At 65.5% G+C, this 218,833-nt stretch carries 244 protein-coding genes, 5 tRNA genes and 1 pseudogene (2 of these 250 cut by a window edge); 127 read left to right on the top strand and 123 right to left on the bottom strand.

Annotated elements, in window-relative coordinates; genetic code table 11:
- Positions 1–585: the start of an argininosuccinate lyase gene (gene argH / locus NO363_RS12505; protein WP_256685527.1), read on the bottom strand. Its footprint begins 861 nt before the window's first position; the window shows 585 of its 1,446 coding nt (coding positions 1–585); its start codon is at positions 583–585; the stop codon falls past the left edge of the window.
- A 1-nt stretch (position 586) separates the two neighbouring features.
- Entirely contained in the window at positions 587–1,858 is a 1,272-nt protein-coding gene (locus tag NO363_RS12500; protein WP_256685525.1) for an argininosuccinate synthase, read from the bottom strand.
- A gap of 265 nt (positions 1,859–2,123) precedes the next feature.
- Between NO363_RS12500 and NO363_RS12495 the strand changes: the two genes are divergently transcribed.
- Positions 2,124–2,627 (top strand): 2'-5' RNA ligase family protein, encoded by a 504-nt coding sequence (locus NO363_RS12495; protein WP_256685523.1) that lies wholly within the window; start codon positions 2,124–2,126, stop codon positions 2,625–2,627.
- A gap of 12 nt (positions 2,628–2,639) precedes the next feature.
- On the opposite strand, the gene NO363_RS12490 is transcribed toward NO363_RS12495, so the two are convergent.
- Positions 2,640–2,810 (bottom strand): DUF7556 family protein, encoded by a 171-nt coding sequence (locus tag NO363_RS12490; RefSeq protein ID WP_007740210.1) that lies wholly within the window; start codon positions 2,808–2,810, stop codon positions 2,640–2,642.
- Between the two features lie 179 nt (positions 2,811–2,989).
- Between NO363_RS12490 and NO363_RS12485 the strand changes: the two genes are divergently transcribed.
- The 12 genes from NO363_RS12485 to NO363_RS12430 all read left to right on the top strand — a co-directional run bounded on the left by NO363_RS12485 (position 2,990) and on the right by NO363_RS12430 (position 17,252).
- A complete protein-coding gene (locus NO363_RS12485) occupies positions 2,990–4,873 on the top strand; it encodes an ABC transporter substrate-binding protein (RefSeq protein ID WP_256685522.1) in 1,884 nt (627 codons plus the stop codon).
- A 152-nt stretch (positions 4,874–5,025) separates the two neighbouring features.
- Entirely contained in the window at positions 5,026–6,087 is a 1,062-nt protein-coding gene (locus tag NO363_RS12480) for an ABC transporter permease (RefSeq protein ID WP_004053991.1), read from the top strand.
- 3 nt (positions 6,088–6,090) lie between these two features.
- Positions 6,091–7,551, top strand: coding sequence for an ABC transporter permease (locus NO363_RS12475; protein ID WP_256685521.1), 1,461 nt, complete (start codon positions 6,091–6,093; stop codon positions 7,549–7,551).
- Complete coding sequence (locus tag NO363_RS12470) at positions 7,548–8,777, top strand: ABC transporter ATP-binding protein (protein ID WP_306169487.1); 1,230 nt, start codon at positions 7,548–7,550, stop codon at positions 8,775–8,777. Before NO363_RS12475 ends, NO363_RS12470 begins: the two co-directional genes overlap by 4 nt.
- Positions 8,770–10,107, top strand: coding sequence for an ABC transporter ATP-binding protein (locus tag NO363_RS12465; protein WP_256685519.1), 1,338 nt, complete (start codon positions 8,770–8,772; stop codon positions 10,105–10,107). Before NO363_RS12470 ends, NO363_RS12465 begins: the two co-directional genes overlap by 8 nt.
- Positions 10,107–10,517 carry a DUF7555 family protein gene (locus NO363_RS12460; protein ID WP_256685518.1) on the top strand — a complete coding sequence of 137 codons (411 nt, stop codon included), beginning with the start codon at positions 10,107–10,109 and terminating at the stop codon, positions 10,515–10,517. Before NO363_RS12465 ends, NO363_RS12460 begins: the two co-directional genes overlap by 1 nt.
- A 48-nt stretch (positions 10,518–10,565) precedes the next feature.
- Positions 10,566–11,096, top strand: coding sequence for a DUF7529 family protein (locus tag NO363_RS12455; RefSeq protein ID WP_256685517.1), 531 nt, complete (start codon positions 10,566–10,568; stop codon positions 11,094–11,096).
- A gap of 46 nt (positions 11,097–11,142) precedes the next feature.
- On the top strand, positions 11,143–11,994 hold the full coding sequence (locus NO363_RS12450) for a CBS domain-containing protein (protein WP_256685516.1): 852 nt from the start codon (positions 11,143–11,145) through the stop codon (positions 11,992–11,994).
- Positions 11,987–13,732 carry a glycine--tRNA ligase gene (glyS, locus tag NO363_RS12445; RefSeq protein WP_256685514.1) on the top strand — a complete coding sequence of 582 codons (1,746 nt, stop codon included), beginning with the start codon at positions 11,987–11,989 and terminating at the stop codon, positions 13,730–13,732. The genes NO363_RS12450 and glyS overlap by 8 nt, the downstream gene beginning before the upstream one ends.
- A complete protein-coding gene (locus NO363_RS12440; protein ID WP_256685512.1) occupies positions 13,732–14,319 on the top strand; it encodes a diacylglycerol/polyprenol kinase family protein in 588 nt (195 codons plus the stop codon). The genes glyS and NO363_RS12440 overlap by 1 nt, the downstream gene beginning before the upstream one ends.
- 78 nt (positions 14,320–14,397) lie before the next feature.
- Complete coding sequence (locus NO363_RS12435; protein WP_256685510.1) at positions 14,398–16,830, top strand: DEAD/DEAH box helicase; 2,433 nt, start codon at positions 14,398–14,400, stop codon at positions 16,828–16,830.
- Positions 16,831–16,874: 44 nt separating this feature from the next.
- Positions 16,875–17,252 (top strand): DUF7994 family protein, encoded by a 378-nt coding sequence (locus NO363_RS12430; protein ID WP_256685508.1) that lies wholly within the window; start codon positions 16,875–16,877, stop codon positions 17,250–17,252.
- On the opposite strand, the gene NO363_RS12425 is transcribed toward NO363_RS12430, so the two are convergent.
- On the bottom strand, positions 17,253–17,882 hold the full coding sequence (locus NO363_RS12425; protein WP_256685506.1) for an Sjogren's syndrome/scleroderma autoantigen 1 family protein: 630 nt from the start codon (positions 17,880–17,882) through the stop codon (positions 17,253–17,255). It lies immediately after the preceding gene.
- A 213-nt stretch (positions 17,883–18,095) separates the two neighbouring features.
- Here NO363_RS12425 and mdh point away from each other — a divergent pair, with 213 nt between their 5' ends.
- From mdh to NO363_RS12395, 6 genes are all read left to right on the top strand, one after another.
- Positions 18,096–19,007, top strand: coding sequence for a malate dehydrogenase (gene mdh, locus NO363_RS12420; protein ID WP_256685504.1), 912 nt, complete (start codon positions 18,096–18,098; stop codon positions 19,005–19,007).
- Positions 19,008–19,045: 38 nt separating this feature from the next.
- Positions 19,046–19,549: a DUF367 family protein gene (locus tag NO363_RS12415; RefSeq protein WP_256685503.1), complete on the top strand. Its 504-nt coding sequence runs from the start codon at positions 19,046–19,048 to the stop codon at positions 19,547–19,549.
- A 44-nt stretch (positions 19,550–19,593) separates the two neighbouring features.
- A complete protein-coding gene (locus tag NO363_RS12410) occupies positions 19,594–19,743 on the top strand; it encodes a 50S ribosomal protein L40e (RefSeq protein ID WP_004054012.1) in 150 nt (49 codons plus the stop codon).
- 49 nt (positions 19,744–19,792) lie between these two features.
- Positions 19,793–20,212, top strand: a complete 420-nt coding sequence (locus NO363_RS12405; RefSeq protein WP_256685502.1) for an iron-sulfur cluster assembly scaffold protein — start codon at positions 19,793–19,795, stop codon at positions 20,210–20,212.
- A 141-nt stretch (positions 20,213–20,353) separates the two neighbouring features.
- Positions 20,354–20,953, top strand: a complete 600-nt coding sequence (locus tag NO363_RS12400; RefSeq protein WP_256685500.1) for a hypothetical protein — start codon at positions 20,354–20,356, stop codon at positions 20,951–20,953.
- The gene (locus tag NO363_RS12395) at positions 20,950–21,615 is read left to right on the top strand and encodes a DUF2238 domain-containing protein (RefSeq protein WP_256685499.1); all 666 of its coding nucleotides are present in this window, start codon (positions 20,950–20,952) and stop codon (positions 21,613–21,615) included. The genes NO363_RS12400 and NO363_RS12395 overlap by 4 nt, the downstream gene beginning before the upstream one ends.
- Positions 21,616–21,629: 14 nt before the next feature.
- On the opposite strand, the gene NO363_RS12390 is transcribed toward NO363_RS12395, so the two are convergent.
- The 28 genes from NO363_RS12390 to NO363_RS12250 form a co-directional block, all read right to left on the bottom strand.
- Positions 21,630–23,315 (bottom strand): MFS transporter, encoded by a 1,686-nt coding sequence (locus NO363_RS12390; protein ID WP_256685498.1) that lies wholly within the window; start codon positions 23,313–23,315, stop codon positions 21,630–21,632.
- A 42-nt stretch (positions 23,316–23,357) separates the two neighbouring features.
- Positions 23,358–24,632 carry an NRAMP family divalent metal transporter gene (locus NO363_RS12385; RefSeq protein ID WP_256685496.1) on the bottom strand — a complete coding sequence of 425 codons (1,275 nt, stop codon included), beginning with the start codon at positions 24,630–24,632 and terminating at the stop codon, positions 23,358–23,360.
- A gap of 224 nt (positions 24,633–24,856) precedes the next feature.
- Positions 24,857–25,624: a sulfite exporter TauE/SafE family protein gene (locus tag NO363_RS12380; protein ID WP_256685494.1), complete on the bottom strand. Its 768-nt coding sequence runs from the start codon at positions 25,622–25,624 to the stop codon at positions 24,857–24,859.
- 188 nt (positions 25,625–25,812) lie between these two features.
- Positions 25,813–27,237, bottom strand: a complete 1,425-nt coding sequence (secY, locus tag NO363_RS12375; RefSeq protein WP_256685492.1) for a preprotein translocase subunit SecY — start codon at positions 27,235–27,237, stop codon at positions 25,813–25,815.
- Positions 27,238–27,244: 7 nt separating this feature from the next.
- Positions 27,245–27,760 (bottom strand): uL15m family ribosomal protein, encoded by a 516-nt coding sequence (locus tag NO363_RS12370; RefSeq protein WP_256685490.1) that lies wholly within the window; start codon positions 27,758–27,760, stop codon positions 27,245–27,247.
- A gap of 22 nt (positions 27,761–27,782) precedes the next feature.
- A complete protein-coding gene (gene rpmD / locus NO363_RS12365) occupies positions 27,783–28,247 on the bottom strand; it encodes a 50S ribosomal protein L30 (RefSeq protein WP_256685489.1) in 465 nt (154 codons plus the stop codon).
- Complete coding sequence (locus tag NO363_RS12360; RefSeq protein WP_256685486.1) at positions 28,247–28,879, bottom strand: 30S ribosomal protein S5; 633 nt, start codon at positions 28,877–28,879, stop codon at positions 28,247–28,249. The genes rpmD and NO363_RS12360 overlap by 1 nt, the downstream gene beginning before the upstream one ends.
- Positions 28,872–29,453: a 50S ribosomal protein L18 gene (locus tag NO363_RS12355; protein WP_256685484.1), complete on the bottom strand. Its 582-nt coding sequence runs from the start codon at positions 29,451–29,453 to the stop codon at positions 28,872–28,874. The genes NO363_RS12360 and NO363_RS12355 overlap by 8 nt, the downstream gene beginning before the upstream one ends.
- Complete coding sequence (locus NO363_RS12350; protein ID WP_256685483.1) at positions 29,453–29,914, bottom strand: 50S ribosomal protein L19e; 462 nt, start codon at positions 29,912–29,914, stop codon at positions 29,453–29,455. Before NO363_RS12350 ends, NO363_RS12355 begins: the two co-directional genes overlap by 1 nt.
- On the bottom strand, positions 29,907–30,812 hold the full coding sequence (locus NO363_RS12345; RefSeq protein ID WP_007740154.1) for a 50S ribosomal protein L32e: 906 nt from the start codon (positions 30,810–30,812) through the stop codon (positions 29,907–29,909). Before NO363_RS12345 ends, NO363_RS12350 begins: the two co-directional genes overlap by 8 nt.
- On the bottom strand, positions 30,802–31,350 hold the full coding sequence (locus NO363_RS12340) for a 50S ribosomal protein L6 (RefSeq protein ID WP_256685482.1): 549 nt from the start codon (positions 31,348–31,350) through the stop codon (positions 30,802–30,804). Before NO363_RS12340 ends, NO363_RS12345 begins: the two co-directional genes overlap by 11 nt.
- 2 nt (positions 31,351–31,352) lie before the next feature.
- Positions 31,353–31,745 carry a 30S ribosomal protein S8 gene (locus tag NO363_RS12335; protein ID WP_007740152.1) on the bottom strand — a complete coding sequence of 131 codons (393 nt, stop codon included), beginning with the start codon at positions 31,743–31,745 and terminating at the stop codon, positions 31,353–31,355.
- On the bottom strand, positions 31,742–31,915 hold the full coding sequence (locus tag NO363_RS12330) for a 30S ribosomal protein S14 (RefSeq protein ID WP_004054028.1): 174 nt from the start codon (positions 31,913–31,915) through the stop codon (positions 31,742–31,744). The genes NO363_RS12335 and NO363_RS12330 overlap by 4 nt, the downstream gene beginning before the upstream one ends.
- Positions 31,912–32,430, bottom strand: coding sequence for a 50S ribosomal protein L5 (locus NO363_RS12325; RefSeq protein WP_256685478.1), 519 nt, complete (start codon positions 32,428–32,430; stop codon positions 31,912–31,914). Before NO363_RS12325 ends, NO363_RS12330 begins: the two co-directional genes overlap by 4 nt.
- On the bottom strand, positions 32,427–33,200 hold the full coding sequence (locus NO363_RS12320; protein WP_256685476.1) for a 30S ribosomal protein S4e: 774 nt from the start codon (positions 33,198–33,200) through the stop codon (positions 32,427–32,429). The genes NO363_RS12325 and NO363_RS12320 overlap by 4 nt, the downstream gene beginning before the upstream one ends.
- Positions 33,193–33,549 carry a 50S ribosomal protein L24 gene (rplX, locus tag NO363_RS12315; protein WP_256685474.1) on the bottom strand — a complete coding sequence of 119 codons (357 nt, stop codon included), beginning with the start codon at positions 33,547–33,549 and terminating at the stop codon, positions 33,193–33,195. The genes NO363_RS12320 and rplX overlap by 8 nt, the downstream gene beginning before the upstream one ends.
- Positions 33,550–33,556: 7 nt before the next feature.
- Positions 33,557–33,955: a 50S ribosomal protein L14 gene (locus NO363_RS12310; protein ID WP_004054032.1), complete on the bottom strand. Its 399-nt coding sequence runs from the start codon at positions 33,953–33,955 to the stop codon at positions 33,557–33,559.
- Positions 33,955–34,374 carry a 30S ribosomal protein S17 gene (locus NO363_RS12305; protein WP_256685471.1) on the bottom strand — a complete coding sequence of 140 codons (420 nt, stop codon included), beginning with the start codon at positions 34,372–34,374 and terminating at the stop codon, positions 33,955–33,957. The genes NO363_RS12310 and NO363_RS12305 overlap by 1 nt, the downstream gene beginning before the upstream one ends.
- Complete coding sequence (locus tag NO363_RS12300; protein ID WP_256685469.1) at positions 34,365–34,649, bottom strand: ribonuclease P protein component 1; 285 nt, start codon at positions 34,647–34,649, stop codon at positions 34,365–34,367. Before NO363_RS12300 ends, NO363_RS12305 begins: the two co-directional genes overlap by 10 nt.
- The gene (gene rpmC / locus NO363_RS12295) at positions 34,649–34,873 is read right to left on the bottom strand and encodes a 50S ribosomal protein L29 (RefSeq protein ID WP_256685467.1); all 225 of its coding nucleotides are present in this window, start codon (positions 34,871–34,873) and stop codon (positions 34,649–34,651) included. The genes NO363_RS12300 and rpmC overlap by 1 nt, the downstream gene beginning before the upstream one ends.
- Positions 34,873–36,000, bottom strand: a complete 1,128-nt coding sequence (locus NO363_RS12285) for a 30S ribosomal protein S3 (protein ID WP_370525560.1) — start codon at positions 35,998–36,000, stop codon at positions 34,873–34,875. The genes rpmC and NO363_RS12285 overlap by 1 nt, the downstream gene beginning before the upstream one ends.
- Positions 36,000–36,470, bottom strand: coding sequence for a 50S ribosomal protein L22 (locus NO363_RS12280; protein ID WP_256685464.1), 471 nt, complete (start codon positions 36,468–36,470; stop codon positions 36,000–36,002). Before NO363_RS12280 ends, NO363_RS12285 begins: the two co-directional genes overlap by 1 nt.
- Positions 36,471–36,485: 15 nt before the next feature.
- Positions 36,486–36,908, bottom strand: coding sequence for a 30S ribosomal protein S19 (locus tag NO363_RS12275; protein WP_256685462.1), 423 nt, complete (start codon positions 36,906–36,908; stop codon positions 36,486–36,488).
- Between the two features lies 1 nt (position 36,909).
- Positions 36,910–37,623: a 50S ribosomal protein L2 gene (locus NO363_RS12270; RefSeq protein ID WP_256685460.1), complete on the bottom strand. Its 714-nt coding sequence runs from the start codon at positions 37,621–37,623 to the stop codon at positions 36,910–36,912.
- 2 nt (positions 37,624–37,625) lie between these two features.
- Positions 37,626–37,877: a 50S ribosomal protein L23 gene (locus tag NO363_RS12265; protein ID WP_004054040.1), complete on the bottom strand. Its 252-nt coding sequence runs from the start codon at positions 37,875–37,877 to the stop codon at positions 37,626–37,628.
- Complete coding sequence (gene rpl4p, locus NO363_RS12260) at positions 37,874–38,617, bottom strand: 50S ribosomal protein L4 (RefSeq protein ID WP_007740137.1); 744 nt, start codon at positions 38,615–38,617, stop codon at positions 37,874–37,876. Before rpl4p ends, NO363_RS12265 begins: the two co-directional genes overlap by 4 nt.
- Positions 38,614–39,624, bottom strand: coding sequence for a 50S ribosomal protein L3 (locus NO363_RS12255; protein WP_256685456.1), 1,011 nt, complete (start codon positions 39,622–39,624; stop codon positions 38,614–38,616). Before NO363_RS12255 ends, rpl4p begins: the two co-directional genes overlap by 4 nt.
- Before the next feature lie 12 nt (positions 39,625–39,636).
- Positions 39,637–40,467, bottom strand: coding sequence for a putative RNA uridine N3 methyltransferase (locus NO363_RS12250; protein ID WP_256685453.1), 831 nt, complete (start codon positions 40,465–40,467; stop codon positions 39,637–39,639).
- Between the two features lie 161 nt (positions 40,468–40,628).
- Here NO363_RS12250 and NO363_RS12245 point away from each other — a divergent pair.
- The 5 genes from NO363_RS12245 (at position 40,629) to NO363_RS12225 (ending at position 43,876) form a co-directional block, all read left to right on the top strand.
- Positions 40,629–40,699: transfer RNA gene (locus tag NO363_RS12245), tRNA-Gly, on the top strand.
- Positions 40,700–40,768: 69 nt separating this feature from the next.
- Positions 40,769–42,001, top strand: coding sequence for a DUF7964 domain-containing protein (locus NO363_RS12240; protein ID WP_256685451.1), 1,233 nt, complete (start codon positions 40,769–40,771; stop codon positions 41,999–42,001).
- A gap of 301 nt (positions 42,002–42,302) precedes the next feature.
- Entirely contained in the window at positions 42,303–42,527 is a 225-nt protein-coding gene (locus tag NO363_RS12235; protein ID WP_256685449.1) for an AbrB/MazE/SpoVT family DNA-binding domain-containing protein, read from the top strand.
- Complete coding sequence (locus tag NO363_RS12230) at positions 42,527–42,889, top strand: type II toxin-antitoxin system VapC family toxin (RefSeq protein ID WP_256685447.1); 363 nt, start codon at positions 42,527–42,529, stop codon at positions 42,887–42,889. The genes NO363_RS12235 and NO363_RS12230 overlap by 1 nt, the downstream gene beginning before the upstream one ends.
- Positions 42,890–43,000: 111 nt before the next feature.
- Positions 43,001–43,876, top strand: coding sequence for a homoserine kinase (locus tag NO363_RS12225; RefSeq protein WP_256685445.1), 876 nt, complete (start codon positions 43,001–43,003; stop codon positions 43,874–43,876).
- Here NO363_RS12225 and NO363_RS12220 read toward each other — a convergent pair.
- Entirely contained in the window at positions 43,873–44,382 is a 510-nt protein-coding gene (locus NO363_RS12220; protein ID WP_256685443.1) for a PH domain-containing protein, read from the bottom strand. The two genes, NO363_RS12225 and NO363_RS12220, sit on opposite strands and share 4 nt — an antisense overlap.
- A 264-nt stretch (positions 44,383–44,646) precedes the next feature.
- Between NO363_RS12220 and NO363_RS12215 the strand changes: the two genes are divergently transcribed.
- From NO363_RS12215 to NO363_RS12195, 5 genes are all read left to right on the top strand, one after another.
- A complete protein-coding gene (locus NO363_RS12215; RefSeq protein WP_256685441.1) occupies positions 44,647–45,903 on the top strand; it encodes an Nramp family divalent metal transporter in 1,257 nt (418 codons plus the stop codon).
- A gap of 397 nt (positions 45,904–46,300) precedes the next feature.
- Complete coding sequence (locus tag NO363_RS12210; RefSeq protein ID WP_256685439.1) at positions 46,301–46,777, top strand: TRAM domain-containing protein; 477 nt, start codon at positions 46,301–46,303, stop codon at positions 46,775–46,777.
- 18 nt (positions 46,778–46,795) lie between these two features.
- The gene (locus tag NO363_RS12205; RefSeq protein ID WP_256685437.1) at positions 46,796–47,275 is read left to right on the top strand and encodes a Tfx family DNA-binding protein; all 480 of its coding nucleotides are present in this window, start codon (positions 46,796–46,798) and stop codon (positions 47,273–47,275) included.
- A 22-nt stretch (positions 47,276–47,297) separates the two neighbouring features.
- Positions 47,298–48,083 carry an SDR family oxidoreductase gene (locus NO363_RS12200; protein ID WP_256685435.1) on the top strand — a complete coding sequence of 262 codons (786 nt, stop codon included), beginning with the start codon at positions 47,298–47,300 and terminating at the stop codon, positions 48,081–48,083.
- On the top strand, positions 48,083–48,766 hold the full coding sequence (locus NO363_RS12195; RefSeq protein ID WP_256685434.1) for a Dph6-related ATP pyrophosphatase: 684 nt from the start codon (positions 48,083–48,085) through the stop codon (positions 48,764–48,766). The genes NO363_RS12200 and NO363_RS12195 overlap by 1 nt, the downstream gene beginning before the upstream one ends.
- Before the next feature lie 412 nt (positions 48,767–49,178).
- On the opposite strand, the gene NO363_RS12190 is transcribed toward NO363_RS12195, so the two are convergent.
- Entirely contained in the window at positions 49,179–49,454 is a 276-nt protein-coding gene (locus NO363_RS12190) for a DUF7091 family protein (RefSeq protein WP_256685433.1), read from the bottom strand.
- Positions 49,455–49,593: 139 nt separating this feature from the next.
- Between NO363_RS12190 and NO363_RS14165 the strand changes: the two are divergent.
- From NO363_RS14165 to NO363_RS12175, 4 genes and pseudogenes are all read left to right on the top strand, one after another.
- Positions 49,594–49,776 (top strand): annotated as a pseudogene (locus NO363_RS14165) (replication protein A); the annotation flags it as partial.
- Positions 49,777–49,926: 150 nt separating this feature from the next.
- On the top strand, positions 49,927–50,832 hold the full coding sequence (locus NO363_RS12185; RefSeq protein ID WP_370525595.1) for a replication protein A: 906 nt from the start codon (positions 49,927–49,929) through the stop codon (positions 50,830–50,832).
- On the top strand, positions 50,829–51,422 hold the full coding sequence (locus NO363_RS12180; protein ID WP_256685432.1) for an RPA family protein: 594 nt from the start codon (positions 50,829–50,831) through the stop codon (positions 51,420–51,422). The genes NO363_RS12185 and NO363_RS12180 overlap by 4 nt, the downstream gene beginning before the upstream one ends.
- 68 nt (positions 51,423–51,490) lie before the next feature.
- Positions 51,491–51,901, top strand: coding sequence for a DUF8146 domain-containing protein (locus NO363_RS12175; protein ID WP_256685430.1), 411 nt, complete (start codon positions 51,491–51,493; stop codon positions 51,899–51,901).
- Here the strand turns inward: NO363_RS12175 and NO363_RS12170 are convergent.
- Positions 51,898–52,350 (bottom strand): DUF5814 domain-containing protein, encoded by a 453-nt coding sequence (locus NO363_RS12170; protein WP_256685429.1) that lies wholly within the window; start codon positions 52,348–52,350, stop codon positions 51,898–51,900. The two genes, NO363_RS12175 and NO363_RS12170, sit on opposite strands and share 4 nt — an antisense overlap.
- A 99-nt stretch (positions 52,351–52,449) precedes the next feature.
- Here NO363_RS12170 and NO363_RS12165 point away from each other — a divergent pair.
- Both NO363_RS12165 and NO363_RS12160 read left to right on the top strand, forming a co-directional pair.
- Positions 52,450–52,521: transfer RNA gene (locus tag NO363_RS12165), tRNA-His, on the top strand.
- A gap of 101 nt (positions 52,522–52,622) precedes the next feature.
- On the top strand, positions 52,623–53,348 hold the full coding sequence (locus NO363_RS12160; protein WP_256685428.1) for a competence/damage-inducible protein A: 726 nt from the start codon (positions 52,623–52,625) through the stop codon (positions 53,346–53,348).
- On the opposite strand, the gene NO363_RS12155 is transcribed toward NO363_RS12160, so the two are convergent.
- Positions 53,345–54,529, bottom strand: coding sequence for a CBS domain-containing protein (locus NO363_RS12155; RefSeq protein WP_256685426.1), 1,185 nt, complete (start codon positions 54,527–54,529; stop codon positions 53,345–53,347). The genes NO363_RS12160 and NO363_RS12155 overlap by 4 nt on opposite strands.
- A 76-nt stretch (positions 54,530–54,605) precedes the next feature.
- On the opposite strand from NO363_RS12155, the gene NO363_RS12150 reads away from it, so the two are divergent.
- Complete coding sequence (locus tag NO363_RS12150) at positions 54,606–54,980, top strand: cupin domain-containing protein (protein ID WP_256685425.1); 375 nt, start codon at positions 54,606–54,608, stop codon at positions 54,978–54,980.
- 40 nt (positions 54,981–55,020) lie between these two features.
- Positions 55,021–57,078, top strand: a complete 2,058-nt coding sequence (locus NO363_RS12145) for a DEAD/DEAH box helicase (RefSeq protein ID WP_256685424.1) — start codon at positions 55,021–55,023, stop codon at positions 57,076–57,078.
- Here NO363_RS12145 and NO363_RS12140 read toward each other — a convergent pair.
- Positions 57,075–57,350 carry a pro-sigmaK processing inhibitor BofA family protein gene (locus tag NO363_RS12140; protein ID WP_256685423.1) on the bottom strand — a complete coding sequence of 92 codons (276 nt, stop codon included), beginning with the start codon at positions 57,348–57,350 and terminating at the stop codon, positions 57,075–57,077. The genes NO363_RS12145 and NO363_RS12140 overlap by 4 nt on opposite strands.
- A gap of 121 nt (positions 57,351–57,471) precedes the next feature.
- On the opposite strand from NO363_RS12140, the gene NO363_RS12135 reads away from it, so the two are divergent.
- From NO363_RS12135 to NO363_RS12120, 4 genes are all read left to right on the top strand, one after another.
- Positions 57,472–57,544: transfer RNA gene (locus NO363_RS12135), tRNA-Pro, on the top strand.
- A gap of 38 nt (positions 57,545–57,582) precedes the next feature.
- A complete protein-coding gene (locus NO363_RS12130) occupies positions 57,583–57,999 on the top strand; it encodes a group I intron-associated PD-(D/E)XK endonuclease (RefSeq protein WP_256685422.1) in 417 nt (138 codons plus the stop codon).
- 163 nt (positions 58,000–58,162) lie between these two features.
- Positions 58,163–59,713: a sulfatase family protein gene (locus NO363_RS12125; protein ID WP_256685421.1), complete on the top strand. Its 1,551-nt coding sequence runs from the start codon at positions 58,163–58,165 to the stop codon at positions 59,711–59,713.
- A gap of 58 nt (positions 59,714–59,771) precedes the next feature.
- The gene (locus NO363_RS12120) at positions 59,772–63,791 is read left to right on the top strand and encodes an LAGLIDADG family homing endonuclease (RefSeq protein ID WP_256685420.1); all 4,020 of its coding nucleotides are present in this window, start codon (positions 59,772–59,774) and stop codon (positions 63,789–63,791) included.
- Position 63,792: 1 nt separating this feature from the next.
- Here NO363_RS12120 and NO363_RS12115 read toward each other — a convergent pair whose 3' ends face one another.
- From NO363_RS12115 to NO363_RS12105, 3 genes are all read right to left on the bottom strand, one after another.
- The gene (locus NO363_RS12115) at positions 63,793–64,647 is read right to left on the bottom strand and encodes a transcription initiation factor IIB (RefSeq protein ID WP_256685419.1); all 855 of its coding nucleotides are present in this window, start codon (positions 64,645–64,647) and stop codon (positions 63,793–63,795) included.
- A gap of 155 nt (positions 64,648–64,802) precedes the next feature.
- On the bottom strand, positions 64,803–65,228 hold the full coding sequence (locus NO363_RS12110; protein WP_256685417.1) for an HIT family protein: 426 nt from the start codon (positions 65,226–65,228) through the stop codon (positions 64,803–64,805).
- A gap of 39 nt (positions 65,229–65,267) precedes the next feature.
- Positions 65,268–65,897 carry a uracil-DNA glycosylase gene (locus NO363_RS12105; protein ID WP_256685416.1) on the bottom strand — a complete coding sequence of 210 codons (630 nt, stop codon included), beginning with the start codon at positions 65,895–65,897 and terminating at the stop codon, positions 65,268–65,270.
- 118 nt (positions 65,898–66,015) lie between these two features.
- Here NO363_RS12105 and ileS point away from each other — a divergent pair, with 118 nt between their 5' ends.
- Positions 66,016–69,204, top strand: a complete 3,189-nt coding sequence (ileS, locus tag NO363_RS12100; RefSeq protein WP_256685414.1) for an isoleucine--tRNA ligase — start codon at positions 66,016–66,018, stop codon at positions 69,202–69,204.
- Here ileS and prs read toward each other — a convergent pair.
- On the bottom strand, positions 69,201–70,043 hold the full coding sequence (prs, locus tag NO363_RS12095) for a ribose-phosphate diphosphokinase (protein ID WP_256685413.1): 843 nt from the start codon (positions 70,041–70,043) through the stop codon (positions 69,201–69,203). The two genes, ileS and prs, sit on opposite strands and share 4 nt — an antisense overlap.
- A 21-nt stretch (positions 70,044–70,064) precedes the next feature.
- Positions 70,065–70,847 (bottom strand): HVO_0234 family beta-propeller protein, encoded by a 783-nt coding sequence (locus NO363_RS12090; protein ID WP_256685411.1) that lies wholly within the window; start codon positions 70,845–70,847, stop codon positions 70,065–70,067.
- A gap of 428 nt (positions 70,848–71,275) precedes the next feature.
- Between NO363_RS12090 and glmM the strand changes: the two genes are divergently transcribed.
- Positions 71,276–72,634: a phosphoglucosamine mutase gene (glmM, locus tag NO363_RS12085; RefSeq protein WP_256685408.1), complete on the top strand. Its 1,359-nt coding sequence runs from the start codon at positions 71,276–71,278 to the stop codon at positions 72,632–72,634.
- On the opposite strand, the gene NO363_RS12080 is transcribed toward glmM, so the two are convergent.
- Positions 72,635–73,759: a DUF7118 family protein gene (locus NO363_RS12080; protein ID WP_256685407.1), complete on the bottom strand. Its 1,125-nt coding sequence runs from the start codon at positions 73,757–73,759 to the stop codon at positions 72,635–72,637.
- Positions 73,752–74,129 (bottom strand): phosphoribosyl-AMP cyclohydrolase, encoded by a 378-nt coding sequence (gene hisI, locus NO363_RS12075; protein WP_256685405.1) that lies wholly within the window; start codon positions 74,127–74,129, stop codon positions 73,752–73,754. Before hisI ends, NO363_RS12080 begins: the two co-directional genes overlap by 8 nt.
- A 136-nt stretch (positions 74,130–74,265) precedes the next feature.
- Here hisI and NO363_RS12070 point away from each other — a divergent pair, with 136 nt between their 5' ends.
- Positions 74,266–75,501 (top strand): inorganic phosphate transporter, encoded by a 1,236-nt coding sequence (locus NO363_RS12070; protein WP_256685403.1) that lies wholly within the window; start codon positions 74,266–74,268, stop codon positions 75,499–75,501.
- A gap of 1 nt (position 75,502) precedes the next feature.
- On the opposite strand, the gene NO363_RS12065 is transcribed toward NO363_RS12070, so the two are convergent.
- From NO363_RS12065 to NO363_RS12035, 7 genes are all read right to left on the bottom strand, one after another.
- Entirely contained in the window at positions 75,503–75,907 is a 405-nt protein-coding gene (locus tag NO363_RS12065) for a sterol desaturase (RefSeq protein WP_256685401.1), read from the bottom strand.
- Positions 75,908–75,956: 49 nt separating this feature from the next.
- Entirely contained in the window at positions 75,957–77,798 is a 1,842-nt protein-coding gene (locus NO363_RS12060; RefSeq protein WP_256685399.1) for a carbon starvation CstA family protein, read from the bottom strand.
- A gap of 84 nt (positions 77,799–77,882) precedes the next feature.
- Positions 77,883–78,848, bottom strand: coding sequence for an ArsA family ATPase (locus NO363_RS12055; RefSeq protein ID WP_256685397.1), 966 nt, complete (start codon positions 78,846–78,848; stop codon positions 77,883–77,885).
- 13 nt (positions 78,849–78,861) lie between these two features.
- Complete coding sequence (locus tag NO363_RS12050) at positions 78,862–79,158, bottom strand: DUF7990 family protein (protein WP_007740074.1); 297 nt, start codon at positions 79,156–79,158, stop codon at positions 78,862–78,864.
- Between the two features lie 56 nt (positions 79,159–79,214).
- Positions 79,215–79,439, bottom strand: coding sequence for a hypothetical protein (locus NO363_RS12045; RefSeq protein ID WP_256685395.1), 225 nt, complete (start codon positions 79,437–79,439; stop codon positions 79,215–79,217).
- A 109-nt stretch (positions 79,440–79,548) separates the two neighbouring features.
- Positions 79,549–79,956, bottom strand: a complete 408-nt coding sequence (locus NO363_RS12040) for an SRPBCC family protein (protein ID WP_256685394.1) — start codon at positions 79,954–79,956, stop codon at positions 79,549–79,551.
- Positions 79,957–79,970: 14 nt separating this feature from the next.
- Complete coding sequence (locus NO363_RS12035) at positions 79,971–80,291, bottom strand: hypothetical protein (protein WP_256685392.1); 321 nt, start codon at positions 80,289–80,291, stop codon at positions 79,971–79,973.
- 176 nt (positions 80,292–80,467) lie between these two features.
- Here NO363_RS12035 and NO363_RS12030 point away from each other — a divergent pair, with 176 nt between their 5' ends.
- Both NO363_RS12030 and upp read left to right on the top strand, forming a co-directional pair.
- Positions 80,468–80,647, top strand: coding sequence for a DUF8107 family protein (locus NO363_RS12030; protein ID WP_256685390.1), 180 nt, complete (start codon positions 80,468–80,470; stop codon positions 80,645–80,647).
- A gap of 50 nt (positions 80,648–80,697) precedes the next feature.
- Complete coding sequence (gene upp, locus NO363_RS12025; RefSeq protein WP_004054081.1) at positions 80,698–81,372, top strand: uracil phosphoribosyltransferase; 675 nt, start codon at positions 80,698–80,700, stop codon at positions 81,370–81,372.
- A gap of 96 nt (positions 81,373–81,468) precedes the next feature.
- On the opposite strand, the gene NO363_RS12020 is transcribed toward upp, so the two are convergent.
- On the bottom strand, positions 81,469–82,224 hold the full coding sequence (locus NO363_RS12020) for a 23S rRNA (uridine(2552)-2'-O)-methyltransferase (protein ID WP_256685388.1): 756 nt from the start codon (positions 82,222–82,224) through the stop codon (positions 81,469–81,471).
- A 99-nt stretch (positions 82,225–82,323) separates the two neighbouring features.
- On the opposite strand from NO363_RS12020, the gene NO363_RS12015 reads away from it, so the two are divergent.
- From NO363_RS12015 to NO363_RS11995, 5 genes are all read left to right on the top strand, one after another.
- A complete protein-coding gene (locus tag NO363_RS12015) occupies positions 82,324–83,067 on the top strand; it encodes a DNA polymerase sliding clamp (RefSeq protein WP_256685386.1) in 744 nt (247 codons plus the stop codon).
- A gap of 529 nt (positions 83,068–83,596) precedes the next feature.
- The gene (gene ilvA, locus NO363_RS12010; RefSeq protein ID WP_256685384.1) at positions 83,597–84,808 is read left to right on the top strand and encodes a threonine ammonia-lyase; all 1,212 of its coding nucleotides are present in this window, start codon (positions 83,597–83,599) and stop codon (positions 84,806–84,808) included.
- A 35-nt stretch (positions 84,809–84,843) separates the two neighbouring features.
- Entirely contained in the window at positions 84,844–85,047 is a 204-nt protein-coding gene (locus NO363_RS12005; RefSeq protein ID WP_256685383.1) for a DUF7981 family protein, read from the top strand.
- A gap of 26 nt (positions 85,048–85,073) precedes the next feature.
- A tRNA-Ser gene (locus NO363_RS12000) sits at positions 85,074–85,154 on the top strand.
- A gap of 409 nt (positions 85,155–85,563) precedes the next feature.
- On the top strand, positions 85,564–85,965 hold the full coding sequence (locus tag NO363_RS11995) for a DUF7383 domain-containing protein (RefSeq protein WP_256685382.1): 402 nt from the start codon (positions 85,564–85,566) through the stop codon (positions 85,963–85,965).
- Between the two features lie 3 nt (positions 85,966–85,968).
- Here the strand turns inward: NO363_RS11995 and NO363_RS11990 are convergent, their stop codons facing one another.
- A complete protein-coding gene (locus tag NO363_RS11990; RefSeq protein ID WP_256685381.1) occupies positions 85,969–86,718 on the bottom strand; it encodes a nucleoside phosphorylase in 750 nt (249 codons plus the stop codon).
- Between the two features lie 233 nt (positions 86,719–86,951).
- Between NO363_RS11990 and thsB the strand changes: the two genes are divergently transcribed.
- Entirely contained in the window at positions 86,952–88,604 is a 1,653-nt protein-coding gene (thsB, locus tag NO363_RS11985) for a thermosome subunit beta (protein WP_370525594.1), read from the top strand.
- Positions 88,605–88,791: 187 nt separating this feature from the next.
- Here the strand turns inward: thsB and NO363_RS11980 are convergent, their stop codons facing one another.
- Together NO363_RS11980 and NO363_RS11975 are read right to left on the bottom strand one after the other, a co-directional pair.
- Entirely contained in the window at positions 88,792–88,995 is a 204-nt protein-coding gene (locus NO363_RS11980) for a hypothetical protein (protein ID WP_256685380.1), read from the bottom strand.
- 614 nt (positions 88,996–89,609) lie between these two features.
- The gene (locus NO363_RS11975) at positions 89,610–90,458 is read right to left on the bottom strand and encodes a hypothetical protein (RefSeq protein ID WP_256685379.1); all 849 of its coding nucleotides are present in this window, start codon (positions 90,456–90,458) and stop codon (positions 89,610–89,612) included.
- A 95-nt stretch (positions 90,459–90,553) separates the two neighbouring features.
- Here NO363_RS11975 and NO363_RS11970 point away from each other — a divergent pair, with 95 nt between their 5' ends.
- The gene (locus NO363_RS11970; protein WP_256685378.1) at positions 90,554–91,540 is read left to right on the top strand and encodes an ornithine cyclodeaminase family protein; all 987 of its coding nucleotides are present in this window, start codon (positions 90,554–90,556) and stop codon (positions 91,538–91,540) included.
- 13 nt (positions 91,541–91,553) lie between these two features.
- On the opposite strand, the gene NO363_RS14210 is transcribed toward NO363_RS11970, so the two are convergent.
- Positions 91,554–91,631: a hypothetical protein gene (locus tag NO363_RS14210; RefSeq protein WP_440939891.1), complete on the bottom strand. Its 78-nt coding sequence runs from the start codon at positions 91,629–91,631 to the stop codon at positions 91,554–91,556.
- Positions 91,632–91,769: 138 nt separating this feature from the next.
- On the opposite strand from NO363_RS14210, the gene leuS reads away from it, so the two are divergent.
- The gene (gene leuS, locus NO363_RS11965) at positions 91,770–94,415 is read left to right on the top strand and encodes a leucine--tRNA ligase (RefSeq protein WP_256685377.1); all 2,646 of its coding nucleotides are present in this window, start codon (positions 91,770–91,772) and stop codon (positions 94,413–94,415) included.
- Between the two features lie 44 nt (positions 94,416–94,459).
- Complete coding sequence (locus NO363_RS11960) at positions 94,460–94,924, top strand: hypothetical protein (RefSeq protein WP_256685376.1); 465 nt, start codon at positions 94,460–94,462, stop codon at positions 94,922–94,924.
- Positions 94,925–94,980: 56 nt separating this feature from the next.
- Here the strand turns inward: NO363_RS11960 and NO363_RS11955 are convergent, their stop codons facing one another.
- The 3 genes from NO363_RS11955 to NO363_RS11945 are packed head-to-tail and all read right to left on the bottom strand — an operon-like array spanning position 94,981 to position 96,504.
- On the bottom strand, positions 94,981–95,400 hold the full coding sequence (locus tag NO363_RS11955; protein ID WP_256685375.1) for an Hsp20/alpha crystallin family protein: 420 nt from the start codon (positions 95,398–95,400) through the stop codon (positions 94,981–94,983).
- Between the two features lie 39 nt (positions 95,401–95,439).
- Positions 95,440–96,246 carry a prephenate dehydratase gene (gene pheA, locus NO363_RS11950; protein WP_256685374.1) on the bottom strand — a complete coding sequence of 269 codons (807 nt, stop codon included), beginning with the start codon at positions 96,244–96,246 and terminating at the stop codon, positions 95,440–95,442.
- Positions 96,247–96,303: 57 nt separating this feature from the next.
- Entirely contained in the window at positions 96,304–96,504 is a 201-nt protein-coding gene (locus tag NO363_RS11945) for a DUF7835 family putative zinc beta-ribbon protein (protein WP_004054097.1), read from the bottom strand.
- A gap of 234 nt (positions 96,505–96,738) precedes the next feature.
- Between NO363_RS11945 and NO363_RS11940 the strand changes: the two genes are divergently transcribed.
- Both NO363_RS11940 and NO363_RS11935 read left to right on the top strand, forming a co-directional pair.
- Positions 96,739–97,269 carry an HIT family protein gene (locus NO363_RS11940; RefSeq protein ID WP_256685373.1) on the top strand — a complete coding sequence of 177 codons (531 nt, stop codon included), beginning with the start codon at positions 96,739–96,741 and terminating at the stop codon, positions 97,267–97,269.
- A 39-nt stretch (positions 97,270–97,308) separates the two neighbouring features.
- A complete protein-coding gene (locus NO363_RS11935) occupies positions 97,309–98,268 on the top strand; it encodes a cation diffusion facilitator family transporter (RefSeq protein WP_256685371.1) in 960 nt (319 codons plus the stop codon).
- A 313-nt stretch (positions 98,269–98,581) separates the two neighbouring features.
- On the opposite strand, the gene NO363_RS11930 is transcribed toward NO363_RS11935, so the two are convergent.
- Entirely contained in the window at positions 98,582–99,826 is a 1,245-nt protein-coding gene (locus NO363_RS11930; protein WP_256685369.1) for a tRNA (N(6)-L-threonylcarbamoyladenosine(37)-C(2))-methylthiotransferase, read from the bottom strand.
- A 127-nt stretch (positions 99,827–99,953) separates the two neighbouring features.
- Between NO363_RS11930 and NO363_RS11925 the strand changes: the two genes are divergently transcribed.
- Together NO363_RS11925 and NO363_RS11920 are read left to right on the top strand one after the other, a co-directional pair.
- Positions 99,954–100,829, top strand: coding sequence for a winged helix-turn-helix domain-containing protein (locus NO363_RS11925; RefSeq protein ID WP_256685367.1), 876 nt, complete (start codon positions 99,954–99,956; stop codon positions 100,827–100,829).
- Between the two features lie 110 nt (positions 100,830–100,939).
- Complete coding sequence (locus tag NO363_RS11920; RefSeq protein WP_256685366.1) at positions 100,940–101,221, top strand: hypothetical protein; 282 nt, start codon at positions 100,940–100,942, stop codon at positions 101,219–101,221.
- 2 nt (positions 101,222–101,223) lie between these two features.
- On the opposite strand, the gene deoC is transcribed toward NO363_RS11920, so the two are convergent.
- Positions 101,224–101,856: a deoxyribose-phosphate aldolase gene (gene deoC / locus NO363_RS11915; protein ID WP_256685364.1), complete on the bottom strand. Its 633-nt coding sequence runs from the start codon at positions 101,854–101,856 to the stop codon at positions 101,224–101,226.
- An 80-nt stretch (positions 101,857–101,936) separates the two neighbouring features.
- On the opposite strand from deoC, the gene NO363_RS11910 reads away from it, so the two are divergent.
- Positions 101,937–102,779, top strand: a complete 843-nt coding sequence (locus NO363_RS11910) for a DUF63 family protein (RefSeq protein WP_256685363.1) — start codon at positions 101,937–101,939, stop codon at positions 102,777–102,779.
- A 48-nt stretch (positions 102,780–102,827) separates the two neighbouring features.
- Here NO363_RS11910 and NO363_RS11905 read toward each other — a convergent pair whose 3' ends face one another.
- Complete coding sequence (locus NO363_RS11905) at positions 102,828–103,490, bottom strand: cysteine hydrolase family protein (RefSeq protein WP_256685362.1); 663 nt, start codon at positions 103,488–103,490, stop codon at positions 102,828–102,830.
- A 169-nt stretch (positions 103,491–103,659) separates the two neighbouring features.
- Between NO363_RS11905 and NO363_RS11900 the strand changes: the two genes are divergently transcribed.
- Positions 103,660–104,505: an NAD+ synthase gene (locus tag NO363_RS11900; protein WP_256685361.1), complete on the top strand. Its 846-nt coding sequence runs from the start codon at positions 103,660–103,662 to the stop codon at positions 104,503–104,505.
- On the opposite strand, the gene NO363_RS11895 is transcribed toward NO363_RS11900, so the two are convergent.
- Positions 104,502–105,191: an enoyl-CoA hydratase/isomerase family protein gene (locus NO363_RS11895; protein ID WP_256685359.1), complete on the bottom strand. Its 690-nt coding sequence runs from the start codon at positions 105,189–105,191 to the stop codon at positions 104,502–104,504. The genes NO363_RS11900 and NO363_RS11895 overlap by 4 nt on opposite strands.
- A 59-nt stretch (positions 105,192–105,250) precedes the next feature.
- Here NO363_RS11895 and NO363_RS11890 point away from each other — a divergent pair, with 59 nt between their 5' ends.
- The 4 genes from NO363_RS11890 to NO363_RS11875 all read left to right on the top strand — a co-directional run bounded on the left by NO363_RS11890 (position 105,251) and on the right by NO363_RS11875 (position 106,864).
- Positions 105,251–105,898 (top strand): DUF7114 family protein, encoded by a 648-nt coding sequence (locus NO363_RS11890; protein WP_256685358.1) that lies wholly within the window; start codon positions 105,251–105,253, stop codon positions 105,896–105,898.
- Positions 105,899–105,941: 43 nt separating this feature from the next.
- A tRNA-Thr gene (locus NO363_RS11885) sits at positions 105,942–106,013 on the top strand.
- A gap of 310 nt (positions 106,014–106,323) precedes the next feature.
- The gene (locus NO363_RS11880; RefSeq protein WP_256685357.1) at positions 106,324–106,605 is read left to right on the top strand and encodes a helix-turn-helix transcriptional regulator; all 282 of its coding nucleotides are present in this window, start codon (positions 106,324–106,326) and stop codon (positions 106,603–106,605) included.
- Between the two features lie 28 nt (positions 106,606–106,633).
- Positions 106,634–106,864: a hypothetical protein gene (locus tag NO363_RS11875; RefSeq protein ID WP_256685356.1), complete on the top strand. Its 231-nt coding sequence runs from the start codon at positions 106,634–106,636 to the stop codon at positions 106,862–106,864.
- Positions 106,865–106,993: 129 nt separating this feature from the next.
- Here the strand turns inward: NO363_RS11875 and NO363_RS11870 are convergent, their stop codons facing one another.
- Positions 106,994–107,707: a DNA-directed RNA polymerase subunit epsilon gene (locus NO363_RS11870; protein WP_256685355.1), complete on the bottom strand. Its 714-nt coding sequence runs from the start codon at positions 107,705–107,707 to the stop codon at positions 106,994–106,996.
- Positions 107,708–108,202: 495 nt separating this feature from the next.
- On the opposite strand from NO363_RS11870, the gene NO363_RS11865 reads away from it, so the two are divergent.
- Positions 108,203–108,475, top strand: a complete 273-nt coding sequence (locus NO363_RS11865; RefSeq protein WP_256685354.1) for a hypothetical protein — start codon at positions 108,203–108,205, stop codon at positions 108,473–108,475.
- A gap of 87 nt (positions 108,476–108,562) precedes the next feature.
- Entirely contained in the window at positions 108,563–109,300 is a 738-nt protein-coding gene (locus NO363_RS11860; RefSeq protein ID WP_256685353.1) for a beta-ketoacyl-ACP reductase, read from the top strand.
- A gap of 452 nt (positions 109,301–109,752) precedes the next feature.
- Here the strand turns inward: NO363_RS11860 and NO363_RS11855 are convergent, their stop codons facing one another.
- From NO363_RS11855 to NO363_RS11840, 4 genes are all read right to left on the bottom strand, one after another.
- Positions 109,753–112,053 carry a nitric-oxide reductase large subunit gene (locus NO363_RS11855; RefSeq protein ID WP_256685352.1) on the bottom strand — a complete coding sequence of 767 codons (2,301 nt, stop codon included), beginning with the start codon at positions 112,051–112,053 and terminating at the stop codon, positions 109,753–109,755.
- 187 nt (positions 112,054–112,240) lie between these two features.
- The gene (locus NO363_RS11850; RefSeq protein WP_004054559.1) at positions 112,241–112,519 is read right to left on the bottom strand and encodes a DUF7521 family protein; all 279 of its coding nucleotides are present in this window, start codon (positions 112,517–112,519) and stop codon (positions 112,241–112,243) included.
- A complete protein-coding gene (locus NO363_RS11845; protein WP_256685351.1) occupies positions 112,516–112,887 on the bottom strand; it encodes a winged helix-turn-helix domain-containing protein in 372 nt (123 codons plus the stop codon). Before NO363_RS11845 ends, NO363_RS11850 begins: the two co-directional genes overlap by 4 nt.
- Positions 112,888–113,030: 143 nt before the next feature.
- Positions 113,031–113,684, bottom strand: coding sequence for a helix-turn-helix domain-containing protein (locus NO363_RS11840; protein WP_256685349.1), 654 nt, complete (start codon positions 113,682–113,684; stop codon positions 113,031–113,033).
- Between the two features lie 130 nt (positions 113,685–113,814).
- On the opposite strand from NO363_RS11840, the gene NO363_RS11835 reads away from it, so the two are divergent.
- Both NO363_RS11835 and NO363_RS11830 read left to right on the top strand, forming a co-directional pair.
- A complete protein-coding gene (locus NO363_RS11835; protein ID WP_256685347.1) occupies positions 113,815–114,051 on the top strand; it encodes a DUF2249 domain-containing protein in 237 nt (78 codons plus the stop codon).
- Between the two features lie 53 nt (positions 114,052–114,104).
- Positions 114,105–114,335, top strand: a complete 231-nt coding sequence (locus NO363_RS11830) for a DUF2249 domain-containing protein (RefSeq protein WP_256685345.1) — start codon at positions 114,105–114,107, stop codon at positions 114,333–114,335.
- A gap of 56 nt (positions 114,336–114,391) precedes the next feature.
- Here NO363_RS11830 and NO363_RS11825 read toward each other — a convergent pair whose 3' ends face one another.
- Positions 114,392–114,712 (bottom strand): DUF2249 domain-containing protein, encoded by a 321-nt coding sequence (locus NO363_RS11825; RefSeq protein ID WP_306169486.1) that lies wholly within the window; start codon positions 114,710–114,712, stop codon positions 114,392–114,394.
- A gap of 107 nt (positions 114,713–114,819) precedes the next feature.
- Between NO363_RS11825 and NO363_RS11820 the strand changes: the two genes are divergently transcribed.
- Both NO363_RS11820 and NO363_RS11815 read left to right on the top strand, forming a co-directional pair.
- Complete coding sequence (locus NO363_RS11820) at positions 114,820–115,122, top strand: CGCGG family putative rSAM-modified RiPP protein (RefSeq protein WP_256685343.1); 303 nt, start codon at positions 114,820–114,822, stop codon at positions 115,120–115,122.
- A gap of 69 nt (positions 115,123–115,191) precedes the next feature.
- Complete coding sequence (locus NO363_RS11815) at positions 115,192–115,581, top strand: glutamyl-tRNA reductase (protein WP_306169485.1); 390 nt, start codon at positions 115,192–115,194, stop codon at positions 115,579–115,581.
- An 88-nt stretch (positions 115,582–115,669) separates the two neighbouring features.
- Here NO363_RS11815 and NO363_RS11810 read toward each other — a convergent pair whose 3' ends face one another.
- The gene (locus NO363_RS11810) at positions 115,670–116,275 is read right to left on the bottom strand and encodes a GNAT family N-acetyltransferase (RefSeq protein WP_256685339.1); all 606 of its coding nucleotides are present in this window, start codon (positions 116,273–116,275) and stop codon (positions 115,670–115,672) included.
- A gap of 147 nt (positions 116,276–116,422) precedes the next feature.
- Between NO363_RS11810 and NO363_RS11805 the strand changes: the two genes are divergently transcribed.
- Entirely contained in the window at positions 116,423–116,992 is a 570-nt protein-coding gene (locus NO363_RS11805) for a DUF7998 family protein (RefSeq protein ID WP_256685337.1), read from the top strand.
- Between the two features lie 108 nt (positions 116,993–117,100).
- Here NO363_RS11805 and NO363_RS11800 read toward each other — a convergent pair whose 3' ends face one another.
- From NO363_RS11800 to NO363_RS11790, 3 genes are all read right to left on the bottom strand, one after another.
- The gene (locus NO363_RS11800; RefSeq protein ID WP_256685335.1) at positions 117,101–117,427 is read right to left on the bottom strand and encodes a cupin domain-containing protein; all 327 of its coding nucleotides are present in this window, start codon (positions 117,425–117,427) and stop codon (positions 117,101–117,103) included.
- A 66-nt stretch (positions 117,428–117,493) separates the two neighbouring features.
- Entirely contained in the window at positions 117,494–118,849 is a 1,356-nt protein-coding gene (locus tag NO363_RS11795; protein ID WP_256685333.1) for a hypothetical protein, read from the bottom strand.
- Positions 118,850–119,020: 171 nt separating this feature from the next.
- Positions 119,021–119,629, bottom strand: coding sequence for a cyclodeaminase/cyclohydrolase family protein (locus NO363_RS11790; protein ID WP_256685330.1), 609 nt, complete (start codon positions 119,627–119,629; stop codon positions 119,021–119,023).
- Between the two features lie 228 nt (positions 119,630–119,857).
- Between NO363_RS11790 and NO363_RS11785 the strand changes: the two genes are divergently transcribed.
- Entirely contained in the window at positions 119,858–121,150 is a 1,293-nt protein-coding gene (locus NO363_RS11785; protein WP_256685328.1) for a hypothetical protein, read from the top strand.
- A 52-nt stretch (positions 121,151–121,202) separates the two neighbouring features.
- Here the strand turns inward: NO363_RS11785 and NO363_RS11780 are convergent, their stop codons facing one another.
- Positions 121,203–121,982, bottom strand: coding sequence for an NAD-dependent epimerase/dehydratase family protein (locus NO363_RS11780; protein WP_256685327.1), 780 nt, complete (start codon positions 121,980–121,982; stop codon positions 121,203–121,205).
- Between the two features lie 159 nt (positions 121,983–122,141).
- Between NO363_RS11780 and NO363_RS11775 the strand changes: the two genes are divergently transcribed.
- Positions 122,142–122,888: a potassium channel family protein gene (locus tag NO363_RS11775; protein WP_256685326.1), complete on the top strand. Its 747-nt coding sequence runs from the start codon at positions 122,142–122,144 to the stop codon at positions 122,886–122,888.
- 75 nt (positions 122,889–122,963) lie between these two features.
- Here NO363_RS11775 and hjc read toward each other — a convergent pair whose 3' ends face one another.
- Together hjc and NO363_RS11765 are read right to left on the bottom strand one after the other, a co-directional pair.
- Complete coding sequence (gene hjc / locus NO363_RS11770; RefSeq protein ID WP_256685325.1) at positions 122,964–123,389, bottom strand: Holliday junction resolvase Hjc; 426 nt, start codon at positions 123,387–123,389, stop codon at positions 122,964–122,966.
- Between the two features lie 2 nt (positions 123,390–123,391).
- Positions 123,392–124,666: an adenosylhomocysteinase gene (locus tag NO363_RS11765; protein WP_256685324.1), complete on the bottom strand. Its 1,275-nt coding sequence runs from the start codon at positions 124,664–124,666 to the stop codon at positions 123,392–123,394.
- A 108-nt stretch (positions 124,667–124,774) separates the two neighbouring features.
- Here NO363_RS11765 and NO363_RS11760 point away from each other — a divergent pair, with 108 nt between their 5' ends.
- A complete protein-coding gene (locus tag NO363_RS11760; RefSeq protein WP_256685323.1) occupies positions 124,775–126,277 on the top strand; it encodes a PQQ-dependent sugar dehydrogenase in 1,503 nt (500 codons plus the stop codon).
- On the opposite strand, the gene NO363_RS11755 is transcribed toward NO363_RS11760, so the two are convergent.
- Positions 126,278–127,567, bottom strand: coding sequence for an amidohydrolase (locus NO363_RS11755; RefSeq protein ID WP_256685322.1), 1,290 nt, complete (start codon positions 127,565–127,567; stop codon positions 126,278–126,280). It lies immediately after the preceding gene.
- A gap of 50 nt (positions 127,568–127,617) precedes the next feature.
- Positions 127,618–128,841, bottom strand: a complete 1,224-nt coding sequence (locus NO363_RS11750; RefSeq protein ID WP_256685321.1) for an FAD-dependent oxidoreductase — start codon at positions 128,839–128,841, stop codon at positions 127,618–127,620.
- Positions 128,842–128,922: 81 nt separating this feature from the next.
- Here NO363_RS11750 and hisG point away from each other — a divergent pair, with 81 nt between their 5' ends.
- Positions 128,923–129,768: an ATP phosphoribosyltransferase gene (hisG, locus tag NO363_RS11745; RefSeq protein WP_256685320.1), complete on the top strand. Its 846-nt coding sequence runs from the start codon at positions 128,923–128,925 to the stop codon at positions 129,766–129,768.
- On the opposite strand, the gene NO363_RS11740 is transcribed toward hisG, so the two are convergent.
- A complete protein-coding gene (locus tag NO363_RS11740; RefSeq protein ID WP_256685319.1) occupies positions 129,765–130,139 on the bottom strand; it encodes a DUF7473 family protein in 375 nt (124 codons plus the stop codon). The two genes, hisG and NO363_RS11740, sit on opposite strands and share 4 nt — an antisense overlap.
- 102 nt (positions 130,140–130,241) lie before the next feature.
- On the opposite strand from NO363_RS11740, the gene NO363_RS11735 reads away from it, so the two are divergent.
- Positions 130,242–130,412: a hypothetical protein gene (locus NO363_RS11735; protein ID WP_256685318.1), complete on the top strand. Its 171-nt coding sequence runs from the start codon at positions 130,242–130,244 to the stop codon at positions 130,410–130,412.
- On the opposite strand, the gene NO363_RS11730 is transcribed toward NO363_RS11735, so the two are convergent.
- Positions 130,413–130,982, bottom strand: a complete 570-nt coding sequence (locus NO363_RS11730) for a TATA-box-binding protein (protein ID WP_004054531.1) — start codon at positions 130,980–130,982, stop codon at positions 130,413–130,415.
- Positions 130,983–131,105: 123 nt separating this feature from the next.
- Between NO363_RS11730 and NO363_RS11725 the strand changes: the two genes are divergently transcribed.
- Positions 131,106–132,071 carry a methyltransferase domain-containing protein gene (locus NO363_RS11725; protein WP_256685317.1) on the top strand — a complete coding sequence of 322 codons (966 nt, stop codon included), beginning with the start codon at positions 131,106–131,108 and terminating at the stop codon, positions 132,069–132,071.
- Here NO363_RS11725 and NO363_RS11720 read toward each other — a convergent pair.
- Together NO363_RS11720 and NO363_RS11715 are read right to left on the bottom strand one after the other, a co-directional pair.
- Entirely contained in the window at positions 132,068–133,072 is a 1,005-nt protein-coding gene (locus tag NO363_RS11720) for an AAA family ATPase (protein ID WP_256685316.1), read from the bottom strand. The two genes, NO363_RS11725 and NO363_RS11720, sit on opposite strands and share 4 nt — an antisense overlap.
- A 45-nt stretch (positions 133,073–133,117) precedes the next feature.
- Entirely contained in the window at positions 133,118–134,344 is a 1,227-nt protein-coding gene (locus NO363_RS11715) for a DUF7282 domain-containing protein (protein ID WP_256685315.1), read from the bottom strand.
- A 35-nt stretch (positions 134,345–134,379) separates the two neighbouring features.
- On the opposite strand from NO363_RS11715, the gene NO363_RS11710 reads away from it, so the two are divergent.
- Positions 134,380–135,345: a glycoside hydrolase family 26 protein gene (locus NO363_RS11710; protein ID WP_256685314.1), complete on the top strand. Its 966-nt coding sequence runs from the start codon at positions 134,380–134,382 to the stop codon at positions 135,343–135,345.
- Here NO363_RS11710 and NO363_RS11705 read toward each other — a convergent pair.
- Together NO363_RS11705 and NO363_RS11700 are read right to left on the bottom strand one after the other, a co-directional pair.
- A complete protein-coding gene (locus tag NO363_RS11705; RefSeq protein ID WP_256685312.1) occupies positions 135,342–136,610 on the bottom strand; it encodes a glycoside hydrolase family 26 protein in 1,269 nt (422 codons plus the stop codon). The genes NO363_RS11710 and NO363_RS11705 overlap by 4 nt on opposite strands.
- Before the next feature lie 62 nt (positions 136,611–136,672).
- On the bottom strand, positions 136,673–137,833 hold the full coding sequence (locus tag NO363_RS11700) for a glycosyltransferase family 2 protein (RefSeq protein ID WP_256685310.1): 1,161 nt from the start codon (positions 137,831–137,833) through the stop codon (positions 136,673–136,675).
- Between the two features lie 122 nt (positions 137,834–137,955).
- Between NO363_RS11700 and NO363_RS11695 the strand changes: the two genes are divergently transcribed.
- Positions 137,956–138,669, top strand: coding sequence for a glycosyltransferase family 2 protein (locus NO363_RS11695; protein ID WP_256685308.1), 714 nt, complete (start codon positions 137,956–137,958; stop codon positions 138,667–138,669).
- Between the two features lies 1 nt (position 138,670).
- Here the strand turns inward: NO363_RS11695 and NO363_RS11690 are convergent, their stop codons facing one another.
- Positions 138,671–139,093: an SHOCT domain-containing protein gene (locus tag NO363_RS11690; protein WP_256685306.1), complete on the bottom strand. Its 423-nt coding sequence runs from the start codon at positions 139,091–139,093 to the stop codon at positions 138,671–138,673.
- Positions 139,094–139,191: 98 nt separating this feature from the next.
- Between NO363_RS11690 and NO363_RS11685 the strand changes: the two genes are divergently transcribed.
- From NO363_RS11685 to NO363_RS11670, 4 genes are all read left to right on the top strand, one after another.
- On the top strand, positions 139,192–140,022 hold the full coding sequence (locus tag NO363_RS11685) for an IS5 family transposase (RefSeq protein WP_256685304.1): 831 nt from the start codon (positions 139,192–139,194) through the stop codon (positions 140,020–140,022).
- A gap of 621 nt (positions 140,023–140,643) precedes the next feature.
- Positions 140,644–141,561 (top strand): ribonuclease Z, encoded by a 918-nt coding sequence (gene rnz, locus NO363_RS11680; protein ID WP_256685302.1) that lies wholly within the window; start codon positions 140,644–140,646, stop codon positions 141,559–141,561.
- A 30-nt stretch (positions 141,562–141,591) separates the two neighbouring features.
- Positions 141,592–142,269 carry a carbonic anhydrase gene (locus NO363_RS11675; RefSeq protein WP_256685300.1) on the top strand — a complete coding sequence of 226 codons (678 nt, stop codon included), beginning with the start codon at positions 141,592–141,594 and terminating at the stop codon, positions 142,267–142,269.
- A gap of 117 nt (positions 142,270–142,386) precedes the next feature.
- Complete coding sequence (locus tag NO363_RS11670; protein ID WP_370525559.1) at positions 142,387–144,402, top strand: DUF460 domain-containing protein; 2,016 nt, start codon at positions 142,387–142,389, stop codon at positions 144,400–144,402.
- 98 nt (positions 144,403–144,500) lie between these two features.
- On the opposite strand, the gene NO363_RS11665 is transcribed toward NO363_RS11670, so the two are convergent.
- Together NO363_RS11665 and NO363_RS11660 are read right to left on the bottom strand one after the other, a co-directional pair.
- Positions 144,501–144,689 (bottom strand): DUF7470 family protein, encoded by a 189-nt coding sequence (locus NO363_RS11665; RefSeq protein ID WP_004054505.1) that lies wholly within the window; start codon positions 144,687–144,689, stop codon positions 144,501–144,503.
- Positions 144,690–144,758: 69 nt separating this feature from the next.
- Complete coding sequence (locus NO363_RS11660) at positions 144,759–145,826, bottom strand: zinc-dependent alcohol dehydrogenase family protein (protein ID WP_256685296.1); 1,068 nt, start codon at positions 145,824–145,826, stop codon at positions 144,759–144,761.
- Positions 145,827–146,025: 199 nt separating this feature from the next.
- Here NO363_RS11660 and NO363_RS11655 point away from each other — a divergent pair, with 199 nt between their 5' ends.
- From NO363_RS11655 to NO363_RS11635, 5 genes are all read left to right on the top strand, one after another.
- The gene (locus NO363_RS11655) at positions 146,026–146,562 is read left to right on the top strand and encodes a hypothetical protein (RefSeq protein WP_256685294.1); all 537 of its coding nucleotides are present in this window, start codon (positions 146,026–146,028) and stop codon (positions 146,560–146,562) included.
- Positions 146,563–146,605: 43 nt separating this feature from the next.
- On the top strand, positions 146,606–146,893 hold the full coding sequence (gene eif1A, locus NO363_RS11650; RefSeq protein WP_256685292.1) for a translation initiation factor eIF-1A: 288 nt from the start codon (positions 146,606–146,608) through the stop codon (positions 146,891–146,893).
- A 102-nt stretch (positions 146,894–146,995) separates the two neighbouring features.
- A complete protein-coding gene (gene rio1, locus NO363_RS11645) occupies positions 146,996–147,847 on the top strand; it encodes a serine/threonine-protein kinase Rio1 (RefSeq protein WP_256685290.1) in 852 nt (283 codons plus the stop codon).
- Between the two features lie 25 nt (positions 147,848–147,872).
- Complete coding sequence (locus NO363_RS11640) at positions 147,873–148,361, top strand: GNAT family N-acetyltransferase (protein WP_256685288.1); 489 nt, start codon at positions 147,873–147,875, stop codon at positions 148,359–148,361.
- Positions 148,362–148,406: 45 nt separating this feature from the next.
- Positions 148,407–148,955: a KH domain-containing protein gene (locus NO363_RS11635; protein WP_256685285.1), complete on the top strand. Its 549-nt coding sequence runs from the start codon at positions 148,407–148,409 to the stop codon at positions 148,953–148,955.
- Between the two features lie 141 nt (positions 148,956–149,096).
- Here the strand turns inward: NO363_RS11635 and NO363_RS11630 are convergent, their stop codons facing one another.
- Complete coding sequence (locus NO363_RS11630) at positions 149,097–150,014, bottom strand: DUF6414 family protein (protein WP_256685283.1); 918 nt, start codon at positions 150,012–150,014, stop codon at positions 149,097–149,099.
- A gap of 139 nt (positions 150,015–150,153) precedes the next feature.
- A complete protein-coding gene (locus tag NO363_RS11625) occupies positions 150,154–150,783 on the bottom strand; it encodes a TetR/AcrR family transcriptional regulator (protein WP_256685281.1) in 630 nt (209 codons plus the stop codon).
- Between the two features lie 55 nt (positions 150,784–150,838).
- On the opposite strand from NO363_RS11625, the gene NO363_RS11620 reads away from it, so the two are divergent.
- Genes NO363_RS11620 through NO363_RS11610 form a run of 3 tightly spaced genes read left to right on the top strand, consistent with a single transcriptional unit; the run spans position 150,839 to position 153,088 of the window.
- The gene (locus tag NO363_RS11620; protein WP_256685279.1) at positions 150,839–151,846 is read left to right on the top strand and encodes an ABC transporter ATP-binding protein; all 1,008 of its coding nucleotides are present in this window, start codon (positions 150,839–150,841) and stop codon (positions 151,844–151,846) included.
- On the top strand, positions 151,843–152,724 hold the full coding sequence (locus NO363_RS11615; protein WP_256685277.1) for an ABC transporter permease: 882 nt from the start codon (positions 151,843–151,845) through the stop codon (positions 152,722–152,724). The genes NO363_RS11620 and NO363_RS11615 overlap by 4 nt, the downstream gene beginning before the upstream one ends.
- A gap of 46 nt (positions 152,725–152,770) precedes the next feature.
- Positions 152,771–153,088 carry a hypothetical protein gene (locus NO363_RS11610; protein WP_256685275.1) on the top strand — a complete coding sequence of 106 codons (318 nt, stop codon included), beginning with the start codon at positions 152,771–152,773 and terminating at the stop codon, positions 153,086–153,088.
- Here NO363_RS11610 and NO363_RS11605 read toward each other — a convergent pair.
- Together NO363_RS11605 and NO363_RS11600 are read right to left on the bottom strand one after the other, a co-directional pair.
- On the bottom strand, positions 153,076–153,894 hold the full coding sequence (locus NO363_RS11605) for an MBL fold metallo-hydrolase (protein ID WP_256685274.1): 819 nt from the start codon (positions 153,892–153,894) through the stop codon (positions 153,076–153,078). The genes NO363_RS11610 and NO363_RS11605 overlap by 13 nt on opposite strands.
- A 2-nt stretch (positions 153,895–153,896) precedes the next feature.
- On the bottom strand, positions 153,897–155,249 hold the full coding sequence (locus NO363_RS11600) for an ATP-binding protein (protein ID WP_256685271.1): 1,353 nt from the start codon (positions 155,247–155,249) through the stop codon (positions 153,897–153,899).
- A 118-nt stretch (positions 155,250–155,367) separates the two neighbouring features.
- On the opposite strand from NO363_RS11600, the gene NO363_RS11595 reads away from it, so the two are divergent.
- Positions 155,368–156,504, top strand: coding sequence for a thiolase family protein (locus NO363_RS11595; protein ID WP_256685269.1), 1,137 nt, complete (start codon positions 155,368–155,370; stop codon positions 156,502–156,504).
- 144 nt (positions 156,505–156,648) lie between these two features.
- Here the strand turns inward: NO363_RS11595 and NO363_RS11590 are convergent, their stop codons facing one another.
- The 5 genes from NO363_RS11590 to NO363_RS11570 form a co-directional block, all read right to left on the bottom strand.
- The gene (locus NO363_RS11590) at positions 156,649–157,074 is read right to left on the bottom strand and encodes a universal stress protein (protein WP_256685266.1); all 426 of its coding nucleotides are present in this window, start codon (positions 157,072–157,074) and stop codon (positions 156,649–156,651) included.
- A gap of 456 nt (positions 157,075–157,530) precedes the next feature.
- Entirely contained in the window at positions 157,531–159,408 is a 1,878-nt protein-coding gene (locus NO363_RS11585; RefSeq protein WP_256685264.1) for a cation:proton antiporter domain-containing protein, read from the bottom strand.
- Between the two features lie 84 nt (positions 159,409–159,492).
- On the bottom strand, positions 159,493–161,424 hold the full coding sequence (locus NO363_RS11580; RefSeq protein ID WP_256685262.1) for an AMP-dependent synthetase/ligase: 1,932 nt from the start codon (positions 161,422–161,424) through the stop codon (positions 159,493–159,495).
- Between the two features lie 87 nt (positions 161,425–161,511).
- Positions 161,512–161,931, bottom strand: coding sequence for a universal stress protein (locus NO363_RS11575; RefSeq protein ID WP_256685260.1), 420 nt, complete (start codon positions 161,929–161,931; stop codon positions 161,512–161,514).
- Positions 161,932–162,101: 170 nt separating this feature from the next.
- Positions 162,102–162,341: a hypothetical protein gene (locus tag NO363_RS11570; RefSeq protein WP_256685257.1), complete on the bottom strand. Its 240-nt coding sequence runs from the start codon at positions 162,339–162,341 to the stop codon at positions 162,102–162,104.
- A gap of 256 nt (positions 162,342–162,597) precedes the next feature.
- Between NO363_RS11570 and NO363_RS11565 the strand changes: the two genes are divergently transcribed.
- Positions 162,598–163,923 (top strand): aminotransferase family protein, encoded by a 1,326-nt coding sequence (locus NO363_RS11565; RefSeq protein ID WP_256685255.1) that lies wholly within the window; start codon positions 162,598–162,600, stop codon positions 163,921–163,923.
- A 2-nt stretch (positions 163,924–163,925) separates the two neighbouring features.
- On the opposite strand, the gene NO363_RS11560 is transcribed toward NO363_RS11565, so the two are convergent.
- Together NO363_RS11560 and NO363_RS11555 are read right to left on the bottom strand one after the other, a co-directional pair.
- Positions 163,926–164,420: an Lrp/AsnC family transcriptional regulator gene (locus NO363_RS11560; protein WP_256685253.1), complete on the bottom strand. Its 495-nt coding sequence runs from the start codon at positions 164,418–164,420 to the stop codon at positions 163,926–163,928.
- Between the two features lie 113 nt (positions 164,421–164,533).
- Positions 164,534–165,541, bottom strand: coding sequence for an ornithine cyclodeaminase family protein (locus NO363_RS11555; RefSeq protein ID WP_256685252.1), 1,008 nt, complete (start codon positions 165,539–165,541; stop codon positions 164,534–164,536).
- Positions 165,542–165,891: 350 nt separating this feature from the next.
- Between NO363_RS11555 and NO363_RS11550 the strand changes: the two genes are divergently transcribed.
- Positions 165,892–167,304, top strand: coding sequence for an APC family permease (locus tag NO363_RS11550; protein ID WP_256685251.1), 1,413 nt, complete (start codon positions 165,892–165,894; stop codon positions 167,302–167,304).
- A gap of 489 nt (positions 167,305–167,793) precedes the next feature.
- Here the strand turns inward: NO363_RS11550 and NO363_RS11545 are convergent, their stop codons facing one another.
- The 4 genes from NO363_RS11545 to NO363_RS11530 all read right to left on the bottom strand — a co-directional run bounded on the left by NO363_RS11545 (position 167,794) and on the right by NO363_RS11530 (position 173,228).
- A complete protein-coding gene (locus NO363_RS11545) occupies positions 167,794–168,858 on the bottom strand; it encodes a phosphate acyltransferase (protein ID WP_256685249.1) in 1,065 nt (354 codons plus the stop codon).
- 41 nt (positions 168,859–168,899) lie between these two features.
- Positions 168,900–170,687, bottom strand: a complete 1,788-nt coding sequence (gene xsc, locus NO363_RS11540; protein WP_256685247.1) for a sulfoacetaldehyde acetyltransferase — start codon at positions 170,685–170,687, stop codon at positions 168,900–168,902.
- A 234-nt stretch (positions 170,688–170,921) separates the two neighbouring features.
- Complete coding sequence (locus NO363_RS11535; protein WP_256685245.1) at positions 170,922–172,148, bottom strand: hydroxyacid-oxoacid transhydrogenase; 1,227 nt, start codon at positions 172,146–172,148, stop codon at positions 170,922–170,924.
- Positions 172,149–172,325: 177 nt separating this feature from the next.
- Positions 172,326–173,228, bottom strand: a complete 903-nt coding sequence (locus NO363_RS11530; protein ID WP_256685243.1) for an MBL fold metallo-hydrolase — start codon at positions 173,226–173,228, stop codon at positions 172,326–172,328.
- Between the two features lie 80 nt (positions 173,229–173,308).
- On the opposite strand from NO363_RS11530, the gene serS reads away from it, so the two are divergent.
- Entirely contained in the window at positions 173,309–174,688 is a 1,380-nt protein-coding gene (serS, locus tag NO363_RS11525) for a serine--tRNA ligase (protein ID WP_256685241.1), read from the top strand.
- On the opposite strand, the gene NO363_RS11520 is transcribed toward serS, so the two are convergent.
- Complete coding sequence (locus NO363_RS11520) at positions 174,689–175,012, bottom strand: nuclear transport factor 2 family protein (protein ID WP_256685240.1); 324 nt, start codon at positions 175,010–175,012, stop codon at positions 174,689–174,691.
- A gap of 85 nt (positions 175,013–175,097) precedes the next feature.
- On the opposite strand from NO363_RS11520, the gene NO363_RS11515 reads away from it, so the two are divergent.
- Entirely contained in the window at positions 175,098–176,117 is a 1,020-nt protein-coding gene (locus NO363_RS11515) for a DUF7972 family membrane protein (protein WP_256685239.1), read from the top strand.
- Complete coding sequence (locus tag NO363_RS11510; RefSeq protein ID WP_256685237.1) at positions 176,114–176,617, top strand: FxLYD domain-containing protein; 504 nt, start codon at positions 176,114–176,116, stop codon at positions 176,615–176,617. The genes NO363_RS11515 and NO363_RS11510 overlap by 4 nt, the downstream gene beginning before the upstream one ends.
- Here the strand turns inward: NO363_RS11510 and NO363_RS11505 are convergent, their stop codons facing one another.
- Positions 176,618–176,860, bottom strand: coding sequence for a ferredoxin (locus NO363_RS11505; protein ID WP_256685236.1), 243 nt, complete (start codon positions 176,858–176,860; stop codon positions 176,618–176,620). It lies immediately after the preceding gene.
- An 81-nt stretch (positions 176,861–176,941) separates the two neighbouring features.
- Here NO363_RS11505 and NO363_RS11500 point away from each other — a divergent pair, with 81 nt between their 5' ends.
- Together NO363_RS11500 and cgi121 are read left to right on the top strand one after the other, a co-directional pair.
- Positions 176,942–179,173: an ATP-dependent DNA helicase gene (locus NO363_RS11500; protein ID WP_256685234.1), complete on the top strand. Its 2,232-nt coding sequence runs from the start codon at positions 176,942–176,944 to the stop codon at positions 179,171–179,173.
- A 25-nt stretch (positions 179,174–179,198) separates the two neighbouring features.
- Entirely contained in the window at positions 179,199–179,696 is a 498-nt protein-coding gene (cgi121, locus tag NO363_RS11495) for a KEOPS complex subunit Cgi121 (protein ID WP_256685232.1), read from the top strand.
- A gap of 78 nt (positions 179,697–179,774) precedes the next feature.
- On the opposite strand, the gene NO363_RS11490 is transcribed toward cgi121, so the two are convergent.
- Positions 179,775–180,107, bottom strand: a complete 333-nt coding sequence (locus tag NO363_RS11490) for a DMT family transporter (RefSeq protein ID WP_256685230.1) — start codon at positions 180,105–180,107, stop codon at positions 179,775–179,777.
- A 174-nt stretch (positions 180,108–180,281) separates the two neighbouring features.
- On the opposite strand from NO363_RS11490, the gene NO363_RS11485 reads away from it, so the two are divergent.
- Entirely contained in the window at positions 180,282–181,142 is an 861-nt protein-coding gene (locus NO363_RS11485; protein ID WP_256685228.1) for an alpha/beta fold hydrolase, read from the top strand.
- Here the strand turns inward: NO363_RS11485 and NO363_RS11480 are convergent.
- Positions 181,123–181,698: a MaoC family dehydratase gene (locus NO363_RS11480; RefSeq protein WP_256685226.1), complete on the bottom strand. Its 576-nt coding sequence runs from the start codon at positions 181,696–181,698 to the stop codon at positions 181,123–181,125. The two genes, NO363_RS11485 and NO363_RS11480, sit on opposite strands and share 20 nt — an antisense overlap.
- 220 nt (positions 181,699–181,918) lie before the next feature.
- Between NO363_RS11480 and NO363_RS11475 the strand changes: the two genes are divergently transcribed.
- The 6 genes from NO363_RS11475 (at position 181,919) to NO363_RS11450 (ending at position 186,915) form a co-directional block, all read left to right on the top strand.
- Positions 181,919–182,227 (top strand): AbrB/MazE/SpoVT family DNA-binding domain-containing protein, encoded by a 309-nt coding sequence (locus NO363_RS11475; protein ID WP_256685224.1) that lies wholly within the window; start codon positions 181,919–181,921, stop codon positions 182,225–182,227.
- Positions 182,224–182,892 carry a hypothetical protein gene (locus NO363_RS11470; RefSeq protein ID WP_256685222.1) on the top strand — a complete coding sequence of 223 codons (669 nt, stop codon included), beginning with the start codon at positions 182,224–182,226 and terminating at the stop codon, positions 182,890–182,892. The genes NO363_RS11475 and NO363_RS11470 overlap by 4 nt, the downstream gene beginning before the upstream one ends.
- Positions 182,893–182,932: 40 nt before the next feature.
- On the top strand, positions 182,933–183,475 hold the full coding sequence (locus tag NO363_RS11465; RefSeq protein WP_256685221.1) for a poly(R)-hydroxyalkanoic acid synthase subunit PhaE: 543 nt from the start codon (positions 182,933–182,935) through the stop codon (positions 183,473–183,475).
- Positions 183,476–184,873 (top strand): class III poly(R)-hydroxyalkanoic acid synthase subunit PhaC, encoded by a 1,398-nt coding sequence (gene phaC, locus NO363_RS11460; protein WP_256685219.1) that lies wholly within the window; start codon positions 183,476–183,478, stop codon positions 184,871–184,873.
- A 104-nt stretch (positions 184,874–184,977) separates the two neighbouring features.
- Positions 184,978–186,135 (top strand): glutamate-cysteine ligase family protein, encoded by a 1,158-nt coding sequence (locus tag NO363_RS11455; protein ID WP_256685217.1) that lies wholly within the window; start codon positions 184,978–184,980, stop codon positions 186,133–186,135.
- Positions 186,136–186,237: 102 nt separating this feature from the next.
- Complete coding sequence (locus NO363_RS11450; RefSeq protein ID WP_256685215.1) at positions 186,238–186,915, top strand: type 1 glutamine amidotransferase; 678 nt, start codon at positions 186,238–186,240, stop codon at positions 186,913–186,915.
- A gap of 7 nt (positions 186,916–186,922) precedes the next feature.
- On the opposite strand, the gene NO363_RS11445 is transcribed toward NO363_RS11450, so the two are convergent.
- Positions 186,923–187,534, bottom strand: a complete 612-nt coding sequence (locus NO363_RS11445) for an SCP2 sterol-binding domain-containing protein (RefSeq protein ID WP_256685213.1) — start codon at positions 187,532–187,534, stop codon at positions 186,923–186,925.
- A gap of 85 nt (positions 187,535–187,619) precedes the next feature.
- Between NO363_RS11445 and NO363_RS11440 the strand changes: the two genes are divergently transcribed.
- Entirely contained in the window at positions 187,620–188,783 is a 1,164-nt protein-coding gene (locus tag NO363_RS11440; protein ID WP_256685211.1) for an acyl-CoA dehydrogenase family protein, read from the top strand.
- A 37-nt stretch (positions 188,784–188,820) separates the two neighbouring features.
- Positions 188,821–189,777: a nucleoside hydrolase gene (locus tag NO363_RS11435; RefSeq protein WP_256685209.1), complete on the top strand. Its 957-nt coding sequence runs from the start codon at positions 188,821–188,823 to the stop codon at positions 189,775–189,777.
- A 31-nt stretch (positions 189,778–189,808) separates the two neighbouring features.
- On the opposite strand, the gene NO363_RS11430 is transcribed toward NO363_RS11435, so the two are convergent.
- From NO363_RS11430 to NO363_RS11420, 3 genes are read right to left on the bottom strand one after another with little or no spacing between them, the layout of a single operon-like run.
- Positions 189,809–190,177 (bottom strand): DCC1-like thiol-disulfide oxidoreductase family protein, encoded by a 369-nt coding sequence (locus NO363_RS11430; RefSeq protein ID WP_256685207.1) that lies wholly within the window; start codon positions 190,175–190,177, stop codon positions 189,809–189,811.
- A gap of 47 nt (positions 190,178–190,224) precedes the next feature.
- Positions 190,225–190,461: a DUF8593 domain-containing protein gene (locus NO363_RS11425; RefSeq protein ID WP_370525558.1), complete on the bottom strand. Its 237-nt coding sequence runs from the start codon at positions 190,459–190,461 to the stop codon at positions 190,225–190,227.
- Between the two features lie 58 nt (positions 190,462–190,519).
- Complete coding sequence (locus NO363_RS11420; protein WP_256685203.1) at positions 190,520–191,008, bottom strand: cupin domain-containing protein; 489 nt, start codon at positions 191,006–191,008, stop codon at positions 190,520–190,522.
- Between the two features lie 184 nt (positions 191,009–191,192).
- Between NO363_RS11420 and NO363_RS11415 the strand changes: the two genes are divergently transcribed.
- Positions 191,193–191,822, top strand: coding sequence for a hypothetical protein (locus tag NO363_RS11415; protein WP_256685202.1), 630 nt, complete (start codon positions 191,193–191,195; stop codon positions 191,820–191,822).
- Between the two features lie 3 nt (positions 191,823–191,825).
- Here NO363_RS11415 and NO363_RS11410 read toward each other — a convergent pair whose 3' ends face one another.
- Together NO363_RS11410 and NO363_RS11405 are read right to left on the bottom strand one after the other, a co-directional pair.
- A complete protein-coding gene (locus NO363_RS11410) occupies positions 191,826–191,993 on the bottom strand; it encodes a DUF6757 family protein (RefSeq protein WP_004054369.1) in 168 nt (55 codons plus the stop codon).
- Between the two features lie 78 nt (positions 191,994–192,071).
- Entirely contained in the window at positions 192,072–192,884 is an 813-nt protein-coding gene (locus NO363_RS11405; RefSeq protein WP_256685201.1) for a PHP domain-containing protein, read from the bottom strand.
- A gap of 122 nt (positions 192,885–193,006) precedes the next feature.
- On the opposite strand from NO363_RS11405, the gene NO363_RS11400 reads away from it, so the two are divergent.
- The gene (locus tag NO363_RS11400) at positions 193,007–193,294 is read left to right on the top strand and encodes a DUF5789 family protein (protein ID WP_256685200.1); all 288 of its coding nucleotides are present in this window, start codon (positions 193,007–193,009) and stop codon (positions 193,292–193,294) included.
- A 19-nt stretch (positions 193,295–193,313) separates the two neighbouring features.
- On the opposite strand, the gene NO363_RS11395 is transcribed toward NO363_RS11400, so the two are convergent.
- Positions 193,314–194,312, bottom strand: a complete 999-nt coding sequence (locus tag NO363_RS11395) for a DUF5784 family protein (RefSeq protein ID WP_256685199.1) — start codon at positions 194,310–194,312, stop codon at positions 193,314–193,316.
- Between the two features lie 127 nt (positions 194,313–194,439).
- On the opposite strand from NO363_RS11395, the gene NO363_RS11390 reads away from it, so the two are divergent.
- A complete protein-coding gene (locus NO363_RS11390) occupies positions 194,440–194,610 on the top strand; it encodes a DUF5786 family protein (protein WP_370525557.1) in 171 nt (56 codons plus the stop codon).
- On the opposite strand, the gene NO363_RS11385 is transcribed toward NO363_RS11390, so the two are convergent.
- Entirely contained in the window at positions 194,597–195,322 is a 726-nt protein-coding gene (locus NO363_RS11385) for a DUF7530 family protein (protein ID WP_256685197.1), read from the bottom strand. The genes NO363_RS11390 and NO363_RS11385 overlap by 14 nt on opposite strands.
- Positions 195,322–196,248, bottom strand: a complete 927-nt coding sequence (locus NO363_RS11380; RefSeq protein WP_256685196.1) for an NAD(P)H-binding protein — start codon at positions 196,246–196,248, stop codon at positions 195,322–195,324. Before NO363_RS11380 ends, NO363_RS11385 begins: the two co-directional genes overlap by 1 nt.
- A 335-nt stretch (positions 196,249–196,583) precedes the next feature.
- Between NO363_RS11380 and NO363_RS11375 the strand changes: the two genes are divergently transcribed.
- The 3 genes from NO363_RS11375 to NO363_RS11365 all read left to right on the top strand — a co-directional run bounded on the left by NO363_RS11375 (position 196,584) and on the right by NO363_RS11365 (position 200,053).
- Positions 196,584–196,793, top strand: a complete 210-nt coding sequence (locus NO363_RS11375; RefSeq protein WP_256685194.1) for a DUF7561 family protein — start codon at positions 196,584–196,586, stop codon at positions 196,791–196,793.
- 89 nt (positions 196,794–196,882) lie between these two features.
- On the top strand, positions 196,883–198,625 hold the full coding sequence (locus NO363_RS11370) for an ATP-dependent DNA helicase (RefSeq protein ID WP_256685193.1): 1,743 nt from the start codon (positions 196,883–196,885) through the stop codon (positions 198,623–198,625).
- A 120-nt stretch (positions 198,626–198,745) separates the two neighbouring features.
- On the top strand, positions 198,746–200,053 hold the full coding sequence (locus NO363_RS11365) for a dicarboxylate/amino acid:cation symporter (protein WP_256685191.1): 1,308 nt from the start codon (positions 198,746–198,748) through the stop codon (positions 200,051–200,053).
- Positions 200,054–200,092: 39 nt separating this feature from the next.
- On the opposite strand, the gene NO363_RS11360 is transcribed toward NO363_RS11365, so the two are convergent.
- On the bottom strand, positions 200,093–201,763 hold the full coding sequence (locus NO363_RS11360; RefSeq protein ID WP_256685189.1) for a Na+/H+ antiporter NhaC family protein: 1,671 nt from the start codon (positions 201,761–201,763) through the stop codon (positions 200,093–200,095).
- 155 nt (positions 201,764–201,918) lie between these two features.
- On the bottom strand, positions 201,919–203,013 hold the full coding sequence (locus tag NO363_RS11355) for a 60S ribosomal export protein NMD3 (RefSeq protein WP_256685187.1): 1,095 nt from the start codon (positions 203,011–203,013) through the stop codon (positions 201,919–201,921).
- Positions 203,014–203,158: 145 nt separating this feature from the next.
- Here NO363_RS11355 and htpX point away from each other — a divergent pair, with 145 nt between their 5' ends.
- Entirely contained in the window at positions 203,159–204,031 is an 873-nt protein-coding gene (gene htpX / locus NO363_RS11350) for a zinc metalloprotease HtpX (RefSeq protein ID WP_256685185.1), read from the top strand.
- 318 nt (positions 204,032–204,349) lie between these two features.
- Here the strand turns inward: htpX and NO363_RS11345 are convergent, their stop codons facing one another.
- Positions 204,350–205,327, bottom strand: coding sequence for an IS1595 family transposase (locus NO363_RS11345; protein WP_256685183.1), 978 nt, complete (start codon positions 205,325–205,327; stop codon positions 204,350–204,352).
- A gap of 87 nt (positions 205,328–205,414) precedes the next feature.
- On the opposite strand from NO363_RS11345, the gene pspAB reads away from it, so the two are divergent.
- The 3 genes from pspAB to NO363_RS11330 all read left to right on the top strand — a co-directional run bounded on the left by pspAB (position 205,415) and on the right by NO363_RS11330 (position 208,476).
- Positions 205,415–206,014 carry a PspA-associated protein PspAB gene (pspAB, locus tag NO363_RS11340; RefSeq protein WP_256685181.1) on the top strand — a complete coding sequence of 200 codons (600 nt, stop codon included), beginning with the start codon at positions 205,415–205,417 and terminating at the stop codon, positions 206,012–206,014.
- 74 nt (positions 206,015–206,088) lie between these two features.
- Entirely contained in the window at positions 206,089–207,123 is a 1,035-nt protein-coding gene (gene radA, locus NO363_RS11335) for a DNA repair and recombination protein RadA (RefSeq protein ID WP_256685179.1), read from the top strand.
- A gap of 300 nt (positions 207,124–207,423) precedes the next feature.
- Positions 207,424–208,476 (top strand): aldo/keto reductase, encoded by a 1,053-nt coding sequence (locus NO363_RS11330; RefSeq protein WP_256685177.1) that lies wholly within the window; start codon positions 207,424–207,426, stop codon positions 208,474–208,476.
- 277 nt (positions 208,477–208,753) lie between these two features.
- Here the strand turns inward: NO363_RS11330 and NO363_RS11325 are convergent, their stop codons facing one another.
- Complete coding sequence (locus tag NO363_RS11325) at positions 208,754–209,209, bottom strand: MGMT family protein (RefSeq protein WP_256685175.1); 456 nt, start codon at positions 209,207–209,209, stop codon at positions 208,754–208,756.
- A 94-nt stretch (positions 209,210–209,303) separates the two neighbouring features.
- On the opposite strand from NO363_RS11325, the gene trpC reads away from it, so the two are divergent.
- From trpC to NO363_RS11295, 6 genes are all read left to right on the top strand, one after another.
- On the top strand, positions 209,304–210,062 hold the full coding sequence (gene trpC, locus NO363_RS11320) for an indole-3-glycerol phosphate synthase (protein ID WP_256685173.1): 759 nt from the start codon (positions 209,304–209,306) through the stop codon (positions 210,060–210,062).
- Positions 210,059–211,306 (top strand): tryptophan synthase subunit beta, encoded by a 1,248-nt coding sequence (gene trpB / locus NO363_RS11315; protein ID WP_256685171.1) that lies wholly within the window; start codon positions 210,059–210,061, stop codon positions 211,304–211,306. The genes trpC and trpB overlap by 4 nt, the downstream gene beginning before the upstream one ends.
- Positions 211,303–212,115, top strand: a complete 813-nt coding sequence (gene trpA, locus NO363_RS11310; protein ID WP_256685169.1) for a tryptophan synthase subunit alpha — start codon at positions 211,303–211,305, stop codon at positions 212,113–212,115. The genes trpB and trpA overlap by 4 nt, the downstream gene beginning before the upstream one ends.
- Before the next feature lie 23 nt (positions 212,116–212,138).
- Positions 212,139–212,933 carry a 2-amino-3,7-dideoxy-D-threo-hept-6-ulosonate synthase gene (locus tag NO363_RS11305; protein WP_256685168.1) on the top strand — a complete coding sequence of 265 codons (795 nt, stop codon included), beginning with the start codon at positions 212,139–212,141 and terminating at the stop codon, positions 212,931–212,933.
- 357 nt (positions 212,934–213,290) lie between these two features.
- Positions 213,291–214,478, top strand: coding sequence for a 3-dehydroquinate synthase II (locus NO363_RS11300; RefSeq protein ID WP_256685166.1), 1,188 nt, complete (start codon positions 213,291–213,293; stop codon positions 214,476–214,478).
- Between the two features lie 101 nt (positions 214,479–214,579).
- Positions 214,580–215,629, top strand: a complete 1,050-nt coding sequence (locus tag NO363_RS11295; RefSeq protein WP_256685165.1) for a S8 family peptidase — start codon at positions 214,580–214,582, stop codon at positions 215,627–215,629.
- Between the two features lie 100 nt (positions 215,630–215,729).
- On the opposite strand, the gene rimI is transcribed toward NO363_RS11295, so the two are convergent.
- Positions 215,730–216,227 (bottom strand): ribosomal protein S18-alanine N-acetyltransferase, encoded by a 498-nt coding sequence (rimI, locus tag NO363_RS11290; protein ID WP_256685163.1) that lies wholly within the window; start codon positions 216,225–216,227, stop codon positions 215,730–215,732.
- A gap of 68 nt (positions 216,228–216,295) precedes the next feature.
- Here rimI and NO363_RS11285 point away from each other — a divergent pair, with 68 nt between their 5' ends.
- Positions 216,296–216,661, top strand: a complete 366-nt coding sequence (locus NO363_RS11285; RefSeq protein ID WP_256685161.1) for a cell division protein SepF — start codon at positions 216,296–216,298, stop codon at positions 216,659–216,661.
- A 126-nt stretch (positions 216,662–216,787) separates the two neighbouring features.
- On the opposite strand, the gene NO363_RS11280 is transcribed toward NO363_RS11285, so the two are convergent.
- A complete protein-coding gene (locus NO363_RS11280; RefSeq protein ID WP_256685159.1) occupies positions 216,788–217,096 on the bottom strand; it encodes a hypothetical protein in 309 nt (102 codons plus the stop codon).
- Positions 217,097–217,103: 7 nt separating this feature from the next.
- Here NO363_RS11280 and NO363_RS11275 point away from each other — a divergent pair, with 7 nt between their 5' ends.
- Positions 217,104–217,541: a hypothetical protein gene (locus NO363_RS11275; RefSeq protein WP_256685156.1), complete on the top strand. Its 438-nt coding sequence runs from the start codon at positions 217,104–217,106 to the stop codon at positions 217,539–217,541.
- A gap of 38 nt (positions 217,542–217,579) precedes the next feature.
- On the opposite strand, the gene NO363_RS11270 is transcribed toward NO363_RS11275, so the two are convergent.
- Entirely contained in the window at positions 217,580–217,972 is a 393-nt protein-coding gene (locus NO363_RS11270) for a DUF5611 family protein (protein ID WP_256685154.1), read from the bottom strand.
- Positions 217,973–217,998: 26 nt separating this feature from the next.
- Positions 217,999–218,833 carry the 3' portion of a DUF7093 family protein gene (locus tag NO363_RS11265; RefSeq protein WP_256685152.1) on the bottom strand. Its footprint extends 32 nt past the window's final position, so the window shows 835 of its 867 coding nt (coding positions 33–867); its start codon lies off the right edge, out of view — the gene reads right to left on this strand; the stop codon is at positions 217,999–218,001.

The raw sequence follows: 218,833 nt of genomic DNA, 5'->3' as shown, positions 1-218,833 counted from the left end.
CGCCGCGCCGAGCGGCGAGCGGTTCGTCCGGTCGTAGGTTTCGAGAAGCCGCCCCGTATCGCGCCCGAGCGTCTGCGCGTACGATGAGAGGAAGTGACCCACGGTGATGGGCTGGGCGGGCTGGCGGTGCGTGTAACCCGGCATCGTCGTTTCCGAATGCGCGCCCGCCTCCTCGACCAGCGCCTCGCGGAGCACGAGCGTCGCCTCGATGGCGTCGAGGAGCTCCTCGCGCAGGCGATACCGGATGCACGTCGCCACCTCGTCGTTGCGGCTCCGCGCGGTGTGCATCCGGCCGCCCTCTTTCCCCGTGCGCTCGATGACGGCCGTCTCGATGGCTGCGTGGATGTCCTCGCCGTCGAGCGCGTCGTAGCCCGTCGTTTCGACGTCGGCGAGCGCATCGAGGATCGTGCTCGCGCTCTCGTCGTCGATGATATCTTGCTCGGCGAGCATCACGACGTGCGCACGGTCGACTGCGAGGTCGGCCGCGAACAGCCGTTCGTCCGCGTCCATCGAGGAGAGAAAGCCACGGGCGGGGCCGCCACTGAAGCGCTCGCGACGCACCACGTCGCCTCCCTCCTCGCTCATCTCAATTTCCTCCGCTCTCGCCTTCGTCGCTCACGCCGCCGTCGGCGGCCGCTTCGGGCTTGCTCGCGCTCTCGATGACTTCTCCAGCGAGCCGGGACTGGAAGCCGTGGTATTTCGCTACTCCCGTCGCGTCGTTCTGCTCGATACCGCCGTCGACGTCGGCGGTGTTGAACGAGGCTGCCGAGGCCGAATACACGCCGTAGGGACTCTCGCGGCCCACCGGTCTGGCCTGTCCACCCTCCAGTTTGATCGTGACGGTGCCGGTGACGCGCTCCTGGGTCGAGTCGATGAACCCGTCGAGCGCGTCGACCAGCGGCGCGGCGAGCAGCCCCTCGTAGGCTTTCTCGGCCCACTCGTGGTCGACCTGCTTCTTGAAACTCCGCTCCTCCTTGGTGAGCACGAGGTCTTCGAGGGCTGCGTGGGCGTTCAAGAGAACTGTGGCGGCGGGGTGTTCGTAGTTCTCACGGACTTTGAGCCCGAGCATCCGGTCTTCCATCAGATCGGTACGCCCGACGCCGTGTGCGCCGGCGACCGCGTTGAGCTGTTCGATGAGTTCGATCGCATCGGTCTTCTCACCGTCGAGCGCGACCGGCCGACCCTCGTCGAACTCGATTTCGAGCAGTTTGCTTCCGCCCTCGGGGGGCTGTGTCCAGTCGTAGATATCCTCCGGCGGGACGTAGGAAGGCTCTTCGAGGTCCGACCCCTCGACCGAGCGGCTCCAGAGATTGGTGTCGATGCTCCACGCACCGCCGTCGCCGCCTTCCACTGGGAGATCGCGTTCGGCAGCGTACTCCTGTTCGGCCTCGCGGGTGAGCCCGAGTTCGCGCACCGGTGCGATCACGTCGAGATCGGAGGCGCGCCAGACGGTTTCGAAGCGGAGCTGGTCGTTACCCTTGCCCGTGCAGCCGTGAGCGAGCGCGGAGCAGTCGTTTTCGAGTGCGGTGTCGAGGATGGCCTGTGCGATCACGGGTCTGGCGAGCGCCGTGCCGAGGGGGTAGCCCTGGTAGGTGGCGTTCGCGCGGACGGCGTCGAGGCAGGTCTCGGCGAAGGCCTCGCGCGCGTCGATCACGTGGTGTTCGAGGTCGAGCGCGGCGGCGGTCTCCTCGGCCTCGTCGAACTCGGCCTCGGGCTGGCCGACGTCGACGGTGACGCCGACGACCTCGTCGTAGCCGTACTCCTCCTCGAGAATCGGGACGCAGACGGTCGTGTCGAGCCCGCCGGAGAAGGCGAGCGCAATGCGGTCGGAATCGGTCGTGGATGTCGTGTCTGTCATCTGGTGTGGGAGTGGTGGTTCGTCCAGCGAACCCTTCGGGTAAGCTGGAGAGCGTAGCGGATCGGTTGGAGAGAAGTGTATGCGGGCCTAAAGGCCCGGTCGTCGCGGTCGGAGCGCGCACGCGCCGGCGGTCGAAAACGAGCCGGCGTCGTGTATCCGCGTCATATGCAGCCTGTGGATGGCCGACCTATTAAATGCTTCCGGCTCGGCAACGCTTGCACCGCCCGACCACCACGGTCATTTCGCTCGCCTCCCTTCAGTCGACGTGTTCAGCCTCAACGTCCCGGCTCCCGGACGAGTGAAACGCCTCGCCGCCGAGTTCCATCCCCGGCTGGCGAGCTTCGAGCGCGTGCGCGAGCGCCACTCGCTGGTCTGCAAACGCTTCGAATCCGAGGAGTACGATCGTCTCTCGGAGCGCGCCCGGCGGGCACTCGACGGCACGACACCGATCGAAGCGCGCGTGACGACTATCGAGCTCTTCGAGGAGCCCGTTCGTGGTCCCGGGCCGGTGGTCTATCTCGCCGTTGCGAGCCCGGGACTCGTGGCGATCCACGAGCGCCTCGTCGACGCTTTCGGCGCGATCACCGGTCTCGAAGGTGACGAGTACGTCCCGCACGTCACCCTCGCCCGCGGGGGAAGCGTCGATCGTGCCGAGGCGCTCCGTGCACGTACCGTCGACTCGATCGAGTGGACGATCTCCGAACTCTCTTTCTACGATGCGACCCACGACGAGCGCGCTGGAACCCTCTCGCTGCCGGTGTCGTACTGAAAAAAAAAAAGTTTACTGCCAGTCGGCGAGCGTGGCTGCCTCGGCGAGCGGGAGCGAAAGCCAGGCGTCGTCCCGCGAGATATCGGCGATGACGAACCGCTCGACGGTACCGTCATCGTCGACCGAGCCCATGACGTCCTCCGCGGAGCCGGCTGTCGCCACAGCGGCCGTATCTGGCGTCATACTATGTGAGTACATACCAACGATATATAAACTCACCGGACTGTGGTAACGACAGTGCCGGACAGCAGTTTCCGACATCGCTGTTCACATCACGACGATCATGTAAAACAACGGTACCGAAGTTGGGCGACGCGTTAACACAAAACTTATGCGCATACGGCAAAGCTTCACTAACTGGAATGAGAGACGATAACAGCCAGACGCGACGTCGTTTCCTGAAAACGACCGGTGGTGCGGCGGGGGCGCTCGCGCTCGCCGGCTGTACGGGTGGCGGCGGGGGCAACGACTCCGGCGGCAACGGTTCCGGTGGTAACGGGAGCGGTGGTGCCAATGGCTCGGGTGGCAACGGGAGCAGCCAGCAGACCCAACAGGAGATCGAGGCCGATCCCTCGAAGGTGCTTCAGCGGATCAACAGCACCATCACCACGTTCGACCCGATCGAGGCGACCGACGAGGCCAGCGGCTACGTCAATCAGCAGCTCTACGATATGCTGATGAACTACCCGGACGGGAAAGCCGACCCGAAAAAGGGCCTCGCCAAGAGCTTCGAGCTCTCCGACGACAACACGACCTATACGTTCACGCTGAAGGACGCGACGTTCCACAACGGCGATACGGTCACGGCACAGGACGTCGTCTACTCCTGGGAGCGACTCGCAGCCTCCTCGAACTCGAAACGAGCGTACTTCATTCTCGACTCGCTCGGTGTCAAACACGAGACGACGACGCAGGAGGGTGAGGAGACGTACAAACCTGGCTCGCTCGCACTCAACGCCAAGGACGAGAAGACCCTCGAAGTCACACTCTCGGCCCCGTTCCACGCGGCCCAGGAGATGATGGCGTACAACTCCTTCGCCGTGCTACCCGAGGGGTACGTCGGCGATATCGAGGGCTACGACGGCGAAGTATCCCAGCAGAAGCTCTCCACCAGCGAGCCGGTCGGTGCCGGTCCGTTCAAACTCAAGGAGTGGAACTCGGGCACTGCGGCCGAAGTCGAGCGTTTCGACGACTACCACGGCGGGAAGGCCTCCGTCGCGGGCGTTCACTGGCAGATCATCGAGAAGGCGTCGCCGAAGTACAACTACTCGATGAACAAGAACGCTGACGTCTTCGAAATTCCGACCTCACAGTACGACCCGAGCAAGGTCAACGTCCAGCGCGGCCCCGACGATCTCGGACGGGAGTTCGGCACCTACGGTCAGGTCCGCAACGGCTCGACGCTCCAGTATCTCGCGGTTCCCGAGATCAACACCTACTACATCGGATTCAACATGGCGAAGGTGCCGAAGCCGGTGCGACAGGCCTTCGCCTACGCCGCGAACCAGCAGCAGTTGACCAAGGAGGTGTTCAAAGGCCGTGGCGTCCCCGCCTATCACCACACGCCGAAATCGATCTATCCGGGCGGCGGCGCGAAGGCCTACGACAAACACGCCAAACAGAACTACCCCTACGGCTACAACAAGACCCAGCTCCAGAAGGCTCAGAAGGTGATGAAGGACGCTGGCTACGGCCCGAACAACCGCTTCACCGTCCAGTGGACCCAGTATCAGGACGACTCGTGGCTCTCGCTCGGGAAGCTGTTCCGTGATCAACTGTCGAGCGCGTTCATCGACATGCAGATCCAGCAGACCCCGTTCGCGACCCTCACCGAGCGCGGTCGTAGTGGCAAACTCGAGGTCTACACGCTCGGCTGGATCGCCGACTGGCCGGCCCCGGACAACTTCCTGCAGCTGCTCAACCCGCCACAGACCGACACGTCCTCCGACGCACCGCTGTCGTACATCAACTGGAAGCCGGAGAACGGCGACGCAGCAAAGCAGGCGTCCAAGGCGTACAAGACGGTCTCGAACAACCAGGCACCGACGAAGCAGGCCCAGCAGGCCCGCAACAAGGCCTACGTCAACATGGAGGAGGCCAACTGGGAAGACATTGGCTTCCTGCCACTTTACCACAGTCTCGGTGAACGCTTCGCGTACAACTGGGTCGACATTCCGCCGTACGGCGGGATGGGCGACAGCCGCCAGATGTACAACGACGTGAAGATCGCGAAGAACCGCCAGTAACCACACCCTTCACGGTGTGTGGTTTGCAGTTCCGATGTTCGGTGGTGATCGATCGTGCCGAGAGCCGTCCGAACGTAACCGAAAACTATAATGAATCCACATCACATACGAACGTGCAGCATGAGAGCTAGTTTCGCGGTGAGTACTGCCCCATGAGTCGCTGGAGCTACTTCCTCCGGCGGCTCGTGCTCTCGATCCCGGTCATCCTCTTCGGGACGACGATCGTCTTCATGCTCGTCCGTCTGGGGCCGATCGACCCGGCGGCGGCGATCGTCGGCATGGGCAACCCGCAGGGGATCGAACGAATCCGTGAACAGCTCGGTTTGACACAGCCGCTCTGGCAGCAGTATATCGACTTCATGATCAACATGTTCACTCTCGATCTCGGCCAGTCGTGGGTCATCCAGCCCGGCCGGGATGCCTACAGCCTCGTCGCGAGCTACGCGCCCCGGACGATCTGGCTCGGCTTCTGGTCGGTCGTCATCGCGCTGTTCATCGGCATCCCGCTCGGCTTCTACGCCGGTCTCAACCCGAACACGGGCGGGGACTACTTCGCCTCGTTCGGCGGGATCGTCTGGCGGGCGATGCCGAACTTCTGGCTGGCGATCCTCCTCGTGAGCGTGCTCGTCCAGTCCCAGGACCTCCTCTTCGGCTTCAACTGGTCGAACTGGCTCGTCACGACCGATATCCTCTCGCCGCCGAACTTGCGATTCCTCTCGACCCCGCTCGAAGCCATCACGAACCCGATCGACTGGTGGGTATCGACGGGCGCGAACGGCTCGTTCCTCGCGGCGCTGAAACAGATCGCGCCCGCGGCGATCGTGCTCGGGTCGGCCTCGATGGGTAACGAGATGCGCATCGGTCGTACCGCGATCCTGGAGACGATCAACTCCGATTACGTCGAGACGGCGCGCGCGAAGGGCGTCTCGGGGCGCAGCCTCATCTGGAAACACGTCTTCCGCAACGCGCTGATCCCGTTGGTGCCGATCATCACCGGTGAGGCGTTCCTCCTGGTCGGTGGATCGGTGCTCGTCGAGACGGTGTTCGCGATCAACGGGATCGGCTATCTGTTCTATCAGGCAGCGCTCAACGCCGATCTTCCGCTACTGGGCGCGCTGATGTTCATCTTCATCCTGATCACCGTCTTCACGAACATCCTCCAGGATCTGCTGTACACGCTGATCGACCCGCGCGTCGGCTACGAAAGCGAGTAATCCATGAGTGAGACACAATCCGACGAAGAAGTACCGCTCCGAGACCGCATCGCGGCGAACCCGCGTCCGGCGCTGCAGTGGCTCGCCGGTGCGCTCGTCCTGCTGGCCGTCGAGTTCGGCGCGTTCATCGGTGTCATCATCCAGCTCGCGTTGACGGCGGTCCGCCTGCTCCCGTCGAACCCGGGGGCGGCCGCGCTCGCGAGCGCCGGTGAGGCCGCCGAGGCGATCCCGACGCTGCTTACGCGCGGTCTCATCCCGAATCAGGGCTATCAGACCGCGAGTGGCGAATGGATGGGGACGTTCCTCGGACTGGAGCCGGCGTACGCGTGGCTGCTGCGGGTCGTCCTCATCTACGCCTACGCGTTCATCTGGCTCGGCTGGTTCTGGGTCGGCTACCGCTGGTTCCGCAAACACTACCGATACGCCGACTGGACGCCACGAGACGACGTCGTCGACCGACTGCGCTCCCATCGGTGGGGCCAGTTCGGCTTCGTGCTCGTGCTCGCCTTCTTCGTGCTGGCGCTGTTCGCGCCGGCGCTCGGCCCGACGACCGTCGACGCGAACATCCAGAGCCCCTACACGCATTACACGAAATACTACGACGACGAGATCGAATCGGTCTCGAACGTCACCGTCGGCACCGCGAATCTCGGCTCGACTTCACAGGGGGCCGGCGGCGAGAACGTCGGCCCGTGGAGCTACGACGACTACGGACGGTTCCATCCGTTCGGGACACTCACCGACGGGAAGGACCTCTTCACGTTCATGGCGGCGGGGGCGCGCATCTCGCTGATGATCGGGCTCGTCTCCCTGATGATCGCGGGCTTCATCGCCACCGCGCTCGCCATGCTGACGGCCTACTACAAGGGGCTCGCCGATCTCGCGGCGGTCATCACGAGCGACTCGATTCAGTCGCTGCCCGTCCTGTTGGTGTTGATCCTTGCCTCCGCGGTCTTCGGCAACACGTGGATCGCGAACCTCTACAACGGGGCGGTACTGCTGATCGCGATCTTCTCGGTCACGTACTGGCCCTTCTTCTGGCGGGCGCTGCGCGGTCCGGCGCTCCAGATCTCCGAACAGGAGTGGATCGACGCCGCAAAGAGTTTCGGCCAGAAGCCCCGAACCATCATGCAGAAACATATGTTCCCCTACGTCGTCGGCTACCTGCTGATCTACGCATCGCTGACGCTCGGCGGCATCATCATCGCCGTCGCGGGACTGTCCTATCTCGGTCTCGGCATCACGCCGCCGACGCCGGAGTGGGGACGCGCGATCTCCGCCGGCCAGCCCTACGTGGCGACCGCCTCGTGGCATATCTCGCTGATCCCCGGCATCATGATCACGCTCATCGTCGTCGGGTTCAACGCGCTCGGTGACGGCATCCGCGACGCGCTCGATCCGCAGAGCGAGGGCGGCGAGGAGACCGGTGGCGAGGCCGCCGTCGCCGGGGGTGGTGGCGCGTGAGCAGCCAACTCCCGCGCGAGCGCACCGCGGGCGAGACCGTGCTCTCCGTCGAGAACCTCCGGACGGCATTCTTCACCGACAAGGAGACGATCCGCGCGGTCGACGGCGTGAGCTTCGACGTCCGTGAGGGCGAGACGGTCGGCATCGTCGGCGAGAGCGGTTCGGGCAAGAGCGTGACGGCACGCTCGATCATGGGGTTGATCAAATCCCCGGGGCGTGTCCTCGACGGCGCGGTCAACTTCCGCGACCGCGACGTCCTCTCCCAACTGGTCGACTCGAATCGGAAGCGGACGGCCGACGTCGCCGGCCTCTCCGAGGCAGAGCGGGCCAGCGCCGTCGACGAAGACGACTTCGTGTTCGTCGAGGAGTGGGATGGCGACGAGCCCGCCGACGGCTACATCGACGTCACTCGGGTGCCGGATTCGGCGCTCAGAACCCTCCGTGGCAACGGTATCGCCATGATCTTCCAGGATCCGTTGAGTTCGCTCAACCCCGTCTACACCGTCGGCAATCAGATCAAGGAGGCGCTCAGGCTCCATCAGGGGCTCCGGGGCCAGGAGGCGACCGAGGAGGCGATCAACCTGCTCGAAGCCGTCTCGATCCCCGACGCCAAACGTCGCATCACGGAGTATCCCCACCAGTTCTCCGGTGGGATGCGCCAGCGCGCGGTGATCGCGATGGCGTTGGCCTGCGAGCCGAAACTGCTCATCTGCGACGAGCCGACGACGGCGCTCGACGTGACGATCCAGGCACAGATCCTCGAACTCCTCTCGGACATTCAGGAGGAGCGCGGGCTGTCGATCGTCTTCATCACCCACGACATGGGCGTGATGGCCGAGATCGCCGACCGGCTCAACGTGATGTACGCCGGCGAGATCGTCGAAACCGCGCCCGTCGAGGAGGTGTTCGCGAACCCGAAACACCCCTACACGCAGGGGTTGCTGGAATCGATTCCCGGTCGCCATCCAGACGAGGATCGGCTGCGAACGATCGAGGGCGACGTGCCGACGCCGAACGAGCCCGCGACCGACTGTCGGTTCGCGCCGCGGTGTCCGGAGGCGTTCGCCGAATGCGAGAGCGTCCATCCGGTCTCGGTGCCGGTGAACGAGGGGGCGTCAGATCACACCGCCGCCTGTCTGCTCTACCCCGAGGACCAGTCGCGCGAGAGCGCCGTCGAGACCCATCGGCGGCGCGGCGAGGACAGCGAGGAGGCACTCAATGAGTGAAACGATTCAGCGCGAGACGGAGGTATCGAGCGGTGAGACGCTGGTCGACGTCGAGAACCTGAAGACCTACTACGAGGGTGGCGGGCTGCTCTCCGACGAGCCGGTCAAGGCCGTCGACGACGTGACGCTCCGGATCGAGCGCGGCGAGACGCTCGGGCTGGTCGGCGAGTCCGGCTGTGGGAAGACCACGCTCGGGCGGACGCTCGTCCAGTTGGAATCGGCGACCGCGGGCACGGTCGAATTCGACGGCACCGACGTCACGAAGCTGTCGGGCAGCGAACTGAAGAACTGGCGGCGGAACGCCCAGATCGTCTTCCAGGACCCCGAATCGAGTCTCAACGACCGGATGACCGTCGGCGAGATCATCCGCGAACCGCTCGACGTCCACGACTGGAAGTCGCCACGCGAGCGCCGCCAGCGCGTGCGCGAACTGCTCGAAACCGTCGGGTTGCGCGAGGAGCATTATTACAGATATCCCCACCAGTTCTCCGGCGGCCAGCGCCAGCGCGTCGGCATCGCCCGCGCGCTCGCGCTCTCGCCGGAGTTCATCGTGCTCGACGAACCCGTGAGCGCGCTCGACGTCTCCGTACAGGCGAAGATCCTGAACCTCTTGGAGGAGCTGCAAAACGAGTTCGGGCTCACGTATCTGTTCATCGCGCACGATCTCTCCGTCGTCAGGCATATCTGTGATCGCGTGGCCGTGATGTATCTCGGCAACATCATGGAGGTCGGTCCCGCCGAGGAGCTGTTCGCCGACCCGGCGAACCCGTACACGCACGCGCTGCTGTCGGCGATCCCCGAGGCCGATCCCCAGAGCGACAAGGAGCGCATCACGCTGCGGGGCACCCCGCCGAGCCCGCGCGACCCGCCGACGGGCTGTCCGTTCAGCACGCGCTGTCCGGCGAAGATCAGACCCGAGAAATATCGTGACACGGACGACGAGCTCTGGGAACGCATCGAGGTGTTCCGCGAGGTGCTGCGCGAGCGTGATCGTGCCGAGCGCTCGCTCTCCGAGCGGGCGCGCGCACTGCTCGGCATGGAGACCCGGTTTTCGGACGTCGACGAGATGCACGAAGAGCTGTTCGGCGACGTTGCGGTGCCGCCGTCGATCCAGGAGCAGCTCGACGCGGTGGAAGAACGCCTGCGCGACAACGACGAGGCGGGCGCGATCGACCTCCTGCGCGAGGAGTTCGGCAGCGAGTGCGACAGGGAGACGCCGGCTCACCACGAGGTGAGCGCGGCCGGCCGGACGAGCCTCTGCCACCGTCACAAGGACGAACACGAGGAGCCGGCCGAGTTCTTCACCCACACCGTCTTCGGCGAGCAGTGATGGCCGCCGACCGGCCGCACCCGGAGGCGCTCCGGCTGCGCCAGGCGATCGACGCGCTGGTCTACGCCGTCGCGTTCGTGGCCGTACTCGTCGCGCTCGCGGCGGTCGTGAGCGTCCCGCTCGGCTGGGGGCTGGTCGGCGTGAAGTTCGCCCTGTTCTTCGTCGGCTTCTTCGTCTTCGGCATCTCGGCGTTCCAGCTCCGACCGACACCGCCGTGGAAGGACGACGACCCGGTCGACGAGCGCGAGGAGACGCGCTTCCAGGCGGCCGTCCAGCGGCTGCCGCCGCTCGGGCGGTACGGGCTCGCGCCAGACGACCGGCTGTCGTCGCCGGCGAAGCTGTTCGTCGCGAGCGTGCTCGTGTTGCTCACCTCGTTCGTGATGGAGACCGGGTTCGGCATCGCCGTCTGAGACCGCGCCGAGCAACAGGCTTTACACGCCACGAGTCCCAGCGCGCGTATGCCCGAAACAAGTGAGAACCCGGACCAAGGCGATCGGCTCGCCGCCCGTTCCGACGGTCTGAAGGAGGCGTGGGCGGCCACGCTCGACGACATGGACGCCCTCGCCGCCGAGTACGCGGCCGACGGCTGGGAGACGCTCACAATCCCGGCCGGTCACACGGCGACCGAAGCGCCCGAAACCAGCGACGACGAGCGCTTCGGGCTGGTCTACGTGATCCCCGACAACTACGCCGACGAATTTTCGTCGGCGTTCGAGGACGGCGAGTTCCCGCGCTACGACGTCTTCCGCAACGAATCGCACGGCCAGGTGTTTCTGGTGACCATGCTGGCTGATCCCGAAAGCGAGACGGCGGTGTTCGTCGCCGGCGGGTTCGAGCGCCGTGGCTCGCGACCGTTGATGGGGGCCGCCAGCGAGGCCGGGATGATGTACACGCATCTCCAGACGCTCGACGGCACGCGGCTGGGGTCGTTCGAGCACGACGACCCCGAGAAGTTCTTCCCGGCGACCGATTACGACGCCGTTCGGTAGCCCGCGAAGTGGAAGGACTTTGTAGGTGGGAAGCCAGTGACCCCGTATGAACGTCGCCGACGCGATGACGCCGCGCGAGTCGCTCGTTACGGTTTCGCTGCCCGGGACGCGCGACGACGCGCTCGAATACCTTCAGGAACGAGCGTTCTCCTCGGTCCCCGTCGTCAAGGGCGAGGGCGGCGACGAGGAGTTCCGGGGGCTGGTCTCGCGACAGACGCTCATCGAACGGCCCGACGAGGACCAGCTCGCTCTGCTGGTCGAGGAGGGACCGACGACGACCATCGATACCGCCATCGAGACGGTCGCCGCGACGATGGTCGAAGAGAGCGCTCGCCGTGTTCCGGTGGTCGACGGCTATCTGGAGGGGATCATCACCGTTACCGACGTCGTGCGAGCCATCGCCGAAGGTGACGCCGCCGGCGACACGCAGGTCGGCGAACTCGCCTCTCGAACCGCGAACGCAGTCTACGTCGACACGCCGCTGACGGTCGCCGAGCGCGAACTCTCACACTCGGGCGTGCCCTACGCCGTGGTGCTCGACGACGATGGCGAGATGTGTGGCATGCTCACCGAACCGGACATCCTCGAGGTGGCCCGGGTCGTCGAGGGCGAGGCCGAGACCGGCGAATCGATCGCCGATCAGGACGACGACTGGATGTGGGAGGGGATCAAGGCCGTCGGCAACCGCTACTTCCCGACGCGCAACGTCGAGATCCCCCACGAGCCGGTGCGCGAGTTCATGACCGCCGACGTCGTGAGCGTCGGCACCACGCGGACCGCACAGGAGGCCGCGCGGGCGATGATCACGAACGACATCGAACAGATCCCGCTCGTCAGCGGGAGCGAGCTCATCGGCATCGTCCGGGATATCAACCTCCTGGAGGCGCTCGATGGCTGATGCGACGACCGGCGCGGACGCCGACACGCTCGCCGAGCTCGCCAAGCGCCGCGGTTTCTTCTTCCCCGCGAACGAGGCCTACGGCGGTGCGAGCGGGTTCTACACCTACGGGCCGGAGGGTGCGGCACTGAAGCGTAATCTCGAAGCGAGCTGGCGCGAACGGTTCGTCACCCGCGAGGACAACATGGAGATTTCCTCGCCGACGGTCACGCCGGAACCGGTGTTCGAGGCATCGGGTCATCTCGATGGCTTCGACGACATGATCCTCGAATGCCCTGAATGCGGTGCGAACCACCGCGCCGACCATCTCGTCGAGGACAACACCGACATCGAGGAGGCAGAGAGCTTCGGCACCGATCGCATCGCCGAACTCATCGCCGAGCACGGGATCGCCTGTCCGTCGTGTGGAACTGAACTGGCCGGCGAGCCCGTCGAGGCGTTCAACCTGATGTTCGAGACGACGATCGGGCCAGGCTCCTCGTCGCCGGGTTATCTGCGCCCCGAGACCGCACAGGGCATCTTCGTTGAGTTCCCCCGGCTGGCCGAGTACGCGCGCAACCAGCTCCCCTTCGGCGTCGCCCAGATCGGTCACGGCTATCGCAACGAGATCAGTCCCCGGCGCTCGCTCATCCGGGTGCGCGAGTTCACGATGGCCGAACTCGAACAGTTCGTCGATCCCGAGAGCGACGGGCCTCCCATCGAGCGCGTCGAAGACGTCACCCTGCCGCTCTACTCGGCGACTGTACAGGAGGGTGAGGGGAGCATCGAGCGCATGAGCGTCGCCGAGGCGCTCGATGCGGGCGTCGTCGAAAGCGAGTGGATCGCCTACTATCTCGCGATCGCGAGGCAGTGGTGCGAGGCGGTCGGCGTCGATATGGACCGATTCAGATACCGCCAGCACCTGCCCGACGAGCTCTCCCACTACGCGAGCGACTGCTGGGACGCCGAGGCCGAACTCGACGGCAACTGGATCGAGATCACCGGGTTCGCGGATCGCGGGGCCTACGACCTCTCGAAACACGATGATCACTCCGACGAGGCGTTCTCGGTGTTCAGGCCCTACGACGAGCCGAAGACCGTCGAACGCCCCTCGGTCGAGCCCGACATGAGCTATCTCGGGCCGGAGTTCGGCGCGGACGCCGGCGACGTGGCCGACGAACTCGCCGCACTCGCCGAACGGGAGCCGTCGGCGTTCGACGGCGAGGCGGTCGAAATCGACCTCGATGGCGAGCAGTACACTGTGCCGACCGAGAAAACCGGGTTTGCAGTGCGAACGGAGACCATCACCGGCGAGCACGTCACGCCTCACGTCATCGAGCCTTCGTTCGGCATCGGGCGCGTGCTCTACACCGTTCTGGTCCACAGCTACCGCGAGGACGAAGTCGAGGGCGAATCTCGGAGCTATCTCTCCCTCCCCTCGGAGCTCGCACCGACCTTCATCGGTGTGTTCCCACTGATGGACAAAGATGGACTCGGCGAGCGCGCCAACGAGATCGCCGCCGACCTGCGCGCGGCCGGCTTCGCGGTGGAGTACGACGACTCGGGTAACATCGGGCGGCGCTACCGCCGTCAGGACGAGGTCGGGACGCCCTACTGCGTCACCGTCGATTACGAATCGCTCGACGAGGGGACGGTGACGGTACGCGAGCGCGACTCCACGGCGCAGACGCGCATCGCGATCGACGAGCTGCCCGCCCGACTCGCGGCGCTGCGGGCGGGCGAATCGCTCGTCGACTGATGGGCGAACTCAAGCGCCGAGCCGTCCACGCCAGCGGCACGGCGCTGCCGGCGGTGTATCTCCTCGATATCATCAGCTACGAGCAGTTCCGCTGGCTGCTCGTCGCCGGCTCGGTCGTCGTCTGCTGTCTCGAAGCCCTGCGCCTGTTCGTCGGCCTCGACTGGCGGCTCTACGACGAGCTCACCCGCGAGTACGAACAGGACAACCTCGCGGGCTACGCGCTCTACACGTTCAGCGGCACCGCCGTCGCGCTCGTCTTCCAGCCCGCGATCGCCATCCCTGCGATCCTAATGTTGACGATCGCCGATCCGCTCAGCGGCCTGCTGGGCTCCGGCGAACTCCAGAGCATAAAAGAACTGTCGGTGATCGCGGCCACGTTCGCGGTCTGTTTTCTCATCGCGATCCCGTTCGTTGCGCCCGTTCCCGCCGTCTGCGGCGCGTTCGCCGCGACGCTCGCCGACGGCGTCAAGCCCGTCGTCCGGGGCTACGTCATCGACGACAACCTCACGATCCCGATCGCGGCGGCAGTCGCCATCACGATCGGACTCCGGCTTACCGCTCACGGGCTCCCATTTGCTTCCGGCTAAGCGACCGCCCCGAAACTCGATTTCACTTTCACCCGCATCTGCGAACGCTTATTCGGAATGGCCCGGTAGAACGGCCCAATGGCGACCACCGGTGAGGAGTCCGTCGAGCGCCCGCTCGTCGAACCTGGCGTGCTCGAACGCCGGCGCTATCAGGCCGACCTCGCCAGTGAAGCCGCGAGCGGGCACACGCTCGTCTGCCTACCCACCGGACTCGGAAAGACGACCGTGAGTCTGCTCGTGACCGCCGAGCGCCTCCACGAGCAGGGTGGGACGTCGCTGCTGCTCGCGCCGACGAAACCCTTGGTCACCCAGCACGCCGAGTTCTATCGCGACGCGCTGACGATACCGGACGACGAGATCGTCGTGTTCACCGGCGAGGTCAGCCCCGACGACCGCGAGGAGCTGTTCGAGCGCGCGCGGGTCGTCATCGCCACCCCGCAGGTCGTCGAGAACGACCTCATCGGCGGCCGCATCGATCTCGCCACTACTACCCACCTCACCTTCGACGAGTGCCACCGCGCGTCGGGCAACTACGCCTACAACTACATCGCCGAGCGCTACCACGCCGATGCGGAGCAACCGCTCGTGACGGGGATGAGCGCCTCGCCGGGCGGTGACGAGGAGGCGATCCGGTCGGTTTGTGAGAATCTGGGTCTCTCGAACGTCGCGGTGATGACCGAAGAAGACGCCGACGTGGCCGACTACACCCACGATACGTCAGTCGAGTGGGAGCGCGTGACGCTACCGGACGAGATCCTCGCCATCCGGGATTCGCTGGTCGCAGTCATCGAAGAACGACTGGAGAAACTGAAGGAACTCGGCGTGACGCGCGCGACGAGCGCGGACATCTCCCAGCGTGACCTCAACCGGATCCGGAGCGAGCTCCAGCAGCTCATCGACAACGACCAGTCTGAGGGCTACGAGGGGATGAGCATCCACGCCGAGGTGATGAAGCTCCGGCGGGCGGTGACGCTCGCCGAAACCCAGAGCGTCGAGTCGCTCAGGCGGTATTTCGAACGACAGCGCAACGCCGCGCGCTCGTCGGGCGCGTCGAAGGCGAGCCAGCGGCTCGTCTCCGAAGCCAAAGTGAGAGAAGCGATGGAGCAGGCGGAGACGTACGACGATCTCCACCCGAAGTTCCGCCGGGCGCGCATCCTGCTCGCCCAATGTCTCGGCATCGAGGGCGGCGAGCGCGTCATCGTCTTCACCGAATCCAGAGACACTGCCGAAACCCTCACGGAGTTCTTGGGCGCACACTTCGAGACCCGGAAGTTCGTCGGCCAGGGCGACAAGGAGGGGTCGGACGGGATGACCCAGAACGAACAGCAGGCAACCCTCGACGCGTTTCGCACCGGCGAGTTCGAGGTGCTGGTCTCGACGTCGGTTGCCGAGGAGGGTCTCGATGTGCCCGAGGTCGATCTGGTGCTGTTCTACGAGCCGGTGCCGACGGCGATTCGCTCGATCCAGCGCAAGGGTCGAACGGGACGACAGACCGAGGGCCGAGTGATGGTGCTGCTCGCCGAGGACACCCGCGACGAGGCGTACTTCTGGAAGTCCCGTCACGAGCAGTCCAGGATGACCGACGAACTCCAGAATCTGAAAGGGGCCGCCGAAACCATCGAATCGGACCTCGCCCAGCAGGGACTCGACGCGTTCGAGAGCGATGGAGCCGCGTCGTCGGAAGCCGGTGCGACGGCCGGTGACGGCGATCAGTCGGGGCTATCGTCGTTCGCCGTGCCCGGCGAAACCGATCCGACGGACGAAGCGGCCGACACGGCCGAGACCGACGAGGACGAGGCCGATGCCGATGACGCAACCGACGAAGGAGTCGTGGCGACCGCCGCCGCAGCCGACGACGACGGTGTCGAGATCGTCGTCGATCAACGCGAGCTCGATTCGTCCATCGCCCGCGATCTCTCGACACGCGAGGACTGCGAGACGCGCCTCGAAACGCTCGCCGTGGGCGATTACGTGCTCTCCGACAGGGTCGTCGTCGAGCGCAAATCCGTGGGCGACTTCCTGGATACCCTCACCGGGGGCGATCGCTCGCTCTTCGAGCAGGTCGGCGACGCGGCGCGCCACTACGCCCGGCCCGTGGTGCTCGTCGAGGGCGACGACCTCTACGGCGAGCGTAACGTCCATCCGAACGCCATCCGGGGCGCGCTCGCCTCGCTGGCGGTGGATTTCGGCGCGAGCGTGCTCCGCACGACCGACGAGTCCGACACGGCCGACCTCCTGCACGTAATCGCTGGCCGCGAGCAGGAGGTGGCCGACCGCGAGGTGAGCGTCCACGGCGAGAAGGGAGCCAAAACGCTCACCGAACAGCAGGAGTACGTCGTGAGCGCGATCGCGGACATCGGCCCCGTGACCGCGCGCGCCCTCCTAGAGGAGTTCGGCACCGTCGAGGGCGTGATGATCGCCAACGAGGCTGACCTCCTGGAGGTGTCGGGCGTCGGCGAAGTGACCGCCGAGCGCATCCGCGAGGTCGTCGGCAGCGACTACGATCCCTGATCGTCGGCGATACTCTTTTTATTGATCCAATCGTTTCGGGCACCATGCGCCGCGGTTTCCGCTGGTTCGGCTATATCATCGTCGCAGTGATGGGTGGCCTGTTCGCCCTCTCCGGGTTTTCGCTCTCCGGCTCGATCGAGGGATTGGTCGGCTTCGCGGGGCTGTTGGCCGTTGGGGTGCTGTTCGTCCTCGCGGGATTCGAGACGCCCCTCACCAGACGGTTCGGCTGGCACCGAATCCTCGGACTCGGCTTCGCCATGATGGGGGTCGTCAACCTGCTCACCGTTCTGTTCTCGTGGGCCGACGGTGGACTGCTTTACGCCGTCGCCACCCTCTCGCTGGCCGGTCTGTTCGCGTTCATGGGCTTCGACATCGCTCGCGATGGCCCGCATTTCGATATCGATCCGGACGAGACGGTCTGACTACTTCCGAGCGGTCCGCACCGCGTCGAGCGCCTCGGCGGCCTCGCGGGCGGCGGCGAGCTGTTCGCGCGTCCGTCCGAGATCCTCGGTTTTCTCGGCCGTGGCCGCCAGTTCCCGGAGCGTGCGCGACAGCGACGCCTCGGCCGCCCCAAGATCGCCCGCCCCACCTGCGGGCCGGGTGGTTGTTTCTGACTGCTGTCCGCTTGCCCGACTCGTGCCATCCGTTCGAGCCGCTGTCTGCTGGTTCTGCGCCGGTTGTGTCGGACTCTGCGGCTGTTGGGTCGGGGTTCGTGTGGCCTGATCCGCGCTCGCGTCCGGCTGTGTGCGCGGCTGTTCGCTGGCGCTCTGCCCGCCGTTCGCGCTCGCGGGCGTGGGCTCGTCGGCCGCGTCCGTGGTGGCTGGTCGGTCGTCCGCCCCGCCGTCGTCAGCGGACTGTTGGCAGGTCGGGCAGAACGTTTGGCCGTCGTAACGAAAGAGCGGGCTCCCACAGCGATCACAGTGGGTGTCGGTCATCGTCGCGCCCTGGAGGAGCAGCTCGCTCATCTGTTCGGTCGTCTCACGCTTTTCGTCCTCCTCGGCGAAGCGCTTGCGGAGTTTTTCACGTTCGGCTTCCTTGTCGAACTCGCTCATATCCGAACAAGGCGTCGCGCTTCAAAAAGGACTGTGGGTGTGCTCGCAGCGCTGTGACTGCGGACACAGTCCCCGTGCTGTGCCTTCTGTGGTGAATCGGCAGCGGTGGACGTTCCCGTTCGGGGTCGTCATGCCGCCGAACCGGGTAAACTTGCGTGGAAAATAGTGGGGTTCCGAAGCGCTTTAGCCCGCTCCGTGAGTCATTCCGGTATCATGGTCAAAGTGAGCGTGGTTGGTGCGGCGGGCACGGTGGGGGCGGCCGCGGGCTACAACATCGCGTTGCGCGGCATCGCCGACGAGATCGTTTTCGTGGACATCCCCGATCAGGAGGACACGACCGTGGGTCAGGCCGCCGACGTCAACCACGGGGTGGCCTACGACACGAACACGACGATCCGCCAGGGAACTTACGAGGACACGGCCGGCTCGGACGTTGTCGTCATCACCGCTGGTATCCCGCGCGAGCCCGGCCAGAGTCGGCTCGATCTCGGCGAGGACAACGCACCGATCATGGAGGAGATCGGCGACTCGCTGGCCGAGCACAACGACGAGTTCGTCTCGGTCACGACCTCGAACCCGATGGATCTGCTCAACCGCCACCTCTACGAGATGGGCGACAGGCCCAGAGGCCACGTCATCGGCTTCGGCGGCCGACTCGACTCCGCGCGCTTTCGCTACGTGCTCGCCGAGCGCTTCGACACGCAGGTCACCAACGTGGACGCGACGATCCTCGGCGAGCACGGCGACGCACAGGTGCCCGTCTTCTCCAAGGTGCGCATCGACGGCGAGGACCGCTCGTTCGGCGACGACGAGCGCGCGGACATCCTGGAGGGGCTCCAGGAGAGCGCGATGAACGTCATCGAGCGCAAGGGCGCGACCCAGTGGGGGCCGGCGACCGGCGTCGGCCACATTGTCGAATCGATCGTCCGCGACACCGGCACGGTGCTCCCGGCCTCGGTCCCGCTCGACGGCGAGTACGGCCACGAGGGCGTGAGCGTCGGTGTTCCCGTCAAACTCACGAGCGACGGCGCGGCGGTCGTCGACTGGACGCTCTCGGAGTACGAGCGCGAACAGCTCGGCCAGGCCGCCGACAAGCTCGAAGAGCAGTACGACGCAATCCGCTGAGTCGAGCGAGCTTTCCTTTCGCACTGCATAGCGCCGTCGTGGAGCTGCACGTCCGCTACGAGGGTGACGACGATCCGGACAAATGCACCGCCCGCAAGCTCGCCCGGTTCGATCTCGCCACTCTCCATCGCTCGGCCCGCGAAACGCCCCCGGGTGTGGTGTTGAACCCCCATGCCGAGCAGGCGCTGTCGCCGGCCGATCGCCGCGACGTCACGCCCGAACGGCTCGTCGCGCTCGATTGCTCGTGGGAGACCGCCGAGGCCGAGCAGTTCTCGCTCGGCGGGCCGCACCGGGCGCTCCCCTTTCTGGTCGCGGCCAACCCGGTGAACTACGGCACGCCGTTCCAGCTGACGACCGTCGAGGCGCTCGCGGGCGCGCTCTGTGTTCTCGGCGAGCGCTCCCACGCCGAGGCACTCCTCGCGAAGTTTCGCTGGGGGCACACCTTCCTCGAACTCAACGACGAACCGCTGCGGCGGTACGCCGACTGTGCGGATTCGGGCGACGTCGTCGCCGTCCAGGAGGAGTATCTCGCCGCCGAGTAGCCCGTTTCGGAAACGCTTAACCCCGCCGACCTGTTGCGAGCGGTATGGCCAGATTCGACCAGGCGGAAGCGCGCATTCTCGAGAAGATGATCTGCATGCGCTGTAACGCCCGCAACCCTGCCGGAGCGGACAGCTGTCGGAAGTGTGGCTACAAGAACCTTCGCCGGAAGGCTCGCGAGCGCCGCAGCGCCTGAGACGGCTGCCCGGAATCCTTTTGGGTCGCACACGTCTATTTGGCCCATCATGAGCATGGGCTCGGACATGTACCGTCAGCAGATCCTCGACCACTACAAGAACCCCCGCAACTACGGCGAACTCGACGATCCCACCTTCAGCCACGTCGGCGAGAACCCGATGTGTGGCGACGAGATCACCGTCGATATCCAACTCGAAGACGACGGCGAGACGATCGAATACGCCTCCTTCCACGGCGACGGCTGCGCGATCAGCCAGGCGAGCGCGAGCATGCTCACCAGCGAGCTCCAGGGGATGACCCTCGACGAACTCGACGAGCTCGACCGCGACGACGTGATCGACCTTCTCGGTGTGGATATCAGCCCGATGCGCGTCAAATGTGCCGTGCTCGCCGAGATGGTCGCCCAGGACGGCGCGGCCATCTTCCGCGGCGAGAAGACCAACATCGAGAAGACCCAGACCGAGTAGTTCGGGCGACAGACTCCCAACATCTATCCTTCCTGCTCGTTTCGAACTCAGTAGTGATGCGATGACGCCCGCACTGCTTCGACGACGGGGCCGTCGGTTCCGACCCCGACCGCGATCGTTCGTGGCGACGGAGCACGGGCGATGAGCCAGCGGTTGCCCGAGGAGTGGTTCATCGAAGATGAGCGGACGAACGCCGCCATCGCGTGGCTGTTTGCGGCGGTGCTGGCGCTGTCGGCCGTCGGAAACATTCTCGCCGGCGAGCTGGTGACCGCTACCACTGCTGTCGTCGCGGTCGTCGTCACCGTCGTGCCGGCCTGGGTCGGACGTTCGTGGCGGCGGACGATTCCCTGGCCGCTGCTGGCGCTCACCGTGCTTCCGTTCGGTCTGAGTGCCGTCGAACTGCCGTTCGTCGCCGGCTTCGTCCGGAGCATCGCGGTCGCGACGCTCGCGTTGCTCGTCGTCGTCACCCTCCAACTGACGACCACCGTTCGGATGACGCCAGGCTTCGCGGTTTGGTTCGCGACGATCGCCACGCTCGGCGTCGCCGGCATCTGGGCGTTTGGCTCGTGGCTGTCGGCGGAGTATCTCGGCACGGTCTTCTTCGCAACGAATCGGGAACTGATGGTGTTCTTCCTGACGACGTTGGTCGCCGGCCTGATCGCTGCCGGGGTGTTCGTCTGGTATTTCCGACGGCGACTGCGCGCGAACGCCGCACGCCGTCCGGCGGGTGAGGCCGTATGAAGATCCGCCGCCGTGTCGGTCTCTCTCCGACCCAACAGGCGTGGCTGGTGCGGGCGATGCAGGCGATTCTCGCGGCTGTCGTGCTCGCGGGCGTGCTCACGGGGGCGGTGGGAACGGTCACGAACGCCGGCATCGCCCTCGCGGTCACGTTCCTGCCGGCGGTGCTCGAACGGCGCTACACGCTCACGATGGACGTCGGCATCGTGCTCTGGATCACGACCGCGATGTTCCTCCATGCGGTCGGCACGCTCCCGCTGCCCGTTCTCGACTTCGCGAGCGCGTACAGCTCGATCTGGTGGTACGATCACGTTACACACGCGCTGTCGTCCTCGTTGGTCGCGGGCGTCGCCTACGCGACGACGCGTGCGCTCGACGAACACACCGAATATATCGTCATGCCGCCGGCGTTCACGTTCGTCTACTTGCTCCTGTTCATCGTCGCCTTCGGCGTCGTCTGGGAGCTGCTTGAGTTCCTGATCGCCGAGGCCGCGGCCGCCTTCGGCACCGCGCAGGTGCTCACTCAGTACGGGCTCGAAGACACCGCGCTCGATCTGTTCTACGACGTACTGGGTGGCGTCCTCGTCGCGGTCTTCGCCACCGCTCACCTCACCGACGTCTCCGACCAGCTCGCCGCGCGGCTCGACGCCCGCCGGGCGCGCTGACTCGACCGCGGTCGTCACTCCTCGGGGATCCGCTCGCCCCTATCGGTCGCCGTCCCGAGCGTCGAACTTGGCTCGCGTTCGCGCGTCGCCGGGAGGAAGCTCGCGGCGAGAAGCGTACAGAGGACGAACAGGACGAGCAACAGCAGGACGCTCCGTTGGGTGCTCTGCATGGCCGTCCGGACGACGGTGAGCAGCTCCGCGCGCAGCGCCGGTGCGAGCCCGTCGACGAACGCCGCCTGCTGTGCCTGCGTCGTCGCGTCCACTCCGTCCTGGAGCGCGACGACGAGCCGTCGGCGATCGTCGCCGGCGACCGCCGCTCCCGCCAGCCGCGCCACGCCGTCGACGATCTCCCCGTAGAAACCCGCGAGCAGGAACGAGCCGGTGACCGCCGTGCCGAACGCGTAGCCGAGCTGGCTTAGCGAGTTGATGACGCCGGAGGCGACCGACGACTCGGTCGCCGGCACCGCCGACATCGTGAGATCAACGAGCTGCCCGGTGAACAGTCCGAGCCCGACGCCGATGACGAGCATGGGAACGACCAGCCCGGCGAGCGTCAGCGAGAGATCGGTCCGTGCGACAAGTAGCAGCAAGCCGACCGCCATCAGCACGAGCCCCGCCTGAACGAGGCGTTTCGGCGCGACGTAGGCGCGCCAGCCAGTCGAGACCGTCGCCACGAGCAGCGTCGCCAGCGAGAACGGCAACAGCGCAAGCCCGGTCTCGAACGCCGAGTAGCCGAGCGCCGACTGGAGATACACCGGCACGGTGAACATGAACCCGGAGAGGAACAGCGATTCGGCCGCGAACGTGGCGATGCCCGCGGCGAACGTCCGATTGCGCAGCACGCTCGGCGGCACCAGCAGCGACCGCCCGATCCGTGCCCGCCGCCCCTCCCACTGAACGAACGCCGCGAGGATCACCACGCCGATGGCGACGAGCCATATCGCCGGCGAGACGCCGAGTGGCTGGATCGTCGTGCCGGCTAGGACGAACGGGCGCAGCGGCCGTACCCAGCCGTAGCGCCCGGCGAGCAACGTCCCGCCGATCATCACGACGACGCCGAGGATCGACAGTATCACGCCGCCGACGTCGGTCGAGAGTCGGCGCGTGCTCGGCGAGGCATCGAGATAGCGCGTGAGCGAGAGCACGACGAGGACGAGCAGGAGCTCGCCGAACATCCCCCAGCGCCAGCTCGCGAACGTCGTGAGAACGCCGCCGACCATCGGCCCGATGGCGGTGCCGACGGCGGTGACGCCGCCGATCGCCCCGAACGCCTTGGTGCGGGCGCTGCCGGTGTAGTTCTCGACGATGATCGAGTAGGTGAGCGGGAGCAAGAGCGCCGCGGCGGCACCCTCGATCAGCGACCAGCCGACGAACAGCGTGACCATGTTCGGGCTGGCACCCGCGACGAGCGTGCCGACGCTGTAGATCCCGAGCGCGATCACGAGGAGTCGCCGGGTGTCGACGACCGAGCGGAGCGCCCCACCCGGGACGATCAGCGCGGCCATCACCATCGAGTAGACCGCGATCGCGCCGTGCATCGCGCTCACGGTCGTGTTCAGGTCGCTAACGATCGCCGGCACGGCGACGTTCATCATCGTCGAGTCAAGCACGCCGAGGAAGAGCGCCGTGCCGGCGACGACCCCTGGCGCGAGGAACTCGACGCGCGATCGCGATCCCCCGTCGGCGGCTGCGGTCGTCATTCCCATCGCTACCGCGGCGACCGACAAAGCTCTTGGCGGTGTTCAGAGCCCGCCGGAGACGAGCGCGTCGACGACGCCAGGTAGCGACGTCGCCGCCGAGACGATCGCCAGCAGCACCAGCGCCGCGTTCACCACGGAGAGCAGCCGCGAGTTGCGGTATTCGCCCATCACGTCCGCATCGTTGACCGCCCAGAAGAGGAAGACGGCCGTAATCGGCAGCCCGACGATGGCGTTGTAGGCCGGAAAGAGCAGGATCATGTCGATGATACCGAGGCCGAAGAAGATCGTGATCAGCGGCGAGAGGCCACTTATCGTGACCAACACTCCGTAGATGAGCTTGAAGCTCCGGTTCGCAGAGTCGGCTTCCTTCCCACGCGCATGTTGGATGAGATATGAGGGCGTCCACATGATCGGGATGATGCTGTTGAACGCCGCCGCGACCGCGCCGACGAGGAAGACGGTGCGCGCCCACTCGCCGAGCACCTCGCCGAGCGCGAGCCCCGGCGTGAGGAACGTTTCGAGCTCGGTGTAGCCCGCCGGTCGGAGCACGGCCGCCGCGAGGACGAGGATGGCGATCGTCGTCACACCGCCGACGGCGTAGCCGATGGAGAGATCGCGGCGCATCGGGGTGACATCCGAAATCCCGGTCCAGCCTTTCTCGTCGACGAGGTTCGATTCGAGGAAGAAGTTCGGCCAGAGCGCGGTCGTTCCGAGGATCGACGCGACGAGCGTGAGCGCGCCGACGTCCGGGACGCTCGGGACGAATCCGCCGGCGATCGCCGACAGCGGCGGGGCGGTCGTGCCGGTAACGGCGAGATAGACCACTAACAGTCCGATCATCATCGCGGTCATCAGTTGCTCGATCCCCTCGTAGTTGAGCACGCCGACGGCGACGGCGGCCAGTCCGGCGAGGAAGGCCAGCGGCATCCAGCCGACAGCGCCGCCGAGCAGCAGGGAGAGCCCCTTGCCGACGGCGGCGGTCAGCTCGAACGCCCACAGCAGACAGCCACTCGACAGGACGAGCGCGAGCGCGGTCGCCAGCCGCCCACCGAGCTTCCGCCTGATGAACACCATCAGCGGCTCGCCGAAGATGCCGAGCCGCGCGCTCATGTCCTGGGCCATGAAACCGAGCAGCGCCGCGCCGACGACCGCCCACAGCAGCGCGTAGCCGAAGCGAACGCCGGCCGAGCTGGCGATGAAGATCGAGCCGGAGCCGAAGTAGCTGGCGACCATCACGAACGCCAGTCCGTATTGTTGGAAAAATCCCGATGCCGTGTCACGAAGCCGTTCTCGATACGATGATGTAGTTCCTGACATGTGTCTTCCGAACCCGGTTTCGCCCCGCGACCCACTCGTCACTGTCGACGTCGATAACGTGAGCCGCGGAGCACTGCGACGACCAACACTAGCCGTTACGATCCCCTAAGTTCGTTGCTTGCGAATCGATATCCGTATGTATTTCATTGTATCCCACACCACGGAGCGTCTTTCCCCGAAGCCGACGGGATCCGAACGTTCGTGTTCACCGGCTCTACACCGATCTACAGGGCGAGCGAGGGAGCTACGACCAAGAGGACGACCCCGAGCAGTGCTTTCAGCCGGTCGGGCTCGATGCGATGTGCGACCAGCCACCCGGCGACGACGCCGAGCAGCAGCGGCAGTCCGACGAGGGCGGCGAGCGAGGCCGAAACCGCATCCTGGAAGAGATAGCCAAGCGCCGCGAACGAGCCGATGAACACCGACTGCACCTGTGCGACGGCGATGGCGGCCAACATCGGCGTGCCGACGACGATCAGCGCCGGCACCGCGATGACCGGTCCGCCGACGCCGAGCAGGCCGCTACACGCGCCGAGTACGACCCCGAGCACGGCGTAGCCGACGGCACCCGAACGCGTCGTGGGGTCGATGGTAACGATCGTATCGAGCGCGCGTCGCTCGCGATAGAGAATGAGGAGGCCCGTCCCGCCGGCGAGCACGCCGAGTAGCAGGCCGAACAGCCCCCGCGAGACGAAGCCGTTGAGCCACGCGCCGAACAGCGCCCCGACGACACTCCCACCAGAGAGCAACCCGGCCGTCCACGCGTTCTCCCGCCCGAGTTCGCCGGACCGAGCGTACGCCAGCGTGGCGACGAGACCGGTCACGACGAACAGCAGTTGGGCCGTCCCGGCGACCGTCGCTGATGGTAACGGCGTCAATGCATAGAGCGCGATCGTCAGAAAGACACCGCCGGGACCGATAGCTGCGATGCCGATCCCGGAGCCGAAGGCGATGACGACGAGTGCGGCCACGACGATGTTTGACAGGAGCATTGGAGCAGTTCGTTCCGTCGGAACGGCGGGAACGACGGTGATATGCCTGTTCGTTCGCGTCTCGATTCACCGTCCGTGCCGATCCCGATCGTTCGCCTAAAACAGTTCGCCGCTCGATCGTTACCCGCCGATTCGAGGGAGCGTTCGGATCGTGTGCTCGCGGCCGGATCGCAGCTCCGCAGCCGCTCTCAGCCGAACATCTGGCGCATCATCGGATGCATCTCCATCAGCTGCTCCTCGGCGATCTCCTCGTAGAGCTTGTAGGTGATCGATACCGTGAGCAGCAATCCCGTTCCCGAAACCGAGCCGATGGTGCCCATCATGTTCGCCCCGACGGCGAGCACGCCAACCAGGGCCCCGCCGATAACCGTGACCTGCGGGATGTACCGCTCCATCACCTTCTCGATGACGCCGGGGTTCTGCCGGAAGCCCGGGATCTGCATGCCGGAGTTCTGGATCTGCTTCGCGGTCGCCTCCGGCCCCATGTCGGCGGTCTCGACCCAGAAGATCGCGAAGATCGCACCGCCGACGACCATGAAGGTGAGATCGACACCGATACGCAGCGCGACCTGCCAGGCGGCCTGACTCGCGCCGAGCCACTGCTCGGGGGCGTTGATCGGTGCGAGATAGTAGAACAGCCCGCCGACCGGCTGGCCACCCGAATAGACGCCGAGCCACGACGGCAGCCCGAGCTGCGAGTTGAGGATCCGGCCGAGGAACTGGATGTTCGCCTGGAGCGCCCGCACGAGGATCATCGGCAGGACGCTCGCGTAGATGAGTTTCACCGGGAAGCGCCCGCGCGCGCCCTTGACTCTCGCATGGGAGAGCGGGATCTCGACGCGCACCGACTCGGCGTAGACCACCACCACGAAGATCAGGATCGTGGTGAACAGCGCGATGAGATCTCCCTGACCGAACAGCAGCGTCTGGATGCCTTCGCTCGTCAGCGGCGAAACCTCGATCGCTCCGGTAATGATGTCGAGCCAGCTGCTGAAGAACCCGTCTCCGCCGAAGAAGCCACCGATGAGGCTCTGGCTCACGCCGGCGATGATGAACAGGCCGATCCCGGAGCCGACGCCCCACTTCGAGATGACCTCGTCCATGAACAGCACGAGGATCGCCCCGACGAAGATCTGGGCGAACAGCAGCCACTTCACGCCGCCGATGCCGATGCCGAGCGACGCCGCTACCTGCTGGCTCGCCGGCAGGTAGTTGCCGGCAAACACCATCGGCAGCCCCGTGATGCAGATCATCACGAGCACTAGGAACTTCTGGAGCCCCTGATAGAGCACCTGATCGCGTGGATCGTTCGTATCTAAACCCAGCAGGTTCGCGCCGCCGAGTAGCTGTAACACGATGCTCGCGGTGACGATCGGACCGATACCGAGCTGGAGGACCGAGCCGGACTGCCCGGCGAGGATCGAGCGAAAGCGCCCGAAGAGGTCGCCTCCCTGCCCGCCCAACCCGTAGAGGGTGACGTTCGTCAGGAAGAAATACAGCACGAGTACGCCGAGCGTCCAGCCGAGTTTCCGCCTGAACGGGACGTGGCCCTCGGGCTGTCTGACCGAGGGCATCCGCGTCAGAACGGGTTCTGCGGTCTCCTTCCAGCCCATTTTCGGTCTATTCCGACTCCGCGTTTGTAGCCTCTTCGGCTTCCTCGTCCTCGTCGTCCTCGCGTGCGGCCAGTCGCTCCTCGCCGCGCTCGCTCAACGTGGCCTCGCCGCCGGCCGCGTCGATGAGTTCGCGCGCATTCTCGGAGAATGCGTCGGCCGTCACCGTGAGGCTCTGGCGGACCTGGCCGCCGCCGAGCACCTTCACGGCGTCGGCGTCGTGGCCGTCCTCGACGATGTCGCGTGCGTCGAGTTCGTAGCCGTCGTCGGTCTCCTCGGCGACCCCGTCGGCCGCGTAGAGGGCGGCGTCCTCGTCGAGTTCACGTACCTCGACGGTGAGGATCTCTTCTTTCGCCTTTTCCGGGCGGCTGAACCCGTGTTTGCCGAGCGGTCCGTAGTTGTGAAACTCGTGATCGTCGCGTCCCGCGCGCCCGCGACCGCCCCGATGGCCGGCCCCGCGGCGGTTCTTGTGCGAGCCGCCGCTGTGGGTGCGCGAACCGCGCTGGCGTCGTTTTTTGCTTGTCATCGTTGGTAGTCCTCGACGGCGATTACCGCATCGCCGTCAACAGCGCGTCGATTTCCTCCGTACTGTGCCTGCCGAGCTCGCCGTCCTCCGGCACGGGGTGTTTCACGCCGTCGTGACCGCCCCGCGGCGGGTGGAGTCGTAGTGCGGGCGTCAGCCCCGCCTCGCGCAGCGTCGTCTCCTCGGCGAGAAGTCCTTCAGCGAGCGCCGAGACGTCGTCGTAGTCGGTGTTCTCGCTCACCCACTCGTCGTCGATCTCGGCCGCTCCCTCGGCGGGCTCGCCACGCGTCTGCAGCAGCGTCGCGAGCACGCCCGGACTCGGCTCGCCGAAGGCGACGTAGTCGTTGACCTTCGTTATCATCCCCTCGTAGGTGTCGGTCTCGGGGACGAGCGCGCAGTGGTTCGTGCTGTGGACGTTGAGCATCGAGAGCGTATCGCGAACGCCGCCCTCCATGTTCACCTCGCCGCGCAGCTGGACGAGCGCTTGCATCACTCGATCACCTCACGCTGCTCGATGGCGCGCTCTGGCACCCGTGCCTCGCTGGTCGCCTTGAGCGCGTTGAACGTCGCCTTCGCGAAGTTCACGGTCGTCCGAGTCTTGCCCGACGAGTGCGTCCAAATGTCCTCGATACCAGCGAGTTCGAGCACCGAGCGAGCGGTCTCACCCGCCGCGAGCCCGAGCCCTCTGGGGGCCGGCCGGAGCTCGACCTCGACGCTGCCGGCCTTTCCGTCCGTCCGCAGTGCAACGGTGTGCGGGCGGCCGCAGCCACACTCCCACGAGCCACAGCCACGCGAGACGCGCACCATATTGAGCTTCGCGATCTCGATTGCTTTCTGGATCGCCGAGCCGACCTGGTCGTCGCGGCCCTCGGCATACCCCACATACCCGTTGCGGTCGCCGATGGCGACGACACACCGGAACTTCACCCGCCGACCGGAGTCGGTCATCCGCTGGACCATGTTGATGTCCAGAACGTCGTCCTCGATCGAGAGCAGCTGATCGGTGATCTCCGGCTCCTTCAGCGGGAGCCCCGAGTTGAGCGCCTCGTCCATCGAGGTGATCTCCTCCTCGGCGACCAGTTTGCCGAGCCGCGTGCGCGGCTCCCAGCCTCGATTACTCATCGCCGCCTCCCAGTTCGTGGTCGAATTCGTCCATGATTGTCGTTCTGACTTCCTCGAAGTGGTCGGGCAGCTCGCTCGCGTCGAAGTCGCCCGAATAGAGCGGCTCGTCGCGACTCTCCGCGTAGTCGGCGATATGCTCGCCGCTCGTGCGCTCCCAGTCGGCGAACACCGACTCGTTGTGCGGGACGTCGAGCCCCGCATCGATGGCACCTTCCTGGATCGCGAACAGCTTGCTCCCCGGCGTCGCGGCGTTGAGCCCGATGTCGAGCACTGCCTCGTCGATCTCGGTGTCTCGCGCGCGCAGCCCGGCCAGCAGTCCCGTGAGATACGCACTGGGCAGGTTCCCTGTCGGAGCCTCCCAGCCGTACTCGTCGAGATCGGCCGAGCTCGCGCTCGCGTGCGTTTCGTCTCCGTCGGGACTGGGGGTCACCAGCTGCGCCCTGACGTGGCGGTTGCTCTTTCTGGCAACCAGTCGGGGTTTGCCTGATTTCAACAGGCGCAACCGCTGATGGTAGTCCGTCCGGACCTCGCGCCGGCGGCGCATCGGTACGTTGTATCGTGGTCCTGTTGCCATTATTCGTCCTCCAGTTCGATGTCGAATTCGTCCACGGCGAAGCTCTCCAGCCTGTCGACGCTGTCGAACTCGCCGCCGCCCGCCTTGTCGTACAGCGTGCGGTACTGCGTTCGGTCGATGGTGCCCTCCGCGCGCAGCTCCTTCAACCGACGACGCTGCGCACGGATCCGCGAGACCCATGCGTCCTTGCTGTTCTCGCGCGCGCCGGCGGTCCCCTTCCGACTCCCGGGGCCCTTCCGATGGCCGGCAGCACGCTGGCTGTTACGCTCGCGCGCACGGCCACGCGAGTTCGATTTCGCCGCCTTCGCGTCGACCGTCCCTTCCGTGACGAGCTCGCGGATGTCCTCGCGGGTGATCGCCTCGGCGATCTCCCCCTGTTGGTCGGGATCGAACCAGACGCGGTTCTCCCCGACGTCGAGGACGTCCGCCGCGAGCCGTCGCTGTGCGCTCAGATCACTCATTCTCGTTCACCTCGACTTCGACGTAGGTCGGGTTGAGCACCCGGATCCCGTCGTCTTCGGCCTGCTCCTCGATGCGCTCGCGTTTGCGACCGCCGACCGTGGAGCCGATCCGTACGGCGTGGGTGTCGCCGTCGACACCCTCTAGGTCGTCGGTGTTCTCGACACGGACCTCCTCGAACCCGCTCGGGTGGCGGCCGCGAACGTCCGTCGCGGTCCGGTAGCCCGCCCCGACTTTCGCGCCCTTGCCCTTGACACCGCGGCGCTGCTTCGAGAGCTGGCCGCGCGGGCGTCGCCACGAGGTCGACACGCGCTTTTTCTTGTGGTGGTCCTGCCGGTTGAACTGCGGCTGGGACCGCCGCCGGCGCTCGCCGAGCAGTCGCTGCTCCTCGTCGTCGAGGTCGGGCGTCTTCTCGGTCAGCCCCCGCGGGCGGAGTTCGGTTTCGACGTCCTCGGTCTCCTCCTCTTCGGGCGTCTCGTCCTCGACCTCGGTGTCGGTCTCCTCGTCGACTTCGAGCCCGCCGACGTCGGCCTTGATCCGCGCTGCGAGCGCGTTGCCGATGCCTTCGACATCGGCCAGATCGGACTGCTCGGCCCGTTCGAGGTCGGCGACCGACTCGAAGTCGGCCTCGCGCAGCGCGTCGGCCTTCTCCTCGCCGACGCCGCTGACCTCGGTCAGTTCTTCGGGCGTCTCCTCGTCCGACTCGTCGACGTCGATCTCGCCGACGTCGGCCGCGATGCGCGCGGCGAGTGCGGTACCGATCCCCTCGACCTCGCTCAGTTCGTCCTGATCGGCGTCGCGGAGATCGTCGATCGTCTCGTAGCCGGCATCACGGAGTTCGTCCGCGGTCTCCTCGCCGACGCCGTCGATGGCCGTGAGTTCGCGTTCGTTACTGGCCACTGGCGCTCACCTCCCGGGTCGGTTTGCCGCTGATGTAGACGCCGTCCTGGAACACCCGTGTGTCCTTCCCGCTGACGCGGGTGAGCTGTTCGATGTCCGCGGCGGTCTGGCCGACGTCCTCCTTGTTCGGCCCCGAGAGCGTGATATGCTCGTCGTCGACCTCCACGGTCGTGTCGCCACGGATCGGCGTTCGGCGCGGTGCCTGCTCGCCGAGGAAGTTCTGGATCACGACGTCGCCGTCCTCGACACGCACCTGCATCGGGAAGTGCGAGTAGAAGACGTCCATCTCGTAGGTCCAGCCCTCGCTGACGCCGTGAAAGGCGTTCTGGATGTGGCTGACGAACGTGCTCATCGTCGCCGTCGTCTTGGCGTCCTCGGCGTCGCTCGCGAGGACCACCGCGTCGTCCTCGACGGAGACCGAGACGTTCGGATACCAGAGCCGTCGCGTGACGCTGCCGTTCTCGCCGGAGATCGTGAGGTCGAAGCGCTCCGTCTCCGCGCTTGCCCCCTCCGGAATCGTGAGTCGTTGTTCTGTCATTATCAGTATACGTAGGCGAGCACCTGCCCGCCGAGACCTTCCTCTCTGGCCTCGTAGTGGCTCATCACGCCGTGGCTCGTCGTGACGATGAGCGTCCCGTAGTCGCGGGCCGGGAGGAACCGTTTCTCCCATTTCTCGAACTCGTCGGCCCCGGCCGAATACCGGGGCTTGACGACGCCACAGCGGTTGATCTTGCCTCTGAGTTCGACCTCGAACTTCCCGGCACGGCCATCGTCGACGAACTCGAAGCCGTCGATGTAGCCGCGGTCGTAGATGACCTCCAGGACGGAGCCGATCGTGTTCGAGGCGGGCTGCACGGTGAAGTCGAGCTGGCCGACGCCTTCGGCGTTGTCGATGCCGGAGAGCGCGTCGGCGAGCGGATCGTTGTCGGTCATTGGTATTTCTCGAACCCCATGCCGCGGGCGATCTCACGGAAACACTGTCGGCAGAGCCAGATGTCGTATTTCCCGACGAGCCCCTGCTTGCGCCCGCAGCGCTGGCAGGCCTCGAGCTGGCCCGTGCGTTTGCTCGCGTGTTCGCCCGTCTCCACGTCGCTTTCGCTCATTGTACCTCCATGTCGTAGCTCTCTTCGAGATAGCTGATCGCGTCCTCGGCGTCGAGGCGATGACGGCCCGGGATCGATCGGGTGGCCTTGGTGCGGCGTTTGATGCGTGCGCCCGGGCGGGCGAGGTTCACGGTCACGTCCATCCCGTAGATCCCGGTGTTCGGATCGTACTCCTGGCTCGGGAACTCCGTGTGCTCGGCGATGCCGAAGCTGAAGTTCCCCGTCTCGTCGAACTGCGACCGTTCGATCGTCGCGAGTTCGAGCGCCGTTGCCAGGAACTCCTCGGCGTCGTCGCCGCGGAGCGTCACCTTCGCGCCGATCGGGTCGCCCTGGCGGATGCCGAACTCCGGCCGGGTCGCCTCCGCGCGCGTCCGGACGCTCTCCTGGCCCGTTACCGCCTCCAGGATCTCCTCGCCGTCGGCGAGCTCACGCCCGCCCTGGCCGACACCCATGTGGACGACGACCTTCTCGACGACGGGCTCGCGCATCTCGTGGAAGCCGGCGGCGTCGCTCATTCGTCGTCACCTCCGTCGGTCGGATCCTCGGCCGCTGCGGTGTCCTCGCCGGCCGTCGTGACGGTCTCCTCGTCGTCCTCCTTGACGAAGTTCTCGTCGATGACGACGACGTAGTCGGCGATCGTCTCGAAGCCGTCACCCTCCTCCTGGCTGACGATGACGTTGTTCGCCGCACTGCCGGGCGTGACCTGGATCTCCTCGATCTCGCCGATCTCGCCGGCGTGCTGGCCGCGCACGGCCGTCACGAGCGCTCCCTCCTCGTAGGGGAAGTGGGCGAGGATCTCGTCGTCGTGGTCGATGACGATCGAGTCGCTACCGGCGTACTCGCTGCCATCGTCGACTTCGAGGGTGTGACCGTCGTGCAGCGCGAGCTGTGTGTTGCCGCCGGGGACCTGCCCCTTGCCGACGATCTTGCCGAGCTTCGAGTCGGCGTCGGCGGCGTCGATCGGCGAGAGCGCGAGCCGGCCGCCCTCGTCGGGGAACACGCGGTAATGTTCGTCACGCTCGGTGAACTCGACGATGTCGAACATGCCGATCGGGCGCTCCTCGTCGTCGAGGGATGCGCCGTTGATCAGGATGGTGCCCTGATTCAGCGCGTAGCGCGCCTCCTTGCGGTTGTCGACGTAGCCGAGCACGTCGCGGAGCACGATCAGCAGCGGCACGCCCTGTTCGCCGTGCGGACCGGCGGCGGCCTTCACCGTGAACGTCGCCGTCTTGCGCTCGACGGGCCACGAATCCGGCACCGAGAGCCGTTTCTGGTGTTTACTCATCGTCGCCCTCCAGCCGTGCCTCGCGGCGATCGTCGTCGAGCGTGAGCTCCGTGATCCGGAGGTTGCTCGCGTCGAGCGCCCGGGCGACGTCCTCGCCGTCGGCGGTTTCGAGGGTGATCTCCTCGACGTGGACGACCGCGTCCTGGAGATCGACGGTGACGACCTCGCCCTCTTCGCCGGCGAAATCGCCGCGCATGACCTCGACGGTGTCGCCCGCGTTCACTCGCGCGCTACGGCGGCCGTACTCCTCGCGGAGATCGCCCGCGAGCGTCGCACGGACCTGTCTGTGCTTCTCGTGGAGCGGCGCGCGCTCCTCGCGTGTCCGTTGTTTGTGTGGTTGTTTGCTCATGGTAGTCTTAGACGATCATCGTCGCCGCGCTCGCGATCGAGCCGAACCGTTCGGCGACCTCGCGGGCGACCGGCCCCCGCAGCTCGGTGCCACGGGGATCCTCGTTGTCGTCGACCACGACGGCGGCGTTGTCCTCGAACGTGACGCGCGTGCCGTCGGGCCGCCGGATCGGCTTGCGCTGGCGGATGACGACCGCTTCGAGCACCTGCCGGCGCATTTCCGGCGTGCCCTTCGTCACCGACACGGTGATCTTGTCGCCGAGGCCGGCCTTCGGATGCCGGCTCTTGACGCCCGAGTAGCCCGCGACGCTGATCACCTTCAGCTCGCGTGCGCCCGTGTTGTCCGCACACGTCACGAGCGAGCCCTTTTCGAGTCCCTGCGTGACGTCGGCCGAGAGCGCTTCCATCAGCTCTCGCCCTCCGCTTCGTCGGCCTCGATCTCGCTCAGGTCGACCTCGCTCTCGGGATCGGACGGCCCCGACAGACTGCTCGCACCCAGATCGCGCGTCGTGTCGAGAGTCGAGACGACAACGTGTGCTTTCGTCTTCGACAGCGGGCGCGTCTCGGCGATGCGCACCGCGTCGCCGACCTCGAGATCGAGGCAGTCCGGCGCGTGTGCCGGCGTGCGCGACCGTCGTTTCATCTGTCGGTCGTATTTCGGTACCGCGACGTCGTACTCGCGCTCGACGACGACCGATCGATCCATCTCCGTGGAGGCGACCATGCCGTCGACCGTCCCGCCGCGCACGGACAGCGTCCCGTGGAACGGACAGTTCGGGTCGTCGCAGGTCGTCTCCGGTTCCGTTACGTTGAGTCCTAACGCCATTTCGAATCACCTGTCGTTTCCGTCCGCCGGGCCGGCGGCGCGACCAGTCGTTCGCCCGCGACCGTCGCGTGCTCGCCTTCGAGCGCGAACTCGAAGGTCGCCCCGGCTTTCGGTACTCGTTTCGTTCGTTCGCCCTGTTCGACCACGAGCGTGTTCTCGCTCTCGGAGACGACCGACCCTTCGATGCCGACCAGCGAGCCGTTGCTCGCCGCGGCAACCCGGGTCTGCAGCCCGCGAAGCTCGTGTCGCGCGACCGTCTCGGCCGTCAGCGCCATCACGACGCCTCCTCGCTCTCGTCGAGGTCGCCCTCTTCTCGCCGGATCGTCTTCAGCCGGGCGATCGTTCGCCGCAGCTCCTTGATCCGGCCCGGGTTGTCGGGCGCACCGCCGGCGGCCTGAACGGCCCGCGAGTTGAGCAGCTCGGTTTCGAGCTCCTCCTGTTCGACCTCGCGCTCGGCCGGCGTCATGTCGCGGATCTCCGCGCTGTGCAGGATGGCCATCAGTTCCCACCCTCCACGTCCGCGGGATCGACCTCGCTCGCACCCTCCTTGATGCGCTCGGCGAAGGCGTCACCGACGCCCTCGGCCTCGGCGAGATCGTCCTCGCTCGCGTCCTGGATGTCGGCGACGGTCTCGAAGCCGGCCTCGACGAGCGCCTCCGCTTTGGCGTCGCCGACGCCATCGATCACCGTCAGCTCCGCACCGCTCTCGGCGTCAGCCTCGGTGTCCTCGGCCGATTCCATCTCGTCGAGGATCGCCTCGGCGTCGGCCTCGGTGTCCTCGGAGAGCTCCTCGTCGATCTCGGCGTCGTCGGGCGCGGTCTCGGCCGCACCCGCTTCGGCGTCGACGCCCTCCTCGACGATCTCCTCTTCTTCGATCTCGGCCGTCTCGGCCTCCGCTTCGTCCTCGCCGAGCTCGAACTCCTCGTCGGCGTCGGACTCTTCGGAGTCGTCGGCCGGCTCCTCGGCCTCGCCGAGCAGCGCCTCGACCTCGTCGCCCTCGATCTCCTCGGGGACGAGCGACTCCGTGTCGACGTCCTCGTGGATGCGGAAGTCGTCGGGCAGGTCGGCGTTCGGCGGGATGATCTTCACCGTGACGCCGATCGTCCCGAGCTTCATCACCGCGACGCCGTCACCGCGGTCGACGATGTCCTGTGAGGGCTCGCCGTTGTGCTTGATGTAGCCGCGGTTGAACTTCTCGTTGCGCGAGCGTGCACCGGTCACCTTCCCGTTGAGGGTGATCTCAGCACCGCGCGCGCCCGCGTCCATGATGCGGTCGATCGTCGTGTGGCCGGCCTTTCGGAAGTACCAGCCGCGTTCGAGGGCGTTGCCGAGCCGGTCGGCGACGATCTGTGCGTTGAGGTCGGGTTCGTCGACCTCCTGGACGTCGATCTGGGGATCGTCGAGATCGAAGCGCTCCTCGAGCTCGCTCGTGATCTTCCGGATGTTCTTCCCACCCTTGCCGATCACCATCCCCGGTTTCTCCGCCCGGAGCACGATCTGCGTGCCCATCGGGGTCTTGGCCAGATCCATCCCGCCGTAGCCCGCGCGGGCCAGCTCGTCGGCGAAGAACTCGTCGATCTGGGTGCGCTGCATCCCGTCCTCGATGAACTGCTGTTCGGTCGCCATCAGCTCTCACCCTCCTCGGGTTCGGCGACGACCATCTCGACGTCGACCTCGGGCGTGTTCCACGCCGTCGCCCGCCCCATCGCGCGGGGCTTGCGACCCTGCACCTCGCCGACCTTGTGGGCGGCGACGTGATCGATCGTCATCGGATCGGGCTCGAATCCCTGGTGTTCGGCGTTCGCGCCGACGTTTTCGAGTAGATCGAGGAAGGCCTCGCTGGCCTTCTCGGGATACCGACCGGCGTCCCAGCCGTCGATGTCGTTACGGTGGCCCACTCCGGTGTTGTGTGATCGGAATGGCACCGACTGGTCGCCCGCGATGACCGCTTCGAGGTAGTCGCTCGCCTCGGCGACGGTCTTTCCCTTGATCTCTCGGGCGATTTCCTTGCTGTGCTTGTGGCTCATGTGGCGCTCGCGGAGCATGGCTTTCGCCGTTTTCTCCGGGTCCGCGTCCACGCTGTAACTGATTCCCATTGCGTTATGTCTCCATCATTTGAGCGGGACGAACTTCGACGAGCGCGTCGCGCCGATGCCCGCCTGTCCGTGTTCGACCGACGTCCGGGTGAGCTGGAACTCGCCCAGATAGTGGCCGAGCATCTCCGGCTCGATCCTGACGCGCTCGAACTCCTGACCGTTGTGGACGGCGAAGGTCTTCCCGACGAACGCCGGCAGCACCGGCATGTCGCGCAGATGCGTCCGGATCGGGTCGTTCGCCGTCTCCTCGTCGCCCTTCTCGCGCGCTTTGGCGAGCAGTTTCTCCTTCTCGACCGAGAGGCCGCGCTCGATGCTGCGGCGTTTGCGCGCCGGCAGCAGGTCGGCGACCTCGTCGAGGTCCATTGCCTGTAGCTCCTCGATCGTGTGGCCGCGGTAGGTGAACTCGCCCTCGCGACCGGTTCTGTAGTCCGAACTCATCTCATTTCCTCCCCGTCCGCTTGCTGGCGATGTCGCCGACCTTCCGTCCCGGCGGGGCGTCCCGCGAGACGCTCTTCGGTTGGCCGGGATGCTGTCGACCGCCACCGCCAAACGGGTGGTCGACGGCGTTCATCGCCACGCCACGCACGCGCGGGTATTTCGAGCCCCGTGCGCGCATCTTGTGGTGTTTGTTGCCCGCCTTCACGAACGGCTTCTCGGTGCGACCGCCACCGGCGACCACACCGATCGTGGCTCGACACTGCGGGCTGAGTCGCTTCGTCTCGCCGCTCGGCAGCTCGACGATCGCCGCCTGCCGATCGTGGGTGATCAGCTGGGCGTTGACGCCCGACGACCGGGCGAACTTCCCGCCGTCACCGGGCTGGCTCTCGATGTTACAGACCGGCACACCCTCCGGGATCTCCGCCAGCGGCAGCGTGTTGCCGGGCTTGATCTCGGCCGACACGCCGACCTGGATCTCCTCGCCGACGCCGATGCCTTCCGGCGCGAGCACGAGGCGCTGATCGTCATCGTCGAACTCGACCGCTGCAACCGGGGCACTGCGGGCCGGATCGTGCTCGATGTCGATCACGGTGCCCGTGACCACGTCGTCGTCCTCGGTGGTTGGATGCGAGAGCTCCGCCTTGTACCGATGGGAGGGCGCACGGAACGTCGGCGTCCCGCGACCACGCCGTTGACCCTGGATTCGTCGTCCCATCTTCAGAACACCCCGATCCGCGAGGCGACGTCCTGTGCGTCGTCGTCCTCGCTCAATGTCACCGTGGCTTTCTTCTCGCCCTGTGGCGTGACCTGCGTACGCACGTTCGTGATCGCGACGTCGAAGCGCTCCTCGACCTCCTCGCGGATGCCCGGCTTCGCCGCGTCGCTCGCGACGATGAACTGGAGCGTGTTGCGGTAGTCCATGTCGTTCATCGCCTTCTCGGTCACGTAGGGATATTTCACATCGCTCATCGGTCTTCCACCTCCTCGATCGCGCTCTCGGTCCAGATCGTCAGCCGACCGGACTGCGTGCCCGGCGCGAGGTCCTCGGTGTTCACCTCGCTCGCGGTGGCCACGTCGGCACCCGCGAGGTTGCGGGCCGCCCGCGACGGCTCGCCGCTCGTGACGAACAGGATCGAGGTCGGGCGTTTGTACTTCCGGCCACGGGTCGTCCCGCGCCCGGCGCGTACGGTTCTGTCCTCGGCACGCTCGATGTCGCCGTGAACGCCGAGCGATTCGAGCAGCGAGACCACGTCCTGGGTCTTCACGAGTTCCTCGAATTCGTCGTCCACGACGATCGGGAGCTCGCCGTCGAACTCCGCGACCTCGTGGCCGCGCTCGCTCACGCGCTCGGCGTCCGCCGTGGCCGCGATGGCGCTGCGGGTCGCGAGCTTGCGCTCGTTGTCGTTGAGCTTGATCGAGCGATCGTTCTCCTCCTTCGGTGGGTGAGCCGGTCGCCCGCCCACGGTCTGGGGGACGCGCCGTCCCTGGCCGTTCGATCGGGGGACGTGAGCCATGCCGCGACCGCTACCGAACGACTCGGCGGGCGTTCGCATGCCCGCGTAGTCGTCCGCGCCGTAGGGCTGTGCCCGGTTGGCCTGTGCGGTGCGCACCGCCCGACCGATGAGCTCCGGTCGATGGGGCGTCTCGAAGACGTCCGGGAGCTCCACGTCGCCGGCCTCCGTACCGTCCGTGTCGTATACTGTCGTCATTGTCCTTGGTTCGATGCCGTCGAGACGTAGCGCACCTCGGGATCGAGGCGCGGCTGGTCTCCGGGTCGGATCGCCGGTCGGAACCTGAGAAGCCGCTGGTCCGGACCGGGAAGCGAGCCTTTGACGAGCGCGTAGGGACCGTCGACCTCGCCGTAGCCGACGAAGCCACCCTCGGCGCTGGCGTCGTCGCCGTCGCCGACGCTCACGAGGCGCTTGTTGAGCTCCGTGCGCTGGTGATAGCCTGTCTGTCCCTGCTGGGGGACTGTCGAGCGCACGCGCGATGGGTTCCACGGGCCGAGGTTGCCGATACGTCGCTTGTACCCCTGCCGGAAGTGTTTGCCCTTCCGCTTCTGGACGCCCCAGCGCTTGACGGGGCCCTGCGTCCCTTTGCCCTTCGTGACGCCCGCTGCGTCCATGTATTCGCCGGGCCGGAACACTTCGGTCAGCTCGTGTTGGCCCCCGCCTGCGATGAGGTCGAGACCGAACTCGACGCGCTCGTCGAGATCACTGCCGCCGACGCGCGTCTCCATCACGTCCGGGCGCTTTTTCGGCACGTTGGCCATCTCGCCCGGCACGGTGTGGGTGATCGCGCGGATCTCGCCGATCTCGTTGTTCTCGACTGCCTCCTCGAAGGCACCGGGATCCGATTCGCCGTCGGGAACGTCGAGCGCCCGGTCGAGATCGTCGTGGAACTCGTCGGTCCACGTCTCGGTGAGCGGGCGGAGTCCGTAGGGTGTCTGTTCGTAGGCTCTGAGCGCGACCGCGCGCATCGGGGGCGTCTCGACCACTGTGACGGGGACGGTCTGCTCCATCCCCTCACGTGGCGAGTTGGCCGCGTCGTCGATCATCACGACGTGGCTCATGCCGGCCTTGTAGCCGGCGAACCCCTGCAGCCCGGGCTGTCCGTCGTCGTCCGGCCACGAGCCGAAACGCGGCACTTCGCTGTGCGCGCGCGTTCGCGGCCCGTAGCCGAGCGAGCCTTTGCGTGGTCTGGTTGGTTGTACCATGTGTGTGCTACCTCACTGTGGAAGCGTCAGAGGCGCGAGCGTCGCGAACACCGCTTCTTCGGTGCGGACGACCTCGCTGCCCTGCTTCGGAACCGTGTTGAGCCAGCAATCGAACCCCTCGTGGGGTGAGTCGCTCGCCACCGACGCCGTGTCGATGTCGAGCATCGCCGGCAGCCCTCGCTCGGGCGCGCCGAAGGCGACGGTCAGTCCGTCGTCGGCACGTCCGGCCAGCGTTCCGAGTCGCTCCGTCGTCAGCACCTCACCGTGGCGCGACGTTGCGACCCGGAACCCGGCGTCCTCACGGCCGAGCGCTGCCGAGAGGTCCGCGCGCTCGACGGCGAACCCCGGTGGGGATTCGTCCGTGATACGCGCACGAACCGGCTCTCGCGAAGAGATCCTGACGGTCACGCGCTCCCCCTCGTCGACCGCCATCTCCGGCGGTGCGACGAGCGAGATCGGGTGTTGCAGTCCGCAATTGACCCGAACGCGTCCATCAGGGCCGACCTCGGTCACGATTCCCTGTCTTAACGACCCCGAACCGTTCGATTCGGAGCCGGTCCGAGCGGCCGCGCGAAGCGGCGGCAGGACACCCGCGTACTCCAGTTCGTCCCGCGTGCCCCACGCCTCCTTTCGAAGGTAGGGGGCGGTCGCGGCGTACGCCAGTACCGTGGAAACGAACCCGCCACCCCATCGCCGGTCGCCGTCGAGGTCCGGAAAGACCGTTACGCGGTCGACCCGGAAGACGGTGGCCGCACGAGCGACGAGACCGACCTTGTGGGTCGCCTCGCGTTTGTCGGCGGCCTCCCGGCAGAGCGATGACGGCACGAGTACGCTACGTGTCATGCCGACGCTTTCGCGCCGTGCCACTAGACTGTAGCGCTCCTATCGTACTCGGTGGTAAAAGGATAGCGTTTCCATGCACCCGTGTCGACAGTTCACAGGAACGACGGCCGCGACCGCTTCGGAACGTTTTTACACTCGACCCTCCGACCATGGAGTGCAGGGCGCTGGTAGTGTAGTGGTATCACGTGACCTTGCCATGGTCACAACCCGAGTTCAAATCTCGGCCAGCGCACTCCCGTTTCATATTGTCGTTAACACACTAGCAATAACAATTTTGTTTTGGCACCAATTCTGAACGGTCATGGCTGAATGTAAACTCTGTCACAGGGATCGTAAGTTGGTGAACAGCCATGTTATCCCCCGGTTTGTAATCCGATGGATGAAGAAGAGTGGGCCAACACCGTTTCTGAGAAAATTCACAGACCCAAACACAAGAATTCAGGACATGCATGAGAAAATGCTCTGTGGGGGCTGTGAGGAGATCTTCTCCGAGTGGGAGAGCAAATTCGCATCTCATGCGTTCTATCCACACGTCCGCGACCAGTCGAAACGATTTGAGTACGGTGAATGGATGTACCGTTTCATACTATCGATTTCTTGGAGGTTGCTCGTCTCGGAAATGGCAGTGTGGGACGAATCTAACCATCCGAGAATCGACATAGTTGAAAAGAGGGTGGAAACTTGGAGGCAGATTCTACTCGATGAAAAGCCGCTCTCAGAGGATCCATCCACTCATCATATCTTCTTTGCTGAGGAAATAGACGTGGCTATCTCTGATCCCGAGGCCCCTGACAACTATGAGATATACATGCAGAGGAATATTGACGGAACAAGCGTCTTTGGGGACGATAACATTCATGTCTTTTTCAAATTTCCAAAGATAGTGTTTTTCTCGACGATCTCTCCTCCTGACCCAAGTGGACTCACGAATACACAAGTTGCAGAAGAAGGTGTGATCGAGCCGCCTCAAGAAGTGGGTGGGATATGGGGTGATTTCCTCCACAACAGGATTGAGCTCGTCGGGCAAGCATCCATGTCTGAACATGAACGAGAGAAGGTTGAAGAACGAATTTTGAAGGATCCAGAGCAGTTCCTCGAATCGGATTTCATCGATGCTCATCATGCAGAAATGCGCAGGAAATGGGCCGAACACGACTTGCGGGACCATCTTGATGAAAATAAATGCCCGGTCTGCTCCACCAACCATCGAGTAATCGAGAGCCTTCCAAAAGAGCCCCTTACGAAAGGCTACGTTGAGCAACTGGGTCGGGGCTTCCCCTTTGCAGACGCGACGTTCCCCCGAGAGGAAGAAGTGGAAGGCATTCCGACGCATATAACAGATGTCTTAGTAATTTCCACCGAATCTACTACTCAGATCCTACAATTCTACATGGAATACGGATGGATTGTCGGGGAAGAAGTAGAGCACCCTGATAGTGTTGAGCCGGAAGAGATTGGCAGAACTGCCTGGGAACAGTATTCTGAGGACTTCCATAGACAAATGAGGGTACGGTACGGAACAGATAGTTCCTGATTGTCTCCACTCGCTCTGGATGGACGGCTGTACCATCGCCTCGACAACATCCCGCCGTATTCGGCGATCCAACGTACACTGTTCAACACGAAACTCAGGAAGTAGTACCGGAGCAGAACCAGCGTGGAGCGCACAATGAACGACGTGAGTGTCCCGTCTAATTCCGGTTCAAATCTCAGCCAGCGTGTTTCTGATGATACCAATTCATACCACAATATCGAATATAATGGCGAGAAATAAGATTCATGGAACGATTCTTCCTTCTCGGAGTATTTATGGGATTTCATCCACTATACTGTCTATGGACGTTGACGCAGAAGACGGCCGTATCTACCTCCCGAAACATCTCCGGGAGAAGTTCGGCGACCGGTTCGAACTCGTGGACCGTGGCGACCGTCTCGTGCTCGTTCCCGTCGCCGAGGATCCGCTCGCTGCGCTCCGCGAGGAATTTCGGGACGTGGACGAATCGGCCGAGGAACTGAAGCAGGGTGCCCTCGACGAGGCCCTCGACGAGGCCGGCTCGTGATGTACGTCGAGGTCGATTTCCTGCTCGCGCTCATCACGGACGACGACTGGCTCGGCGAGCGCGCCGCGGAACTCTACGACGAGCATCGCGAGGAACTGTGGACATCCCATTACACGCTGGTCGAGCTGCTGTTGGTCGCCTACCGCGAGGACCGAAATACCGAGCGTGTGGTCGCCAACGCGAGTCGGCTCGTCGAGGTCCGTGGCGACGTCGAAACGGTTCTTGCGGCCGCGAGCTACGTCGAAGAACACGGACTCACGCCGCTCGACGCGCTGCATCTCGTGCGCTCGGGCGACGACCCGATCGTTTCGAGCGATTCGTCGTACGATCCGTTCTCCGACCGGGTTTGCCTCGAAGAGTGACGGCGTCCGAGCAGTATCGGACGGCGAGAAACGTCTCGGGGCTGCTATCTCTGAACCGATCGATGGCGCGGTCGTCGCTAGCCTTTTACCTTCACTCTCGCAATCGGGGCCATGCTCACCGTCCGGGCCCCGGCGACGAGCGCCAATCTCGGGAGTGGCTTCGACGTCTTCGGCGTCGCACTCTCACGCCCGGCCGACGTCGTCCGCGTCGCGAAGGCCGACGAAACCACGATCGAGGTCACGGGCACCGGCAGCGAGTACATCCCTGAGGACCCGGAGAAGAACACGGTCGGGGCGGTCGCGGCGGCGCTCGACGCGCCGGCCCGCATTGAGATCGACAAGGGCATCCGACCGGCTTCGGGGCTCGGCTCCTCGGCGGCGAGCGCCGCGGCCGCCGCGGTCGCGCTCGACGAACTGTACGATCGCGGGCACACGCGAGAGGAACTCGTTCCGATCGCCGCCGAGGGCGAAGCGGTCGTCTCGGGAACCGCGCACGCCGACAACGTCGCCCCCTCCATTCTGGGTGGGTTCACCGTCGCCACCGACGAGGGTGTCACGCGTGTCGACACCTCGCTCCCGCTCGTGGTCTGCCTGCCCGAGACCGTCGTCTCGACGCGCGACGCGCGCCGGGTGGTGCCCGAAGAGGTGACGATGGATGAACAGGTCGACACCGTCGGGAAGGCCGCGACCCTCGCGGTCGGGATGTGTCGCGGCGATCCCGCACTCGTCGGGCGTGGGATGGACGATTCGGTCGTGACGCCCGCGCGCGCGGCACTCATCGACGGCTACACGGCGGTGCGCGAGGACGCGTTCGCGGCGGGTGCCACGGGCGTCACGGTGAGTGGGGCCGGCCCGGCGGTGCTCGCGACCTGTCGGGCGAACGATCGGCGGGCGGTCGGTAGCGCGATGCTCGACGCGTTCGCCGACGCCGGCATCGAGGCACGTGTCTATCGCTCGCGGGTCGGTCAGGGTGCGACCATTCACTAGGGACGCGTTCTCGTCACTCCGCTGGCGGCGTCGAGCGCCTCCGTGAGTTGCTGATTCACCCGCTCGGGTTCCGGAACGTTCGAGAGGGTGATGTCCATCGTGTCCGAGCCGGCAGTGTAGATCGTGATGTCGCCATAGGAGAACAGCCGTTCGGTCAGCGACTGGCTGAACGTCGTGTTCTGGACGCGATCGAGACGGATCTGGGCGACGCTCTGGTTGACGATACCGGTCTTGCGATAGATCTCCTCGCTCGTGAGGACGTACTGCGTGCTCACAAGCGAGACGTACGCCCACGCGACGACGGCGATCCCCAGCGGGATGCCCAGCAGGGGGAACCAGCGGATCGACGGGTCGGTGAGAACGGTCGTGAGGGCGATCCCGGCGATCGCGAGCGCGAGGGCGACGACAGCCGACGGGGTGACGAGTCGTAGGCTCGGATGACCCTGCCAGAGGACCTCCTCGCCCTCGGTGAGCGTCACCCAGTCGGGAACGTCGGTCCGTGTCATGCGGGTCGCTACTCCCGGGGCCCGCATATATCTCCGGTGTTACGAGGCGAAGCGTATATACTCATCAGTACTAAACAGTTAGTTAGACATGGCTAACACGGTGACGACTCCACGACTACAGCGGGTGCGGTTCGAAGCGGGCGGATCGACGGTGCGTGATCGGTGGATCGGCGGCGACGGGCGTGACCGAAACGAACACGATCGGGGTGGATACGGTCGCGACGGACACGATCGGACCTCTCACTCCGAGCGGGTGCGTCGGCTGTGAGCGACGTCGTCGACTCGCTGCGGAGCGTCTCGTTTCGCGAACTGCTCACCTATCTCGGGCCGGGGTTTCTGATCAGCGTCGCGTACATGGATCCCGGCAACTGGGCGACGAACATTTCCGGCGGTGCGAAGTACGGGCCGGCGCTGTTGTGGGTCATCGTGCTCGCCAGTCTCATGGCGATGGGCATCCAGATCCTCGCGGCGAAACTCGGTATCGCCACCGGCAAGGGCATTGCACAGCTCTGTCGCGAGCGACTGCCCTCGCGTGTGATCTGGCTGCTCTGGGCCGCCGCCGAGCTGGCGATGATCGCGACGGACATGGCCGAGATCATCGGTGCGGCGATCGGCTTCAGCCTCGTCTTCTCGGTTCCGCTGCCCGCTGGCGCGCTGCTCGCGGGTGCGGCCTCCTTTGCGCTACTCGGCGTGCGGACGGTCCACGACCGCGGCTATCGCTGGGTCGAGTTCGTCATCATGGCTCTCGTGGGAGTCATCGCGCTCGGGTTCGTCTTCGAGATGCTGCTCGCCCGGCCGACGGCCGCCGCAATCGGGCGCGGGCTGGTACCGTCGATTCCCGGGCCGAATGCACTCTACGTCGCCATCGGCATCCTCGGCGCGACGGTGATGCCCCACTCGGTCTATCTCCATCCCTACATCGTCCAGGATCGGCGGACGAAACTGATGGAGACCGAGGGCGACACCGAGGAGGTCCATCAGCGCCACTTCCTGTTCGAGTCGGTCGATACGGTGTTCGCGCTCTCGGGGGCGATGTTCGTCAACGCCGCGATGTTGATCGTCGCGGCCGCGGCCCTGCAGGGCACGGGGATCAGCACGCTCCAGGACGCCTATATCACGCTGCAGAACGTCTTCGGCGCGAGTTCGAGTACGGTCTTCGGCATCGCACTCATCGCTGCCGGACTCTCCTCGTCGCTGGTGGCGACGATGGCCGGACAGACCGTGATGGACGGGTTCCTGGATCTCCAGATCAACGTCTGGCTCCGGCGCTCGGTGACGCTGGTTCCGAGCCTCGCGGTCGTCATCGCCGGCTTCGATCCCACGAGCGTACTCGTCGCCTCACAGGTCGCGCTGAGCTTCGAGCTGCCGTTCGTGTTGATCCCGCTGCTGTGGTTCACGCGCGAGGAGGGGCTGATGCGATCATTCAAGAACCGGACGAGCACGACGACGGTGCTTGGCGTGATCATCGCGCTGATCGTCGTGCTCAACATCTGGCTCATCTACACCGAACTGTTTGGCTGAGGTGGACGGAGCGGATGCGGTTGCGGTGCGGGGCGGTCGCGGTGCGGTTCCTGGCGGATGAAGGGCGAGCCGCGCGAGCGAACGCAGTGAGCGAGTAGCGACTGAAAGGAGCGCGCGGCGAGGGCTTCGGCGGAGGCGGTGCGGTGGCGGCGACGGTATGGTATGGTTGCGGAGTGATCAGTGATCGCACCGCGAGCGACCGGAGAGAGTGAGCGGGCCGACGACTGACCGCAGTTCCCGCGAGCCGAAGGCGAGCGGGAGCACGGAAGAGCGAAGCTCTTCCGGTGGGAAGGAGGAAGGCTTTTGATCCACATTTTGCCAGCGAGCGACCGAAGGGAGCGAGTGCAGCAAAAGGTGGTCCCGTAAATGTTTAGCCCGGTGGCACGCTACCCGCCGCATGGCGGACTGTCCACTCGCCGACGAATGCCCCAGTTTTTCCGAGCGGGTCGCGGGAATGGGATGTCAACACTACGGCAACCGTGGCGGTGCGGAGTGGTGTAACCATTACAGCCAGCCCATCCGCGAACTGAAATCCCAGCCCGTCACCGTCGGCGAGGAACTCGTCGTCACCGTCGAGGACATGCACGAGAGCGGGGCGGGCGTCGGCCGCACCGAGGACGGGTTCATCGTCTTCGTCGACGGCGTCCTCCCCGATGCGCGCTCGCGGGTGAAGATCACGAAGGTGCGCTCGAACCACGCGCGGGCGGACGAACTCGAACGGCTGCCGATGGACGACGAGGACGAGGACGAAGCGGACGAAGACGGGGCAGACGAGGGCGACGGCGAGGACGAAAGCGATGCGGACGACGAGACGGACGGGCGGCCGAAGCGCCGGCAGCGCCTCGGTAGCCGCGAGAACTTCTGGGGCGGGTAGGCCGGACTGGACAGTCCGATGGCCGACGAGGTGGACGACGTTCTTTCACGGATCGGGTTCGATCCGGCGACCAGCGTGCTCACGCGCCGCCAAGCGACAGTGTTGGTGCTGCGCGAGCGCGGGTTGAAACAGCGGACGATCGCCGAGCGCCTCGATACCTCGCGGGCGAACGTCGCCGGTATCGAGGCGAGTGCGCGGGAAAACGTCGCGCGCGCCCGCGAGACCGTGGCGTTCGTCGACGCGCTCGAAGCGCCGGTTCGCGTTCCGGTAGCCGCCGAGACCGACCTCTACGACGTTCCTCAGCAGATCTACGACGCCTGCGACGAGGCCGGCGTGAAGGTGAACTACACCGCGCCGGAGCTGATGAACGCTATCGGCGAGCGGGCCGGCGAGGCGGTGCGCGGTCGCGAGGTCCGGGAGTCGTTGCTGGTTGGCGTCACCCGCGAGGGTGAGGTGCGGGTGCGTCACGACGGGGCGATCCAGGAACAGGAGCTATAGGCTGGGCGTGTGTCGAGCCAGTATGGATCTCGAACTCGACGGCAACGCGGCGCTCGTCACGGCGAGTACGAGCGGGCTCGGACTCGCGAGTGCAAAAGCGCTCGCCGCGGCGGGAGCGAACGTCGCGCTCTGCGGGCGGAGCGCCGACACACTCGACGCAGCGCGCGAAACCGTCGCAGGTGTAGGAACGGGCGACGTGCTCGCGGTCGAGGCGGACATCACCGACGGCGACGACGTCGAACGACTCGTCGACGAGACGGTCGCGGCGTTCGGTGGGCTCGATCACCTCGTCACGTCGGCCGGCGGCCCGCCGAGCGGACCGTTCCTCGACATCGCCGAGGAAGAGTGGTACGCGGCGTACGATCTGCTCGTGATGAGTGTCGTCCGGACATTGACGGCAACCCATCCGCATCTCGAAGCCAGCGACGCCGGCACGTGGGTCGCCATCACTTCGACGAGCGTCGCGGAACCGATCGAAGGGCTCGTCCTGTCGAACGCGGTCCGGCGCGGCGTCACGGGCGTGGTCGATACCGTCGCGCGGGAGTTCGCGCCCGACATCCGTGCGAACGCCGTGCTGCCGGGCAGTCACGAGACGCCGCGCATCGAGGAACTCGTCGAGGCCGGCGTCGAGCGCGGCGAGTACGACAGTTACGAAGAGGGGCTGGCCGACTGGTCCGATGGCATCCCTCTCGAACGGGTCGGTGAGCCGCGCGAACTCGGCGACGCGGTGGCGTTCCTGTCGAGCGCGCGGGCGAGTTTCATCACTGGGGCGGCGCTCCCGGTCGATGGCGGTACGTTGCGAGGCTGATGCGGACGATCCTGTCGTGGAGCGGCGGCAAGGACGCCGCCTACGCACTCGACGAAATGCGACGGGACGAGGACGTCCGCGTCGAGGGACTGTTGACGACGATCGGGGCCGAGACCGGCAGGAGCAGCATGCATGGCGTGCGCCGCGAGCTCTACGAGCGCCAGGCCGCGGCAGTGGGGTTACCGATCGAGTTCGTCGAACTCCCGGCCGATCCGACGAACGAGGCCTACGAGCGGGCGATGGCCGTGGCTATCGAGAACCATGCGAACCGGGGTATCGAGCGCATCGCCTTCGCCGATCTCCTGCTTGACGACATCCGGGCCTACCGCGAGGAGCAGCTCTCGGACACCGATCTCGACGGCTACTGGCCGCTCTGGGGGCGAGACACGGCAGCGCTCGCGGCCGATTTCGCCAATCGATTCGAAGCGACGGTCGTCTCCGTCGATGGCGACCTGTTCGACCGCTCGTTTGCCGGTCGGGCGTTCGATGCGGAGTTCCTCGCGGGTCTCCCCGACGATGTCGATCCCTGTGGCGAGAACGGCGAGTTCCACACGTTCGTCCGGGATGGCCCGATTTTCGACGAGCCGGTGGACGTGACGACCGGTGAGACGGTCACGCGACCGGTCGGCGACGGCGAGTTTCACTACTGTGAACTGCTGGTACCGAACGAACCCGAACCGTGAACGATGGTCGTCGTTTTTGTGGTTGTGGAGTGGTCGGCGCGCGCTCGCGCTCGTGTGCGAACGAAGTGAGCACCGAGCGCGAACACTGTGCGAGGTCTGCACGAGCATGGCGAGTGCAGGCTCGTCAGAACTCCGTTCTGACGGTGGATGACCGAGTGAGTGAAACGAACGAGCGAATCGGTTGGGGAGGGATGTGGGCTGTTGCGGTGTGGTAGCGGGGTAGCTTGTATCCGCGCGAGTGGAACGAGCGCGGTTCACCGCGAACGAGCCGCAGGCGAGTGAGCGGAGGTTTTTAGTCCAGGTTTTTCAAGGAGTGGTGCGCCCGCGCGCACCCGACGTGGTCCGAAAGGCGCTCCGCGCCTTTCGTCATGCCGAGACGGCTTCGCCGTCTCGTAGCACAGAAAAAAGTGGATTACCAGGTTTCGACGGTGCCTTCGCGGACGTCTTCGAGACAGCCTTCACAGTCGGGATGGCCGGCTTCGAAGCAGTCGGGTTCGTAGCCGTCGAGGACGACGGTGCGTTTTTGCGCGTAACGTCGGCAGACGATGCGGGCGTGTTCGTCGTACGGGCCATCGCTGTCGGCGCGGGTCTGGCCATCGCTGTAGGCGCGCTTCGATTCGGCGTACCGTCGGCCCACGGCGCGCGCCGCCGAGTGGAGAAAGCGCGCGATCGAACCGTCGTCGCTCATGCAGGTGGATCGGACGGCGCGCTACAAAGGCCCGTCGCCATCCGGAATCAGTTTCACTCCGCTCGCACAACTTTTTATATCATTGGGCACCAACCGACGACTGTCTCCCATCGAAAACAACGCGGAGACAGGACACCCAATGACGGACGTACAACAGCACGCGACCGAGATACACGACCAGTTTTCCGATACACTAGATATCAGCGTCGAGGAGGTCGAAGAGCGCCTCGAAACGCTGGTCAACGAGTACAGAGTGCCCGCCGAGGAGGCTCGCCGAAGCGTCACGAGCAGCTACCTCGATAAGGCGGACATGGATCGCGAGGAACTCGGCGGCGACAGCGAGGAGCGCACGATCGAGAGCATCGAGCTGCCCGAGCAGTGGGTCGATCTCACCGTCGAGGTGCTCCAGCTCTGGGAGCCGATGAGCGAGTCGGTCGCACAGGTCGGCCTGCTCGGCGACGAGACGGGCACGATCAAGTTCACCGCGTGGGCGACGTCGGATCTCCCCGAACTCGACGAGGGCGGCACCTATCGGCTCGAAAACCTCGTGACCGACGAGTACGAGGGACGGTTCTCGGTCAAGCTCAACCGGACCACGAGCATCGACGAAGTCGACGAGGAGATCGACGTGCCGGAGTCGGGCGGGACGAGCGAGGAGCGCGAAATCACCGAGATAGACACGCCCGAGGAGTGGGTCGATCTGACGGCGAAAGTGAGCCAGCTCTGGGAACCACGGAGCGAGTCGATCGCCCAGGTCGGATTGCTGGGCGATCCCTCGGGAACGATCAAGTTCACCAAATGGGCGACCTCCGACCTCCCCGAACTCGACGAGGGAGGCGTCTACCGGCTCGAAAACCTCGTGACCGACGAGTACGAGGGGCGGTTTTCGGTCAAACTCAATCGCACGACGGGTATCGAGGAGCTCGACGAGGAGCTCGAAGTCGGTGACGACGCGATCGCCGTCGAGGGCGCACTCGTCGACATTCAGCGCGGGAGCGGGCTCATCAAGCGCTGTCCCGAGGACGACTGCACGCGCGTGCTCCAGAACGGGCGCTGTTCGGAGCACGGCGAGGTCGAGGGTGAGTTCGACCTCCGCGTGAAGGCGGTCATCGACGACGGCAACGAGGTCCACGAGACCATCTTTAATCAGGAGGCGACCGAGGAGCTCGCGGGGATCGACCTCGACGAGGCCAAGGAGATGGCGATGGACGCACTCGATACGACCGTCGTCGCCGACGAGATCCGTGACGACGTCCTGGGGAGCTACTACCGCGTCGAGGGGCCGACGCTCGGGCGGTACGTGCTCGCCAACGAGTTCGAGGTACTCGGCGGGCCGGCCGATGCCGAGGAAACGCTGATCAAAGCGAGGTCGCTATGAGTGGCGCACCCACCCGCGAGGTCGCACAACGCGTCTTCGCCCGCGAGTTCAGCGACGGTAGCGACACGTTCAAGGAGAGCGACGAGGAGCGCGCGCCGGTCTACCTCCTCCTGCCGACGGGCGCGCGCGCCAATCGGATCTTCTTCGTCGGCACGCTGACCGAGACCGAGGACGTCGGCTCGGATTCGGAATACTGGCAGGGGCGCGTGGTCGACCCGACCGGGACCTTCTACGTCTACGCCGGCCAGTACCAGCCCGAAGCCGCGAGCGCGCTCCGGGAGATCGAGCCCCCGGAGTACGTCGCGGTGGCGGGCAAACCGCGGACCTACGAGACCGACGACGGTGACACGAACGTCGCCGTCCGGCCGGAGTCGATCACGGTCGTCGACGCCGCCACGCGCGATCGCTGGGTGGTCGAGACCGCCGAGCGCACGATCGAGCGGATCCAGGCCTTCGAGGACGAGACAAACGAGTACGCCCGGATGGCCGAAAATCGGTACGACCTGCCGCTGGAGAACTACCGCCGCGAGGCGGTGTCGGCGCTCGAAAGCCTCGAAGAAGACGACGAGGTCGCCGCCGAGAGCGACTGATCGCCGGCGCTCGTCGTTCGATCGTCTGACGAAGACCTAAGTTCTCGGAGGCGTAATTCGGCGTCGAGATGGGCAACAAGAACAAGACGATCTCCTTTCGCGTCAACGAGGACGCCTTCGAGACGCTGCGCGAGATCGCCGAGGAGCGCGATATCTCGCTGTCGGCGGTCTTTCGGAACTACGTCGAGATGCTGGTTGCCCACGACGGACAGGTCGAGGTCGTCCCCGAGCACGAAGTCGACGACGGCGACGTGGAGACGTCGAGCTTTCCGCCGAAGGTCGAGGTGCCCAAGAGCTACGTTCGCGAGCACGAGCGCCTCGAACTCGAAGCCGACCATCTCCGCGACCAGCTCGACGAACATCGCCGGTACGTCACCCAGTTGAGTCAGCGCCTCGACGAGGAAGAGGACGGCGAGGACGTGATCCAGCTCGAAGAGCTCGATGGCGAGGACGAGGAAGAGCCGTACCGACTCGGTTAGAGCAGATCGCGCTTTCGCTCGCCCACTCGGCGCTCCATCTCCCGGTTTTTCTCGACGCTCGCGAGATCCTCCATCGCGTCGAGCGTGCGCACCGAGTTATCGAGAAAGGAGAGCACGTCGCCCGGATAGGCGGTCACGAGATAGTCGTCGCTCATGATGTCGACGATCGCCTCCGCGCCGAGCCCGCCCGCGCGGAGATCGAGCAGATACTGGACGAACTTGCGTTCGGGGTGGCCACAGTAGGGGTTCGACTCGCAGTCACAGTCGAGGAAGTCCTCGGCGAAGTCGAGCACGCGCTCCTGGGTGGCATCGTCGAGCTTCGCGAGGTTCTCACCGGTGTAAAGCAGGTCGAGGGTCGCACCGCTGAACGCGCTTCGTGGAATACGCGTTTCGAGCTGCGAGCCGATCCGGCGGTGGTTCTTGACGTATATCTTGTCCGTAATGGCCACGCTTGCCGGGAGTTGGGGCGAGAGCGGCAAAAGCCTCGCGGACCGATCGGCGGGAGTCGTAACGTACTTTATTCGCGCCCGAATAGAGGCAACTGCGTGTCCGGGTTGGGGTAATGGTCATCCTTCAGCCTTGTGGAGGCTGAGACGCGGGTTCGATTCTCGCACCCGGACTACTTCAGAATTTTATACTATTCATTGAGTCCTCAATCTCATTTGCTGTGTTCCGGGGCTAACAGCGAAGTGCTATCCGTCCGCTCACCCTCCTTTCGCCAATGGACGTCGCACTACTCACCATCGGCGACGAACTGCTCTCCGGCGATACCGCGAATTCGAACGCAACGTGGCTCGCCGACCGACTCACCGACCGTGGGGCGACCGTCGCGCGGGTACTCGTCATCCCCGACGACCGCTCACTCATCGCCCGCAAGGTCGCGGAGTATTCCGACGCGTTCGACGCGGTCATCGTCACTGGCGGGCTGGGCGGGACGCCCGACGATCGGACGATGGACGCCGTCGCGGACGCTTTCGATCGGTCGCTCGCGGTCGACGAGCGCGCACGCGAGGCGGTCGAACGGCGCGTCGCGGCTCTCCGCGAGAGCTACCAGGATATCGCGATCGACGTCGACGCCGAGGCGTCGGTCCCCGAGGGCAGTCGGGCGCTGTTGAACGAGCCCGGCCTCGCGCCCGGCTGTCTGATCGAGAACGTCTACGTCCTGCCCGGCATTCCCGAGGAGATGAAGGCGATGTACGAGAGCGTCGCGGAGGCGTTCGGAGGCGACGTGCGCTCGCGAATGTTCTACACCGAGACGCCCGAAGCCGACCTGATCCCCGACCTCACCGCCACCGAGGAGCGCTTCGACGTGAGTGTGGGCTGCTATCCCGACCGCTCAGCGGGCCACAACCGACTCAAACTCGTCGGCGAGAGCGACGACGAACTCGACGCGGCGGCCGAGTGGCTGCGTGCGCGCGTCGAGACGATACCGGAACCCGACAGCTAGAACGATTCGTCGGGCGAACGCGGCGACTGGGTGGCGGTGTCAGTCGTCGATTCCATCCCACTCGACTGGAGGATCGTCAGCGCCGTCATCAGGTCCGTCCGGGAGACGAGGCCGATGAACTCGCCGCGGAGGTCGAGCACGGGGAGTCGGCCGACGCCGTTCGACTGCATCGTCGAGAGCGCGTCCATCGCGTCGCTGTCCTCGGGGACGGTGTAGAGATCGCGGCTCATCACCTCGCCGACGCGGTAGGCGTCGCGTTCGACCTCGCGGACGGTCTGTGCATCGGAGAGCGTGACCATCCCGACGAGTTCGCCGTCGTCGAGCACGGGATAGCCCGTGTGGCGCTCGGTGAGCATCCGATCGACGAGATCGGCGACGCTCGTCTCGGGCGTGACGGCGTCGATGTCCGCCGCGGGGGTCATGACCCGCTCGACGACGACACCCTGGAGGGCGGCTTTCGTCACCGCCTGCTGGGCCTCGCCCGCGGCGCTGATGTAGATGAAGAAGGCGATGGCGACGTAGAGGATGGCACCGGCGAACAGGCCGACGAGCGCGAGCAGGAAGGCGAACCCCTTGCCGACCTCGGCGGCGATCTGCGTGGCGCGGGCGTGCGTGCGATTGCGTGCGAGCAGCGCGCGCAGCACGCGCCCACCGTCCATCGGAAAGCCCGGGAGGAGGTTGAACGCTGCAAGTGCGATGTTCAACAGCGCGAGATAGGCGATCACGAAGCGCATACCCGACAGGTCCTCGGGAACGACGAGGAAGGCACCCAGGGAGACGATCCCGAGGGCGACGCTCACCACTGGCCCGGCGACGGCGACGGCGAACTCCTGACGCCAGTCCTCGGGCATCTCGGCCATCTGGGCGATGCCGCCGAGAAACCAGAGCGTGATCGAATCGATGTCGTAGCCGAAGCGCATCGCCACGACCGAGTGGCCGAGCTCGTGGAGGATGACGCCCGCAAAGAGGCCGAGAGCAGCGGCGAGGCCGAGGATATAGGGCATCGTGCCCGCCGACAGCGCCGCGCCCGGCAGCCCCGTCCCGAACGTGGTGTTCATCAACACCACGAGCTGGCCGACCTGCGAGGCGATGAGCCACGCGAGCAGCGGGAGCACGAGCAGAAAGGAGAGTCCGAGCTTGATGGGAATGCCCGCGATAGAACCGACCCGGAAGCTTGGCATGGCTCGACTACGGCGGGTAGTCCCTTAAGCCCATCCCAGCCGGCGGGTTTACCCCGATGGCGGCCCGACGAACGCCATGAGCCGACAGACAGACGCACTGCTGCGTCGGGCCGACGGAATCGAGTACGAGCCGGTCGATGCGGCCGATGGCCTCGAAAAGGGTGTTCTCATCGACGAGGCGCGTGGCGCGCCGAACTTCGCCATCCGGCGATTCACGCTCGCGGCCGGGGGCCGAGTGCCCAAACACACCAACGAGGTCGAACACGAGCAGTACGTTCTCTCGGGCGAATACACGGTCGGCATCGGGGACGAGGAGCACACGGTGAGCGCCGGCGATTCGCTGTTGATCCCTGCCGGCGTCGTCCACTGGTACCGCAACGAGGGCGAGCAGGAGGGCGCGTTCATCTGTGCGGTGCCCAACGGTGACGACGCCATCGAGCTCGAAGAGTAGTGCGAGCGACTGAAATAGCCGGCTCGCGTAGTCACAGCTAGTGTCACAGCAGGTCGCAGTCGGGACGCTGTTCGTCCACGGCGTCGGCGACGACTATCTCGTTGCCGTCTCGAACGACGGCGAGCGCTCGCTATCGGCACGTCTCACGCTCGGGACGACCGACGCCGGACCGCGACCCGCGAAGTTCGCCCGGCGACACGAGTCGGGCGAGGAGCCGCTGGCTCCCGATCGATTCGTCGAACTCGCACGGCGTGCCGATCGCATCCGAATCTCCCAACAGACGGGGCGAGCGCAGCGCGAGCGGATCGAGCGGATGCTCGACGGCTACCAGCTCGACGCCAAGACGGTGCGGACCTGTCGGTACTGCGCGAGCGCCGGGCGCTACTCGCCGGTCACGAGCGAGACGGCGATCGAAGCCGACGGCGAGCAGATCTGTCCGGACTGCGCGCGCCGCGAACTCGACGCCGAACTCGCCCATCACGACGTCTCCAGCACCGCCGCCGACCGGCTCCAGGAACTGCTGCTCGACGTCCAGAATCTCGAACGCGTGAAAAATCTGCTCTCGGGCCAGCTCGACCCCGACCTCACGAAGTTCGACGAGATGAGCGCTACGACCGAGGCCGTGGATCCCGTTCCCGTCGAATCGCTCGGCCTCCATCCCGGCATGCAGAGCCTGCTCGACGATCGCTTCGAGACCCTTCTGCCCGTCCAGAGCCTCGCAGTGCAAAACGGCGCGCTCGACGGTGACGATCAGCTCGTGGTGAGCGCCACCGCCACCGGCAAGACGTTGATCGGCGAGATGGCTGGTCTCGATCGCCTACTCGACGGCGAGGGGAAGATGCTCTTTCTCGTCCCGCTGGTGGCGCTCGCGAACCAGAAATACGAGGACTTCAGGGACGAGTACGGTCATCTCGCGGACGTCACGATCCGGGTCGGTGCGAGCCGCGTCCGGGACGACGGCGAGCGGTTCGACCCCGACGCCGACATCGTGGTCGGCACCTACGAGGGGATCGACCACGCGCTCCGGGTGGGTCAGGATCTCGGCGACATCGGCACCGTCGTCATCGACGAGGTTCACACGCTGGAGGACGACGACCGCGGCCACCGCCTCGACGGTCTCATCGCCCGGTTGAAGGGCTACTGTGAGAACCGCAACGGGAATGCCGGCGGGAACGGAAAGAACGCGGGCACACAGTGGCTCTATCTCTCGGCGACGGTCGGCAATCCCGGTTGGCTGGCCCGAAAGCTCCGGGCGAACCTCGTCGAGTTCGAGGAGCGGCCCGTGCCGATCGAGCGCCACGTCACCTTCGCCGATGGCCAAGAGAAAGCGCGCGTGGCAAACAAACTGGTCCGGCGGGAGTTCGACCGGAAATCCCCGCAGGGCTATCGCGGCCAGACGATCATTTTCACCAACTCGCGACGGCGCTGTCACCAACTCGCGCGGAAGTTGGAGTACGATGCCGCGGCCTACCACGCCGGGCTGGATTACTCGCGGCGCAAATCCGTCGAGCGCCAGTTCGCGAACCAGGACCTCGCCGCAGTGGTGACGACCGCCGCGCTCGCGGCCGGTGTCGACTTCCCGGCCTCGCAGGTGATCTTCGACTCGCTGGCGATGGGCATCGAGTGGCTCACTGTCCAGGAGTTCCACCAGATGCTCGGCCGTGCGGGACGGCCTGACTACCACGATCGCGGCGTCGTCTACGTCCTCGTCGAGCCCGACGGCAGCTACCATTCGAGCATGCCCGGCTCGGAGGACGAGACGGCGTTCCGACTGCTCAAGGGCGAGATGGAGCCCGTGGCGATGCGCTACGACGAAACCAGCGCCGTCGAGGAGGTGTTGGCGAACGTCACCGTGGCGGGCGCGGGTGCGAAGGCGCTGACCGAGCGGATGGTCGGCGACGTGCCGATGAAACACGCGGTCGGCAAACTCCTCGACTACGAGTTCATCGACGGGCTCTCGCCCACCCCGCTGGGCCGAGTAGTGACGCGACACTTCCTCGAACCCGAGGCGGCGTTCACGATGCTCGACGGGATTCGCAGGGGGAAGGACCCCTACGACACAGTGGCCGAGATCGAACTGCGTGACGAGGAGAGCTAGACGAGCGGGGCGACGAGGTCGGGCGTGAACGCGAGCCCGAACACCGACAGCAGGACGACGAGCACCGCGCCCGGCAGCCCGCCGATGGCGACGACCGCGAGCGTGAGCCAGTTGACCTCGACGCCGATGCCCAACCAGCTGGCGGCGAGGAAGACGAGCAGGCCGACGACCGCGTTGACGACGAGCGGCCTGACCGCCCGCAAGATGCGCGCAGCCCCGAACAGCAGGACGAGCGCGACTGCGAGAGCCGCGAGTTCGAGTCCCGTGACCATGCGCGACCCTCGCACGAGCGCGGTATAGGCCTTCCGTACTCCGTCTGTGGATGTGAGGCTTCGGCCGCTCTCCGACGGGAAACGCAAGGGTTTATTCGCCGGCGTCCATTAGTTCGTGTGCGGGACCGTGGGTTAGCCTGGTATACTTCGACCCTTGGGTGGTCGTGACCGCGGTTCAAATCCGCGCGGTCCCACTAACGTTTTTGCTACAGTACGAGCGAAAGCAGGGGGTATGGACTCCCATCGAAAGGGCGATCTCACGGAAGCGCTCGTTATCGCCGAACTGAAAAGACGCGAGATCCCGGTTTCGATCCCATTCGGAGACAACGAGCGGTACGATATCGTCGCCGAGACACCGGCCGGCAGTTTGCTGAAGGTACAGATCAAAACTGGCTGGATGGCCGATGGAACGGTGAATTTTCACGGAAAGTCACAACACACGAATGCAAGCGGAAACGTCTACCAGACGTACGACGGTGACGTCGATTTCTTTCTCGTCTATTGCCACGAGTTGGAGCGGATGTACTGGATTCGAGAGGATGCGTTCGAGACACAGATGTCGCTGCGTGTCGAGGAGCCAAAACAGGTGAAACCGAGCATCAACTGGGCCGGAGAGTACGAGTTCGACGCCAACTGGCCGCCGGGATAGTCCATCCGTACGGTTTCCACTTCTCGCCGAATCGCCACCGGTAGCCAGGCCTCGTTGGCCTCAACGAATAAGTGGCCGGCAGGGGTAGTTCCGCGCAGATAGTGCGACGTTCAATGGCATCGCCGTCTTCACAGCCATCGTCTCGTTCCGCCCCACCCGATTCATGACCGACTCGGAGAGCGATACCGCCGGGGTCCGTCGTCGACACGCGATGAAGGCGCTCGGCGGGCTCGGGACGGCGGGGCTGCTCAGCGGCTGTGGCTCGAACACCGATCTACTCCCGGGCGGCGACGAGGAGCACCCCAATCTCGTGTTCATCCACAGTGACGACCACCGGTACGACTTCATGAGCTTCATGAACGCGCCAGGAACGCCAGAGTTCCTGGAGACACCGAACATGGATCGTATGGCTGCGCAGGGTGCGCATCTGCGGAACGCATCGGTCGGGACGCCGCTGTGTGCGCCCTCGCGCGCGTCCGTCCTCACCGGCCAGTACGCCCACGAGCACGGCATCGTCGACAATCAGCATTCGAAGACCGATCACGTTCGCTTCTTCCACCGATATCTCCAAGACGCGGGCTACGAGACGGCCTACATCGGCAAGTGGCACACCTACCAGCTCGACAGCGCGAAGCCACGCCCCGGGTTCGACCGCTGGGTCAGCTTCGAGGGACAAGGCCGGTATTTCGATCCGATACTGAACGTCGACGGCAACCGCGTCGAGCGCAAGGGGTATATCACCGATATTCTGACCGAGTATGCCCGCGACTGGCTCGACAGCCGTGACGGCGAGAAGCCGTTCTTCCTGTTTCTCTCGCACAAGGCTGCCCACGCGTGGTTTCGGCCCGCACCGCGCCACCGAAGTCGGTACGCGAACGCACCCATCGCGTATCCGAAGACGATGGCCAACACGAAGCAGGCCTACGCCGGCAAGCCCGACTGGGTGCGCCGACAGCGAAACGGCGTCCGTGGCGTGAACTACCTCTTCGGCGGGCGGTTCGGCTTCGACGAACTCTACCGCCGGTACAGCGAGACGCTGCTGGCGCTCGACGACAGCATCGGCACGGTGATGGACGGACTCGACGAATCGGGGATGGCCGACTCGACGCTGCTGCTGTACACGAGCGACAACGGGTACACGCTCGGCGAGCATGGACTGGTCGGCAAACAGACCGCCTACGAGAGTTCGGTCCGCGTGCCGTTGCTCGCGTACGCACCGGGGATGATCGATCCCGGAACGACGGTGAACGCGCAGATATCGAACGTCGATTTCGCACCGACGTTCCTCGACGCGGCCGGGCAGTCGATCCCCGGGCACGTGAGCGGCCGGTCGTTCCTGCCGGCGCTCGTCGGCGACGAACTCTCGGGGCGTCCGGGGCCGTTCTACGAGTCGTACTGGGGCGGCGTTCCGAAGCATCCGACCATGTTCGGGGTGCGCCGCGGCCGGTACAAGTATATCTGGTACTACGGCCCCGTGCAGAACGAACTGTACGATCTCCACGCCGATCCGCTGGAACAGCGAAACCTCATCCACGGGAACGACCACCGCGACCGCCGCGATGCGATGCACGACCGACTGTTCGACTGGATCGAATCCGACGGCGGCACGCCGATCCCGCTCCAGCGCGACCGCCGCAACAGCAACGACCGCAAACGGCCGCCGAACGAACCGAAGACGATCCCCGACGACTTCGGTTCGCAAGGGAACGGCTGATTCCACTTTCACTGCGCGTTGCGAAGGTTCTTGAGCGAAAGCACACTACCCATCGCCAATGGCTCGTGCGGAGAACGCCGATCTGATCGACGATTTCGAGGAGTTCTACCGCAACTACTACCGCAACGAGATCGGGGAGCTCGCCCAGCAGTATCCGAACGAACGGCGGTCGCTGTTCATCGACTGGGGTGACCTCTACCGATTCGATTCGGATCTCGCCGACGACTACCGCTCCCAGCCCGATCAGCTCCAGGAGTACGCAGAGGAGGCGCTACGGCTCTACGATCTCCCCGTCGACGTGGGTCTCGGACGCGCGCACGTCCGCATCCGCGGGCTGGACGAACCGACCGAGATCCGCGAGATCCGAGCGCGCCACCGTGGCCAGCTGCTCGCGGTGCAGGGCATCGTCAGGAAGGCCACGGACGTCAGGCCCAAGATCACCGAAGCAGCCTTCGAGTGTCAGCGCTGTGGGACGCTCACTCGCATCCCACAGACCGGTGGCGACTTCCAGGAACCCCACGAGTGTCAGGGCTGTGAGCGCCAGGGACCGTTCGACATCAACTTCGACCAGTCGGAGTTCGTCGACGCACAGAAACTCAGGGTTCAGGAGAGTCCGGAGGGGCTGCGCGGCGGCGAAACCCCACAGAACATCGACGTCCACATCGAGGACGACATCACCGGCGAGGTGACGGCGGGCGATCACGTCCGCGTCACCGGCGTACTCCATCTCGACCAGCAGGAGTCCGGGAGAGACGCCTCGCCGATGTTCGATCTGTTCATGGACGGCGTGACCGTCGAGATCGAGGACGAGCAGTTCGAGGACATGGACATCTCCGAGGCCGACAAGCGCGCCATCGTCGAACTCTCGGCCGAGGACGACATCTACGAGCAGATGGTCGGCTCGATCGCCCCCTCGATCTACGGCTACGAGGAGGCCAAACTCGCGATGATCCTCCAACTCTTCTCGGGCGTCGCCAAACACCTCCCGGACGGCTCGCGCATCCGTGGCGACCTCCACATGCTCCTCATCGGCGACCCGGGTACTGGCAAGTCCGTAATGCTTCAGTATATCAGAAATATCGCCCCACGGTCAGTTTACACCTCCGGGAAGGGATCGTCGAGCGCGGGACTGACGGCGGCTGCGGTGCGCGACGACTTCGGCGAGGGTCAGCAGTGGACGCTCGAAGCCGGGGCGCTCGTGCTCGCCGATCAGGGGATCGCGGCGGTCGACGAACTTGATAAAATGCGATGCGTGACCGGCGATACGCTCGTCCATCTCGGCGATGGGCGCATCTCGCGTATCCGCGATCTCGCACGCGAAGCCGGCGAGCAGGGGACGATCGAGCATCACTCGAACGGTCGGACGATACGGGACGTGGATCTCGACGCGTGGACGATGACCGATGACGGACAGCTCGTCGATCGTCCGGTGACGGCCATCCACGAGTACGACGCCCCGGACGAACTGACGACGGTCCGCACCGAGTCGGGCGAGGAGCTCACGGCCACGGACGACCACCCGTTCTTCGTGTTCGAGGGCGGCGAGCGTGTCGAGAAGCCGGCGGCCGATCTCGACGCCGGCGATTGGGTGTACGTTCCGCGTCGGCTCCCCCAACCGGCGACCGACGGTGGAGCCGTCGCCGCAACACCCCGATCAGGGAGCGAACGGACGGGGCCGCCGCCGGCTCTCGGTGCGGTGCTTGGCTATCTCTCCGGCGACGGCAACGTCTACTACGACCGCGATGCGGGCGTGTACGGCATCCGTTTCACCAACAGCGAGGCGGAGTTGCTGGCGGATTTCGAACAGGTCTCCCGTGCGGCGTTCGACGCACAGCCGGTGCGTCCGCCGAGCGAGCAGCGTGCCGACGGCGTCGAGACCGTTCGGGTCATCGGTCGCGAGTACGCCGATGCAGTCCTGGATGCCGGGATGAATCTCGAAACCTACGACGAGAAGGCGTTCCCAGAGGGCGTCACGGACGCGCCGCCCGCCACGAAGGCTGCGTTCGTCAGGGCGCTGGCCGACAGCGAGGGTACCGTCGACACGCACACCGGGAACGTGAGGATCGCCTCGTCGAGCTACGAGCTGCTGCTGGGGGTCAAGAGCCTGCTGCTGGAGTTCTCGGTGACGAGCCAAATCCATACGCGTCAGCGCGATTCCGGGCGGGATCTGTACGTGCTCGCCATCACGGCCGCGAATTCGATCGATGCGTTCGCCCGGCACGTCGGGTTCACGCTCGATCGCAAGCAGTCCGCACTGGAATCGGTTCGTGCAGCGGCGTCGGGCGATCGGACCATCATCGACGTGCTACCGGACTGTGGTGACGTGCTCGCCGACCTTCGGGACTCGCTTCGACTTCACCAGTCGGAATGTGGACTGGTCGACGCTACCTACTGCAGCTTCGAAAACGGCGACGCAAATATCTCGCTCCGGTTGGCTCGCACCGTCCTCGACTCGTTCGAAGAGCGCAAATCCGCTGCTGACGCCACCGTCGAACGGCTGACCAGTGACCGTGATTGGGAAACCCTTGCCGCGATCACGGAGCGCTATCACGTCTCCCAGGCCGAACTCGCGGCGGGCACCGCGTACACCCAACAGGAAATCTCCCGCGAGTGGGGCGATAGTGACCGGCTTCGAACCGTCGTGGCTGATCGACTGTCCGACCGCGTCGCGACGGTCGCCGACACCGATCTGGAACCGTTCCGATCGCTGGTTCGCGGCGACGTGCAGTGGCGGCGCGTCGCCGCAGTCGAAACCACGGCTGCCGACACCAAAACGGACAGGACGAGGCTTTTGCGCGGCGACCTCGCCGATCTGCTCGGCTGTTCGATCACGGACAGCGTCGAGACGGCCCACGAGCTGTTGGCGACCGAGCCATCCGGGGGTACGTGGGACGCCCTCCGGAACGCACTCGATCGCCACGGGATTTCGTTCGCCGATCTCGCCGACGATCTCGATGTCGACGCCTCGACCGTCTCGCGCTGGTTCAATGGGGTCGTCGAGACGGATCGGTTTTCGGCTGTCGAAACGGCCGCGTTCGACCGAATTCGGGCCGTTCGCAGTGAAGCCGAGCGCTTGCTGGACGCGATCGAGACGAGCGGCGAACCCAAGGTGTATGACCTCACAGTCGACGGAACCCACAACTTCGTGGCCAACGGCATGGTGGTGCACAACTCCGAGGACCGCTCGGCGATGCACGAGGCGCTCGAACAGCAGACCATCTCGGTCTCGAAGGCCGGGATCAACGCCACGCTCAAATCGAGATGTTCGCTGTTGGGTGCGGCGAACCCGAAATACGGTCGGTTCGATCAGTACGAATCCATCGGCGAGCAGATCGATCTGGAGCCGGCGCTCATCTCGCGGTTCGATCTCATCTTCACCGTCACCGACGATCCGGACCCCGAGCACGACAAGGATCTCGCCGAGCACATCCTGCGGACGAACTACGCGGGCGAACTCAACACCCAGCGGACCGAACAGACCACGGCGAACGTCAGCCAGTCGGAGGTCGACGCCGTCACCGACACCGTGGCCCCGGCGATCGAACCCGACCTCCTCCGGAAGTATATCGCCTACGCACAGCGCAACTGCTATCCGACGATGACCGAGGAGGCCAAAGAGGCGATCAGCGACTTCTACGTCGATCTCCGAGCGGAGGGCTCCGACGACGACGCGCCCGTCCCGGTGACCGCGCGGAAACTGGAGGCACTCGTCAGGCTGGGCGAGGCCTCCGCGCGCGTCCGGCTCGCCGACACGGTCGAACTGGAGGACGCCGAGCGCGTCATCGAGATCGTCCGTTCGTGTCTCAAGGACATCGGCGTCGATCCCGAGACCGGCGAGTTCGACGCCGACATCGTCGAGACGGGCACCTCGAAGAGCCAGCGTGACCGGATCAAGAACATGAAAGCGCTGATCACCGACATCGAGGACGAGTACGATGCCGGCGCGCCGATCGAGGAGGTGCTCGATCGCGCCGAGGAGACCGGGATGGAGCGCTCGAAGGCCGAGCACGAACTCGAAAAGCTCAGACGGCAGGGCGAGGTGTACGAGCCACAGACCGACCACCTGCGGACCACCTAAATCACTCCCGCAGGTCGTAGTAGGTCGTTCGGAGCGTCACTGGCGTCACGCCAGCGACGTCGGCGGCCGACTGCTGTGTGAGTGCGTGGTCGTGTTCGCTCGCGGCGGTGTAGAGACAGGCCGCGGCGACGCCGCTCGGATTGCGCCCGTTGGTCAGCCCGAGTTCGTGGCTCTTCTCGACGAGCGCGCGTGCCCTGCGTTCGATCCCGTTCGGGAGGTCGAGTTGGTTCGCGAAGCGCGCTAGATATTCCTCGGGATCGATCGGACCGGTCGGTAGGCCGAGTTCCCGATTCAGGGCGTCGTAGGCGGTGGTGAGCTCGTCACGTGTGGCTTTGGCGACCGCACCGATTTCGGCGAGCGTGCGCGAGAGGGCGTCGGTACGACAGACGGCGTAGACGGCCGCGGCGGCGAACCCTTCGAGCGAGCGTCCGCGCAGCAGGTCCTCGTTCTGTGCGGACTCGAAGAGCACGCAGGCACGGTCGCGGATCGAGTCCGGGAGGCCGAGCGCGCCCACCATGCGCCGCACCTCGGTGAACCCGTAGACACGATTGCGTTCGGCGCGCGAGGAAATTCGTGTGCGGTTGTGCTGGCGGCGCAAACGCGCGAACAGACGACGCTTTCGGCCGGTGAGACGGGTCGAACGACCGATCTCCGTCGAGAGGCCGCGATCGTGGCGCGAACGGGTCAGCGGTGCGCCCGTCCGTTTCCGATCCGGCCCATCTTCGAAGTTGCGCCACTCGGGGCCGCGATCGACGCGATCCTCGCCGATGACCAGTCCGCAGTCGCGACAGTACGTCTCCTCGCCGGCGTCGTCCAACCGCCCATTACATTCTGGACACGATTCGGTTGAATTCATATCTGTGACGATGTAATGCATGCTATTTAAAATTTTCCTACGGAGTAAAATTATTAGAGCGATCGGAACAGAAACGCAGGGACAGCTCGCCACCGTTCGCTCAGAGGAGAGAGGCAGTTACTCGACGAACGATCACGGTCCGCGGACGATTGGCGCTATCGAGCGTCGCGGATCTCCTCGGCGATGGCGTCGAGATCGTCCTCGGTGAGGTCGGGTCGGTCGCCGGCGACGACGTGGATCGGCGCGCCGCCGTCGTCGTCGAACCGGGGGATGATGTGGCCGTGGAGGTGGGGGACCTCCTGGCCGGCAGCCGGCCCATCGTTGAACGCCACGTTCGAGCCGTCGGCGTCGGCGGCCGTCTCGACGGCGGGTGTCAATCGGTGGAGCACGGCGAAGACCTCGCGGGCGAGTTCCTCGGGGAGGTCGGCGAGTCGCTCGTGGTGGTCGTTCGGCACGACGAGCGTGTGGCCGGGCGCGAGCGGGTTCGCATCCAGGAAGGCGGTCACGTCGTCGGTCTCGAAGACGATGCGGCCGGGGATCTCGCCGGCGACGATCCCGCAGAACGGGCAATCGTTCGACATACCCGGCACCTCGCGTGCGGGGAGCAAGAAGGTTTGGCGTCACTCGACCCCGGCGAGCGTCTCGGCGATGGCGTCGAGATAGCCCTCGTAGGTGTAATCGAGCCGCGAGAGCCAAACGGCCTGGTAGGAGGGATGGAGAACCGGCACGAGCGTCGTTTCGAGACTCCCGAGCGCGACCGGTTCGAGGATCGAGTCGAGAAAACCGTCGATGCTCTTTCCCTCGGTCGCGAGCAGGCTCGTCGTGGCGTGTTTGCCGGTCGCGACGACGGCACGTGGCTCGATCTCCTCGATCTCGGTTTCGAGATAGGGCCGGCAGTTCGCCCGCTCTTCGCTCGTGGGTTCGCGGTTCGACCCGTCCTCACCCTCGGGAAAGCACTTGACGGCGTTCGTGTAGTAGAGATCGTCGTTGTCGAAGCCGAGGTCGGCAAAGAGATCTCGAATCTTTCGGCCCGAGTGACGTGCGGTGTAGGCCATGCCGGTCCAGTTGCCGCCCTTCCAGAGCTCCGCCTCGGGCGTGCCGGCACCGGGTGCTTCGCCGACTACCACGAGTTCCGCGTCGAGCGAGCCGTTGCCCCACGAGATGTGTTCGCGGGCGTCCGCGAGCGCCGGGCAGCGCTCACAGCCGGGCGCGAGGACGTTTTTCGAGTCGGGATCGGGATAGTCGGGCATGGCGAGTGTGGGGCCGGCCGGTTTGAGTCCGTTCCGGTCAGTGGACCCGCCTGCGTGGGTTCGACAGGCCGGTCTGCACAACCGAGGCTCCTTTAGTCCCCGCACGGGTAGGCGAGTCATGAGCAGGTTCGAGCCGGTCGCGGACCGCTACGACCCCGATGCGGTCGAGGGCCGCGTCTTCGAGCAGTGGGACGAGACCGACGCCTACCGCAAGACCAAGCAACACCGCGCCGACGGCGAGGACTTCTTCTTCGTCGACGGGCCGCCCTACACGTCGGGTGCAGCCCACATGGGGACGACGTGGAACAAGACGTTGAAAGACGCCTACATCCGGTATCACCGAATGCAGGGCTACGACGTGACCGATCGACCGGGCTACGACATGCACGGCCTGCCGATCGAGACCCGCGTCGAGGAGAAACTGGGCTTCGACAACAAGAAGGACATCGAGGCGTTCGGCATGGAGCCGTTCATCGAGGAGTGCAAGACCTACGCCGACGAACAACTCGACGGGCTCCAGTCGGATTTCAAGTCCTTCGGCGTCTGGATGGACTGGGAGAACCCGTACAAAACCGTCGACCCCGAATACATGGAGGCGGCGTGGTGGGGGTTCGCACAGGCCGCCGACCGCGGGCTCGTCGAGCAAGGCAAGCGCTCGATCACCCAGTGTCCCCGGTGTGAGACGGCTATCGCCAAGAACGAGGTCGAGTACCACGAGGTCGAGGACCCCTCGATCTACGTCGAGTTCCCCCTCACCGACCGCGAAGGGAACCTCGTCATCTGGACGACGACACCGTGGACCGTTCCCGCCAACGAGTTCGTCGCGATCGACGAGGACGTCGAATATCAGAAAGTGCGTGCGGAAAGGGACGGCCAAGAGGAGGTGCTCTATCTCGCCGCCGAGGTCGTCGAGGAGGTTCTGAAGAAAGGTCGCTACGACGATTACGAGGTACTCGACGAGCTCGATGGCGAGGAAATGCTCGGCTGGGAGTACGAGCATCCGCTGGCTGAGGAGGTACCCGATCGCCCCGACGGTGAGGGCGTCGGTGAGGTCTACCACGCCGATTACGTCGAGGTCGACAGAACTGGGCTGGTCCACTCCGCGCCGGGTCACGGCCAAGAGGACTTCGAGCGCGGATCGGAGCTCGATTTACCCATTTTCTGCCCTGTCGGCGGCGACGGCGTCTATCTCGACGACGCAGGAAAATACGCCGGCGAGTTCGTTCGTGACGCAAACGACGGGATCATCGCCGATCTCGACGAGCGGGGACTGCTGCTCGCAGAAGAGACCTACGCCCACGATTACGGCCAATGCTGGCGCTGTGACACGGATATCGTCTTCCTCGCCACCGATCAGTGGTTCATCACCGTCACCGACGTGAAGGAGGAGATGCTCGACAACATCGAGGACTCCGAGTGGCATCCCCAGGAAGCGCGCGACAACCGCTTTCGCGACTTCATCGAGGGATCGCCCGACTGGAACGTCTCGCGCCAGCGCTACTGGGGGATCCCCGTCCCGATCTGGACGCCCGAGGACTGGTCCGGCGAGATGGACGACGTAGTCGTGATCGGCACGCGCGAGGAATTGGCCGAACGCGCCGACCAAACCGTCGACCCCGACGAGGTCGATCTCCACCGCCCGACCGTCGACGATCTCACGATCACCGAAGAGGGCACGACCTACACGCGCGTGCCGGACGTCTTCGACGTCTGGCTCGATTCCTCGGTCGCGTCGTGGGGCACGCTCGATTACCCCCAGGAGGAAGGCGAGTTCGAGGAGCTCTGGCCCGCCGACCTCATCATGGAGGCCCACGACCAGACACGGGGCTGGTTCTGGTCGCAGTTGGGGATGGGGACGGCAGCGCTCGGCGAGATTCCCTACAAGGAGGTGTTGATGCACGGCTACGCCAACATGCCCGACGGGCGGGGGATGTCGAAATCGAAGAACATCACCGTCGAGCCCCAGGAGGTCATCGACGAGTACGGCGCGGACCCGATGCGGCTGTTCCTCCTGTCGGTCACACCACAGGGCGACGACATGCGCTTCTCGTGGGACGAGACCGAGACGATGCAGCGCAACCTCAACATCCTCTGGAACGTCTTCCGCTTCCCTCTTCCCTACATGCGCCTCGACGGGTTCGATCCCACCGAGGTCACCCTCGACGACGTGACTCTCGAACGGGAAGACGAGTGGGTGCTCTCGCGGCTGCAAACCGTGGAGGGAGAGATGACCGACGAGTGGGAAAACTTCCGGCAGGATCGCGCGCTGCACGCCCTGCTCGACTTCGTTGTCGAGGACGTCTCGCGCTTCTACGTCCAGAGCGTGCGCGAGCGCATGTGGGAGGAGTCGGACAGTCCCTCGAAGCGCGCCGCGTACGCGACGTTCTACCGCGTGCTCCGTGAGGTCGTCGCGCTGCTCGCGCCGTACGCACCGTTCGCCGCCGAGGAGATCTATGGGACTCTCACCGGCAACGACGAGTTCGACACGGTCCACATGTGCGACTGGCCCGAGCCCGACGAAGAGCTCCGCAACGAACGGCTCGAACGCGAGGTCCGGGTCGCTCGCGGCGTCGAGGAGGCCGGTTCGGCCGCCCGCCAGCAGGCCGAGCGCAAACTCCGCTGGCCGGTCACGCGCGTCGTCGTCGACGCCGAGAGCGAGGCGGTCGCCGACGCGGTGGAATCCCAGTCGGCGATCGTCGCCGACCGGCTCAACGCGAGGACTGTGGATCTGATCGGTCCCGACGAGCGGTGGGGTGAGCTGCGATACAGCGCCAGCGCGGACATGAGCGTGCTCGGACCGGCGTTCGGCGATCGGTCGGGCGACGTCATGACCGCGCTCAACGAGGCACGAGTCGAAGAGCCGACGCTTGCCGCGCTCGAAACCGCCGTTTCGGACGCGCTCGACGAGTCTGTCGAACTCACGAACGAGATGGTCGAAATCGTCACCGAGACGCCCGAGGGAGTTGCCGCCGATACGTTCGCGGCCGAGGGCGGTGGGACGGTCTACGTCGACACGACGCTCACCGAGGACGTCGAGAGCGAGGGCTACGCGCGCGACGTCGTCCGGCGGATCCAGGAAATGCGAAAGAAGATGGACCTCGATCTGGAGGCCGAGATCAGGGTCGAGCTCGACGTCGCCGACGACCGAGTGGCGGAGTTCGCTCGCGAGCACGAGGCGCTCATCGGCGAGGAGGTCAGGGCCGCGGCGTTCGGCGACGTCGCGGACGGCCACCGACGCGAGTGGGCAATCGAGGAGACGACCGTCGAGATCGCCATCGTGCCGGTCGCCGAGGCGCGGGCGGACTAATCGAGCGCGGCGGCGACGGCGGGTGCGACGCTGACGGCGCTCTCGGCGCGCTCGATCGTGTCCGTCCCGTAGACGGCCGCGACGCCGGCGCGGGCGAGGCGCGTTCTGGCCATACCGGCGAAGACCGGGTGGACGCAGGTGACGAACACCCGGGTATCGTCGTTCAGGTGCGAGACGGCTCCAGCCATCGTCGAACCGGTGGCGACGATGTCGTCGACAAGCACGGTGTCGCGTCCCGTGACGTCGGCGGTATGCGGTTCGAGCTCGACGTCCGTGCTGCTGTGGCGGGTCTTCTCGAAGTGGTCCGTTTCACCCGATCCGTAGGCGTCCCGTACCGTCTCCGCGAGATCGATGGCACCTGCGTCGGGGGAGATGAACACTGGGTCGTCGAGGTCTGGTAGAGGATCGGCGAGCCGTCCGGCGGCGTCGACGGTGGTACAGGGCACCTCGAAGAAGTTGCCGACGGATTCCTCGTGGGGATTTACGGTGACGACGCGGTCGGTGCCGGTGCTTAGTGCGCGCGCGACCGCGCGGGCGGAGACGGGTTGGCCGGGTTCGAAGGCTCTGTCCTGGCGGGCGTAGCCCATGTAGGGGATCACGGTGACGATCTCGCTTGTGCCGGCCTCGCGGACGGCGTCCTGAAGCTGGAGTGCCTCGATGTGGGCGTCGCTCGTCGCGGTCGAACAGACGACGATCGCGCGTTCGGCGTCGAAGCCCGGCACCGCAACCTGCAGTTCGCCATCGGGAAAGCGCTCGTAGGTCGTCTCGGCGAGTGGCTCGTCGAGCGCCGTCGCGAGCGCGCTGGCGAGCGATTGGGAGCCGGAGGCGCTGACGATCATGTGTGCACCTGTGACGGCCAGTTAAACGGGGTTTCGATCCGCCGCGACGAGCGCGTGTGGCTCGCCGATTCCGAGGGGGTGGTCGCGCCAGCCGTCGTCGGTCCCGACGAGCAGCGTTCCGTCCGTCGCGACGGCGTAGACCAGTCCCGCATACGCGACCGCCGCGATCGGTTTTCCGATCTCGATCGCCCCCCACTCGTCGCCATCGTGGGCGTAGAAGTCGTCCGTCGTCGCGGCGTGCGCTCGCTCGCCGTCGGTGTCGGTGCTCACCATCCGGAAATCGCCGTCGAGTTCATCCATCCAGCCGTTGCCGAGGCGGTAGAGTCCCGTGGCCGTCGCGGCCCGCGGAACGCCCCCGACGGTGACGTCACGGACCGCGTCGAGACCCGCGTGGGTGAGGCCGTCGTCCGTAAGTCGATAGATCCCACTATCGGTGGCGAGCAGATCACCGTCGATCGCGTGAACCGTCTCGACGGTGCCCACGTCGTGCCACTCGTCGTCGATTCGGCGTGCGACTCGTCCGTCGGGAGCGGCGGCGACGAGCCCGTCGTGGAAGCCGACCGCCGTCGCCGGGCCGAACCCCGTCTCCATGAGCGAGTCGCCGATCAGTACGTCCTCGTCGGTCGCCACGGCCAGCTTTTCGTCGACGGCGAGATCGTGGGCCGGGCGACGATCGCGGAGTTCGATCTCGCCCACGCGCTCGCCGGCGACCGAGACGCGGGTGAGGCCGATGTCGCTGGCGACGAACAGCGCCGTCGGCTCGGTGTTCGCGCCGTGGACGCGCTTTTCGTCGATACTGCTCATGCACGGATGCGCACGCCGAACGGCGAAAGCGTTCCGGCGCGGCCGCGCCGGCGGCTGTGGTGCCCGGCGTCTGCGGTCGCAAAGCGACCGCAGGCTCAGGAGAGCCGTGCTTTCCTGGTGGATGAAGGGCGAGGCGAACGAGCGCAGCGAGTGAGCCGAGGGCTTCGTGGTGCTGCGGTTTGCGGTTGCGGTGGTGGATGCGTCCGCGCGAGCGAAGCGAGCGCGGTTCACGGGAGACGCTTCGCGTCTCTCTGGCTCTCGTTCACTCCCTACGGTCGTTCACGAGAACACCGCGAACGAGCACCGCGAGTGAGCGGCAGTTTTTGGTCCAGATTTTTGCAAGGGGTTGAGCGCGCGAAGCGCGCGATCCCCCGCAGCAAAAAGGTGGGTCGGAAGCGATTTGTGAGTCGGGCCGTCAGGTGACTCGAATGCAACTGTTCGGGTCGAGTGGGATTCGCGGGGTCGCGAACGAGGAGGTGACGCCGACGCTCTGTCTGCGGATCGGGCTGGCCGTCGGGACGCTCGTCGACGGCCAGGCGGCCGTCGGGCGGGACACGCGTGCGACGGGCGAGATGCTCGCCGACGCGACGGCGAGCGGACTCGCGAGCGCCGGCAGCGACGTCGATCGATTGGGTGCGCTGCCGACGCCGGCTCTGCAGTCGTACGCCGAGCGCGAGGGGGTGCCGGCGGTGATGATCACCGCCTCGCACAACCCGCCACAGTACAACGGGATCAAACTCGTCGGCAGCGACGGTGTCGAGTTCGGCGTCGACCGGCTGGAGCAGGTCGAGGAACTGCTTGACGACGGGACGTTCGAGCACGCTCGCTGGGACGGGACGGGGAACACTCGTCAGGTGACGAGCGCGCGCCGCGAGTACGTTGAGGAGGTCGTCGCAGCCATCGATCGCGAGCGGATCGCCGCGGCCGATCTCACCGTGGCGCTCGATCCCGGTCACGGGGCGGGGTCGCTCACCAGCCCGGGATTGTTCAGGAAACTCGGCTGCGAGGTCCACACGGTCAACGCACAGCGCGACGGGAGCTTCCCGGGGCGCGATCCCGAGCCAGTACCGGAACATCTCACGGACCTCGGTCGGCTGGTGCGCGCAACGGACGCCGACGTCGGCATCGCCCACGACGGCGACGCCGATCGGGCGATCTTCTTCGACGAGTACGGGAACTACATCGAGGGCGACGCGACGCTCGCGGTACTGGCCGACGCGACGCTCGACGACGGCGACAGCACCGTCTCGGCGGTGACGGTCTCGCAACGACTGGTCGACGTCGCCAGCGAGGCGGGTGCGACGCTCGAACTCACGCCCGTCGGGAGCACGCGCATTATCTCACGGGTACGCGAACTCCACGACGACGGCGTTTCGGTGCCGATCGCCGGCGAGGGCAACGGTGGCGTGCTCTTTCCCGACCATCGGCTCGCCCGTGACGGCGCGTACACCGCGGCTCGCTTCCTCGAACTGCTCGCCGATCGCTCGGCGAGCGCGGTCGTCGAGGCGGTCGGTGGCTACCACAACGTGCGGACGACCGTCGGCTACGAAAGCGACGCCGACCGTGCGACGCTGCTCGCCGCCGCTGCAGCGTACGCCGACGAGAGCGAGGGCGAACTGAACGACACCGACGGCTACCGACTCGACTTCGGCGATGCCTGGCTGCTCGTCCGCGAAAGCGGCACCGAACCCGTCGTGCGCATCTACACCGAGGCCGGCTCCGAAGCACGCGCCCACGAACTCGCCGACGGCATCGGCGACCGACTCGATCGCGCGCTCGACGGCTGATCAGGGGCCGGGATGGGATGAGAGCGCCGCCACGAGTCGTTCACGATCCGCTTTTGCACTCGCCAGTTCGTCCTCGACCGTGCCGGCGGCGAGACGTTCGCGTTCGCGCTCGGTGAGTTCTTCGCGAGCCATCGCGGCGCGCTGGAGCTGTTCGTAGCGCTCCTCGCGGGTGAACGCACGGAGTTCGTGGAGGGTTTTCACCACGTCGTCCGGCGCGAATCGGTCGACGACCGAGACGAGTTCGTTCAGGAGAAAGCGACAGTCGAGGGCGGGCGGCGGTGGCCAGCCGATCCCGAGCGCCGTCGCGTCGAGTCCGTCGAGATAGCTCCTGTGGATGGCGACGTTCTTCCGGAGTCGTTCTGGATCGTCGACGTAGTGGGCGAGCTTCGACGGCGAGTAGTCGGCGTAGTCGACGAGCTGCGTGAGCGATTCGGTGCCGACAGGGCTCGTCTCGACGTACTCGTGGAGGTCGTCTGGCGGCGGGCGAAACGGGACGAGCGGGTACTGTTCGGTGCGCTCGACGAACCGGAGGACGTCGCGCGCGCTCGCCTCGTTCCTAAACCGTCGAAACGCCGCCCTGACCCGTTCGTCGTAGTTCTCGACGGGTTCTCGAAGCTCGGCGATCGGCGCGTCGAGATCGACGTCCGAGAGCGAGGCGAGCCGCTCCAGCTCGGCGATCTCCTCGTCGAGCTCGTCGCGGCGGACGACCGCGTGCCGGCGCGCCTCCCGATACCGCTCACGGCGTCGCGCACGCTTGTCGAGCAGTTCGACGCGTTCGGCGACCGGCGCGAGCGCGTCACGGGCGGCCGCGAAATCGCTCGCCGAGAGCCGGCGCTTGTCGAAGCGATCGTTCGCGTCCTCGAACGCCGATCGCAGAGCCATGTCCTCGTCGAGCGAGTCGACGAGTTCGTCGAACGACTCCTGGAACTCGACGAACGACTCGAAATCGCCCGTGCCGGTTGCGCGCTCCTCGTAGCTATCGAGCAACGTCGTCGCGCGGTCGTGGGCGTCGGCGAGCGTTTCGAGCGCTGCCTCGCCGTGTTCGGCTATCTCGGCATCGATTTCCTCGCAGGACTCGTGTGCCGCGGCGAGCTCCTCGGCGAGGTCGGCCGTACTCTCAGTCATACACTGCGTCGGGATCGAAGACGCGCTCGCCGACGATATCGCCGTCGAGCGTGCGGTAGAAACAGCTCTCGTGGCCAGTGTGACAGGCCCCGCCTTCCTGGCTGACGCGATAGAGGAGCGCGTCGCCGTCGCAGTCGACCCGTATCTCCTCGACGTGCTGGACGTGGCCGCTCGACTCCCCTTTCTGCCAGAGCTCGTCGCGGCTGCGGGAGTAGTAGTGGGCGAGCGCTGTCTCGTGAGTGCGCTCGACGGCCTCTGGGGAGGCGTGGGCGACCATCAGCACCTGTCCGGAGGCCGCGTCCTGTGCGACGACCGTCACCAACCCGTCATCGCCGAAAGCGACGTCGACGGCCGATTCCGTCCGGCTCATGGCCCGGACTGGCCGCCTCGCGCGCATAGGTCTTTTGTGTCGCCGAGCGACGACGCTTTTTCCCTCCGCGGAAAACCATGATAATGGTCGGCATGTGTCGATGTTCGTCGGTCGTCGGAGCGTTCGCGCGGACAGTATGGTTCTCGGGACACCGCCGGTGACGATCGTCCTCCAGGCGTCGGCGTCGCTGCTCGTGGCCGGCGCGGCGGTGCTCGCGAGCCTCGGGATGGCGTGGGCGCTCGGTGCCTCGTCGAACTCGCCACCCTTCGCCCCGGCGGTCGGCGCAAACGCGCTCCCGACGATGCGCGCGGCCTTCTTCATCGGGACGTTCGCCGCGCTCGGCGCACTCGCACAGGGCGGTAGCATCTCCGAAACGGTCGGCAAGGGGCTCATCGACGGTGTTTCGATCTCGCCGCTGGCCGCGATCGCCGCTCTCCTGACGGCAGCAGGGTTCATCGCGATCGGGGTCCGCACCGGCTACCCCATCCCTGCGGCGTTCGCCACGACGGGTGCGGTCGTCGGTGCGGGGCTCGCCCTCGGCGGCGCGCCCGCCTACGACACCTACCAGCGACTCGGCCTGTTCTGGGTGGCGGTGCCGTTCGTCTCGGCGACGATCGCCTACGTAACGGCGACCCTACTGCGCCGCGAGGACGTCCCCGAGGAACTCAGCGTGTCGCTTCTCAGCGCCGTCGTCGGCTTCGTTCTCGCGAACGTCGAGTTTACGTTCATCCCTGCCGCGAGCGGGACGGGGACGCTCGCGGACTATCTCTCGCGCTCGCTCGGCGGTGCGCCGGCGCTGTTCGGGTCATACGACGCGTTCGCGTTCGGCACGAGCCTCGTGGTCGGTGTCCTAGTCTTCGTCTTCGTACGCCGCGAGATGCGCCACTCGGTGGACGCCGGCATCAGGAAGTTCCTGATCGGTCTCGGTGCGATCGTGGCGTTCTCCTCCGGCGGCAGCCAGGTCGGGCTCGCCACCGGCCCGCTGGAGCCCCTGTTCGACTCGTTCGGAACGCCCGGGATCGTCCTGCTTGGACTCGGGGCGCTCGGTATCCTCCTCGGTGCCTGGATGGGGTCGCCACGCCTGCTCCAGGCCGTCTCGCGCGAGTACTCACAGCTCGGCGTTCGGCGATCGATCGCGGCGCTGATCCCCGGCTTTCTCATCGCACAGACCGCCATCGCGCTCGGGATCCCGTTCTCGTTCAACAACGTCATCATCGGCGGCGTCATCGGCAGCGGTCTCGTCGTGGGCTCGACGGGTGTTTCGGCACGCAAGATCGGCTTCACCGTGCTCGCCTGGCTCGGAACGCTCGTCGGAACGCTCGCCGTCGGGTTCGGACTGTATCGCGGGCTGGCGCTGGTCGTCGGTGGATGAATCAGGACGAGCCCGCCTCGGTTCCCTCCCGTGACTCGCGTGGTGCATCGTCGGTACGGCCGCTCGCCATCGCCACGCCGAGGGTCACCGACGCGTAGCCGACACCGACGACCAGCAGCCCGAGCGCGAAGCGGAGTTCGGCCGACAACGGGAGCGACGGACCAACGCCGAAGAACGCACTGAGGGTGACGAGCGCGGCAAACGCGCCGGACCAAAGGGACACACGGCGCGTCTCGGCTCGCATCGAGAGCAGCCATCGATAGCGAAGCGTGAGCCGGACCCCGACCGCCCAGGTCAGAGCGATGGTACCCGCGAGCGCGAGATCGGCGACGAGCCAGACGAACGTCGCGCCGCCGGCGAGACCGCCGGCGGCTGCGGCGAGTGCTCGCGAGCGCATGGGGTTCATACAGCGAAATTACACGCCTGAAGGATAATCGTTCGGCCGGGAGACGGGTTTAGTCGTCGCCCGGCTCACCCCCGTCAGCGACGGCCGTGCCCGCCTCGCCGCGGACGTTTCTGACGTTAGTGATGCCGAGATAGAGCAGCCCCAGCGTGAGTCCGACGAGCACGAGTGCCACCACACTTTGGAGCGCGAGCGATGCGGCCGCGACCGTCCCGCCGGCTTCACCCGCGAGGATCGTCTGTGGATTGCGGACGACGCCGATCCACAGCAGTGCGACGATCGTGACGCCGATCATGAACACGAGCGGCACGCCCGTGCTGATGAGCTGCTTGTTGTCGCTCCAGTTGGCGAGCCAGACCGTCGCGACCAGCAGCGCGAGCGCCGCGAGCGTCTGGTTTGCCCCGCCAAACAGCGGCCAGATGTTCTCCCACGTGCCGCTGGCGACGAGCGCGTAGCCACCGATCGCGAGGATGCCGGTGCTCACGTAACGGTTGACGGCGAGTTTCTGCGTGCTCGTCTCGGGCGTGCCGACGATCTCCTCGAGCATGTAGCGGCCGAGCCGTGCCGCGGTGTCGGTGCTCGTCAGCAGGAAGCTCGCGAACACCAGGCCGATGAATGCCGCCGCAGCGAGCATCGGGATGCCGAGCGCCGTGAGCAGCGCGCCGCCGCCAGCCGGGAAGGTGACGAGCGCCGCGTCGAGCGACCCGGTGGAGGTGGCGATGATCGAGACCGCGATGACCGCCGTCACCGCGAGCAATCCCTCGCCGAGCATTGCGCCGTAACCGATCGGCCGGGCGTCGCTCTCCCTGTTCAACTGCTTGGCCGTCGTCCCCGAGGAGACCAGCGAGTGGAAGCCGCTGATCGTCCCGCAGGCGATCGTGACGAACAGGAACGGGAAGATCGGACCGAGTGCGGGATGGACGAAACCGGTAAAGGGTGCGATCTGGGTTTCGAGCGAGCTCACCGTCACGTCAATGCCCGCCGCCGGCACCACGACGTCCACAGGACTAAAGCCGATGAGCGAGCCGACGATCACCGCGAGCAGCATGCCGCCGACGCCGGTGTAGAGCAGGCTCGACGTGAGGAAATCGCGCGGCTGGAGCAACACCCACACCGGGAGCACGCTCGCGGCGAACGCGTACAGCACCGTGACGAGGATCCAGGCGGCCACGTTCGGGTTGATCGCTCCCGCAAGTGGTAGCCAGTCGAGCGCGCTCCCGAACAGGACGATGGTGCCGGCGGGCAGGCCGTCGCGAGCGGCCAGCGCGATCGGGTATTCGAGCCCGACCCAGACGCCGGCGAACACCGCCGCGACGAACACCACCGCTCCCGGAAGGAAGGGGAGGTTCAACTGGTAGAGATAGATCCCGAAGACGACCGCGAGCGCGATGTAGAGCACGGAGGCGGTCGCCGCCTGCGGGAACGCGTCGAAGATGCTGCCGATGAGGAAGGCGAAGGCCGCGATGACCAGGATGATCGTCAGAAAGGCGAACCAGAGCAGCATGTCCTTGCCGCGCTCGCCGACGTATTCGCCGATGATGTAGCCGATCGACTTCCCCTCGTGGCGCATGCTCGACGACAGCGACATGAAGTCGTGGACCGCGCCGAAGAGGGGGTTGCCGACGGCGATCCAGAGGATCGCCGGTAGCCAGCCGAACGCCGCCGCTGCAGTGATCGGGCCGGCGATCGGCGCGCCGCCGGCGATCGACGAGTAGTGGTGACCGAGCAGTACCGACCGCTGTGAGGGGACGTACTCCTGGCCGTCACGGTACTTGTGCGCCGGCGTCTCGCGGTCGTCGTCGAGATCGACGAACCGTGCGAGATAGCGCGAGTAGCCGACGTAGCCGAGCGTAAACGTGACGAGCGCCAGGAGGACGAGCCAAAGTACCTGCATGGTAGTTGTCCACAGTAATCAATGGAAAACGACGACTTAAACGTTGGCCTCGGTATCGATAATCACACCTCGGAAGAATCGCGGTCAGGGTCTCGGTTCGGTCGCGACTTCGACGTCGAGTTCGGCTGCGACCTCGGCGAGCAGATCACCCTTGACTTCGGCGACGCGGGTCTCGATCGTCCCGCGCACCGGCGGGGCGAACTCCTCGCGCACGGTCGCGACGCGCTCGCGCTCGTTCGCGCAGCGCTCGCGGAGGTAGCGTGCGCCGCGACCACCCTCTTCGCCGTCGGGTTCGGGTGTCAGGCGGTTGATGAGCAGCCCGCCAACCGAGAGCCCGTACTCGTCGAGATCGTCGAGCGCGCGGGCAGTCTCGCGCAGCGAGAGTTCGTCGGGGTTCATCACGAGGAAGAAGGTCGCCCGCTCGCGGAGGGCGTGGCCGGCGAACTCGAACATCTCCTTTCGCTCGCGCAGACGCTCGATGATCGGATCGTCGTCGATCCGGCGGCGGGCCTCACGGTTGCCGATGGCCGCCCGCTCGTAGAGGTCGATGCTCTCGGTGCGCTTGTCGATGAGGCGGGCGATCCAGTCCTCCAGGAACTCGGGGAGCGAGAGCAGGCGGAGCGCCCCGCCCGTCGGCGCGGTGTCGAAAACGACGCGGTCGTGGTCGCTGTCGCGCATCACGTCGATGAACCGATCGAACAGCGCGGCCTCGTACGCACCCGGGGTGCGATGGGCGAGTTCGATCTGTCTGTCGATCTCGTTGACCATCGCGGGACTCACCTGATCGGCGAGCGCGCGCTTGGTCTCCATCAGGTGTTCGGAGACTTCCTCGTCGGGGTCGATCTCCATCGCCGAGAGCCCGTCGTGTCCCTCGACGGGTCGTGGCTCGTCGCCGAACTCCTGGTCGAACACGTCGGCGGTGCTGTGGGCCGGATCGGTCGAGACGACGAGCGTGTCGAGCCCCGCCCGGGCGCATTTGAGCGCGTACGCACAGGAGACGGTGGTCTTGCCGACGCCGCCCTTGCCGCCGAAGAAGACGAACTCCCTCACGTTTGCCACCGCATCAGAAGTGGTACTGCTGGCCCTTGCGTTCGATGAGCGTGTCGCGATCCCAGAGCCGGCGCTCCCAGCCCTGGAACTCCTCGGCGAGGTAGGGGAGGAGTTCGGCGGTGTAGTAGGAGACGGGGCTCGGGATCCCGAAGGCGTCGGCGAAACAGGCGAGCATGAACACGTCGTCGGTGTCCTCGGCCTCCTTCTCGATCAGCTCGAACGCCGGCCCCTCGATCATCCCGTGATAGAGCCCGTGCAGCCACTCCTCGACGATCTCGCGGTAGGTTGCGATGCGGTCTGCGAGCGCCATGACACGAGAACGACTCGCACGCACTTAAACGACCGCCGGCTCGACGATTCGTTCGCTCAGCAGGCACAGCCGGTCGTCGAGGGCGAGCGCTCGAATTCCATCGCCACGCCGCAGTCGGGACAGTCCGGTGGCGTCTCGCCCTCGACGTCGACGTCACGAATCCGCTCGGCGCAGTCGTGACACCAGTAGGCACCCTTCGAGCCGTCGCCCTTCCCGCCACCGCGGTTGGCCGATTCGGTCGAGGCTTGCAGCGTCTCCTTGATCGTGTTAGCGAATTCCATACAACACGTTCGGGCGACGACTGATAAAACCGTGTGCGGCTGTGCGCACGCGGTACACGGGCGTCACTCGAACGAAACACACCCGAACGGAACACGATCGAACGAAACGTCACTCCACGTCGGCGGCGAGGCGGGAGAGCGCCCGCCGGAGTTCGCCGCGGCGCTTCCAGGCGGCCACGCGGTCGGTGAGCGACGCGAGGGGGAGCCCGGCGCTCACCCGCGAGCGCATCCGGACGCTGGTGCCCTGATCCTTCGGCTCGTACGTGATCGTCGTTTCGAGCGTTTCCAGCGGGCCGTCGCCGCGCTGTTCGTAGGTCAGTCCCTCACCATCGAGTTCGAAGGCGAGCGCGAGTTCGACCCCGCGCGAACCGGCGATGACGAGCCAGCCCTCGTCGGTGTCCTCGACCTCGTAGACGGTGAAGCTGCCCTCGTATTCGACGAGCGACCGCGGTGTGAGCGCGCGCTCGACGGTCGCCGGGGTCGCCCGGACGAACCGTGACGCGCTGACCTCGCGCATACCGTCTCCACGAGTCAGGGCACCAAAAACGGCAGCGATAGCAGCGCGAGCAGCGCCAGAAGGACGGCGGCTGCGTACACCAACCGCCGAAGGCGTTGCTCGGGCGGTATCTCGCCGCGTAGCTCCGGGCGCGTCGTCAGCACCATCTGATGGTAGGCAGTACCCGTGGCGCACACGAAGAGGATTGTCGAAACGGTAATCGAAATCGGTAGCGAGAGCCCGAGCGCCAGCAGGTAGATCGGTCCGTACGAGAAGCTCATGAGGAAGGCGAGCGACGAGACGACGAGAAACGGCACCGGATCGACCGGCGTCCCGTGGCGGTTCGTGAGCTTCATGGCGGCCGTACGCTGGCTGCGTGAATACGTTGTCGGCCGACCTCATCCCTCGGAATGCGACTCACCTGCAAGGAGCATTCCCCGTCCGGGGTTGCTGTGAACGAGTATGAGATGTGACTGGTGTGGGAAGTGACTGGGCCGATAATATATAATCCGGCCGGCCGTCGTCCGATACGATGGCTTCGGACGGCGATATCCGCGTCCTGATCGTGCTCGATCTGCTGCTCTCGGCGGTGTTCGGGACGGTCGTCGTGTGGGGGCTCTCGCTGCTCGGCGTGCTCACCTTCTCGCTGCGGACGGCGGCGCTCGCGACGCTGCTGATCGCGGTCGTTACCTATCTGGCCGTGCTGCGTTGAGGCGGTGGCTGATGAGATGATTTTATACGCGCGCGGCAACCCGCTCTACCATGCCCATCTCCGAGCGCGATTCGGCGTCGCTCATCACGCACGCACTGGCGCGAGACACGCTCTCACGGCTGCGAAGCGCAGACATGGAACAGGTCGCTTTCCGGAAAGGACTCGTCAAACTCGGCCGCATCTGTGGCTACGAGATCATCGACGGCGCGATGGAGACCGAGTACGTCTCGATCACGACGCCGCTGGCCGAGACCACCGGCGAGCGCGTCAAGGGTCTCGACGACGTCGTCATCGTCAACGTCCTCCGTGCGGCGACACCGTTCGTCGAGGGGCTGCTGAAGGCCTTCCCGCGGGCCAAACAGGGCGTCATCTCGGCGGGCCGCGACGAGGAGGCCGGCATGACCGACGGCGAGTTCCCCATCACCATCGACTACACCAAACTCCCCGAGATCACCGCCGAGGACACCGTGATCGTCGCCGACCCGATGCTCGCCACCGGCTCGACGATGTGCACGGTACTGGAGCACGTCCTCGCCGACGCGCCAGAGCCCGAGGATCTGTTCGTCCTCTCGGCGGTCAGCGCACCCGACGGCCTGCTCCGGGTCGGTGAACGGTTCCCCGAAGCCGACCTCCTCACCGTGAGCATCGACGAACGCCTCGACGAGAACGGCTTCATCGTGCCGGGGCTCGGCGACGCCGGCGACCGTGCGTTCCGGACTCAGTAATCGACCGCCTGAATTCGATTCCGCCGACACGGACCCCTTCGTTTCGACTGGAGATCGAACAATCGAGACGACCGCCGATTCGAGGGCCGTGCGGCCTCAGTCGACGCGCTCGGCGAAACCGAACCGCGGTTTCACGTCCGCGATCCGCACACGCACCTGTTCGCCCTCCTCGGCGTCGGACACGAACACAGTGTACTCCTCGATCTTGGCGATCCCATCGCCCTCCTCGCCGGTGGCGGTGATCTCGACCGTCTGTTCGTCGCCGACCTCGATGGGGGCTGTCATGCGACCCTTGCCGACCAGGTAGAGCTCGGAGGATTCGTCGCGCGAAGCGTCGGGTCGCACGGTTCTGACGTATTCGAACTCCTCTTCGATATCGTCCTCCAGCCTGTCGAGATCGCGACCGTCGAACACCTTCACGGCGAGATCGCCGCCCGGCGCGAGCACCTCGCGAGCCACGTCCAGAGCCTGGCGGGCGAGATGAACCGAGCGTGCGTGATCGAGGTCGTACTCGCCGCTCATATTTGGAGCCATATCCGAAAGTACGACGTCCGCCTCGCCGACGTCGGCTTTCAGTTCCTCCCTGACGTCCTCGTCGGTGAGGTCGCCACGGCGGGTTTCGACGCCATCGATCGCCTCGATGCGCTGGCGGTCGACGCCGACGATGCGGCCCTCCGGTGCGCGCTCGGCCGCGACCTGGAGCCAGCCGCCGGGTGCCGCGCCCAGGTCGATAACGGTGCTTTCGTCGGTGAAGAGGTCCGCCGTCTCGTCCAACTGCTGGAGCTTGTAGGCCGACCGTGAGCGGTAGCCCTGCTGTTTTGCCTTGTTGTAGTATTCGTCCCGGCGCGCCATCCCGCGTGGCTACTTCACGGGCGCGTAAACGCCCTTCGCTCGGTTCGTTCGACGAGTCGAACGCACACCTTTTATAACCCGGCTGGTCGTACCGGAGCCATGTTCAACGCCATCGTGAGTGCGGGGACGCTCAGAACGGCCCTCGACTCCGTGAGTGTGCTCGTCGAGGAGTGCAAGCTCCACCTCAACGACGACGAGATCGCCATCCGAGCCGTCGACCCTGCCAACGTCGGGATGGTCGATCTGACCCTCTCTGCCGACGCCTTCGAGTCGTACGAGGCCGACGGCGGCGTCATCGGCGTGAACCTCTCCCGGCTCCAGAACATCGCGGGCATGGCCGGCAGCGACGACCTCGTCCACCTCGAACTCGACGAGGAGACCCGCAAGCTCCACATCTCGATCGACGGCCTGGAGTACACGCTCGCGCTCATCGATCCCGAATCGGTCCGCCAGGAGCCCGACATCCCCGATCTCGACCTCCCGGCGAAGATCGTCCTCGAAGGTCGCGACATCAACCGCGCGGTCAAAGCCGCCGACATGGTCTCCGACCACATCGCCCTCGGCGTCGAAGAGGACGCCGAACAGTTCTACGTCGATGCCGAAGGCGACACCGACGACGTCCACTTCGAACTCGATACCGAGGACCTCATCGACCTCACCGTCGGCCCGGCCCACTCGCTGTTCAGCCTCGACTACCTCAAGGACATGAACAAGGCCATCCCCGGCGACGCCGAGGTCACGATCGACCTCGGTGAGGAGTTCCCCGTCAAACTTCACTTCGACGTCGCCGAAGCCGACGGGAGCGTCACCTACATGCTCGCGCCGCGCATCCAGAGCGACTAAGACCCACTTTTTTACAAGGGGTCCTCGCGCTCGCTCATGGTTCGAAACGGCGAAGCCGTTTCGTCATCACGAAAGGCGCTTCGCGCCTTTCGAACGACTCCGTTCGCTCGTGCTCGAACCCCTTCCAAAAACCTGGACTAAAAACTCCCGCTCACTCGGCCTACGGCCTCGTTCACGGTGAACCGCGCTCACGTTCGTTCGCGCGGACACTACGCTTCCCATACCGCACAGCACCCGTCCGCACCGCCGAAGCCCTCGGCACGCGCTCACTCCGTTCGCTACTCGCTCCCTACGGTCGCTCGCGTGCCTCGCCCTTCATCCACCAGGACCGCACAGCACCGCTACCGCAACCCCACCGCAGCCGCGGCCGCCGCAGCACCGCGGGTATGGCGGCCGACACGTTCACTTTCACTCCGCTTTCCGTGCATTGATGAACACCCGCGACGGAGCATCGGTGCGTCACACGCTTCGGCGGCCCTCCACCGCCGCTTCCAGCAAGAACTATACCGCCGAGCGACGGAATCGTCGTATGCTCGGTCTCGACGATATCCATGAGGCGCGCGAGCGCGTCGACGGCGTGGCCCGCCACACGCCGCTCGAACACTCCTACTCGTTCTCCGATCTCTCGGGCGCGGCGGTCCACCCCAAACTCGAAGTGTTCCAGCGTACCGGTTCGTTCAAGATCCGCGGCGCGTCGAACCGCATCGCCACGCTCACCGACGAGGAGCAGGCGGCGGGCGTCGTGACCGCGAGCGCGGGCAATCACGCTCAGGGCGTCGCGCTCGCGGCCACGCGCGCCGACGTCGATAGCGTGGTCGTGATGCCAGAACACGCCCCGATCGCGAAAGTGAAGGCGACACGGAGCTACGGGGCCGAGGTCGTCCTCCACGGCGAGGACTACGACACGGCCCAGGCCCGCGCCCACGAGATCGAGGCCGACGAGAACCGCACCTACGTCCACGCCTTCGATGATCCCACCGTGATGGCCGGCCAGGGGACGATCGGCCTGGAGATCGTCGAGGACTGCCCGGACGTCGAGACGGTCGTCGTCCCCATCGGTGGCGGCGGACTCATCGCCGGTATCGCCACCGCAGTCAAAGCAAAATCGCCCGACACGCGGGTCGTGGGCGTCGAGGCCGAGGGCGCGTCGAGCGTCGCCCAGTCGCTCGAAAAGGGATCGGTCCAGGAGCTCGACGGCGTCGACACGATCGCCGACGGCATCGCGACGCGCCGAGTCGGCGAGCGGACGTTTCCGATCATCGAGGAGCGCGTCGACGAGGTCGTCTCGGTCTCCGATCCCGATATCGCCGTTGCGATCACGACGCTGCTCGAACGCTCGAAGACGCTCATCGAGGGGGCCGGTGCGGTGCCGATGGCCGCGATCCTCGCCGAGGCGTTCGACTATAGCGACGACGAGGTCGTCGTCCCCGTTCTCTGTGGCGGCAACATCGATCTCAACATGCTCCGGACGGTGATCATGCGTGGACTGGTCGAATCGGGTCGCTATCTCCGCTTTCGGACGACGCTTCCCGACCGGCCCGGCTCGCTCGAACGGCTGGTCGAGATCATCGCCGACGAGCGCGCGAACATCTACGCTATCCAGCACGACCGCACCTCCCGCGACAGCGGCATGACCGCCACCGAGGTCGCGATCGATCTCGAAACCCGGGGCGAAGAGCACGTCGCGACGCTGCTCGACGCGCTCGAAGCCAACGGCTACGCGCCCGAGGTGCTCGTCTGAGTGGTCCGCACCGACACCGCGGCGCTCGCGGACTGATGCGTCCGCGAACGAAAGCGAGCCTGCTGTGGGGTGCGGTCGGTGCGCTCGCCTTCCTCGTGCTCGCGCAGGGCTACGAACTCGTCGCTGCCCCCGGGATCAGCCTGCTCGTCAAGCTCGCCATCGCGGCGATCGTCTGGATCGTCGCCAGCGGGGCGAGCTACCTGTTCGAGAGGTGGCTGGCGCGGAGCGAAAGGTCTTAACCTGCGACTCCGGTAGTTCCGACCAAGCCGGGATGGCCGAGTGGTAAGGCGCACGCCTGGAAAGCGTGTTCCCTTTGGGATCCGGGGTTCAAATCCCCGTCCCGGCGCTTCTGCGAGGAACGGACGTGACGAGCGAAGCGGCGACGGCGGGGATTTGCAGCAGGGAGTGATATGTGAGCGAGCGACAGCGAGCGAACGGGAACGACCGTGTTCAAACCCCCGTCCCGGCGTTTTGCTGAACACAGTGAGGCAACGCAGGGAGCAACTTTGTTGCGACCGTGCTTCTGCGAGGAACGGACGTGACGAGCGAAGCGGCGACGGCGGGGATTTGCAGCAGGGAGGTCGCGCACAACGAGCGATAGTGAGTGAGCACGTCCGACCGTGTTCAAATCCTCGTCCCGGCGTTTTGCTGAACGCAGTGAGACAAAGTAGGGAACGGCTTCGCTGCGTCCGTGTTCTCGCGTGAAACCCGGTCCAGACCGCAGACTTAATCCCGTGACCACCGAGGGTCGAGTAATGAGCGACACCCGGACCCGTGCGAACTACGCGCTGCTCGACTTCCAAGAACACCTCGGCGAGAGTTCGGCCGGACTCGACGTACCCTGGGCCGAGTTCGTGGGCAACCATCGTTCCTCCACACAGGAGTTCACCGTGCCAGTCGGGCCGGCCACGGAGGCATATCTGGAATGCCAGCTGTTCGAGGTGGGGAACTACGGCCACGAAATCGTCGTCAACGGCGACGCGCTCACGGGGTTCGACATCCCGCCCGCGCCGGGCTGGCAGTATTGGATGGATCCGATCACGGGTGCAGATCTCGAAGCGGGTGAGAACACGGTCCGGTTCGTGCGCGATGCCGACACCCGCGACGATTTCGTGATCGGTTCGGTCGTCGTTCACTGGAAGGAACCCGTCGAGTGAGGATCATCGCGTCAGCGCTTCGACGGCACGAGCGAACGCTCGTTCGAGATGGGTCTGTGTCTCGGCAAAACGCGGTTCCCACCCCGTCGGATCGAGCTGATCGCTGATCGTGAACAACGCGCTTGCTTCGACGCCCCGATAGGTAGCGACCGCGAACATCGCTGCGGCTTCCATATCCACAGTCAGGACTCCTTCGTTGCGGTAGCGCTCGACTTCCGGAACCGTCTCACGGTACACCGCGTCAGTGGTCCACGTCGGACCGACGCGATAGGGCTCGTTTGCGGCTTCCAGCACGCGTTCGAGTCGCTCACATAGATCGGAACTGGCTGTGACGTATTTCGCCGGTTCGAGGTAGTGGTGTGAGGTACCCTCGTCGCGCAGCGCCCGATCCACGACCACGAGATCGCCGAGCGAGACGTCGGAGTGAAGGCTTCCGACGTGTCCGAGCGACAGGAATCGCTCGGCCCCGCGTACAATCAGTTCCTCCATCTCCAGTGCCGTCACCGGTGCGCCGATGCCTGGAACCCTCACCACACCGACCTGCCCATCGGTCGCATCGAGCGCGTAGCCGCTTTCCCCATCGAATGCCGTACCCTCGTAGGCGTTCACGACATGCTCGAACAGTCCATCGTGAAAACAGAGGACGACCGACTCCGGAACTGGATCCGGGTCGTCGTCGAAGTAGTTGATGCTCGCTTTCGGGGTGATGAGCGCGTCTCGGTCGTGCTTCCCCGGACTGTTCGGATACGGCATCGCCTCACAATGACTCGACGGTGTATATAAATCCACGCTGCGTCAGTTTCTCGTACCGGACAACCTCTGCTAACACAACACATGATTGTTGGAGCACGAGCGAATTCGAGGGTGATTTACGCGCTCCATCGATCCGTCTTCGATCCTCTGCAACCCGACTGGATAGCTACTTTTATATAGAAGCACATTCAATCGTTCGGTGAATCATGAGTCAGCGAATGCAGGGCCAGCCCATGATCATCATGGGTGACGACTCCCAGCGCGTCAAGGACGAGGACGCACAGTCGCACAATATCGACGCGGCACGGGCAGTAGCGGACTCGGTCCGATCGACGCTCGGGCCGAAAGGGATGGACAAGATGCTCGTCTCCTCGATGGGCGACGTCACCGTCACGAACGACGGCGTCACCATCCTCACCGAGATGGACATCAACAACCCGACTGCCGAGATGATCGTCGAGGTCGCCGAGACACAGGAGGACGAGGCCGGCGACGGGACGACGACCGCCGTCGCAGTCGCGGGCGAGCTCCTAAAGAACGCCGAGGAGCTCATCGAGCAGGACATCCACCCGACGGCGATCATCCGCGGGTTCCACCTGGCCAGCGAGAAAGCCAGGGAGGAGATCGGCAACGTCGCCGAGGAGATCGACGCCGACGACACCGACCGGATCAAGAAGGTCGCCGAGACCTCGATGACGGGCAAGGGCGCGGAGCTGAACAAGGAGCAGCTCGCCCAGCTCATCGTCGACGCCGTCCAGAACGTGACCGTCGAAAACGACGCCGGCGAGAGCATCGTCGACCTCGAGTTCGTCAACATCGAGACCCAGACCGGCGAATCCGCGAGCGACTCGGAACTGCTCGACGGCGCGGTTATCTCGAAGGATCCAGTCCACGACACGATGCCGACCGACGTCGAGGACGCCTCGGTGCTCCTGCTCAGCGAGGCCGTCGAGGTCGAGGAGGCCAACGTCGACTCGCAGGTCAGCCTCTCCGACCCCGACCAGCTCCAGCAGTTCCTCGATCAGGAGGACGAGCAGCTCAAACAGAAGGTCGAGCAGATCAAGGAGACGGGCGCTGACGTCGTCTTCTGCCAGAAGGGCATCGACGATCTCGCCCAGCACTACCTCGCCAAAGAGGGCATCCTCGCCGTCCGCCGCGCGAAGAAATCCGACATCGAGTTCCTGAAGGAGGTGCTCGGTGCCTCGATCGTCTCCGATCTCAACAGCGCCACCAGCGCCGATCTCGGCACCGGCTCGGTGACGCGCGACGAGGACGAGGAGCTGTTCTACGTCGAGGGCGACCAGTCCCACGGCGTGACGCTCCTCCTCCGCGGCTCGACAGACCACGTCGTCGACGAGCTCGAACGCGGCATCACCGACGCGCTCGAAGTCGTCGCCCAGACCGTCTCCGACGGGCGCGTGCTCGCCGGCGGCGGCGCGGTCGAGGTCGAAGTCGCTGCTCGCCTCCGTGAGTACGCCGACTCCGTGAGCGGCCGCGAGCAGCTCGCCGTCGAGACGTTCGCCGACTCGCTCGAACTCGTTCCCCGAGTGCTGGCCGAGAACGCCGGCCTCGACTCGATCGACACGCTCGTCGATCTCCGCTCGGCCCACGAATCCGGCGACGAGCAGGCTGGCCTCAACGTCTTCGACGGCGAGGTCGAGAACACCTTCGAGGCGGGCGTCGTCGAACCCGCCCACGCCAAAGAGCAGGCGCTTTCGAGCGCCACCGAGGCCGCGAACCTCGTGCTCAAGATCGACGACATCATCTCCGCCGGCGACCTCACGACCGAGGGCGACGGCGACGCGGGCGGTCCCGGCGGCGCACCCGGCGGTATGGGTGGCATGGGCGGAATGGGCGGTATGGGTGGCATGGGCGGCATGATGTAAACCCACTTTTTGCATCACTCGCGGGCCTTCGGCCCGCTCGTTCGCAAAAACTTGGGGAAAACCGTAAAACCGCGCCCGCAACCGCAACGAACCGCAAAACCGCACCCGCACCGCGATCGCACGAACGCTTTTTTTTAATTTAATCTCAGTAGCTACGGCAATCCAGATCCGGTGTGTCGTCCGATCCTTATTCGACTGTCCGATTCTGACTGCCCGCCGTCGGTGTGGTTCGGTTTTTGGCGGTTGCGACCCACGACGATCTCTCGGGTGCGTCGGTCGCGCCGACCTTTGAATACCGACTTTCGCTGATGATCCGGGCGACGTCCTCATCGAACGTTGCCTCTCGTACCGTTCGATAGCTGTGGATGAATCCCCGACTATCGATGAACATTCGGAGACTGATGTTTCCCCGTCTATATCCCTCATCGATCCGTGTATTCCCGCGAACGAGATACAGCGTGGTCCCGTTGCGCTCCCGTTCAGTCACGGACGTGTTAGCGACAAGGAACGGTTCGAGAAAGCTTCGTAGTCCTCCTCCATTAGCGCCGTATCGTTCTCCGGAATACACTTCGAATCGACGGTATGTCGTCGTTCCGTTCGGAAATGTTCGCTTCTGGAACGCTCGTCCGTCTTTCGACCAGATCGAATAGGTGAAGGTTCCGTTTCTTTTGGAGACGAGATGAACGCCCTCACCAGGCGGTCCTGCGCGGAGCGTCCCCGACGATTGATCGATGACCGAACCGTTCGGTGCCACGCCCGTCGAATTCGACCGCACGGTGAACGACTTGTTCCGGAGGATGGACGTGTGAGCTCCGACGAGCACACTCGGATTCTCGATTCCCTCCCTCGTGAGCCCGGGCGCGAGATGCGGTACCGGCGTCGGGGTCGGTTCGTCGGTGGGAACCGCCGCCGGTGTCACCGTTTCCGTCGTCTGACCGCTCTCATCGAAGACGCCGCTGCAGCCGGCGAGCACGACCAGTGCGGCGACGAGCAGAATTCGTCGTCTCATTCACCGCTTCTCGCCGTTTCAGGTCGGCGTGTTGCGGTCGTCCGGTTTTTCGCCGTCTCGACCCACGACGGCCGCTCGGGCGTCCCGGTCGTGTTGATGGCGACGAGTCGGTTCTCCGTGATGCTCTTCGTGACGGCCGAACTGGCAGGGGCTTGCCGAACCGTCGAATATTCGCGAACGACGCCGCGCGAATCGACGAGCAGTCTCACGCTCGTGTTGGGCTGCCGTCTCGTGTCGATGGTGCCGTTGATGCGATAGAGCGTCGTCCCGTTCTCGCTGCGGCGATCGGTAATCGTCGTGTTGCCGGCGTCGAGAGCGCCGAGAAGCGACGGGAGCGTTCCGAGCGCGAACTGCATTCCCGTCCGTCTGCCCGGAGGATGGCTGTAGGTCGTCGTCCCGTTCGCGAACGTCTGCTGGACGAAATAGTTGCCGTCGCTCGACCACGCCACGACGCGCGTCGGGATCGATCCACGCTCCGTGGCGAAATACGGGCCGCTGCGGTTGGAGACGTAGCGAGCCGCTCCCGTCGCTCCCACCCGCAGCGTTCCCGTCGTCCGGAGTATCGTCGAACCGTTCGCGGCCAGCGCCGTGGAGTTCGATCGCTGGGTGAACGACCGGTTCTGGAGGAACGACCGATGGGCGGCGATGAGCGCACGCGGGTCCTCGATCCCCCGCTTCGTGACGCCCGGGGCCAGTTCCGGCATCGGCGTGGGCGTCGGCTCGTCGGTCGGCACCGCGGCCGGCGTGACCGTTTCGGCCGATTCGTCGCCCCCGCCGAACACGCCGGAACAGCCGGCGAGAACGACCAGTACCGACAGCAACACCGTCGCGAGCGTCCGTCGCATGCGTTCCGTTCACAGCCATCGTGGCAAATACTTTGTCGTCTGCACGCGCGTTCCGGAGGTGGTGGAGTTAAGACGGCGGCGCAGATATCGCCGGTATGGAAACACTTCTGCTGGATCGCGAGGGGGTCGACGCGAACGCGCGGATGGGCGAGGTCATCGACGCCGTGGGCGATGCGTTCGCGGCCTACGAGCGCGGTGACGCACTGATGCCGGCGAAGTCCTACATCGAACTCGACCAGTATAACGGCGACTTCCGTTCGATGCCGGCCTACATGGATGCCGGCGAGTGGGACGCTGCCGGCATCAAGTGGGTCAACGTCCATCCCGACAACCCCGAGAAGTTCGATCTGCCGACCGTGATCGGGACGATGATCTATTCCGATCCCGAGACCGCCGTCCCGCTCGCGATCATGGACGGCACCGAGCTCACGATGAAACGCACCGGTGCCGCGGCTGCCGTCGCCACCGACCAGCTCGCCATCCCCGAGGCGCGGAGCATGGGGCTGGTCGGTGCGGGCGTCCAGTCATACACGCAGTTGGAGGCGATCGCCGAAATCCGACCGATCGAGGAGGTCGTCGTCTCCGATCTGGACAGCGATGCGGTCGACGCGTTCGTCGATACCTTCTCCGATCGCTTCGATGTCCGTGCCGGTTCGATCGCCGAGGCCGCCGCGTGTGACGTCCTCTCGACGGTGACACCCAGCACGGAGCCGATCGTCTCGCGGGCCGATCTCGGCGCGCACACGCACATCAACGCGATGGGAGCCGACGCGGCCGCCAAACAGGAGCTCGACCCGGCGATCCTCGCCGACGCGAAGCTCGTCATCGACGATCACGCCCAGACGACCCACTCCGGCGAGATCAGCCGTTCCTACGAGGAGGGACGCATCGACGATTCCGACATCCACGGCGCGGTCGGCGAGATCGTCGTCGGCGATCGATCGGGCCGCACCGAGTCGGACGAGATCACGGTCTTCGACAGCACCGGACTGGCGATCCAGGACGTCGCGACCGCTCACGTCATCTACGAGCACGCGAGCGAAGCCGACGACGTCGACTCCTTCTCGCTCGTCGGTCGCTGAGAAGCAGGTTCGATTACCCAGTCGCGGCGCGGTCAACAGCGCGGTCGAACAGTTTCGTTAGTGCCCAGACGACCACGAGAACAGGTAACAGCGGTGTGATGGCGAGCAGTCCGCTGACGATCGCCCAGCCGATTGCCTATTCCGGCGGTGTGCGGCCGCCCGAAACGACCGTGGTGGCCACCCCCACCAATGATAACATAAAAAACCGGCCGGGATCAATCGACGGTAAATGCAACGACAGGACACCTACGATCACGCCGCCATCGAGCCGAAGTGGCAGGAGCGGTGGGCCGACGCCGACGTCTATCGGACGTCCGACGACGCCACCGATCCGAGCTACGTGCTCGCGATGTTCCCCTATCCCTCCGGCGATCTCCACATGGGTCACGTCAGGAACTACACGATCACCGACGCCTACGCCCGCTACCAGCGACTGCAGGGCGAGGACGTGCTCCACCCGATGGGCTGGGATTCGTTCGGGCTGCCGGCCGAGAACGCGGCCATCGAGCGCGAGATCGATCCCCGCGAGTGGACGATGGACTGTATCGACACGATGAAAGCCCAGATGAAGTCGATGGGGTTCGGCTACGACTGGAATCGGGAGATCACGACCTGTGAGCCCGACTACTACCGCTGGAACCAGTGGCTGTTCAAACGGTTCTACGAGGAGGGACTCGCCGAGCGAAAGGGCGGCGAGGTCAACTGGTGTCCGTCCTGTGAAACAGTATTAGCCGACGAACAGGTCGAGGGCGAGGCCGAACTCTGCTGGCGCTGTGGGACACCGGTCGAATCGCGCACGCTCGATCAGTGGTTCCTGACGATCACCGACTATGCCGACGAACTGCTCGACGGCATCGACGAACTGGACGAGTGGCCCGACAGCGTGCGCGGGATGCAGCGCAACTGGATCGGCCGCCAGGAGGGGGCCACGGTGGAGTTCGAGGTGCCCGAGTTCGGCGGCATCGAGGTGTTCACGACACGTCTCGACACGATCTACGGCGCGACCTTCTTCGCGCTCGCGCCGGGTCACGAACTCACCCAAGAGCTCGTCGCCGACGATCCCGAACTCGCGACGCAGGTCGAGACGCTCGATCCCGACGCCGACGGCGACGAGAAACGCGGCGTGTTCACCAGTGAGCACGCGATCAATCCCGCGACCGGCGAGGAGATTCCTGTCTACGTCGCGGATTTCGTCCTCTCGGACGTCGGCACGGGCGCGCTGATGGGCGTACCGGGCCACGACGAGCGTGACCACGAGTTCGCCACCGAGTACGACATCGACATCGAGCAGGTCGTCGCGCCCGCAGACGGCGAGATCGACATCGACGAGGCGGCCTACACCGGCGACGGCGTGCTCGTCGACAGCGGCGAGTACGACGGCATGGAGAGTGCAGCGGCCCGCGACCAGTTGGTCGAAGACCTCGACACGGCGGCCAACCACACCCAGTACCGCCTGCGCGATTGGCTCATCTCCCGCCAGCGCTACTGGGGCACGCCGATTCCCGTCGTCCACTGCGAGGAGTGTGGTCCCGTGATGGTTCCCGACGAAGAGCTCCCGGTGGAGCTCCCGGAGTTCGTCCCGACGCCGACGGGCAACCCCCTCGAAGAGGTCGACTCGTTCGTCGAGACCGAGTGTCCCGACTGCGGCGGCCCCGCCGAGCGCGAGACCGACACGATGGACACGTTCATGGACTCGTCGTGGTATTTCCTCAGGTTCACGTCGCCCGACAGCGCGGCCGTCCCCTTCGACACCGAGCGCGCGAACGACTGGATGCCCGTCGACGAGTACGTCGGCGGCATCGAGCACGCGATCATGCATCTGCTCTACTCGCGCTTTGTGACTCGGGCTATCGGCGACATGGACCTGCTCGACGTCCGCGAACCGTTCGAGCACTACCTCCCGCAGGGGATGGTCCAGCTCGACGGGACGGCGATGTCGTCGAGCAAGGGCAACGTCGTCTCGCCTATCGAAATCATGGACGAGTACGGCGCGGACACGGCCCGGCTGTTCATGATGAGCGCTGCCCGGCCGAGCAAGGACTTCGACTGGACCGAGCGCGGCGTCCGGTCGAGCAACGAGTTCATCGAGCGTCTGCTCGGCATGGTCGAGGCGTTCGCCGCCGGCGAGACCGCGATCGCCGACGCCGGCGAGCGCCCGATCGACGAGTACGTTGCCCGCGAGATCGACGCGACGATCGACGAGGCGAGCGCCGGCTACGAGAACTTCCGGTTCAACGACGCGCTGCGCGAGGCGCGCGGGCTGGTCTCGCTGCTCCGGCGCTACCGCGAGCAGGCGACGCCGGACGAGCACACCTTCGAGCGCGGTCTGCACACCGCGGTGCGGCTGTTCGCGCCCGTCACGCCCCACGTCACCGAGGAGTGCTGGACGGCGCTCGGCGAGGACGGCTTCGTCGCCGAGGCCGACTGGCCCGAGGCGGCACACGACGCCGACCACGAGGCCGAGCGCCAGCTCGTCGAGAACACCCGCGAGGACGTCCGCCACATCCTCGACGTGGCGAACATCGAGGAACCGGCGGCGATCGAGGTCGTCGTCGCACCCGAGTGGAAACACCGCGCGCTCGACGTCGCCATCGCGAGCGACGAGGACGTGGTCGGCAGCGTGATGGCCGACGAGGAGCTCCGCGAGCGCGGCGAGGCGGCCGCCGACTATGCGAAAGACCTCGCCGAGCGCCATCAATCCCTGACCGAAGCGCTCGCGCCCGCCGCGGAGTTCGCGGCCCTCGAACGCGCGACGTGGCTATTCGAGCGCGAGTTCGACGCCGCAATCCGCCTCGAACGCGCGAGCGACGCACCGGACGATGTCGCCCGGACGGCGACGCCCGGCCGACCCGCCATCGAGATCCACGAGGGCTGACCTGGGTCGAAACCCATACGAGCTGCTCGGCCGGAACTCCGCCGATGGGCTCGTTCGCCACCGCCGTCCAGTCGCGCCTTCGCGAGCGCCTCGCCGCTCTCCGACCGCGATTCGACTGGGAGACCGAACACCACGTCGCCGACACGCCGGTCGATGTCGCGGGTCGCGCCGACGGTCACGTGGCTCTCGTCGAGTTGGAGTGGCGACGCGCCGACCCGGCGAACAACACCGCGAAACTGTTCCGTTATCTCGACGAGGAGGCGCTCGCCGCCGACGTGGTCGACGTGTTCCAACTGTTCACGGGCTACTACGATCTCGTGAGCGGTGGCGTCTCCTCGAAGCGACTGAACGCCGAGTTCGTCGGGCGGGTCGGCACGCGGGCGCTCGATTCGTTTCGCTATCGCGCCGTCGATTTCGCCCTCGATCCGCCGAAACGCGGCGGCGATCGCCCCGCCGACTGGGAGGCCGTGACCGATGCGACCGCTCGGGAGATCGCCGAGCAGCTTTGAATCGGTCGCCGTCGGTGTGGTGGATGGGGTGGCGAGGGAGGGAAGGGTGGGGGAGCTTATTCGATGTCGATACTGCGCGAATCCTCGTCGGTCGCAGCCTTCGGCAGCGTGACCGTGAGCACGCCGTTCGTGTAGGTGGCGCTGGCCTCTTCCTCCGCGACTTCCTCGGGAAGCGAGAGCGAGCGGCTGACCGACCGGCGACGGCGCTCACGGCGGAGGTAGTTCCCCTCACCCTCCTCGGTCGTCTTGTCGCGCTCGGCGCTGATCCGGAGGGTGCGGTCGGCCACCGAGAGATCGATGTCCTCGCGCTCGTAGCCCGGGAGATCGGCCGTGACCTCGAAACTGTCCTCGTGATCGGCGAGATCGACCGAGAGCGACTGGGTCGCCGGGACGTTCATGTCGTCGAACTGGCCGAACTGGTCGCTCATCTGTTCGAACATCTGTTCGATCTCCTCGAAGGGGTTGCGTCGTGACATTCGCCACAGGCTACGGCCGCGAGCGCCTTAAATCACACCTCACCCAACCACGTGTTCGACGTCGTAGGAGCCGAGCCGGCGCACCCAGCCCTTCGCCGCTATCTCCTCGATGACCGCGATGGCCTCCTGGGTGCGCTCCTCGTAGAGCCCCGCCTCGGCGTCGAGATGGAAGACGTAATCGCCGAGGCGCTCGCCGCTCGGGCGCGATTCGATCCGCGTGAGATTGATGCGCCGATCGGCGAACGGCTCGAGCAGGTCAAGCAGCAGGCCGGGGTAGTCGTCGTTCGGATAGACGATGAGCGAACTCTTGCCGCCCCCGGTCGAGCGCTCCTCGATCGGTGCGACGACGACGAACCGGGTGGCGTTCGAGGTGCGGTCCTGGATGTTCTCGGCGAGCACTTGGAGTTCGCCGTCGGCCGTGTCCGGGCGGCCGATCGCTGCCACCGTCGACTCCTCGCGGGCGCGTTCGACGCCGCGGGCGGTGCTCGTGACCGATTCGAGCGCCACGTCGGGGTGTTCCGTATCGAGATAGCTCCGACACTGCGCGAGCGCCTGCGAGTGGCTCGCTACGACGTCGAACTCGTCGTGCTGGGCGAGCAGTGCGTGACGGATCGGCGTGATGAGCTCGCGGACGACAGCCACCTCGAAGCCGGCGAGCGCGTCGAGGCTTTCGGTGACGGAGCCCTCGATGCTGTTCTCGATCGGGACGACGCCGCGATCGGCCGCGCCGGTCGCGACCGCCTCGACGATCCCCGTCACCGACTCGCGGAAGGCGATCTCGTCGCCGACGGCCTGCGCTGCGCGGTGGGAGTACGTGCCGGCCGGCCCGAGCGTGACTGCCTGCATGGCCGTGCCTGTCCGTCGGTAGGCAAAAGTCCGTCGCCGTCATCGGCGGGAGAAACGTTATGCGTTGTTCATCCGCAGTACCGTCTCGTTGCCACAGGCGACACATTCGGTGATGCGATAGGGTTCGCGGGAGAACTCCTGGTTCTCTCGTTTGTCGCTCTCGGTGCGCAGCTCGATCGAGACACTATGGGGTGTGTCGCGGCCGCAGTCCTCGCAGGCTTCAGTGAGGTCGCTTGCAGATCGGCTTGTTGTTGACATCACCCGTTTCTCCGGGCGAGACCTCCATAAACACCGAATTCCGTTCGTTTCGATTCCTCCGAGTTTCAACGTTTTTCGGGGTGGACACGAGAAAGAAACACGCTCCGGGCCGATTTCGACGAACCGTTTTCGCGGTGTGAACGGTGAAACAGTCGAAAACGGCCAAAAAACTTATTACAGCTGAGTTTCGGCCGCGATACGAGCGGTTAAACCGATGCCTCGAATACGGCGTCCATGGACGAGCTGTTCGCACCGTGGCGCATCGACTGGGTCGAGCGCGACGACGATGCCGACGGGTGTCCGTTCTGCGTGCTTCCCGATCGCGACGCCGACCGTGATTCACGGATCGTCGCCCGGAGCGAGCACGCCTTCTGCCTGCTGAACAACGCTCCCTACAACCCGGGCCACGCGATGGTGATCCCCTACCGCCACACCGGCGTCTACGGCGAGCTCACGGAGGCGGAACTGCTCGATCTGTCGCGGCTCACCCAGCGGACGCTGCGGGCGATCGAGACGGGGCTCGGTCCCGACGGCGCGAACACCGGCATGAACCTCGGCGATTCGGCCGGCGGCTCGATCGACGACCACCTGCACCGACACGTGGTGCCGCGCTGGAACGGCGACACCAACTTCATGCCGGTCATCGACGAGACGCAGGTCATCGTCGAGGCCATCGAGGACACCTACGACCATCTCCACGCGGCCTTCGCCGATCAGGAGGGCACCCGTATCGATGACCCCGACGATGCGGTCCGCATCGTGTAGCCCGAAGCGTCTTTGCGCGCGCTCGTCAATCGTCCAGTGATGAGTCGTGCGGGCGCGGTTCGGCGGATCGGCCTCGTCGTTCTCGTGGCGAACGTCGTCCTCGCCGCCGCGAAGGGTTGGGTCTGGCTCGAAACGGGAAGCCTCGCGGTCGGTTCGGAGGCCGCAAACAGCCTCGTCGACGCCGTCTACGCCACCGTCGTTCTTGGAGGATTATATCTCACGACCCAGCCGCCCGACAGCGAGCACCCCCACGGTCACGAACGTATCGAGCCGTTCGTCGCGCTCGCCATCGCGCTTGGGATCTTTCTAACTGGTGGCACGGTGCTCTGGCAGTCGGTGACGGCGATCTTCTCCGATACCGTGACCGCCACCGAGAGTCCGATCGCCATCGCAGTGCTCGCCGGCGCGGCACTCGCGAAGGCCGGTCTCTATCGGTACTCCCTGTCGGCCAGTCGCACCCACGACTCGCCGGCACTCGCGGCGACCGCGCTCGACAACCGCAATGACGTGCTCACGGCGGGCGCAGCGCTCGTCGGCGTGCTCGGCGCACGCTTCGGTGTTCCGCTGCTCGACCCACTCGCGGCCGCGCTCGTCTCACTCGGCATCCTCTACACCGGGATCGAGGTCGTCCGCGACAACGTGCCCTATCTCGTCGGTGGCGCACCCTCTGAGGCCCTCCAGCGGCGCATCCTCCGGCGCGCGCTCGCCCACCCCGACGTCGAGGGGGCCCACGACGTCATCGCCCACTACGTCGGCCCGGAGATCGACGTGAGCATCCACATCGAGGTCGAGGGGAATCGCACACTCAGGGAAGCCCACGACATCGAGAGCGCGATCGTCGCGTCGATCCAGGCGCTCGACCCCATCGACGACGTGTTCGTCCACATCGACCCGAAGGAACTCGGCGAGTGGAAACGGGATCCGGATGCCGATAGACTGGTTCGTGGGACCGACGAACAGCCAGACGACGAATCGACCGTCGATCGCGGTCCTGGTTGATCGCTTTTCCGAACCTGATCCACATGCTGCGGTCGGCGCGCACCCGCGCTCGTGTGCGAGCCAAGCGAGCACCGAGCGCGAATACTGCGCGAGGGATGAGCACCGCAACGAGCGAAGCGAGCGAGGAGCGCAGTCGGTTGGGGAGGTATGTGGGCGGTGCGGGGCGGTAGCGGTCTCTCACTGTCGTCAGGAATCGTCGTCGAACCGATTGCTGCCAGATCGACTACTGCCGTCGAACTGATTGCTACTGAATCAAACTCACGAGAATCGGCGCTTCCCGTGATCAGCGAAACGTTTCACCTCCAAAACCGCCCTAAGCAGGCTTTCCGAAGGCGTACACGGTGTTCTGGCCCGTGATATCGACGTCGACGAGATCGCCGGGTTCGACGCCGTAGCCGGGCGCGTCCTGGATGATGACCTGTCGATAAGCCTCGTCGTAGCATTTCACCGAGTCTCCGGTGCCGTGTTCGACGACCATTACCTCGTGGCGTTCGCCGACCATCGATTCGTAGGCATCGCCCACGACGTCCATCTTCAGGTCGCTCATCGCCTTCGAGCGCTCTTTCTTCTTCGTCCCGCCCAGCCCTTTCATCTCGGCGGCGTCGGTGCCGGGCCGCTTCGAGAAGCGGGTGACGTTGATCCGCTCGGGGGTCGTCTCGCGGAGCAGGGCCATCGACTGTTCGTGGTCGGCGTCGGTTTCCGAGGGAAAGCCGACGATGAAGTCCGTGGCGAGCGTCCAGTGATCGAGCCGGTCGTCGAAGGTTTCGACGACGTCGCGGAACTCGCTCACCTGGTGCTGGCGGCGCATGTCACCCAGCACGTCGTTGCTGCCCGACTGGACGGGTGCGTGGAGGAAGTTGTAGAGCTTCTCTTCCCGGGCGAAGACGTCGGCGAGCTCCTCGCGGATGCCGTGGACGCCCTTCGGGTTGGCCATGCCCACGCGCACCCGGAAGTCGCCGTCGATGGCGCAGATGCGTTCGAGCAGCTCGTGGAGTTTGCGCTCGCCGGTGTCCCAGCCATACACGCCCGTATCCTGGCCCGTGACGCGGATCTCCTTCGCGCCGGCGTGGACGAGCGCGCGGGCCTTCCGGACGTTCTCCTCGATCGGCGGCGAGTCGATTTTTCCGGTGGCGTGCTTGGTGATGCAGTACGAGCAGTTGCTCATGCAGCCGCGCGCGATGGGGAGGATTCCCACGACGCCGTCGAGGATCGGCTCGGCGTCGGGCGTCGGCCGTGGGCACTCGCCGTTGCGGACGACCTCGGGGACCTCGTCCCAGCCACAGACCGTCGCGTCGAGGTCGGCGAACTGTTCGCCCTGCGCGAGCGCCATGCAGCCGGTGACGACGACGTCGGCGGTTGCCTCGTCGAGTTCCTCGGCCCGGCGGCGCATGTTCGTCTCGGTTTTTTCGACCACGGTGCACGTGTTCAGGATGGCCACGTCGGCGTTCGCAGGACCGTCGACGGGGTGATGGCCGCCGTCGCGGAGCCGCCGCTCGATGGTGCGGCTCTCGCCACGGTTCGCGGTGCAGCCGTAGGTCTCGATGTGATAGCTGGCCATCCGCTTACCGTTGGTCCGGCGCGCGCGGCCAAAAACGCGACGGCTCGACACCGCTTGTCCGAGCCCTGTATTTATCACGAACCATCCCATTGGCCCGCCATGACCCGCACCGACCGCCGGAGGGACGATGAAACGGGATGAGCCGGCGGCCGACTGGACGACCGAGAGCCGCTTGGAGGAGGCGTTCAGCCTGCTGGCCAACGAGACGCGCGTCAAGATTTTGTTCGCGCTCTACGAGGCATCCGACCGACTGGTCCCGTTCTCGACGCTCAACGAGCACGTCGGGCTCTCGGACAGCGGCCAGTTCAACTACCACCTAAAACAGCTCACCGGGACGTTCATCTACCGGGACGAGGAGGGGTACGGCCTGCTGTTCAGCGGGATGGCGGTCTGTCGGTCGATGCTCGCGGCGCTCGACGCCGACCAGCGGAGTGTCGCCCCGTTCTCACTCGACAGCGACTGCTACAACTGCGGGGCGACCCTCGTCGCCGAGTACGATCACGAATACGTCGTCATCCGCTGTCCGAACTGCGGGATCTCGTTTCACGACTTCCCGTTCCCGCCGGGCACGCTCGCCGGCCGGGATCGCGAGGAGCTGCTCTCGATCTACGACGGCTGGATGCGCTCGCAGACCGCCCTCGCCGTCGACGGGCTCTGCATGTGGTGTTTCGGCCGTCGACACGCCGAGCTCCGCGCGGGCGAGACGCCGTCGGACCCCGAAGTCGAGATCGTCCACACCTGTGAGCGCTGTAGCGCCGACATGACGACCACGGTCGGCGAGACCTTCCAGAATCACCCCGCCGTGATCGCCTTTCTCTACGATCACGGGATCGACGTCTCGGAAACCCCCTCGTGGGAGCTCCCCTTCCTCTGGAGCGACGAGTTCCTGACCGTCGAGAAAACCGATCCCTGGCGGGTCACACTTCGAATCCCGGTCGACGACGCCGCGCTCACGCTCACGATCGACGGCGAGGCGAACGTTCTCGACACGACGCGCGAGTGAACGGCTCGCACTTTCCCGATCGACTACCGAAGCGCAGTTCAGTTGCCGACGTTACAGAAATGTTTTTCAGCCAACACTTATCGTGACGGGTCGTCTACGGACGAACGAGAATGAGTTACGACGGCGCTGGCGACACTGGACGAGGGGTACTGCACAGACATGGACGCGCCGGTGCGCGCGCACGACGGCCACGAACGGCCGAGCGGACCACGGGGCTCGCGATAGCGGTGCTCGCGGTCCTGACGTTCGGCTTTGCGGCCCTCTGGTTCGCGGTTTCGCTGCCGGCGCTGGCGTGGCTGTTCGCCGCGTCGGCCGTTGGCTTCGGTGCGCTCGTGGCCGCGCCGTGGGTCGTCGTCACCGGCGTCGTCCGCCTGCTGGAGCGCGCTCAGTAGACTCACTCGCCAGTCCCGAACCCGTCGACGAGCGCGACGCCGCTCGACGCGCCGATGCGCTCGGCCCCCGCCGACAACATCTCCTTCGCTTTCTCGTAGCTGCCGATGCCGCCGCTCGCCTTCACCGGCAGGAACCCGCTCATCAGTTCGACGTCCGCGACCGTCGCACCACCCTCGAACCCGGTCGCGGTCTTCACGAAGTCGGCGTCCGCATCGACTGCACACTCGCAGGCACGGCGCTTCTCGGCGTCGTCCAGGAGCGGCGCTTCGATGATCACCTTCACCGGAATCGGGACGGCGGCCACCACGTCGGCGAGCTCCTCGGTGACGCGCTCGTCCTGACCGGCGCGGAGCCACCCGACGTTGATGACGACATCGAGCTCGTCAGCTCCAGCCTCCCAGGCGTCGACCGCCTCCTCGCGTTTGACCGCAGGAGTATGCTGACCGTGTGGGAAGCCGACGACGGTGGCGACGGTCACGTCGCGCTCGTCGGCCTCGTCGAGATAACAGGGTGGGATGCAGACGTTCATCCCGTACTCGGCGGCGTCGTCGAGCACTCGTTCGACGTCCGCCGGCGTCGTTTCGGGGCCCAGAACGGTGTGATCGATGCTTGCGGCGAAGGCGTCACGGTCCATGCCGACCACGGGAGCGCACGGCGGATAAATCCGCCCCCGGCGACCGGAACGCTTTCGCCCGGGCCGACCGCCCGTCGGATATGCAGGTGCTCGCGCAGTTGCTCCCCGCCGGCTCGGCGCTCCCGCCGATCGGCTATCTCCTCGTTCTCGCAGTCGCGTTCGTCGCCGTCGCCGTCTCGTTGCGCCGGATCGGTCCCCATGTCACCGATCGGGTAGTCGTCGCGTTCGCACCGTGGATGGTGCTCGGGTCGAGCTGCTACGTGCTCTATCAGGCTCATGGCGTTCCCCCTGTCCTGCGACCGTTCTTCGGCTCGCCAACGGTCTATCTCTCCGTCGCCACCATCGCCGGGGCTGCCTGGGCCGCCACCGCAGGCGCTGGTCTCTCCGCCGATCGCTGGCGTCTTCCCTCGGTACCAGGCATCGTTGGACTCTCTGGAACCACTCTCGCCCTCGTCGCCGTGGGCTGGGCGCTCGCCGTCGGCGCACCTGGACTGACCGTCGCGTGGCCCGCGCTGGGGATCGTCATCGCAGTAGTGCTCGCGGCGGCGGTCTGGGGCGGGCTGCGCCGTGCGGTGCCGAAGACCCAGGTGACGGGCGCGGTCGGCGCGCTCGCGGTGTTCGGTCACACCCTCGACGGCGTCTCGACGGCCGTCGGACTCGACGTGCTTGGCTTCGGCGAGCGCTCGCCGGTCTCGCGGGCGATCATCGAGTTCGCCGCCGGGCTCCCCACGGCGGAAGTCATCGGCGCGGGCTGGCTGTTCATCCTGGTCAAACTCGTGCTCGCGGTGCTGGTCGTCGTCTTCCTGAGCGAGTACGTCCGCGAGGAGCCGGCCGAGGGCTATCTCCTGCTCGGCGCGGTCGCGGCGGTCGGTCTCGGACCGGGTGCGCACAATCTGCTGCTGTTCACCATTCTCACCCCGTAGGGCGACGAGTGCGAACGCCCGATCGCTCCGCATGCGGACGGGAAACTGTCAGGGGGTACCGTTCGTGTTCCGAGTGCCGAACCACTCGCCGAACTCGTCGGTATCCATCATCCGAACTCCGATATCCTGTAACTCCTCGCGCCCGCGTTCGTACAGTCCGGAGAGAGCATCCGTGACGACGACCACGCGGAAATCGCGTTCGCTCGCCTCGTAGATGGTGGTTCGCGGACAGTTCGGGAAGTTACAGCCACAGACGACGACTGTATTGATATTCGCAGCACGCAACTGCTCCTCTAGTCCTGTGTCGTAGAACGCTCCCCAGCGTGGTTTGTACATGATGGTTTCGTCATCGCCGATCCGCTGGAACTCCCCATCGAGGAGTCGGTCCGTATCGAGCGAGACGTCGCCAGCGGGCGTGATCTCGTCGACGAGTTCCGCACCATCGCTTCCGGGGATCGCCACTCGATCGCCGTCTTCGATCCCCGCTCGCCGACAGAGATCCGCGTTCGAGCCGTCGGGCCGATAGAGACGAACGACGTGGACGATCGGCGAGCCCTGCTCTCGAAACTGTCGGGTCACGTGCTGCATCGTTCCTGCAGCCTCGTTCGTTCCGGGGATCGTCGCCGAGCCCTCTTCACGCGTGAAGTCTCGCTGTGTATCGATCGTCAACAACGCTGCATGCTCACGGTCCGGCCGGGTGTACTCGTCCATGGTCGTCGATCACGGTAGGGTGTGTTCAACTCATTGGTACGACGCCGGGATCGGTGGTGTCCGTGTGGATCGTCGTTCGTGTCCGAGCCTGTCGCCGAGAAAACGACGAACGACCAGTTCTGTGGCGTCGGTGGTGGATATTAGTGAGCCGCCAACCTACAGTCCGACAATGGCCGACACTCAACCGATGGCGACGGACGTCCCCTTCGGCCTCTCGCTCTCGACGGACGAACTCGATGCCCACCGCGAGCGGATCACCGAATTCATCGACGAGCGTGTCGAGGCCGCTGGTGCGACCGGCGGCGTGCTCGGGATCTCGGGCGGTATCGACAGCACGCTGACGGCCTATCTGGCGACGGAGGCGCTCGGCACCGACGGACTCCACGGGCTCGTCCTCCCGAGCGAGGTCAACAGCGACGAGAACATGAGCGATGCCGAGCGCGTCGCCGAGGATCTCGGCATCGACTACGACGTGCTCGCCATCGAGCCGATCGTCGAGTCGTTTCTCGACGCCTTTCCCGACAGGGAGGACGACGAGTCGGAACGAACCGCCGTCGGCAACCTCCGGGTGCGCGTCCGGGCGGTCTGTAACTACTTCCTCGCCAACCGGGCGAACCGGCTCGTGCTCGGCACGGGCAATCGCACCGAAGCGCTCGTCGGCTACTTCACGAAATACGGCGACGGCGCGGTCGACTGTCACCCGATCGGCAACCTCTACAAACTGCAGGTGCGCCAGCTCGCCCGCCACGTCGGCGTTCCCGACGATCTCGTCGACAAGACACCCACGGCCGGGATGTGGGTCGGCCAGACCGACGAGAAGGAGCTGGGGATCGGCTACGATACGCTCGACGCGATCCTCGCGCTACGGATCGACGGTCCGCTCTCACGGATGGCGACGGCGCGCGAACTCGGGATCGACGAGGAGACAGTCGAGCACGTCGAGGGGTTGGTCGCCCGCAGCGAACATAAACGTCACACGCCGCCCGCGCCCGCACCGCTCACCCGGTTCGACTAGCGATAATCCGCGAGATCCGCGTCCTCGACGAGCTCGGCGAACGCCGCCGCCTCACGCCGATCCTGTTTTTCCGGTGGCGCGTCGTCACGGAGTCGTTTCTTGATCGCGGCGAGCGCGGCAGGGTCGTGCTCGGCGATCGACGCGACGACCTCGGCAGGATCGTCGACGATCCTGGAGACCAATCCCATTCGCAGCGCTTCTTCGGCATCGATCGTGCGCCCCGAAAGTGCGAGATCACGCGCGTTGCCCGCGCCGACGACGGCTGGCAGCCGGTGCGTGCCGCCCCACGCGCCGAACAGGCCGAGCCTGACGCCCGTCTCGGCGAAGCTCGCCTCGAGGGTTGCGACACGGACGTCACAGGCGAGTGCGAGCTCGACCCCGCCACCTCGGGCCGCCCCGTCGATGCCCGCAATGACCACCGATTCGCTGCGCTCGATGGCGTTTGCGACACGCTGGCCGCTGCGGGCGAACTCGTGGGCATCGTCACTGTCGAGCTTGGCGACCGCGCGCAGATCGGCACCGGCGCAGAACGCCGGGCCGGCACCGCGGAGGTGGACGACCGGTGTGTCGAGCGACTCGATCGCGGCTTCGAGCTCGTCGAGTCCGGCGGGCGAGAGCGCGTTGCGTTTGTGGGGACGATCGAGGGTGACGATCCCGACCGCGCCGTCGATGCTCGTCGTGATCACGAGCGAACGTACGGCCCGTTTCCAAAGGCCTTTGCCCTCCGCGGCCCAACGATTTCTCGATGAAGGAAGCCTCCCACGTCCGGTCTGCAGCACGGGAGGCCGTCCGTGATATCGACCCCGAGCCGTTCAACGAGGTCGTCACGACCGCCCTCGAAACCGGCTCGATGGCACCCGGGGTGCTGGTCGTGCTCTCGGCCCGTGCGCTCGACTCCTCGGTCGCCATCGAAACCGTCGCCGAGCGTGCCGCCGGCACTCAACTCATCTACGAGGGACTCCGACTGACGCGCCGCCTCGCCGCCGAGACCCCTTGGGAAGCCGGTGACGGTGACGACGCCAACGTGGCGGTGCTCGCCGCCGACGCGCTCGTCGCCCGTGGCTTCTACCTGCTCGCACGCACGGAGGCCGCCGGGAGCGCCGTCGAAACGGTGCGTAATTTCGGCCGCGATCGGACCTGCGACCGTGACGAGCGCCGCCTCGAAGCCGACGTGTTCCGCCTCGCCGCCGTCGCCGGTACCACGGTCGTCGACGGCCATCCTTCGGCGTCCTACCGCGAGTTCGTCGCCGATCTCGCCGACGAAGGGGCGACCGAACTCCCCGCCGCCGCGGAGCTTTTCGACACCACGACGCGCGACGCGCTCTCTCGGCGGGCGAGCGCGCCGTTCGAGTCGGCCGACGCCGGTATGCGCACGTCGGCAACCGACTCGTGAACCGAAACGGATAAAGACGGCTCGGCGGTAGGGTGTGATGTCCGCCTGGGTAGCTTAGCGGTAAAGCGCGTCCTTGGTAAGGACGAGACCCCGGGTTCAAATCCCGGCCTAGGCTTACACTGGATTGCTCGTCTTTGGTGACGACATCATCCACTTTCTGTTGGCCAATCGAACTGTCGTTCCACAAGCGACGACCGGTCCGTGGAACGGTAAGGAACCGCCCTGATCGGGGTGTGATTTCTATCGATCATCTCTCCAAAGCGACGGGTGCGAGCGCTGCGATGCCGATTCCGATGGTCGCGAATGCTGTATTGCGGGCCGACACATACGACTGCAAGCCATCCAGCCTCGGCTCTTGCGTCGGATGAGTCATCCCGTTTCCGGATATCGATATATTTTACTGATAGAATGACCATCTCAGGGATATGTATGATCTGACTGGCTTCCAGCGCGACCTGCTGTACGTGGCTGCCAGCGAGGACGAACCGAACGGGCTCGAGCTCAAAGACGAACTCGAAGGCTATTACGAGACGGAGATCCATCACGGACGGCTCTACCCCAACCTCGATACGCTCGTCGAGAAGGGATTGCTCGAAAAGGGCGAGCTCGACAAACGAACGAACTACTATCGGCTGACCCAGCGTGGTCACCGGGAGATCGAGGCCCGCCGCGAGTGGGAAGACCAGTACGTGGCTGTTGACGACTGATCGCTCTCGATTTCCCGGAGCAACTACAATGGACACTGAGCGTGACAGAACGACGGACCCTCCGGCGTGTCCGAACTGTGGATCGAGCGACTCCAGCGAGCGCGAAACCGAGCAGTACGTTCTCGAAGACGGCACCAGGCGACGGATGACGTACTGTACCGCCTGCGTTCGCGAGAAAGCCGATGGGTCGGTCCGCTATACGGTCATCGCCGAGGAGTTCGTTCGGACGAAGCTCGATCGCACGATGAACGACGAGTAGCTGAGCGGATCACGCCGACATCAGTTCCAGGAGAGAAAAATACTACCGAACGGTACGAGCGGTCTCCTCTCGTATCTTCACCTTGTCGCCAGAACCACTTAAAGAACGATCGGGTCCCCCGCCCATCGATCAGGCCGAGGAGCCGATGGTCAGCTCCGGGAGACTCGGATCGCGGTAGGGATTGCGTCCGTAGACCGCCTCGTGGAGGTCCTGCTCGTCGAGTTGGTCGATCAGCGTCCGACGGAGGCGGTTGAGATTCGTCACGTCGAGGTCGTGTTGCTCGCAGAGCGCGGTGAACTGCTCGTCGTCGGTGATCGAGTGGAACTTGTCGTAGAGTTCGGCGAGCCGGTCCGGTGGCTGTTCGGCGATCCACTCGTCGTCGTGGAGGCCGAGATGGTGTTCGCGCTCGCGATCGACCACGTGGCGGATCACGACGAGCGCGACCTTCGGGATGGCGCGCTGGCTGCCGAAGGCGGTGAGATCGAGATCGACCATCGTGCCGATGGTGCGGTCGCGTTGCCACGGCGTCAGCCCGAGGCTCCCACAGAGTGCGTGGGTGAGACGAAGCTTTTCGAGCCGGTGAGCGCGCCGACTGTAGCCTTCCATCGCGGGGTGACGCTCTTCGTGGAGGCGGCGGATGTTGTCGCTGAGATCGCCGTCGGGTGAGTCCGGGCGTCCAATGCGTGTCGCGCTGGGCGTGACCAGCCCCCAGCGGCGGGTGGTTTCGTCGCGCTGGAGATCAGCACGTGAGACGGTACTATCGCCGGGACGGCGACTCAACCGACCGATCTCTTCCCGATCGGACTGGGACGTCGGCCGTGGAGCGGTTCCACCGTTGGGCATGGTTCGGACAGTAGTAGCTGCTGCGAGTTGAAAGATGCGTCCGTGTGGAACGATTCTCGGCCCAGAACACGACGGGGCCTCTCTCGTATCTTCACTTTATCGCCAGAACCACTTAAAGAACGACGTGGATGGCCCGCTGATCGCCACCCATCGCAGTGATACTGCGATAGAAGCATCTGCCTCGTTCGGACCGTGCCTGCTGTGATCGACGATTGTAGTTATATTTATTACGCTGATAGGGGATCAAACAGCACACTCAGCGATGGCTGCTTCCCAACTCTCGACGGCGAACGATCTCCAGCAAACGGACTGCGCATAATTGACAAAAACATGGATGATAAAGCTCATTTCCGATTCCGAATCGTCGAAAACACGCCTCGACTCGTGGTAGCGGACCCATACTACACACTCGTAGCGATCGGCCAGACTGCGGTGGGGATTCTGGCCGGATTCGTCGGTGTGATCGCCGTTCTCGTTGGAAATGGGGTGAATGCGATGGCGCTCGGTGTGGCCGCGATCTGTCTGCTGCTCTATCTCGTTCTGGAACTGACCGTGGTTCGTGCAGAATCGCTCCGCGGGCGACTCTCCCTCCCTGGTGCGGACGTCTCCGAAACGATCTGTCGGCTGCATCACCATTCGTTCCGGCCGGAGGGGACGACGATCGAGGATCGGTTTGGCCTGTCCCGCACGCACCCACCGCGAATGGTCTGGCGATGCAGACGATGTGGCGAGGAGCGGTGGCTCGAACCGGGAATCTCGCCCGACTGACGGGCACGAGAACCGTGTCGGTATCGCCTGATGCTTGCATCCGTCCCGACCCAATCTTCATACCGAATGCGTTGCTGATGCTACCATATGGATGATCGGACGTGTGTGGTGACCGGTTCGTCGCGGGGGATCGGCCGCGGGATCGCCGAATGTTTCGGCAAGCAGGGAGCGAACGTAGTGGTCAACTACCGGCGGTCGGAATCGGCCGCCAACGAGGTCGTCGATCGGATCGAATCGGGCGATGGTCGCGCGATCGCGATCCAGGCGGACGTCACCGATCGGGAGGAAGTGACGGCGATGCAGGAGGCGACCCAGGAGGCGTTCGGCAGGGCGGACGTGGTGGTCAACAACGCGGGGATCAACCAGGACGTCCTCTTTTCGGAGATGAGCCACGAGCAGTGGGATACCGTTCTGGATATCCACCTCGACGGGGCCTTTCACTGTACGCAGGCGTTCTACGACGACATCGCGGCAGCCGACGAGGGCCGCCTGATCAACATTTCGAGCATCGTGGGCAAGGGCGGCAACATGGGCCAGGCCAACTACGCGACGGCGAAAAGCGGGATCTTCGGGTTCACGAAGACGCTGGCGTTGGAGCTGGCGAACGAGGGCTCGACGGCCAACTGCGTCGCACCGGGATTCATCGCCACCAGCATGCTCGATAGCGTTCCTGAGCGGTTGCAAGAGGACATCAGGGAGGACACGCCGCTCGGACGGCTCGGTACGGTCGAGGAAGTCGCCGAGGTCGTTGGCTTTCTCGCGAGCGAGAAATCGTCGTTCATCACCGGCGAGGTGATCGACGTCAACGGCGGCAAGGACCTGTAAGCGGCGAGCGACCGGCGATCTCTCGCGTCGCTCACTCCGAACAGTCGACTGCCCAAAGAACGATGTTTCCCCCAGCTATCATTCGAGCGTATCATGGCCACCGACGGGCCCGACGCCAGTGACCGATATTTGACGAAACGGAACGTTGCGCGATTCTATAAGTGGCTCACGATCTTGGAGTTACGGCTGCTGTAGCGGCCGTTGTCGCCGGAGAGATCGCCCCGACCGTGATTACGGGAACGATACTCGGCTGCTGGCTCCTCGCGACTCTGTTCGTGTTCGCCCACTTCGGCATCAAAAACAGCACGCATGGGATCTAGGAGCGTGTTTTATTGCATTTATCACATGTGGTGGGAATTCACATTCCGGATGATCTTCTCCCTTGTTCACCGCTCGTAATCGCGACGACCACTCGGAGGAGGTGGGGGAGGGGGAAGAGGACTATCCCGGTTTCAGTCGTCGTCTTCGGGGAGAATCCGATCGGGGATCGTTCCGCCGGGGGTCTCGTCGGGGGTCGACGTCTCCCGCAGGACGAACCGCTTGCGGATCACGTCGTAGGCGAAGACGACCGTCCCGAGGATCAACAGCGTATCGCCGGGGAACCGTGCCCAGAACAGCAGTTGGACGAGATCGCCGTTGTAGAAGGCCAGCGAGCGCGCGGCGTCGTAGCCCTGCGTGAACGCGGTTTCGAGCTGGAGGAAGCCGATCGGCAGCAGCGAGATGAGTACCATGATGGCGAGACCGGCGTTCCAGAGCCAGAACGCCCACCGGAGCCGGCGTTCGTTCCACCGGTCGGGATCGACGGTGAGCCGGAGCATGTACACCGCCATCCCGAGCGCGAGGAAGCCGAAGGCCCCGAACATCGCCGCGTGGGCGTGGGCCACCGTCATGTAGGTGCCGTGCTCGTAGTAGTTGATCATCGGGAGGTTGATGAAGAATCCCAGCACGCCCGCGCCGAGGAAGTTCCACGCGCCAGAGGCGATGATGAACATGAAGGGCAGCCGGTAGGCGAACGAGTCGTCGCTCGTCGCGAGCGCGCGATACTGCCCGAGTGCCTCGAAGAGGATGAGGATCAGTGGGATGAGTTCGAGCGTCGAGAAGATCGAGCCGAACGGGATCCAGACGTCGGGGAGGCCGACCCACCAGTAGTGGTGTGAGGCACCGATGACGCCCGAGCCCATCACGAACAGCGCCTGGAGCATGACAGCCTTCTCCGCCGAGCGCTTCTTCAGGAGCCCCATCGAGACGAGCGTGATGCCGATGACGGCGACGATGAAGAACTCGAAGGAGCCCTCGACCCACATGTGGACGACCCACCAGCGCCAGAACTCCGTCATCACCATGTTCGTCTGCGGGGTGTAGAGCACGCCGGCGACGAACAGCAGGCCGATCGAACCGCCGGCGTAGATGATCATGTGGGCGAGCCCGTAGCGCGATTCGCGTTCGAGAATGGGCTTGAACCCGCGATAGAGCAGGATCGTCCAGAGGACGAACCCGAGAAGCAAGCCGAACTGCCAGAGTCGCCCGACCTCGACGTACTCCAGCCCTTCGTTGCCGAGGATCCACCAGAGCGGGTTGTCGGTGCCGATAACGCCCTTGAAGCCGAGCCAGACGCCCACGAACCCGCCGACGACCACGACCACGAGTGCGCCCAGCAGCACGTTGACGAGCGTGCGCTGGTGGTCGGGTTCGTGGCCAGTGAGCAAGCCGGGTAAGAAGAGGCCGGCACCGATCCAGAGCGTGGCGACCCAGAGGATGGCGAGATCGAGGTGATACGTTTTCGAGATGGCGAAGGGCAGCCACTGGAGGATATCGATCCCGAGCAGGTCGCCGAGCCCGAAGAAGCCGTCGCGTTCGACGTAGTAGTGGGCGAGCAGCGCGCCGAAGAGCACCTGTACGACGAACAGCAACGCGGCGATGGGAATGTACCGTGTCGCGGCGCGCTGGCTCGGCAGGAGATCGACCTCGCGCGGATCGGGGATCTCGATGCCGCCGATCTCGGGTTCGGCGAGTTCGATCGAGTGGTAGAGCCAGACGCCGATGCCAGCGCCCGCGATGAGCAGGACCATCGCGACGGCGCTCCAGACCACCGTCGGGCCGGCAGGCACGTTGCCCGCGACGGGGTTGTACGGCCAGTTGTTCGTGTAGGAGTAGTCCGCACCGGGACGATCGGTGTGGGAGACCCACGCGGTCCAGAGCGCGAAGTCGGCGAACCGCCGTGCGTCCTCCGGGTTTTCGATCATCCCGGCGGGCACGCCGCGCTCGCGCGCACCGTTCGCGTAGCGGTCGACGTACTCCTCGCGGATCTGCCGGTGGGCGAACAGTTCGGCGGCGGAGTATTCGACCGGGCCGCCGTCGTAGTCCGTGTCGAGTTCGTTCGTCACTCGACTGTCGATCGCGGCCTGCTGGGCGTCGGGCAGGGAGCGATAGGACTGGCCGCGGCGCTCGTTCGCGTAGTATTCCTGCATATACTGGGTCTTGAGATCGAGCGCATCGGCGGTGAAGTCCACGCCGAAATAGGCTCCGTTGCCGAGGATCGACCCGTGGTTCATCAGGCCGTTCGACTGAAACGTGGCCTTGCCGGCCTGGATCCGCTCGTCGGTGGCGATCGTTTGGCCGTCCGGGCCGACCACCTCCTGTGGAATGGGTGGGGCGTTCTGATACGAGTAGAGCGCGCCAGCGCCCATGACGACGAGGTTGGCCACGAACACCACGACGAGGATCTTCGCGAGCGTCTTTCGGGTGACGTCCATGCTACGCCGATATTTCGACGGCCACTTCAATATGAGCCGGGACGATTCTCACTCGCTGACATCTCCCGAACACGTTCGTCAGCAGCAAGCTCGTGGCATCCGCCAATCGATCCGAAACGGCAGAACTGTCGTCCAGTACGCTTCGTTCCCCTCACCCTCCCTTCCACCTCTATCCGCAGGATCGCACTCAGTCGACGTAGAGCGAATACAGGATGATCGCGAACCCGCCCGCGGTGAACGCGCTCTCGACGAGAAGTGCGTGGCTCTGGTCGACCGGTACGATCTGATCGACGATCCCGGCCACGAACGCGCCGAGCGTGATCACGGCGAAGCCGATCGTGAGTGCGCGAAGGGCGGGTGATTCGGTTCGCCGGTAGGCCTTGTACGCGAAGTACGTTATCAGCCCGCCGAGCGAGAGACTCAACACCTTGAGAACGGTCACTGCGGTCGCGACGAGTGCGCTCATCTCTTTCGTACCTCCGCCCAGAGCTCCGAGAGCTGTTTCTCCGGCGTCTGTTCGGGCTGCTCGATCGTCAGCTCCAGCGATCGGTCCTCTTCGAGATCGATATGTATCGCCTCGAAATCGAGTGCGTACCGTGCTGTGTGTCGACCGCTGGCTCTGACTTCGGTTTGCTCCTCGATCAACGAGGCGTCTGTGAGTCGTTCGAGCTTCCGGTAGGTCGTCGAGAGCGGCACGTCACAGTCCTTCGAGAGCTCCTTGGCGGTCATCGGCTCCTCCATCTGCTTGATGATGGTGCGGCATTCGGGGTCGTCAAGCGCATCGAGGACGACCTGTAACTGTGGATGGTCGGCAGCGAACGGATCACGCGCCATCTTTGCCCCCCATCTGGATATCGCCTCGTGTTCGATCGGTCGAGCGGCCACGGACGGTTTGAACGTACTCATTCGTCGTGGGTAGCGGTGCTCTCACGCCGACGGCTGCTCGCCACCGTCGGTGGACGCGTAGCCATCCCATCTCATGGTCGCTCCGCCGGCGTCGAATCGGGGAGGTTCTCGACGAACTGTTTGATGATCTTCTCCTCGGCGCGGTGGAGCGTTTCGCTGCACGTCGATTTCGCCAGATCGGACTCCGCAGCGAGATCGGTCAGCGAGCAGCGTCGCGGCGTGTCGTAGTAACCCTGCTCGATGGCCGCACGGACGAGTTCGAGCTGCGTGTCGGTGAGGAGCTGTGTCGGCTCGATACGACGATGGATCTCGTTGACGGTGAACGGGATCCCGAACTGTTCGAACTGCGTGCCGAGCTCCGAGAGCCGTCGCTGCGGTGCGGTGACCTCCCAGATGGCTTCACCCTCCTCGATGGTAAACGGCATTTCGAGTGGGACGCCCGAATCCTGGATCGGGAACAGCAACAGCGGCGTCGTCGTCTCGAACTGGATCAGTGCCTCGTCGCTCTGCTGGCGGAGGATGTCGAGTTCGACGACGGCGTCGCTCGCCTCAATATCGGCGAGGATCGAGGAGAGGTTCTCGCTCGTGATCTCGGCGAGGCCGACGCCGGCGTCGTCGCCGGCGAGCGCTGCGAGGATGCGAACGGTCGCCGCCGGATGTGTGCGTGATATCTCCCCGATCCAGACGTGTTCGGGGATCGTGAGCGTGAGATTGGCTCGTGGCATCGTCGACAGTGGAACGTCTGCGGCCCGGAACCCAATCAATGTTCCCGAATATGTTCGTCCACGGGACGACGTGCACGTGAGCGAACATCATCGGCGGAACGGCTATTCCTGTCGATCGGTGAGAACGTCCATGCCAACCGGACCGACGGCGGACGGCACGCGCGAACTCGATGTCCGAACGATCGACGGCGAGCCGTTCGGCGAGATCATGGCGTCGCTCGACGAACTCGACGGCGGCGAGACGCTCGTGCTCGTCAACAGTTTCGAGCCAGAGCCGCTCTACGCCGTTCTCGCACGGCAGGGCTACGCCCACGAGACCGAACGTGCCGGCGAGGACGAGTGGCGCGTGTCGATCACGAAAGCCTGACCGAACACTTTCGGGAAAACGATTTGGGCTCTCCGGGGAGTACGGGCAAGCGTATGTCCGACCGACTCGATCTCCGTGATATCCCAGCCCCGAAACGTCACCCGAAAGTCCACGACGCGTTCGGCAACCTGGAGAGCGGCGAGGCGCTGACGCTGGTCAACGATCACGATCCGAAACCACTGTTCTACGAGATGCAGGCCGAAATTTCCGACTTCGACGCCGAGGGCTACGATGTCGAGGAACGTGGCGAAAACGAGTTCGTCGCGACGCTGCCGAAGAAGTAGCCACTCCGTAGCTACCCGTTTTCAGCATCCACTCGCCGTGACCCCTCACGTCCGATTCAGAGATCCGCCATCCAGATGACGGTGACGACACCGGGGGCCACCTCGATCGTCTCGTACTCGTAGCCACGATCGGTGAGTCTCGGATACAGATGCTGTGGAGCGCGGTCGTTCACCTGCACCAACACGGTTTCGTCGTCCATTTCGACGAGTCGTTCGAGGGTGTTCTGGAGCGGCTGTGGCGGCGGGAGGTCGCGGGCGTCCATCGTCTCCCTCGCCCAGTTCGTCGGCGCTTCGGTATCGGTCACGTACTCGTCCACGGCGGGCATGAGTGAATCGACGGCTCGGATGTTCACGAACAGTTCCCCGAAGATGTTCACACAGCCGTCCGTCAAGTCCGATCGCCTCGGGGTCGTGTTCTCTGCTGCCCCGATACGCCGAACACGTTCGGGGGTTTGCTTTCCTGGTCTGGAGTCCAAGACAGAACATGGCGAGCGTATCCCACAACGATGCCGAACCGATCACCGACCGTCTGCACGACAACTCCTGGTCGGCGAACCTCGAAAAACCGCGTCACGCCGACGACAGGGCACTGGTCGTCGAGCAGGCGCTCGACGCGATCGAACACACGGTCCCGGGCAACCACGTCAACCTCGTTACGCACGGCGATCACGGCCATCCGCAGGAGTACCTCTTCGACGCGCTCGCCGACGAATACGGTGACGAGATCGAGTGGAGCTACGTCGAACAGTGTGGCTGTGGCGGCCACGTCACCCGCGTCCACGTCTGATCGATCCGTTCTGTCGGACACACCGAACGGATACGATGGAGCACTTCCCGACTAGCAGTTCACCGCCCGATGAATGGACCGATGACCAAGAACACCGAAAACGATAGCCGTGATCGTCGGCGTCGCGTTTCACAGCGATCGAGCCGTCACGATCCGTCACGAGAGCGCACCATCGAGCAGCTGCACGTCCATGCAGATCGGATCGAACGGCGGGAGCTCCGGACTGCCCTCACGAAGCTGGAACAGCACGGAACCCTCACCGATACCCAACAGGCCATCGTCGCCGACATGGCGGATGCACTCGTCGACGAGCTGCTGGCTTCGCCGACACAGTCGCTTCGAAACACGTCGTCGGCAGACCACTCCGATGTGCGGACGGCGCTGGAGTGTTCGATCCGAACACGCTATCGGACGAGTGACCGTGCCGAGACGACCTCTGGCGTCGAGACCACAGCGTAGTTTGCTGATCGAGATCATGCGCTGTGGCCTCGCTCGTCGAATTCTTCTTTTGAACCGACCGACACGGCCTGTTCGTCGATGAGAGCAATCACGGCCGCTCCGCTGGCGGGAGTCGTACCTGTTTCGCGATCGGCTCCTCGATCGCGAGTCGCATCGTGATCTCGGTTGCCAGCCGATCGCTCACGTCGAAGCCGATGTTGTCGTAGACGGTTCTGGCACGCTCGTTCTCCGCGGCGACGGTCAGTACGAGCGCACCGTGATCCCTGTCGTCGGCGTGGGCGATGAGCTGTCTGATCAACTCGATACCGAGGCCCCGATTCTGGTAGGCGTGGTGGACGAACACGACGATATGTGGCTCCTCGTCGTCCAGTGGGGCGGCCGCGATATGGCCGATCACGTCGTCGCCGGCGAGCGCAACGAGGTTCCATCCGTTTGACGTGAGGTGATCGAGCCAGTCCTCGATCCCTTCACGCGACTCCGGTGGCAGCCCGAGCGTTCTGCTGTCCGCATCGATCGCCTCGTACATCTGCACCAGCGCGTCCCGGTAGTCCGGCTCGTACGGTCTGACCAGCAGTGCCGTCCCGTCGCCGTCGACGAACCGTGGGCAGCGTGGCGGGCAGTATTTCGTCCCCTCACAGCCGGAGTAGTCCCACCCGTCGCAGGCGACGCCTGCATCCCCGGAGCGATCGGCCATAGTGATACTTGATCACACCAACCGGAATACGCTGTTGCGAACATCTTCGCATCGGCCACCGGTTCCGTTTTCACCCCGTCGAAACGCCCGATGGCCACGAACGGGTTCGGGACAGCAGTTACCGGTTCTCGGATTCGATACACGACCATGCCCGAGTTCCCGTCGCGGTTTTCCAGGGCGGACGATAGCCTCTTCGATCGTTATCACGAGTTCGTTCCCGAAAATCTGCCGGAATCCGGCCCGTTTCTCGACGGCCACGACGTTCTGATCGACGATCGCCACACGGCCTTCCACCGGCTCACGAAGCGGCTATTCGACGAGCGCGGTGTCTACGACATGACGTTCGGCTACAATCTCACACGGCTCAATCTCGACGATCGCCATCCGGCTGCGGGCTATCGCTACGCCGAGGAGGTCGACGACCGCTCGACGCTCCGTGCGGAGTTCACCCCGACGACACCGTTCTGTCCGCAGAGCCACACGCTCACCATCGGCTCGTTTCGCGCGTGGAACGGCCTGAGCGACCGCCACGAGTACGATCGTGTGCGCGTTCGCGTCCATCCGATGCATCAGCAGAGCACGGCCATCAACGACCGCCTCGACGAACTCGACGCACGCTATCGCGACACCGGTCGGATCGACGAAGCGAGCGAGAGTGCAACGGCCGGGTCGAGACGGCAGCCGGGATCGGCCGGCGAGACACAGTCACCGTTCTGAACCAGATGAACATTCGATTCTCAGGCTGTCGTCGGTCTTCGTGGACCCTGAATCGTTCAGGATGCTCGCTGATGGCTATCGCTCGTGATCCCGGACCAACCGAATCGGCTAGTCCTTCTGTGGGGCGAACACGAGTACGGCGACGCTATCCTCGATAGCCGTCGGTGAGATCTCGCGATCGCCGCTGAACCGGAGCAGGTCGCCCGCGGCGAGGCGATGTGATTCGCCGTCGAGGGTGAGATCGAGCTCGCCCGCGACGAGATGGCAGACGACGTTGGTTCCAGGATGGCGGTGGCCAGGTAGTTGCTGCTCGGATCCGAGCGTGAGGCGGATAGTTCGCGGCGTGTCGCGGTCGAAGACGACCGCGTGTGGCGCTCCCTCCAGTTCATCGAGGCATACGCATTCGGGTTCGGTCATGGGTTCGGATGCCGTCATTGGTGCTCGTCTCCGGATCACCGCTCCGTAGCTATTGCGTTCATCCCGAACATGATCGGCGTTGGATCACCGCTCCTCGGGCTGGGAGTCGACGGAACGCGATGCGTGCGTCGCACGTCTCGGAACGAGGATGTCCACGAGTCCCTGAGGGCTGTGATCACGAACGACCAGCAGCATGTTGCCGACGAAGAGAACGAATCCGACGAGTGCGACGACGCCACCGACGGCAAACACGCTATCGGAAAGGGCGAATCGCTCACCGACGACGAGCAGTCCGGTGCCGACGACCAGCGCGACGAGATCGGCGGTAGCGACGCGCGCATCGTAGAGATCGTCGATCATGGGTACCGTCTCGTAGCCGAGCCGGTCGCTGTAGCGATGCACCCAGACGATGAACGGCACCACGTGATAGAGCGTGCCGAGCACCACGAACCCGACGACGCCGAACGCGAGCAGGTGGGGGCTCTCGGTGCCGAACAGCGTCGCCCGGGCGAGTGGATCGTCGACCCACGCCGGCGCTGTCACCAGCGCCCATAGCACCATCGCAACGGCCACGACGGCGTACCGCGACAGCATCGGCGTCCACGGAACCCGTGTCTCGAAGAGCCGTCGGGCGAGGAGTATGCCGACGGCGAAGACGCTCACGACGACGAGCAGCCCACCGATACGGGCGAGCGTTCCGTTCGCCACGAGGCGGCCAGCGGCGAGTGCCAGTACGCCGGTGGGATAGGCGACCTCCTCGAACCGTTTGAGCGGGCGATCGATGCCGTGCAGCGAGGTCTGGGTGAACATCGTTCCCAGCTGGTAGAGCGCGCCGAGCACCGTCGTGAGCACCGCGCCGAAGACCGCGAGCGTCGCGTGCGCCATGAGAACCTGCCCACGCGGGAGCGACGAGCCGAACAGTGGCTTGGTGAAATCGATCGCCAGCAGCACCCCCAGTATCGTCAGCAGGAGAAACGTTCCGAGCGCGAACGCGAAATGGCGCTCGGTCACGTCGAACGGACGAGCGCACAGCAGCGTCCGCCCGACGTTGTAGACGAACAGCCAGAAGCCGACGAGCATGATCGAGCCGAACAGCGGGAGCCAACCGAGATTTCCCGCGAGCAGCGCCGTGACGAACCCGACGAGTCCGGGAGTGAGCAGCCACAGCTGCGCGAGCGCGAGTCGGCGCGAGTGGAGTTCGACGCCCGACCAGACCGGGACGAACTGCGTCATCGCACCCATGATGGTGAGACAGATCCACCCGACGAAGAGCAGATGGAGGTGTGAAAGCCGCGTCATTCCGAATCCGATGTCGAGCGCGTTCACAGCACCGAGTAGACCGCCGAGGAGGAGAAAGCAAAAACCGACGACGAAATGTGCCAGCGGGATCGTCATTGGCGGCTGTCGATCCGTTTCGAGATCGCCCACGATCGCGCTCATGCGTCCGCCTACGACGGCCAGCCCCCTCGCAGTATCCCCGAACGGGTTCGGCAGCGTGCCGCAACCGGATGGATCGGCGTTTTCTGGCCCCGACGACGAACTCGTGCCGACGGTTTTCGTGATCGTCAGCTACGCGGCCAATTTCGATAGTCGTTCGTGAGCGCTGCCCGATCAGGCCGATTTCTCGATGTTCGATCGCACCTGTGTCAGCGCTTCGTCGCCCCGTTCGTCGATCTCGGCCACACGCTCCTCGATCGCTGCGACGACGGTCGGATCTTCGATCAGTCCGAGATTGGATCGGACGGTGAACACTGCCGCTTTCAGCGCCGCGTGAGCGAGAAACGCGCCGGTTCCGGCGTCGGCCAGCGCATTTTGATTTCCTTTCGCCGTCACAATTTTGGAATGATCGAGCACGTCGAGACAGGCCTCGGCGATGTCGAGCGGTACGTCGGCAGCGCGGCGCGATCGCTCGTCGATCAATTCGGCGCGCTCCTCGTCGGTCGAGGCTGCGAACGCGGCCTGCAGCTCGTCGACGGCGGCCGAGTCCTCGTCCGCGAGCTCCAGCAGGCGTTCCCGGCGCGTTTCGAGTTCAGTACGGACGGTCGAGAGCTCTGACTCCACGTCGCCGTCGTCTTTCTCGATCGTATGGATACACACCATCTCGCAGAGCGCTGCGCCGCACGCACCGCCGACGGCAGCGACCGCACCGCCGCTCGGCGTGACTGCGCGTGCTGCGACGTCGTCGAGGAATTCGGCGATCGTTTGCTCGGCGAAGGCCATGCTCGATCGATCGTGATGGGCTGTCAAATATCTGTTCCGCTCGCCGATCCCGCTATCGGCGAAATTTGGAAAATAGCTATGGATAGCGCTCCTATTAGTCCAACTAAATCTCGAAATTCGTCGAGAAAACATCGAGAGGCGTTTCGGGACGATGCACTGACGAAGACGGCCACCGGCGAGTGCGTTCAGCACAACGTATATCAGCACCGTGCCGCCAGTTGTCGAGTGATGGTCGAGACCGACGGGCGACGAACGCGATCGTGGGCGACGCTCGGCGCTGCGGCAGGGAGCGCGGTTGGTCTGGAACTCCTTGCGCGCCGACTGTTGCGGCGATACGGTGAGGGATTGAACAGCATGCCGACGGTCGTTCTGGAGGAGTTCCCGGAGATCGACCGGTCACTCCTCGAAAAACTCTCCAGTTTCGATGCGGAACTCGGCTGGTGTCCCCAGCCCGAGCGGACGAAACAGAAGGATACCGGCGATCACCTCCCCGGCGAGGAGGTCCGCACCGTCGTCGAGTATTCGACCGACGAGTACGGCAGTCGGGTCTGTCCGGCTGCCGACCGCGACGACGATGCCGATCTCTCTATCTCGACCTACGGCGACTCCTACTGTTTCTGTCGGGAGGTCGACGACGACGAGACCTTTCAGCACCACCTCGCCGAAACGCTCGACACGCACGTCGGCAACTACGGCGGCGGCAACTACGGGCTCGATCAGGCGCTGATGCGGCTGCAACGCCAGTACCCCGAGGATCCGACCGACTACGTGATCGTCCTCGTCACGGCGTCGTCGATCGCCCGGATCCTGAGCGTCTGGAAACACTACCAGGAGTTCGGCAACGTGCTCGCGGTGAAGCCGCGCTACAGACTCGACGACGGCTCGCTGGAGCGCGTCGAAACGCCGATCACCGAAAAAGAAGATCTGCTCGATCTCGAAGCCCACGCCGAGTTCCTCCGTTCGCACGACTACCACTACGACCACTGGTTCAAACCGCATCTCGCGCGCTTCCCCTACGCGACCGACCTGCTCTCCCCACCGGAACAGCTCCGCTATCTCGCCGCCGCTGGCCTAGAGGACGTCGAAGGGCGATTCGGCGTCTCGCTGCCCGGCATCGACACCGCCCGCGCGAAGACGCGCTCGGGGGTCAGGCTCGAACAGCCACGGGTTCGCTACCACGAGGAATTGTACGACCAGAAAGCCGATCTATTTGAAGCGATCGTCGGCGAGTTCGTCGACTACGCCGATCAGGAGGAGTTTACCCCGGTGTTCGCGATGGCCGGTCAGCTGCGCTATGCGGCCTACGAGGCGACGCATGGCCCCATCTACGGCGATCTGCTCGATCGGCTCGACGAGCGCTACCCGACCCTGGAGACCATCGACATCCCGCGCCACTTCGAGGAGGCCGACGATCCGGAAGCCGTCGAGTCGCTCTACGTCCAGCGTGGCGAGGGCGGCCACTACAGCTCGGCGACCAACGAGCGCATCGCCGATCTGCTCGTCGAGGAACTGTTCGACTGAACGAGAGGGCGATCGGAGAAGGGAGTGGGGAAGTTCGCAGCGCGCCGAGCCGTCAGTTTTCGAGCGCCTCGCCAGCGTTGTCCCGCGGTCGGTAGCCGAGCGCGCGCTGGGTTTCGGTCAGCGAGAGAGAGCGCTCGTCGTTTCGGGAGACACCGTGGGCAGCGACCGGACTCTCGGCGAGATCGGCCGTGGCTGCCCGTTCCAAGAAGTTGCGACAGTCCCGATGGCTGAGCCACATCGCGCGCGCGAAGCGGGCGTACGCCTCGGGATACTCGTGATCGGGGTTCTCCTGAGTATCCACGAGTTCCTCGCGATCCATCAGCCAGCCGATGCGCGCGTGGACCACCTCGATGTCGTGGCGGGCGGCGTAGTAGTTGCCGATGGCCTCGCCGGCGACTTTCGTGATCCCGTAGTAGGAATCGGGCCGTGCGTCGGTGTCGGAAAAGACCGGCGGCGCGTCCGGCCGCATCGTCTCGGGTTCGCTCGGATCGACGACGTCGTCCATGTTGACCGCGTGGTTCGAACTCGCGTAGACCACACGGTCGAGTCCGTTGTCGATGGCAGCCTCGTAGGCGTTGTAGACGCCGTCGATGTTGACCTCGCGCACGTCGTCCCAGTCGGCGTACGCCGAGGCGTTGCCCGCGAGATGGACGAGCACGTCCTGGCCGGCGAGCGCCTCGGTGAACGCCTCGCGATCGGTCACGTCGCAGACGATCCCGTCGATGTCGTTCTCGTCGCCGTGGACGAGCGGCGTCACGTCGTGGTCGTCGAAGCCCTTCAACAGAGTTCGTCCGACGTTGCCCGCCGCACCGGTGATGGCGATCCGTGTCATCGCCCGTTCGTAATCGGGGTCGGCACATAGCTTTTGATCAGGAACGTGCGCGCCCGTAGCGGTGCACCCAGTCCGTCCTCCCCATTGCCGTCGTCGGTTCCGTCCGAGCGCGCCGAAATGAGAGATAGGGTTTTCATCCCGGGCGTTCTACGGCTGGCCATGAGATGTGTTATCGTTGGCTACGGGCGTGTCGGTACCCGAACGGCCGACCTCCTCGCTACGGAGGGCCACGAGGTGGTCGTCGTCGAGAACGACCCGGCGAAGGCCGAGAGCGCCCGCGAGAGCCGGTTCACGGTCGTCGAGGGCGACGGTGCCGCGACGGCGGTGTTGGCCGAGGCCGACCTCGACGCGGCCGATGCCGTCGGCGGGCTCACCGGCGATCCCGAGACCAACTTCGCGGTCTGTGCCGTCGCCAACGACCACGGCTGTCGGACGGTGTTGCGCATCAGTGAGGAGTTCTCGGCGGCGGTCTACCGCGAGTACAGCGAGGGCGTCGACGAGATCATCTACCCCGAACAGCTCGGCGCGGCCGGGGCGAAGACAGCCCTGCTCGGCGGAGATTTCAGCGTGCTCGCGGATATCACCGAGCGACTCTCGGCGGCCTCGCTCACCGTTCCCGAGGGTTCGCCAGTCGTCGGCGAGCGCGTCGTCGCCCTCGACGTGCCCGATGCGGCGCGGATCTACGCCCACGGACGGGCCGGCGAGTCGCTGACGATCCCGCTTCCGCGGACGGCGATCGAACCGGGCGACCGTCTCGCGCTCATCGCCGATCCCGACGCGGTGGCGAGCGTTCGCGCGACCGTTCACGGCACCGATGCGTCGCTCTCGGACGATGCAACGAAAGGGGAGGGGAGGGCCGCCGAGGCGGGGACCACGGGGCGCGCGAGTGGGGAGGATGGGGAGTGAACCGGTGGCGCGCCCATTCGGGACAATAGCCGGGTGATACTTAACTCCGCGTCAGACGACCGCACGACGCACCCCTCAGCGGTCGTAGTCGTCGAGGCGCGTGCGCGAGGAGTCGCCGGTGAGTTCGTCGAAATCCGTCCCCGATTCGAGTGCGGTCTCCTTTTTCACGCGGTAGTTGCCGCCGTCGGTGGTGTAGCACTCGCTCGGATGGAAGAAATACCAGTCCTCGCGGTCGAAGCGCACGCCGATGCGGGGTTTCGCGCCGAAGTTCTGGGAGAAGAAGACGAGCGCCTCGACCTCCTCACCAGTGAGGTAGATCGGATCGCCCGACGAGGATTTCGCCTCGATGGCGTAGAACACCTCGCCGTTGCCGGCGAGCGCGTCCGGCAGTTCGCGCTCGGTGGCGCTGCCGCTCGCGGGTGCGCGCATCACCGCAAAGCCCGCCGCGTCGAGGCGGTTGACGAGCTCGCGCTCGCGCCGGTCGCCCTTGGCGTGTGACATCGCTACGTTCCGTGATCCCAGCTACCCATGTACTCGGTCTGCGTCTCGGTGAGTTCGTCGATGGCGAGCCCTTCGGCGTCGAGTTTGATCTCTGCGACCTCCCTATCGAGCGCGTCGGGCACCTCGTGGACGCCGGGTTCGTACTCTCCTTCGGTGAACGCTCGCACGCAGACGGCCTGTACGCCGAAGGACTGGTCCATCACCTCGACCGGGTGGCCGAGCGCGATGGGGGCGGCGAGGTTGACGAGTCGGCCCTCCGCGAGCACGTTCAGGCGAGTGCCGTCGGCGAGTTCGTACTCGCGCACGCCGGGGCGGGCCTCACGGGTCGACTCGGCCAGCTCCGAGAGCGCCTCCAGGTCGATCTCGATGTCGAAGTGGCCGGCGTTCGCCAGCAGCGCGCCGTCTTTCATCCGCTCGAAGTGCTCTTCGGTGAGCACGTCCCGGTTGCCGGTGGTGGTGATGAAGACGTCGCCCTCGGCGGCGGCCTCGGCCATCGGGAGCACCTCGTAGCCTTCCATGTGGGCTTCGAGCGCCCGCCGGGGGTCGACCTCACAGACGACGACGTTCGCGTTCTGACCGGCTGCCTTCTTCGCCACGCCGCGGCCACAGAAGCCGTAGCCGGCGACGACGACGGTCTTCCCCGCCCACGAGAGGTTCGTCGTCATGGCGATCGCCGCGAGCGAGGATTCACCTGTGCCGTGAACGTTGTCGAACAGCCGTTTCATCGGCGTGTCGTTGACCGCGAAGACGGGGTAGTCGAGCGCGTCATCGTCGTCCATCGCGCGCAGGCGGTGGACCCCCGTGGTGGTTTCCTCGCAGCCACCGAGAATCGAATCGATCAGTTCGGGGTGGTCGTCGTGGATCGCTGCGACCATGTCCATCCCGTCGTCGACGGTGATGGTCGGCTCGTGGGAAATGACCGCCTCGATGGCGTCGTAGTAGCCCTCGTCGTCGACGTCGCGTTCGGCGTAGGAAGTGATTCCCTCCTGGGCGTCGAGCGCCGCACTCACGTCGTCGTGCGTCGAGAGTGGGTTGCAGCCCGTGATGGCGACCTCTGCGCCGGCGGCCGCGATCGTTTCGGTGAGGACTGCGGTGGTCGCCTCGACGTGCATCGCCATTCCGACTCGCTGGCCGTCGAGCGGCTGTGTCTCTTCGAACTCATCGCGCAGCGCGGCACAGATCGGCATGTGCTGGCGCGCCCAGTCGATCTTCTGGCGGCCCGACTCGCGTGCGCTCGTGGGATCGTCGAGACGCTCGGTGATCGGTTCGGTGGTCATGTCCGAGGAACGGCCAGCGCGCTCAAAACGCTACCGAAGACGATGGCAGCCGGCGGCCTGTCGGCAGGACTTTAGCCACCCGGACGTTCTCATCCGACGACAGCAACGATGGACGACACAGCCGACCCGACCGATTTCCCCGTTCCACGCCGTCGATTCCTGGGGCTCGCCGGTGCCGCCACCGTCCCGCTCGCCACGAGCGGCCGTGCGCGCGCGACGCCTCAGCCACAGCAGTCCCCGCCCGTCCCGCGCGGGCCGGCGATCGGCCTCGACACCGTCGCCGGCGGCTTCGAGCAACCGATCGACTTCGCTCCCGAACCGGGCGGCGATCGGCGATTCGTCCTCGAACGTACCGGTCAGATGTATACGGTCGAGTCGAACGCGCAGGGAAACCCGTTCATCGACATCAGCGACCGCACGACGCCCGTCGAGGGTGAACAGGGGCTGCTCGGACTCGCCTTCCACCCGAACTTCCAGAAGAACGGGACGTTCTACCTGCGATACAGCGCCCCGCCGACCGACGCCACGCCGGAACCCTACTCACACACGGCGGTGCTGTCGGAGTTTCAGGCCACCGACGACCTGAGCGGCGGCCGCCCCGGCACCGAGCGCCGGCTGCTCGAAGTGCCCGAACCCCAGAGCAACCACAACGCCGGTGCGGTCACGTTCGGTCCCGACGGCTATCTCTACGTCTCCTTCGGCGACGGCGGCGCGGCCCACGATGCCGGCACCGGCCACGTTCAGGACTGGTACGGCGCGCTCGACGGCGGCAACGGGCAGGACGTGACGGAGAACTTTCTCGGCAGTATGCTCCGCATCGACGTCGATAACCGAACGGGCGACAAACCCTACGGCATTCCCGACGACAACCCGCTCGTCGGCGAAGAAGGTCTGGACGAACACTTCGCGTGGGGGCTACGCAACCCGTGGCGGATGGGATTTTCCGACGGCGATCTCTACGTAGCCGACGTCGGCCAGGACCGCTACGAGGAGGTCAACGTCGTCGAGAAGGGGAAGAACTACGGTTGGAACGTCCGCGAGGGCACCCACTGTTTCAGACCGAACGGCAACATCGATTCCTGTCCGACCGAGACGCCGGGGGACGTCCGCGGCGGCGAGCGGCTCGTCGGCCCCATCATCGAGTATCCACACACGCGCGACGACGAACCGATCGGCAGCTCGGTCATCGGTGGCTACATCTCGGAAGGCGGCGTCGACGCGCTCGACGGCCAGTACGTCTTCGGTGATTACAGCATTCGCGCCGGCAAGCCCCAGGGGTCGCTGTTCGTCGCCGATCCGAGCCAGGACGGGCTGCGGTCGTTCGAGAAGCTCCGCATCGCCGGGGCGAACAACGGTGAACTGAACGCCCATCTCATCGCCATCGGTCGCGACGGTGACGGCGAGCTCTACGCGCTGACTGCAGGCGGCGATCTCGGCGGCGGCGTCCACCGGCTCGTTCCCGCGGCGAACGCCAGGAACGGGGCCGCGACGACGGGTGGGGGGAATCGAACGAATGCAACGGGAACGAGCAGTACGGACGGGCCGGGATTCGGCGTACTCGCGGCGCTCGCGGGACTGGCGGCCGTCGGCGTACGAGTGCTCGATCGGTAATCAGCGCGCGCGCTCGACCGCGGCTGTCGCGCGTTCTGCGGCCTCTTCTCGTACCTCCTCGGCGTCGAGCGTGAGCACCTCGCGGTCGCGCATCAGCACGTCACCGTCACAGACGGTGTGGCGCACGTCCGCACCCGAGGCCGCGTAGGCGAGGTGGCTGACGAGATCGTGCTGGGGCGTCAGATGTGCGCTGTCGAGGTCGAGCACGGCGATGTCGGCCTTTTTCCCTTCGGCGAGTCGCCCGCTGTCGAAGCCGAGCACGTCGGCGCTGCCCGCCGTCGCCATCCCGACTGCCGTGGCCGCATCGACAGCGCTCGCGTCGTCGGCCGCGAGCTTGCCGACCATCGCCGCGTCGCGCAGCTCGTCGAACACGTCGAGATCGTTGTTCGAGGCCGCGCCGTCGGTACCGATCCCGACCGTGACGCCTGCATCGAGCAGCTTCTGGACGGGCGCGATGCCGCTCGCGAGCTTCATGTTTGAGGCCGGACAGTGGACGACGCCCGTCCCGGCCTCGGCGAGCAGGTCGATCTCAGTCGCGTCGAGGTGGGTGCCGTGGGCGATGAAGTCGGTCTCTCCGAGCAGCCCGTGTGCGGCGGCGTATTCGAGCGGGCGCTCGCCGTGTTCGTCGACGATGGGTGTAACTTCATCGCGCGTCTCGTTCGCGTGGATGTGGATCGGGACGTCCGCGTCGCGGGCTTTCGGGACGAACTCGTCGAGCTCCGCCCCGTCGACGGTCGTGAGGCTGTGGGGCATGAACGCCGTCGACACTCGACCACTTGCCGCGCCGTCCTGCTCGCGCGCGACCGTGAGCCCCTCTTCGAAGTCCACGCTGGCTTCGTCACTGTCCTTCCCGACGGTGACGACGCCGTGGCCGACGCGTGCGCGCAGGCCAGCCTGCTCGACGGCATCGACGACCGCTGGCACGTCGAAGTACATGTCACAGAGCGCCGTCGTGCCCGCCTCGATGCTTTCGAGCGCGCCGAGCGCGGCTCCCGCGCGGACGTCGTCGGGTTCGAGCACACCCTCGATCGGCCAGACGTCCTCGCGCAGCCAGCTGTCGAGCGGCTTGTCGTCGGCGTAGCCACGCAGCAGCGCCATCGCGAGATGAGTGTGAGCGTTGACGAGGCCCGGCATCACGAGCCCGCCGGTCGCGTCGAGCGTCTCGTCGCCAGCAGGGACGTCGCCGACGGCCAGGATTTCGCCCGCCTCTCGATCGACGAGCACGTCGCCGTGCTCGACGGTCATATCCGATCTGAGAACCTGCCCGCCGGTGGTTTCGAGCGTCGTCATACGGTGGGTTTCGCGTCCGGCGGCGTGAATCTACGGGTTCGTCCCGCCCCTCAGGCACCGGTCACGTCACGATCGGCCGGCGAGTCCGCACCGAACTCGGCGACGAGTGCGTCGAGTTTCTCGGGATCGTCGTGGCCCGGCAGTCGCTCCTCGTCCGTGCGACACGTGCCCGAAACGCCGAGTTCGCCGCAGACGTGATCGGTGACGGCTTCGGCCATCCGCCGGTGGGTGGTGAGCTTGCCGCCGACGATGCTCGTGAACCCGTCGACGCCGTCGCGCGAGTGATCGAGCAGGAAGAACCCGCGCGAGATCGAGCGCGACTCGTCACGTTCGGCCTCGTCCGGTGCGTACAGCGGCCTGACGCCCCAGTACGCCCGCGAGATCTCGTCCTCTTCGAGGGCGGGCACCATCGCGGCGCACTCGCGGACCATCCGGTCGATCTCCTCGCGGTCGGTGTCGTAGTCGTCGGGATCGTCGACGTCGACGCTCGTCGTGCCGAGCACCGCCTGCGAGCCGTGGGGCACCACGATATCGCCGTCGCTCGGCGGGCGACAGCGATTGAGCACCGGCTCGATTCCCGCGTGATCGACGGCGACCATCACCCCCGTGGTCGGTCGCATCGCCACCTCGACGCCGGCTTGTGCGGCGAGTTCCTCGGCCCACGCGCCGGCCGCGTTGACGACGTGATCGGCACGGATCTCCTCTCCGTCATCACCGCCGACGCGTGCGCCGACGACCGCGCCGTCCTCGCACAGCAGATCGGTGACGGGCGTGTTCGGCAGTATCCGCGCGCCGTGTTCGCGGGCACTCGCGGCCGTGGCCGCGACGAGTCGCGAGGGGTAGATCACGCCGTCGGGAACCCGAATGACGCGCTCGGTCCGTTCCGAGAGCTCGGGCACGGCTTCGCGTGCGTCCGCGTCCGACAGCACTGTGGCGTCGATGTCCTGCTCGCGACAGCCGGCGAGCTTCTCGTCGAAGTAGTCCGGATCGTCGCCGTCGAGCTGGACGAACAGCCCGCCCGTGTCGTCGATGCACGCGCCGGCGATATCCTTGAGGATCCGGTTCTCGGCGATGCACTCGCGCGCGCCGGCGGGATCGAAGTCGGCGTAGCGTGCCCCGCTGTGGAGCACGCCGTGCGAACGGCCCGTCGTTCCGGCGGCGAGTCCGCCCCGTTCACAGAGCGTGACGTCGACGCCGCGCAGCGCCAGATCACGGGCGATGCCGGCCCCGGTCGCGCCGCCGCCGATCACGAGCACGTCGGTCGCTCGGTTCACACCGTTTCTCGGGCCAGCGAACGCATCACTTTATCGCACCGGTAACGAAAGGCAGTTCATCGCCGACCACCCGAGGCCGGTATGCGCCTCGCCGTGCCCAGCAAGGGTCGCCTGCACGACCCGACCGTGAGTCTGCTCGAACGCGCCGGCCTCCACATCGAGAACGGGGCCGAGCGCCAGCTGTACGCCTCGACCGTGGATCCCGACGTCACGGTCCTGTTCGTCCGTGCCGCGGACGTCCCCGGATACGTCGCCGACGGCGCGGCCGATGCGGGCGTCACCGGGCTCGATCAGGTCCGTGAGGCCGGCGTCGAGCTCGACGAACGTCTCGATCTCGGCTTCGGGCGCTGCCGGCTCGTACTCGCCGCACCCAAGGACGGCTCTTTGGAATCAGTCTCGGACCTCGCCGGCAAGACCGTGGCGACGGAGTTCCCACACATCGCCCGCGAGTTCTTCGCCGATCGAGGGATCGATCCCGGCGTCGTCGAGGTCTCGGGCGCGACCGAACTCACGCCCCACGTCGAGATGGCCGACGCCATCATCGACATCACCTCGACGGGGACGACCCTCCGCGTCAACGGGCTCGACATCATCGAGGAGGTCCTCCCGAGCTCGGCCCGGCTGTTCGCCCGCGCGGACGCGGCCGACGATCCAAAGCTCGGAGAGGTCGAGACGGCGCTCAGCTCGGTGCTCTCGGCCGAGGGCAAGCGCTACGTGATGATGAACGCGCCCGAGGAGCGACTCGACGAGATCCGGGACGTGATCCCCGGGCTCGGCGGGCCGACGGTGATGGACGTCGCGGGCGAGGAGAGCGTCGCGGTCCACGCGGTCGTCGACGAGCGCGACGTCTTCGAGACGATCAACGAGGCGAAAGCGCTCGGTGCGAGCGGCGTGCTTGTGACGGAAATCGAGCGCCTCGTCGACTAAACCGGTGCCGTGCCGGCGAGCCGGTAGGCGCTCAACACGACGAACAGCACGAGGATGCTGACGACGATGTGGATGAACGTGACCAGCGCCGTCGTCCGGGCCTTGATCCGGTAGACGTAGCGGATGAGCACGAAATCGACGGCAACGGCGAGCACGAACGCCAGCGGGCCGTACTGCTGGAGCAACAGTGAGATGACCGCCGGGGCCGGCCCGACGAGCAGCGCCCGCTTGATCGGCACGTCGCCGAGGACGTTCCGCGCAGCGATGTGGGCGGTCAGCGAGTAGACGCCTGCGGCGAGCAGGAAGGTGCCCGCGTAGGCGAGCGGGCCGCCCGCCGCCGGACTGACCTGTGCGAGAACGCTCGCGGTCATACCGACCGTTCGCCCCCGCACGATTTGTGTCTGGCCTTTCGCGACGCAGTACGTTCGGTTTTGGCCGAAACAGTATTCTCCTTGCGTGCCAAACATTCACATATGGTGTCGGCCGACGATCTCAGGCGGGAATCGGAGTCCGAGCGTAGCGACCGCGAGCGCCGTGCCTGTGCGGACTGTGGATCGCTGGTCGTCGGCGAGCGCTGTCCGGAGTGTGGCGGGACGAACGTGGTCGCCGTTGCCGAGATAATCGATCCGGCGTTCCGGGAGTAACTAGCCGTCGAGCAGCCCGAGTTCGTCGAGGCGATCGGTGATCTTGTCGACGGCGTGTTCGGCGTCGGCCGGCTCCTTGCCGCCGGTGATGACGAGTTTGCCTGAACCGAACAGCAGCGCGACCACTTCGGGGTCGTCGAGGCGGTAGACGAGTCCGGGGAACTGCTCGGGTTCGTACTCGATGTTCTCGAGGCCCAGCCCGATCGCGATCGCGTTCAGGTTGAGCGTTTTCTGGAGATCGGCGCTCGTGACGATGTTCTGGACGACGATCTCGGGGTCTTCCTCCACGCGGATCTCGAGATCGCGGAGCTTGTCGAAGACGATCTCCAGGCTCTCGTGGACGTCGGCGGTGCTTTTCGCCCCCGTGCAGACGATCTTGCCCGAGCGGAAGATCAGGGCGGCCGATTTCGGCTCCTGGGTGCGGTAGACCAGCCCGGGGAACTGCTCGGGGTCGTAGTCGGCACCCTCCAAGTCCATCGCCACGCTCTGGAGATCGAGCTCCTGACCGATACCCGTCGACGCGACGACGTTTTCGATGTTGATGGTCTCCTTCGGGTCCTGGGCAGACATGACTCGTCTTAAAACTCGTATTTAAGACTTATAAAGGTTGATGCTCTCGGTTGACACGTACGTAATCCGATCGGTTCGGGCGGCGATCGACAGCGACATGTCCGCAGCCCCGAACGAACGGGGGTGTACGCCCTCGAACTCGGCGGTGAGGACGACCCCTTCGCCGCCCGCGAGGCCGCGAGCGCCGCGAGCGAGGTCGAACCGCTCGCGTCGGGTCTCGCGCTCGCCGATGGGATCGACCCCGAGCGCCTCTCCAGCCTCGCGTTCACGCTCCGGGCGAGCCGGGTTCTCGCACGCACCGACGGCACCATCGAGAGTGCCCGCGGGGAACTCGCCAATGCCGAGCTCGATCGCGAGGGGACGGTCGCGGTCCGCGCACGCGATGTCCGCCGGACGGCCGACGTCGACACTCAGCTCGCCGAGCGCCGTCTCGGCGGCGTGCTCACCGATCGCGGCTACGCCGTCGATCTCGACGACCCCGACCACGAACTGCGGGCGCTGTTCGCCGACGACTCCTGCACACTGGGCTGGCTCACTGCCGAGAGCGAGCGCGGGTTCGGGGCGCGCGCACCAACGAAAAAACCGTTCTTCCAGCCGGGATCGATGAGCCCGCTGCTCGCGCGCGCACTCGCGAACATCGCCGGCGCACGTCCCGGGACGACGATCGTGGACCCGATGTGTGGGACGGGCGGCGTGCTCGTCGAGGCGGGACTCGTCGGCGCTCGCGTCGTGGGGTTCGACGCCCAGTCGAAGATGGCGCGCGGTGCGGCGACGAACCTCGATCACTTCCTCGACGAACACGAGTTCGCCACTGCACGGGCCGATGCGACGTGCCTCCCGCTTCGCGACGACGCGGCCGACGCCGTGGTCTTCGACGCGCCCTACGGCCGTCAGTCGAAGATCGAGGGCGAGCTCGATGCGGTCGTTTCGGGTGCGCTCGCCGAGGCGAGACGGATCGCCGCGCGCGCCGTGATCGTCGGTGATCGGTCTTGGACTGCCGAAGCGCGCGCTGCGGGCTGGAGCGTCGAAGACAGCTTCGAGCGGCGCGTCCACCGCTCGCTCGTTCGCCATATCGCGGTGCTCGGTTAGCGGCCGAGCTCGGCGAGCAGATGCGAGAGATGGAGGCGGTCGCTCGTCCCCTCGGCGAGTTCTACGTCGATCTCGCCGGCGAGCCGGTGGAGTTCGGCCGGCGGCGGGCCGACCGACCGCGAGCGCGCGACGCGGAGCACGTCGTCGAGCAGCTCCCCGCCGCTCAGCCCCTCCTCGACGAGCAGGTCGTCGAGGGTCTTTCTGGCGTCCTGGAACGCGCCGTCCTCGGCCGCGGTGATCATCCCCTCGATGCGATCGTCGTCGCCGACGCTCCCGAGCGCTTCGTAGGCCGCGTCCATCGTGATCTCGTCCTCCGCTTCGGCGGTGGTCTGTGCGCCGAGAATCGCCTGTCGGAGATCGCCGTCGGCGTAGTTCGCGACGTACTCCAGCCCGTCGGCGTCGTGGTCGACGCCTTCCTCGGTGACGATGTGTTCGAGCACGCTCACGATCTCGTCGGCCGTCGGCGCGCGCACGGCGATCGAGAAACAGCGCGAGCGGATCGGCGGGATGAGCTTCGAGGGCTGGCGCGTCGTGACGACGAACTGCGTCGTCTCGTGGTGGCGCTCCATCACCCGCCGGAGCGCCTGCTGGAAGTCCTCGCGGATGGCCTCGGCGTTGTCGAGCAGGATCGTCTTGTACTCGCCGGAGACGGGTGCGTAGCTCGCCGACTCCGAGAGGACGTGTTTGATGAGATCGGCCTTCGAGGAGTTACGCCGGCGTTTCGAAGTGATGAACGACGAAAATCGCGGGTCCTCGCTCACCTCCTTTTTCGTTCGCCCGAAGAAGTCGGCGACGTTGAGTTCGACGAGGTCGTTGTCGGGATCGGTGTGGAGTTCGTCGGCGAGCGCGCGCACGGCGGCCGTCTTGCCGGCTCCTGGCGGCCCGTGCAGGATCAGGTTCAGCGGCTCGGCGACGGCCCGATCGAGCGACTCGCGAACGGCCGGCTGGGGGAGTTCCGCGAGCGCCGGTGCGTGTTCGTCGGTCCACAGCGGCCCGTCCATTGCCGGCGGTTCGCCCGCGAGAAAGATGAATCGGTCGGTCCGGCGCTATCGCGTGACGACCGTGAGCACGGCGAACAGCGCGAACACCCCGATGATGACCGGGAAGAGCGGGTTGTCGAGGATCCCCTCACGACCGCTGCTCTCGCCGCCATAGGGTGTGCTCTCGTCGGCCGGCTCCTGCGCTGGTGTCGCCGTTGGTGTCTCCGTCGCTGTGGGCTCCGTCGTCGCCGTGGTGGACGGCTCCGTCTCGGTCGGCGAACTGGTTGCCGTCGCGGTCGGCGTGGGCGTCGATGGGCGCTCGACGGTGAGCGATGCCGTATCGGCCACCGGCGATCCGTTCACGCGCGCCGGCTGATCCTCGACGCCGTCCGACGGCATGTACTGGAACGCACGGTCGCCGTCGGTGTCCTCGTGGACGACCACGCTGATGTGCCCGGAGTCGACAGGGATAGTGTCGTTCTCTCCATCGAGCGTCACGGTGACGTTCTCGTAGCTGCCGGCGTCGAGGTAACCGGTCGCGCCGACGAGCGTCTCGGTCGCGTTCGAGCCGTTGTAGCCACCCTCGTGAACGGCGACGTAACCGCCGTCGGGGAGCGTCGCCCGATCGACGGTGACGGCCGTTCCATCGGACGTCCGATTCGACAGCGTCACGGAGGCGTTCGTCGGGCGCTCGCCGTCGGCCACCGTGACGGTCGCGCGGTCGCGCGCCGGCGCGGAGCCATTGCCGTACGGCTCGTCGGCGTCCGACGTGAGCAGCCCGTCGAAGCGACCGTTGTCGTTCGAATCCCGGTGGAGTGTGGCGACGAGCGTGGTGTTCGTGCCGAGACGCGTCCGGTTCAGGTCGTTCCCGGGAGCGCCGCGCAACGTCACCTTTCCTTCATGCGTGCCGGCCGAAAGCGGCAGACTCACGCCGACGATGCTGCCGTTCTCGCCGGCCTCCGACAGCACGACGAACCCGCCCTCGGGGAGCGTCGCCCGGTCGATGAACACCGACCGTCCGGTACGCGTCTGGTTCGCCAGCGTTACCGACGCGTTCGCGCTCGCGTCGGTCGCGTTCTGCTGTGTGGAGACGTCACCGTCGACCGGGTGAGAGACGATGCCGACGGCGATACCGGGCGCGAGTGCCGTCGCTGCGAGTAGCACGACCACGAGGACGCTGTTCCGATAGGCTGTGTTCATTTGTTCCTCGACGCGATGGCCGAGTGTAATCAGCAGCTTCATGCGTGCCGCAAATAAAAACACGACGATATGGCCGGCGAGCGTCCGTCCCATGGCCGATGCCGACCGTCCCGCCGAGGCGACCGACCGTGAAATCTCCGCTGTCGGGCGTTTACGTCGATCCCGAGCGGACGACCGTCGTCGATGCGATGGACCGCTGGCTCGGAACGCGCCACGCCGTCCAGACGCTGTTCACGCCGTGGCGACGCGACGCGATCGACCACCTGTTCGAGAGCCTCCTTCCTCGCATCTGGGACGCCGGGCGCGTGCCGTTGCTCACCTGGGAGCCGTATCTCGCCGCCGAAACCGAATCCGACATCGCCCGTCGGATCGCTGCCGGCGATTTCGACGCCTATCTCGACGACTGGGCGGGCCGACTGACCGACTGGCTGGCCGGCCCCGACGGGAAATGGGGAACCGCCGACGATCGTCGGCTCTACCTCCGACTCGCCCACGAGATGAACGGCGACTGGTATCCGTGGAGTCCGACGGTCGGCGAGTCGACGCCCGACGACTACGTCGAAATGTGGCGACACGTCCACGACGCGCTCGCCAGCGAGATCGACGCCGACCACTGCCAGTGGATCTGGTGTGTTAACCACGCCGACGTCGGCGAGCATACCGCCGAGGCCTGTTATCCCGGTGAGGAGTACGTCGACTGGGTGGGAGTGGATGGGTTCAACTGGGGGCAGAGTCGGGAGTGGTCGGACTGGCGCGCGCCGGCAGCGGTGTTCGACGACATGCTCACACGGCTCGGTCGCTTCGATAAACCACTCTGCGTGCCCGAGGTCGGCTGTTCGTCGCTGACGGCCGACGGTCACGATCCGGCACGGAAGGCCGACTGGCTGCGCGCGGCGATCGACTACTTCGATGGGTACGTGCAACTGTACAGCTGGTTCAACGAGGACAAGGAGACCGATTGGGCAGTATTCGATGGGAAAAACGGCACCGATACCATCGACGGCTACGCGTGCTATCCGGCCTATCGCGAGGCGCTTGCCGATCACGAACCCACGGCCCCGCCGATCGACGATGCGACCTTCCGCGGCGTTTAGAACTTGCCGGCGAACTCGTCGTCGGTCAGCAGTGGGGGGTAGTCCGGAAGCGCGGCGAGATATTTGTCGGCCGAGAGCGCCTGCTTGTAGTTCTGGTAGGACGAATACTGCTCGCCGCCGACGCTGGCCTGATCGGTGCCGCGCGAGCCGCCGAACACCGCCCAGTCGGTCTCGTCCTGGCCCGTCTTGTCGACGTTGAACCAGCAGGTCATCTTGATGTCGTTCTCCGAGACGTAGGAGAAGGCGTCGTCGATCCACTGGGCTTTCTGCTGGGGATCGTGGCCGTTGCCCGAACTCGGGATCGACGAGGAGGCGAACTCCGTGAGCGCCACCGGCTTGTCGGTCAGTTCGCGCATCCGGTTCAACATCGGATCGAACAGCTCCGCGGGCGAGCGCCAGTTCGACTGCCCGGTCGAATACTGCTGGCTCCCGCCGAAGTTGAACCCGTCGAGCCCCACCCAGTCGACGTAGTCGTCGCCGGGGTAGTAGCGCTCGGCGCGGATGCCGCCGATCTCGTCGGCGTTCGGCGACCAGATCCACTGGATGTTCGACTCGTCGAGTTTTGTTTCGGAGAACCGCTTGTAGAGCTGCCGCCACATCCCGACGTAGTCCTCGGGGATGCCGGCCGTCGGGTCCTCGCCATCCCCGTCGTCCGTTTCCGGGGCGGCAGTCGCCTCGACACGGGTCGCATCGAGCGCGCTCCACGGGAACCAGTTGCCGTTCATCTCGTGGGCCGGCCGGAAGTAGAACCGCCGGCCGCGGGTGTTGTCGCCGCGCGGGTGCGCCCAACTGTCGAGCAGGCTGGCCCACTCGTCGATCTGGTCGTCGTACTCGCCGTTCGCGATCTCCCGCTCGATCGTCTCGCTGGTCTGGTTTTTCTGGGGCTCGAACGGCTGCCACGAGATCAGCGGCACGTGGCCCGCCTTCCAGACGTTCGTCAGCGCTCCCTCGACGAACCCGCGCTTCGCGCTGGTCGGTCCGAACGCGTCGACGAAGACGAGCGCGACCGCCGGTTTCTGGCCGAGCCAACTGCTGTAGCTGTCGAGGTTCGCCACGAGTCCGTCGCCACCGGCATAGACACCCGTCAGCGCCGCTCCCGAACGGGTGTCCGGCGGCTCGGGCGTCGGCGTTAGCTCTGGCGTCTCGCCCGAGCCGTTGCCGTCGCTCCCGTTCGGGAGCGGCGAGGAGTCGAACGGCAGCGAGCAGCCGCTCGCGCCGGCGATGCCGACCAGCCCGGCCGTCCGGAGGAAAGTCCGACGATCCATCTATCGGTTTGGCGGTCGCCGGCGGTTCTGTTAAGCATTATGCTATGCCGATGGCCGGGTCGTCAGTCGCCCTCGGCCTCGCGCTCGGCCTCCGTACGCTCGACGAGTTCCGGTTTCACCTTCCGTGTCACCGAGAAATCCGTCGGCGGCGAGACGAGCCCGATGAACGCACCGAGCGAGTGTAGCAGGCTGACGATCGGTGAGAGGACGAACAGCGCCAGCCCGACGAGCCACGACTCGTCGTAGTAGCGCACGCCGAGCACCGACCAGACGAGCACGAAACTGAACACACCCACTGAGACGATCTGAAATGCCGTCTCGAACGCGACGGTGCCAGGAACGAACAGCGGAACGAGAGTGAGGAAGGGGACCGCCGGCGAGAGCGCCCACGCGAGATTTCGAACGGTGGTGAGCAGGCGGTAGCCCGGCGCGAGCAGCCCGCTCTCCTGTTGGGAGCCGGCGAGCCAGCGACTGCGCTGGCTGATCATCGCACGGATCGTCGGCGGTGCCTGTGTGTCGAACTTGGGTGTTGCGAGCGCGAAATCGAGGCTTCCCTCGGCGGCCGCGTTCCAGACGAAAGTGGTGTCCTCGATCATCGTCGAGGTCTCCCACGTGACGTGCTCTTCGAGCCCGTTTCTGATGGCGATGCCGCCGCCCCACGCATACAGCGGGACGGAGAGCGACGGGAAGGCGCGCTGTTCGACCTGGAATCCGAGACGGAAGATCTCGGCGAGATAAGTGAGCCACGAGCCGCTGCGCCGCGGGCGCTCGCGATACTGCACGACGTCGGCGTCGGGCACCCCCGTGAAGTCGGTCATGATGCTGTCCTCGTCGAGATAGAGCACGTACTCGCGCTCGCAGGGGATGTTGCGGCGCGCCCATTCGAGCGCGCGCCCCTTTCGGATCGCCTCGCACTCGAAGGCATCGGGAACGACGTGGACGGTCGCGCCGGCGATCTCCATCGGCTCCTCGGCGATAACGTGGCGATCGGTGATCGAGTCCGGGATCGCGTCGACGCTCTCCTGGACGATGCGTGCCGAGTCGACGGTCAACAGTCGCACCTGGACCGCCGACGGGTCGTGTTCGACCGGCGGCGACTCGTAGCGCCGCCCGATGATCATCAGATACGTCCAGTACGCCACGGAACAGACCGAGAGGAGAACGACGAACCACAGGATAGCCGAAAGCACCATCGGCACCGCCGGGACGACCTGTCCGGCCATTGCCACTATGAACGCCAGCCGATACATTAAGTGTTGCTGACTGTGCTCTCCGCGACAGTATCTCTCATCGTCGGGCGGGGCGACTCGGAAGGGCTTTCCCGCGGCTTCCCGACCGGCCAGTAATGGTCGAGGTGAGCGTCATCATCCCGACGACGCTGCCCGAGGGGGCGACGATCGACCCCGTCGAGCGACTCGCACGCGATCCGTTCGACGACTACGAGCTGCTCGTCCGCCGCGACGAGGGGGCGGCCCACGCGCGCAACGTCGGCATCGAGCGCGCACGCGGCGACAAACTCGTCTTCCTCGACGACGATTCGATCCCTTGCGCGGGCTATCTCCGGACGGCGAGCGTCGCGCTCGACGCCTACCCCGCCGTCGCCGGGCGCGTGCGACAGCCCGACGACGCTCGATTCACCGATCTCGAGCTTCCCTGGTACGACCAGGGCGACGACACCAAGCCCACCGACATGCTGCCGGGTTGCAACATGGCGATCCGAAAGGAAGTCCTCGAATCGGTGGGTGGCTTCGACGAGGAGACGTTCGGCTGGGGCCACGAGGAGTCGGAACTCGCCGAGCGCATCGCACAAGACTACTCCATCCAGTACGTGCCCGAACTGCTCATCGAGCACACGTACGTCGAGTCGCTGCCCGACTACATCGAGAAATCCTATCTGCTCGGCCGGGCGGACGTGCGCTGGTGGCGACTCGACGGGAAATCGCTCGGCTGGCTTGTTCGCCAGTCGCTCAACACCCCGATTCGGGGCGAATCGCGCCTCGGAACCGTTCGCCGCATCGCCCAGCGCGCGGGCTGGCTCGCCGAGATCGCCGCCGGATAGCCTACGATTCCTCTTCGAGTCGGTCGCGTTCACGATGCCGCCAGTCGGCGGCGTTCTCCGGACTGTCGGTTTCGAGCAGCGCGTCGAGTTTGCGCTCGAACTGCTCGTCGGTGAGATCACCGCGCGCGTAGCGCTCGCGCAACGTTTCGAGTGCATCCTCCGTATTGGCCTTTGTCGACGGTTCCTCGTGGCGACGCTCGCTGCCCTTCCACTGGCCATCTCGGTCGTTTCGTTCGTCCGATCGCTCCTCCTCGCCGGCGAGTCTGGCAACAGTTGGCACGACGACGGCGAAACCGACGGCGAAGATGACCCAGAACGGGATCGGCGACCAGCCAGTGAACAGTGCGAGCAGCCCGAGCCCGACGATCAGCGACGACGTGATCTCGGTCGCGTTCTCGGCGGCGCGTTCGCGAACGGTACTCATACCCCTATGTTTCGACTGGAGAACGGCTCTATTGAATCCGACGACGGCGTCGGGGTGAGTCGTCAGAACGATTGAGATGAAGCGGAAGAGGAGTCTTTGTGCAGAAGATTCTCTTCCGCTTCGTCAAACAGGCCGTCTCGATCGCACGAAAACTTACTGATGCAGCGCTGATGCAGATCAGCCATCCCGCCGGCAACGGAATTGCCGGCTGGAAGCACGCTGTCCTGCATTTTCTCCGTGAACACATGGACGCGACACTCACCGAAGTCCTCGATTGGGCCGAAGAGATGGAACGCGTACGAGCCGCGCTCGTCCTCGAGCGCGGCGAGTTCATTGGTCCATCCGCACTGTGTAGGTCCCTTGATCGAGCGCCGATGCCCGTTTGGCGAGAGCTGCTCCGACTCTCGTCGGAGCTGCTCGATCAGTCCGGTCACGCTGCCATCGATGCCACCTACTTCGACCGCAGAGAAGCATCGACCCACTATCTCAAGCGGTGTGATCGGGATATACAGACCGTACAAGCGACGTTTCTCGTCGATACCGCGCAGGGCGCGGTTATCGACGTCCACTGCAGTGCGAAGTGGCCCAACGGAACGAACGTTGGCCCGCAGGTCGCCCTGCGGAACGCGGGCGACCTGCTCAGCCTCGCCGCCGACAAGGGCTACGATGACATGAGCTTCCGTGAAGAGTTACGTGCTGAAGACGTGCGTCCGCTGATCAAACACCGTGTCTTCGCATCGTACGATCACGCGCACAACGCGCGGATCGAAGACGAACTCTACAACCAGCGCTCGATCTGTGAGACCGTGAACTCGGTGATCAAGCGCTCGTACGGCTCCGCCGTCCGAGCGCGGTCATGGTACCGCCAGTTCCGTGAGATAACGCTCACCGCTGCGGTCTACAACCTCGAATTGGCTCTCAAACCGTGAATCCCGCCGCCCTCTGCGGATTCAATAGAGCCCTGGAGAACAAAAACCCACCTCACTTTTTATTCCTCGGGTCGACTCATTTCGTTCGCCGACCACTCTCTGCTCACGGGCGCGAAGTGCCCGTTCGCACGGCACGAGGGACCTTCGGTCCCTCGCTGGTCGCAAAAACCTGTCTTCGTGAGCCGAAAGCGAACGAAGACTCGGAAGAGCTCCGCTCTTCCGGTGGACTAAAAAGAGCCGCTCGCGCCTGCGGCGCTCGCGGTGAACCGCGCTCACTGCTCACGGCTCACTGCGTTCGCCGTTCGCTTTCGAGGTTCTCCCGTCGGTCGAACCTTGCCCCGTTCGCGCGGACGGTCGTTTTCCACTACTGCACCGCAACCGCCCACGTACCTCCCCAACCGATTCGCTCGTTCCGTTCGCTCTGCTCACGTCACTCGCTCATCCACCGTCAGAGCCAAGCTCTGACGAGCCTGCACTCGCTGTGCTCGTGCAGACCTCGCGCAGTGTTCGCGTTCGGTGCTCACTTCGTTCACACACGAGCGCGAGCGCGCGCCGACCACTCCGCAACCGCATCCGCGGGGGTTCCGAAGCGGCTATCCCGGCGGACCGGCGAGGCGAGGTATGCAGATGACGTTTCTCGGGACAGGTGGCGCAGTCCCGACGACCCGGCGCAACACGAGCGCCCTCATGGTTCGCCGCGAGGGCGAGCGCCTCCTCTTCGACTGCGGCGAGGGCACCCAGCGCCAGATGATGCGCTTCGGTACCGGCTTCTCGGTCTCGCACGTCTTCTTGAGTCATCTCCACGGCGATCACGTGCTCGGACTCCCGGGACTCTGCCAGACCTTCGATTTCAACGATCGCGAGGAGGCGCTGGCCATCCACACGCCCCCCGGAACCAAATCGGCGGTCGAAAACCTCGTCGGCGTCACCGGCGCGCGCCCCGGTTACCCCATCCGAGTCCACGAGGTACAGCCGGGCGGCGTCGCGCTCCGCGACGAAGAGTACGAGGTGCGTGCCTTCGAGACCGACCATCGAACTCGATCGGTGGGTTACGCACTCGTCGAGGACGATCGGAAGGGACGATTCGATCGCGAACGCGCCGAGGAGCTCGGCGTTCCGGCGGGCCCGCTGTTCTCGGAGCTCCACGAGGGGAACGCGGTCGAACTCGACGACGGTACCGTGATCGAACCCGATCAAGTCGTGGGACCGCCCCGTCCCGGACGGCGTATCGTCTACACCGGCGACACCCGGCCCACGGCTGCGACCGTCGAGGCCGCCGACGACGCCGATCTGCTAGTCCACGAAGCGACCTTCGGCGAGGACCGGTCGGAACGCGCCGGGAAAACCGGCCACTCGACCGCGCGGCAGGCCGCCGAACTCGCCACTCGCGCCGGCGCAAAACGCCTCGCGCTCACGCACGTCTCCTCGCGCTACGCCGGCGAGAGCGACCGACTCGCGGCCGAAGCGCGCGAGATCTTCGACGACGCCTTCCTTCCCGACGACGGCGACGACATCGAGATCCCCTATCCCGACGGATAATGTTTTCCCGGCGAGCATCGTGGCTCGGACATGCCGAATGCGACAGCCGCCGAACTGCTGGCCCGCAACCGCGACCACGTCGAACAACTCTCGGACGACTACTTCGACGACGTGCTCGACGGCCAATCGCCCCCCGTGGTCTCGCTGTGCTGTGCGGACTCGCGGGTCTCACAGGAGGCCATGTGGAGCGTCGAGGGGCCGGGTTGGCTGTTCACGCCCGCGAACATCGGCAACGTCGCGTGGGACGCGGAGGACCCCTCGACAGTCGACGGTAACCTCCTCTATCCCGTCGCCAACACCGATACGCGCACGATCGCCGTCGTCGGCCACACCGGCTGCGGTGCCGTCACCGCCGCCTACGGGGCTGCCACCGATGGGGCTCTGCCCGACGAACCGGGCATCAGAAAGCGCGTCGAACCGCTCGTGCCCATCGTCGAAGACGCGCTCGATAGCGGCGTCACGGACGACGAGGACGTCGTCGACCGGCTCGTCGAGTACAACGTCCGTGAGCAGGTCGCTTTCCTCGACGCAAGCGACGAAATCCCCGACGACACGCTCGTCCTCGGGTTCGTCTACGATTTCCACGAAACCTACGGCGACGCACCGGGCCGCACCTACCTCGTCGCTGCCGACGGCGAGACCGACCCCGCGGCGCTCCGCGGACGGATCGATGACGATGACGAGATCGCCGTGCGTTCGCTGTTGTGACCCGATAGCTCCTCGATCTTCGGACGATTGCCGCTGCTGTGGCTAAAACGTTGAGCCGATCCGCGGATTCGTTTACGTCACGGCGGTCGTTCACATCCACGCTTCCGCCGTGGTTTTATGCCGACAGCCGCCCTATCGATCGGCGTGAGTAGTCGCATCAGCGCGCTCGATGCGGTGGTGTTCGGCGTCGACGTCCAGAGCGGGGACGTCCGCGGTGACGCGCCCTCCTACGCCGTCGTGGCGTTCGACGGCGAGAACTTCGACCGCGATGTCGTCTCGCATCGCAAACTCCAACGGCTCGTCGATCGCGAGGAGCCGGCCATCCTCGCCACCGACAACGTCTACGAGCTCGCGACCGACAAGGACCACCTCGTCCGCTTTCTGGGCAGTCTACCCGACGAGACCAAACTGGTCCAGGTCACCGGCGACGAGCAGCCCGAACCCCTCTCGCGGGTGGCGAACCGCCATGGAGTTCCCTACGGCAAGAAGCCGATGAAGGAGGCCGAGGCCGCCGCCCGCCTCGCCGCCGCCAACGTAGGCTACGAAGTCTCGGCGTTCACCGACACGACCGAGGTGAAGGTCGCACGCGGGCGTTCGACGGGCAGCGGTGGCTGGTCGGAGGACCGCTTCACGCGCCGGATCCACGGATCGGTCAAGCGCCGCGCCCGCGATGTCGCCACCGCGCTCGACGAGGCGGGACTCGACTACACGATGGACGAAACGGAGAAATACGGTGGCTACGCGAATGCCGTCTTCACCGTCGAGGCGCGCCCATCGGACATCCCCGTCTCGCGGAACCGCTCGGGCGACACCAGGGTGGAGATCGAGCGCGTCAGGCGCGATGGGATCGAGTTCCGCCCGCTCGCCAAGCGCCGCGATCACGTGCTCGTCGGCATCGACCCCGGGACGACCACGGCCGTCGCCATCGTCGGACTCGACGGACAGGTGTTGGACGTGCTGAGCACCAGAACCGCCGATACGGCCGCCGTCACCGAGTGGATCATCGAGCGTGGTCGGCCAGTGGTGATCGCCGCGGACGTCGAGCCGATGCCCTCCACGGTGGAGAAGATTCGCCGGAGCTTCTCGGCGGCGGGCTGGATCCCCGAGCACGATCTGCCCATCGACGAGAAACAACACCGCACCCGCGAGGAGGGGTACGACAACGACCACGAGCGCGACGCGCTGGCGGCCGCCTTCCACGCGTTCGACGATTACGAGGACACCTTCGAGCGCATCGCGGGGAAGGTGCCGCCACGGATCGAGACCGGGACCGTCATCGCGCGCGTGGTCGCCGGCGAGGAGCCGGTCGAAGGGGTCCTGGAGGATCTCGCCGACGACGATGGTGCCGAGGAGAGCGAGGAGACCCACGAGCCGCGCGAACTCACCGCCGAGGAACAGCGCATCAAAGACCTCGAAGCGCGTGTCGAGCGCCTCGATTCGCACGTCGACGACCTCGAAGCGACGATCGAGGAAAAGGACGAGACAATCGCCGAGTACGAGCGCGAACTCACGGACGCACGGCGCGAGGAACGCCGCGAGGCCAGGGAGCGCCGCGAGGTCGACAGACTGGAGCGCGAAAACGAACAGTTAGAGCGGAAACTCGACGCACAGCGCGAGGAGACGCAGGAGATCGAGGCGAAGCTCGATAGATTGAAAGAACTCTGGCGGCTCGACCACTCGAACTTCGCCGACGTCGCCGAGAAGAGACAGGGGCTCGTCCCCGTCAAACCAGTAGAAAAGTTCACCACGAGCGCGCTCCGGGCGGCCGACGAGCGCTGGGAGCTCGCACCCGGCGACGTCGTCTACCTGCGCGATGCGAGCGGTGCGGGCCGTTCGACCGCCGAAACCCTCGTCGAGCGCGAGCCACGCCTCGTACTCAAATCGGGTGGTCTCTCGGAGGTCGCCCGCGAAATCCTGTTCGAGAACGAGGTGCCGACCGCACCCGCCGAGGAGGTGACGATCGAGGAACTCGACGATCTCGCGGTCGCGCGCGAAAACGAGGTCGAGGACGCCATCGACGGCTGGCGCGACCGTGCAGACGAGCGCCGGAAATCCCAGACCGGCGAGATGGTCGACAAGCTCATCAGCGAACATCGAGCCGACAGCGAGGTACGGAGCGTTCGAGAATCGTGAAGCGATTCTCGCAGCCCATCAGAAGTGCGTTGCACTTCTGAGGACGCCTCGGGCGGTTCGAGCGGGCGTCGCCCGCGAGAAGACCGCGGCGAGAGCGACTAGATCATTCCGTCCATTCCAAAGGCCGAGAGCATTCCGGAGAGGAGGCTACGCACGACGAGCACGAGACCGATCAGGACGAGCGCCAGCCCGCCGGCGACGACCGGCGCGACGTACGCGATGACGGCCAACCCGCCGAGACAGCAGAGAACACCGACGATGCCGGCGAGTCCCAGTTTGTCGAGCATACTGGCCCATCCGTCGTCGGCGAGTTAAGCACGATGACTCGCGGCGGTCGCCGATCCTTCGTGGATCGCTCAGAATTCGTTGCAGACCGGGATGCCGACGTTGTCGTAGTCGCCGAAGGCGGCGACTTTCTCGGGCACCTCTTCGAGCGGGATGGTCTCGGTGACGATCCGTCCAGGATCGATCGTTCCGTGGTCGATCATCCGGAACATCTCGTCGTACTCGTGGGGCGGCATCCCGTAAGAGCCGTAGAACTCGCGCTCGTCCTGGACCATCGTGTCCACGGGCAGCGAGACCTCGCCGCCCTCCTCCGAAGTCGTCAGCCCGATCTGGAGGTGTTGACCGCCCGCCATCAGGCTGTTGACGGAGTTCCGGCAGGTCTCGGCGATACCCAGCGCATCGACGCTCACCTCGACGCCGCGACTCGACGCGGTGAACCCCTTGACCTGCTGTGGAACGTCCTTCACCTCGTCGGCCTTCACGACCTCGGCCGCGCCGAGCTCCTCGGCTTTGTCGAGCGCCTCTCGATTGAGGTCGATACCGATGACGTTCGCGCCGAGCGCGTCGGCGACGTGGATCGCGGAGAGCCCGACGCCGCCACAGCCGTGGACCGCGACCCAGTCGCCGGGGTCCACGTCGACCTTGTGGGCGACCCCGTGGAACGCCGTGGCGAACCGACAGCCCAGCCCGGCGACGTCGACCGAATCGAGGCCGTCGGGAACCTTGATGGCGTTCTGATCGGCGACGCGGACGGGGTACTCCTCGGCGTAGGCCCCCTGCTGGAAATCGAGAAAGCCCATCGGCACCGATCGCTCGCAGATGTTCGCTCTCCCTGCTCGGCAGTGGACGCAGGTGCCGTCGCTCGTGTTGAACGGGTTGGTGACGCGATCGCCCTCCCGGATGCGCTCGACGTCATCGCCGACCTCGACGACCGTGCCGACGGGTTCGTGGCCGAAGACCAGTCCGGGGCGCATCATCAGCCCGATCCAGTCCCAGTCGCCCTTCCAGGCGTGCCAGTCCGACCGACAGACCCCGCAGGCCTCGGTCTCGACGACGATCCCGTCGGCATCGGGTTCGGGACGATCGATCTCCTCGATCTCCATCGGTTCTTCGGGTCCTTGGAAGACGACAGCGCGCATCGTGGTTCCATGCCGTGGCAGCATCTTAAATCATTGGTAGGGAATGTCATAGACCGGTTCACGACGGTTGCGTAGTTATGATCCCTGACGAGTGCGCTCCGTGAACACGGTGCTGTCCGAGGGTCCATGGACGTACGGTATAAAAATCGCCCGTCACCTGCGGAGGAACGCTTTTCATCGACGATGGTGAGACTATGACATGGCGACCGACACCGGCTCGCAAACGCGCATGAGCGGCGACGGAATACTGGCGGTGATCGCGGGGAGTTTCGTCGGCGCGATCCTCGTCGGGCTCGTCCTGCAGGCGGGTCTCGGCCGGGGCGGGGTTCTCCAGTTCGGCGCGCTCGTCGCTCGGCCGGAGTACAACGTCAGCTGGGCGGTGCTGTTCGTTCTGAGCACACTGTTCACGTTGTCGTTCGTCCGGCTCGTCTCCCGATCGATCAACGGCTTCGTCACCCGAGTGATCTCCCTCTCGCGGCGCAACGAGGTTCTCAAGGAAATCCTGGTGCCCCTGCTCCAGCGCTCGGCGCTCACCGTGACGACGAACGCGCTCGGGCTCATCTACGGGGCCGCCATCTGGCTGGTCGTCTACGTGCTGTTCATCCCGCTCTGGCTCGCGTTCGTCATCGGCGTCGAGCAGGTAGCGATCCCGAACCTCCAGCTCGCGGGCTTTTTCGCGTGGGTACTCTATGGTGGGCTCGTCGGCCTGCTCTACGGGCTCATCATGGAGTCGTAGCCCCTGCTGGAAGACTTAAACCGCTCGCTGTCGAAGGGCGGCCATGAGCGACGGTGGCAGTCAAACAGGTCTCCGGATGCCCCAGGAGGACGAACTGTTCGCCGTCGTCACGGGCATGCTCGGAGCCAACAGGATCGAGGTCCGGTGTATGGACGGCACCGACCGCACCGCACGGATCCCGGGCCGGATGCAAAAGCGCGTCTGGATTCGCGAGGACGACGTCGTGCTCGTCTCGCCGTGGGACTGGCAGGACGAGAAGGCCGACGTCGAGTGGCGCTACGACAAAGCCGACGCCGATCGATTGCGCGAGGAGGGTCACGTCCAGGGCTAGCGTGGTTCGTTTCCATCCGTCCGGTGTCGATCGCACACCCTCGATTCTCGCTCGTCGCATTCCTCTCGTGCCGGCTACGTGCCGTGTGGAGGCCGATCGCGCGTGAGCGACGAGTATGGCCTGCTCGACGAGGAGGCGACCGACGCGCCGGGCGACGAATGGGAGAACCTCGACGTCACCGACACCGAGGCCGACCGCACCGCCCGCACGCAGGACCGCGAGTTCGCGAAGTTCCGCGAGCGCATCAAGGACGCCGACCAGTTCAAGGTCGAGGGCGGCGTCTTCGACGAAGCGACGCTCGGCGCGCTCTACAAGCTCGTCCAGGACGGCCACATCGACGCACTCGGCGGGCCGATCTCCACGGGCAAGGAGGCGCACGTCTTCCTCGCAAGCGCCGGCGACTGCGACGTCGCGGTGAAGATCTACCGCATCAACGCGAGTGACTTCACACAGATGCGCCGGTATCTGGAGGGCGACCCGCGCTTCGATGAGATCGGTGGCAAGAAAAAGGCGGTCGTGCTCGCGTGGACACGAAAGGAGTTCGCCAACCTCAAGCGGGCCAAACGGGCGGGACTGCGCGTTCCGGAGCCGATCGCCGTCGAGCGCAACGCCCTCGTGATGGAGTTCCTCGGCACGGACGGCGAGCGCGCCAGACGCCTCTCTGAGCTGCAGCTCGAAAACCCCGATACCGCTTACGAAGTCATCGTCGAATATATGCGTCGACTGTACGGTGCAGGGCTGGTCCACGGCGATCTCTCGGAGTACAACATTCTCGTCCACGACTCGCAGTTATGGGTGCTCGATCTCGGGCAGGCAGTGACGGTCCACCATCCCAACAGTCGGGAGTTCCTCGAACGCGACTGCGAGAACGTGGCGAGCTTCTTCGCCCGACAGGGGCTCGACACTGACGGCGAGTCGCTGCTCGCGGACGTGACGGCCGCGCGCGAAGACTGATTACCACGGGCGGCGTTCGTCCGGTATGGCACCGACAGTTCGAGCGGCGACCGTCGACGACATCCCCGGGATTCAGCGCGTCGCACGCCGCGGCTGGCGGGAAACGTACGCGTTCCTGAGCGAGGGTGCCGTCGAAACCATCCTCGACGACTGGTATGCGGCCGACGAACTCGAAGGCCCGATCACCGCCTCCGAAAACGTCTATCTGGTCGCCGAAGCGGACGGGATCGCCGGCTATGCGAGCGCCGCGCCGACCGCCAACGAGGAAGCACAGCTCTATGCCATCTACGTCGATCCCGACCGCTGGAACGACGGGCTCGGGACGGCGCTGCTCGACGCCGTTCGCGACCGCCTCTCGGACCTCGGCAGCCGTCGACTGCGCGTCGAGGTACTCGCCGAGAACGCCGTCGGGGTCTCCTTCTACGAATCGCGCGGCTTCGAGCGCATCAGTGAGCGCGAGCGCGAGATCGGCTCGCAGACGCTCGTCGAGTACGTCTACTACCGCGACGTCTGACGCGGGGTGCGAAGAGTTGAAATCGCCGGGTTTCGTAGGACGATTATGCGACACGTGACGATTCCGCAGGACCGCATCGGCGTCCTCATCGGCGAGGGCGGCGCGACGATGCGCGACATCGAGGACCGTGCGGGCGTTCGTCTCGACATCGACTCCGAGACCGGTTCGGTCGGCGTCGAATCGGTCGAGGACCCGGTGCAGGGGCTGAAGGGTCCCGACATCGTGCGGGCCATCGGCCGTGGGTTCGCTCCCGAAGACGCGCTGACACTGCTCGACGACGAGATGATGCTGCTCGAACTCATCGATATCGAGGCGGCCACGCGCAACGAGACCGATCTCACGCGCAAGAAGGGCCGCCTCATCGGCGAGAACGGCCGGACGCGCGAGCTGATGGCCGAGCTCTCGGGCGCGTCGGTCGTCATCTACGGCAGCACTGTGGGAGCGATCGGCACGCCCGAGGAAATCGAGGTCGTCAGAAACGCCGTCGAGATGATTCTGGATGGCGCGCCCCACGGTTCGGTCTACTCGTACCTCGAACGCAAGCACAACGAACTGAAGAGTCCCGGCATGGAGTACCACCAATACACAACTTAGTCGGTCATACCTTTCTTACACAGGAGGACAGAACAAAAAAGGTAGTTGATATGAAAGTGCAGGCGAAGCTATAGTTCAAATTCACACAAGCAGTCATCTCCTTGGTGCTAAACTGGCGTAGCAAGCGTTGTTCTGCTATGCTCACCAATACACAGCGATAGGATGAACAATCTTCCCAGGACCATCCATATTCACGTGTTTATCATCCATCTTGACACCATGACCTGCTGCGGCAGACTTTAGATCATCTGAAAAATCTTCCAACTCCTCTGTCATATTTGTAAAGTGTTTGCCCAATCGAAGTGTATCTGTAGGCTCCCAACTTTCATTATTACCAATTCGCCGTTCAACACGGGCAAATATTGTATATTTTCGTGGCCGCGAGAAAGCATGTGTTTCTGGAACAGTCATGCTCTTTCGGTTTAGCAGTGCGCCAAATGAGTTTCCGCCCTCCGTGTCTATCCTTATCGGTACACGCTTGTTGTTGAGTTTCTTTGAAGCTTCTAGGAATGCTTCATTACCGACTACATTTCCATCATCTTCTTCAGCATCTTGATCCTCCTCCGCCAATTCATTGGGAGATACACCGCGAATTTCAGCTAATGCATCTGTCATTATATTTGTGGCTTCGTTTATGCGTATTATCACATCTTCAGTGAGTTCAAATCGGAATAGAGACATTGGCTCTACAGTTCCTGTAACTTCAACCACATCACCAGGTCCAACTCCTTCTTCGTCTGGATTCTTGATGGTCGACTCAGATGTCTCAATCACCTCACGCAAGGTTTGCAGTCGATACGGGACTGTGATGTCGATTTGTTTTTGAATGTCTTCCGTTTCCTCATTGTACTTCTCCCCTTCACCCCCTAATCCGAGAGGCAGCCCAGGAACGTTGATATTCCCGAAGAAACGTGCCCGTCCGCCTTCGACGCTACCAGACGACTCGTCAATTCCTGTTTCTAATCCAACACCCATTGAGGATAGATGTCCGTTCACACTTTCGTTATCTATGTAAATAAGTTCACGAAGTTCACCGCTTGGAGATTTCTCCGAGGCCATACATGATGGTCTTCACGGGATGTAATAAGCCATAGCCTACCACGGTGTAAGTGAATATGTAGGAGATGATGGGCGTCTGATGTCTTAGATAGCAACCGTAAATAGCTATCAAAAATTTTAGCTACCGCCAGTACACCGGCTAAGAATCGCTTTCGACGTCTCCACCACCATCTTTGACGACCAGTCGTGAGTCGATATACGCGTCGAGTTCGTCGATCGCGGGCGTCACCGGCGCGTCGGTCGTCACATGGGTGAGCATCGCGCCGTTGACTGCCGTCACCATCATCGTCGCCACACGGTCGGGATCGACGTCGCGGAAGACGCCCTGTTCGATCCCGGTGCGCACGATGTCGGCGATGCGCTCGTGGAAGAACGCGTCCGTCTTTTCGATCTGCTCGCGAAAGGCCGGGTCGTGGGCGGCCTGTGCTCGCAGTTCGGTGAGGGCGCTCGTGAACTCGCGGCGGTCGGCGGCGAGCGGGCCGGTACGGACGCCCGCGAGCGCCGCGCGGAGCTGTTCATGGGGATCCTCGCTGTTCTCGATGGTGACCTCGGTTCTGAACCGATCGAGCATGTAGCCCAGAAAATCCACCAGCAGGTCGTCCTTGCCCTCGTAGTGGTGATAGACGAGCGAGACGCTCTTGTCGAACTCCGCGCCGATGTCGGCGATCGTCAGGGCCGCGTAGCCGTGCTCGCACAGCGCGCGGTAGGTCGCGCGCATGATCGCCTCGCGGGTCCCGTTCGGATCCTCGCCGAAGGGTTCCGACTCCATGTTGAGTGAATACTCATTCAACAGCTATATACGCTCGCATCCTCATTGAGAGACAATGAATGCCATCGAAGCCACGGGTGTCGAGCTCACCTATTCGGACGGAACCGAGGCGGTGCGTGGCATCGACCTCGCGATCCCTGAGGGCGAGTTCTTCGGCTTCCTCGGGCCGAACGGCGCGGGCAAGACGACCGCGATCAAGACCTTCACGACACTGCTCTATCCGACCGCCGGCACGGTGACGGTCAACGGGTTCGATGTCATCGAGGACGCACAGTCCGTCCGCGAGACGATCGGCTACATGGCCCAGGAAACCAGCGTCGACGAGGAACTCACCGCCCGCGAGAACATCAAGTTCGCCTGCGAGGCCTACGGCGTGCCCCGGGGCGAACGCGCGGATCGAATCGACGAACTGCTCGATCTCGTCGATCTCGCCGACGTCGCCGACAAGGAGGCGACGGAGTTCTCCGGCGGGATGAAAAAGCGCCTCGACGTGGCGACCGCGCTCGTCCACGAACCCCCGCTGGTCTTCCTCGACGAACCCACCACGGGGCTCGACCCCAAAGCCAGGATCCGCCTCTGGGAGTATTTCCGCGAGATCAACGAGCAGGGGACGACTGTTTTCCTCACGACGCAGTACCTGGAAGAGGCCGACGAACTCTGCGACCGGCTCTCGGTGATCCAGGACGGGCAGATCGTCGCCACGGACGCGCCCGATACGCTGAAATCCGAGGTCGGCGGCGACGTGCTCGACATCACGATCGACGACGCGAGCGAGGAGCGGCGGGCACGTGCCGAGGAGGTCGCCCGCGAGTCGGGGCTGTTCGCCGACGGAACGGTCGAGACCACCGACGACGGCATCAGCGTTGCCTCCGAGCACGCCCGGAGCCGCGGCACCGATCTGCTGGTCGCGCTGCGCGATGCCGACTTCACCGTCACGGGCTTCGACGTACGCTCGCCCACTCTCGACGACGTGTTCCTCGCCATCACCGGCGAGCCGGCCGAGGAGAACGACGAACCGGCTGAGGGAACTCGGGAATCGGCCGCGCCGGAGGCTGCCCGATGAGCACCGTCGAGGCGGGCAACAGCAACGGGTTCCTCGCCGACGTCTGGATCAACCTGAAGCGCTGGTTGATCAAGACGACCCGCAACCCGTTCGTCGTCGTCGGCTCGCTGGTCCAGCCGGTCATCTTTCTGGTACTGTTCACCGAGATCTTCGGCGGGGCCGTCGGCGGCGCGCTCAGCCAGGCGCTCGGGCCGGACATCTCCTACGTGACCTACCTCACGCCCGCGATCATCGTCCAGTCGGCGCTCGTCGCGGCCGCCGGTTCCGGGATCGGTCTCGTCGACGACATGGAGAACGGCATGTTCGAGAAGGTGCTCGTCTCGCCGATCAACCGCGCCGCGATGTTCCTCGGCAAGTCGCTCTCCGAGGTCGTCCGGATCGTCGTCCAGACGTTCATCATCCTCGGGCTCGGCTACGTCCTGCTCTGGTTCGACACGGGCGGGGCGGTCGGCACCTACATCGAGACCGGGATCGTCGGCGCGCTCGGGATCGTCCTCGTCGCCATCGTCTTCGCGATCTGGTTCACCGCCTTCTCGAACATCGTCGCGCTCGTCACCCGCGACCAGGAGTCGACCATCATCGGCGCGAACCTGCTCCAGTTCCCGCTGCTGTTCGTCTCCAGCGCCTTCCTCCCGGTCGATATCCTCCCGAGCTGGGTGCAGACCGTCGCCACGTTCAATCCCATCACCTACGGCGTCGACGCCGCCCGCGCGCTGATGCTCGGCCGCGACGTCCAGACCGTGATCGACGTGACGGCGTTCGGCGGCGTCTGGAACACCCTGATCCCCTCGTTCGCCGTCCTGATCGCGCTCGATATCGCTCTCGGCGCGATCGCGGTACGCTATCTCAATCGCGCGTCGAGTTCATCGGCACAGTAGCGACCGAACGCGAAACGGCTACCCCATTCCGGCTCTCGTTCTGGATATGGACTGGACCGATCGCTTTCGCACCACTTTCGTGGCGCTGGCCGCCGTCGGCGTCCTCGGAGCCGGCGCTGGGCTTGTGCTGGGTCTCGGTCCCGGCTTCGTCGTCTTCTGTGGCGTGGTCGGTCTCGGCGCGCTCGTCGTCCTGCGCCGCGGCGAACCCGCCGTCGCGCCGGTCCTGCTCGCGGTCGGTGTCGTCGCCGTACTTCTCGCGATCACCTACGGCGTACGCGACCCGCTACTCGGGCTCTTGCTCACCGCGATGGCCGCCGTGGCGTTCGTCCGTGGCTATCAGTATCACCAGGTTTACAGCACGTAGCGCTCGCCGTCGACCGCGAGCGGCTCCGCGAACGCCTCGTCGGCGGGGAAGAAATGCGAGACGTGGACCAACCGTGTCTCGGTGGCATCGAGTTCGTCGGCCAGCGAGAGCGCCCCCTCACGGGTCATGTGTTTCGTGCCGAACGTTCGCGGCGTTCCGTCGACGTCGTGGTGATCGCCGCCGAGCGGGTGATGCTCGCAGAACGCCGCCGGCGCGATGGCGTCGGCGAGCAGGAGGTCCGCGTCGGCCAACCGGGCGCGCGATTCGTCCTTGATCCCGTAGCTCGTGTCGCCAGTGATCGCGAGCTTCGCGTCGTCGTCTTCGAGGACGACGCCGTAACACACGAGCGGCGGATGCGAGACCGGGACGAACGTCACGTCGAAGCCACAGGTCGAAAACGACTCCAACGGACGCTGCCCCTGGACCGAGAGCGCGTCGAGGTAGTCGTACTTCCCCCGTACCGTGTCGGCGACGCTCTCGCCGGTCTTCGGGTCGATCTCGTTCGCCGCGTGGACCGGGAGGTCGGAGAAGAGTCGGAAGGCGTTGCCGAGTCCGTCGAGATGGTCGAAGTGGATGTGCGTGACGAGCGCCGCATCCGGAAGCGCCACGTCGTTGTCGAGGAACTGCTGTCGGAAGTCGGGGCTCGCATCGACGAGCAGCGACTCGTCGGTCCGTTCGTTGCGGACGTGGACCGAGAACCGGCTCCGTCCGACGCCGTTCTCGCGGGCGGCGGTGCAGGTGTCGCAGTCACAGCCGACGGTCGGTGTGCCGGTCGTGTCGCCGGTGCCCAGGAGCGTGACCTCCACGATCAGTGGTCGTGAGCGTGACCGTCGGCACCGTGGTCGTGATCGTGCTCGTCGGATCCGCCATCGGCGCTGATGTCGCCGCCGGCCACCAGGGCGTCGTGGTCACCCTCGATCATGTCGAGGTCCTTCAGGCTGTCGCGCTCCTCGAAGTCGCGCACTGCGGCCTCGAGGTCGGCCTGTGTCAGCGTGGTGCGCTCCTCGGTCAGTGCATCCAGGACGGCCTCGCGGAGCACGAGTCTGAGGTCGCTGCCGGTCAGCCCTTCGGTGTCGGCGGCCAGCGCCTCGGGATCGAACTCCTCGATCTCCATCTCCCGGGTGACGATCCGGAGGATGTCCGCGCGCATCAGCGAGTCGGGCTTCGGGAAGTTGACGATCTCGTCGAAACGCCGCCAGGCGGCCGCGTCGAGCTGGTCGGGATGGTTGGTCGCGCCGATCAGGAGCACTTCGTCGTTGATCAGGCTGATCTCGTCGATGCTCTTGAGCAGCGTGTTCACCGCACGCTTCAGCGCGACGTGCTCGTCCGAATTTCTGGTCTTGGCGACGAAATCGAACTCGTCGATGAAGAGGATACACGGCGAGAGCCGTTTGGCGACCTCGAAGGTCTTCTCGACGTTCTTCGCCGTCTCGCCGAGATACTGGCTCGTGACCATCGAGAGTTTGACCTCGACGAAGGGGAGATCGAGTTCGTGGGCGAGCGCTCGTGCCGTGGTCGTCTTGCCCGTCCCGGGCGGGCCGACGTAGAGGAGCTTGCCGATCTCGCGCAGGCCGATGGTGGCGAGATACTCGCGGTGCTCGATGGCCTTCATGATCTTCTCGATCTCGCCTTTCTGATCGCTGGTCAGCACGAGATCGTTGAGCGTCATTTCGACCTCCTCGGGCGCGCGGACGTCGACGAGATCGAGCATCTCCTCGTCCTCCTCGTTGTCGAAGTACTCCTCCAGGAGGCTGTCGATCCAGACGCGGTCGGCACGAACGGGGCGGTTGGCCTCGCGGGCGCGCTCGTAGTCGGCCTCGTCGAGGGCGGCCGCGAGCGTCGGGTTCGCCTCGATTCGGTCGGCGTCGGCGCGTTCAGCGTACCATTCCTCGGCCATCGCGCGTTCGGTCAGCGACAGCGATCCCGAGAACTCGTCGCGATCGGTGAACATCAGCCCCGAGATGGCGCTCCACGGGTCGGCCACCTCCGTGGCGGTCTCGGCGGTCGCCTCGGTCGCGGCCAGCGGGCGCTCGATCCCCTCGTCCGACCAGAACGCGCGGCGGTAGCGTGGCGGCAGGTCGTCGGCGTCACGCTCACGATCATCGTTGTAGACGTGTGTCGTGAGCAGAAATTCGACGACGTCCAGTTCCGGGCTGCTCATTCCCGCCTCTGTAGGCCATCCGGACGAATAAGACCGTCGAACCGCACCGGTCAGAAAACCTCAATGAAAGATCTCGGAGTTTGCGTGGGTTTAACACGACACGGATCCGACGACGCGCATGGTCGATAGCACACCGGTCGTCGCGGCAGCATACCGAAGCCCGCAGGGAAAGGAAGACGGCGTCTTCGCCGACGTCCGCAGCGAGGACCTTTCGATCCCGCTGATCAACGAGATCCTCGCCGAAACAGGTCTCGGGGGCGACGACATCGACGATCTGATGTGGGGCTGTGCCCAGCAGCGCGGCGAGCAGGGCAACAACGTCGCGCGCGTGATCTCGCTGCTGTCGGATCTCGGTGAATCGGTCCCGGCGACCACGATCAACCGCTGGTGTGCCTCCTCGGCACAGTCGATCATCTCGGCCTCCGACGCGATCCGTGCCGGCCAGCGCGACGCGATCATCGCCGGCGGCGTCGAGAGTATGAGCCGGGTGAAGATGGGACAGAACACGCAGAACGCCCATCCACGCCTCAACGAGGAGCACAACGTCGCCGAGCTCCAGATGGGGATGACCGCCGAGGAGGTCGCCGAGCGCTACGACGTCAGTCGCGAGGAACAGGACGAGTACGCCGCTCGCTCGCAGCAGCGCGCCGTCGAGGCCACCGAGGAGGGCCGGTTCGACGACGAGATCGTCCCGATCGACAACGGCGAGGAGACGATCGACACCGACGAGGGGCTCCGGCCGGGCACGACCGCCGAGAAGCTCGCGGAGCTCCCGACGGTGTTCAAATCCGACGGGACCGTCACCCCGGGCAACGCCTCACAGGTCTCGGACGGCGCTTCGGCCACCCTCATCACGAGCCGCGAGTTCGCCGAGGATCACGGTCTCGACGTGCTCGCGGAAGTCGGGAGCAACAACGTCGCGGGCGTCGAGCCGGAGGTCATGGGTGTCGGCCCGATACCCGCCACCGAGGGGCTGCTCGAACGCACGGGGCGGGAGATCGACGACTACGGGCTCGTGGAGTTGAACGAGGCGTTCGCCTCACAGACGCTCTACTGCCAGCGTGAGCTCGGTATCGACGACGAGATATTCAACGTCAACGGCGGTGCGATCGCCATCGGCCATCCGCTCGGTGCGAGCGGCGCGCGTCTGCCGGTGACGCTGATCCACGAGATGCACAAGCGCGATGTCGACCGCGGACTTGCCACCGAGTGTGTCGGCTTCGGGCAGGGCGCGGCCATCGAATTCTCGCGCTGAGCGGGGCCGACGGCGGATTTTTGGCCGAGATTTTGCAAGCGAGGGAGCGAGCGCTGGCGAACGATCAAGCGCAGCAAAAGGTCGTCGCGGCAGGGCGCAGCCATCGAATTTTCGCGCTGACGGGTCGCGACAGCTTTTTCAGCGTTATTCGTGTCTGTCGGGGAGCACCACGACCGGACGATCGCTCTCGGTGACGAGCGCGTTCGTCAGATCGCCCGAGAGGAGCTTGAGCCAGCGGCCGCCGGCGCGCGGGGTGAACGCGATGGCGCTCGCGTCGCTCTCGTCGGCGACGGCGAACACGGTTTCGGGGATCTCCTCGCCGTATTCTAGACGCGTCTCGACGTCGATATCGGCGGCATCGAACGCCTCGCGGGCGGCCGCGAACGTCTCATCGGCGTGTTCCGGATGGCCGTCGTCCGTCGGCGGTGTGCCTTCGATGACGTGGACGACGACCGCTCGGCCGCCCGTTCGACGGAGGTGCGCCGCTGCGCCGGCACAGGTTGTGCGTGCGTCTTCGGGGCTCGCAACCGGCAGTACCGCGATCTCGAAGGGATCCCTGGCCTCGCTCACGAGCCATCACCGCCGATAGCGTCCTGCGATCGGTTCACAGGCGAGCGACGGCGCGGTGGCTCAAAAGCCTGGGGTCGGCGCGGGGACGAACCCCGGCGCACGTGCGGTTCGTGGTTGCGGCTGCTCGCGGCTGCGCAGGTGTGACGGCCATGGCGGCTGCGGTGCGGTGGCGGGCCTGGTGGATGAAGGGCGAGCGCGACCGCCGGAGCACGCTTCGCGCGCTCCGAGCACCCGTTCGCCTGTGACTCACGGGAACGCAGGGAGCGCGAGGGCTTCTGTGGTGCTGTGCGGTTGCGGAGGGCGCACCGATCGTACCGCGAGCGAACGTAGTGAGCGAGCGGGCCGCGGAACCCCCGAGCACCGCGAGGGGGTGACGAAGGCTTTTGATCGACATTTTGCGAGTGAAGAAGCGACCAACGGGAGCGACTGAGCGTAGCAAAAGGTCGTTGGTCGTGGTTAGTCCGAGGGGTGGAACCGTTCGAGAGCGTTCTGGACGGGTTCGTTGAGGCCGACGAGCGTGATGCGGTCGCCCTGCTGGAGTTCGAAATCGCCGTCGGGGACCATGTTTTCGCCGTCGCGGCTGACGAGTGCGATGAGACAGCCCTCGGGGATGGCGCTCGCGAGCTCGGCGATCGTTTCGCCGGCGACGTCGGCGGCGGTGACTTCGAACTCCTGGACGTCGCCCGAGCGACCGAGTTCGGTCATCCAGTTCCAGAGCGCGGGCCGTTCGATGCGGTTGTCGATGGCCCACGAGGTGGCGATCGGTGCGGAGATCGTTTCGACGTCGAGTTCGGCGAAGGCGTCGTCGTTTTCCGGCTGGTTGACGCGGGCGATCACCTGCTCGGTGTCGAACGCCGTGGCCGCGAGCTGGGCGACCAGCAGGTTCGAGTCGTCGTCGCCGGTGGTCGCGACGATCGTCGAGGCGTTCTCCGCGCCCGCCGACTGCAGGACGTCGCGGTGGGCACCGTCGCCGATGTGGACCGAGAACCCCTCCGACCGGGCGGTCTCGACGTTCTCCTCGTCGTGTTCGACGATGACGACGTTCTCGCCGCGGGCTTCGAGGCGTGTGGCGAGATCCCGCCCGACCTTCCCCCCGCCGACGATGATGGCGCGCATGGGAAGCACGTCGAGATACTCGGCAATGTATCTGGCCAAACCGCCCTCGACCAGTACGGTGGCGAAAATGACCAGGAAGACGGTGCCGACGAGCGTTTCGGCGGCCGCGCTCATCCCCTCGGCCTGGAGGCGCACCGCGAACAGCGTCGCCACGGAGGCGGGAATGATGCCCCGGGGGCCGATGGCGCTCATGAACAGCCGTTCCTCGCGGGTGAACCGACCGCCCGATGTCGAGAGAAAGACGACGAGCGGTCGGAGCACGACCATCACGACGACCACGACCGCCAGCCCGCCCAGCCCGAAGGGGAGATCGTCGAAGTTGAGCAGCGCGGCGAGTGCGATGAACACGAACGAGAGCACCATGAGCGTGATATCGCCCTTGAAATCGGTGATCTTGTCCTCGTAGGGGATGTCGAGATTGCCGACGATGAGGCCGGCGGTGGCGACCGCGGCGATCCCCGCCTCCGAGGTCCAGACGTTCGCCAGCCCGTAGGCCACCAGTGCACCGGCGAGCACGAGCAGGCGAGCGTTGCGGGGTGCGTTGCCCGGCGAGAGATCGACGTAGCGGATGAGATACCAGAGCACGCCAGCGACGGCCGTGCCGACGCCGATGCCGACGCCGAGCTTGATCGCGAAGACGACGAGGATGGCCGCGATCCCTTCTGAGGCCTCGAAGACGACCTCGAAGACGACGACCGCGAGGATCGCTGCCGTCACGTCGTTGACGATCCCCTCGGTTTCGAGGGTGGTCGCCACGCGATCGCGCACCGGGACGACGTCGAGGATCGGCGCGATGACCGTCGGCCCGGTCGCGACCAGCAGCGCGCCGACGAGAAGGGAGATATCCCACGGGGCGGTGAGCGCGTAGTGGACGACGATGGCCGTCCCGAGCAGCGAGATGGCCGCCCCGAGCGTGGTGAGTCGTATCGTCGCCGAGGAGGTCTGTCTGAGGTCCTCGATGCGGAGGTGGAAGGCCCCCTCGAAGACGATGATCGCGACCGCGAGCCCGACGATGGCCGGGAGCGCGCCGCCGAACGTGTCGGCGCTGATGATCCGCGATGGGAGCACCAGCCCCGACAACGGACCGAGCACCAGCCCCGTCGTCAACAGGAAGATGATGCTCGGTACGCGAAAGCGATCGCCGAGCATCTGCGAGGCGACCCCGAGCGCCATGATGCCCGCAACGAGCGCTATCAGCTCTGCCCCGCCAGTTGCCACTCCTGACCCTCCATATGCGAACCGGTAAGAAACCAGACCATATAAGCGCGTTCACTTCGCGGAGCGATGCGTGGCGTTGCGGTCTCAGTCGGCATACAGCGCGTCGATCGCCTCGTCGTAGCGCTCCTCGATGTTGCGTCGTTTCTTCTTCATCGTCGGTGTCAGGAGATCGTTGTCCTCGGTGAACTCCTCGGGCACGAGCGCGAACTTCTTGATACGCTCGTGGGACTCGAAGTTCTCGTTGACCGTTTCGACCACCTCGCCGATGCGTGCCTGGACGTGTTCGTTCTGACAGAGTGCGCTCGAACCGTCGGGCAGGTCGATGCCCTCTTCTTCGGCCCATTTTCGCACCCGTTCCTCGTTTGGGACGACGAGCCCGCTCACGAACTTCTCGCCGTCGCCGAGCACCATACACTGCTCGACGAGTTGGCGCTGGGCGAAGGCGTCCTCGATCGGCCCGGGCGCGACGTTTTTCCCCGTCGAGAGCACCAGCAGCTGCTTCGAGCGCTCGCGGAAGGCGATGTAGCCATCGGGGCGGCGCTCCACGACATCGCCGGTGCGGAACCACTCCCCGTCGAAACTGTCCTCGGTCGCCTCGGTGTTCTCCCAGTACCCATCAGTCACGTTCGGCCCGCGCACGAGCAGTTCGCCGACCTCGCCGTCGGCGTCGAGGTCGTCGGGCACCACGCTTGCATCCACTTTGATCTCTTCGTCGACGACGGGCGGGCCGATGGTGCCGATCTCGGGTGCTTCGGGCGGGTTGACCGCCACGACGGGTGCGGTCTCGGTGAGGCCATACCCCTCCAGGATCGGCAGCCCCATCCCGTCGAACAGTCGACCCAGTTCGGGCGAGAGGCTGCCGCCGCCGCTGATGAAGAACTCGATGTTGCCGCCGACGCCCTCACGGACCTGCTCGAAGACTAGCCGATCGGCGAGCGCGCGTTTCGCGCGCAGCGAGAGCCCGGGCGACTTACGCTCTTGATACTCTCGGCCGATATCGACGGCCCACTCGAAGATTCGCTCGCGCAGCGGGGATTCGCTGGCCTGGTCGCGAATCGAGTCGTACAGCTTCTCGTACACCCGGGGGACGCTCGTCCCCGTCGAGGGGGTGACGAGCGGGAAGTCCTCTTGGAGCGTGTCGGGGCTCTCGGCGTAGGCGACGCTCGCGCCCGCGGCGAACATCAGGAAGTGACCCGCCAGCCGCTCGAAGACGTGCGCGAGCGGGAGAAAGGAGAGCGTACTCACGTCCGGATCGATCGTCGGGAGATCGCCCTTGTCCTCGCGCGGCCCGAACCGGCGGTAGACCTGATCGACGTTCGCCTTGAAGTTGCGGTGAGTGAGCCTGACGCCCTTCGGCTGGCCGGTCGTTCCGGAGGTGTAGACGAGGCTGGCGAGATCGTCGGGATCGCGCGCGTCGAGCCAGCCCTCGTAGTCGCTCTGCTCGAACGAGCCGACGCCGCGTTCGTGGACCTGTGCGAGCGTGAGCACGTCCTCGCGGTCGCCGTACCCCTCGATACTGTCCATCGAGACGACGAAGTCGAGATCGAGTTCGTCCTCGACGGCGAGCACGCGTTCGAGCAGCTCCTGGTTTTCAACGACCACTCCGGTGGCTCCGGGGTCGTCGAGGAGATATTCGACCTGATCGGGCGAAGAACTCGTGTAGACGGTCGTCACGATCCCGCCGGCGGCGAGCACGGCGAAATCGGTCTGGGCCCACTCCATGCGCGTGTTCGCGAACAGTCCCACCCTGTCGCCGGCCTCGATGCCGAGGCTGCGAAAGCCCGCCGCGAGCCGCTTGACGATCCGGTGCATCTGCCGGTAGCTCAGGTTTGCGAACTCGCCGTCGGGTGCCTGCGACACGATCGGACCGGCCAGCGAGCGGTCGTAGACGCCGCCCTTGTACTGCTGGGCGACGTGTTCGTCGTGGCGCGTGGCGCTGCGCTCGAACATCCGCGACAGCGTTCGCTCGCCGAGCACCTCGCTTTCGAACTCCGCCTCGGCTTCCTGCCAGTCCATACCCTCCCACCGGCTGGCTCGGTAATAAACATCGGCCATTGGATTTGGAAACGAAATTACACTATCTGCGACACGGTTCCCGAGAATTCACATGACGCTCAACACGGGTTGGTCGGCGTTCAGCAGTACCGACTGCGTCACGCTGCCGAAGACCGCCTTGCCTGTCGGCGAGCGTTTGCGCTTGCCCACGACGATGTAGCGGGCGTCGTGCTCGTCCGCGTATCCGATGATCTGCTCGCTGGCCTTGCCGACGAGCCCGACGGGCGTCGCGTCGCTACCGACCGTCGCCGCCGCGGCGATCTCCCGTGCGGCCTCCTCGCCGTCGTCGGGTTCGTCGTCGAACTCCATCGTACTGCTCTCGGTGGCGTCCTGTTCGATCTTCCGTGCCTCCATCGGGCTAAGAACGTGGACGACGTGGGTCTCCTCGTCGAAGGCGTCCGCGAGCGCGTCCGCCTCGGCGACGACCTGTTCACTCCGATCGGATTCACCCACTGCGGCGACGATCATTGTCACGCCCGTTGTTTGCCGGGATGGTTATAGATTTCGCCGCTCGTGGAACGTGGCGATCGAATCCTGCGTAAATGCTATTCGATGACCCAATCGACTGTCAGTCATGTTCTCTCTGGGAGGACGGACAGCGAGGAAGGGGAAGGGCCGATCTTACCCCGGCCGTCCTCTCACAGTCGCGGCACACCCGGTTCGACCATCTCGATGTCCCACGTGTACTCGGTAGTGTGGCCCAGCTGCGAGCGATCGAGCATCATGCTTCCGTCCGTGCCGTCCCGCTGCCGTTCGCGCCCCGGATCGCCCTTGTCGGGCGGCATGACTGGCACGAGCGGCTCGATCGCTTCGCTGTCGCGGTCGTAGTTCGTTGCGTCGGTCGTCTCGTTGCTCGATTGTCGTGGTGTCTGTTTCATGTCCACACCCACCGTATATGCAGGAAGTTAATGAAAGTTACTGATTATACAGTTGAACTAGTAGCAGAATACAGCTTTGAGCGCGAAATTGATTGAGATATCCTCGGCAAAATCAGTCCCCCCTCTTCACAGAGATTGCTTTTCTATACATCTATACCCAATACTATTGGCTATTTCACCCACTCTTTTACGAATAGCTACTTCAGACTACAAATTAACCAGTATCTATAAATGGTTCGCGGTCGAACGTGTGGGTATGGCGCAACGCGAACAGATCAGGACGGGAGAACGCGGCGTGCTCGCTCACTTCGGGCACATGGACGAGGAACCGATGACGATCACCGAGGGTGACGGTGCGTACGTGCGCACCGACGATGACGAGGAGTACCTGGACTTCACCTCCCAGCTGTACTGCGTGAACGCGGGCCACAGCAACGACGCCATCACCGACGCGATGGCCGAGCAGCTCGATCGAGTGCAGTACGTCTCCTCGGCGAAGGACAACGACGCGCGCAGTCAGCTCGCCGACACGCTGACCGAGGTCGCGCCACAGCCGCTCACGGACGTGTTCTTCTCGATTTCGGGCAGCGAGGCGAACGAGGCGGCGATCCAGATCGCCCGCGAGTTCCAGGATTCCTCGACGGTGTTGACCCGCTGGCGCTCCTACCACGGCGGTACGTACGCGACCGCGGGCATCACGGGCGATCCCGCGATCCGGCTGCCGGTCGAATCGCACGCCGCGACCACGGGCAACGTGAAGTTCCTCCCACCCTTTGGGGGTGCCGACGCCGCCTTCGACGCCGACTCGCCCGAGGAGCTCACCGAGCGATCGCTCGACCACCTCGAATACGTCATCCGCAACCAGGGACCGGACTCGATCGCGGCGCTGGTCACCGAGATCGTCGGTGGGTCGAGCGGGGCGTTCACCGCGCCACCGGGCTACTTCGAGGGCGTGCGCGAGCTCTGTGACGAGTACGACATCCTGCTGATCGCCGACGAGGTCATCACCGGCTTCGGCCGCTGCGGCGAGTGGTTCGGCAGCCAGACCGAGGATCTGGAACCGGACATGATCACGTTCGCCAAGGGCGTGACGAGCGCCTACGCGCCGCTCGCTGGCGTGCTGATGCGCTCGGAACTCGGCACGGCGCTCCGCGAGGACGCGATGGACATCGGCCAGACGTTCGCCGGCAACCCGGTCGCGTGTGCCGCCGGCAGCGCTGCCCTGGAGGAGTACGACGATCACCTGATCGACAACGTCCAGGAACTCTCGCCAGCGCTCGAAGAGCGGGTCAGGGATCTCGAAGATCACGACATCGTCTGTGACGTCCGCGGGCGCGGCTTCCACTGGGCGGTCGAGTTCGCCGATCCCGAAACCGGTGAACCAGTGTTCGATCCGCGCGTCGAGGACGGTTACAACCCCGTCGCAGATGTCCTCACCCGCACGCGCGAGAAGGGTGTGCTCGTTGGCGGTGGCCGGCCGCTGATCCAGATCATGCTCTCGCCACCGTTCTGTGTCGACGAGGACGACATCGAGACGGGCGTCGCGGCGCTCGAGGACTCGATCGAGGAGGTGTTCGAGTAGCGCTACTCGTCCTCGGCGTCGGCGATCGATTCGAGCGTATCGAACTCGAAGTTCTTGAGCAGTCGCGGCTCGTTTTTGATGGTGGAGATAGTGAACATCGATCGAGTGCGGATCACCTCGTCGATCCCCTCGAACTGGCTGATGAGATCCTCGACCATCCCCTGGTTACCGAGGCGGGCGATGACGACGAAGTCGGTCTCGCCCATCGTGAAGTAGACCTGATCCGCGCCCTCGATGTTCGAGAGCTTCTCGCCGACGCGCTCGTGGTAGCCCTCGTCGTACTCGGCGATGACCTCGGCGATGATGGTGACGCCGAGCCCGACCTTCTCGTAGTCGATATCGTAGAGGTCGTTCTTGATGACACCCTCCTCGCGGAGGTTGTTCAGTCGGTAGTAGATCGTCGACTTCGGGATGCCCGTCTCCTCGTGGAGCCGGTCGGGACTGCCGGTGCCGAGGTTCGCAATCGCCGAGAGGATCTTGATGTCACGTTCGTCCATAGTTGAATGCGGTTGGAAGATACTCGACACGCGCACTTAATCCTCCCTATTACGTGTAGAACGACGACTGAAGAAACGGTCGGGAACCGGGCGACGAGAGGCTGGTGGGGTCGTTACGTGCCCACGAGATCGAACGTGTAGCCGGCACCCTGCTCCTCGGCGCTCTCGTAGATCAGGCCCGCGGCCGCGATGTCCTGGATCGCTAGTCCCGTCGAATCGAAGACAGTGAGTTCGTCGGTCGGCGCGTCGCGCGTTCCGCTGACGACCTCGCTCAGATCGGCGTGGACGTCCTTTCTGGCGAGACGGCCCTCGGCGACGGCGACGTTGATCTCGCCGCTGTGAGAGCACTGTTCCCAGTCGTCGACGACGACGGCTGCGTCCTCGATGATCCGCGGGTCGAGCTCCTGCTTGCCCTCCGCGTCGGCTCCCATCGCGTTGATGTGTGTCCCCTCGTCGAGCCACTCGCGCTTCAGGATCGGTTCTGTCGAGGGCGTGGTGGTCGAGATTACGTCACAGCTCGCGACCTCCTCCGGACTGCCGCTGACGACCTCGTCGGCGCGATCGGCCTCTTTCTTACAGAGGTCGGTGACCGCCGTTTCGTCCAGATCGGTGACGACGACCCGATCGAGATCGACGATGCTCGAGATCGCTTCCAACTGTGCGCGTGCTTGTTCGCCCGCGCCGACCAGACCCATCGTGCGCGTGTCGGGTGGGGCGAGATGGCGGCTGGCGACGCCGCCGACCGCGCCGGTGCGGTAGCGAGTGAGCTTCGTTCCGTCCATGATCGCCAGCGGGTAGGCCGTCTCCGGGTCGGAGTAGATGACGACGCCCATCACCGTCGGCAGGTCGTGTTTCGTGGGGTTGTCCGGATGGACGTTGACCCACTTGAGGCCGGCCGCACCGTCGACGTACGCCGGCATCGCCCGGAAGTCGCCGTTCTCCTCGGGGAGGTCGACGTAGGTCTTCGGCGGCATCACCGCGTCGCCGTCCTCGTAGGCGACGAAAGCGTCCTCGATCGCGTCGATGACGCCCGCCATCTCGACGCAGTCGTCGAGCTCGTCGCGGTCGATCATCAGCGTTCCCCGCTCGGTTACGTCCTCCTCGGATGCGAGTGTGCTCATGCGCATATCGACAACTATGCGCGAGTATCTTAAACTTTTCTACCGTAACACTGCCGATATACTGAATAAAATATTACATAGGGGGAGTGTATCGCTCAATGATGTCGATTTCGAATCGATAATTGGAACGATCGTCCACCGCACCGATCCGGAACGGTCCGGACGACGCTGCTCGTCGGCCGACGTGCTTGCAGGCCGGTCGTTCATGAGGGTTCGGCAACAAAACCCGACGACGGCGTCCCGATCGGCGGTTAAATTCTGACGAATACAGCAAGAATACTGGCTATAGCTACAACAAACTCCAACAAATATACATAACATTAAAGTATTCGCGAATGTATTGCGGTAGCATGACTGGTGATACCACGGATGGATCGCTGGAACGGGTCCTCTCACGATGGCAGCTGTTCGCCATCGGCTTCGGCGCGATCGTCGGCTGGGGCTGGATCATCCAGATGGGCTATTGGATCGACGAAGCGGGACCGTACGGGGCGATGGCTGCCTTCGCCATCGGTGGGGTGCTCGTGCTCCTCGTCGCGCTCATCTACGGCGAACTCGTCTCGGCGATGCCGTTCGCGGGCGGCGAGCACGTCTACACCCACCGCGCGTTCGGGCCGGCGGTCTCCTTCGTCTGTAGCTGGTCGCTGTTGCTCGGCTACATGGGTGTCGTCGGCTTCCAGTCGATCGCTCTCGGCATCGGGTTCTCCTATCTGATTCCCGGCTTCGACGTGCTGGCACTCTGGACGTTCGCGGGCCAGACCGTCTACGGCTCGTGGGTCGCAGTCGGATTCCTCGGCATTCTCGCGATCACGTATCTGAACTACCGCGGCGTCGAGATCACCGCGCAGGTACAGCTCGTTCTCGCGACGATCATCGCCATCTCGGGCATCGCGCTCGTGACGGGCTCGCTCACCGTCGGACCATCGATCTCGAACGCGGCCTTCGGTGGCGCGCCGGTGCTCGGAATCACGACCGTCGCCATCCAGGTGCCGATGCTGTTCGTCGGCTTCGACGTCGTGCCACAGGCCGCCGAGGAGGCCGATATGTCCTCGCGCTCGCTCGCGCTGGTGGTGCTCGCGGTCGTCGCGACGGTCGGCCTGTTCTACATCGTCAGCATCTGGGCGGCCGGCGGGGCCGTCGCCGCGGGCGCGCTCGGCGACAGCCTCGTGCCGGCCGCGACGGCGATGAGCGCGATCTTCGGCAGCACCGTGGCGGGCAAGCTGATGACGATCGTCGGCATCGGCGCGCTGCTCACCAGCTGGAGCGCGTTCGTCATCGGCGCGAGCCGCATCGTCTTCGCGATGGCCGACTCGGGGCTCCTGCCCGAATCGCTCGCCACGGTCCATCCCGAGTACAACACGCCCTCGCGCGCGATCGTCCTCATCGGCGCGCTCTCGATGGCCGCGCCGTGGTTCGGCGGCAACTTCGTCAGCTCGATCATCAACGCCGGCTCGCTCGGGATCGTGCTCGCCTGGTTCACCGTCGCGCTGTCGTTCGTCGCGCTGCGCTACAACGAACCCGAGATGGAGCGGCCGTTCAAGCTCCCCGGTGGCTACACCTTCGGCATCGCCGGGATGATCGTGACGCTGTTTTTCATCGGGCTCTACATGCCCGGCGCGCCCTCGGCGCTGCTCTGGCCGCGCGAGTGGGCGATCGTCGTCGCCTGGATCGTCCTCGGCGCGGTGCTGTTCGCGCTCTCACGGCGGACGACGACCGAAACCACGATGGAGGAGACCCGACAGCCGGTGTCGGAACAGCAGTAGTACACACCCCTTCTCGACCGCGCTGCCGACAGCCCCTCGCTTCCGACCGGCGGCCGTCAGCACCCACTTTCGATTGATGACGATTTTCTTGGGGAGGGCTCCAAAACAGCACCCATTCGTCAGAAACACGGCACTCCTGTTTCGCTCGCCGTCGTCACGACGCGCTGGCCCGATAGCTAGGAGTGATCGAGAGCAGAACCGAAGCGACGTCGGCGATCATAATACAGAGCTGTCGCATCCCTACACACTCGACGAACGCCATCATCGGTGACGTTTCGGGACCGATGACGTCCGAGAGCCAGTGAGCGCAGCGTGACGCGATCTGTCCGGATCGATACTGCCAGCAGCCGAGATCTCCGTTCGGACGCCACGAACGCTCGCCATCACCGTGAACAGCGATCCCGCTGTCGGTGCGGTCGAACGGACTCCCGTGAAATGGAGATCGTTAGCAAAAACGGTCGCCCGATGATCGATACGGCGATCCGCCAATCACTCAGGGTGTGGCGGCTCCTGTTCGCGTCGAGCCAACTGCCCGCGTTCGAGGATCGTCCCGTCGGCGAACCCCTCGCTCACCGCGGCGCGGGCGGCCGTGATCGTAACGATGTCGTAGACGTCGTCGGCGCTCGCGCCGCGCGAGAGATCGCTCAGCGGTCGCGCGTAGCCCTGCAACACCGGGCCGAGCGCCGTCGCGCCCGCGAGCCGCTCGGTGAGTTTGTAGGCGATGTTGCCCGCGTTCAGATCCGGGAAGACGAGCACGTTCGCGTCGCCGTTAACGATACCTGCATCCCCGTTCTTGCGTTCGGCGATGCTCGGGACGAGCGCCGCGTCGCTCTGCAACTCGCCGTCGATGCAGAGTCCGCCCATCCGCTCGCGGGCCAGTTCGGTCGCCCGTCGGATCTCGTCGACGGTCTCGTGGCTCGCGCTCCCCTTCGTCGAGAACGAGAGCATGGCGACCCGTGGCTCCCAGCCGAGGAGCTCCTCGGCGGTCGCGGCGGTTGCGAGCGCGATGTCCGCCAGCTGCTCGTCGTCCGGGTCGATGTTCACCCCGCAGTCGGCGTAGAGCAGCGCACCGTTCTCGCCGATGGCCGGGTCGTCGAACGCCATCAGGAAGTAGCTCGATGCGGTGTCGACCAGCGGATCCAGGCCGACGATCCCGTTGGCCGTCGCGACCACCTCGGCGGTCGGATGGGTCGCACCTGCGACTAGCCCCTCGGCCTCGCCGGTGCGCGCGAGCCACGCCCCGAGCACCAACTCGTCGTCGAGCACGCGCTTTGCGGCCGACACGGGTACGTCGCGCAGCGCGGCGTACGCGGCGGCATTCTCCTCGATCCGCTCGTCGGACCGATCGAGAACGGTGAGTGCGCCCCGCGGCAGATCGTGTTCGGCACACAGTGCTCGTGATCCCTCGTCGGTACCCAACAGCACTGGCTCGGCGATACCGTCGTGTGCGGCCCTGATGGCCGCTTCGCGCACGCGGCTGTCGTGAGCTTCGGGGAGAACGATGCGTGGGCTCGCCGTCCGTGCTTGTTCGCGAAGTCGTGAAAGAAGGCTCATCGATGGTTCGAATGCGGTGACGGTCGGTGACCGCCGCCGGCTCAGCCCTCGTAGTTGGCGTCGCCGGGCTGGCGGTACTTCTCCAGGACGCGCTCGGGATCGTCGAGCGCGTCGCGGCGGAACGGTTCGAGTAGCTCGGTGCCGTCGGTCATGATCTCGACGACGGCGGGCTCGCCCGACTGGAGCGCGTCGGTCATCGCCGACTGGACGTTGTCCGGATCTTTGACCCGCGTACCGTGTGCGCCCATGTCGCGGGCGATCTCGGCGAAATCGGGGTTCTCGGGCAGGTCGGTGCCGACGAAGCGGTCGTTGTAGAACCAGTACTGGTTCTGCTTTTCGGCACCCCACTCCATGTTGTTGAACACGACCGCGACGGCCGGAATGTCCTCGCGGACGGCGGTCATGATCTCGTTCATCGACTGCATGCCCCACGCGCCGTCGCCGACGAGCGCCACTGCGGGGTCGTCGGGTCGGGCGACCTTCGCGCCGATGGCCGCGGGGTAGGCGAACCCGCAGTTGCCGTACGTCCCGGCGGCGAGGAAGTTACCCGGATTGTCGAACTCCAGGTAGGCGTTGGCCATCGAGCAGGTGTTGCCGATGTCGGTCGAGACCATCGTGTTCTCGGGCAGCGCCTGTGCGACGTCCCAGAGCGCGCGCCGCGGGTGGATCGGCATCTGATCCGACTGGGACATCTCTTCGAGCTCGTCCTTCCAGTCGGCGTAGGCCTGTTTGATCTCGTCGACGCGCGAGTCGTCCGCACCGGCAGAGGCGTCGAGATCGCCGGCGAGACCGCGGACGGTTTCGGCGGCGTCGCCGACTAGACCCAACTCGACGCGCGTGGTGCGGCCGATCTGGGAGGCGTCGGCGTCGATCTGGATGACGTCGGCGTCCTCGGGGAACCAGTCCATCCCGTACTGGGGGAGGAGACCGAAGCCGCTGAGGCGGCTGCCGACGGCGAGCACGCAGTCGGCCTCCGAGAGCGTCTCCATCGCGGCCTTCGAGCCGCCGTAGCCGAGCGCGCCCACAGCGAGGGGATGGCTGATCGGGAAGCTGTCGTTGTGGAGGTAGGAGTTCGCCACCGGCGCGTTCAACTCCTCGGCGAGGTCGGCGACCTCGTCGATCGCGTCGGAGTAGATCGTCCCGAGGCCGGCGATGATCGCCGGGTTGTCGGCCTCCGAGAGCATGGTCGCGGCCTCGCTCACCTTCGAGTCGTCGGCCGCACCGATGCTTTCCTGACGGTACTGGTTGGGCTGGAGCACGTCGGTCTCGATCTCGCCGTAGAGCTGATCGCGGGCGAAGTCGATCTGAGTGGGCCCCATCTCGGTCAGTGACTCGCGGTAGGCCGTCCGCACGTACTCGGCGACGCGGCTGTTGTCTTCGAGACGGCCCTGCCAGTCGACACACTCGTCGAAGATCGACATGGTGTCGGCCTCCTGGAACCCATCAGTTCCTATCGAACCGGTGGTGGCGGCCGGCGAGAGCATGATCACCGGCGAGTGGTTGAGCTGGGCGGCCTTGATCCCGGTGACCATGTTGGTGACGCCGGGACCGTTCTGGGCGACGCAGATGCCCGGTTCGCGGCCACAGAGCGCTTCGGCGTAGCCGTCGGCCATGTGGGCGGCGTTCTGTTCGTGGCGGACGGGCAGGTAGCGGATGCCCGCCTGCGGCATGATGTCGAGGAAGTCCATGAACGCCGAGCCGACGATCCCGAACATCACGTCGGCGTCCTCGGCGACGAACTGTTCGAGCAGCGCCTCGCTCGGCGACATCGTCTCACCCTCGTGGAGCGGTGCGTCCTCGGTCGGTGGTGGTGCTTGCTGTCGTGACATTCCGTTCGACCCACTTGCATCCATACCACGGAATGACTTATAACTTCCGTCTCAGCTCAAACTCTGGGAAGAAACTACAACAAAATGAGATAGATTGGATAAAATAACGTCGATAATGGCGAGTGTTGTTCTGAAGTCTGTCGGCACTGCCAACGTTCTTCGACGGTCGTGACGACTGCTGACCGACGACCGGTGAGAGTACTGTTCATCGTCCTCTCCGTCGGGCCGAAGCGCTCAGAGCGCCCGCCGGAGGATCCGCTCGGCATCGTCACGGGTCATGCGCCGGGCGTTCCGCGAGAGCAGCCGGTCCATGCCGATCGTCCTGTCGGCCAGCTCGCCGACCCGGTCCTCGGTCACGCCGAATTCGCCGAGACCGTCGGCGACACCCACGTCGTGGCGCAGCTCCTCGACGGCCTCGCTCGCCGTCGCCGTGGTGTCGTCCGCTCCGAGGAGAGCGACGATCTCGTCGAACCGCTCGGGCGCGCTCTGGGCGTTGTACCGCATCACCTCCGGCAGGAATATCGCCACCGCGACGCCGTGTGGGATGTCGACGACCGCGCCGGTGGCCATCGCGAGCGCGTGGGCGGCGGTCGTTCCGGCGTTCGTGAACGCCATCCCCGCAAGCAGGCTCGCGAGCGCCATGTTCCGGCGCGCGTCGAGGTCGTTCCCGTTGTCGACCGCCCGCCGGAGGTTATCGCCCACGAGCTCGATCGCCTTCCGCGCCAGCTGGTCGGTGAGGAGTGACCGCCCGTTGTAGTCGGGGCGCTCCTCGGGGGTCGAAGGTCGTGGCTTCGCGTCGTACCGTACCGCCGAGTACGATTCGATGGCATGGCCGAGCGCGTCCATGCCCGAAAAGGCGGTCGGGGCCGGCGGTAGCGACGTGACGAGCGTCGGATCGACGAGCGCCATTGCCGGGCGCAGCCGGCGGTCGGAGAGCCCGATCTTTCGGTTCTCCGCTGCGACCGAGACCACGGCGACGGGCGAAGTCTCGGAGCCGGTCCCGGACGTCGTCGGAATGCAGAGACACGGACGACCCGTGGCGGGCACCGAGCGCCCCTCGCCGATCGGCGGGGCGGCGTAGTCGAGCACCGATCCGTCGTCGCCGAGTAGAGCGCTCGCAGTCTTGGCGACATCCATCGAACTCCCGCCGCCGACGCCGACGACGAGCTCCGCATCGAACGTTTCGGCGGCCCGTATCGCCTCGTCGTAGACCGCCACCGACGGCTCGGGTTCGACGGCCGCATGGACCGCCGTCTCGATGTCGTGGTCGTCGAGCACGCCGCGGAGGTGGTCGACGATGCCCGCGTCAGCAACCCCCTGGTCGGTGACGAACAACGCCGACGACGCGCCGTGCTCGTGGATCGCCGATGGGAGTTCGCTGCTGGCTCCGACGCCGAACTTCACCCGGTCGCCCATCTCGAACTCCCAGACCGTCTCTGGCTCGTACAGCTCGCCACTCATTCCACCTCGGCACAGGATTTTCGAATAAATATATCTTGTGGGGTGGAACATTGGCTAGCAGTGCAATACTTCTACCATAGTCGGTAACGTGACCGACACAGGATCGGAGCGTTCGTTCGCGCGATAAGTGTCGTCGAGACGTTCGTCACCGCTTCCGAGTCCCACCAGCTACCGGATCTATCGCTGGTCGAGATACGCGAGCACGCCGCGGACGTTCAACCGTTCCTCGGCGCTGGCCTTCCGTTCGGACCACGCCTCGGCCATGTCGCTGCGCTCGACGAACCGCTCGATGACCGCTTCGTCGTCATCCAACTCGGCACGTGCGCTCTCGATGTCCGCGACCCACTCCTCCAGAATCCGTTCGTACTCGTCCATCAGCGCACCGTCGTACTCCCGGGGACCGAAATGGCCGAAACACAGGACATCGGGATCGATCTCGCGGATCGTTTCGATGTCGGCGAGACAGGCCTCCAGATCGAAGTTCGAGGGCGGCGAGGTCTGACGGATCGTCTCGATGCTTGGTATCCAGATGCCGGCCGCGTCGCCGGTGAACAGGGCGTCGTTTTCGCGGTCGTGGAACATCACCTGGTGGGGAGCGTGGCCCGGCGCGTGGTGGACGGCGAGCGTATGGTTCCCGCAGTCGATCTCGTCGCCGTCCGAGAGCCCCTCGATGCGACCTTCGGGCACGGGTTTCGGATCGGCGTAATACTCCCACTGGCTCTCGACGGCGGCCTTGGTTCCCGCGACGAGGCGCTCGGGATCGATCAGGTGAGGAACGCCGATCTCGTGGGTCAGCACGGTGGCGTTCGGACAGGCCTCGGCGAGATAGCCCGTCCCGCCAGCGTGATCGAGGTGGGCGTGGGTCGGGAGGATATAGGCCAGTTCCTCACGGGCGATGCCAACCTCGTCGAGCGCGTCGAGGATGTTTTCATACCTGGTGCCGATGCCGGTGTCGATCAGCGCGGGGCGGTCGGCATCGAGGATGTAGACCGCGCCGTACTCCGCGGTGTCGTACATCCCGGTATCGACGTAGTGGAGTTCCGAACAGCCATCGACGGTGAACACGTCCCCGATTGCCATGTCTCTCGGAACGCCGAGCGCCGTGAAAAACCTCCCGTCGAACAATAGGATTTTGTCACACGGCGCGCAATCGCCGGGAAATGCTCGACAGACAGTATCTCCGCGAGCACACCGACGAGGTGCGCGCGGCCCTCGACGCCCGCGGGGCCGACGTCGACCTCGATCACGTGCTCGACATCGACGACCGCTGGCGCGAAGCGAAGAACCGGGGCGACGAACTCCGCCACGAACGCAACGAGGTCTCGAACCGTATCGGCGAACTCAAACAGGCCGGCGAGGACGAGGAGGCTGAGGAGGCCATCGCGCGCTCGCAGGATCTCAAGGACGACATCGCCGAGATCGAGGAGCGCGCCGACGATCTCGAAACCCGACTGAACGAAGCCCTGCTCGAAATCCCGAACGTCCCCCAGGAGGGCGTGCCCGAGGGCGCGGACGAATCGGACAACGTCGAGGTCCGCCGTGAGGGGTTCGACGACCTGCGCGAACTGCCCGACGAGGTGACGCCCCACTACGATCTGGGCGAGGAGATGGAGATCCTCGACTTCGAGCGCGGCGCGAAGACCACGGGTGCGGGCTTCTACTTCCTCAAGGGCGACGGCGCGCGGCTCGAACACGCACTCATCCAGTTCATGCTCGATCTGCACCGCGAGCAGGAGTACGTCGACGTCTTCCCGCCCGTGCCGGTCAACAGCAAGTCGATGACCGGGACGAGCCAGCTCCCGAAGTTCGCCGACGACGCCTACCGGGTCGGCGGGAGCGAACACGAGGCCTACGGCGACGACGATCTCTGGCTCTGTCCCACCGCCGAAGTCCCGGTGACGAACATGTATCGCGAGGAGATCCTGCTCGACGACGATCTCCCGATCAAACACCAGGCCTATACCCCCAATTTCCGGCGCGAGGCGGGCGAACACGGCACCGAAACTCGTGGGATCGTCCGGGTCCACCAGTTCAACAAGGTCGAACTCGTGAACTTCGTCCGGCCCGAGGAGAGCGACGAGCGCCTGGAGGGGCTGCTCGCCGAGGCCGAGGAGACGCTCCGCCGGCTCGACCTCCCCTACCGCGTGCTCGATCTCTGCACCGGCGATCTCACCTTCGGCTCGGCGCGGACCTACGACCTCGAAGTCTGGGCTCCCGGCGACGACATGGAAGAGGGTCCCGAGGAGGGCGGTCGCTGGCTCGAAGTCTCCTCGGCCTCGAACTTCGAGGCGTTCCAGGCCCGCCGGGCCGGGCTCAGATATCGCCCCGAGCGCCACGAGTCGGCCGACTACCTTCACACCCTGAACGCCTCGGGCACCGCCATCGGGCGCGTGATGGTCGCCATTCTCGAATACTACCAGAACCCGGACGGCACGGTCGAGGTTCCCGAACCGCTCCGACCGTACATGGGCGGCCAGGAGCGCATCGAGGGCCACGAGCCGGTCGGCGAGAGCGCGGTCGGAGCGGGCCGCAAGGAATAGTCAGTCGGTGTAGGTCTCGATGCGCGCGATCGCCCCGTCGTCGATCGTGTGGACGTCGACGAACCCGAACAGGCGATCGCCGTTCTCGTCGAGCAGGCGGCCGCGGACGGCGATCTCGTCGCCGTCGTCGTAGAGCCTGTCGAGTTCGTGGCTCGTCTCGGTCCGCGGGCGCTCGTCGCGCATGAACGCGACGAACGTCTTCCGGCCCTCGAACGTGCGGTCCGGGCGCTCGTGGACGAAGTCGGGCGCGATGAGTTCCTCGAGGTCGTCGTAGCGCTTCTCGTCGATCGAGTGGTAGTACGACCGGACGGTGCGGGCGCTCATGGGTTCGTTGCGGCGGCGACCGGAAAGAGCCTGCCGGCTCATATGCAGCCCGAGAGCTTTTGTCGGCCACGGAACTCCCGTGGATATGAGTGATTCCGGCCCGGATGACGACGATGGCCGGCTGCGCTCGTGGCTGTTGCTCACCGCCAACCGCGCCGTCGTCGCCGCGCTGCTGACCGGCGGGCTGTTCGTCGTGCTCGTCGCCGTCGGCGCGGTCAACACGATCCCGTTGCGCACGCTGATCCGGCAGGGAACGCACGTCGAACGGCTGTTCCAGTCGTTCGTCATGTCGCTGGTCACTGGCATCACGCTCGTCGTCACGCTCAACCAGCTCGTCCTCTCGCGCGAACTCGGCCCGCTCGGCGAGCAACGCGACCGGATGGCCGGCGCGGTCGATTTCCGTCAGGACATCGAATCGTTCACCGGCTCGGTCGCACCGGCCGACCCCGCCTCGTTCATGCGGACGTTCATGCAATTGAGCGAGGATCGCGCGTCGTCGCTCGAAGCGGCGGTCGCCGACAACGAGGACGATGCCGTGCGCGAGAGCGTGACCGATCTCACCGAACGCATGGGCGAGCACGCGGCCACGATCGGTGATCGACTCTCCGACGCCGATTTCGGCGATTTCGACGTCATCGGCACCGTTTTGAACTACGATTACTCCTGGAACATCTACGCGACGCGGCGGGTCCGGTCGGCCTACGCCGACTCGCTCGACGAGACCGAACACGAGGCCTTCGAGGAGCTACTCGACGTGCTCTTCCTGTTCGGCCCGGCGCGCGAACACTTCAAGACGCTCTACTTCCGACGGGAGCTGGTCGACCTCTCGCGTGATATCCTGTACACCGGCGTGCCGGCCCTCGCAGTCTCGATCGCGGGATTGCTCTATTTGAACCCGAACTCGGTCATCGGCTCGACGCTCGGCATCGAGAACGTCGTCTTCGTCGTCAGCGCGGCCGCCGCGGTCGCGTCGGCCCCGTTTTTCGTGCTCGTCGCGTACATCGTCCGTCTCGGGACGATCGCCCAGCGAACGCTCGCCATCGGCCCGTTCGTCCTCCGCGATTCGCAGCGCTCGCTCGATCTCGAAATGGAGGACGACCGATGAGTGATCCCGGCGACCGCACACGCTCGACCCGCCGCCGCTTTCTCGCGCTCGTCGGCACGGGCGTTCCCGCCGCTCTCGCCGGCTGTACCGATCGGCCCGACACCGCCGACTACGAAGCCGGCCGAACGGTCGATCCGCCTGCGGCCAACGAATCGAACGCCAGCGCGGCATCTGCCGCCGCGGCGCGCGCCGAGCGTGTCGGCAGCGACTACGCCGTCCCGCTCGACGTGCTCGTCCTCCGAAGCCACGAACTCGACGTCAAGGACGACTACCGCGGCGTCGTGATCCAGGGCACCGTCGAGAACACCGGCCAGCAGCGCGTCGAACTGGTCGAGGTCCGCACGCGCGTCTACAACGACGACGGCGAGCAGCTCGGGCGATATCTCGACAGCACGCACGATCTCGCGGCCGGCGCGACCTGGAGCTTCGACGTCATCGTGCTCGAAAAACCGAGCGACGTCGGTTCGTACGAGATCGCCGTGCTCGGCTCGCTCGCCTGATCAGGGGACGATCTGTTCGCCGTCCTCGTGGATGGTGATGGCGTCGACGGGACAGACGCGGGCGGCGAACTTCGCGTCCAACTCGGCGTCCTCGGGCACTTCGCGGACGAATTTCGCGGGCTCTTCTTCCTCGCCATCGACCAGGATCGCCTTGCCGGCGTCCTCGTCGCGCTCGAACCCCTCCCACTCGGCGACGCACTGGAACATACCGATACAGGTCTCGCGATCGAATTCGACTCGCATGCGCTCGCTTCCCCCGGCGCGACCATATGGCTGACGGCTACTCCGACGGTTTAAACGGTGAGCGGCACACAGAAAGGGGTAATGCACGTCTCGGAGCTGTCGGCGGTCCCGGAGTGGCTGCCCGAGCATCTGGGTGGGGAGGGGATCGAGGAACTCTACCCGCCCCAGGCGGAGGCCGTCGAAGCGGGCGTTACCGAGGGCGAGAGTCTGGTCGCGAGCGTCCCCACGGCGTCGGGAAAGACCCTGATCGCCGAACTCGCCATGACCGCGAGCGTCACCCGCGGCGGCAAAGCGCTCTACATCGTCCCGCTGCGCGCGCTCGCCGGCGAGAAACGCGCCGAGTTCGAGACCTTCGAGCAGTACGGGCTCACCGTCGGTGTCTCCACCGGCAACTACGATTCGGACGGCGAGTGGCTCGCGACGTGTGACATCATCGTCGCGACCAGCGAGAAGGTCGACTCGCTCGTCCGCAACGACGCACCCTGGATCGACCAGCTTTCCTGTGTGGTCGCCGACGAGGTCCATCTCGTCGACGACGGCCATCGCGGTCCCACACTGGAGGTCACGCTCGCGAAACTCCGCCAGCGAAATCCCGGCCTGCAGACCGTCGCGCTCTCGGCGACAATCGGCAACCCCGAGATCCTCGCCGACTGGCTCGACGCCGAACTCGTCGACTCGACGTGGCGACCGATCGATCTCAAGAAGGGCGTCCACTTCGGCCAGGCGATCCACCTGGAAGACGGCGAACAGCACGAACTCGGGGTCAGGGACGGCGAGAAGCCGACTGCCGCCATCGTGCGCGACACGCTCGCCGACGAGGGATCGACGCTCGTGTTCGTCAACTCACGGCGCAACGCCGAGGCCGAAGCCCGCCGGCTTACGAGTACGGTCGAGGGGGAACTCACGGCCGACGAGCGCGACCGTCTCGCCGACATCGCCGCCGAGATCCGCGACGTGAGCGACACCGAGACGAGCGCCGATCTGGCGAACGCAGTGGAGGAGGGTGCAGCTTTCCATCATGCTGGTCTCGCCTCTGACCATCGCGAACTCGTCGAGGAGGCCTTTCGCGATCGCCTGCTGAAGGTGGTGTCGGCGACGCCGACGCTCGCTGCGGGCGTCAACACGCCGAGTCGCCGCGTCGTCGTCCGCGACTGGCGGCGCTACTCGGGCGAGGCCGGCGGGATGGAACCGCTCTCCGTTCTCGAAGTCCACCAGATGTGTGGCCGCGCAGGGCGGCCCGGCCTCGACCCCTACGGCGAGTCGTTGCTGCTCGCGAAGAGCCACGACGAACTCGACGAACTCTTCGATAGGTATATCTGGACCGAACCGGAACCCGTCCGCTCGAAACTCGCCGCCGAGCCCGCGCTCCGCACCCACCTGCTCGCGACCGTCGCCTCCGGATTTGCGGGGTCGCGCTCGGGGCTGCTCGAATTTCTCGATCGGACGCTCTACGCGACCCAGACCGACGAAGGCGGCCGTCTCGAACGGGTCACGGACTCGATGCTCGACTATCTCGTCGCCAACGACTTCCTCGAACGCGACGGCGACGATCTGACCGCGACCTCGCTCGGCCACACCGTCTCGCGGCTCTATCTCGACCCGATGAGCGCCGCCGAGATCGTCGACGGTCTCCAGAGCGCCGACGAGCGCCCGACCGCCCTCGGACTCTTCCACCTCGTGAGCCGCACGCCCGACATGTACGAGCTCTACTTGCGCTCGGGCGATCGCGAGGAGTACACCATGATCGCCCACGAGCACGAGACCGAATTCTTGGGCAGCGTGCCGAGCGAGTTCGAGGAGCGCTGGGACGACTGGCTCTCGGCGCTCAAGACCGCCAGCATGCTCGACGACTGGGCGAGCGAACTCGACGAGAATACGATCACCGATCGTTACGGCATTGGTCCAGGCGATCTGCGTGGGAAGGTCGACACCGCCGAGTGGCTGCTGTCGGCCGCCGAACGCCTCGCGGGCGAACTCGGCCTGGAGTGGGCACCCGCCGTCAGGGAGGCCAGAACGCGCGTCGCCCACGGTATCCGCACGGAACTCATTGATCTCGCGGGCGTGCGCGGCGTCGGTCGCAAGCGCGCCCGTCGGCTGTTCGAAACCGGGATCGAGGATCGCGCCGATCTCAGAAACGCCGAGAAATCGGTGGTGTTGGGAGCACTGCGTGGACGGACGAAGACCGCCGAGAACGTCCTGGAGAACGTCGGGCGGAGCGACCCCTCGATGGACGGCGTCGAACTGGCAGGGTCGGTCGCGGTCGTCGGCGACGAGTCGGACGAGAACGATCAGTCGAGCCTCGGTGAGTTCTGATGGTCGGTCCACGGAGGCGAATCTGATGAAACTCGTCGAAGGGCGGGTGACGATCGAGGACGTCGACGAATTCGTCGCCCGGCTCGGCGCGATCGGTGACGAACACGACTGTACGGTACAGGCGTTCGACGCGCGCTATATCGTTTCACGAACCCATCTCGAACGCGCACTCGCACTCGCTGATCGAGCGCGCGAGCGCGGCGAGGCGATCGCACGCGAGCGCGCGGTCGAGATCCTCCTCTACGCCGCCGGTCGCCGTCAGATACAGCAAGCACTCGAACTCGGGGTGGGTGAGGGCGACCAGCCGGTCGTCGTGCTCGTCGCGGCCGAGGAGGGTGGCGACGAGCATGCGGCAGCGGACGAGATCGAACCACTGCTCGACGCCGAGGACACTCTCAGCGATTTCGACGCCGCGCGCGTCCGCGAGTTCTTCGAGATCGGCGAGCGGGAACTCGCGGCCACGGACGCAGGGATCGAACCCCTGGTCCGCGAGCGGGTCGCGCTGCTCGACGTCGAGAAGTGATCGTCACGGATTGTGGGGCAGTCACCTCGGTCTCCCCGTACCAACATGGAAACCGTGCTGGACGCCGAAACGACCTTCTCAGTGTACAGAGACGTCGGAAACGACGTTGAGCAGATAGACGCCGCCGATGATGAGTGCGATCCCGATCGCCCCAGCCGGATCGATCCGTTGGTCGAGGAACACCGTTCCGATGACCGTGATGAGGACGATCGCGACCGCCGACCAGGTCGCGTACACCGGTCCGATGGGCAGCTGATCCAGGATCAGACTGAGGAGGTAGAACGACGTCAGATAGCCGGCGATCAGCACGCCGGTCGGGAGGAGGTTCGAGAACCCGTCGGCGTATTGCAGAGCGGTCGTTCCGACGACCTCGGAGACGATCGCTGCGGCGAGTAGTACGTAGGGATTCATCAGTATATCTGAAGCTACCGTCTGTATAGTTCGATCGAAAAGCAGTGAGAGCAATCGGTGCAACCCTTTTCAAAATGATCCCGTTCCTCCGCGGCGTGACCCGATAGTGTATCATGTGGGGGTATATCGTGATTGGTGCGAACGCTCATACCTTCGCTCGCCCGAGAGGTGGGTATGAACGAGGGGCTGGTCGGCGTGGAGTCGAAGCGAATCGGGATCGACGTCGGTGACGAATCAATCGGAATTCGATATCTCGCGGCCGGCGAGGGGGAGTGTGTGATCTTGCTCCACGGCATCGGCCTCGACGCGGCGAGCGTCTCGTGGAAACACACGCTCCCGGCACTCGCCGAGGACCACCGCGTGATCGCGCCCGATTTCCCGGGTCACGGCGAGAGCGACGAGGCCAGCGAGTACACGATGGAGTCCTATCGCGCCGTGCTCGCCGGGCTGTTCGACGCGCTCGATATCGAGCGCGCGAGCCTCGTCGGGATCTCGATGGGTGGAGCGGTCGCGCTCGGGCACGCACTCGATCACCAGGAACGGGTCGAGCGGCTCGTCCTCGCCGATAGCTATGGGCTGGGCCGCGACGCGGCGTGGCGACCCGGCGGGGCGGCGCTGCTCAACACGCCGGGGATCGACGGCTGGCTGGGCGCTGGACTGGCCACTCCGGGGCTGATCGCGGGCAGCCTCGCCGGGGTGACGGTCAGTCCCTCGCCGGAGTTCGTCGCCGACGTCGAGCGGGCGGTCGAGCCATCGGCAGCCAGCGCGCTCGCGGCGTGGCAACGCGACGAGTTCCGTGCCTGTGGCCTACGAACGTGTTATCTCGATCGCCTCGACGAACTGGACGTGCCGACGCTGTTGATTCACGGCCGCGAAGATCCGATCTTCCCGATCGCGTGGTCCGAGCGGGCCGCCGACCGGATCCCGGACGGCGAGTTCGTCCCGTTCGAGCGGTGTGGCCACTGGCCGCCGCGGGAACGATCCGAGAAGTTCGATCGCGTCGTCGGCGATTTCCTCAGGGCTCGTCGAGCATGACGACCGCCTCGCCGTCGATGGCCGTCTCGTCGCCGCTCGTCACCGTCGTGCGGAGTCGGTAGCGGCTCTCGCCGAGGTCCTCGACGATCTCGCACTCGGCAGTCACGCGATCGCCGATCGCGACCGGGTTGTGGAACTCCTCGTCCTGAGAGAGATAGATGACGAGCCCGGGCAGGCGTGCGAGCGCGGCGCTAATGAGGCCCGAAACGAGCGTGCCGTGGGCGATGCGTTCGCCGAACATCGTGCTTTCGGCGTACTCCTCGTCGAGGTGGAGCGGGTTCGTGTCGCCGCTGGCCGCGGCGAACGCGCGCACGTCGTCGTCGGTGAGCCGTTTCGAGAACGCGACCTTGTCGCCGACCGCGAGCGCGTCACGGCGCTCCTCGGTGAGTTCGACGGTCCATTCCGGTCGCTCCTCGCCCGCGTCGACCTCCCGGTCGGTATCGACGCCGAAGGCGGCGAGCGTGGCGCGGTTGGCCGCGAGAACGCTGTCGAGGAAGTACGTGGAGTTGCGAACCCACGCATCGGTCAGCGTGGAGGGGCTCGATTCTGAACTCATGGGACTGTCCGGGCTACGGGATCGACGTACATAAGCGATTCCGACTCCCATGCAGGTGTTTTTTGTGCGGTTCGGGCGTCGGATCGGCGGATTTCGACCGAATCGCTCGTGAAGATGGATTTCGTCCGCCGACTCTTGAACCTCTCTTTGCCACTTGATGGTCTTCAATGGTAATCAGCGCAATGCTTATCCATTCAGAGGGTGTACGTGAGAGCGAGCGATGACCGACGAAGACGACGCGATGTGGCCGCCGGCGTTGTGGGCACAGCAGTTCCAAGAGGCAAGCGAGCAGGCCGTCGAGCAGCAGACGGAGTTCGCCAAACAGCTGATGAACGCCGGCGGATCGGGGCCGAGTAGTCTGTCGGAGATCGCCGCCACGAGCATGGGGACGGCGACGTTCAAGACGCGCGTCCAGAGCGGCGGGCGCATCTCGATCCCCGACGCCGAGCGCGAGGCGCTCGACATCGAGGAGGGGGACATCGTCCAGACGGTCGTCGTCCCGGTCAAGCGAAACAGGGAGGACTCATGAACCAGTACACCACACCGATCGAAGCGACGTTCGCGATGCAGCGCACAGTTCTAGAGCAGAGCCAGCACGCCGTCGAGCAAGGGTTCGATCTCCAGCGAAACGCCAGCGAGATGCTGCTTTCGAGCATCGAGAGCCAGGAGACGCTCCAGCGCCAGGCCGTCGAAGCCGCCGAAACCACCGCCGAGAGCTACTTCGAGGCGATGGAGACCGCCACGCCCGCCGGCACGAACGTCCGTGCGTTCCGCGAGAACGCCGACGAGGGGTTCGACCGGCTGAAGGAGCTCCACGCCGAGAGCTTCGACCAGCTCGAAGCGTCCGTTGAGGAGGCCCTCGACGGCCACGACGAACTCACCGAGGAGTCGATCGCGGCGATTGACGAGGGAGTCGACGAACTGTTCGCGGCACACGAACAGCTCCAGGAGGGGACAGTCGAGCTGGTCGAGCAGGCCGCGACGCGCAACGAGGAGTTCGCCGAGCGCTTCGGCAGCCAGCTCGACGAGCAGGTCGAGCGCATGGCCGACATCCAGGAGCAGTTCGAGGCGCAGTCCGACCGCCAGCTGGAGCAGGCCTCGGAGTTTCAGGAGCAACTCCAGTCACAGGTCGAGCAGTTCCAGGAACAGCTCGAAGCGCAGGCCGAGCAGTTCGAGACGCAGGTCTCGGCCTGAGCGGACATAGATTTTTCAGACAACCACACCAATGAGCAGTATGAGCGACACCGATCCCGAAGAGGTTCAGGAGCGCTGGACGACGATGATGAACGACATGAACGACGCGGTCGCCGAGTCGTTCGAGCAGAACATGGAGGCCCAGGCCGCGTTCATGGAGTCGTGGATGGGCGCGTTCGAGGATTCCACACCCGATCCCGACACCGTCGAGGATGGGATGGCGGGCTACGGCCGTGCCTACGAGGTCTGGCTGGAGGCCGCCGAGCGGATGAACTCGCGCATCGCCGACGCCGCCGAGGGCGAGGACGTCGCGGTGAGCGAGTTCCGCGACATCTGGCTCCAGAGCGCCAACGAGGCGTTCTCGGAGGTGATGGGCACGACGGCCTTCGCCGCCGGCACGGGTGAACTGGTCGGCGACATGCTGGAGCTCCAGCAGGAAGTCGACGAGATGAGTCAGGACACCCTCGAGAGCCTTGGCTTCGCCACCCGCGACGACGTCGACGAGGTGGCCGAGCGGCTGATCGAACTCGAACGCCGCCAGCACGAGGTCTCGCAGAAACTCGACCGGCTCCTGGAGGAGTAGATGAGTGAGCGCCCCTCGGCCTTCGATCCGTTCTCGCTGAGCCTCGACGCCCAGCGCCAGAGCTTCGAAGCCGCCGCCGACGCGATCGAGAAGACCGAGATCGCCCCCGAACAGCTCGCTCAGATGGCCTCCGTCGAGGTCGGCCAGACCGACAGCGAGGTCGTCTATACGGAGAACAAGCTCGAACTGCTGCACTACGAGCCGCGGACGGACGAACAGCACGACGTACCGATCCTGGTCATCTACGCGCTGATCAACAAGCCGTTCATCCTCGATCTCCAGCCCGACCGGTCGGTGATCCGGCGGCTGCTGGAGGCGGGCTTCGACGTCTACATGATCGACTGGAACGAGCCCTCGCGGCTCGACCAACATCTCACGCTTGAGGACTACGTGACCCGGTACATCGACAACTGTGTCGACGAGGTGCGCGAGCAGTCGGGCCAGGACGCGATCAACGTTCTGGGCTACTGCATGGGTGGAACGATGTCGGCGATGTACGCCGCGCTCAACCCCGAGAAAGTCCGAAATCTCGGGCTGATGGCTGCGGGGCTCTGCTTCGACGACACGGGCGGTGTGCTCGAACTCTGGGGCGACGACCAGTACTTCGATCCCGACGAACTCAAAGACGCCTACGGCAACGCGCCCGCGGAGATGCTCGACGTGGGTTTCGCGCTGATGGATCCCGTCTCCAACTACGTCTCGAAGTACGTCCGCCTCTACGACAACCTCGAAAACGACGACTTCATCGAGAACTTCGGGCGCATGGAGCGCTGGCTCTCGGAGGGGATCGACGTCGCCGGCGACACGTTCGCCCAGTTCGTCACGGACATCTACCAGGAGAACAAGCTCTACAACAACGAGCTCTCCCTGGGTGATCAGCACGTAGACATCGAGAACATCGACATGCCCGTGCTCCAGATCACGGGCGAGTACGACCACTTGATCCCCTCGGAGACGAGCATCCCGTTCAACGAGGTCATCGGGAGCGAGGACACCGAGGTCATCGAATATTCGACGGGCCACATCGGCCTCTCGGTCTCGGGGAGCTCCCACGAGAACGTCTGGCCCGCGGTCTGCGAGTGGTACGAGGAGCGGTCGCAGCTCGACGACGCCGAAGAAATCGAGATTCAGGACGCGAGCGACGCGGCCGACGAGGCGGTCGACACGCAGGAGCCGACCAGTACCCACGACGACACCGACGAAACGACCGGCGGCTCCGAGAGCGCCGACGACATCGAGAGCGTCTCGGGCATCGGGGCGACCTACGCCGACCGACTGCGCGAGGCGGGGATCGAGACGACCGCCGATCTGGCGGCCGCCGACGCCGGGACGGTGGCCGACGCCGCCGAGATCCCCGAGAGCCGTGCCGAGGAGTGGCTCTCGCAGCTCTCCGAGTAGCCCCCAAACGTATAAGAATATTTTCATAATATAGACAACTATAAACGCGTCCGTATCGTCGGGGAGTGTACTGCCCTGCCGTGCGGGGGTGGGGGTGAGTTATCATGAAAGTCGGCGTAGAATGCGAATACTGGGTAGTCGACGAAACGGGCGCGCTCCATGACGGGCGCGAACTGGTCACGGCACACGAGTGCGTCGAACCCGAGTTCGTCGCCGCGATGATCGAGGTCAAGACGCCGCCGGTCGCGAGCGAGCGCGAACTCCGCGAGACGCTGCAGTCGACGCTCCGGACGGTGCTCGCCGCGGCCGACACGGCGGGGTTACGCCTCGTCCCACTCGGAACGCCGCTCGCCGAGGGTACCTCGCCGATCGTGAGCGATCGCGGGCGACTCCTCGAACGGATCTACGGCGACGGACTGACGCCCGCGACGCAGTGTGCTGGAACGCATATCCACTTCGATGCCGGCAACGTCGCGCGCCAGGTGAACCTCCTCACGGCGCTCGATCCCGCGCTCGCGCTCGTGAGCTCGTCGCCGTACTACGTCGGCGAGGGCGGCCTGTCGGCCTCGCGCCCGCACGCCTATCGGACGCTGTGTGGCCCGGAGTTCGTCCGGTTTCGCGATCTCTGGGAGTACACGAGCGACGCCGGCGCGTGGGACGAGCATCTCGACGCCGCCTACGAGTCGTTCCGTGCGATCGCGCTCGATCGCGGCGTCACGGCCCGTGAGTTCGCGACCCACTTCGGGTCCGACGACGTCATCGCGTCGCCGATCCGGGTGCGACGGGACTTCCCGACCGTCGAGTGGCGGACGCCCGACACGGCGCTGCCCTCGCAGATCGCCACACTGACCGGCGATGTCGCGCGGCTCGTGGCCCAAACTAGGACGAAGACGGTCGAGATCGGGGAGCCGGGAGTCGGCCCGCACCGTATCCGCGTGCCGCCGTTCGAGGAGCTCGCGCGGCTCACCGCGGCGGCGATGGAGGACGGGCTCGCCTCGCGGGCGGTGTGGTCGTATCTCGAACGGCTGTCGATCGATCCGCGGAACTACCGCCCGATCGCGGCGGAGATCGGCAGTCGCACGCGCATCTCGAAGCCGGACGCGAGGCGGCTCCGGCTCGAATACGCTGACCGACTCGAGGAGGACGTGCGGACGCTCCTGGATGGGGTGAGTGCATGCCAACACCCCTTCTCGGACGCGAGGGGTGTCTCGGGGGCCATCGCGACCGGAACGGTTCACGGTGAGTTCCGGGATCTCCTGTAACGATCGCGACCCGTCCGCGTCGCCCGCTCTCGGTCCGTTGCAGCGGTCGAAGCCATCGAATCACAACGTACAATAGTCGAGAGTCCCAATGGCTTTTACAGAATGCAGCGGCCCCGGATCGCGCTTCTCAACGCCTCACAGGAGCCCTCCACCCTCCGGAACTTCCGCCGGGAACTCGACGCCGATCTCGTCGAGTTCGCCGTCCGCGAGGAGCTCCCCGAAACGTTCGCCTTCGACGCCGCGGTCGTCACCGGTTCGCGCGCGTCGGTCTACTGGGACGAGCCGTGGATTGACGCGTTGGTCGAGTGGGTCGAGGAGGCCACCGACCGCGAACTGCCACTTCTCGGCGTCTGTTTCGGCCACCAGGTGCTCGCCGAGGCGCTCGGCGGAACGGTCGAGGACATGGGCGAGTACGAGATCGGCTATCGCGAGGTCGAGGGCGACGGGCTGCTGTTCGACGACACAGTGACGGCCTTCACGACCCACTCCGATGCCGTGACCGAGCTCCCGCCCGGCGCAGAGCGGACCGCCGAGAACGACTACGGGGTCCACGGCTTCCGCGCCGGGAACGCCTTCGGCGTGCAGTTCCACCCCGAGTACGACATGGAGACCGCACGGACCGTCACGCTGGGCAAGGAACTCCCCGACGAACGCATCGAGCGCGTTCTCGACGGCATCACCGAGGCGAACTACGCGGCGGCCTGCGAGGCGAAGTCGCTGTTCGAGAACTTCACCGACTACGTTCGCGGGGTCGACCGACCCGAGAGTCGCGTCGCGTAACGGATCGTTACTGATCGGCGCGCTCGAACAGATGGGTCGTCTCGACCTCCGCCGCGATCTCACCGAGCAGCGCCGTCGCGTCGGAGTACTGGAGGATTTTCCCCATGTCGCCTTCGACCTCCAGATCGCCGCTCATCGTCGCCGGGATCGGCTCGCGATCGCCGTCGACGAGCGCCGACCAGGTTTCGTGCGTGCCGCGCAGCCTGAATCCGACGTCGCGCTCGGCGGGATCCTCGACGACCGCGACCTTCTCGCAGCCGCCGTCCTTCAGCCCGATGAACGCGTAGACGGTGCCGTCGACGATGTGCTCGTCGAGCTGTCGCAGGAGATCGCGGCTCTTCTCCGGGAGTTCGGCCCTGACCTCCTCGTCGATCAGCTCGTTCGCCGCATCGAGCGGGATGTCTGCGAGCTGGTCGCGCAACTCGTCCGGGAGGCCCGCCATCGCTTCGTCGGGGAGGTCGCCGAGCGTCGTCTCCGAGACAGGGATGTCGGTGATGACGAAGTAGATGTCACCGTTGAAATCGACGCCCCAGCCGGCACCCGCCTCGTCGAGCGCCTCGCTGTCGTCGAGCCGATCCTTGTACGCCGCCAGCCACTGCTCGGTCGGATAGAGCGCCATTCGTTTCGTCGGAGCACGGAGGCGGGCAAAACGGTTGCGCGTCGGATACGGGGGAATTTATCAGGGTCTGCCGTGTAGGTCTCCCATGCTCGACTACGTGGGGCTGGAAGCCGATCTCGACCAGGAAGAGCGGATGATCCGCGACACGGGCCGGGAGTTCGTCGACGAGACGGTCGCTCCCGATATCGGGTCGCACTTCGAGAACGGCACCTTCCCCGAGGAGCTCATCACCGAGATGGGCGAACTGGGGTTCTACGCGCCGAATCTGGACGGATACGGCCTCCCCGGAGTCTCCGAGACCGCCTACGGACTCCTGATGCAGGAACTCGAAGCGGGCGACTCGGGCATTCGCTCGATGGCAAGCGTTCAGGGCGCGCTGGTGATGTACCCCATCCACGCCTTCGGCTCAGAGGAACAGAAGGAACGGTGGCTGCCCGATCTCGCGAGCGGCGAGACGGTCGGCTGTTTCGGGCTGACCGAACCCGAACACGGCTCGAACCCCGCGGGGATGGAAACCCGCGCGGAAAAGGACGATGGCGAGTACGTCCTCTCGGGCTCGAAGACCTGGATCACGAACTCGCCGATCGCCGACGTCGCCGTCGTCTGGGCGCGCGACACGTCGGCCGAGGGGTCGCCCGTGCGGGGCTTTCTGGTCGAGACGGACAAAGAGGGCGTGAGCACGAACGAGATCGACGAGAAGCTCTCGATGCGCGCCTCTGTCACCGGTGAGATCGGGCTGTCGAACGTCCGAGTACCTGAATCGGCGGTGCTACCGGGTGTCGAGGGGATGAAAGGCCCCCTCTCGTGTCTCACACAGGCCAGATACGGCATCACCTGGGGCGCGGTCGGTGCGGCGCGGGATTGTTTCGAGACGGCCCGCGACTACGCGACCGACCGCGAGCAGTTCGACAAGCCGATCGCGAGCTTCCAGCTCCAGCAGGGAAAACTCGCCGAGATGGCCACCGAGATCACGACCGCACAGCTGCTCTCCCATCGGCTGGCCGATCTCAAGGAACGTGGCGACCTCAGGCCACAGCAGGTCTCGATGGCGAAGTACAACAACGTCAGCATGGCGCGCGACCAGGCCCGCGTGGCCCGCGAGATGCTCGGCGGCAACGGGATCACCACCGACTACTCGCCGATGCGCCATCTCGCCAACATGGAGACCGTCTACACCTACGAGGGCACCCACGACATCCACGCGCTGATCCTCGGCCAGGATCTCACCGGGTTCTCGGCCTTCGAGTAGGGTCAACCGTTAAGGGCCACCCATCCATTTGCGGTCCATGACCCGACGCGTCCTGCTTGATACTGACACTGCCGGCGACGACACGCAGGCCGTCCTGCTCGCAGCGTTGGCCGAGTCGATCGACCTCGAAGCGCTGACGATCGTCGCTGGCAACGTCCCGTTCGAACACGAAGTCGAGAACGCGAAACACACCCTGGAACTCGCGGATGCTACCGACGACGTCCCGGTTTACGAAGGCGCTCGTACGCCGCTCGTCAAGGAGATCGAGCACGCGACCCACGTCCACGGCGAGGCCGGTCTTGGTGGCGATCTCATCGCCGATACGGAGATCCCTTCGGCCGACGGCTACGCCGTCGATACGATCGTCGAGACCCTCCGCGAGTCGCCGGGCGAGGTGACGCTCGTCTGTATCGGCCCGCTCACCAACGTCGCGCTCGCGCTCCGGCGTGAACCCGATCTCGACGAGCTCGCCGACGAGATCTGGGTGATGGGCGGGGCGGTCGGGACGTTCGGCAACGACACGCCCGCCGCCGAGTTCAACTTCTGGGTCGATCCAGACGCGGCGAAGGTCGTCCTGCGCGAGTGCGACGTCACGCTCGTCGACTGGGGGCTCTGCGTTCGCGACGGCACGTTCGACGCCGACACCCTCGCGCATCTCGACGACGGCGACACGCCCTACGCCGACTTCTTCGCCGAGATCTCGAAACGAGCGCGCGAGATGAATCGCGAGCGAACCGGTGAAGCGGTCGCGACCCAGCCCGACCTGCTCACCGCCGCCTGTATGCTCCACCCCGAACTCGTCACCGACGCCGAGGAATTGTACGTGGACGTCGACGAACGCGAGGGGATGACACGCGGTTACAGTCTCGTCGACGTCCATGGTATCACGGACGGCGAGCCCCGAACACGGGTCGTGCGCGAGATCGACGCCGACCTGTTCGAGCGCATCGCGAGCGACATGCTCCACCACGGCGATCCCGAGCGCTCACTCTGACGGAAAATCGTTCGTTCCGGACCAGCCCCGGTTAGCGCCGTATCGGCGCGTCGGCGCTCACGACCTTCCCCAACTGGTCGCGGTGATCGGCGACGAACCGGTAGACGTCCTCGCGGAGTCGCTCGTAGTCGGCGAACCCGTTCAGGAACGTGAACGGTTCGGTCGGGAGCTTCCCCATGCGCAGCAGGACTTCTTCGGTGGCCTTCCCGCAGGAGTAGACCGTCTCGTCGGCGATGAGATGGACGCAGTCCTCGTACTCGTCGGGCAGGCGGTGCTGCTCGTCGGGCGTGAGTTCGGAAAACCCGACTGGCTCGAAATCACCGTTCCTGATGGCCCAGTCGGCACACCACGTGCAGAACCCACAGTCGTCGTCGTAGACGAGTCGCGGCTGTTCGGGCATACTGCTCCTTGATGCCGGCGAGCGAAAAATACCGTCGGTTCGTCGGTTCAGTGTGTGCCTCGGAGATGGACGCCGTCGTCGTCGACGGTGTCGACCATCTCGTCGCGCAGCGCATAGGTGTCGTCGTCGGTGTCGCCGAAGCCGAGATTCGCCTTCACCTCGTCGGTAAGTCCAGGGTCGAGATCGACGTACGCCGTGTCGTTCTCGACGTCGGCGACGGTGCCGACCTCCTCGCCGTTGACGTCGTAGACGTCCGTTCCCGGGTCGATGTCGTTGGTGTCCATCATCGCGGATACAGAGAGGACGTGTGACGGGCTATCGTTTCTGCCGTCGAGTGCAAGGTCAGTCGTCGGCGACCTCGTCCCAGAAGTCGATATCGTCGTCCTCGTGGAAGAACCCCGAGAGTACGCGCTCGTCCTCGTCGCCACCGGGTGGCGTGCCGACGTAGACCCCGAGCGCGTCCGCATCGGGATAGCCGACGACGTCCGGTTCGTCCATCGTCGAGATCACGAGATATCGCACGGGCTCGTCGCCGTCGTTGACGACGCGATGGGCGTGCTCCGCACCGGTGGGGAGGGCGACGTACGTACCTGGCCTGAGATCCTCTTCCTCGTCGTCGAGGCGCAGCGTGGCGGTTCCCGAGAGCACGTACAGCGCCTCCTCGTTTCTGGTGTGGTAGTGGTAGGGCCACGCTCGCTCACCGGCCGGCAGTTCGTAGAGGCTACAACCGATATCGTCGCCGCCGGCGGCTGCTCCGAGCTGTTTCCGACGGAACCCGGTGTCGTCGGGGCCGATCGCGTTCCAGTCGACGTCGGATTCGTTGATGGGCATCGAGCGGGTCGTGGTGGCCGGCACTGATAGTCGCTGTCCCGATCCGCCACTCTCCTCTTCTCGTCTCTATTTACCTCCTTTCGTCTCCTCCTCTCGCCTTTCCTCCCTCTCGCTTCTTCCTCTCGTATATGCACCCGCGTATGCCCGGCCGAGAGGTTATGCAGCCGGTTGCCAGAGGGCAGGTATGCGACGTCGGGACGCACTCGTCACGCTCGCGGCGGTCACGACGACCGGCTGTCTCGGCGGCGTGCGCTCGACGCTCGGTCTCGACGAGGAGGAGCCGCCGAAACCCGTTCCACCCACCAAACCGCTCGGCCAGTACGACTGCCCGAAGTTCCAGAACTTCGACTTCGATGCGGTGAAACGCACGATCTGCTATCGGGAAGACGACGACGGGCCGAAGGCGATCAACTACACTACCTCGAAACGCGAGGCGCATCCGCCGCCCGATCTCGTCGAGTTCACGATCGAGCGCGTCGGCTCCGGGGCGGCCTTCTACGTGATCTCGGGCGGTCTCGTGACTCGGCTCACCGACGAGGGCTGGCGGCTCGTCGCACCCACGAACGGGTCGAGCGCCGACGAGGCCAACCCGGTCGCGCTCCGTTCGGGCGAGTCGTACACCTGGACGGTCGGGATCGGTGGGGAGAGTCCCGACGAATCGCCCGGTGACGGCCCGCTCCGCCTCGGCGACGTCGGCCCCGGTATCTACGCGTTCCGGGCGCGCGGGCGGCTCGACGACGGCATCACCGATCCACAGGACATCGACGTGGCTCACGCGATGCTGTTCGCGGTGCGAAAACCGGGATCATCGTGAAAATCAGCGGTCCGAGCGGTCGATGTCGAGCTCGTCCTGCAAGCCGGCGAGGGCGTCGTCGTCGGCGAGTTCGCTCAGGCGTTCGCGGAGGTGTTCGCGGCAGAGGCCGACCTTCAGGGCGTCCTTCTCGACGGCGACGTCTGCCTCGCGGTCGCAGTAGTGACACTGCATCAGCCGGGGTTGGTGGCGACGGGCATTGAACCCTCCGCTATCCCGACCGCGCGCCGTCCTTTGCTTGCGATAGCCGGCTCACGGTCGCGGCACATCCTCGGGGAGCGACGCGGCCAGCCGTTCGCGGAACGCGTCGTACTCGTCTCTATCGAGTCCGGCCCGGCCCAGAACGTCGTCGTGGGCGTCGCTGCCGCCGGTTTCGAGCAGTCCGTGCCGTTCGATCGCGCGCGTGACGGGCGCGATGTCGACCGGTCGGTCGTAGTCGTAGTAGCGCTCGACGGCGTCGACGTGATCGGACGCCGCGAGCGCGAGTGCGGCCGCTGGATCGCCGTAGCGAAGCGGGTGCGCGAGTGAGACCACACCACAGGCGTCGGCGAGCAGCGCCGCACCGCGCTCGAACGTCGGGAGATCGCGCGCGACGAAACAGGGGCAGTCGTTGCCGATGACCTCCGCGAACGCGCCCTCGTAGTCGTAGTCGGCGTCGCTGCGGGCGATGGCACGGGCGATGTGTGGGCGACCGATCCCCTCGGTCGGTTCGAGCGCGAGATCGCAGTCGAGGCGCTCCTCGACGCGGTCGATGATCGCCCGGCCGCGCTCGATGCGATCGTTCTGGAGCCGATCGAGCTCGGTGCGGAGCTCCGCGGTCGGGGTCACGCCGTAGCCCAGCAGGTCGACCTGGCCGCTCTCGGTCTCGACGCGGAGTTCGATGCCGTGGATCGCCGTCGTGCCATCGAGGTCGTCGATCGGCGTTTCCAGCTCCGGATGGAGGCGTTCGTGGTCGGTGATGGCGACCACGCCGACGTCGGCCGTCCGGGCCGCATCGGGGACGTCGGCGAGCGCCATCCGGCCGTCCGAGTTCGTCGTGTGGACGTGGAGGTCGGCAACCGGCATTGGCCGATGGAGACGGGCCGCGAATAAGTCCGTTCTGGGCGACCCCACTCCTAGATGACCTACTAGGTCTCGGGGAGAATCTCCAGACAACGTTTATGAAGGTTCGACTATCCTGTTCTATCATGCAGTTCATGACGGACGTCGACGAGCGGCTCGATGCGCACAGCTACCCGGTCACGACGGACGAACTCATCACGGCCTACGGCGACCTCGAAATCTCGTTGCCGAGCGGCTCCGAGACCTTCGGCGACGCGCTCTCCCGGGTGGAGCCGATGACCTTCGAGTCCGCCGAGGAAGCGCGGCTCACCACCTACAGCGCGGTCGGCGAGGGGGCGATCGGTCGCAAGAACTACTCCGATCGCGACCCGACGGCGCTCGGCGTCGAGGGCCACGAGCCGGTCTCGCTGTGAGGCGTGCGGTTGCGCGTCGTTACGGATCGATGCCGGCCGCAGCGAGATCGAGCGGCTCTTCTCCATCGCAATAGCCCGCGATGGAGCCGTCCGGCCGTGCGCGGAAGACGACCGCCGGACGGTAGCCGACGCCCGACCGTTCGCCCGTGAGGGCGGCCCATTCGTCGTCGCGAAAGGAGCTACAGTCGACGAACAGCACCGTCTCGGGATGGGCGGCGAGCTGGCCGTCGGTTTTCGAGAGCGCCGTCTCGCGGGCGGCCGCCGCCGGCGTGTCGGCGGCACGGCCGGTCGGGCGGCTCGGTCGCGTGACTTCGACGAGCGTGCTCTCGCCATCTCTCGTCGCCCGGAAGTCGAGCGCGTAGCCCGAGTCCAGTTCGATCTCCGGACGGACGGCGTAACCGGCGTCGGTGAGCAGTTTCGCGGCGTTGAACTCGGCCATCGTCGCGCTCATGCGGGTTCGATCGAGGCGTTCGCTGGTGCCGAGTTTCGCGGCCATCGTGTAGCGGTAGTCGTCGAGCACACCCGTCGAGAGGAACCGTTCGTAGAAGCCGAGCGCCGCGTCGCGGTCGGCGTCGGGAAAGCCCGCGGCGTGATCGGCGAAGAAGGTGCGCGTGCTTTCGCGGCCGTCCTTCGAGAAGAACACCGGGAGGAAGAACCACGAGAGGTGTTCGTACCGGGCGAGCCACGGGTCCTGCAGCTCCAGTTCGGCGAGCAGTTCGCGCTGTGCCCAGCGCGAAACCGGGTAGGGAACTTCCGTGAAATCGTACTTCTCGGTGCGCCAGAGCGCTTCCGGGGTCTGGGTGTTGCCGAGCCAGAAGGCGTCGTCGTCCCAGACGAAGAGCGCGCGGTCGCCGTTGTCCATTTCGAGTCGGCGACCGGTGTAACCATGCGGCGGTTTGAACCAGGGGGTGGTGAGCTGCGCACCGATCGACGCGTTGAGCGGTTCGTAGAGGTCACGACGGAGACGTGCGCGATCCCACTGGTCGTGGGAACGACGGAAACGGAGCGGTCCGGCCACGACAGTTCGAGGTGGGCCGGGCGTTTACCCGTGTCGATCGTGGCGGTCGGTGCCGATCTGTCGGGATCCTCACCACCGATACATTCATGGTTGTGAGTGAACAACGACACAGTGTATCACTATGTCAATGGGTACCTATGACGCGGCCGAACACCAGCGCCGCGAGGAGAAAGCCAGCGCGGTCGATGCGAGTAGCGACGACGAGCGCAGCGACTACGAGGGAACCGTCGAGTACGACGTCGCGGATGCCGATACCGAGGACCTCCTCGCACAGTTTCGCGAGATCAAATCGCAGTAGCGCCCGCATCGCCCTCCCCGCTTCGCCACAACAACCACAGCGAGACGCTCGTCACAACGATCACCGCCGAGACGTGTGCGAGCAACACGGCACGGAGGACGGGGTAGTCGAGCACGAACGGCACGAGCAGGAGCTGGACGAGGCCGAACGCGATCGTCTCGACGTCGGCCCGCAGTAACGTTCGTGCGGTCTCGTCGTCGAAGACGTACCGGTAGGAGCGCCAGACGGCCGTCACCGTCGCCCACCAGCCCGTACCGATGCGATAGCAGACGTCCCAGAGCACCATGAGCAGGAAGTAGACGACCAGGACCGGTGGGTTCGGCCCGAGAAGCCGATCGAGAAACGGCGCGCGGCCGCTCGCGGGATTCGGCACGAACAGATAGGTGAGCATCGCGCAGAAAGCCAGTACCGCCAACACGACCTCCATGTTCGAGCCGAACAGCAGTCGGCGATAGGCTCCCGGCATCTCGACGCTGCGGATACGCCGGGCGACGCGGACCATCTCGATCGAGCCGATGCCGGCGACGAAGACGGCGGCGCTCCCCGCGAGCGCGACGTTCCAGAGGTCGTAGTACCAGGCGAGCACGATCACGCCCACCTCGAAGACGCCGAGCTGGATCGTGAGCGCGAGCGTCGTCGAGACCTCGATGCCGGGGAGCGCGCCGACGATACTCTCGTAGGTCCACGTCTCGCCGAACTCGGGGCCGCTCATCAGTCCGCCCGCGCGCGTTCGGCGGGGCGTTCGGGCGCGGGCTCGGCTGCGACGCCGAGCGCCCGCTCGACGGCCGTCTCGAACTCCGTGCGCTCGATCGGCAGCAGCTCCTCGATACGTGTGTCGGTGACGACGACGCGGTTTTTCAGCCCCAAAATCAGCGGGTGAGCGACCGATTTCGGGACGCTGGTGACGAGATCGACCCAGTAGGCCGAGAGCTGCGGCGAGAGCACCGGCACCGGGACGATGTGGAGCGATCGTCCCGCGACCGTGGCCGTGCGCCGGAGCAGCTGCTGGTAGCTGAGCACCTCCGGGCCGCCGATCTCGTAGGTGTCGTCAGCCGTCTCGGGGATGTCGAGAACGCCGACGAGGTAGCTCACGACGTCGGCGATGGCGATCGGCTGGCACTCGGTACGGACCCAGGTCGGCGTGACCATCACGGGCAGGCGGTGGACGAGCTGTTCGACCATCGCGAAACTCGACGAGCCGTCGCCGATGATGATCGCCGCCCGGAGCGTCGTGAGATCGAACGACCCCTTCTCGAGGATCGCCTCGACCTCGCGGCGCGACTGGAGGTGTTTCGAGAGCCGCTCGCGCGTCTCGCCGAGCCCGCCGAGATAGATCACCCGGGAGACGCCGGCCCCGCTCGCCGCGCGCTGGAAGTTGTGCGCTGCCTTCCGATCGCGCGCGGCGAAGTCGGTGCCCGAACCCATCGAGTGGATGAGGTAGTAGGCCGCTTCGATCCCGTCGAGAGCGCCCTCGAAGCTCCCCGCATCGAGGATGTCGCCCTCGCGGACGTCCTCGGCCGGCCCGTCGTAGCCGTCGGCATCGCGGGTGAGCACGACCACCTCGTGATCCGCCGCGAGGAGTGCGGGCACGAGCCGACTGCCGACGAAACCCGTCGCACCGGTGACCAGAACGCGCATGTGGGCGCGAGGAGCGGACGGGCCATAAGTTCACGCTCGACGGTAGCGACCGATCCAGAAACACCTCGATTTAACATCGGTTGCGGTGGCGCGCGGGAGCGCACCGAAGGTGCGCGACTCGCGCGAGGGATGAGCGAGCAAAGTGAGCGAAGCGAACGCAGCGAGCGAATCGGTTGGGGAGGTATGTGGGCTGTCCGGGACGGGTGCGGTCTCTCATTGTCGTCAGCAGTCGTGCTGTGCGGGCGGTCACGATAACCGATCAGATCATCGAATCCGGTCTCCTCAAACCATCATCGTTGAGAAAGTGCTATCCGCGCTCGCACCCGATCGCAATCATGGCCACCGAGCCGTGTGACGGCTGTGGGCGGTCGGTGCAGATCGCCGGCGGCGTCGCCAACCTCTGGACGTTCGGCGGCGACGAGAGCGGCGGCCTCACGCTCGAGTTTACCGACGACTCGGAGCATTTCCTCTGTTACGACTGTATCGATCGACTTCCGGACAATCCACGGGCTGACGATGTCGCGGCGCTCGACGAGCAGGCATAGCGCGACTCCGTGACGGCCGGTCCGTCTGCGTCGCTCCGACGATGCGCATCGCTCGGAGGATTTACGTGCCGCACAGTAGTTCCGTTCGTGTGGACCCCGCGCGCCTCACCGCCGAGTTTCCCGCTCCCTCCTATCGCGGCAACCAGCAGCGAGCGCTTGGGAAGATCGGTGAGGCGCTCGAATCGGACAACGACGTCGTGCTCGTGCGCGCGCCCACAGGGTCGGGGAAATCGCTGCTCGCCCGTGCCATCGCCGGCTGTGCGCGCCAGCCCGACGAGGCCGATCCCCAGGACGCCATCGGCGCGTACTACACCACCCCGCAGGTCTCCCAGCTCGACGACGTCGCCGCCGACCCGCTCCTCTCGGATCTGCAGGTCATCCGTGGCAAGCGCAACTACAGCTGTCTCCTGCCCGGCGAGACCGACACCCCCGTCGATCGCGCGCCGTGCGCCCGCGAGAGCGGCTTCGACTGCTCGATCCGCCATCGCTGTCCGTACTTCTCCGATCGCGCTATCGCCTCGAACCGCTCGATCGCGGCGATGACGCTCGCCTACTTCATGCAGACCGCCGGCTCCGAGTCCTTCGGCCAGCGCGACGTCGTCGTGATCGACGAGGCCCACGGGCTCGCCGAGTGGGCCGAGATGTACGCGACGATCGATCTCCACCCGTCGACGGTCCCGGTCTGGGACGAGGTTACCATCCCCGAGATCGACGGTCCCGAGGCGGCTGCACGGTTCGCCGACCGACTCGTCGACGTCTGCACGCGCCGGAAAGACACTCTCGTGGGGGCCGACGAGCTCTCGATCGCCGAAGTCACCGAGCGCGATCGCCTGCAGGAGCTCATCTCCAATCTGAAGTGGTTCGTCTCGGACTACCGCGATCCGGCGAGCGCGAGCACGTGGGTCGTTGACAGCGCGGGCGAGGGAAGCCCAGTGACGATCAAGCCGCTCGCGCCGGAGCGATATCTCACCCACACCGTCTGGGAGCGCGGCAACACGTTCGCCCTGCTGTCGGCGACGATCCTCGACAAAGAAGGGTTCTGTCGTGGCGTGGGTCTCGATCCCGACAGGACTGCGCTGGTGGACATCTCCCACACGTTTCCGGTCGAGAACCGTCCGCTGTACGACGTGACCCAGGGGAAGATGACCTACGAGCACCGCGACGACACGATCCCGGAAGTCGCCCGGCTGCTCGTTCGACTGCTGGCGAAACACGACGACGAGAAGGGGATCGTCCACGCCCACTCCTACGCGATCGCCGAGCGCCTCGCCGACCGACTTCGGGAGTTCGGGGCCGATGGGCGCATCAGAACGCACGACAGCGACGACAGAGACGCACAGCTGAGTTCGTGGCTCGCGACGGACGATCCCGAACTGTTCGTCTCGGTGAAGATGGAGGAGGCGCTCGATCTGGCCGGCGACCGCGCGCGCTGGCAGGTGCTCTGCAAGGCTCCGTATCCGAACACGCGCGATTCGCGCGTCGCCCGCCGGCTCGAAGAGGGCCAGTGGGGCTGGTACTACCGCACGGCACTCAAGACCGTCATCCAGGCCTGTGGCCGCGTCGTGCGCTCGCCCGACGATTTCGGGCGGACGTATCTCGCCGATTCGAGTCTGCTCGATCTGTTCGGGCGCTCGCGCGGTGCGATGCCCGACTGGTTCGCCGCCCAGGTCGATCGGATAAGCAGTCCACAGCTACCGGCGTTCGATCCGGATGCGGCGAGTGCCGGCAGCGCCGATTCCAGCGGCGGTGGCGATTCACATCGATCGGGACGACAGAGCGGCCGATCGAACCCGGACGACCACCCGCTCGCGGATGTCTGGGGCACAGACTGAAGCCGAAGGAATTCGCGCCGTGAGCCGGTCGTTCATCCGACTCCGATTGACCGATGGTAGCGTGCTTCGATACGAGGATCGTCCGAAACGTTCATCGCTATCTCGCATGGACGACAGTGTATGTCATCCTCGGCATCGTCTCTCTGGTCACGCTATCGCTCGATACCGATCGTCTACCGCATCGGTACGGGGTTCGTTCTCGGCTCGCTGGCGGGGCTGATCGGCGGCCAGCCGCTGACGGCGCTCCAGCCGATCGGCGATCTGTTCGTCCGACTGCTCAAGATGATCATCGTCCCGATCGTCTTCTTCACGCTGTTGATGGGCGCACGGCGGCTCACACCGTCGACGCTCGGACGGATCGGTGGCGTCACGGTTCTGTGCTACGTCGTGACGACCGCGATCGCGATCGTCATCGGGCTCGCCATCGGCAACCTCGTCGATCCCGGCGTCGGCCTCGACGTCGTCAGCACGGACGTTCAGACGAAACAGGCTCCGAACATCGGCGAAGTCCTGCTGGGAATCGTGCCGACGAACCCGCTCGGCGCGATGGCCGAGGGCGACATCCTGCCGGTGATCTTCTTCACGCTCGTCTTCGGTATCGCGCTCGCACTTCTCCAGGAGGAGTTCGACGCCGACACCGCCGTCCACCGCGGCGTCGAGACGATCTTCGACGTCGTCGAGGCGGGTGCAGAGGCGATGTTCAAGATCGTTTGGGGCGTCATGGAGTTCGGCATCGTCGGCGTGTTCGCGCTGATGGCCGCCACCTTCGGCACGGCGGGCGTCGACGCCATCGTGCCGTACGCGAAACTCATCGGCGCGCTCGCGCTCGCCGTCGGCGTCCACATCGGACTCACCTATCTCCTCGTGATCCAGCGCGGCATCCTCGGTGAGTCGCCGATCACGTTCCTCCGCGGGGCGCGCGAGGCGATGGTGACGGCGCTCAGTATTCGCTCGTCGAGCGGAACATTACCAGTAACGATGAGCAACGCCGACGAGAACTTCGGCATCGACGAGGAGATCTACAGCTTTTCGCTGCCGCTGGGAGCGACGATCAACATGGACGGCACTGCGATGTATCAGGGTGTGGCCGCCATCTTCGCGGCGAACCTGGTCGGTCAGGCGCTCACGCTCGGCGAACAGTTCACCGTCGTCGTCACCGCACTGCTCGCGAGCATCGGGACGGCGGGCGTGCCGGGCAGTGGGCTCATCATGCTGACGCTCGTGCTCACGCAGTTGGGACTCCCGCTGGAGGTGGTCGGGATGGTCGCCGGCGTTGACCCGCTACTCGATCGCCTCCGGACGATGAACAACGTCACCGGTGATCTGGCGGTGACGACGCTCGTCGCACACGTCTACAACGGCATCGACCGCACCGCGAGCGTCTGGTCGGGCAGTAGCGAGCCGGCCGGTACGCCACAGGACGACTGAATGAAGAGTGGGGAGTGAGGATCGCAGGCGGCGACCCGATCAGTACGGGATGAGCGAGAAATCCCCCGGAACGAGGAAGCCGAGCACGAGGAAGAGCGTGCCGGCGATCGCCGCACAGATGAGCGCGTAGGGGATCTGTGTTTTGACGTGGACCATGTGGTCCGCACCGCTGGTCGACGAGGATAATACTGTGGTATCGGAGATCGGCGAGCAGTGATCGCCGAAGATCCCGCCCGAGAGCACCGCGCCGAGGGCGAGCGGGAGGTTCGCGCCGGTGGTGAACGCCACGGGGATGACGATCGGGAACATGATGCCGTAGGTTGCCCACGAACTCCCGTCGGAGAAACTGACGAACGCCGTCACGGCGAAGACGAGCACCGGGATGAGTCCCACGGGAACGCCCTGGAACCAGTCGGTGACGAACGAGGAGATGCCGAGCGTCGAGACGGTGTTCTGGATGGTGATCGCGAGCGTGAGGATCGCGGCCGCGAGGAAGATGCCCTTGAATCCGTTGACCATCGCGTCGGTCGCGTCGGCGTTCGAGGGGATGTCTCCCCGGGCTCTGAACAGGACGAAGCCGACGAGCAGCCCCATCATCGACGCGAGTCCGAGCCGGATCTCGCCGATGTTGAGCGACCACGGGCCGCCCGCGGGGACGAGCAGCTCGGAGCCGAACGCCGAGAGAACGGACGTCATCCGTGGCGCGTTCAGCACGGGCGAGGAGCGCCAGAACATCGCCAGCAGGCCGATGCCGACGATGGTGAGCACGGGGATGGCGAAGTTGCGCCAGTCGGGGGTCGCGCCCTCGTACATCTCGTAGTTCGCCATCTCGTCGGAGACCAGCGGATCGTCGTCGGGCCCCACGACGCCACCGCCGTTGCGGGCGCGCTCTTCCTCCTCGCCCATCTCGAAGATGTTTGGAATGACCTGCCAGGCGACCAGCGCGGCGACGACGAGCGCGACCCACGAGTAGAAGGCGAACCCGAGCGTGTTGAAAAACAGCGGCCAGACGGCATCCGTGGCCGCCTGGAGGCCGTCGCCGGTCTGTGTGACGTAGCCCGACATCCCGGCGGGGAGGACGTTCTGTTTCGCAGCGGCGGTGATGCCGGCCCCGATGAACCCGACGAGCGCGACGCCCCAGGTCGAGTAGAAGGCGAGGCGGGCGGCCGGGCTGCCGGCGCTATCGACGTAGTAGGCGAGCTTCGCCCGCGAGACGTCGTGTTCGTCGGTCAGCGGGCGCATCATCGAGCCCACCACCAAACAGTTGAAGTAATCGTCGATGTGGATGATGACTCCTGCGAGGAAGGAGGCCTTCTCGGCGTCGGCCGGCGACTCGACGCGGCTGGCGAGCGCCTCCAGCACGCCGCGGATCGCCCCGGCGCGGATCATCAGCCCCATCAGGCCACCAATCGCGAAGAGGGCGAGCAGCACGTTCTTCACGTACCAGGGATCGGCGAACAGCGGCGACGTGGCGACGAGTTCGGGGATCACCGTGATGCCGAGTAGGCCGCCGAGGAGCGTTCCCAATGGGCCGTCGAGCCCGGGCGGCACACCGACGACTTCGGGGCGAAAGAGTCCGTAAACGACCGCACCGCCGGCGATCCCGACGAACAGGCCGATGAGCGCGTCCCGGACGTACCACGCCAGCGAGATAGCCAGCAGCGCCGGCACCAGCGCCCACGGGCCGGCCGCGATGGGTTCGAGCGGCATGCCCCCACCTTCAGGGACGGGGTACAAAAGAGCGTCCGGTCGAACTGCTCAGACGAGCGAGACCACGTACGTGAACGACGAGCCGACCATCATGAGGACGAACAGGATGGCGAACAGCTGCTGGCGGTTCATGGGTCGACTAGTGGCCCGGGCGATTAGTCGGTTTCGGCCGCCGGCAGCACGTGCAGCCCTGCACGACTCTTGAGCACCGGGACGGTGTCGGCGTCGGGATCGAGATACGACGGTCGCGGGATCGTCTCCGCCGCGTAGGTCTCCGGGTCCAACACCTGGACGGCCCGCTCGTCCTCGACGGCGACGAGCGTCGTCTCCTCGGCGTCCGCACGCCGGCCGAGACGCGTCGCTTCGGGCGCGATCCCGTCCTCGAAGGCAGCCTCGTAGTGGTCGCCCGTCGTCACGCGGACGCCCTTCAGATTGCCGCGGACGCTCTCGACCAACACCGGTCCGTCGTCGTCGACGTCGATGACGTCGCCCGGCGTGAACTCCGGCAGATGGACGGCGTAGGTGACGCGATAGACCTCGTCACCGTCCTCGTCCTCGGTGACGAGCGTCGCCGATTCGTCCATCTCGCCGCCGAACCGACGGACGATGCGTTCGGCGACGCCCTGACCGAGTTTGGTCGCCGAGAGCTTGACGTTCGCGCCGTCGCTCGTCTCGTCGATCTCGGTGATGAACGCGTCGCGATCGCCGTCGGCCTCGCGCTCGGCAACGTAGTCGGTGACGATATCGAGCGCGCGCTGGGTCTCCTGGTCGGTCGGCGTGCGCCCGCGCGCTCGGATCTGGACAGTGCTCGCGTAGTAGTCGCCGGCGATGCGCCCGCAGCGCGTGCAGGTGCCCCGTGAGATCTTGACGGGCACCGTCACGTCCTCCTCGACCGACTCGCCGCGGACGATCGCCGAGAGATAGCAGTGCATCCGGACGGTGTTTTCGTCGACCTGTTCCGGATCGACCTGCCAGGAGAACTCGTCGGCGGCGACGTGGACGCTGATGGCCTCGGTGACTTCGTCGATCGCGATCTCGGTGTAGTCGCGCGCGCCGACGTCGACCCAGCGGTTGCCGCGCCTGACGGCCCCGCAGGTCGCACAGACGAGCACCTCGATGCGGTCGGGCGCGTCCACGAGTTCGAACTCGTCGAAGTAGCAACTCGCACAGAGCGGCGTCCGTTCGCCGTTCTCGCGCTCGATCTCGACGGGATCGCCACAGCGAGGACAGAACTGGCGTGAGTGGCTCATTGGCCGTCGTAGCGCCTCGCGGCGGTTAAGCGCCGTGTCACGCGCCCGTTTCGTCGTTTTTCGTGACCACGTGAGCCCCGGCCACCGCCGCGATTCCCGGTCGAGAACGACGGAATCTTATGAATCGAGCGCTTACTTCTAGTTCATGGAATGGAAGACTGATTGGGGTCTTCGGGCCCGAATGGGACTGACGATGGTCCTGTTGCTCGCGCTGTACGCCGTCTTCCTCGGCGTGCTCGCGTACTCCGACATCGGGCTCGTCGGGACCGTGGGTATCATGGCGCTGTTCATGGGTGGACAGTTCTTCTTCAGCGACAAGCTCGCCCTCCGGAGCATGGGTGCCCACGAGGTCTCCGAACAGGAGTATCCCGAACTCCACGCCACGATCGGCCGGCTCGCCCAACAGGCCGACCTCCCCAAACCCACCATTGCGGTCTCGGACACGCGAACGCCGAATGCGTTCGCGACCGGGCGCTCGCCGTCGAACGCAACCGTCTGCGTCACGACGGGGATCATGAACACGCTCGACCGCGAGGAGCTGGAGGGCGTGCTGGCCCACGAACTCTCACACGTCAAAAACCGCGACGTGATGGTGATGACGATCGCGACGTTCCTCTCGACGCTCGCGTTCATGATCGTCCGCTGGGGCTGGCTGTTCAGCGGTAATCGCGATGAGGGCGGCGCGCCCGTGATGGTCGCCATCCTCGTCTCGATGGTCGTCGGCGTGGTGTCGTTCCTGCTCGTTCGCGTGCTCTCGCGCTACCGGGAGTTCGCCGCCGACAGGGGTGGTGCGATCATCACTGGCAAGCCAGCGGCGCTCGCCTCCGCGCTGATGAAGATCGACGGTCGGATGGACAAGGTGCCGTCCGACGACATGCGCCAGCAGGCCGACATGAACGCGTTCTTCATCATCCCGGTCAGCGCCGGCGCGCTCGGCAAACTGCTCTCGACGCATCCCTCGACCGAGAACCGCATTGAGCGCCTCCGCGACATGGAGCGCGACCTCGAAACCGCCTGAACGCCCACTTTTTTACTGCGGAGGGTCGCCTTCGGCGACCCCCGCTTGCAAAAACCTGGACTAAAAACTCCCACTCGCTCGGCCTTCGGCCTCGCTCGTGGTGAACCGTACTCACTCCGTTCGCACGGATACTGTTTCTCTACCACTTCCCCGCAGCCGCCCACATACCTCCCCAACCGATTCGCTCACTCCGTTCGCTCATCCCTCGCACGCCGATCCGCGCTCGGTGCTCACTTCGTTCGCACACGAGCGCGAGCGCGCGCCGACCGCTCCGCACTGGGGTTCGTCGTATTACTTCGACTTTCGCTCTTGCCGAATCTAGTGAAACACGTTGAGGGCGAAGCAGTCAACGAGGCCGTGTAGCGGTGCTCCGACGAGGTTCAACGTCCGTACGAACCCGTAGGTTCGGACGGACTGCTCCAATCCTGGTTTGGAGAGACCGCGGAATTTCTCCAGCCACGGCTGGATCAGCGACCAGAGGCATTCGACTTGATTTGTGTGGACGCCTTCGTCTGAGACGTACTTATCGTCGTGAACAACGGTTCGATGCTCGTGATTCATCTGCTGATACGCGGGAAGTTCGTCGGTCCAGATCTCTCCCAGCGGCTGGGAGAGATCGCCTGCTTCCTCGATCACTGGCCCGAGATTCTCGTCGTATTTTGATCCTTCTTCGGCTGAGATTACCCGAAGCACGTCGCGGCTCGCCGCGACGAGCGTGAGTTTGTCGCCCGGTGCTCCCTCCCAGCGTGATCGGCCCGGTTCCCCAGAACCGCCGCGGGAGAGACCGTCCCGCGGCGGCGATTGACCTTTGTAGCCCGAACACTTCGAGCCGGTTTCATCGATCTGTGTTGGTCCCTCAACGGTGTGCTGGATGCGCTCCCAGACGAGGGGAAAGCCGCGTTCGAACGCGGCTTCCCCATCGCGGAGTTGCGTATGGATCGTGTCGTAGCAGGAATCGAATAGTTGGGCGATCTGGTTGATGCTGAGCAAGGTATCAGCGTAGAGAATGAAGATGAGAAGGAGTTCACCGGGTGTAAGACCGGTGTTTGCGAACGGCGTGTTTCGGGTGTATGTGAAGCTATAGCGGCAGTTACGACACCAGACTCGAGGACTGCCGTCCCGAGTCTGGAGAGCTGTTTCCCCACACTCGGGACAGGGAGCCTGCTCCCACGCACGCTTGCAGCGCCGCTCGACGATGGCGTCGAGCGGCTCGGGGCGGAACACTATTGCTTGGCGCTCAACAACTTCCTGGAGCATCCCGCCGAAAGCTGTCCGTTGGAGCACATCCACTAGCATACGGCGGGATGCTGTAGTTCCTCCGCGACTGTTTCACCAGACTCGGCAAGAGCGTCGACTTTTACCACTGGCGCACGGATCGTGGGCATGGGACTTCTCGACGGATTGCGATCGGCGCTCGGGATGAGCGCGGAGGCCGACGCGACGCGCGATGCGGACCCCGAGGACCTCTTCGGGATGAGCACGGCCCACCTCACGATGGAGGCCGATCTCGGCTTCGAGCCGGCGGATGTGGCCGCGCTCTGCTTTTCGGGCGTCGACAGCACGGATTTCGCCGACACGGTCGAGGAGGTGGAGGCCATCCTAGAGGCGGGCGAAGTCGAGACAGGGACCGAAGCCCGATTCGTCGACGACTCGCACGGCTACGAGTGGGTCGTGCTCGAAGACTCGGACTTCGAGGATCTCGTGACGAGTGTGCACTTCGCCGCCGACACGCTCATCGAGCGCGGCTACGGCTCGCGGCTGCTCGCGGCACTGTTCGGCTTCGAGAAGAGCGGGCCCGTCTACTGGGTCTACTCGTTCCGCCGGGGGGCGTACTACCCGTTCGCGCCGCGCCCGGGCAACGAGCGCGAGTCGTCCGTGGAGTTCAAACTCGAATCCGTCCTCGACGGCGAGCTCGACGTGGAGGGTGACAAGGAGTACTGGTATCCGCTCTGGCCCGACACCGGAACTCACCCCTGGGAGTGAGCGACACACTCCTCGCTTCACTTTCGCCGAGCTGTTAACGAGGCTTTATCACCGAAGCCGCACAACCCGGTCGTATGGCAGCAACCGAAGATCTAGAGAGCCTGCCGGGCGTCGGTCCCGCGACCGCGGACAAGCTCACCGAATCGGGGTTCGACTCCTATCAGGGCATCGCGGTGGCGAGCCCGGGCGAGCTCTCGAACACGGCGGACATCGGCGAGAGCACGGCCGCCGACATCATCAATGCCGCGCGTGACGCAGCAGATATCGGCGGGTTCGAGACGGGTGCCAACGTGCTCGAACGCCGTAACGAGATCGGCAAGCTCTCGTGGCAGGTCGACGAGGTCGACGACCTGCTCGGCGGCGGCGTCGAAACCCAGTCGATCACCGAAGTCTACGGCGAGTTCGGCGCGGGCAAATCCCAGGTAACTCACCAGCTCTCGGTCAACGTCCAACTTCCACAGGAGTACGGCGGCCTGGAGGGCAGCGCCATCTTCATCGACAGTGAGGATACCTTCAGACCGGAACGGATCGACCAGATGGTGCGCGGGCTCCCCGACGACGCGCTCGCCGCCGCGATGGACCAGCGCGAGATCGAGGGCAGTCCCGAAAGCGACGAGGCGATGGACGAACTCATCGACGCGATCCTGGACAACATCCACGTCGCCAAGGCGTTCAACTCGAACCACCAGATCCTCCTCGCGCAGAAGGCCCAGGACATCGCGAGCGAACACGAGGACTCCGAGTGGCCCGTCCGACTGGTCTGTATCGACTCCCTCACTGCCCACTTCCGTGCCGAGTACGTCGGTCGTGGCGAGCTCGCCCAGCGCCAGCAGAAACTCAACAAACATCTCCACGACATCGACAAGGTCGGCAACCTCTTCAACGCCGCCACGGTCGTCACCAATCAGGTCGCCTCGAACCCTGACTCCTACTTCGGCGATCCGACCCAGCCGATTGGCGGCAACATCCTCGGCCACAAGTCGACCTTCCGGATGTATCTCCGCAAATCCAAGGGCACGAAACGCATCGTCCGTCTCGTGGATGCCCCGAACCTCGCTGACGGCGAAGCCGTGATGCGCGTCGAGGAAGAGGGACTGAAGCCCGAATAGCACGAACCTTTTTACTTCGGGGGTTCGCGCGCTCGCTTCGCTCCCGCGCTCAACCCCTCGCAAAAACGTTCATGAAAAACATCCGCTCGTTCGCTTCGCTCACTCGCGGTGAACCGTACTCACATTCGTTCGCGCGGATGCTGACACTCCCGCCCGCTTCCGTAACCACGACCACCACAGCACCGCCGAAGCCCTCGGCGCGCTCCGCGCGCCTCGCCCTTCATCCACCAGGAACCGCCACCGTCACCGCGGCAGCCGCCGACCACATTCGCTAAGTGTGGCCGAACCGAACGTGGACACATGGAGCACCGCGAACTCGGTGATTCGGGGGTCAAGGTATCGACGATCGGCTTCGGCGCGTGGGTCGTCGGCACCGATTGGTGGGGCGACCGCGGCGAGCAGGAGAGCATCGATCTGGTCCGTCACGCGCTCGATCAGGGTGTCACCTTCTTCGACACGGGCGACGTCTACGGCCACGGGCGCAGCGAGGAACTCATCGGCGAGGCGCTCGCCGAGCACCGCGACGAAATCACCATCGCCAGCAAGGTGGGCTACGATTTCTACAACAATCCACAGGCCGGCCATGGCGAGATCCCGAAAGAGATGACGCCGGAGTACATTCACGAGGCGGTCGACAAGAGCCTCGACAGGCTCGACATGGACCGCCTCGATCTGCTTCACCTCCACAACGCGGACGTCGACGAGGTGGACGAGGACGTTCTGGAGGCCATCGACGAACTGCGCGAGTCGGGGAAAGTCGACGCGGTCGGTTGGGCGCTCGGCCCCTCGATCGGCTGGCTCGCCGAGGGCGACGCGGCGATCGCCAACGAGTTCGACGCCGTTCAAGTGGTGTTCAACGTCTTCGAGCAGACCCCAGGGACTCATTTCATGGAGACCATCGACGATCTCGACGCGTCGACGAGCATCCTCGCGCGCGTCCCGCACTCGTCCGGACTCTTGAACGAGCAGGTCAGACCTGAGACTGAACTCGGCGAGGGCGACCACCGTGGGTTCCGACCCGACGAATGGTACGACACCGGTTGGGAGAAAGTCGAGAAACTGCGCTTCCTCGAACGCGACGGCGAGCGGACGATGGGACAGGCTTCTATCCAGTGGCTGCTCGCCCACGACGAGGTCGCCTCGGTCACGCCGACCTTCCGGATGACCGACGACGTCGACGAGTGGGCCGCCGCACCCGACACGCCCGCGCTCTCGGACGAGGAACTCGACCGCGTCGCCGATCTCCACGCCCGCGACTACGACATCGAGCGCGACGACGGGATGGCCGGGTTCCGCTCGTCGGTCGATGGATCCGATCTCGAAGCTGTCGGCGCGACGTACGCCGGCGACTGAACTCGCATTTTCTCTCGGCTGCTGCGGCAGCCCGTTGCGGTTGTGGTGGTGCGGTTTGTGGTCCTGGTGGATGAAGGGTGAAGCTCTTCCGGAGAGATGCGAGGGCTTCTGCAGTGCTGCGCCGTGCGGTTGCAGAAGTGGTGCGAAAAATGTCGTGTCCGTGCGAACGGAGTGAGCGCGGTTCACCGCTCGCGTGGTTTGCGAGCGGGTGTTTTTAGTCCAGGTTTTTGCAAGTGAGGGTCGCCTCCGGCGACCCTCCGCAGTAAAAAAGTGGGTTTTAGAGCCCTTCGAGCGAGCGGAGCTTCTGCTCGACCTTCGGCGGGACGGCGCTCGGGCCGTCGCGCACGCGGTGGTCGGGAATGAGGATCGGGATGGGGTTCTCGTCGAGGGCGGTGCGGACGCGGTCGCGGTCGTCGTCCGCGTCGAGCGTGGGGATGCGCCGTGCGAGCTGTTCGACAGTGGTCTGGTCGCCGTAGGCGAGTTCTCGGACGGCGTCGAGCACCGCGCGCTGGTCGGTCGGAACGGTGAGTGCGAGCTCGATGTCGTCGAACTCGTCGGGTGCACCAGCCAGATACTCGAACAGTCTGTCGAGCAGCGGGTGGTCGGGGTCGGCATCGGCCGCGAGGCTCGCCGGAAAACTCACCGAGAGCACGCGATCGCCGGCGATGCCGATCTGCACGCAGCGGTCGAGGTAGTCGGATTCGCGCGCGTAGATGCCGGCTGCCTCGCTCATACCAAATATAGCCCCGTGTCGACCTTCAACATTCTGTCCGCGAGCGGTGCGTGACGCAAGCCTTATGTACAAAACAGTGCCTTGATGTACAACAATGAACGCCAGCGAGGGGGTCGCTCCCGCGATCGAGTCGATATTGGCCGCCGCCGACGAGCGCGGCGGTGGTGACCGGCGGTTGTCGGTCGCTGCACGATCGCTGCCGGCGGCGCTCGCAGCGGCCGAGGAGGACGGTCGAGTGCCGATCATCGGCGAGGTCAAGCCCACGAGCCCGACGACCGACGGCCGGCGCGACGACGATCCGGTCGAACTCGCCGAGGCGCTGGTCGACGGCGGTGCGGCGGCACTCTCTGTCCTCACCGAACCCGACCATTTCGGCGGGTCGCCCGACGCTCTCCGACGGGTGCGCGAGCGTGTCTCGGTGCCCGTTCTCCGAAAAGACTTCATCCGTCGTGAAGATCAATTGGACATCGTCGAGGCCGACGCCGTGCTCCTGATCGCACGGTTCGTCGACGATCTCTCGGGACTCGTCACAGCAGCGCGCGAGCGCGGGTTCCAGCCGCTCGTCGAGGTCCACACCCGAGGGGAGCTCGACGACGCGCTCGCGGCCGGGGCGGAGATCGTGGGCATCAACAACCGCGATCTCGCCCGTTTGGAGGTAAGTCTCTCGACCTTCGAGGAGCTCGCGCCCCACGCACCCGCGGACGTGACGCTCGTCGCCGAGAGCGGTATCGCCAGCGAGGAAGACGCCGCGCGGATGCGCCGTGCCGGGTCCGACGGGCTGCTTGTCGGCAGCGCGCTCATGGACGGCGACGTCGCGGCGAACACCCGGCGGCTCGTGGGGGCGGAGCGATGAGCGAGACCGACGCGGGCGAGGAGACATCGGGAAAATTCGGCGAGTACGGCGGCCAATACGTGCCCGAAGCGCTGATGCCCGCGATTTCGGAACTCGACGACGCCTACCGACGCTACGTGCTCGACAACGAGGACGGGTTCATGGACGAGTTCCGGACGCGACTACGGGAGTTCGGCGGGCGACCGACGCCGCTCCAGCACGCCGAGACGCTGAGCTCGCGATACGGGTTCGACGTCTACCTCAAGCGAGAGGACCTCCTGCACGGGGGTGCGCACAAACTGAACAACGCGCTCGGACAGGTGCTGCTGGCGAAGTACATGGGCAAGGAGCGCATCATCGCCGAGACCGGTGCGGGCCAGCACGGAACGGCGACCGCGATGGCCGCCGCCCACCTCGACATGGACTGTGAAGTGTTCATGGGCGAGCGCGACATCAACCGCCAGCGCCCGAACGTCTTCCGCATGCGGCTGAACGGGGCGGAGCTCAACCCGGTGAGCACGGGCAGCGGTACACTCAAAGAGGCCACCAACGAGGCGATGCGCGAGTGGGCGACCACGGTCGAGGACACCCACTACGTCATCGGCTCGGTCGTCGGGCCGCACCCGTTCCCGACGATGGTCCGGGGCTTCCAGTCCGTCATCGGTACGGAGGCGAAACGCCAGATGGAAGAGAAAATAGGGGCTCTCCCGGACAGCGTCCTCGCATGTGCCGGCGGCGGCTCGAACACGATGGGCGCGTTCGACGCGTTCGTTGAGGACGATACCGTCTCGCTGGTCGCCGTCGAGGCCGGCGGCAGTAGTTTGAAAATCGACGAAGAGGAGGATCTCGCACCCAACTCGGCCTCGCTATCGATTGGCGAGGAGGGCGTCCTCCACGGCGCGCGCACGAAACTCCTCCAGAACTCGGACGGCCAGATTCTCGAATCACACAGCGTGAGCGCGGGCCTCGACTACGCGGGGGTCGGCCCGGAACTCGCCGATCTCGTCGATAGTGACCGTGTGCGAGCGGTCTCGGTCGGCGACGACGCCGCGCTCTCCGCGTTCCATCGCCTGTCCCGACTGGAGGGAATCATCCCGGCGCTCGAAACCTCCCATGCGCTCGCGTATCTCGAAGAAATCGAAAGCCCCGGCGAGCACATCGTAGTCAACGTCTCGGGCCGGGGCGACAAGGACCTCGAAAGCGTTATCGAGGAGACCGAAAAGCGCGACATCGAGAGCGCGCCCACGATGGAGGTCTTCGAATGAGTGCGATCCGTGCAGCCTTCGAGGACACCGACGCGGCGCTCGTGCCCTACATCACCGCCGGCGACCCGGACCCCGACGCGACCGCCGCACAGGTGCGTGCGCTCGCCGACGGCGGCGCGGACGTCATCGAACTCGGTCTACCCTTCTCGGAGCCGATTGCCGACGGTCCCACCATCCAGAACGCGATCCAGCGCGCGCTTGACGCCGGCATGACGCCCGACCGCTTTTTCGACCTCGTGGCGAGTCTCGACGTCGACGTCCCCCTCGTCTGCATGACCTACTACAACCTCATCTACCAGTACGGACAGGAGAGGGGCGTCGAGCCGTTTGTCGAGGCTGCCGCCGAGGCGGGCCTCGCGGGACTCATCGTGCCCGACCTCCCCGTCGAGGAAAGCGACACGCTGAAATCGGCCTGCGATTTCCACGATATCGATCTGGTCTTCATCGTCGCGCCGACGACGCGCGGCGAGCGTTTGGAGCGAGTGCTGGAGCGGGTTTCGGGGTTCGTCTACGTCCAGGCTCGCCTCGGGACGACCGGTGCGCGCGCGGACGTAAGCGATCAGACTCATGACTCGCTCGCGCGACTTGCGGAGGCCGACGTCCCGCGTGCCGTCGGCTTCGGTGTTTCGAACGGCGAGCACGCTCGTGAGATCGTCGCCGCCGGCGCGGAGGGCGTCGTCGCCGGCAGCGTCTTCGTCGATATCATCGCCCAGGAGGGGACCGATGCTGCCGACGAACTGGAAGCGACGGCGCGCGAACTGAAGGAGGGCGCGGTGGCGGGGGTCGCGCCGCGACCGGAACGAACATAACCACCGTGGCACCGACTGTCAGTATGCACGCCGGGACGCACGCACGACTCGATCGCATCGGAACCGACGGCCGCTACCTCGTGGTACCGATGGACCACGGGCTCACCCTCGGGGCGGTCGCGGGGCTCGCGGACATCGAATCCACGATCGACGCGGTGACACGCGGCGGCGCGGATTCGATACTCACACAGAAGGGCATCGCGCCGCGGGTCCATCCCAACAGCAACGGCGCTGGCTACATCGTCCACCTCAACGGCTCGACGGCCGACGGCCCGGATACGAACGACAAACGGCGCACGGGCACCGTCGAGAGCGCGATCCGGGCGGGCGCGGACGCCGTCTCGCTCCATCTCAACGTCGGCAGCGAGACCGAGCCGAACCAGATCGAGGATCTCGCGGACGTCACCGAACGCGCCGCCGAGTTCGGCGTTCCCGTGCTCGCGATGACCTACGCACGCGGGCCGGGCGTCGACGAAGCTGACCCCGAACGCCTCGCCCATGCCGCCAGACTCGGCGAGGAGCTCGGTGCCGATCTCATCAAGACGGGCTACTCGGGCGATGCCGAGAGTTTCGAGCGAGTGACCGACGCGACCCGCCTGCCCGTCCTCATCGCCGGCGGCGATCCGGCCGGCGACCGTGCCTCGCTCGACGCCGTCCGCGGCGCGATGGACGCCGGTGCGGCCGGCGTCTCGATGGGCCGGACCGTCTTCCAGCACGACGATCCCGAGGCGATGGCGCGCGCGGTCTCCGGCGTCGTCCACGACGACCTCCCGACCGAGGAAGCGCTCGATCGCGCCGGATTGGCCGTCGAGGCGTAGCGACGGAGCGAGTCTTCACCCGATTGTTCCATCATCGCATTCTTCGAAACACGATCGCACTTCGGGGTAACCTATCGCCCCCTCACGACGAACCCGTATTGTGCCAGCAGAAGGCTTATGACCTAACGAAACGTTTAGTCAACGTGGAGCCGATCACTGCTCCGCCCACGTCGGGATGACGAGCGGCCGTTGCGTGGCATCACCCGCATCGTTCAGAGTTGGTCCGCCGTCGTCCCCCGTTGGTCCCGTTTCGTGACACCGCTTGTGTGGAGCGACGCCGCTGCGCAACGAACGTGATTTCCACTCACAGCGACCGCTTTCGCCACGTTCAAGCCTGCCCGCTTCGACCGCCACGACATGACACGGACGGTCTGGCTCAAGGCGGACGGCTCGGTCGGCGATTGGGAGAGTCGCAAGCGGCGCATCACCGCCGGTCTCGAGGCCGGCGTCGACTGGGTGCTCTGCGACGAGAGCGATGTCTCGCGCGTGCGCGAACTTGGCGCGGTCTCGGTCGCGGCCTTCGGCGACGGCAACGGCGTCGACGTCATCGACACCGGCGACGCACCGGACGCGACCGTCGTCGGCAAGGACGGCGAGGGTGACGGTTCCGTCGATCTCCCGCCCGATCTCTCGGGGTCGGCCGACCTCTCGGCACTGCGACGGGGCGAAGCCGACGGGGCCTACGTCCGCATTCTCGACGACGACTACGAGGCGTTCGCCGAGGAGGCCGCCGACGCGGCCGAGCACACGATCGTCGTCGGCGAGGATTGGACGATCATCCCTCTGGAGAACCTCATCGCGCGCATCGGCGACGAGACCGAACTCGTCGCGGGCGTCGAGAGCGCGGCGGAGGCCAAGACCGCCTTCGAGACGCTCGAGACGGGTGCCGACGGCGTGTTGCTCGACAGCGACGACCCCGACGAGATCCGCGAGACCGTCGAGATCCGCGACGCGGCCGAGCGCGAGACGCTCGACCTCCAGTGGGCCGAGATCACCGCCGTCGAACAGGTCGGCTCGGCCGATCGGGTCTGCGTCGATACGGGATCGCTGATGGAGGGCGACGAGGGGATGCTCGTCGGCTCGATGTCCCGGGGACTGTTCTTCGTCCACGCCGAGACCGCCGAGTCGCCCTACGTCGCCTCGCGGCCGTTCCGGGTGAACGCCGGTGCCGTCCACGCCTACGCGCGCACGCCCGGCGGCGGGACGAAGTATCTCTCGGAACTCGGCAGCGGTGACGAGATCCAGATCGTCGACACCGAGGGCCACGCGCGCGAGGCGCTCGTGGGGCGGGCGAAGATCGAGCGCCGGCCGATGTTCCGCATCGAGGCCGTCGTCGGCAGCGACATCGACGACGCGGAGGGCGGCGAGCCCACGGGCGACCGGATCGAGACGCTGCTCCAGAACGCGGAGACGATCAAGGTCGCCACCCGCGAGGGGCCGCGCGCGGTGACGGAGCTCGAACCCGGCGACGAGGTGCGCGTCTACTACGAATCGACGGCCAGACACTTCGGCGAAGCGGTCGACGAGCGGATCGTCGAGAAGTAGGTCGCGCGTCGGAGTCACAGTCCGCACGTCGAGCGGACGATTTTTTCGCCCGATTCGGGCTGAACTGTTAAGGGCTCGCACGACGTACGTGGTATGGTAGCATGAACGACCGCATCGTCTTTACGCGCGAGCCGGCCGGGTTCCTCGGCGAAATGGAGTGCAACGTCGTCGAAACGTACGATTTCGGCACGAGCGGGGCGGCCTACATCGAGTGTGAGGCCGATCACGAATCGACGATCGCCGACGACGACCGCGTGCTCGATCTCGAACCGAACATGACCGTCGAACCGCACCTCGAACCCGCCGCCGTCAGCGAGGACCCCGCGGCGGTGGCGACGATCGAGGACGTGCGCGAACTCCACGACGTGCCCGACGACGATACCACCGGCGAGGGGCTGACCGTCGTGGCGATGGACTCGGGGATCGACCCCGAGCATCCGGCCTTCGAGGGCAAGAGTATCGAACAGGTCGACGTCACGGGATCAGGCGAGGGTGACGCGGTCGGACACGGGACAGCTGTGCTGGGTCAGATCACCCGTCTCGCGCCCGACGCGTCGCTCGTCGCGCTACGGATCTTCGGCGAGGAGGGACAGACGAAGAACAACGTCATCATGCGCGCCTACGAGTGGCTCCACACCAACGTCGAGGAGTACGACGTCGTCAACATGTCCTGGGGATCGAGCGAGAGCTCGCAAGCCATCAACCGAACACACAACGAACTCGTCGAGAAGGGCATCAGAGACGTCGTATCGGCCGGAAATTCGGGCGAGAAATCGGGCAGTCCGGCGACTGCCGAGCGTGCCTTCTCGATCGCGGCCTGCACCGAGGACGGGGCGATCGCGGAGTTTTCGTCCTACAACCCCGACCGTGACAACCCCGATGTCGCGGCCATCGGTAAGGACAACCGCCTCGCGCAGGCGTCCGGTACGGCGATGGGCACGGAGCTTGACGGACCGTGGGTCAAGGCCTCGGGAACGTCCTTTTCGTCCCCCGAGGTCACCGGGATGGTCGCGAAATATCTGACCGTCGCTCCGGAGACAGCGCCGGAGCCGATCATGCGCGAGTTCGAGGCCGCAGCACGAAACATACCGGACCAGCCGCGCGACGGGGCGGGACTGGCCGACTATGCGGCAACGGTGAACGGGGAGTGATACTGTCGGAGGGACGTATTCCATCAGCCGCCCTCGCAAACGTCGGGACGGGAAGCGAGTCGACCTGTGCGATGGTCGTGGTATCCCTCCGACAGTAGCGTCAGTCGAACTCGCGGACGAGCACGAGCGCGTCCTCGCCGTCGGCGTAGTAGCCCGTCGCGGTGCTGCGGTGGACGAAGCCATATTGTCGGTAGAGCGCGAGTGCGGGCTCGTTGCTCTCGCGGACTTCGAGTTTCACCCGTCCGACCTGTTGGCGGTACATCGCGTCGAGGGCGCGTTCGAGCAGCGTCGCGCCGATCCCCCGTCCGCGATAGCTTGGATCGACCGCGATGTCCTTGAGGTGGCCGACCGGCCGGCCGCGCTGGCGTTCGCTGTCGGCGACGACGTAGCCGGCGATCGCGCCCGTCTCACCGCCGTCGTCGACGTCGACGACGAGAAAGCCCGGAATTCCGAGAAAGCGCTCGAACGCACGGTAGGGCCACGGTTGGGCGAACGAGGCCTTCTCGATACGGAACACCGCGAGCAGATCGGCACGAACGGCCTCGCGGGTTCGGGTGGGCTCGACGGTCGTCACACGATCGGTACGGCTAGGTGTCATAAGAACACTCCGGCCAGCAGTCGTTGAGGGGTCGTAAGAGATATACCGAATCCGATCTGCGTGGGCGCATGGGACTCATGGACGACATTCTCGGGGGTGGCAGCTCCCGACAGCGCCAGGCCGGCGGCGAGTACGTCCCCCTCGACATCGACGACGTCGAGGGTGGCGTCGAGGAGGCCTCGACACAGGTGCACATCGCGCGCATCGAGGGCCAGCGCGACGTCATCGACATCAAAAACGCCATCTACGACGGCGACATCGTGATCGCGGACATCACCCGCCACACCGCGACCGACCGCACGATGGAGCGCATCACGCAGGACCTCCAGGAGATCACCCGCGAGGTCGGGGGCGACATCGTCCAGAAGGCCGACGATCAGCTCATCATCACGCCCGCCTCGGTCGGCATCAGCCGGACGAAACTCGGCGAGTAGTCGGTTTCTCCGACCGATGGCGACTGTCCTCACTATCCGACCAAATAGCCACCCGTCGTCAGGGGTAACGCCGAGCTGCTTCTCTTTCTCGACATCGATAGCAACCAGTGATCGCCGTCGATGCAGCTACGGGGTACAGGAATCGCTCGAATGTGGCTCGACGGTCATACAGAGTTCGCCGTCGTAATAGACCTTCAGCGGCACGTCGCCCTTGTTTTCGAGCGATCCGTAGTAACCAGTGACGTAGTACGAATCGGAGCCACCGTCGCCGACGTAGCCGTTGATCGTGATGTACGGTTCGGCGTCGATCCGGCGAATGTCATCGGGATGGTCGGCTTCACCCGATCGGTCGGCCTCGGGGCCGTACTTCGCGGAGCCGTCGAAGACCGTTTCGTAGGATGACGCTCCATCGCCCGCCGCCTCGATGACGAGCACCTTGCGATTGTCCGACGTCGTCGTTGCGGAGGTCGTCGCTGTCGGCGTTTCAGTTGCCGTCGGTGTCGCTGTCTCGGTCGCTGTCGGCGTTGCGGTAGGCGTCTCGGTCGGTGTTGCTGTCCGAGTGGTCGTCTCGGTTCGTGTCGGCGTGGATGTCGCCGTCTCCGTCGGTGTTGCGGTGGGCGTTTCAGTCGGTGTCTCCGTCGCAACAGCCGTCGGACTCGCTGTGGCCGTCGCCGCAGCCGTCGCGGTTTCCACTGTCGTGGTCGCGGCGGACGGATCGGGCGTTGCCGTCCCCTCCAAGACTGCATCGGTGGTTTCTCGCTCGATCGGATCTTCGGTGAGTTGCGAACAGCCGGCGGAGAACACGAGCAGCACGATCAATGAAGCGACGACCGTTCGTCGCATCGGCGTCGTCAGCATGGATGCCACTCGTCGCCCATAGTAATAACGCTGTACGAACGCAACCCTTCCGAGACGGCCTCAGACGTTATCGGGCGTTTCCGCGTCGTCCTCAACCGTGCGTTTCATCGACTCGCGGCGGCTTTTCGCGTCCCGCCCGGTCGCTTCGAGCAGGAAATCGTTTTTCGCGTCCACCGCGTCCGCGGCGGCGTCGGCGTTGCCCTCGGCGATGACCTCCTCGGCGGGTCGTTCCTCGAAATGCACGGCGAGAGTGTCCTTCTTCGAGCCGTATTCGACCGTGCCGGCGACGATACGCTCGAAGACCGCGTTCTCGGGGTCTTCGACCACGTAGAGGTCGCTCCCCTCGTATTCCTTGGTCGCTGTCGGCGGGCCGAAATACTCCTCAACGGTCGTTTCCATGTCGGGAATTCGCTCGTCCAGGTGCTCGCCGCGGCGCATCTTGTACTCACGCATGGACGCCAGCTTTGCGAGGGGTGAATTTACCCCTTTCGCGTCTCCCACGCCAGATAGCCGCTGCCGCAGTCGGGGCAGATGTCGCCCGCTCGTAGCGGCGAATCGGCGACGAGATTGGTGAACCGACACGAGCCACACGAAAGCGTATCGCCCGGCCGGCGGCTCTGGCGCTTTCCACGAGTCGTCGCTTCGGCCTCGTCGTCGGCAACTGCCTCGGGCTCGTCCGTCTCGGGCCAGCTGGCGACGGCCGCACCACCGTCGGCGAGCGAGCCGGCGTCGTCGGTATCGTCCGCCGTCGCCCCGTCCTCGTCGGGGTCGGTCGGCCACTCGCCGGGCGCACGCGTCGGCCGCTGTGGCTTGCGGTCGTGGCCGATGCGATCAATGTCGACCGACCCCGTGGATTCGTCCTCGACAACCCGATCGTCGTCGGTTTCGGACGACGTTACCGACTCGATTATCTCGGACGAGTGACTCGTCTCCGATCCGATGCCGGTAGCTCCGAGCGGTTCGACCGACGTGGACTCGTCGTTCGCTGTTGATTCGTCGTTCGATACGAATTCCCCGGTCGCTGTGGGGTCTTCGACCGCTGTCGCTCCCTCGACCGGTCGTTCGCCGGCGGGGGATTCGATGACGACGTCGCCGTCGATCTCGTCGGTGATCGCCGCCTCGTCGGTCGCGGCGACGACCGTGCCGTCGGGTTTGCGAACCACGCCGGCAGCGGCTTCGAGCGTGGTGACTTCCGTGTTCTCGGAGATCGTTCGCGTCCGTCCGCACTGTCGACAGCGTTCGACCCGTTTGGCCGTCCGCACGACCTCGTCGCCCTCCTCGTCGCGCTCGCGCTCGATCTCGCTCTCGCCGTAG

The sequence above is a fragment of the Halococcus qingdaonensis genome (genome assembly GCF_024508235.1).
In the GTDB taxonomy this organism is placed as follows: domain Archaea; phylum Halobacteriota; class Halobacteria; order Halobacteriales; family Halococcaceae; genus Halococcus; species Halococcus qingdaonensis.
This window is presented reverse-complemented; position numbering and strand designations above follow the sequence as displayed.

Bases quoted from the DNA above. Each gene is read 5' to 3' on its own strand.
- NO363_RS11440 (WP_256685211.1), top strand. From the start codon at position 187,620: ATGCTCGACTACGTGGGGCTGGAAGCCGATCTCGACCAGGAAGAGCGG.
- NO363_RS12140 (WP_256685423.1), bottom strand. From the start codon at position 57,350: ATGGTCACGGGACTCGAACTCGCGGCTCTCGCAGTCGCGCTCGTCCTG.
- NO363_RS12060 (WP_256685399.1), bottom strand. From the start codon at position 77,798: ATGCAGGTACTTTGGCTCGTCCTCCTGGCGCTCGTCACGTTTACGCTC.
- NO363_RS11820 (WP_256685343.1), top strand. From the start codon at position 114,820: ATGGCGAGCGTATCCCACAACGATGCCGAACCGATCACCGACCGTCTG.
- hisI (WP_256685405.1), bottom strand. From the start codon at position 74,129: ATGAGCCGGACGGAATCGGCCGTCGACGTCGCTTTCGGCGATGACGGG.
- NO363_RS12005 (WP_256685383.1), top strand. From the start codon at position 84,844: ATGCGTCCGCGAACGAAAGCGAGCCTGCTGTGGGGTGCGGTCGGTGCG.
- NO363_RS11870 (WP_256685355.1), bottom strand. From the start codon at position 107,707: ATGCCCAACGGTGGAACCGCTCCACGGCCGACGTCCCAGTCCGATCGG.
- NO363_RS12250 (WP_256685453.1), bottom strand. From the start codon at position 40,467: ATGACACGTAGCGTACTCGTGCCGTCATCGCTCTGCCGGGAGGCCGCC.
- prs (WP_256685413.1), bottom strand. From the start codon at position 70,043: ATGATCGTCAGCGCCTCCGGCTCCCAATCGCTCGCCAGCGCGCTCGCG.
- rplX (WP_256685474.1), bottom strand. From the start codon at position 33,549: ATGAGCAAACAACCACACAAACAACGGACACGCGAGGAGCGCGCGCCG.
- NO363_RS12340 (WP_256685482.1), bottom strand. From the start codon at position 31,350: ATGACAGAACAACGACTCACGATTCCGGAGGGGGCAAGCGCGGAGACG.
- NO363_RS11515 (WP_256685239.1), top strand. From the start codon at position 175,098: ATGAGTGATTCCGGCCCGGATGACGACGATGGCCGGCTGCGCTCGTGG.
- NO363_RS12150 (WP_256685425.1), top strand. From the start codon at position 54,606: ATGAGCCGACAGACAGACGCACTGCTGCGTCGGGCCGACGGAATCGAG.
- NO363_RS12455 (WP_256685517.1), top strand. From the start codon at position 10,566: ATGCCCGAAACAAGTGAGAACCCGGACCAAGGCGATCGGCTCGCCGCC.
- NO363_RS12285 (WP_370525560.1), bottom strand. From the start codon at position 36,000: ATGGCGACCGAACAGCAGTTCATCGAGGACGGGATGCAGCGCACCCAG.
- NO363_RS11425 (WP_370525558.1), bottom strand. From the start codon at position 190,461: ATGGACACCAACGACATCGACCCGGGAACGGACGTCTACGACGTCAAC.
- NO363_RS12370 (WP_256685490.1), bottom strand. From the start codon at position 27,760: ATGACAAGCAAAAAACGACGCCAGCGCGGTTCGCGCACCCACAGCGGC.
- NO363_RS12490 (WP_007740210.1), bottom strand. From the start codon at position 2,810: ATGACGCCAGATACGGCCGCTGTGGCGACAGCCGGCTCCGCGGAGGAC.
- NO363_RS11490 (WP_256685230.1), bottom strand. From the start codon at position 180,107: ATGAATCCCTACGTACTACTCGCCGCAGCGATCGTCTCCGAGGTCGTC.
- NO363_RS12255 (WP_256685456.1), bottom strand. From the start codon at position 39,624: ATGGTACAACCAACCAGACCACGCAAAGGCTCGCTCGGCTACGGGCCG.
- NO363_RS11940 (WP_256685373.1), top strand. From the start codon at position 96,739: ATGGACGAGCTGTTCGCACCGTGGCGCATCGACTGGGTCGAGCGCGAC.
- NO363_RS12320 (WP_256685476.1), bottom strand. From the start codon at position 33,200: ATGAGTAAACACCAGAAACGGCTCTCGGTGCCGGATTCGTGGCCCGTC.
- NO363_RS12500 (WP_256685525.1), bottom strand. From the start codon at position 1,858: ATGACAGACACGACATCCACGACCGATTCCGACCGCATTGCGCTCGCC.
- NO363_RS11655 (WP_256685294.1), top strand. From the start codon at position 146,026: ATGGCGACCGACACCGGCTCGCAAACGCGCATGAGCGGCGACGGAATA.
- NO363_RS11925 (WP_256685367.1), top strand. From the start codon at position 99,954: ATGAAACGGGATGAGCCGGCGGCCGACTGGACGACCGAGAGCCGCTTG.
- NO363_RS11815 (WP_306169485.1), top strand. From the start codon at position 115,192: ATGAATGGACCGATGACCAAGAACACCGAAAACGATAGCCGTGATCGT.
- rpmD (WP_256685489.1), bottom strand. From the start codon at position 28,247: ATGCAAGCGCTCGTCCAGCTGCGCGGCGAGGTGAACATGGAGGGCGGC.
- NO363_RS11305 (WP_256685168.1), top strand. From the start codon at position 212,139: ATGCACGCCGGGACGCACGCACGACTCGATCGCATCGGAACCGACGGC.
- NO363_RS11545 (WP_256685249.1), bottom strand. From the start codon at position 168,858: ATGAGCCTTCTTTCACGACTTCGCGAACAAGCACGGACGGCGAGCCCA.
- NO363_RS12125 (WP_256685421.1), top strand. From the start codon at position 58,163: ATGACCGACTCGGAGAGCGATACCGCCGGGGTCCGTCGTCGACACGCG.
- hisG (WP_256685320.1), top strand. From the start codon at position 128,923: ATGCGCCTCGCCGTGCCCAGCAAGGGTCGCCTGCACGACCCGACCGTG.
- NO363_RS11560 (WP_256685253.1), bottom strand. From the start codon at position 164,420: ATGGACGAACGTGACATCAAGATCCTCTCGGCGATTGCGAACCTCGGC.
- NO363_RS11995 (WP_256685382.1), top strand. From the start codon at position 85,564: ATGAGCGACACCCGGACCCGTGCGAACTACGCGCTGCTCGACTTCCAA.
- pheA (WP_256685374.1), bottom strand. From the start codon at position 96,246: ATGCAGGCAGTCACGCTCGGGCCGGCCGGCACGTACTCCCACCGCGCA.
- trpA (WP_256685169.1), top strand. From the start codon at position 211,303: ATGAGTGCGATCCGTGCAGCCTTCGAGGACACCGACGCGGCGCTCGTG.
- NO363_RS12175 (WP_256685430.1), top strand. From the start codon at position 51,491: ATGGGCAACAAGAACAAGACGATCTCCTTTCGCGTCAACGAGGACGCC.
- NO363_RS12330 (WP_004054028.1), bottom strand. From the start codon at position 31,915: ATGAGCGAAAGCGACGTGGAGACGGGCGAACACGCGAGCAAACGCACG.
- NO363_RS12425 (WP_256685506.1), bottom strand. From the start codon at position 17,882: ATGAGCGAGTTCGACAAGGAAGCCGAACGTGAAAAACTCCGCAAGCGC.
- NO363_RS11835 (WP_256685347.1), top strand. From the start codon at position 113,815: ATGCCAACCGGACCGACGGCGGACGGCACGCGCGAACTCGATGTCCGA.
- NO363_RS12465 (WP_256685519.1), top strand. From the start codon at position 8,770: ATGAGTGAAACGATTCAGCGCGAGACGGAGGTATCGAGCGGTGAGACG.
- NO363_RS12235 (WP_256685449.1), top strand. From the start codon at position 42,303: ATGGACGTTGACGCAGAAGACGGCCGTATCTACCTCCCGAAACATCTC.
- NO363_RS11455 (WP_256685217.1), top strand. From the start codon at position 184,978: ATGAAAGTCGGCGTAGAATGCGAATACTGGGTAGTCGACGAAACGGGC.
- NO363_RS11675 (WP_256685300.1), top strand. From the start codon at position 141,592: ATGCCGAATGCGACAGCCGCCGAACTGCTGGCCCGCAACCGCGACCAC.
- NO363_RS11505 (WP_256685236.1), bottom strand. From the start codon at position 176,860: ATGCGAGTCGAATTCGATCGCGAGACCTGTATCGGTATGTTCCAGTGC.
- NO363_RS11855 (WP_256685352.1), bottom strand. From the start codon at position 112,053: ATGGACGTCACCCGAAAGACGCTCGCGAAGATCCTCGTCGTGGTGTTC.
- rnz (WP_256685302.1), top strand. From the start codon at position 140,644: ATGCAGATGACGTTTCTCGGGACAGGTGGCGCAGTCCCGACGACCCGG.
- NO363_RS12350 (WP_256685483.1), bottom strand. From the start codon at position 29,914: ATGAGTGATCTGAGCGCACAGCGACGGCTCGCGGCGGACGTCCTCGAC.
- NO363_RS11375 (WP_256685194.1), top strand. From the start codon at position 196,584: ATGGCCACCGAGCCGTGTGACGGCTGTGGGCGGTCGGTGCAGATCGCC.
- glyS (WP_256685514.1), top strand. From the start codon at position 11,987: ATGGCTGATGCGACGACCGGCGCGGACGCCGACACGCTCGCCGAGCTC.
- pspAB (WP_256685181.1), top strand. From the start codon at position 205,415: ATGGGACTTCTCGACGGATTGCGATCGGCGCTCGGGATGAGCGCGGAG.
- NO363_RS12180 (WP_256685432.1), top strand. From the start codon at position 50,829: ATGAGTGGCGCACCCACCCGCGAGGTCGCACAACGCGTCTTCGCCCGC.
- cgi121 (WP_256685232.1), top strand. From the start codon at position 179,199: ATGAAACTCGTCGAAGGGCGGGTGACGATCGAGGACGTCGACGAATTC.
- NO363_RS11975 (WP_256685379.1), bottom strand. From the start codon at position 90,458: ATGCGACGGACGCTCGCGACGGTGTTGCTGTCGGTACTGGTCGTTCTC.
- NO363_RS12400 (WP_256685500.1), top strand. From the start codon at position 20,354: ATGAGCCAGCGGTTGCCCGAGGAGTGGTTCATCGAAGATGAGCGGACG.
- NO363_RS12120 (WP_256685420.1), top strand. From the start codon at position 59,772: ATGGCTCGTGCGGAGAACGCCGATCTGATCGACGATTTCGAGGAGTTC.
- NO363_RS11960 (WP_256685376.1), top strand. From the start codon at position 94,460: ATGGGCTCGTTCGCCACCGCCGTCCAGTCGCGCCTTCGCGAGCGCCTC.
- htpX (WP_256685185.1), top strand. From the start codon at position 203,159: ATGGAATGGAAGACTGATTGGGGTCTTCGGGCCCGAATGGGACTGACG.
- NO363_RS11955 (WP_256685375.1), bottom strand. From the start codon at position 95,400: ATGTCACGACGCAACCCCTTCGAGGAGATCGAACAGATGTTCGAACAG.
- NO363_RS11945 (WP_004054097.1), bottom strand. From the start codon at position 96,504: ATGTCAACAACAAGCCGATCTGCAAGCGACCTCACTGAAGCCTGCGAG.
- NO363_RS12080 (WP_256685407.1), bottom strand. From the start codon at position 73,759: ATGACTGAGAGTACGGCCGACCTCGCCGAGGAGCTCGCCGCGGCACAC.
- NO363_RS11730 (WP_004054531.1), bottom strand. From the start codon at position 130,982: ATGTCTGCCCAGGACCCGAAGGAGACCATCAACATCGAAAACGTCGTC.
- NO363_RS11880 (WP_256685357.1), top strand. From the start codon at position 106,324: ATGTATGATCTGACTGGCTTCCAGCGCGACCTGCTGTACGTGGCTGCC.
- NO363_RS11300 (WP_256685166.1), top strand. From the start codon at position 213,291: ATGACACGGACGGTCTGGCTCAAGGCGGACGGCTCGGTCGGCGATTGG.
- NO363_RS11270 (WP_256685154.1), bottom strand. From the start codon at position 217,972: ATGCGTGAGTACAAGATGCGCCGCGGCGAGCACCTGGACGAGCGAATT.
- NO363_RS12210 (WP_256685439.1), top strand. From the start codon at position 46,301: ATGGCGGACTGTCCACTCGCCGACGAATGCCCCAGTTTTTCCGAGCGG.
- NO363_RS11805 (WP_256685337.1), top strand. From the start codon at position 116,423: ATGCCCGAGTTCCCGTCGCGGTTTTCCAGGGCGGACGATAGCCTCTTC.
- NO363_RS12130 (WP_256685422.1), top strand. From the start codon at position 57,583: ATGGACTCCCATCGAAAGGGCGATCTCACGGAAGCGCTCGTTATCGCC.
- glmM (WP_256685408.1), top strand. From the start codon at position 71,276: ATGCAACTGTTCGGGTCGAGTGGGATTCGCGGGGTCGCGAACGAGGAG.
- NO363_RS11625 (WP_256685281.1), bottom strand. From the start codon at position 150,783: ATGGAGTCGGAACCCTTCGGCGAGGATCCGAACGGGACCCGCGAGGCG.
- NO363_RS12480 (WP_004053991.1), top strand. From the start codon at position 5,026: ATGAGTCGCTGGAGCTACTTCCTCCGGCGGCTCGTGCTCTCGATCCCG.
- NO363_RS11990 (WP_256685381.1), bottom strand. From the start codon at position 86,718: ATGCCGTATCCGAACAGTCCGGGGAAGCACGACCGAGACGCGCTCATC.
- NO363_RS11705 (WP_256685312.1), bottom strand. From the start codon at position 136,610: ATGGATCGTCGGACTTTCCTCCGGACGGCCGGGCTGGTCGGCATCGCC.
- NO363_RS11380 (WP_256685196.1), bottom strand. From the start codon at position 196,248: ATGCGCGTTCTGGTCACCGGTGCGACGGGTTTCGTCGGCAGTCGGCTC.
- NO363_RS11615 (WP_256685277.1), top strand. From the start codon at position 151,843: ATGAGCACCGTCGAGGCGGGCAACAGCAACGGGTTCCTCGCCGACGTC.
- NO363_RS11930 (WP_256685369.1), bottom strand. From the start codon at position 99,826: ATGGCCAGCTATCACATCGAGACCTACGGCTGCACCGCGAACCGTGGC.
- NO363_RS12270 (WP_256685460.1), bottom strand. From the start codon at position 37,623: ATGGGACGACGAATCCAGGGTCAACGGCGTGGTCGCGGGACGCCGACG.
- NO363_RS12385 (WP_256685496.1), bottom strand. From the start codon at position 24,632: ATGTCAGGAACTACATCATCGTATCGAGAACGGCTTCGTGACACGGCA.
- NO363_RS11390 (WP_370525557.1), top strand. From the start codon at position 194,440: ATGGGTACCTATGACGCGGCCGAACACCAGCGCCGCGAGGAGAAAGCC.
- NO363_RS11810 (WP_256685339.1), bottom strand. From the start codon at position 116,275: ATGGCCGATCGCTCCGGGGATGCAGGCGTCGCCTGCGACGGGTGGGAC.
- hjc (WP_256685325.1), bottom strand. From the start codon at position 123,389: ATGTCACACGCCAAGGGCGACCGGCGCGAGCGCGAGCTCGTCAACCGC.
- NO363_RS11785 (WP_256685328.1), top strand. From the start codon at position 119,858: ATGGTCGAGACCGACGGGCGACGAACGCGATCGTGGGCGACGCTCGGC.
- NO363_RS12090 (WP_256685411.1), bottom strand. From the start codon at position 70,847: ATGAGCAGTATCGACGAAAAGCGCGTCCACGGCGCGAACACCGAGCCG.
- NO363_RS11660 (WP_256685296.1), bottom strand. From the start codon at position 145,826: ATGCGCGCTGTCGTCTTCCAAGGACCCGAAGAACCGATGGAGATCGAG.
- NO363_RS12435 (WP_256685510.1), top strand. From the start codon at position 14,398: ATGGCGACCACCGGTGAGGAGTCCGTCGAGCGCCCGCTCGTCGAACCT.
- secY (WP_256685492.1), bottom strand. From the start codon at position 27,237: ATGGGCTGGAAGGAGACCGCAGAACCCGTTCTGACGCGGATGCCCTCG.
- NO363_RS12460 (WP_256685518.1), top strand. From the start codon at position 10,107: ATGGCCGCCGACCGGCCGCACCCGGAGGCGCTCCGGCTGCGCCAGGCG.
- ileS (WP_256685414.1), top strand. From the start codon at position 66,016: ATGAGCAGGTTCGAGCCGGTCGCGGACCGCTACGACCCCGATGCGGTC.
- NO363_RS12225 (WP_256685445.1), top strand. From the start codon at position 43,001: ATGCTCACCGTCCGGGCCCCGGCGACGAGCGCCAATCTCGGGAGTGGC.
- NO363_RS12280 (WP_256685464.1), bottom strand. From the start codon at position 36,470: ATGGGAATCAGTTACAGCGTGGACGCGGACCCGGAGAAAACGGCGAAA.
- NO363_RS11405 (WP_256685201.1), bottom strand. From the start codon at position 192,884: ATGCCGGTTGCCGACCTCCACGTCCACACGACGAACTCGGACGGCCGG.
- NO363_RS11850 (WP_004054559.1), bottom strand. From the start codon at position 112,519: ATGAGCGCACTCGTCGCGACCGCAGTGACCGTTCTCAAGGTGTTGAGT.
- NO363_RS12450 (WP_256685516.1), top strand. From the start codon at position 11,143: ATGAACGTCGCCGACGCGATGACGCCGCGCGAGTCGCTCGTTACGGTT.
- NO363_RS11530 (WP_256685243.1), bottom strand. From the start codon at position 173,228: ATGGCAATCGGGGACGTGTTCACCGTCGATGGCTGTTCGGAACTCCAC.
- NO363_RS11720 (WP_256685316.1), bottom strand. From the start codon at position 133,072: ATGGACGGGCCGCTGTGGACCGACGAACACGCACCGGCGCTCGCGGAA.
- NO363_RS11640 (WP_256685288.1), top strand. From the start codon at position 147,873: ATGGCACCGACAGTTCGAGCGGCGACCGTCGACGACATCCCCGGGATT.
- NO363_RS11800 (WP_256685335.1), bottom strand. From the start codon at position 117,427: ATGACGGCATCCGAACCCATGACCGAACCCGAATGCGTATGCCTCGAT.
- NO363_RS12115 (WP_256685419.1), bottom strand. From the start codon at position 64,647: ATGAATTCAACCGAATCGTGTCCAGAATGTAATGGGCGGTTGGACGAC.
- NO363_RS11450 (WP_256685215.1), top strand. From the start codon at position 186,238: ATGCAGCGGCCCCGGATCGCGCTTCTCAACGCCTCACAGGAGCCCTCC.
- NO363_RS12035 (WP_256685392.1), bottom strand. From the start codon at position 80,291: ATGAAGCTCACGAACCGCCACGGGACGCCGGTCGATCCGGTGCCGTTT.
- NO363_RS12355 (WP_256685484.1), bottom strand. From the start codon at position 29,453: ATGGCAACAGGACCACGATACAACGTACCGATGCGCCGCCGGCGCGAG.
- NO363_RS12015 (WP_256685386.1), top strand. From the start codon at position 82,324: ATGTTCAACGCCATCGTGAGTGCGGGGACGCTCAGAACGGCCCTCGAC.
- NO363_RS11360 (WP_256685189.1), bottom strand. From the start codon at position 201,763: ATGCCGCTCGAACCCATCGCGGCCGGCCCGTGGGCGCTGGTGCCGGCG.
- NO363_RS11500 (WP_256685234.1), top strand. From the start codon at position 176,942: ATGCACGTCTCGGAGCTGTCGGCGGTCCCGGAGTGGCTGCCCGAGCAT.
- NO363_RS12300 (WP_256685469.1), bottom strand. From the start codon at position 34,649: ATGGCGCTGACGGCCGAGACGGTCGCGCGACACGAGCTTCGCGGGCTG.
- NO363_RS11470 (WP_256685222.1), top strand. From the start codon at position 182,224: ATGAACCAGTACACCACACCGATCGAAGCGACGTTCGCGATGCAGCGC.
- NO363_RS11435 (WP_256685209.1), top strand. From the start codon at position 188,821: ATGACCCGACGCGTCCTGCTTGATACTGACACTGCCGGCGACGACACG.
- NO363_RS12390 (WP_256685498.1), bottom strand. From the start codon at position 23,315: ATGACGACCGCAGCCGCCGACGGGGGATCGCGATCGCGCGTCGAGTTC.
- NO363_RS11760 (WP_256685323.1), top strand. From the start codon at position 124,775: ATGGACGACACAGCCGACCCGACCGATTTCCCCGTTCCACGCCGTCGA.
- NO363_RS12275 (WP_256685462.1), bottom strand. From the start codon at position 36,908: ATGAGTTCGGACTACAGAACCGGTCGCGAGGGCGAGTTCACCTACCGC.
- NO363_RS11510 (WP_256685237.1), top strand. From the start codon at position 176,114: ATGAGTGATCCCGGCGACCGCACACGCTCGACCCGCCGCCGCTTTCTC.
- NO363_RS11385 (WP_256685197.1), bottom strand. From the start codon at position 195,322: ATGAGCGGCCCCGAGTTCGGCGAGACGTGGACCTACGAGAGTATCGTC.
- NO363_RS11400 (WP_256685200.1), top strand. From the start codon at position 193,007: ATGCAGTTCATGACGGACGTCGACGAGCGGCTCGATGCGCACAGCTAC.
- NO363_RS11755 (WP_256685322.1), bottom strand. From the start codon at position 127,567: ATGACGACGCTCGAAACCACCGGCGGGCAGGTTCTCAGATCGGATATG.
- NO363_RS12395 (WP_256685499.1), top strand. From the start codon at position 20,950: ATGAAGATCCGCCGCCGTGTCGGTCTCTCTCCGACCCAACAGGCGTGG.
- phaC (WP_256685219.1), top strand. From the start codon at position 183,476: ATGAGTGAGCGCCCCTCGGCCTTCGATCCGTTCTCGCTGAGCCTCGAC.
- rimI (WP_256685163.1), bottom strand. From the start codon at position 216,227: ATGACACCTAGCCGTACCGATCGTGTGACGACCGTCGAGCCCACCCGA.
- NO363_RS11570 (WP_256685257.1), bottom strand. From the start codon at position 162,341: ATGAAACAGACACCACGACAATCGAGCAACGAGACGACCGACGCAACG.
- NO363_RS12405 (WP_256685502.1), top strand. From the start codon at position 19,793: ATGAGCATGGGCTCGGACATGTACCGTCAGCAGATCCTCGACCACTAC.
- radA (WP_256685179.1), top strand. From the start codon at position 206,089: ATGGCAGCAACCGAAGATCTAGAGAGCCTGCCGGGCGTCGGTCCCGCG.
- NO363_RS11830 (WP_256685345.1), top strand. From the start codon at position 114,105: ATGTCCGACCGACTCGATCTCCGTGATATCCCAGCCCCGAAACGTCAC.
- NO363_RS11600 (WP_256685271.1), bottom strand. From the start codon at position 155,249: ATGAGCAGCCCGGAACTGGACGTCGTCGAATTTCTGCTCACGACACAC.
- NO363_RS11690 (WP_256685306.1), bottom strand. From the start codon at position 139,093: ATGAGTACCGTTCGCGAACGCGCCGCCGAGAACGCGACCGAGATCACG.
- leuS (WP_256685377.1), top strand. From the start codon at position 91,770: ATGCAACGACAGGACACCTACGATCACGCCGCCATCGAGCCGAAGTGG.
- NO363_RS11795 (WP_256685333.1), bottom strand. From the start codon at position 118,849: ATGAGCGCGATCGTGGGCGATCTCGAAACGGATCGACAGCCGCCAATG.
- NO363_RS11780 (WP_256685327.1), bottom strand. From the start codon at position 121,982: ATGACACGGATCGCCATCACCGGTGCGGCGGGCAACGTCGGACGAACT.
- NO363_RS11665 (WP_004054505.1), bottom strand. From the start codon at position 144,689: ATGCTCGACAAACTGGGACTCGCCGGCATCGTCGGTGTTCTCTGCTGT.
- NO363_RS11890 (WP_256685358.1), top strand. From the start codon at position 105,251: ATGAAGGAAGCCTCCCACGTCCGGTCTGCAGCACGGGAGGCCGTCCGT.
- NO363_RS11740 (WP_256685319.1), bottom strand. From the start codon at position 130,139: ATGACCGCGAGCGTTCTCGCACAGGTCAGTCCGGCGGCGGGCGGCCCG.
- NO363_RS12360 (WP_256685486.1), bottom strand. From the start codon at position 28,879: ATGAGTAATCGAGGCTGGGAGCCGCGCACGCGGCTCGGCAAACTGGTC.
- NO363_RS12205 (WP_256685437.1), top strand. From the start codon at position 46,796: ATGGCCGACGAGGTGGACGACGTTCTTTCACGGATCGGGTTCGATCCG.
- NO363_RS12325 (WP_256685478.1), bottom strand. From the start codon at position 32,430: ATGAGCGACGCCGCCGGCTTCCACGAGATGCGCGAGCCCGTCGTCGAG.
- NO363_RS12160 (WP_256685428.1), top strand. From the start codon at position 52,623: ATGGACGTCGCACTACTCACCATCGGCGACGAACTGCTCTCCGGCGAT.
- NO363_RS12475 (WP_256685521.1), top strand. From the start codon at position 6,091: ATGAGTGAGACACAATCCGACGAAGAAGTACCGCTCCGAGACCGCATC.
- upp (WP_004054081.1), top strand. From the start codon at position 80,698: ATGCCCATCTCCGAGCGCGATTCGGCGTCGCTCATCACGCACGCACTG.
- NO363_RS11875 (WP_256685356.1), top strand. From the start codon at position 106,634: ATGGACACTGAGCGTGACAGAACGACGGACCCTCCGGCGTGTCCGAAC.
- trpB (WP_256685171.1), top strand. From the start codon at position 210,059: ATGAGCGAGACCGACGCGGGCGAGGAGACATCGGGAAAATTCGGCGAG.
- NO363_RS11935 (WP_256685371.1), top strand. From the start codon at position 97,309: ATGAGTCGTGCGGGCGCGGTTCGGCGGATCGGCCTCGTCGTTCTCGTG.
- xsc (WP_256685247.1), bottom strand. From the start codon at position 170,687: ATGTCACGACAGCAAGCACCACCACCGACCGAGGACGCACCGCTCCAC.
- NO363_RS12485 (WP_256685522.1), top strand. From the start codon at position 2,990: ATGAGAGACGATAACAGCCAGACGCGACGTCGTTTCCTGAAAACGACC.
- NO363_RS12310 (WP_004054032.1), bottom strand. From the start codon at position 33,955: ATGGAAGCGCTCTCGGCCGACGTCACGCAGGGACTCGAAAAGGGCTCG.
- NO363_RS11565 (WP_256685255.1), top strand. From the start codon at position 162,598: ATGGCGCAACGCGAACAGATCAGGACGGGAGAACGCGGCGTGCTCGCT.
- NO363_RS12195 (WP_256685434.1), top strand. From the start codon at position 48,083: ATGCGGACGATCCTGTCGTGGAGCGGCGGCAAGGACGCCGCCTACGCA.
- trpC (WP_256685173.1), top strand. From the start codon at position 209,304: ATGAACGCCAGCGAGGGGGTCGCTCCCGCGATCGAGTCGATATTGGCC.
- NO363_RS12190 (WP_256685433.1), bottom strand. From the start codon at position 49,454: ATGAGCGACGACGGTTCGATCGCGCGCTTTCTCCACTCGGCGGCGCGC.
- NO363_RS11465 (WP_256685221.1), top strand. From the start codon at position 182,933: ATGAGCGACACCGATCCCGAAGAGGTTCAGGAGCGCTGGACGACGATG.
- NO363_RS12050 (WP_007740074.1), bottom strand. From the start codon at position 79,158: ATGGCGCTCGCAGACCGCATCGCAACCTACCGCGAGATCGTCGAGGAG.
- NO363_RS11905 (WP_256685362.1), bottom strand. From the start codon at position 103,490: ATGGACGAGTACACCCGGCCGGACCGTGAGCATGCAGCGTTGTTGACG.
- mdh (WP_256685504.1), top strand. From the start codon at position 18,096: ATGGTCAAAGTGAGCGTGGTTGGTGCGGCGGGCACGGTGGGGGCGGCC.
- NO363_RS11865 (WP_256685354.1), top strand. From the start codon at position 108,203: ATGGCGCTCGGTGTGGCCGCGATCTGTCTGCTGCTCTATCTCGTTCTG.
- NO363_RS11365 (WP_256685191.1), top strand. From the start codon at position 198,746: ATGTCATCCTCGGCATCGTCTCTCTGGTCACGCTATCGCTCGATACCG.
- NO363_RS11555 (WP_256685252.1), bottom strand. From the start codon at position 165,541: ATGAGCACACTCGCATCCGAGGAGGACGTAACCGAGCGGGGAACGCTG.
- NO363_RS12335 (WP_007740152.1), bottom strand. From the start codon at position 31,745: ATGACCGACAACGATCCGCTCGCCGACGCGCTCTCCGGCATCGACAAC.
- NO363_RS11285 (WP_256685161.1), top strand. From the start codon at position 216,296: ATGGGACTCATGGACGACATTCTCGGGGGTGGCAGCTCCCGACAGCGC.
- NO363_RS11520 (WP_256685240.1), bottom strand. From the start codon at position 175,012: ATGAGCGCCCGCACCGTCCGGTCGTACTACCACTCGATCGACGAGAAG.
- NO363_RS11295 (WP_256685165.1), top strand. From the start codon at position 214,580: ATGAACGACCGCATCGTCTTTACGCGCGAGCCGGCCGGGTTCCTCGGC.
- NO363_RS11700 (WP_256685310.1), bottom strand. From the start codon at position 137,833: ATGGCCGGACAGGTCGTCCCGGCGGTGCCGATGGTGCTTTCGGCTATC.
- serS (WP_256685241.1), top strand. From the start codon at position 173,309: ATGCTCGACAGACAGTATCTCCGCGAGCACACCGACGAGGTGCGCGCG.
- NO363_RS11630 (WP_256685283.1), bottom strand. From the start codon at position 150,014: ATGGCCTCGGAGAAATCTCCAAGCGGTGAACTTCGTGAACTTATTTAC.
- thsB (WP_370525594.1), top strand. From the start codon at position 86,952: ATGATCATCATGGGTGACGACTCCCAGCGCGTCAAGGACGAGGACGCA.
- NO363_RS12380 (WP_256685494.1), bottom strand. From the start codon at position 25,624: ATGCTCCTGTCAAACATCGTCGTGGCCGCACTCGTCGTCATCGCCTTC.
- NO363_RS11485 (WP_256685228.1), top strand. From the start codon at position 180,282: ATGAACGAGGGGCTGGTCGGCGTGGAGTCGAAGCGAATCGGGATCGAC.
- NO363_RS12220 (WP_256685443.1), bottom strand. From the start codon at position 44,382: ATGACACGGACCGACGTTCCCGACTGGGTGACGCTCACCGAGGGCGAG.
- NO363_RS11475 (WP_256685224.1), top strand. From the start codon at position 181,919: ATGACCGACGAAGACGACGCGATGTGGCCGCCGGCGTTGTGGGCACAG.
- NO363_RS11550 (WP_256685251.1), top strand. From the start codon at position 165,892: ATGACTGGTGATACCACGGATGGATCGCTGGAACGGGTCCTCTCACGA.
- NO363_RS11980 (WP_256685380.1), bottom strand. From the start codon at position 88,995: ATGTTCATCGATAGTCGGGGATTCATCCACAGCTATCGAACGGTACGA.
- NO363_RS12410 (WP_004054012.1), top strand. From the start codon at position 19,594: ATGGCCAGATTCGACCAGGCGGAAGCGCGCATTCTCGAGAAGATGATC.
- eif1A (WP_256685292.1), top strand. From the start codon at position 146,606: ATGAGCGACGGTGGCAGTCAAACAGGTCTCCGGATGCCCCAGGAGGAC.
- NO363_RS11355 (WP_256685187.1), bottom strand. From the start codon at position 203,013: ATGAGCCACTCACGCCAGTTCTGTCCTCGCTGTGGCGATCCCGTCGAG.
- rpl4p (WP_007740137.1), bottom strand. From the start codon at position 38,617: ATGACGACAGTATACGACACGGACGGTACGGAGGCCGGCGACGTGGAG.
- NO363_RS11325 (WP_256685175.1), bottom strand. From the start codon at position 209,209: ATGAGCGAGGCAGCCGGCATCTACGCGCGCGAATCCGACTACCTCGAC.
- NO363_RS12045 (WP_256685395.1), bottom strand. From the start codon at position 79,439: ATGGAATTCGCTAACACGATCAAGGAGACGCTGCAAGCCTCGACCGAA.
- NO363_RS11580 (WP_256685262.1), bottom strand. From the start codon at position 161,424: ATGGACTGGCAGGAAGCCGAGGCGGAGTTCGAAAGCGAGGTGCTCGGC.
- NO363_RS11735 (WP_256685318.1), top strand. From the start codon at position 130,242: ATGGTGTCGGCCGACGATCTCAGGCGGGAATCGGAGTCCGAGCGTAGC.
- NO363_RS11410 (WP_004054369.1), bottom strand. From the start codon at position 191,993: ATGCAGTGTCACTACTGCGACCGCGAGGCAGACGTCGCCGTCGAGAAG.
- NO363_RS12110 (WP_256685417.1), bottom strand. From the start codon at position 65,228: ATGTCGAACGATTGCCCGTTCTGCGGGATCGTCGCCGGCGAGATCCCC.
- NO363_RS12070 (WP_256685403.1), top strand. From the start codon at position 74,266: ATGGTTCTCGGGACACCGCCGGTGACGATCGTCCTCCAGGCGTCGGCG.
- NO363_RS11415 (WP_256685202.1), top strand. From the start codon at position 191,193: ATGCGACGTCGGGACGCACTCGTCACGCTCGCGGCGGTCACGACGACC.
- NO363_RS11330 (WP_256685177.1), top strand. From the start codon at position 207,424: ATGGAGCACCGCGAACTCGGTGATTCGGGGGTCAAGGTATCGACGATC.
- NO363_RS11595 (WP_256685269.1), top strand. From the start codon at position 155,368: ATGGTCGATAGCACACCGGTCGTCGCGGCAGCATACCGAAGCCCGCAG.
- NO363_RS11840 (WP_256685349.1), bottom strand. From the start codon at position 113,684: ATGCCACGAGCCAATCTCACGCTCACGATCCCCGAACACGTCTGGATC.
- NO363_RS12040 (WP_256685394.1), bottom strand. From the start codon at position 79,956: ATGCGCGAGGTCAGCGCGTCACGGTTCGTCCGGGCGACCCCGGCGACC.
- NO363_RS11430 (WP_256685207.1), bottom strand. From the start codon at position 190,177: ATGCCCGAACAGCCGCGACTCGTCTACGACGACGACTGTGGGTTCTGC.
- NO363_RS11900 (WP_256685361.1), top strand. From the start codon at position 103,660: ATGGCCGACACTCAACCGATGGCGACGGACGTCCCCTTCGGCCTCTCG.
- NO363_RS12440 (WP_256685512.1), top strand. From the start codon at position 13,732: ATGGGCGAACTCAAGCGCCGAGCCGTCCACGCCAGCGGCACGGCGCTG.
- NO363_RS11575 (WP_256685260.1), bottom strand. From the start codon at position 161,931: ATGATCGTCGCCGCAGTGGGTGAATCCGATCGGAGTGAACAGGTCGTC.
- NO363_RS11610 (WP_256685275.1), top strand. From the start codon at position 152,771: ATGGACTGGACCGATCGCTTTCGCACCACTTTCGTGGCGCTGGCCGCC.
- deoC (WP_256685364.1), bottom strand. From the start codon at position 101,856: ATGGACCGTGACGCCTTCGCCGCAAGCATCGATCACACCGTTCTGGGC.
- NO363_RS12065 (WP_256685401.1), bottom strand. From the start codon at position 75,907: ATGAACCCCATGCGCTCGCGAGCACTCGCCGCAGCCGCCGGCGGTCTC.
- NO363_RS11775 (WP_256685326.1), top strand. From the start codon at position 122,142: ATGAGATGTGTTATCGTTGGCTACGGGCGTGTCGGTACCCGAACGGCC.
- NO363_RS11765 (WP_256685324.1), bottom strand. From the start codon at position 124,666: ATGACCACCGAACCGATCACCGAGCGTCTCGACGATCCCACGAGCGCA.
- NO363_RS11535 (WP_256685245.1), bottom strand. From the start codon at position 172,148: ATGAGTGGCGAGCTGTACGAGCCAGAGACGGTCTGGGAGTTCGAGATG.
- NO363_RS11970 (WP_256685378.1), top strand. From the start codon at position 90,554: ATGGAAACACTTCTGCTGGATCGCGAGGGGGTCGACGCGAACGCGCGG.
- NO363_RS11635 (WP_256685285.1), top strand. From the start codon at position 148,407: ATGCGACACGTGACGATTCCGCAGGACCGCATCGGCGTCCTCATCGGC.
- NO363_RS11695 (WP_256685308.1), top strand. From the start codon at position 137,956: ATGGTCGAGGTGAGCGTCATCATCCCGACGACGCTGCCCGAGGGGGCG.
- NO363_RS11670 (WP_370525559.1), top strand. From the start codon at position 142,387: ATGCCGACAGCCGCCCTATCGATCGGCGTGAGTAGTCGCATCAGCGCG.
- NO363_RS11420 (WP_256685203.1), bottom strand. From the start codon at position 191,008: ATGCCCATCAACGAATCCGACGTCGACTGGAACGCGATCGGCCCCGAC.
- NO363_RS12230 (WP_256685447.1), top strand. From the start codon at position 42,527: ATGTACGTCGAGGTCGATTTCCTGCTCGCGCTCATCACGGACGACGAC.
- NO363_RS11860 (WP_256685353.1), top strand. From the start codon at position 108,563: ATGGATGATCGGACGTGTGTGGTGACCGGTTCGTCGCGGGGGATCGGC.
- NO363_RS11845 (WP_256685351.1), bottom strand. From the start codon at position 112,887: ATGGCGCGTGATCCGTTCGCTGCCGACCATCCACAGTTACAGGTCGTC.
- NO363_RS11445 (WP_256685213.1), bottom strand. From the start codon at position 187,534: ATGGCGCTCTATCCGACCGAGCAGTGGCTGGCGGCGTACAAGGATCGG.
- NO363_RS12430 (WP_256685508.1), top strand. From the start codon at position 16,875: ATGCGCCGCGGTTTCCGCTGGTTCGGCTATATCATCGTCGCAGTGATG.
- NO363_RS11715 (WP_256685315.1), bottom strand. From the start codon at position 134,344: ATGGGACGGACGCTCGCCGGCCATATCGTCGTGTTTTTATTTGCGGCA.
- NO363_RS12155 (WP_256685426.1), bottom strand. From the start codon at position 54,529: ATGCCAAGCTTCCGGGTCGGTTCTATCGCGGGCATTCCCATCAAGCTC.
- NO363_RS11790 (WP_256685330.1), bottom strand. From the start codon at position 119,629: ATGGCCTTCGCCGAGCAAACGATCGCCGAATTCCTCGACGACGTCGCA.
- NO363_RS11480 (WP_256685226.1), bottom strand. From the start codon at position 181,698: ATGAGTTCAGAATCGAGCCCCTCCACGCTGACCGATGCGTGGGTTCGC.
- NO363_RS12105 (WP_256685416.1), bottom strand. From the start codon at position 65,897: ATGCCCGACTATCCCGATCCCGACTCGAAAAACGTCCTCGCGCCCGGC.
- NO363_RS12265 (WP_004054040.1), bottom strand. From the start codon at position 37,877: ATGAGCGATGTGAAATATCCCTACGTGACCGAGAAGGCGATGAACGAC.
- NO363_RS11345 (WP_256685183.1), bottom strand. From the start codon at position 205,327: ATGCTAGTGGATGTGCTCCAACGGACAGCTTTCGGCGGGATGCTCCAG.
- ilvA (WP_256685384.1), top strand. From the start codon at position 83,597: ATGCTCGGTCTCGACGATATCCATGAGGCGCGCGAGCGCGTCGACGGC.
- NO363_RS11910 (WP_256685363.1), top strand. From the start codon at position 101,937: ATGCAGGTGCTCGCGCAGTTGCTCCCCGCCGGCTCGGCGCTCCCGCCG.
- NO363_RS11920 (WP_256685366.1), top strand. From the start codon at position 100,940: ATGAGTTACGACGGCGCTGGCGACACTGGACGAGGGGTACTGCACAGA.
- NO363_RS12030 (WP_256685390.1), top strand. From the start codon at position 80,468: ATGGCTTCGGACGGCGATATCCGCGTCCTGATCGTGCTCGATCTGCTG.
- NO363_RS12305 (WP_256685471.1), bottom strand. From the start codon at position 34,374: ATGGCGTTAGGACTCAACGTAACGGAACCGGAGACGACCTGCGACGAC.
- NO363_RS12200 (WP_256685435.1), top strand. From the start codon at position 47,298: ATGGATCTCGAACTCGACGGCAACGCGGCGCTCGTCACGGCGAGTACG.
- NO363_RS12240 (WP_256685451.1), top strand. From the start codon at position 40,769: ATGGCTGAATGTAAACTCTGTCACAGGGATCGTAAGTTGGTGAACAGC.
- NO363_RS12020 (WP_256685388.1), bottom strand. From the start codon at position 82,224: ATGGCGCGCCGGGACGAATACTACAACAAGGCAAAACAGCAGGGCTAC.
- rpmC (WP_256685467.1), bottom strand. From the start codon at position 34,873: ATGGCCATCCTGCACAGCGCGGAGATCCGCGACATGACGCCGGCCGAG.
- NO363_RS11620 (WP_256685279.1), top strand. From the start codon at position 150,839: ATGAATGCCATCGAAGCCACGGGTGTCGAGCTCACCTATTCGGACGGA.